The 227,787-nt window shown below is 71.8% G+C and carries 199 protein-coding genes, 3 tRNA genes, 3 pseudogenes and 1 riboswitch (2 of these 206 only partly in view); of the genes and pseudogenes, 106 read left to right on the top strand and 99 right to left on the bottom strand.

The features are described 5' to 3' along the window. The 3 genes from secA2 to ACFMQL_RS06665 all read right to left on the bottom strand — a co-directional run. A protein-coding gene (gene secA2, locus ACFMQL_RS06675) for an accessory Sec system translocase SecA2 (protein WP_378784946.1) crosses the window boundary here: on the bottom strand, nucleotides 1-1,077 show its 5' portion. The gene continues 1,125 nt to the left of window position 1, outside the view; the window shows 1,077 of its 2,202 coding nt (coding positions 1-1,077); it begins with the start codon at nucleotides 1,075-1,077; the stop codon falls past the left edge of the window. Between the two features lie 121 nt (nucleotides 1,078-1,198). After that, a complete protein-coding gene (locus ACFMQL_RS06670; RefSeq protein WP_364058629.1) occupies nucleotides 1,199-2,074 on the bottom strand; it encodes an EamA family transporter in 876 nt (291 codons plus the stop codon). 324 nt (nucleotides 2,075-2,398) lie between these two features. Further along, a complete protein-coding gene (locus ACFMQL_RS06665; RefSeq protein ID WP_364058626.1) occupies nucleotides 2,399-3,481 on the bottom strand; it encodes an acyltransferase in 1,083 nt (360 codons plus the stop codon). 246 nt (nucleotides 3,482-3,727) lie between these two features. On the opposite strand from ACFMQL_RS06665, the gene ACFMQL_RS06660 reads away from it, so the two are divergent. Continuing rightward, nucleotides 3,728-4,102 (top strand): VOC family protein, encoded by a 375-nt coding sequence (locus ACFMQL_RS06660; protein ID WP_364058623.1) that lies wholly within the window; start codon nucleotides 3,728-3,730, stop codon nucleotides 4,100-4,102. A gap of 220 nt (nucleotides 4,103-4,322) precedes the next feature. Here ACFMQL_RS06660 and ACFMQL_RS06655 read toward each other — a convergent pair whose 3' ends face one another. The 3 genes from ACFMQL_RS06655 to ACFMQL_RS06645 form a co-directional block, all read right to left on the bottom strand. Continuing rightward, nucleotides 4,323-4,814, bottom strand: coding sequence for a hypothetical protein (locus ACFMQL_RS06655; RefSeq protein ID WP_378784943.1), 492 nt, complete (start codon nucleotides 4,812-4,814; stop codon nucleotides 4,323-4,325). 114 nt (nucleotides 4,815-4,928) lie between these two features. Continuing rightward, nucleotides 4,929-5,069, bottom strand: a complete 141-nt coding sequence (locus tag ACFMQL_RS06650) for a hypothetical protein (RefSeq protein ID WP_378784942.1) — start codon at nucleotides 5,067-5,069, stop codon at nucleotides 4,929-4,931. A gap of 100 nt (nucleotides 5,070-5,169) precedes the next feature. Beyond that, the gene (locus ACFMQL_RS06645) at nucleotides 5,170-6,366 is read right to left on the bottom strand and encodes an FAD-dependent monooxygenase (protein ID WP_364058617.1); all 1,197 of its coding nucleotides are present in this window, start codon (nucleotides 6,364-6,366) and stop codon (nucleotides 5,170-5,172) included. Between the two features lie 85 nt (nucleotides 6,367-6,451). On the opposite strand from ACFMQL_RS06645, the gene ACFMQL_RS06640 reads away from it, so the two are divergent. Then, nucleotides 6,452-7,033, top strand: coding sequence for a TetR family transcriptional regulator C-terminal domain-containing protein (locus ACFMQL_RS06640; RefSeq protein ID WP_364058614.1), 582 nt, complete (start codon nucleotides 6,452-6,454; stop codon nucleotides 7,031-7,033). Between the two features lie 4 nt (nucleotides 7,034-7,037). Here the strand turns inward: ACFMQL_RS06640 and ACFMQL_RS06635 are convergent, their stop codons facing one another. Beyond that, nucleotides 7,038-7,628, bottom strand: coding sequence for a GNAT family protein (locus ACFMQL_RS06635; protein WP_364058611.1), 591 nt, complete (start codon nucleotides 7,626-7,628; stop codon nucleotides 7,038-7,040). A 107-nt stretch (nucleotides 7,629-7,735) separates the two neighbouring features. Here ACFMQL_RS06635 and ACFMQL_RS06630 point away from each other — a divergent pair, with 107 nt between their 5' ends. Genes ACFMQL_RS06630 through ACFMQL_RS06620 form a run of 3 tightly spaced genes read left to right on the top strand, consistent with a single transcriptional unit; the run spans nucleotide 7,736 to nucleotide 11,150 of the window. After that, entirely contained in the window at nucleotides 7,736-8,938 is a 1,203-nt protein-coding gene (locus tag ACFMQL_RS06630; RefSeq protein WP_364058608.1) for an acyl-CoA dehydrogenase family protein, read from the top strand. Then, nucleotides 8,935-10,098 carry an acyl-CoA dehydrogenase family protein gene (locus tag ACFMQL_RS06625; RefSeq protein ID WP_364058605.1) on the top strand — a complete coding sequence of 388 codons (1,164 nt, stop codon included), beginning with the start codon at nucleotides 8,935-8,937 and terminating at the stop codon, nucleotides 10,096-10,098. The genes ACFMQL_RS06630 and ACFMQL_RS06625 overlap by 4 nt, the downstream gene beginning before the upstream one ends. Further along, the gene (locus ACFMQL_RS06620) at nucleotides 10,095-11,150 is read left to right on the top strand and encodes an acyl-CoA dehydrogenase family protein (RefSeq protein ID WP_378784939.1); all 1,056 of its coding nucleotides are present in this window, start codon (nucleotides 10,095-10,097) and stop codon (nucleotides 11,148-11,150) included. The genes ACFMQL_RS06625 and ACFMQL_RS06620 overlap by 4 nt, the downstream gene beginning before the upstream one ends. On the opposite strand, the gene ACFMQL_RS06615 is transcribed toward ACFMQL_RS06620, so the two are convergent. Then, nucleotides 11,121-11,711, bottom strand: coding sequence for a TetR/AcrR family transcriptional regulator (locus tag ACFMQL_RS06615; protein WP_364058599.1), 591 nt, complete (start codon nucleotides 11,709-11,711; stop codon nucleotides 11,121-11,123). The two genes, ACFMQL_RS06620 and ACFMQL_RS06615, sit on opposite strands and share 30 nt — an antisense overlap. 172 nt (nucleotides 11,712-11,883) lie before the next feature. On the opposite strand from ACFMQL_RS06615, the gene ACFMQL_RS06610 reads away from it, so the two are divergent. Next, nucleotides 11,884-12,651, top strand: coding sequence for a nuclease-related domain-containing protein (locus tag ACFMQL_RS06610; protein WP_364058596.1), 768 nt, complete (start codon nucleotides 11,884-11,886; stop codon nucleotides 12,649-12,651). 9 nt (nucleotides 12,652-12,660) lie between these two features. On the opposite strand, the gene ACFMQL_RS06605 is transcribed toward ACFMQL_RS06610, so the two are convergent. Together ACFMQL_RS06605 and ACFMQL_RS06600 are read right to left on the bottom strand one after the other, a co-directional pair. Next, nucleotides 12,661-14,037 carry a VWA domain-containing protein gene (locus tag ACFMQL_RS06605; protein ID WP_364058593.1) on the bottom strand — a complete coding sequence of 459 codons (1,377 nt, stop codon included), beginning with the start codon at nucleotides 14,035-14,037 and terminating at the stop codon, nucleotides 12,661-12,663. Beyond that, on the bottom strand, nucleotides 14,030-14,869 hold the full coding sequence (locus ACFMQL_RS06600; protein ID WP_364058590.1) for a MoxR family ATPase: 840 nt from the start codon (nucleotides 14,867-14,869) through the stop codon (nucleotides 14,030-14,032). The genes ACFMQL_RS06605 and ACFMQL_RS06600 overlap by 8 nt, the downstream gene beginning before the upstream one ends. A gap of 114 nt (nucleotides 14,870-14,983) precedes the next feature. Here ACFMQL_RS06600 and ACFMQL_RS06595 point away from each other — a divergent pair. Beyond that, a tRNA-Lys gene (locus ACFMQL_RS06595) sits at nucleotides 14,984-15,057 on the top strand. A gap of 61 nt (nucleotides 15,058-15,118) precedes the next feature. On the opposite strand, the gene ACFMQL_RS06590 is transcribed toward ACFMQL_RS06595, so the two are convergent. Together ACFMQL_RS06590 and ACFMQL_RS06585 are read right to left on the bottom strand one after the other, a co-directional pair. After that, complete coding sequence (locus ACFMQL_RS06590) at nucleotides 15,119-17,488, bottom strand: right-handed parallel beta-helix repeat-containing protein (RefSeq protein WP_378784937.1); 2,370 nt, start codon at nucleotides 17,486-17,488, stop codon at nucleotides 15,119-15,121. A 286-nt stretch (nucleotides 17,489-17,774) separates the two neighbouring features. Beyond that, nucleotides 17,775-18,569: a hypothetical protein gene (locus tag ACFMQL_RS06585; protein ID WP_378784935.1), complete on the bottom strand. Its 795-nt coding sequence runs from the start codon at nucleotides 18,567-18,569 to the stop codon at nucleotides 17,775-17,777. 125 nt (nucleotides 18,570-18,694) lie between these two features. Between ACFMQL_RS06585 and ACFMQL_RS06580 the strand changes: the two genes are divergently transcribed. Continuing rightward, complete coding sequence (locus ACFMQL_RS06580; protein WP_364058582.1) at nucleotides 18,695-19,105, top strand: RidA family protein; 411 nt, start codon at nucleotides 18,695-18,697, stop codon at nucleotides 19,103-19,105. Nucleotides 19,106-19,203: 98 nt separating this feature from the next. Here the strand turns inward: ACFMQL_RS06580 and ACFMQL_RS06575 are convergent, their stop codons facing one another. Both ACFMQL_RS06575 and ACFMQL_RS06570 read right to left on the bottom strand, forming a co-directional pair. Further along, nucleotides 19,204-20,433, bottom strand: coding sequence for a sensor histidine kinase (locus tag ACFMQL_RS06575; RefSeq protein ID WP_378784933.1), 1,230 nt, complete (start codon nucleotides 20,431-20,433; stop codon nucleotides 19,204-19,206). Next, nucleotides 20,430-21,086: a response regulator transcription factor gene (locus ACFMQL_RS06570; RefSeq protein ID WP_364058576.1), complete on the bottom strand. Its 657-nt coding sequence runs from the start codon at nucleotides 21,084-21,086 to the stop codon at nucleotides 20,430-20,432. Before ACFMQL_RS06570 ends, ACFMQL_RS06575 begins: the two co-directional genes overlap by 4 nt. A gap of 176 nt (nucleotides 21,087-21,262) precedes the next feature. Here ACFMQL_RS06570 and ACFMQL_RS06565 point away from each other — a divergent pair, with 176 nt between their 5' ends. The 4 genes from ACFMQL_RS06565 to ACFMQL_RS06550 are packed head-to-tail and all read left to right on the top strand — an operon-like array spanning nucleotide 21,263 to nucleotide 24,883. After that, on the top strand, nucleotides 21,263-21,796 hold the full coding sequence (locus ACFMQL_RS06565; protein ID WP_378784931.1) for a hypothetical protein: 534 nt from the start codon (nucleotides 21,263-21,265) through the stop codon (nucleotides 21,794-21,796). After that, complete coding sequence (locus ACFMQL_RS06560; protein WP_364058570.1) at nucleotides 21,796-22,878, top strand: peptidoglycan-binding protein; 1,083 nt, start codon at nucleotides 21,796-21,798, stop codon at nucleotides 22,876-22,878. The genes ACFMQL_RS06565 and ACFMQL_RS06560 overlap by 1 nt, the downstream gene beginning before the upstream one ends. Nucleotides 22,879-22,886: 8 nt before the next feature. Next, nucleotides 22,887-23,648, top strand: coding sequence for an ABC transporter ATP-binding protein (locus ACFMQL_RS06555; RefSeq protein ID WP_378784929.1), 762 nt, complete (start codon nucleotides 22,887-22,889; stop codon nucleotides 23,646-23,648). Next, a complete protein-coding gene (locus ACFMQL_RS06550; RefSeq protein WP_364059558.1) occupies nucleotides 23,648-24,883 on the top strand; it encodes an ABC transporter permease in 1,236 nt (411 codons plus the stop codon). The genes ACFMQL_RS06555 and ACFMQL_RS06550 overlap by 1 nt, the downstream gene beginning before the upstream one ends. Before the next feature lie 54 nt (nucleotides 24,884-24,937). On the opposite strand, the gene ACFMQL_RS06545 is transcribed toward ACFMQL_RS06550, so the two are convergent. From ACFMQL_RS06545 to ACFMQL_RS06525, 5 genes are all read right to left on the bottom strand, one after another. After that, nucleotides 24,938-25,375 (bottom strand): hypothetical protein, encoded by a 438-nt coding sequence (locus ACFMQL_RS06545; protein WP_364058564.1) that lies wholly within the window; start codon nucleotides 25,373-25,375, stop codon nucleotides 24,938-24,940. 51 nt (nucleotides 25,376-25,426) lie between these two features. Further along, entirely contained in the window at nucleotides 25,427-25,939 is a 513-nt protein-coding gene (locus ACFMQL_RS06540) for a VOC family protein (protein WP_364058561.1), read from the bottom strand. Nucleotides 25,940-26,032: 93 nt separating this feature from the next. Further along, nucleotides 26,033-26,986, bottom strand: coding sequence for a rod shape-determining protein (locus ACFMQL_RS06535; protein ID WP_364058558.1), 954 nt, complete (start codon nucleotides 26,984-26,986; stop codon nucleotides 26,033-26,035). A 112-nt stretch (nucleotides 26,987-27,098) separates the two neighbouring features. Then, nucleotides 27,099-27,956 (bottom strand): ABC transporter permease, encoded by an 858-nt coding sequence (locus tag ACFMQL_RS06530; RefSeq protein ID WP_378784928.1) that lies wholly within the window; start codon nucleotides 27,954-27,956, stop codon nucleotides 27,099-27,101. Next, nucleotides 27,946-28,908 carry an ABC transporter ATP-binding protein gene (locus ACFMQL_RS06525; protein WP_364058552.1) on the bottom strand — a complete coding sequence of 321 codons (963 nt, stop codon included), beginning with the start codon at nucleotides 28,906-28,908 and terminating at the stop codon, nucleotides 27,946-27,948. The genes ACFMQL_RS06530 and ACFMQL_RS06525 overlap by 11 nt, the downstream gene beginning before the upstream one ends. Before the next feature lie 205 nt (nucleotides 28,909-29,113). On the opposite strand from ACFMQL_RS06525, the gene ACFMQL_RS06520 reads away from it, so the two are divergent. Continuing rightward, nucleotides 29,114-30,166, top strand: a complete 1,053-nt coding sequence (locus ACFMQL_RS06520) for a hypothetical protein (protein WP_364058549.1) — start codon at nucleotides 29,114-29,116, stop codon at nucleotides 30,164-30,166. Between the two features lie 10 nt (nucleotides 30,167-30,176). Here the strand turns inward: ACFMQL_RS06520 and ACFMQL_RS06515 are convergent, their stop codons facing one another. Beyond that, on the bottom strand, nucleotides 30,177-30,671 hold the full coding sequence (locus ACFMQL_RS06515; protein WP_378784926.1) for a PadR family transcriptional regulator: 495 nt from the start codon (nucleotides 30,669-30,671) through the stop codon (nucleotides 30,177-30,179). 56 nt (nucleotides 30,672-30,727) lie between these two features. On the opposite strand from ACFMQL_RS06515, the gene ACFMQL_RS06510 reads away from it, so the two are divergent. The 4 genes from ACFMQL_RS06510 (at nucleotide 30,728) to ACFMQL_RS06495 (ending at nucleotide 34,621) form a co-directional block, all read left to right on the top strand. After that, nucleotides 30,728-32,185, top strand: coding sequence for an MDR family MFS transporter (locus ACFMQL_RS06510; RefSeq protein ID WP_378784924.1), 1,458 nt, complete (start codon nucleotides 30,728-30,730; stop codon nucleotides 32,183-32,185). A 36-nt stretch (nucleotides 32,186-32,221) separates the two neighbouring features. After that, nucleotides 32,222-32,434 carry a DUF5302 domain-containing protein gene (locus ACFMQL_RS06505; RefSeq protein ID WP_364058540.1) on the top strand — a complete coding sequence of 71 codons (213 nt, stop codon included), beginning with the start codon at nucleotides 32,222-32,224 and terminating at the stop codon, nucleotides 32,432-32,434. A gap of 168 nt (nucleotides 32,435-32,602) precedes the next feature. Continuing rightward, a riboswitch (cyclic di-AMP (ydaO/yuaA leader) is annotated at nucleotides 32,603-32,744 on the top strand. 193 nt (nucleotides 32,745-32,937) lie between these two features. After that, the gene (locus ACFMQL_RS06500) at nucleotides 32,938-33,537 is read left to right on the top strand and encodes a hypothetical protein (RefSeq protein ID WP_378784923.1); all 600 of its coding nucleotides are present in this window, start codon (nucleotides 32,938-32,940) and stop codon (nucleotides 33,535-33,537) included. A 238-nt stretch (nucleotides 33,538-33,775) separates the two neighbouring features. Beyond that, complete coding sequence (locus tag ACFMQL_RS06495) at nucleotides 33,776-34,621, top strand: alpha/beta fold hydrolase (RefSeq protein ID WP_378784922.1); 846 nt, start codon at nucleotides 33,776-33,778, stop codon at nucleotides 34,619-34,621. Nucleotides 34,622-34,773: 152 nt separating this feature from the next. Here the strand turns inward: ACFMQL_RS06495 and ACFMQL_RS06490 are convergent, their stop codons facing one another. Beyond that, a complete protein-coding gene (locus ACFMQL_RS06490) occupies nucleotides 34,774-35,142 on the bottom strand; it encodes a winged helix-turn-helix transcriptional regulator (protein ID WP_378784920.1) in 369 nt (122 codons plus the stop codon). Between the two features lie 54 nt (nucleotides 35,143-35,196). Between ACFMQL_RS06490 and ACFMQL_RS06485 the strand changes: the two genes are divergently transcribed. Then, nucleotides 35,197-35,814, top strand: a complete 618-nt coding sequence (locus ACFMQL_RS06485) for an NAD(P)H-binding protein (RefSeq protein WP_364058531.1) — start codon at nucleotides 35,197-35,199, stop codon at nucleotides 35,812-35,814. A gap of 228 nt (nucleotides 35,815-36,042) precedes the next feature. Here ACFMQL_RS06485 and ACFMQL_RS06480 read toward each other — a convergent pair whose 3' ends face one another. Continuing rightward, entirely contained in the window at nucleotides 36,043-37,398 is a 1,356-nt protein-coding gene (locus ACFMQL_RS06480; protein WP_364058528.1) for a DUF4032 domain-containing protein, read from the bottom strand. A 22-nt stretch (nucleotides 37,399-37,420) separates the two neighbouring features. Between ACFMQL_RS06480 and ACFMQL_RS06475 the strand changes: the two genes are divergently transcribed. After that, nucleotides 37,421-38,989, top strand: coding sequence for a DUF885 domain-containing protein (locus tag ACFMQL_RS06475; RefSeq protein WP_378784918.1), 1,569 nt, complete (start codon nucleotides 37,421-37,423; stop codon nucleotides 38,987-38,989). 171 nt (nucleotides 38,990-39,160) lie between these two features. On the opposite strand, the gene ACFMQL_RS06470 is transcribed toward ACFMQL_RS06475, so the two are convergent. Further along, the gene (locus ACFMQL_RS06470) at nucleotides 39,161-39,793 is read right to left on the bottom strand and encodes a class II aldolase/adducin family protein (protein ID WP_378784916.1); all 633 of its coding nucleotides are present in this window, start codon (nucleotides 39,791-39,793) and stop codon (nucleotides 39,161-39,163) included. A 19-nt stretch (nucleotides 39,794-39,812) separates the two neighbouring features. Then, nucleotides 39,813-40,499, bottom strand: a complete 687-nt coding sequence (locus ACFMQL_RS06465; RefSeq protein ID WP_364058519.1) for a TetR/AcrR family transcriptional regulator — start codon at nucleotides 40,497-40,499, stop codon at nucleotides 39,813-39,815. 46 nt (nucleotides 40,500-40,545) lie between these two features. On the opposite strand from ACFMQL_RS06465, the gene ACFMQL_RS06460 reads away from it, so the two are divergent. From ACFMQL_RS06460 to ACFMQL_RS06445, 4 genes are all read left to right on the top strand, one after another. Further along, nucleotides 40,546-41,478 carry a carbohydrate kinase family protein gene (locus ACFMQL_RS06460; RefSeq protein WP_364058516.1) on the top strand — a complete coding sequence of 311 codons (933 nt, stop codon included), beginning with the start codon at nucleotides 40,546-40,548 and terminating at the stop codon, nucleotides 41,476-41,478. Between the two features lie 29 nt (nucleotides 41,479-41,507). Further along, the gene (locus ACFMQL_RS06455; RefSeq protein ID WP_378784915.1) at nucleotides 41,508-42,722 is read left to right on the top strand and encodes an aminotransferase class III-fold pyridoxal phosphate-dependent enzyme; all 1,215 of its coding nucleotides are present in this window, start codon (nucleotides 41,508-41,510) and stop codon (nucleotides 42,720-42,722) included. Nucleotides 42,723-42,772: 50 nt separating this feature from the next. Next, nucleotides 42,773-43,057, top strand: coding sequence for a 4a-hydroxytetrahydrobiopterin dehydratase (locus tag ACFMQL_RS06450; RefSeq protein WP_364058510.1), 285 nt, complete (start codon nucleotides 42,773-42,775; stop codon nucleotides 43,055-43,057). Nucleotides 43,058-43,130: 73 nt separating this feature from the next. After that, nucleotides 43,131-43,694: a hypothetical protein gene (locus tag ACFMQL_RS06445; protein WP_364058507.1), complete on the top strand. Its 564-nt coding sequence runs from the start codon at nucleotides 43,131-43,133 to the stop codon at nucleotides 43,692-43,694. Between the two features lie 165 nt (nucleotides 43,695-43,859). Here the strand turns inward: ACFMQL_RS06445 and ACFMQL_RS06440 are convergent, their stop codons facing one another. Next, nucleotides 43,860-45,203: a serine hydrolase gene (locus ACFMQL_RS06440; RefSeq protein WP_378784913.1), complete on the bottom strand. Its 1,344-nt coding sequence runs from the start codon at nucleotides 45,201-45,203 to the stop codon at nucleotides 43,860-43,862. A 164-nt stretch (nucleotides 45,204-45,367) separates the two neighbouring features. On the opposite strand from ACFMQL_RS06440, the gene ACFMQL_RS06435 reads away from it, so the two are divergent. Together ACFMQL_RS06435 and ACFMQL_RS06430 are read left to right on the top strand one after the other, a co-directional pair. Continuing rightward, nucleotides 45,368-47,119 carry a sensor histidine kinase gene (locus ACFMQL_RS06435; protein WP_364058501.1) on the top strand — a complete coding sequence of 584 codons (1,752 nt, stop codon included), beginning with the start codon at nucleotides 45,368-45,370 and terminating at the stop codon, nucleotides 47,117-47,119. After that, complete coding sequence (locus ACFMQL_RS06430) at nucleotides 47,112-47,792, top strand: response regulator transcription factor (RefSeq protein WP_364058498.1); 681 nt, start codon at nucleotides 47,112-47,114, stop codon at nucleotides 47,790-47,792. The genes ACFMQL_RS06435 and ACFMQL_RS06430 overlap by 8 nt, the downstream gene beginning before the upstream one ends. 10 nt (nucleotides 47,793-47,802) lie before the next feature. Here the strand turns inward: ACFMQL_RS06430 and ACFMQL_RS06425 are convergent, their stop codons facing one another. From ACFMQL_RS06425 to ACFMQL_RS06400, 6 genes are all read right to left on the bottom strand, one after another. Then, a complete protein-coding gene (locus tag ACFMQL_RS06425) occupies nucleotides 47,803-48,963 on the bottom strand; it encodes a DUF418 domain-containing protein (RefSeq protein ID WP_364058495.1) in 1,161 nt (386 codons plus the stop codon). A gap of 35 nt (nucleotides 48,964-48,998) precedes the next feature. Beyond that, complete coding sequence (locus ACFMQL_RS06420) at nucleotides 48,999-49,649, bottom strand: GPP34 family phosphoprotein (RefSeq protein WP_364058492.1); 651 nt, start codon at nucleotides 49,647-49,649, stop codon at nucleotides 48,999-49,001. After that, a complete protein-coding gene (locus ACFMQL_RS06415; RefSeq protein ID WP_364058489.1) occupies nucleotides 49,627-49,875 on the bottom strand; it encodes a hypothetical protein in 249 nt (82 codons plus the stop codon). Before ACFMQL_RS06415 ends, ACFMQL_RS06420 begins: the two co-directional genes overlap by 23 nt. 3 nt (nucleotides 49,876-49,878) lie before the next feature. Beyond that, nucleotides 49,879-50,829, bottom strand: a complete 951-nt coding sequence (locus ACFMQL_RS06410) for an SPFH domain-containing protein (protein ID WP_364058486.1) — start codon at nucleotides 50,827-50,829, stop codon at nucleotides 49,879-49,881. A gap of 298 nt (nucleotides 50,830-51,127) precedes the next feature. Continuing rightward, nucleotides 51,128-51,679, bottom strand: coding sequence for a hypothetical protein (locus ACFMQL_RS06405; RefSeq protein ID WP_378784911.1), 552 nt, complete (start codon nucleotides 51,677-51,679; stop codon nucleotides 51,128-51,130). 89 nt (nucleotides 51,680-51,768) lie between these two features. Further along, nucleotides 51,769-52,614, bottom strand: a complete 846-nt coding sequence (locus ACFMQL_RS06400; protein ID WP_364058481.1) for a fused MFS/spermidine synthase — start codon at nucleotides 52,612-52,614, stop codon at nucleotides 51,769-51,771. A gap of 26 nt (nucleotides 52,615-52,640) precedes the next feature. Between ACFMQL_RS06400 and ACFMQL_RS06395 the strand changes: the two genes are divergently transcribed. The 3 genes from ACFMQL_RS06395 to ACFMQL_RS06385 all read left to right on the top strand — a co-directional run bounded on the left by ACFMQL_RS06395 (nucleotide 52,641) and on the right by ACFMQL_RS06385 (nucleotide 56,270). Beyond that, nucleotides 52,641-54,173 (top strand): penicillin-binding transpeptidase domain-containing protein, encoded by a 1,533-nt coding sequence (locus ACFMQL_RS06395; RefSeq protein ID WP_378784909.1) that lies wholly within the window; start codon nucleotides 52,641-52,643, stop codon nucleotides 54,171-54,173. Nucleotides 54,174-54,284: 111 nt separating this feature from the next. Then, nucleotides 54,285-54,932, top strand: coding sequence for a hemolysin III family protein (locus ACFMQL_RS06390; protein ID WP_364058477.1), 648 nt, complete (start codon nucleotides 54,285-54,287; stop codon nucleotides 54,930-54,932). Between the two features lie 117 nt (nucleotides 54,933-55,049). Beyond that, a complete protein-coding gene (locus ACFMQL_RS06385; RefSeq protein WP_364058475.1) occupies nucleotides 55,050-56,270 on the top strand; it encodes an NAD(P)/FAD-dependent oxidoreductase in 1,221 nt (406 codons plus the stop codon). A gap of 128 nt (nucleotides 56,271-56,398) precedes the next feature. On the opposite strand, the gene lat is transcribed toward ACFMQL_RS06385, so the two are convergent. The 10 genes from lat to ACFMQL_RS06335 form a co-directional block, all read right to left on the bottom strand. Then, nucleotides 56,399-57,667: an L-lysine 6-transaminase gene (gene lat, locus ACFMQL_RS06380; protein WP_364058473.1), complete on the bottom strand. Its 1,269-nt coding sequence runs from the start codon at nucleotides 57,665-57,667 to the stop codon at nucleotides 56,399-56,401. Nucleotides 57,668-57,725: 58 nt separating this feature from the next. Beyond that, nucleotides 57,726-58,268 carry an HdeD family acid-resistance protein gene (locus ACFMQL_RS06375; protein ID WP_364058470.1) on the bottom strand — a complete coding sequence of 181 codons (543 nt, stop codon included), beginning with the start codon at nucleotides 58,266-58,268 and terminating at the stop codon, nucleotides 57,726-57,728. A 558-nt stretch (nucleotides 58,269-58,826) separates the two neighbouring features. Continuing rightward, complete coding sequence (locus ACFMQL_RS06370; protein WP_378784907.1) at nucleotides 58,827-59,021, bottom strand: LuxR C-terminal-related transcriptional regulator; 195 nt, start codon at nucleotides 59,019-59,021, stop codon at nucleotides 58,827-58,829. Between the two features lie 335 nt (nucleotides 59,022-59,356). After that, nucleotides 59,357-59,432: transfer RNA gene (locus ACFMQL_RS06365), tRNA-His, on the bottom strand. A 68-nt stretch (nucleotides 59,433-59,500) separates the two neighbouring features. After that, nucleotides 59,501-60,094, bottom strand: coding sequence for an oligoribonuclease (gene orn, locus ACFMQL_RS06360; protein ID WP_364058467.1), 594 nt, complete (start codon nucleotides 60,092-60,094; stop codon nucleotides 59,501-59,503). Nucleotides 60,095-60,163: 69 nt separating this feature from the next. Beyond that, nucleotides 60,164-61,258, bottom strand: coding sequence for a DUF2510 domain-containing protein (locus ACFMQL_RS06355; RefSeq protein ID WP_378784905.1), 1,095 nt, complete (start codon nucleotides 61,256-61,258; stop codon nucleotides 60,164-60,166). Nucleotides 61,259-61,277: 19 nt separating this feature from the next. Beyond that, entirely contained in the window at nucleotides 61,278-62,774 is a 1,497-nt protein-coding gene (locus tag ACFMQL_RS06350) for a hypothetical protein (protein ID WP_378784904.1), read from the bottom strand. A gap of 110 nt (nucleotides 62,775-62,884) precedes the next feature. Further along, nucleotides 62,885-64,534 carry a protein kinase gene (locus ACFMQL_RS06345; RefSeq protein WP_378784902.1) on the bottom strand — a complete coding sequence of 550 codons (1,650 nt, stop codon included), beginning with the start codon at nucleotides 64,532-64,534 and terminating at the stop codon, nucleotides 62,885-62,887. A 196-nt stretch (nucleotides 64,535-64,730) separates the two neighbouring features. Continuing rightward, on the bottom strand, nucleotides 64,731-67,307 hold the full coding sequence (locus ACFMQL_RS06340; protein WP_378784901.1) for a protein kinase: 2,577 nt from the start codon (nucleotides 67,305-67,307) through the stop codon (nucleotides 64,731-64,733). Between the two features lie 86 nt (nucleotides 67,308-67,393). Then, the gene (locus ACFMQL_RS06335; RefSeq protein ID WP_364058452.1) at nucleotides 67,394-68,032 is read right to left on the bottom strand and encodes a pyridoxamine 5'-phosphate oxidase family protein; all 639 of its coding nucleotides are present in this window, start codon (nucleotides 68,030-68,032) and stop codon (nucleotides 67,394-67,396) included. Between the two features lie 71 nt (nucleotides 68,033-68,103). Here ACFMQL_RS06335 and ACFMQL_RS06330 point away from each other — a divergent pair, with 71 nt between their 5' ends. Further along, nucleotides 68,104-69,501, top strand: a complete 1,398-nt coding sequence (locus ACFMQL_RS06330; RefSeq protein ID WP_378784900.1) for a PLP-dependent aminotransferase family protein — start codon at nucleotides 68,104-68,106, stop codon at nucleotides 69,499-69,501. Between the two features lie 65 nt (nucleotides 69,502-69,566). Here ACFMQL_RS06330 and ACFMQL_RS06325 read toward each other — a convergent pair whose 3' ends face one another. Both ACFMQL_RS06325 and ACFMQL_RS06320 read right to left on the bottom strand, forming a co-directional pair. After that, nucleotides 69,567-70,691: a DegT/DnrJ/EryC1/StrS family aminotransferase gene (locus ACFMQL_RS06325; protein WP_378784899.1), complete on the bottom strand. Its 1,125-nt coding sequence runs from the start codon at nucleotides 70,689-70,691 to the stop codon at nucleotides 69,567-69,569. Next, entirely contained in the window at nucleotides 70,688-71,629 is a 942-nt protein-coding gene (locus ACFMQL_RS06320) for a GNAT family N-acetyltransferase (protein WP_364058443.1), read from the bottom strand. Before ACFMQL_RS06320 ends, ACFMQL_RS06325 begins: the two co-directional genes overlap by 4 nt. A 298-nt stretch (nucleotides 71,630-71,927) precedes the next feature. On the opposite strand from ACFMQL_RS06320, the gene ACFMQL_RS06315 reads away from it, so the two are divergent. The 3 genes from ACFMQL_RS06315 (at nucleotide 71,928) to ACFMQL_RS06305 (ending at nucleotide 75,266) form a co-directional block, all read left to right on the top strand. After that, complete coding sequence (locus tag ACFMQL_RS06315) at nucleotides 71,928-72,965, top strand: phosphotransferase family protein (protein ID WP_364058440.1); 1,038 nt, start codon at nucleotides 71,928-71,930, stop codon at nucleotides 72,963-72,965. Between the two features lie 27 nt (nucleotides 72,966-72,992). Beyond that, nucleotides 72,993-73,745, top strand: a complete 753-nt coding sequence (locus ACFMQL_RS06310) for an SDR family oxidoreductase (RefSeq protein WP_364058437.1) — start codon at nucleotides 72,993-72,995, stop codon at nucleotides 73,743-73,745. Between the two features lie 132 nt (nucleotides 73,746-73,877). After that, nucleotides 73,878-75,266: a xylan 1,4-beta-xylosidase gene (locus ACFMQL_RS06305; RefSeq protein WP_364058434.1), complete on the top strand. Its 1,389-nt coding sequence runs from the start codon at nucleotides 73,878-73,880 to the stop codon at nucleotides 75,264-75,266. 4 nt (nucleotides 75,267-75,270) lie between these two features. On the opposite strand, the gene ACFMQL_RS06300 is transcribed toward ACFMQL_RS06305, so the two are convergent. From ACFMQL_RS06300 to ACFMQL_RS06240, 13 genes and pseudogenes are all read right to left on the bottom strand, one after another. Further along, nucleotides 75,271-76,422, bottom strand: coding sequence for an acyltransferase (locus ACFMQL_RS06300; protein WP_378784898.1), 1,152 nt, complete (start codon nucleotides 76,420-76,422; stop codon nucleotides 75,271-75,273). After that, nucleotides 76,415-77,311, bottom strand: coding sequence for an alpha/beta hydrolase (locus tag ACFMQL_RS06295; RefSeq protein ID WP_364058428.1), 897 nt, complete (start codon nucleotides 77,309-77,311; stop codon nucleotides 76,415-76,417). The genes ACFMQL_RS06300 and ACFMQL_RS06295 overlap by 8 nt, the downstream gene beginning before the upstream one ends. 106 nt (nucleotides 77,312-77,417) lie before the next feature. After that, entirely contained in the window at nucleotides 77,418-80,420 is a 3,003-nt protein-coding gene (locus ACFMQL_RS06290; RefSeq protein WP_378784896.1) for a hypothetical protein, read from the bottom strand. 8 nt (nucleotides 80,421-80,428) lie between these two features. After that, the gene (locus ACFMQL_RS06285) at nucleotides 80,429-81,745 is read right to left on the bottom strand and encodes a lipopolysaccharide biosynthesis protein (protein WP_378784895.1); all 1,317 of its coding nucleotides are present in this window, start codon (nucleotides 81,743-81,745) and stop codon (nucleotides 80,429-80,431) included. Then, on the bottom strand, nucleotides 81,738-82,541 hold the full coding sequence (locus tag ACFMQL_RS06280) for a polysaccharide deacetylase family protein (protein WP_364058419.1): 804 nt from the start codon (nucleotides 82,539-82,541) through the stop codon (nucleotides 81,738-81,740). The genes ACFMQL_RS06285 and ACFMQL_RS06280 overlap by 8 nt, the downstream gene beginning before the upstream one ends. Then, nucleotides 82,538-83,539: a glycosyltransferase family 2 protein gene (locus ACFMQL_RS06275; protein ID WP_364058416.1), complete on the bottom strand. Its 1,002-nt coding sequence runs from the start codon at nucleotides 83,537-83,539 to the stop codon at nucleotides 82,538-82,540. The genes ACFMQL_RS06280 and ACFMQL_RS06275 overlap by 4 nt, the downstream gene beginning before the upstream one ends. A 9-nt stretch (nucleotides 83,540-83,548) precedes the next feature. Further along, nucleotides 83,549-84,382, bottom strand: a complete 834-nt coding sequence (locus ACFMQL_RS06270) for a glycosyltransferase family 2 protein (RefSeq protein ID WP_364058413.1) — start codon at nucleotides 84,380-84,382, stop codon at nucleotides 83,549-83,551. Between the two features lie 150 nt (nucleotides 84,383-84,532). Then, entirely contained in the window at nucleotides 84,533-85,663 is a 1,131-nt protein-coding gene (locus tag ACFMQL_RS06265) for a GNAT family N-acetyltransferase (RefSeq protein ID WP_364058410.1), read from the bottom strand. Then, nucleotides 85,660-86,031, bottom strand: coding sequence for a hypothetical protein (locus tag ACFMQL_RS06260; protein ID WP_364058407.1), 372 nt, complete (start codon nucleotides 86,029-86,031; stop codon nucleotides 85,660-85,662). The genes ACFMQL_RS06265 and ACFMQL_RS06260 overlap by 4 nt, the downstream gene beginning before the upstream one ends. A gap of 265 nt (nucleotides 86,032-86,296) precedes the next feature. Further along, nucleotides 86,297-87,949, bottom strand: a complete 1,653-nt coding sequence (locus ACFMQL_RS06255) for a sigma factor-like helix-turn-helix DNA-binding protein (RefSeq protein ID WP_378784893.1) — start codon at nucleotides 87,947-87,949, stop codon at nucleotides 86,297-86,299. Between the two features lie 112 nt (nucleotides 87,950-88,061). Further along, on the bottom strand, nucleotides 88,062-89,303 hold the full coding sequence (locus tag ACFMQL_RS06250) for a substrate-binding domain-containing protein (RefSeq protein WP_378784892.1): 1,242 nt from the start codon (nucleotides 89,301-89,303) through the stop codon (nucleotides 88,062-88,064). Between the two features lie 94 nt (nucleotides 89,304-89,397). Continuing rightward, a pseudogene (locus ACFMQL_RS06245) lies at nucleotides 89,398-89,646 on the bottom strand (substrate-binding domain-containing protein); the annotation flags it as partial. Nucleotides 89,647-89,969: 323 nt separating this feature from the next. Further along, the gene (locus ACFMQL_RS06240) at nucleotides 89,970-90,608 is read right to left on the bottom strand and encodes a cation transporter (protein ID WP_364058397.1); all 639 of its coding nucleotides are present in this window, start codon (nucleotides 90,606-90,608) and stop codon (nucleotides 89,970-89,972) included. Between the two features lie 139 nt (nucleotides 90,609-90,747). Here ACFMQL_RS06240 and ACFMQL_RS06235 point away from each other — a divergent pair, with 139 nt between their 5' ends. The 3 genes from ACFMQL_RS06235 to ACFMQL_RS06225 are packed head-to-tail and all read left to right on the top strand — an operon-like array spanning nucleotide 90,748 to nucleotide 92,628. After that, nucleotides 90,748-91,521, top strand: a complete 774-nt coding sequence (locus ACFMQL_RS06235) for a DUF4184 family protein (protein WP_364058394.1) — start codon at nucleotides 90,748-90,750, stop codon at nucleotides 91,519-91,521. Further along, complete coding sequence (locus tag ACFMQL_RS06230) at nucleotides 91,514-92,335, top strand: RNA methyltransferase (RefSeq protein ID WP_364058391.1); 822 nt, start codon at nucleotides 91,514-91,516, stop codon at nucleotides 92,333-92,335. The genes ACFMQL_RS06235 and ACFMQL_RS06230 overlap by 8 nt, the downstream gene beginning before the upstream one ends. A 50-nt stretch (nucleotides 92,336-92,385) precedes the next feature. Further along, complete coding sequence (locus ACFMQL_RS06225) at nucleotides 92,386-92,628, top strand: DUF4235 domain-containing protein (RefSeq protein ID WP_364058388.1); 243 nt, start codon at nucleotides 92,386-92,388, stop codon at nucleotides 92,626-92,628. A gap of 12 nt (nucleotides 92,629-92,640) precedes the next feature. Here the strand turns inward: ACFMQL_RS06225 and ACFMQL_RS06220 are convergent, their stop codons facing one another. Further along, entirely contained in the window at nucleotides 92,641-92,934 is a 294-nt protein-coding gene (locus ACFMQL_RS06220) for a hypothetical protein (RefSeq protein ID WP_364058386.1), read from the bottom strand. 195 nt (nucleotides 92,935-93,129) lie between these two features. Between ACFMQL_RS06220 and ACFMQL_RS06215 the strand changes: the two genes are divergently transcribed. Then, nucleotides 93,130-93,720, top strand: a complete 591-nt coding sequence (locus tag ACFMQL_RS06215) for a hypothetical protein (RefSeq protein ID WP_364058383.1) — start codon at nucleotides 93,130-93,132, stop codon at nucleotides 93,718-93,720. Nucleotides 93,721-93,898: 178 nt separating this feature from the next. On the opposite strand, the gene ACFMQL_RS06210 is transcribed toward ACFMQL_RS06215, so the two are convergent. Then, nucleotides 93,899-94,798 (bottom strand): serine hydrolase, encoded by a 900-nt coding sequence (locus ACFMQL_RS06210; protein WP_364058380.1) that lies wholly within the window; start codon nucleotides 94,796-94,798, stop codon nucleotides 93,899-93,901. 111 nt (nucleotides 94,799-94,909) lie between these two features. Between ACFMQL_RS06210 and ACFMQL_RS06205 the strand changes: the two genes are divergently transcribed. Continuing rightward, nucleotides 94,910-95,134, top strand: a complete 225-nt coding sequence (locus tag ACFMQL_RS06205; protein WP_378784891.1) for a YegP family protein — start codon at nucleotides 94,910-94,912, stop codon at nucleotides 95,132-95,134. Nucleotides 95,135-95,237: 103 nt separating this feature from the next. On the opposite strand, the gene ACFMQL_RS06200 is transcribed toward ACFMQL_RS06205, so the two are convergent. The 4 genes from ACFMQL_RS06200 to ACFMQL_RS06185 all read right to left on the bottom strand — a co-directional run bounded on the left by ACFMQL_RS06200 (nucleotide 95,238) and on the right by ACFMQL_RS06185 (nucleotide 101,925). Beyond that, nucleotides 95,238-95,786, bottom strand: a complete 549-nt coding sequence (locus ACFMQL_RS06200; protein WP_364058374.1) for a VTT domain-containing protein — start codon at nucleotides 95,784-95,786, stop codon at nucleotides 95,238-95,240. 627 nt (nucleotides 95,787-96,413) lie between these two features. Then, complete coding sequence (locus ACFMQL_RS06195) at nucleotides 96,414-99,917, bottom strand: BTAD domain-containing putative transcriptional regulator (protein WP_378784890.1); 3,504 nt, start codon at nucleotides 99,915-99,917, stop codon at nucleotides 96,414-96,416. A gap of 81 nt (nucleotides 99,918-99,998) precedes the next feature. Further along, a complete protein-coding gene (locus ACFMQL_RS06190; protein ID WP_364058360.1) occupies nucleotides 99,999-101,057 on the bottom strand; it encodes a lysylphosphatidylglycerol synthase domain-containing protein in 1,059 nt (352 codons plus the stop codon). A 49-nt stretch (nucleotides 101,058-101,106) separates the two neighbouring features. Further along, on the bottom strand, nucleotides 101,107-101,925 hold the full coding sequence (locus tag ACFMQL_RS06185; RefSeq protein WP_364058357.1) for a PIG-L family deacetylase: 819 nt from the start codon (nucleotides 101,923-101,925) through the stop codon (nucleotides 101,107-101,109). Between the two features lie 38 nt (nucleotides 101,926-101,963). Here ACFMQL_RS06185 and ACFMQL_RS06180 point away from each other — a divergent pair, with 38 nt between their 5' ends. The 10 genes and pseudogenes from ACFMQL_RS06180 to ACFMQL_RS06135 all read left to right on the top strand — a co-directional run bounded on the left by ACFMQL_RS06180 (nucleotide 101,964) and on the right by ACFMQL_RS06135 (nucleotide 111,682). Continuing rightward, a complete protein-coding gene (locus ACFMQL_RS06180; RefSeq protein WP_378784887.1) occupies nucleotides 101,964-103,679 on the top strand; it encodes a glycosyltransferase in 1,716 nt (571 codons plus the stop codon). A gap of 132 nt (nucleotides 103,680-103,811) precedes the next feature. Continuing rightward, nucleotides 103,812-104,300 (top strand): annotated as a pseudogene (locus tag ACFMQL_RS06175) (FAD-dependent oxidoreductase); the annotation flags it as partial. 350 nt (nucleotides 104,301-104,650) lie between these two features. Continuing rightward, the gene (locus tag ACFMQL_RS06170) at nucleotides 104,651-104,902 is read left to right on the top strand and encodes a hypothetical protein (protein WP_378784885.1); all 252 of its coding nucleotides are present in this window, start codon (nucleotides 104,651-104,653) and stop codon (nucleotides 104,900-104,902) included. Nucleotides 104,903-104,982: 80 nt separating this feature from the next. Then, complete coding sequence (locus ACFMQL_RS06165; protein ID WP_364058345.1) at nucleotides 104,983-106,077, top strand: aromatic ring-hydroxylating dioxygenase subunit alpha; 1,095 nt, start codon at nucleotides 104,983-104,985, stop codon at nucleotides 106,075-106,077. Nucleotides 106,078-106,300: 223 nt separating this feature from the next. Further along, a complete protein-coding gene (locus ACFMQL_RS06160) occupies nucleotides 106,301-107,224 on the top strand; it encodes an anti-sigma factor RsbA family regulatory protein (protein ID WP_378790141.1) in 924 nt (307 codons plus the stop codon). A gap of 184 nt (nucleotides 107,225-107,408) precedes the next feature. Further along, nucleotides 107,409-108,035 (top strand): DUF998 domain-containing protein, encoded by a 627-nt coding sequence (locus tag ACFMQL_RS06155; protein ID WP_364058342.1) that lies wholly within the window; start codon nucleotides 107,409-107,411, stop codon nucleotides 108,033-108,035. Between the two features lie 105 nt (nucleotides 108,036-108,140). After that, the gene (locus tag ACFMQL_RS06150; protein WP_364058339.1) at nucleotides 108,141-108,599 is read left to right on the top strand and encodes a universal stress protein; all 459 of its coding nucleotides are present in this window, start codon (nucleotides 108,141-108,143) and stop codon (nucleotides 108,597-108,599) included. A 216-nt stretch (nucleotides 108,600-108,815) separates the two neighbouring features. Further along, a complete protein-coding gene (locus tag ACFMQL_RS06145; RefSeq protein ID WP_364058336.1) occupies nucleotides 108,816-110,216 on the top strand; it encodes a methionine--tRNA ligase in 1,401 nt (466 codons plus the stop codon). A gap of 60 nt (nucleotides 110,217-110,276) precedes the next feature. Continuing rightward, entirely contained in the window at nucleotides 110,277-111,254 is a 978-nt protein-coding gene (locus ACFMQL_RS06140; protein ID WP_364058333.1) for a phosphotriesterase-related protein, read from the top strand. 41 nt (nucleotides 111,255-111,295) lie between these two features. Then, nucleotides 111,296-111,682 (top strand): STAS domain-containing protein, encoded by a 387-nt coding sequence (locus tag ACFMQL_RS06135; RefSeq protein WP_364058330.1) that lies wholly within the window; start codon nucleotides 111,296-111,298, stop codon nucleotides 111,680-111,682. A 464-nt stretch (nucleotides 111,683-112,146) separates the two neighbouring features. On the opposite strand, the gene ilvD is transcribed toward ACFMQL_RS06135, so the two are convergent. Further along, a complete protein-coding gene (ilvD, locus tag ACFMQL_RS06130; RefSeq protein ID WP_364058327.1) occupies nucleotides 112,147-113,796 on the bottom strand; it encodes a dihydroxy-acid dehydratase in 1,650 nt (549 codons plus the stop codon). Between the two features lie 76 nt (nucleotides 113,797-113,872). Next, complete coding sequence (locus tag ACFMQL_RS06125; protein ID WP_364058324.1) at nucleotides 113,873-115,093, bottom strand: saccharopine dehydrogenase C-terminal domain-containing protein; 1,221 nt, start codon at nucleotides 115,091-115,093, stop codon at nucleotides 113,873-113,875. A gap of 102 nt (nucleotides 115,094-115,195) precedes the next feature. Here ACFMQL_RS06125 and ACFMQL_RS06120 point away from each other — a divergent pair, with 102 nt between their 5' ends. The 3 genes from ACFMQL_RS06120 (at nucleotide 115,196) to ACFMQL_RS06110 (ending at nucleotide 117,932) form a co-directional block, all read left to right on the top strand. After that, nucleotides 115,196-115,924 (top strand): TetR/AcrR family transcriptional regulator, encoded by a 729-nt coding sequence (locus ACFMQL_RS06120; RefSeq protein WP_378790140.1) that lies wholly within the window; start codon nucleotides 115,196-115,198, stop codon nucleotides 115,922-115,924. 9 nt (nucleotides 115,925-115,933) lie between these two features. Next, complete coding sequence (locus ACFMQL_RS06115; RefSeq protein ID WP_364058321.1) at nucleotides 115,934-116,680, top strand: DNA-formamidopyrimidine glycosylase family protein; 747 nt, start codon at nucleotides 115,934-115,936, stop codon at nucleotides 116,678-116,680. Nucleotides 116,681-116,882: 202 nt separating this feature from the next. Further along, a complete protein-coding gene (locus ACFMQL_RS06110) occupies nucleotides 116,883-117,932 on the top strand; it encodes a spore photoproduct lyase family protein (RefSeq protein WP_378784881.1) in 1,050 nt (349 codons plus the stop codon). 118 nt (nucleotides 117,933-118,050) lie between these two features. On the opposite strand, the gene ACFMQL_RS06105 is transcribed toward ACFMQL_RS06110, so the two are convergent. From ACFMQL_RS06105 to ACFMQL_RS06095, 3 genes are all read right to left on the bottom strand, one after another. Next, complete coding sequence (locus ACFMQL_RS06105; protein WP_364058315.1) at nucleotides 118,051-118,830, bottom strand: hypothetical protein; 780 nt, start codon at nucleotides 118,828-118,830, stop codon at nucleotides 118,051-118,053. Between the two features lie 1,129 nt (nucleotides 118,831-119,959). Then, on the bottom strand, nucleotides 119,960-122,356 hold the full coding sequence (locus ACFMQL_RS06100; protein ID WP_364058312.1) for a Tex family protein: 2,397 nt from the start codon (nucleotides 122,354-122,356) through the stop codon (nucleotides 119,960-119,962). A gap of 270 nt (nucleotides 122,357-122,626) precedes the next feature. Continuing rightward, on the bottom strand, nucleotides 122,627-123,061 hold the full coding sequence (locus ACFMQL_RS06095; RefSeq protein ID WP_364058306.1) for an RpiB/LacA/LacB family sugar-phosphate isomerase: 435 nt from the start codon (nucleotides 123,059-123,061) through the stop codon (nucleotides 122,627-122,629). A gap of 121 nt (nucleotides 123,062-123,182) precedes the next feature. On the opposite strand from ACFMQL_RS06095, the gene ACFMQL_RS06090 reads away from it, so the two are divergent. The 7 genes from ACFMQL_RS06090 (at nucleotide 123,183) to ACFMQL_RS06060 (ending at nucleotide 130,831) form a co-directional block, all read left to right on the top strand. Beyond that, a complete protein-coding gene (locus ACFMQL_RS06090) occupies nucleotides 123,183-124,253 on the top strand; it encodes a DUF917 domain-containing protein (protein ID WP_378784879.1) in 1,071 nt (356 codons plus the stop codon). Continuing rightward, nucleotides 124,246-125,784, top strand: coding sequence for a hydantoinase/oxoprolinase N-terminal domain-containing protein (locus ACFMQL_RS06085; RefSeq protein ID WP_378784878.1), 1,539 nt, complete (start codon nucleotides 124,246-124,248; stop codon nucleotides 125,782-125,784). Before ACFMQL_RS06090 ends, ACFMQL_RS06085 begins: the two co-directional genes overlap by 8 nt. A gap of 85 nt (nucleotides 125,785-125,869) precedes the next feature. Continuing rightward, nucleotides 125,870-127,405, top strand: coding sequence for an ABC transporter substrate-binding protein (locus ACFMQL_RS06080; protein ID WP_378784877.1), 1,536 nt, complete (start codon nucleotides 125,870-125,872; stop codon nucleotides 127,403-127,405). Between the two features lie 3 nt (nucleotides 127,406-127,408). Beyond that, nucleotides 127,409-128,425, top strand: coding sequence for an ABC transporter permease (locus ACFMQL_RS06075; protein WP_364058294.1), 1,017 nt, complete (start codon nucleotides 127,409-127,411; stop codon nucleotides 128,423-128,425). After that, entirely contained in the window at nucleotides 128,422-129,294 is an 873-nt protein-coding gene (locus ACFMQL_RS06070; RefSeq protein WP_364058291.1) for an ABC transporter permease, read from the top strand. Before ACFMQL_RS06075 ends, ACFMQL_RS06070 begins: the two co-directional genes overlap by 4 nt. Further along, complete coding sequence (locus ACFMQL_RS06065; protein WP_364058288.1) at nucleotides 129,291-130,028, top strand: ABC transporter ATP-binding protein; 738 nt, start codon at nucleotides 129,291-129,293, stop codon at nucleotides 130,026-130,028. Before ACFMQL_RS06070 ends, ACFMQL_RS06065 begins: the two co-directional genes overlap by 4 nt. Next, nucleotides 130,025-130,831: an ABC transporter ATP-binding protein gene (locus tag ACFMQL_RS06060; RefSeq protein WP_378784875.1), complete on the top strand. Its 807-nt coding sequence runs from the start codon at nucleotides 130,025-130,027 to the stop codon at nucleotides 130,829-130,831. Before ACFMQL_RS06065 ends, ACFMQL_RS06060 begins: the two co-directional genes overlap by 4 nt. Before the next feature lie 115 nt (nucleotides 130,832-130,946). Here ACFMQL_RS06060 and ACFMQL_RS06055 read toward each other — a convergent pair whose 3' ends face one another. Continuing rightward, complete coding sequence (locus tag ACFMQL_RS06055) at nucleotides 130,947-133,157, bottom strand: nitrate- and nitrite sensing domain-containing protein (protein ID WP_378784874.1); 2,211 nt, start codon at nucleotides 133,155-133,157, stop codon at nucleotides 130,947-130,949. A 198-nt stretch (nucleotides 133,158-133,355) separates the two neighbouring features. Between ACFMQL_RS06055 and ACFMQL_RS06050 the strand changes: the two genes are divergently transcribed. Then, nucleotides 133,356-134,915 carry an ABC transporter substrate-binding protein gene (locus tag ACFMQL_RS06050; RefSeq protein ID WP_378784872.1) on the top strand — a complete coding sequence of 520 codons (1,560 nt, stop codon included), beginning with the start codon at nucleotides 133,356-133,358 and terminating at the stop codon, nucleotides 134,913-134,915. On the opposite strand, the gene ACFMQL_RS06045 is transcribed toward ACFMQL_RS06050, so the two are convergent. Beyond that, entirely contained in the window at nucleotides 134,891-135,082 is a 192-nt protein-coding gene (locus tag ACFMQL_RS06045; RefSeq protein ID WP_364059596.1) for a hypothetical protein, read from the bottom strand. The genes ACFMQL_RS06050 and ACFMQL_RS06045 overlap by 25 nt on opposite strands. Nucleotides 135,083-135,103: 21 nt before the next feature. Between ACFMQL_RS06045 and ACFMQL_RS06040 the strand changes: the two genes are divergently transcribed. After that, nucleotides 135,104-135,739, top strand: coding sequence for a hypothetical protein (locus tag ACFMQL_RS06040; RefSeq protein WP_364059549.1), 636 nt, complete (start codon nucleotides 135,104-135,106; stop codon nucleotides 135,737-135,739). A 27-nt stretch (nucleotides 135,740-135,766) separates the two neighbouring features. After that, nucleotides 135,767-138,754 carry a BTAD domain-containing putative transcriptional regulator gene (locus ACFMQL_RS06035; RefSeq protein WP_378784871.1) on the top strand — a complete coding sequence of 996 codons (2,988 nt, stop codon included), beginning with the start codon at nucleotides 135,767-135,769 and terminating at the stop codon, nucleotides 138,752-138,754. A 105-nt stretch (nucleotides 138,755-138,859) separates the two neighbouring features. Here the strand turns inward: ACFMQL_RS06035 and ACFMQL_RS06030 are convergent, their stop codons facing one another. Beyond that, the gene (locus ACFMQL_RS06030; protein WP_364058270.1) at nucleotides 138,860-139,588 is read right to left on the bottom strand and encodes a BTAD domain-containing putative transcriptional regulator; all 729 of its coding nucleotides are present in this window, start codon (nucleotides 139,586-139,588) and stop codon (nucleotides 138,860-138,862) included. A gap of 189 nt (nucleotides 139,589-139,777) precedes the next feature. Here ACFMQL_RS06030 and ACFMQL_RS06025 point away from each other — a divergent pair, with 189 nt between their 5' ends. The 4 genes from ACFMQL_RS06025 to ACFMQL_RS06010 all read left to right on the top strand — a co-directional run bounded on the left by ACFMQL_RS06025 (nucleotide 139,778) and on the right by ACFMQL_RS06010 (nucleotide 142,153). After that, nucleotides 139,778-140,593 carry a hypothetical protein gene (locus tag ACFMQL_RS06025; protein ID WP_378784869.1) on the top strand — a complete coding sequence of 272 codons (816 nt, stop codon included), beginning with the start codon at nucleotides 139,778-139,780 and terminating at the stop codon, nucleotides 140,591-140,593. A 112-nt stretch (nucleotides 140,594-140,705) separates the two neighbouring features. After that, nucleotides 140,706-141,002 carry a hypothetical protein gene (locus ACFMQL_RS06020; protein ID WP_364058264.1) on the top strand — a complete coding sequence of 99 codons (297 nt, stop codon included), beginning with the start codon at nucleotides 140,706-140,708 and terminating at the stop codon, nucleotides 141,000-141,002. Between the two features lie 27 nt (nucleotides 141,003-141,029). Continuing rightward, nucleotides 141,030-141,827 (top strand): exodeoxyribonuclease III, encoded by a 798-nt coding sequence (locus tag ACFMQL_RS06015; RefSeq protein WP_378784867.1) that lies wholly within the window; start codon nucleotides 141,030-141,032, stop codon nucleotides 141,825-141,827. A 92-nt stretch (nucleotides 141,828-141,919) separates the two neighbouring features. Further along, nucleotides 141,920-142,153 (top strand): hypothetical protein, encoded by a 234-nt coding sequence (locus ACFMQL_RS06010; RefSeq protein ID WP_364058258.1) that lies wholly within the window; start codon nucleotides 141,920-141,922, stop codon nucleotides 142,151-142,153. Between the two features lie 109 nt (nucleotides 142,154-142,262). On the opposite strand, the gene ACFMQL_RS06005 is transcribed toward ACFMQL_RS06010, so the two are convergent. Together ACFMQL_RS06005 and ACFMQL_RS06000 are read right to left on the bottom strand one after the other, a co-directional pair. Continuing rightward, on the bottom strand, nucleotides 142,263-143,201 hold the full coding sequence (locus ACFMQL_RS06005; RefSeq protein WP_364058256.1) for a cobalamin biosynthesis protein: 939 nt from the start codon (nucleotides 143,199-143,201) through the stop codon (nucleotides 142,263-142,265). Continuing rightward, nucleotides 143,185-143,976, bottom strand: coding sequence for a phosphotransferase (locus ACFMQL_RS06000; RefSeq protein WP_364058253.1), 792 nt, complete (start codon nucleotides 143,974-143,976; stop codon nucleotides 143,185-143,187). Before ACFMQL_RS06000 ends, ACFMQL_RS06005 begins: the two co-directional genes overlap by 17 nt. Before the next feature lie 307 nt (nucleotides 143,977-144,283). Between ACFMQL_RS06000 and ACFMQL_RS05995 the strand changes: the two genes are divergently transcribed. The 4 genes from ACFMQL_RS05995 to ACFMQL_RS05980 all read left to right on the top strand — a co-directional run bounded on the left by ACFMQL_RS05995 (nucleotide 144,284) and on the right by ACFMQL_RS05980 (nucleotide 149,087). Continuing rightward, nucleotides 144,284-145,057 carry a ZIP family metal transporter gene (locus ACFMQL_RS05995; protein ID WP_364058250.1) on the top strand — a complete coding sequence of 258 codons (774 nt, stop codon included), beginning with the start codon at nucleotides 144,284-144,286 and terminating at the stop codon, nucleotides 145,055-145,057. Nucleotides 145,058-145,111: 54 nt separating this feature from the next. Continuing rightward, nucleotides 145,112-145,185 (top strand) — tRNA-Arg (locus ACFMQL_RS05990). A 441-nt stretch (nucleotides 145,186-145,626) separates the two neighbouring features. Continuing rightward, complete coding sequence (locus ACFMQL_RS05985) at nucleotides 145,627-145,797, top strand: hypothetical protein (RefSeq protein ID WP_378784865.1); 171 nt, start codon at nucleotides 145,627-145,629, stop codon at nucleotides 145,795-145,797. A 335-nt stretch (nucleotides 145,798-146,132) separates the two neighbouring features. After that, complete coding sequence (locus tag ACFMQL_RS05980; RefSeq protein WP_378784863.1) at nucleotides 146,133-149,087, top strand: helix-turn-helix transcriptional regulator; 2,955 nt, start codon at nucleotides 146,133-146,135, stop codon at nucleotides 149,085-149,087. Nucleotides 149,088-149,156: 69 nt separating this feature from the next. Here the strand turns inward: ACFMQL_RS05980 and ACFMQL_RS05975 are convergent, their stop codons facing one another. Further along, on the bottom strand, nucleotides 149,157-149,363 hold the full coding sequence (locus ACFMQL_RS05975) for a hypothetical protein (RefSeq protein WP_364058241.1): 207 nt from the start codon (nucleotides 149,361-149,363) through the stop codon (nucleotides 149,157-149,159). 39 nt (nucleotides 149,364-149,402) lie between these two features. On the opposite strand from ACFMQL_RS05975, the gene ACFMQL_RS05970 reads away from it, so the two are divergent. Both ACFMQL_RS05970 and ACFMQL_RS05965 read left to right on the top strand, forming a co-directional pair. After that, the gene (locus tag ACFMQL_RS05970; RefSeq protein ID WP_378784861.1) at nucleotides 149,403-153,950 is read left to right on the top strand and encodes a S8 family serine peptidase; all 4,548 of its coding nucleotides are present in this window, start codon (nucleotides 149,403-149,405) and stop codon (nucleotides 153,948-153,950) included. A gap of 2 nt (nucleotides 153,951-153,952) precedes the next feature. After that, nucleotides 153,953-155,584, top strand: a complete 1,632-nt coding sequence (locus ACFMQL_RS05965) for a malectin domain-containing carbohydrate-binding protein (RefSeq protein WP_378784859.1) — start codon at nucleotides 153,953-153,955, stop codon at nucleotides 155,582-155,584. Between the two features lie 138 nt (nucleotides 155,585-155,722). Here ACFMQL_RS05965 and ACFMQL_RS05960 read toward each other — a convergent pair whose 3' ends face one another. From ACFMQL_RS05960 to ACFMQL_RS05945, 4 genes are all read right to left on the bottom strand, one after another. Then, entirely contained in the window at nucleotides 155,723-156,040 is a 318-nt protein-coding gene (locus ACFMQL_RS05960) for a hypothetical protein (RefSeq protein WP_378784858.1), read from the bottom strand. Next, complete coding sequence (locus ACFMQL_RS05955) at nucleotides 156,037-156,348, bottom strand: DUF6891 domain-containing protein (protein ID WP_378790139.1); 312 nt, start codon at nucleotides 156,346-156,348, stop codon at nucleotides 156,037-156,039. Before ACFMQL_RS05955 ends, ACFMQL_RS05960 begins: the two co-directional genes overlap by 4 nt. Nucleotides 156,349-156,375: 27 nt before the next feature. Next, the gene (locus tag ACFMQL_RS05950) at nucleotides 156,376-157,626 is read right to left on the bottom strand and encodes a hypothetical protein (RefSeq protein ID WP_364058233.1); all 1,251 of its coding nucleotides are present in this window, start codon (nucleotides 157,624-157,626) and stop codon (nucleotides 156,376-156,378) included. Nucleotides 157,627-158,292: 666 nt separating this feature from the next. Further along, nucleotides 158,293-158,733: an MFS transporter gene (locus ACFMQL_RS05945; protein WP_378784857.1), complete on the bottom strand. Its 441-nt coding sequence runs from the start codon at nucleotides 158,731-158,733 to the stop codon at nucleotides 158,293-158,295. Nucleotides 158,734-158,888: 155 nt separating this feature from the next. Between ACFMQL_RS05945 and ACFMQL_RS05940 the strand changes: the two genes are divergently transcribed. Further along, nucleotides 158,889-159,170 carry a metal-sensitive transcriptional regulator gene (locus ACFMQL_RS05940; RefSeq protein WP_364058227.1) on the top strand — a complete coding sequence of 94 codons (282 nt, stop codon included), beginning with the start codon at nucleotides 158,889-158,891 and terminating at the stop codon, nucleotides 159,168-159,170. A 19-nt stretch (nucleotides 159,171-159,189) separates the two neighbouring features. Here the strand turns inward: ACFMQL_RS05940 and ACFMQL_RS05935 are convergent, their stop codons facing one another. Continuing rightward, complete coding sequence (locus ACFMQL_RS05935) at nucleotides 159,190-159,396, bottom strand: hypothetical protein (RefSeq protein ID WP_364058224.1); 207 nt, start codon at nucleotides 159,394-159,396, stop codon at nucleotides 159,190-159,192. A 268-nt stretch (nucleotides 159,397-159,664) separates the two neighbouring features. On the opposite strand from ACFMQL_RS05935, the gene ACFMQL_RS05930 reads away from it, so the two are divergent. From ACFMQL_RS05930 to ACFMQL_RS05920, 3 genes are all read left to right on the top strand, one after another. Beyond that, a complete protein-coding gene (locus ACFMQL_RS05930; RefSeq protein WP_364058221.1) occupies nucleotides 159,665-160,087 on the top strand; it encodes a DUF4396 domain-containing protein in 423 nt (140 codons plus the stop codon). Nucleotides 160,088-160,158: 71 nt separating this feature from the next. Beyond that, nucleotides 160,159-160,287, top strand: coding sequence for a hypothetical protein (locus ACFMQL_RS05925; protein ID WP_364058218.1), 129 nt, complete (start codon nucleotides 160,159-160,161; stop codon nucleotides 160,285-160,287). A 212-nt stretch (nucleotides 160,288-160,499) separates the two neighbouring features. Then, a complete protein-coding gene (locus ACFMQL_RS05920; RefSeq protein ID WP_364058215.1) occupies nucleotides 160,500-162,089 on the top strand; it encodes an FAD-dependent monooxygenase in 1,590 nt (529 codons plus the stop codon). Nucleotides 162,090-162,101: 12 nt separating this feature from the next. On the opposite strand, the gene ACFMQL_RS05915 is transcribed toward ACFMQL_RS05920, so the two are convergent. Continuing rightward, complete coding sequence (locus tag ACFMQL_RS05915) at nucleotides 162,102-163,313, bottom strand: SGNH/GDSL hydrolase family protein (protein ID WP_378784854.1); 1,212 nt, start codon at nucleotides 163,311-163,313, stop codon at nucleotides 162,102-162,104. Between the two features lie 350 nt (nucleotides 163,314-163,663). Between ACFMQL_RS05915 and ACFMQL_RS05910 the strand changes: the two genes are divergently transcribed. The 6 genes from ACFMQL_RS05910 (at nucleotide 163,664) to ACFMQL_RS05885 (ending at nucleotide 171,565) form a co-directional block, all read left to right on the top strand. After that, nucleotides 163,664-164,449 (top strand): GntR family transcriptional regulator, encoded by a 786-nt coding sequence (locus ACFMQL_RS05910; RefSeq protein ID WP_364058210.1) that lies wholly within the window; start codon nucleotides 163,664-163,666, stop codon nucleotides 164,447-164,449. A gap of 130 nt (nucleotides 164,450-164,579) precedes the next feature. After that, nucleotides 164,580-165,614 carry an ABC transporter substrate-binding protein gene (locus ACFMQL_RS05905; protein WP_364058207.1) on the top strand — a complete coding sequence of 345 codons (1,035 nt, stop codon included), beginning with the start codon at nucleotides 164,580-164,582 and terminating at the stop codon, nucleotides 165,612-165,614. Nucleotides 165,615-165,619: 5 nt separating this feature from the next. Continuing rightward, on the top strand, nucleotides 165,620-167,302 hold the full coding sequence (locus ACFMQL_RS05900) for an ABC transporter permease (protein WP_378784853.1): 1,683 nt from the start codon (nucleotides 165,620-165,622) through the stop codon (nucleotides 167,300-167,302). A 20-nt stretch (nucleotides 167,303-167,322) separates the two neighbouring features. Continuing rightward, on the top strand, nucleotides 167,323-168,438 hold the full coding sequence (locus ACFMQL_RS05895) for an ABC transporter ATP-binding protein (protein ID WP_378784851.1): 1,116 nt from the start codon (nucleotides 167,323-167,325) through the stop codon (nucleotides 168,436-168,438). A 4-nt stretch (nucleotides 168,439-168,442) separates the two neighbouring features. Continuing rightward, nucleotides 168,443-169,249 carry a phosphatase gene (locus ACFMQL_RS05890; RefSeq protein ID WP_364058198.1) on the top strand — a complete coding sequence of 269 codons (807 nt, stop codon included), beginning with the start codon at nucleotides 168,443-168,445 and terminating at the stop codon, nucleotides 169,247-169,249. A gap of 27 nt (nucleotides 169,250-169,276) precedes the next feature. Further along, the gene (locus ACFMQL_RS05885) at nucleotides 169,277-171,565 is read left to right on the top strand and encodes a phosphodiester glycosidase family protein (protein WP_378784849.1); all 2,289 of its coding nucleotides are present in this window, start codon (nucleotides 169,277-169,279) and stop codon (nucleotides 171,563-171,565) included. On the opposite strand, the gene ACFMQL_RS05880 is transcribed toward ACFMQL_RS05885, so the two are convergent. The 5 genes from ACFMQL_RS05880 to ACFMQL_RS05860 form a co-directional block, all read right to left on the bottom strand. Continuing rightward, the gene (locus ACFMQL_RS05880) at nucleotides 171,514-172,497 is read right to left on the bottom strand and encodes an NADP-dependent oxidoreductase (RefSeq protein WP_378784848.1); all 984 of its coding nucleotides are present in this window, start codon (nucleotides 172,495-172,497) and stop codon (nucleotides 171,514-171,516) included. The two genes, ACFMQL_RS05885 and ACFMQL_RS05880, sit on opposite strands and share 52 nt — an antisense overlap. Before the next feature lie 139 nt (nucleotides 172,498-172,636). Then, nucleotides 172,637-173,404 (bottom strand): hypothetical protein, encoded by a 768-nt coding sequence (locus ACFMQL_RS05875; protein ID WP_378784847.1) that lies wholly within the window; start codon nucleotides 173,402-173,404, stop codon nucleotides 172,637-172,639. A gap of 5 nt (nucleotides 173,405-173,409) precedes the next feature. Further along, nucleotides 173,410-175,071, bottom strand: a complete 1,662-nt coding sequence (locus ACFMQL_RS05870; protein WP_378790138.1) for a WD40 repeat domain-containing protein — start codon at nucleotides 175,069-175,071, stop codon at nucleotides 173,410-173,412. Then, entirely contained in the window at nucleotides 174,993-176,855 is a 1,863-nt protein-coding gene (locus ACFMQL_RS05865) for a serine protease (RefSeq protein WP_378784845.1), read from the bottom strand. Before ACFMQL_RS05865 ends, ACFMQL_RS05870 begins: the two co-directional genes overlap by 79 nt. Nucleotides 176,856-177,021: 166 nt before the next feature. Continuing rightward, nucleotides 177,022-177,846: a hypothetical protein gene (locus tag ACFMQL_RS05860; protein ID WP_378784843.1), complete on the bottom strand. Its 825-nt coding sequence runs from the start codon at nucleotides 177,844-177,846 to the stop codon at nucleotides 177,022-177,024. A gap of 170 nt (nucleotides 177,847-178,016) precedes the next feature. Between ACFMQL_RS05860 and ACFMQL_RS05855 the strand changes: the two genes are divergently transcribed. After that, the gene (locus ACFMQL_RS05855; RefSeq protein ID WP_378784841.1) at nucleotides 178,017-178,298 is read left to right on the top strand and encodes a hypothetical protein; all 282 of its coding nucleotides are present in this window, start codon (nucleotides 178,017-178,019) and stop codon (nucleotides 178,296-178,298) included. A gap of 142 nt (nucleotides 178,299-178,440) precedes the next feature. Here ACFMQL_RS05855 and ACFMQL_RS05850 read toward each other — a convergent pair whose 3' ends face one another. Continuing rightward, nucleotides 178,441-178,749, bottom strand: coding sequence for a hypothetical protein (locus ACFMQL_RS05850; protein ID WP_378784839.1), 309 nt, complete (start codon nucleotides 178,747-178,749; stop codon nucleotides 178,441-178,443). 413 nt (nucleotides 178,750-179,162) lie between these two features. Between ACFMQL_RS05850 and ACFMQL_RS05845 the strand changes: the two are divergent. From ACFMQL_RS05845 to ACFMQL_RS05830, 4 genes and pseudogenes are all read left to right on the top strand, one after another. Further along, nucleotides 179,163-179,426: pseudogene (locus ACFMQL_RS05845) on the top strand (Dabb family protein); the annotation flags it as partial. Between the two features lie 243 nt (nucleotides 179,427-179,669). Continuing rightward, nucleotides 179,670-180,122 (top strand): (2Fe-2S)-binding protein, encoded by a 453-nt coding sequence (locus tag ACFMQL_RS05840; protein ID WP_364059546.1) that lies wholly within the window; start codon nucleotides 179,670-179,672, stop codon nucleotides 180,120-180,122. After that, nucleotides 180,119-181,102, top strand: coding sequence for an FAD binding domain-containing protein (locus ACFMQL_RS05835; protein WP_378784837.1), 984 nt, complete (start codon nucleotides 180,119-180,121; stop codon nucleotides 181,100-181,102). Before ACFMQL_RS05840 ends, ACFMQL_RS05835 begins: the two co-directional genes overlap by 4 nt. Further along, on the top strand, nucleotides 181,099-183,276 hold the full coding sequence (locus tag ACFMQL_RS05830; RefSeq protein WP_378784835.1) for a xanthine dehydrogenase family protein molybdopterin-binding subunit: 2,178 nt from the start codon (nucleotides 181,099-181,101) through the stop codon (nucleotides 183,274-183,276). The genes ACFMQL_RS05835 and ACFMQL_RS05830 overlap by 4 nt, the downstream gene beginning before the upstream one ends. A gap of 123 nt (nucleotides 183,277-183,399) precedes the next feature. Here ACFMQL_RS05830 and ACFMQL_RS05825 read toward each other — a convergent pair whose 3' ends face one another. The 3 genes from ACFMQL_RS05825 to ACFMQL_RS05815 form a co-directional block, all read right to left on the bottom strand. Continuing rightward, nucleotides 183,400-184,092: a TetR/AcrR family transcriptional regulator gene (locus ACFMQL_RS05825; RefSeq protein ID WP_364058171.1), complete on the bottom strand. Its 693-nt coding sequence runs from the start codon at nucleotides 184,090-184,092 to the stop codon at nucleotides 183,400-183,402. Nucleotides 184,093-184,131: 39 nt separating this feature from the next. Beyond that, entirely contained in the window at nucleotides 184,132-184,962 is an 831-nt protein-coding gene (locus tag ACFMQL_RS05820; RefSeq protein ID WP_378784833.1) for an alpha/beta fold hydrolase, read from the bottom strand. A gap of 168 nt (nucleotides 184,963-185,130) precedes the next feature. Next, nucleotides 185,131-185,322, bottom strand: coding sequence for a hypothetical protein (locus tag ACFMQL_RS05815; RefSeq protein ID WP_364058165.1), 192 nt, complete (start codon nucleotides 185,320-185,322; stop codon nucleotides 185,131-185,133). Nucleotides 185,323-185,877: 555 nt separating this feature from the next. Between ACFMQL_RS05815 and ACFMQL_RS05810 the strand changes: the two genes are divergently transcribed. From ACFMQL_RS05810 to ACFMQL_RS05795, 4 genes are read left to right on the top strand one after another with little or no spacing between them, the layout of a single operon-like run. Further along, nucleotides 185,878-186,387 carry a DUF4365 domain-containing protein gene (locus ACFMQL_RS05810; protein ID WP_378784832.1) on the top strand — a complete coding sequence of 170 codons (510 nt, stop codon included), beginning with the start codon at nucleotides 185,878-185,880 and terminating at the stop codon, nucleotides 186,385-186,387. Further along, nucleotides 186,384-187,484 carry a hypothetical protein gene (locus ACFMQL_RS05805; RefSeq protein ID WP_378784831.1) on the top strand — a complete coding sequence of 367 codons (1,101 nt, stop codon included), beginning with the start codon at nucleotides 186,384-186,386 and terminating at the stop codon, nucleotides 187,482-187,484. The genes ACFMQL_RS05810 and ACFMQL_RS05805 overlap by 4 nt, the downstream gene beginning before the upstream one ends. Nucleotides 187,485-187,486: 2 nt before the next feature. Next, nucleotides 187,487-188,122, top strand: a complete 636-nt coding sequence (locus tag ACFMQL_RS05800) for a hypothetical protein (protein ID WP_364058156.1) — start codon at nucleotides 187,487-187,489, stop codon at nucleotides 188,120-188,122. After that, the gene (locus ACFMQL_RS05795) at nucleotides 188,119-191,244 is read left to right on the top strand and encodes an ATP-binding protein (protein WP_378784830.1); all 3,126 of its coding nucleotides are present in this window, start codon (nucleotides 188,119-188,121) and stop codon (nucleotides 191,242-191,244) included. Before ACFMQL_RS05800 ends, ACFMQL_RS05795 begins: the two co-directional genes overlap by 4 nt. A gap of 72 nt (nucleotides 191,245-191,316) precedes the next feature. Here ACFMQL_RS05795 and ACFMQL_RS05790 read toward each other — a convergent pair whose 3' ends face one another. Continuing rightward, nucleotides 191,317-192,300, bottom strand: coding sequence for a LacI family DNA-binding transcriptional regulator (locus ACFMQL_RS05790; RefSeq protein ID WP_378784828.1), 984 nt, complete (start codon nucleotides 192,298-192,300; stop codon nucleotides 191,317-191,319). 207 nt (nucleotides 192,301-192,507) lie between these two features. Between ACFMQL_RS05790 and ACFMQL_RS05785 the strand changes: the two genes are divergently transcribed. From ACFMQL_RS05785 to ACFMQL_RS05740, 10 genes are all read left to right on the top strand, one after another. Further along, nucleotides 192,508-193,845, top strand: coding sequence for an extracellular solute-binding protein (locus tag ACFMQL_RS05785; protein ID WP_378784827.1), 1,338 nt, complete (start codon nucleotides 192,508-192,510; stop codon nucleotides 193,843-193,845). A gap of 4 nt (nucleotides 193,846-193,849) precedes the next feature. Further along, nucleotides 193,850-194,737 (top strand): carbohydrate ABC transporter permease, encoded by an 888-nt coding sequence (locus tag ACFMQL_RS05780; RefSeq protein WP_378784825.1) that lies wholly within the window; start codon nucleotides 193,850-193,852, stop codon nucleotides 194,735-194,737. Beyond that, nucleotides 194,737-195,609, top strand: a complete 873-nt coding sequence (locus ACFMQL_RS05775; RefSeq protein WP_378784824.1) for a carbohydrate ABC transporter permease — start codon at nucleotides 194,737-194,739, stop codon at nucleotides 195,607-195,609. The genes ACFMQL_RS05780 and ACFMQL_RS05775 overlap by 1 nt, the downstream gene beginning before the upstream one ends. Before the next feature lie 29 nt (nucleotides 195,610-195,638). Next, a complete protein-coding gene (locus ACFMQL_RS05770; RefSeq protein WP_378784823.1) occupies nucleotides 195,639-197,036 on the top strand; it encodes a glycoside hydrolase family 5 protein in 1,398 nt (465 codons plus the stop codon). Then, nucleotides 197,033-198,124, top strand: a complete 1,092-nt coding sequence (locus tag ACFMQL_RS05765; RefSeq protein ID WP_364058136.1) for a mandelate racemase/muconate lactonizing enzyme family protein — start codon at nucleotides 197,033-197,035, stop codon at nucleotides 198,122-198,124. Before ACFMQL_RS05770 ends, ACFMQL_RS05765 begins: the two co-directional genes overlap by 4 nt. A 90-nt stretch (nucleotides 198,125-198,214) precedes the next feature. Beyond that, on the top strand, nucleotides 198,215-201,001 hold the full coding sequence (locus ACFMQL_RS05760; protein ID WP_378784821.1) for a BTAD domain-containing putative transcriptional regulator: 2,787 nt from the start codon (nucleotides 198,215-198,217) through the stop codon (nucleotides 200,999-201,001). Between the two features lie 33 nt (nucleotides 201,002-201,034). Then, nucleotides 201,035-201,283, top strand: a complete 249-nt coding sequence (locus tag ACFMQL_RS05755; RefSeq protein WP_364058130.1) for a hypothetical protein — start codon at nucleotides 201,035-201,037, stop codon at nucleotides 201,281-201,283. A 245-nt stretch (nucleotides 201,284-201,528) separates the two neighbouring features. Continuing rightward, nucleotides 201,529-204,552 (top strand): ABC transporter permease, encoded by a 3,024-nt coding sequence (locus ACFMQL_RS05750; RefSeq protein WP_378784819.1) that lies wholly within the window; start codon nucleotides 201,529-201,531, stop codon nucleotides 204,550-204,552. Continuing rightward, a complete protein-coding gene (locus ACFMQL_RS05745) occupies nucleotides 204,549-207,131 on the top strand; it encodes an FtsX-like permease family protein (RefSeq protein WP_364058124.1) in 2,583 nt (860 codons plus the stop codon). Before ACFMQL_RS05750 ends, ACFMQL_RS05745 begins: the two co-directional genes overlap by 4 nt. A gap of 162 nt (nucleotides 207,132-207,293) precedes the next feature. After that, nucleotides 207,294-207,701 carry a spore-associated protein A gene (locus tag ACFMQL_RS05740; protein WP_364058121.1) on the top strand — a complete coding sequence of 136 codons (408 nt, stop codon included), beginning with the start codon at nucleotides 207,294-207,296 and terminating at the stop codon, nucleotides 207,699-207,701. Between the two features lie 9 nt (nucleotides 207,702-207,710). On the opposite strand, the gene ACFMQL_RS05735 is transcribed toward ACFMQL_RS05740, so the two are convergent. The 4 genes from ACFMQL_RS05735 to ACFMQL_RS05720 form a co-directional block, all read right to left on the bottom strand. Further along, nucleotides 207,711-208,607, bottom strand: coding sequence for an ADP-ribosylglycohydrolase family protein (locus ACFMQL_RS05735; RefSeq protein ID WP_364058118.1), 897 nt, complete (start codon nucleotides 208,605-208,607; stop codon nucleotides 207,711-207,713). Nucleotides 208,608-208,731: 124 nt separating this feature from the next. After that, the gene (locus ACFMQL_RS05730; RefSeq protein ID WP_378784817.1) at nucleotides 208,732-210,492 is read right to left on the bottom strand and encodes an FtsX-like permease family protein; all 1,761 of its coding nucleotides are present in this window, start codon (nucleotides 210,490-210,492) and stop codon (nucleotides 208,732-208,734) included. Between the two features lie 131 nt (nucleotides 210,493-210,623). Next, nucleotides 210,624-211,364 (bottom strand): ABC transporter ATP-binding protein, encoded by a 741-nt coding sequence (locus ACFMQL_RS05725; RefSeq protein WP_378784815.1) that lies wholly within the window; start codon nucleotides 211,362-211,364, stop codon nucleotides 210,624-210,626. Beyond that, nucleotides 211,361-211,882: a PadR family transcriptional regulator gene (locus tag ACFMQL_RS05720; RefSeq protein ID WP_364058109.1), complete on the bottom strand. Its 522-nt coding sequence runs from the start codon at nucleotides 211,880-211,882 to the stop codon at nucleotides 211,361-211,363. Before ACFMQL_RS05720 ends, ACFMQL_RS05725 begins: the two co-directional genes overlap by 4 nt. A 263-nt stretch (nucleotides 211,883-212,145) precedes the next feature. On the opposite strand from ACFMQL_RS05720, the gene ACFMQL_RS05715 reads away from it, so the two are divergent. Together ACFMQL_RS05715 and ACFMQL_RS05710 are read left to right on the top strand one after the other, a co-directional pair. Next, nucleotides 212,146-213,183 (top strand): ArsR/SmtB family transcription factor, encoded by a 1,038-nt coding sequence (locus ACFMQL_RS05715; protein WP_378784813.1) that lies wholly within the window; start codon nucleotides 212,146-212,148, stop codon nucleotides 213,181-213,183. 152 nt (nucleotides 213,184-213,335) lie between these two features. Beyond that, nucleotides 213,336-213,905, top strand: coding sequence for a peptidase inhibitor family I36 protein (locus tag ACFMQL_RS05710; RefSeq protein WP_378784812.1), 570 nt, complete (start codon nucleotides 213,336-213,338; stop codon nucleotides 213,903-213,905). 192 nt (nucleotides 213,906-214,097) lie between these two features. Here ACFMQL_RS05710 and ACFMQL_RS05705 read toward each other — a convergent pair whose 3' ends face one another. Next, the gene (locus ACFMQL_RS05705; protein ID WP_364058100.1) at nucleotides 214,098-214,856 is read right to left on the bottom strand and encodes an SDR family oxidoreductase; all 759 of its coding nucleotides are present in this window, start codon (nucleotides 214,854-214,856) and stop codon (nucleotides 214,098-214,100) included. 65 nt (nucleotides 214,857-214,921) lie between these two features. Between ACFMQL_RS05705 and ACFMQL_RS05700 the strand changes: the two genes are divergently transcribed. Continuing rightward, nucleotides 214,922-215,383, top strand: a complete 462-nt coding sequence (locus ACFMQL_RS05700; protein WP_364058097.1) for a MarR family transcriptional regulator — start codon at nucleotides 214,922-214,924, stop codon at nucleotides 215,381-215,383. An 82-nt stretch (nucleotides 215,384-215,465) separates the two neighbouring features. Here the strand turns inward: ACFMQL_RS05700 and ACFMQL_RS05695 are convergent, their stop codons facing one another. Continuing rightward, entirely contained in the window at nucleotides 215,466-216,701 is a 1,236-nt protein-coding gene (locus ACFMQL_RS05695) for an NB-ARC domain-containing protein (protein WP_378784809.1), read from the bottom strand. 275 nt (nucleotides 216,702-216,976) lie between these two features. Here ACFMQL_RS05695 and ACFMQL_RS05690 point away from each other — a divergent pair, with 275 nt between their 5' ends. Beyond that, nucleotides 216,977-217,225, top strand: coding sequence for a hypothetical protein (locus tag ACFMQL_RS05690; RefSeq protein ID WP_364058091.1), 249 nt, complete (start codon nucleotides 216,977-216,979; stop codon nucleotides 217,223-217,225). A gap of 4 nt (nucleotides 217,226-217,229) precedes the next feature. Beyond that, the gene (yicI, locus tag ACFMQL_RS05685; protein ID WP_364058088.1) at nucleotides 217,230-219,470 is read left to right on the top strand and encodes an alpha-xylosidase; all 2,241 of its coding nucleotides are present in this window, start codon (nucleotides 217,230-217,232) and stop codon (nucleotides 219,468-219,470) included. 17 nt (nucleotides 219,471-219,487) lie between these two features. On the opposite strand, the gene ACFMQL_RS05680 is transcribed toward yicI, so the two are convergent. From ACFMQL_RS05680 to ACFMQL_RS05670, 3 genes are read right to left on the bottom strand one after another with little or no spacing between them, the layout of a single operon-like run. Beyond that, nucleotides 219,488-221,440, bottom strand: coding sequence for an alpha/beta fold hydrolase (locus tag ACFMQL_RS05680; protein WP_378784807.1), 1,953 nt, complete (start codon nucleotides 221,438-221,440; stop codon nucleotides 219,488-219,490). Next, nucleotides 221,416-223,203, bottom strand: coding sequence for an N-acetylglutaminylglutamine amidotransferase (locus ACFMQL_RS05675; protein WP_378784805.1), 1,788 nt, complete (start codon nucleotides 223,201-223,203; stop codon nucleotides 221,416-221,418). The genes ACFMQL_RS05680 and ACFMQL_RS05675 overlap by 25 nt, the downstream gene beginning before the upstream one ends. A gap of 10 nt (nucleotides 223,204-223,213) precedes the next feature. Further along, nucleotides 223,214-224,356: a glutamate--cysteine ligase gene (locus ACFMQL_RS05670; protein WP_364058078.1), complete on the bottom strand. Its 1,143-nt coding sequence runs from the start codon at nucleotides 224,354-224,356 to the stop codon at nucleotides 223,214-223,216. Between the two features lie 276 nt (nucleotides 224,357-224,632). On the opposite strand from ACFMQL_RS05670, the gene ACFMQL_RS05665 reads away from it, so the two are divergent. After that, nucleotides 224,633-225,676 (top strand): OmpA family protein, encoded by a 1,044-nt coding sequence (locus ACFMQL_RS05665; protein WP_378784803.1) that lies wholly within the window; start codon nucleotides 224,633-224,635, stop codon nucleotides 225,674-225,676. Nucleotides 225,677-225,811: 135 nt separating this feature from the next. Here the strand turns inward: ACFMQL_RS05665 and ACFMQL_RS05660 are convergent, their stop codons facing one another. Continuing rightward, complete coding sequence (locus tag ACFMQL_RS05660; protein WP_364058072.1) at nucleotides 225,812-226,273, bottom strand: MarR family transcriptional regulator; 462 nt, start codon at nucleotides 226,271-226,273, stop codon at nucleotides 225,812-225,814. Nucleotides 226,274-226,350: 77 nt separating this feature from the next. On the opposite strand from ACFMQL_RS05660, the gene ACFMQL_RS05655 reads away from it, so the two are divergent. Continuing rightward, nucleotides 226,351-227,787, top strand: partial view of an MMPL family transporter gene (locus ACFMQL_RS05655; RefSeq protein ID WP_364058069.1) — the 5' portion only. 663 nt of this gene lie beyond the right edge of the window; the window shows 1,437 of its 2,100 coding nt (coding positions 1-1,437); it begins with the start codon at nucleotides 226,351-226,353; the stop codon falls past the right edge of the window.

The following is a 227,787-nucleotide window of genomic DNA, read 5'->3' as shown; positions in this document are numbered from 1 at the left end:
GCCCGTCATGCCGCAGATCTGTGGATAGCGGCGGATCAGCCCCTGAACGGTGATCGAGTCGAGGATCTCGCCCTTCTCGCTCGGCGGCAGCGCCTCCTTTGCCTCGACCGCCGCCTGCAACCCGTCGGGCCAGCGCTGCAGCAGCGCCACCCGGCCCCGCGACGGGTTGATGAGCTGAACCTTGCCGTCGCGCACGATGTAGTCGACGTCGCGGGTCAGCAGCGCGTGGGCGTGCAGGGCGAGGTTGAGCTCGATCAGCGTGCCTGGCTCGTTCTCGTCGTAGAGGTCGACGCCCAGGATGTTCTCGACGCTGTCGGCGCCCTTCGGGGTCAGGTAGACGTTGCGCGCCTGCTCGTCGATCTCGTAGTGATAGCCGCGGACGAGCTGCCTGACCAGCGCCGCCATCTCCGGCACCGTGTTGCCGGCGTCGGCCGCCCCCGCCATCACCAGCGGCACCCTGGCCTCATCGACCAGCACCGAGTCGGCCTCGTCGATCAGCGCCACCTCGGGCTCGGGCACGATCAGCTCGCTCGCCTTCGTGCGCAGCCGGTCGCGCAGCACGTCGAAGCCGATCTCGCTGACCGGGCCGTACGTGACGTTCTTCGCGTACGCCTCGCGCCGCTCCTCGGGCGTGGAGTTCTGGTCGATCCAGCCCACGCTCACGCCCAGCGCCTCGTAGAACGGGCCCATCCACTCGGCGTCGCGCCTGGCGAGGTAGTCGTTGACGGAGATCACGTGGACGCGCTTGCCCTGCAACGCGTAACCGGCCGCCGCCATCGCACCGGAGAGCGTCTTGCCCTCGCCTGTGGCCATCTCGGCGACCTTGCCGTCGAGCAGCGCCAGCGTGCCCAGCAACTGCACGTCATAGGGCCGAAGGCCGAGCGTGCGGTCGGCGGTCTCACGGACGATCGCGCAGAACTCCGCGAGATCCCTCATATCGGGCACCGGCAGCTCGTGCATGCCGCGCAGCTCGTCTTCCCGCGCTCCGGCCGCCTTCACGATCTTCTGGTAGGGCGCGAGAGGGACGCCTCCCGGTCGGTCCAGGAGGTTCCTCAGTATTCCCTTTAGCGAGGCCACAGTTCCTCCAACGCGCGCTACGCCGACACCGTTCCCCCTGCCGCTCTGGGGGAACGGAGCGACGATTCGGCAAGCGCCGCCGTACCGGACCTTAACTCATCCGGCCGTCTGCGCCGTCACATCATGGCGCATCGGCCCGTGCGGCCAGCACGGCAACCGCCGCGAGCAGCAGCACGCAGCCCGACCATGCCAGCGGAGTGAGCCGCTCGCCGAACAGCACCACCCCCAGCAGCGCCGCGCCCACCGCCTCGCCGAGCGAGATGATCGACACGGTGGTGGCGCGCAGGGCGGTCAGCGCGCGGAAGAACAGCCCGTACGCCAGCGCCGTCGGCACCGCGCCCAGGTAGACGAGCAGCGCCGCCGACGTCCAGGTCAGCTCGGGCAGCGCGCCCTCCGCCAGCGCGAACGGCGCCAGGAACAGCGCGCCCACCACGAACCCGCCGATCGCCGCCGCCTCCGGGCCGCCGTCGTCGCGGTGACGCCGCGAGACCAGCGTCACCCCGGCGTACCCGGCGGCGGAGGCCAGCGCCAGCAGCACCCCGGCCACCGGGGACTGTCCGGTGCCCGCCGTCGCGGACTCGAACGTGAGCAGCACGAGCCCGGTCAGCGCCGCGGCCAGCGCGACCAGCGCCGTGCGTCCCAGGCGCTCGCGGAGCAGGAAGCGGCTGCCCAGGGCGGTGAAAATGGGGGTGGCGCCCATCGTCACCACGGTCGCCACCGCGACGCCGGAGTGCGCGATCGCGGCGAAGTACGCGGTCTGGTAGAGCGCCATCCCGGCCCCCACCACCACCGTCCGCCCCGTCATGTGCGGGCGGCTCGTGCCGCGGACGAGAACGAGCAGGCAGGCGGCGCCGATGATGTAGCGCCACAGTGATACGCCGACGGGACCCAGCCCGCCGGTCTGGAAGAGCAACGACCCGGCGGCGCCGCCGGTGCCCCAGGCGGTCGCGGCCACGGACGCGTAAAGGGCGCCCCGCCGGGCGGAGACATGCGTCATCGAAGAGTTCTCCGGAGGTGAAGATCGATCAAGGCCCGGTGAGCGGGCAGCGATCACCCCCGGATCGGTGACGACCCGGCGAAGGTCAGAAGACGCCGCCCGCTAGCGGGCGGGAGGCGGAGAACAGATCAGACGCCGATGCATGCCCCCTAAGATAACCGCTCCCCCAGTGGTGCCCCGTCCGCAGGGGCGCTCACGGGGGCGGGTGCTCGCGAGGCAGGGGTGCTCACGGGGTCGGGGTGCCGGCGGGACACGAGCTCAGGCGCTGGGGGTGCCGGTGGGGGCGCGGGCTCAGGCGCTGGGGGTGCCGGTGGGGGCGCGGGCTCAGGCGCTGGGGGTGCCGGCGGGGACCGCGGCGTGTGCGGGTGGCTCCTTCTTGGACAGCAGGCGCTTGAGCCGGGGTGCGAGCGGTCGTTCCACGAACCGGTGCACCGCGTACGCGGCCACCAGCATGACCACGATCATCCCGACGAGCAGCACGTACTTGTTGAACGCCCCTTCGAGCCTGGCGAACAGGATGAAGCCCACGTGCGCGTGCAGCAGGTACAGCGGGTACGTGAGCGCGCCCGCCGTCACCAGCCACGGCCTGGCCAGGGCCCGGGTGACCCCGAGCGCGATGAACGTCATGACGAGGAAGATGAGCACGACGACGGCGGTGATGACGACCGGCGAGTACGTCACGTTGTAGCGCTCGCCGACGGCCTCGGCGTACCCGATGGCCCGGTAGACGGCGTTGCCCAGGCAGATGGGCACCAGCAGCGCGATCTGCCAGTCGAGCCCGAACCGGTAGAGCAGGAACAGCGCCATCCCGGCGATGAAGTAGTGGGAGAACTCGGACTGGACGACCAGGTCGGCGACGCCCGGCAGCACGCCCAGCTCGACGAGGAACGTCAGCGCCAGCCAGCCCCACAGCCCGATCATGATGCGGCCCCGCGTGATGCCGATCATGGTGGCGATCAGCATGAGGATGTAGAACCGCATCTCGGCCCAGAGGGTCCAGTAGACGACGTCCACGTTCTCGATGTTCGGCACCGCCTGGAACATCGTCAGGTTGGCCAGCACCTGCGGCAGCGTCACCTGGAACATGCCCCATCCGAGCAGCGCGGTGACGGTCGCAGTGACGGCGATGCCCACCCAGTACGCGGGATAGAGCCGCACCACGCGCGAGACGATGAACTGCCGGGGCGTCCTGCCCCACGCGCTCATCAGCACGACGAAACCGCTGATCAAAAAGAACAGGTCGACGCCGAGGTAGCCGTATTTGGCCCAGGCGCTTTCGGTGACGAACGTCACAGTGGTCTTTCCTCCGGCCCAGCCGGAGAAGACATAGTGGTACAGCACTACGCACAGTGCCGCCAGCAGCCGGAGCCCGTCGATCTCGTAGAGCCGTTCTGGCCTGGTACGCACGGCATCTCCCTTCTGATGTGGAGAGGGTGGCGGCATCAGCTTGCGGATTGGTTAAAGGACAGCAAAGGCATTCTTACGGGTTTACAGGAGTACCGACGGGTACTTGACGCGATGTCCGACAAGACACACGTGATCGCCGTGTCTCCGGCTCGCCGTCGCCGGGCTCCCAGGCCCGACGCGCCTCACGCGCCGGCGGGTTCTCATACCTGACAGAAGATGGCAGGTACGGCTGAGACGCTTGCCGCCATGACGACGAAAGCAAGCCTCTTGGCCTTCACGATCGATTGCTCCGACCCCAAGGCGCTGGCCGGCTTCTACCACCAGGTGACCGGGATGGAGATCACCTACGCCGAGGACGAGTACGCCGCGATCGGCGACGGCACGGTCTCGATCTACTTCGGCCGCGTCCCCGACCGCAAGCCGGTCACCTGGCCGAGCCCGGACAAGCAGTTCCACTTCGACTTCCGGGTGCCGGACGTGGAGCGGGCGGTCGAGGAATACGTGGCGCTGGGCGCGACGAAGCCCGATTTCCAGCCGGGCGTCACCGAGGAGGGCACCCGCTGGGTGGTGCTCCAGGACCCGCAGGGCCACCTGTTCTGCGTGTGCCCGGAACCGGCATAGCAGGGCAAACAGGAGTCGGCGGGGGCCCAGGGGAGGCCAAGGCGAGGCTACGAGTCCGTACGCGTCGAGACCGATTTGTATGGACTTTTCCGCCTAAAGAATGATTCTGCGCCTCCTCCGGCCTCATAAGCTGGAGCAATGCTCCTGGAAGGATCCCTGCGTCTGCGCGGGCCGCGATGACCTGGGTCGGCATGCTGATCGCGCTGGCGGGGGCGCTGGGCTACGCGCTGGGCGCCGCGCTGCAGCAGTACGAGGTCGTGGCCGAGGGCGCCTCGCTCGGTCTGGTGCGCCGCCCCCGCTGGTGGGTGGGCGGCGTCATCTCCTTCACCGGCGCCTGCCTGCACGCCGTCGCGCTCAGCTTCGCGCCCCTGGTGGCCGTCCAGCCGATCAGCGTGGCCACCTTGGTGTTCGCCGTGCCGCTCGCCGCGTTCATGTACGGGCGCAAGCCGTACCGCGCGGAGATCATCGGCTCGATCGCGGTGGCCGTCGGCCTGCTCTGGCTGATGCTGCTGGTGCCCGCCCATGACGTGCCGCCCCACCTCAGCGACAAGGCCGCACTCGGCTTCATCGGCGTGATCGCCGCCGTCACGCTGCTCACCCAGCTGCTCGCCGGCCGGGTGGGCGGGGCGGCCAAGGCGCTGCTGCTGGCGGTGGGCGCGGGCGTGATGACGGCGAGCGTGTCCACGTTCGTCCGCGTGGTGGCCGGCGGCATGCAGGGCGACTGGGGCCGGTTGATCCACTGGTTCAGCCTGGCCGTGCCGGTGCTGCTGGTCTGCGCGGTGGTGCTGCTGCAACGCTCGTACGCGGTCGGCTACTTCGGCATCGCCTACGCGGGGGTCCAGGTCATCGACCCGGTCACGTCCGTGCTCGCCGGGGCGATCCTGCTCGGCGAGCCGCTGCCCACCGCCCCCGGTACGGCGGTGCCCGCCCTGCTGGCCGCCGCGCTGACCATCGGCGGCACGATCACGCTGGGCAGGCTGGCCCCCGACAAGAGCAAGCCGGCCCAGCGCCCAAACCCCTGGAGAGCCCCATGGAGAGCTCCCAGGAGAGCCCTCAGGAGAGCGCTGTCAGCGAGCAGCCTCCGCCGGTGGACGCCAGCGCAGTATCTCGTCCATCGACCGCAACATCAGATCTGGGCTGATCCGGTTCGCCGCCGTCAGCGCGGAGTCCCGCAGCCACACGGCGAGCGGGTTGCGCAGCCGGCTCATCCGGCACAGCGTCAGCGAGCGCCGTACGATCCGGGTCGTCCGCTCCTTCCTGGCCGCGGTGTAGGCGGCCAGGCTCTCACCGGGCCGCGCGGGGTCGGCCAGGTGGCCCAGCACCACCGCGTCCTCGATGGCCTGGCAGGCGCCCTGCCCGAGGTTGGGCGTCATCGCGTGGGCCGCGTCGCCGACCAGCGCCACCCTGCCCCGGTGGTAGGCGGGCAGCGGCGTGGCCTGGTAGTAGATGTCGCCGCGGATGATGCGCGCCGGGTCGGCCGCCCGCAGCAGCGCGGGGATGGGCTCGTGCCAGTCGCCGAACCTGCGCAGCAGCTCCTCGCGCTCGTCCGGGGCGGCGCCGCCGGGCGGTGCGACGTCGGTGGCGTAGATGTAGACCTGGTCGCCGGCCAGCAGGTGGACGCCCAGGACGGCGCCCCTGCCCCAGCTCTCCGACCTCGGCACGCGTGACGGGTCGCACGGGCTTCCGTCGTCAAGCCGCACGTCGCCGAGCGGGATGAGGGCCCGCCAGACCGTCACCCCCGCGTACGACGGGTCCGGGTGCCCGGGGAAGAGCGCGCGCCGGGTGAGCGACTTGATGCCGTCGGCCGCCACGACCAGGTCGGCCGCCAGGTCGCCCGCAGAAGTCCGTACGACGCCGCGCTGCGCGTCCACGCCGGTGACCGCCGTGCCCACGCGCAGGCAGTCCGGCCCGCCCGCCTCGGCGAGCCCGCCGGCCAGGATGTCGAGCAGCGCGGCCCGCAGCATCACCACCACCGAGTCGCCGTACGCGCCGTCGGCCGCCTCCTCCGTGGTGGCGGTCAGCCGCCGCCCGTCGGCCCTGCGCAGCATCAGCGGCCCCTCGGCGTGGGCGAGCGCGCGTACCCGGTCGCCGAGCCCGAGGGCGTCGAGCGCCTTGAGCGCGTTGGCGGCGATCGCCAGGCCGGAGCCCACGGGTTCGATGGCGGGCGCCCGCTCCAGCACGGTCACCTCCCATCCCTTGCGCAGCAGCGCGACACCGGCGCTCAGCCCGCCGACGCCGCCGCCGATCACCACGGCTCTGGCCATTGCGGCCTCCTTCGCTCACTACGTCTGTAGTTCGACGATACTACGTCCGTAGTGATGTCCAACTACTCCTGTAGTATCTGGTGCCGTGAAGCGCTCAGACGTCGTGGCGGACGCGGCCATCGCCCTGCTCGCCGAGCGCGGCATGCGCGGCCTGACCCACCGGGCCGTCGACGAGGCCGCGGGCCTGCCGCCGGGATCCACCTCCAACCTCGCGCGCACGCGGGCGGCGCTGCTGGAGCTGACGCTGGCCCGGCTCACCGCGCTGGAGTGGGAGGCGGTGGCGGGCGCGTACGAGGGCGCGTACGAGCGGACGCACGACCTGGCCGGGCTGTCCGCACTGCTGGCCGGAGCGCTGCACCTGCGGCTCGCCGACCGCGTCCACACCCTCGCGCGCTACGAGCTGGCGCTGGAGGCCACCAGACGGCCGGAGCTGCGCGCGATCTACGACAGGGCGGGCCGCCGCTTCCGCGACCCCGCCGTCGCGATCCTGGCCGCCCTGGGCTCGCGCGACCCGGTGCGGCACGGGCGCACGCTGGTGGCGTTCGCCGAGGGCCTGGTGTTCGACGCGGTCGTGGGCGCGGGCGCCATGCCCACGCGGGAGGAGCTGGAGCGGGCCGTCCGCGAGGTGCTCACGGGCATGCTCGGCGGGACCGCCGCCGAGACCTGATCGGCTAGGAGGCCGCCAGGCGGGCCTGGAGACGGTCGCGGTGCGGCGGCCACTCGTCGTCGAGGATGCCGAAGCAGACGGTGTCGCGCCAGGTGCCGTCCGGCCGGCGGCGGTGCCGGCGCAGCGTGCCCTCGTGCACGCCGCCGATGCGCCTGATCGCGTTCTGAGACCGTACGTTGAGCACGTCGGTCTTGAGCAGCACCCGGTTGTAGCCCAGCTCGAAGGCGTGGCCGACCATCAGCAGCTTGCACGCGGTGTTGATCGCCGTGCGCCAGGACGCGCGGCCGTACCAGGTCCAGCCGATCTCCACGCTGGCCTCGAAGCCGGGCACGTCGGCGTACGTCGTCCAGCCCACGGCCCGCCCGCTCGACCGGTCCACCACGGCGAACGGCACGTGCTTGTCGTCGTCGATCAGCATGCGCGCGACCTTGCCCAGCTCCTCCTCCGTCCGCGGGGCCGGCACCGGCATCCACCGCCAGACCTCGTCGTCGCCGCCTCCCGCGGCGAACAGGTCGGGCACGTGGTCCATGGCGAGCGGCTCAAGGCGGACGACGTCGTTCTGGAGCACGGTAGGGCCGGGCAGCTTCGCGGTCATGGCGGCCACTGTAGAAGACCAGGTGAGGGTGGGTAGATGGCCACCTGGAGGCATTTGCCGGGAACCACCTGTCGACACTCATACCGGCCGGTCGGTAGGGTCGCGTCATGGACTTCGCCTTCGACACCGTCACCGAGGACCTGCGCGAGCGATTGCTCCGCTTCATGGACGAATGCGTCTACCCCGCAGAACCGGCCTTCGAGGAACAGGCGAAAACCAGCGGCTGGAGCCCGCCGCCGCTGATCGAGGACCTGAAGGACGAGGCGAGAAAGCGCGGGCTGTGGAACCTGTTCCTGCCCGGCGAGCACGGCGCGGGGCTGACGAACCTCCAGTACGCCCCGCTGGCGGAGATCATGGGCAGGAGTCCCGCCATCGCCCCCGTCGCCACCAACTGCGCCGCCCCCGACACCGGCAACATGGAAGTCCTGGCCATGTTCGGCAGCGAGTGGCAGCGCAAGGAGTGGCTGCGGCCGCTGCTCGACGGCGAGATCCGCTCGGCCTTCGCCATGACCGAGCCCGACGTGGCCTCATCCGACGCCACCAACATCGCGACCTCGATCGTCCGCGACGGCGACGAGTACGTCATCAACGGCCGCAAGTGGTTCATCTCCGGCGCGATGAACCCCAACTGCAAGATCTTCATCGTCATGGGGCAGACGAACCCCGACGCGCCCAAGCACCGCAGGCAGAGCATGATCCTCGTGCCGCGCGACACGCCCGGGGTGCACGTCAAGCGCGGCATGCACGTCTTCGGCTACACCGACGCCGACCACGGCGGACATGCAGAGGTCGTGTTCGAGGACGTACGCGTGCCCGCGGCGAACCTCATCGGCGAGGAGGGTGGCGGCTTCGCCATCGCCCAGGCCAGGCTCGGACCCGGCCGCATCCACCACTGCATGCGCCTGATCGGCATCGCCGAGCGCGCGCTGGAGATGATGTGCCGCAGGGCGCTGTCGCGCACCACGTTCGGCAAGCCGGTCGCGCAGCAGGGCGTCGTCCAGGACTGGATCGCCGAGTCCCGCGTGAAGATCGAGCAGCTCCGCCTGCTCGTGCTCAAGACGGCCTGGCTCATGGACACGGTGGGCAACCAGGGCGCGCACACCGAGATCCAGGCCATCAAGATCTCCACCCCGATCACGGTGGAGCAGATCCTCGACAAGGCCGTCCAGGTGCACGGCGCCGGCGGCGTCTCCCAGGACTTCCCCCTGGCCGCGCTCTGGGCGCACGCGCGCACGCTGCGCCTGGCCGACGGCCCCGACGAGGTGCACAAGCGGTCCCTGGCCTATCGCGAGCTGAAGAGGTACATGTGAACGAGGCACAGATCAAGGAACGCGTGGCCGCGTTCCTCAGCGAGCACGATCCGAGCGGCGACCGCCTGGAGTTCCTGCGCGCCCGCTTCGACGCCGGGCTCGCCTGGGTGTGGTTCCCCGAAGGGCTCGGCGGGCTCGGCGCGCCGCGCGAGCTGCAGCAGGTCGTGGAGCGGGAGCTGGCCGACACCCCGCAGCTCAACAGCGGCCTGCAGGGCATCGGTCTCGGCATGGCCGCCCCGACGATCCTGGCGTTCGGCACCGAGGAGCAAAAGCGCCGTTTCCTCAAGCCGCTGTGGACCGGCGAGGAGATCTGGTGCCAGCTCTTCAGCGAGCCGGGCGCGGGCTCGGACCTGGCCACGCTGGCCACCAGGGCGGTCAGGGACGGCGACGAGTGGGTGATCGACGGGCAGAAGGTGTGGACGTCGGGCGCGCACCACGCCCGGTGGGCGATCCTCGTCGCCCGCACCGACCCCGACGTGCCCAAGCACCGCGGGCTGACGTACTTCGTGTGCGACATGCACGCCCCCGGCGTCGAGGTGCGGCCGCTGCGGCAGATCACCGGCGAGGCCGAGTTCAACGAGGTGTTCCTGACCGGCGTCCGGCTCTCCGACGACCTGCGGCTCGGCGCGGTCGGCGACGGCTGGCGGGTCGCGCAGACGACGCTGATGAACGAGCGGGTGGCCATCGGCGGCGCGCCCTCCAGGCGCGGCGGCGGCGTCATGGCGTCCGTGCTGGCCGCCTGGCGCGAGCACCCCGAGCTGCGTACCCACGACCTGCACCAGCGGCTGCTGTCGCTGTGGGTGGAGGCCGAGGTGACCCGCCTGTCGGGGGCGCGGCTGCGCGAGCAGCTCGCCGCCGGTCAGCCGGGGCCGGAAGGCTCGGGCATGAAGCTCTCGTTCGCCAAGCTCAACCAGGCGCTGACCGGCCTGGAGATGGAGTTCCGGCGCGAGCTGACCTACGACGACTGGACGTTCAGGCGCTCGGAGAACGTCGACTTCTACGGCCGCGGCCCCGGCTACCGCTACCTGCGGGCCAAGGGCAACTCGATCGAGGGCGGCACCTCCGAGATCCTGCGCAACATCATCTCCGAACGGGTGCTCGGCCTGCCGTCGGAGCCCCGTGTCGACAAGGACGTGCCGTGGAAGGACCTGCCGCGATGAGCCTGCTCTATTCCGACGTCGAAGAGGAGCTGCGCGCCGCCGTGCGCGCCCTGCTGGCCGACCGCTGCCCTCCGTCCGCGGTGCTGAGGCGCGTCGAGTCCGAGCCGTACGACCTGGATCTGTGGAAGACGCTGGCCGGCGAGATCGGCGTGGCCGGGCTGCTGGTGCCCGAGGAGCTGGGCGGCGCGGGCGCGTCGGCGAGCGAGGCGGCCGTGGTCCTGGAGGAGCTGGGGCGGGCGGTGGCGCCGGTGCCGTTCCTCACCAGCTCGGTGCTGGCCACCAGGGCGCTGCTGCCGACCCGCGACGCGCTGCTCGGCGAGCTGGCCGAGGGGCGCAAGACGGCGGCGCTGGCGGTGTCGTTCGCGGCTTCGGCGTACCGTCCTGACCGGGGCGCGTCCGTGAGCGTGGACGGCGAGGGGCGGCTGTCCGGCACTGTCACCGGCGTGGCCGGGGCCGAGGTGGCGGACGTGCTGCTGGTGCCGGTGGACGGCGACCTGTACGCGGTCGAGAGCATCGAGCCCGGGGTGGTCCGGGTGGTGCCCTCGATCGACCTGACCAGGCCGGTGGCCGAGGTGACGTTCGCGCGGACGCCCGCCCGCCGGGTCGGCGCCTGCGACCTGGCGGCGGTGCTGCGCTTCGGCGCCGGGCTGCTGGCCTCTGAGCAGCTCGGCGTGGCCGAGTGGTGCCTGGAGACGACGCTGGCCTACGTCAAGGAGCGCCACCAGTTCGCCAGGCCGATCGGCTCGTTTCAGGCGATCAAGCACCGGCTGGCCGACCTGTGGCTCGACGTGGTCAGGGCCAGGGCGGCGGCCAGGAACGCGGTCGCGGACGCCTCGTCGATCTCGGTGGCGGTGGCGCAGGCGTGGAACGCGGGCGTGGCCGTGCACGCGGCCGAGGAGGCCCTGCAGCTCCACGGCGGGATCGGGATGACGTGGGAGCACCCCGTACACCTGTATCTCAAGCGCGCCAAGGCCGCCGAGGTCGCGCTCGGCACGCCGGGCGATCACCGGGAGGCGCTGGCCTCACTCGTCGACGTGCCCGGCCCCGAGTGAGGTGAGCAGCAGGTCGGCGAAGTGCTTGCCCACCTGGGCGCCGGTCAGCGGCCCCTGCGCGTTGAACCACGTGCCCAGGTGGTGCACCGAGCCGAAGAAGTAGTCGACGACCAGCTCGGCGGGCACCCGGTCGCTGAAGACGCCCGAGCGCTGCCCCTCGGCCACGAGGTCGCGGAAGCGCTCGTGGTAGCGGCGGCGCTCGGCGCGCACGGACTTGCGCGTCTCGGGGGCGAGCAGGTGCATCGACCTGAAGAAGATCTTGGAGTCGTCGAGGTTCGCGGTCGTCGTCTCCACGACGTCGGCCGCGGCCCGGTGCAGGCGCTCCTGGACGGTGCCGGGGCCGTCGGCGATCTCGAACAGCCGATCCATCTGCATGCGCAGCACCCGCATGTAGATCTCGTGCAGCAGGTCGTCCTTGGAGTCGAAGTAGTGGTACATGGCGCCCTTGGTGACGCCCGCCGCCGCGACGATCTCCTGCACCGAGGTGCTCTCGAAGCCGCGCTCGGCGAACAGCCGGGTCGCCTCGGCCAGCAACCGCTGCCTGACCGGTTCGTCTTTCACTCGGTCCCCCTTGGTCACCGCCTTAGCATACCGACTGGTCGGTTGATTGGTCTTGCGGGTACTAATTCCCTCACCTTAGGCTCACCTTGGTCGGGGAATGGGTATCCCTTGACCGGCGAGGGATCTTCGGCGTGGCAGATCCTGCACTACGACGACTTTCGGGGAGTTTGCCGTGCCCGGTGGCTCTATCTACGTGCAGCCCAACGAGAAGTACACTGGCTCATCCCCGCAGTGGTGGTACGAGAAATTCTGGCGCGACGACGCGCCCAACCGGCTCAAGCGCAGGTACGTCAAGGCCGCTGTGGGTTTCATCATCGGTGTGGCGCTCGGTCTCAGGTTCGGGCTCACGGGGGGTTCCGCGTTCACCGGCCTGCTGGCGGCGGCGCTCGTCTTCGGCGGCGACTGGCTGTACGACATCTACAGCTTCCGCAAGACCGCCGTCTGGCGCGGAGCCAAGCGCGGCGAGGTCATCATGGGACGCCTGCTACGCCGTTCGCTGCGCCGCCACGACTACCACGTGCTCGACGGCCGGGCGATCCGCGGGCAGGCCTCCATCGACCACCTGGTGATCGGCCCCGGCGGCGTGTGGATCATCGACAACGAGTCGTGGAGCCCCGACACCGAGATCGCCTGCTACGCGGGCCGGCTGTTCTTCGGTGAGAAGTACGGAAGCAAGACCGCCAAGCCGCTGGTCGAGCAGGCGGAGAAGTTCGCCGAGCTGCTCAGCCGCGAGACCGGCATCCAGGTGAGCATCACGCCCATGCTCGCCGTCCACTGCGGTCTGCTGCCCAGGAACGGCGTGGTCTCGGCCGAGGGCCTGACGCTGGCCAAGCCGCGCACGATGGCCAAGCTCATCAAGGCCGCTGACCGCGACGTGCTCAGCCCGGCGCAGGTCGAGGTGCTCGCCCGCACCGCGGCCCGGGAGCTGCAGCGCGTCTGACCGGGCCGGTCACGCCAGGGTCTCGATGAACGCGGTGAGCTGGGCGACGTTGCGGCACTCGTACATGGGCACGACGGTGCCGTACTCGCCCGCCACCGAGTCGCCGGTGTCCCACTGCTGCCGCGGCTCCGGGTTCAGCCAGTACGCGTGCCGGCACCGCGACACCAGCGACCTGAGCACGTCGAGCGCGGGCGGCTGGTAGTTGGAGCGGGCGTCGCCCAGGATCAGCAGCGACGTCTTCGGGCCGAGCGCGTCGCCGTACCGCTCGGCGAACCGCTCCAGCGCGTTCCCGTAGTTGGTGCGGCCGAAGCGCACCATGTCGGCCTCGTTGGCGAGCCTGGTCATCGCCTCGACCACGTCGGAGCCGGGCTGGAAGAACCGGGTGATCTCATCCACGGTGTCGACGAACCCGAACGCCCGCACCTTCGTGAACTGCTCGCGCAGCGCGTACGTGAGCAGCAGCGTGAAGTGCGCGAACGACGAGACCGAGTCGCTGGTGTCGCAGAGGACCACCAGCTCGGGCTTGTGCGGCCGGGGCGGGCGGAGGTGCGTGGTGAGCGGCACGCCGCCGCTTTGCAGCGAGGCCCGCATGGTCCTGCGGAAGTCGAGCCGGCCGCGCTTGCCCTTGCGCTGCCGCATCGCAAGGCGCGCGGCCAGCCGGCGGGCCAGCGGGTGCACCTCCCTGCGCAGCTGCGCCAGGTCGGCCCTGGTGATGCGGAGGAAGTCGATCTGGTCGAGCGGAGGGCGTACGGCGGAGCGCGCGATGCGCTCGATCCCGGCGTCCTCGGCGATGCGGCGGCGCACGTCGGTGGCCACCGCCTCCTCGAAGCGCCGGATGTTCGCGGTGACGCCCTGCCGCACCGTCTTCTCCGCCAGCCCGCCGCGCTCGCGGCCCTGCAGCACCGCGCGCAGGATGCCGGCCATCAGCGTCTCGGGCGACAGGGCGCGCAGCACGCTGTAGGAGAACCAGTTCTGCCGCCCGGGAGCGGCCTCCTGCCGGCCGAACCGCTCCACCATGGCCTCGGCGAACGCGCGCATCTCCTGGTCGGTGGAGCCGGTCAGCAGGTCCGCCAGGTGCTCGCGCAGCTCCTTGACGTCGGCCGTCGCGAAGTCGATGCGCTCGCGGCCGGGGCGCCGTGCCCGCAGCCCGGTGGTGGACGCCGGGAACCACAGGTCGAACAGCACGTCGAACCCCGGCCGGTGCACGGGCCTCTTCACCAGCGTGGCGGCGTACGCCTCCCGCAGCGACTCCCGGTCGGCCAGGTCGATGACCCGCAGCGCGTTGGCCGCGTCCAGCCCTTCCGCGATCGACACCGGCAGCCCGGCCTCGCGCAGCGCGTGCACGAAGCCGATGTGCCGGTCGACCAGCGAGCCGGTCTCAGGCATCGGGCAGCCCCAGCTCCTTGATCGCCCGCGCCTGGTCGGAGGCGTGTTTGAGCACCACGCCGAGCGTGCCGGCCACGGTCGCCTCGTCCAGCTCGTCGCGGCCGAGCGCGAGCAGCGTGTTGGCCCAGTCGACGGTCTCGGCCACCGACGGCGCCTTCTTCAGCTCCAGCGAGCGCAGCGTGGCGACCGTACGCGCGAGCTGCTCGGCCAGGTCGGCGCGGAAGCCGGGCACCTGGGCCAGCACGATGTCGCGCTCGCGCTCGGGGGTCGGGTATTCGATGTGCAGGTAGAGGCAGCGCCGCTTGAGCGCCTCCGACAGCTCGCGGGTGGCGTTGGAGGTCAGCACGACGTACGGGCGGCGGGTGGCGGCGATGGTGCCCAGCTCGGGGATCGTCACCTGGAAGTCCGACAGCAGCTCCAGCAGCAGGCCCTCGACCTCGACGTCCGCCTTGTCGGTCTCGTCGATGAGCAGCACGGTCGGCTCCTGCGCCCGCACCGCCTTGAGCAGGGGGCGCTCCAGCAGGAACTCCTCGCTGAAGATGTCGTCGTCGGCGTTGGTCGCCTGGATGCGCAGGAGCTGCTTTTTGTAGTTCCACTCGTAGAGTGCTCTGGACTCGTCGAGTCCCTCGTAGCACTGCAGCCTGATGAGGTCTGCGCCGGTCGCCTGGGCGACGGCCTTGGCGAGCTGCGTCTTGCCCACTCCGGCCGGCCCTTCGACCAGCAGCGGCTTGCCCAGCGCGGCGGCCAGGAACACCGAGGTGGAGATGGCGTCGTCGGAGAGGTAGTCCACGGCGGCGAGCCGCTCCGTCACGTCGGCGGGGGAGTCGAACATCCAAGAATCCTGTCTGCCGGAGCCGGAAGTACCGAATTTTATTCTAGCGTGGCCTGTCCTCCGGATTCCGATTCGACCAGGATGGCGATCACCGGTATATTCATTCCTGCCAGCGCGCCGCTAGCTCAGTTGGTCAGAGCAGCTGACTCTTAATCAGCGGGTCCGGGGTTCGAGTCCCTGGCGGCGTACCGGATCGGGCGCTCACCTCGCGAGGTGAGCGCCCGAAGTGTTCTCACCGGCCTTGAGCCCTCATCGCGTCGCCCTGGGGCCGACGCCGTCCAGGCTGAAGGTGCGGTTCCACTCGCGCACCCACGCGGGTCCGAAGCCCTCCGTCCTGTTCAGCGGCGTGTTACGCGCGTCGAAGCGCCACGTTGCCGGGTCGAAGCCCGCCTCCTCCGGCGTGGCCGCCTTGGCGTTGAAGGAGTCGAAGCCCGGGTTGAACGTCTTCACGCTCAGCCCGCCCGCGTCGTCGGTGTAGGCGAAGTCGCCGCTACCGATGCTGACCGACCTGGTCAGCACGTTGTTCGCGGGCACGTACACCGAGTTCGGGTCGCTCCACACCTGCTCGTCGGTGCATTCGGTCTCGCCGACCGCCGTGCACGGCACGCCCTGGGCGTCGGACGGCACGTACCAGTCGCGGATGTTCGGGTACTGCCTGGCGTAGTGGCGGTACCACTTCTCCACGTTCTCCCTGGTGTTGGTGAAGCCGGTGCCGTCGCCGGCCTTCAGCATGTCGTTGAAGCGCTCGGTCACGACCTTGGCGTTGGGCACCGGCAGCCGCTTGCCGCCCTCGTGGTAGAGCTTGTCGTGGCCGATGTACGTCACGTTCACGAACACGTTGTCGCGCGCCACGTTGCTGTGCCCCGCCTGGTAGAACAGCCCGTGCTGGACGTTGTCGAAGACGTTGTGGTGCACGACCATCCCCGACATGCCGTCGTCCATGTAGACGGCCTGGTTGCCGTCCGCGCCGATGTCCTTGAACAGGTTGTACGCCACCACGTTGTTCAGATACGTGTAGTCGCGGCCCGAGTAGATCACGCCCTGGTCGGAGGCGTGCGTGACCAGCCGCTCGAACCTGTTGTGGCTGATCACCATGTCGTTGCCCATGATCTGGATCGCCATGTGCGGCGCGTCGTGCACGTGGTTGTACCGGAACGTGTTCCCGACCCCGTACATGTAGCCCGCCGGCGTGTACGTCGCGAGCTTCGAGAAGTCATAGATCTCGTTGTGCTCCACCACGTGGTCGCCGCGTTCGAGCGAGTCGCGGTCGCCGCCCGCCGTGAAGACCCCGCCGCCGCCGAGGTCGTGCAGCCGGCTGTTGATCACCCGGTTGTGGTGGCCGCCCCGGCTGGTGCGGTACTCGGCGATGGCGGTGATCGCGTCGTTGGCCTCGCCGATCTGCACCGCGTCCATGCTGACGTTGAGGATCTCGACGCCGTCGATCGTGCACGACTCGGCGTCCAGCAGGCGGATGCCGGCCCCTGTGGTGCCGTTCATGCGCAGGCCCTTGAGCGTCACGCCGGTGACGTTCTCGAGCTGGAAGAAGGGGGCGTCGAACGAGGTGAGGCTGATCTCCTTGCCCTCGACCGTGCCGCCGGGCGGGTAGTAGTAGAGCGTGTCGTGGCCCTGCCAGCGGTCGATGTAGTACTCGCCCTCGGTGTCCAGCTCGCTCAGCACGTTCTGGGCCACGAACGAGGACCACTTGTCGGTGGCGACGTACATGGTGGGGTAGTAGGTGGTGATGTCGCCGCCGCCGACGGTGTCGATGCGGATGCGGTCGTTCGCGTAGTTGTTACCGAAATATCCGGACAGCCAGCCGTCCGTCTCGACCTGCGTGCCGTCCGGGGTCTCGGCGCCCGGCGGCTTGGCCCACTTCTCATACCTGGCCGCCAGGTCCGCGTCCTCGACCGTGTAGACGGGGCCGGGGAGCTTGAGCATCTCCTCGTACGGCAGCGTCGTGCCGTCGGGCGTCTTGTCGGAGAAGTAGTCGCGGGCGCCCTTCGGGGCCACCTTGACGGTCAGGTGGTCCCTGGTGAGCTTGGCGTCCCCGTTGGGGTACTGCGCCAGCGTCTGGGCGACGTCGTCGGTGATGAGCTCGGGCGCGTACGGCTGCGGCTTCCAGTTGAAGCCGTTCTTGTTGAGCGTGCCCGTGGGGATGCCCTCCGCGCCGAGGTCGTAGACCCAGACGTTCGGGGCGGCCGATTCGGGGACGCGGGCCTTCGACGACCACTTCGCGTCGTCGGCCGGCAGGTCGCTCAGCCTGCGGAACTTCTCCGGTGCGAGCGTGGTGACGCCGGCCAGCTCGACCTGCTCGCCCGGGTAGGCGGCGTAGGTGACGTACGAGTGCTCCGGGCCGCGCACCTCGACCGTCTTCGCGGTCTGGTAGACGCCAGCGCGGATGTAGACGACGCCGGGGCGGTTGCGGCTGGTCTTGCCGGCCAGCGCGTCGCGGGCGCGTTCAATCGTGGCGAACGGGTCGTTGATGGTGCCGGTCGCGTCGTCGCTGCCGTTCTCGGCGACGTACACGATCTGCTGGGGAGGGGCGGCCTGTACGGGAAGCGCGGTCGTCGCGGCCGTCAGTAAGCCCGCGATGAGGGGGAACGTCGCTCGTCTGAGCATGGGCAGACCTCAATCGGTAAAATACTACTCACAGCAAGAAGTCCTTGAGGGTGAACGGTAGCGTCGCGCGGGCCTCAGTTCAATGGTTTGACCACAGGGCAGCGCATCGTCGGCGGCGCAACGAGACGGTCGGTGCGGGTGATGGGCCGGGCGGGGCGGGTCCAGTACGGGCCGGGCGCGGTCAGGTGCCGCGGGTCCAGTGCGGACCGGGCGCGGTCAGATATGGCGAGTTCGGCACCGGTCGGGCGCGGTCGGGTGCGGCGAGTTCGGCACGGGTCGGGCGCGGTCAGGTGCGGCGGGGTCTGCGCAGGCGCAGGCCGGTGAGTGAGGCCAGGAAGATCACCAGGCCGATCCCCATCAGTGCCCGGCCGTCCGGGCCCGCCAGGCCGCCGCCGCCCGTGTCCGCGCCGCCTGACGGCACCTCGGCAGGGGTCTCCTCGGCGTCCTCGTCGGTCCCGTCAAGGTCGCCCGTCTCGTCGGTGTCGTCGGTCTCGTCCGGGGTGGGGGTCGTGCTCTCCGTGTCGTCCGCCGTGGGGCTGGACGAGGTGGTGGGAGAGCCCTGGCCCGTGCCGACCGTGATGGTGTACTCGGTCCTGGTGGCCGTGTCGGAGGGTTCGCACTCGATCAGCGGATCCGTGTTCGTCAGGCCGAAGTTGATCGAGGCGGCGTGGACCTTTCCGGTGCCGGTGTTCCTGGGAGTCGTCTTGAGCTCGACCCTGGTGGTGGGGAGCGGGATGGCCTCGCCGGGGATGACGGTGCCGATCTCGGCGACGCCGGTGGCCGAGGTGAAGTTCGGGATGCCGCTGATGCCGGCGTAGGCGTACATCTTGATGTCGCCTTCTAACCCGGTGGCGGGGGCGATCAGCTCGGAGTCGCCCGCGTACGAGCCGGTCCAGCCGATCGTCAGCTCCTCGTTCACCTCGGCCTGCGCCGGCACGGTCAGCTCCACGTCGATGCCGACCTCCTGCGTGGTGCCGCCGATCTTGCAGCTGTACTGGATCGGGGCGGCCGCGTGGGCGGCCGGCACGGGGAGTAACGAGAAGACGGCGGCGGCGGATAAGACGGCCGGCAGGACGCGCACGACGGTTCTCCTTGCGACGGACGAGGTGCACGAGAAAGGACGAAGCTCGGGCACGCTCGGGTGACACGGTTATCCAACCGCAATTCAGATGCATCGTCATCCGGGCAACTGATAGGAAACCGGTCATGACTTCAGGTGTCCGACTCGTCCGCGACGACCGGCTGGCCAAGGTCGATTACGCGTATGCCGCCACTACCGACGCGCCGCTCCGCTCCATCTGGGTGGCCGGAGCCTGCCCGCTCGACGCCGACGGGGCCACGGTGGCCGTCGGCGACTACGCCGGGCAGACCCACCAGGTGATGCGCAACCTCATCAGCGCGCTCGAAAGCGCGGGCGCCGCGCTCACCGACGTTGTGAAGACCACCGTGTACGTCGCCTCCAGCGACCAGAAGGACCTCGTGACGGCGTGGAACGTCTACCGCGAGTACATGGGGGAGCACGAGCCCCCGAGCACGCTGCTCGGCGTCACTGTGCTGGGGTACTTCGACCAGCTCGTGGAGGTCGAGGCCGTGGCGGTGCTCCCGGACGCGAAGTGAGACGGCCTGACAAAGTGGGGCGTCGGCGTGCGGAGTGAGAGGGCCTTGCACGGCGGGGCGTCGGCACGCGGAGTGAGACGACCTTGCAGAGCGGGGCGTCAGCGCGCTCGGGGGAGTGACACGATCACGACCAGCCCGCCGCCCTCGCGGGGCCGCGCCCGTACGTCCCCGCCGTGCGCCACCGCCACAGACCGGACGATCGACAGACCGAGACCCGCGCTCGTCCCGGTCACGGCCCGCTCGTCCCCGATGCGGTGGAACGGCTTGAACAGCAGCGGCACGTCGTAGGGCGGCACGTTCGGCCCGGTGTTGGACACCTCCACCTCGACCGTCTCCTCTGACGCGGTCCTGCTCTCCACCCGCACCCAGCCGGTGCCGTCGGTCACGTTGTAGCGGACGCCGTTCTCCACCAGGTTGTGCACGAGGCGTTCGAGCAGCAGCGCGTCACCGGTGGTGGGGGCGGGGCCGGTGACCTCCTTCAGGGTGACCCCGGCGGACTCGGCGGCTCCGGCGCTCTGCTCGATCACGTGCGTGACCACGTCCGCGAGGTCCACCGGCGCCCGGTCGGCCAGCTCCTGCTCCGACCTCGCCAGCAGGAGCAGTCCGCTGATGAGGCGTTCGTGCCTGGCGTTGATCTCCAGCAGGCTCTCGCCCAGCTCCTTGACGTCGGGCGACGCCGTACGGCGGTGCATGGCCAGCTCCACCAGCGCCCTGTTGAGCGTCAGCGGCGTGCGCAGCTCATGTGAGGCGTTCGCGACGAACCTGCGCTGCCCGTCGAAGGAGCGGTCGAGCCGCTCCACCATGGTGTCGAACGTGTCCGCCAGGTCCTTGACCTCGTCGTCGGGCCCGCGCAGCGCGATGCGCTCGGACAGCCCGCGCTCGGCCATGGGGGCGGCGGCGATCCTGCGCGCGGTCTCGGTCACCAGGTTCAGCGGGGCGAGCACGCGGCCCGCGACCACCCATCCGAGCCCCACGGCGAGGCCGCCGACCAGCAGCAGCGCGAGCGCGCCCTGGACGATGAGCGAGGTGACGGCGGCGTCGTGCACGCCGGCCTGCTGCTCGCGCAGCCACTCCAGGGCCGCCTCGCCGGAGAGCGTGACGCCGTTCCTCGTGATGAAAAGCTCTTTGTGCTTGCCGGGCTCGGAGGCGTACTGGCGCTCGAAGATGGCCTTGAGCTGCTGGTCGAACAGCAGGTACGTCACCGCGAGCAGAGCCAGGCCGGCCAGCAGGAACAGCACGCTGTAGACGAGCGTGAGCCGCAGCCGCAGCGTGGGCCGCGGCCTGCGCAGCAGGCGGGCCGGGGCCGCGAGGCCGACGGGACGGCTCATGGGATGCGGTAGCCGACGCCCGGCACGGTCTCCACGACCGGCGGGTCGCCCAGCTTGCGGCGCAGCTTGAGAATGGTCAGGCGGACGGCGCCGGTGAACGGGTCGGCGTTCTCGTCCCACGCCTTCTCCAGGAGCTGCTCCGACGAGACCACGCAGCCGCCGGCGCGCATCAGCTCGGCCAGCACGGCGAACTCCTTCTTCGACAGCGGCACGAAGCGCCCGTTTCTGAAGACCTCCCTGCGCGCCGGGTCGAGCGTGATCCCGGCCCGCCGCAGCACGGGCGGCACGGCGGGCCGCGAGCGCCGCCCCAGCGCCAGCACCCGCGCCGCCAGCTCGGGGAACGCGAACGGCTTCGTCAGGTAGTCGTCGGCGCCCAGCGACAGCCCGGTCACCCGGTCGTCGAGCTGCGCGGCGGCCGTGAGCATCAGCACCCGCGCGGCGCACTCGGCGGCCACCATCTCCCTGCACACCTGGTCCCCGTGTACGCGCGGCAGATCCCGGTCCAGCACGACCACGTCGTAGTCGTTGACCGCGATGCGTTCGAGCGCGGCCTCCCCGTCGTGCGCCAGATCCACCGCATGCGTCTCCTCACGCAGCCACTCGGCGATCGCGTCGGCGAGCATCGGCTCGTCCTCAACCACCAGCACCCGCATGACGTTCCTCAGGTCCCTTCCTCTCGCTGACGAAGCTCGCGACGAAGCTCGCTGACGAAGCCGAGTGTGCTGCATGCGGCGTTCGCTCCAGGTAAGCCGCCGGTGGAAACGCGGAGGAAACACCCCGATCTGTTCCATCTCCCCTCGTACAACGTTCCTCCACGAAAGGGAGCCTGATGCGAGGACGAGAACGAGCACGCGCCGCCACCCTGCTGGCGACCGGCCTCTTGGCGGGGTTGCTGGCCGGGTGCGGCACCGGCGACGGCGGCGGGGCGGACGTGGCCTCGGTGACCGGCGCGGGCACCCAGGCCGCCGCCAGCGTGCAGCCGACCGAGGATCCGAAGGAGAAGGCGCTCAAGTTCGCCCAATGCATGCGCGAGAACGGCATCGACGTGCCGGACCCCGACTCCAGCGGCCGGTTCACGATGCGCTTCGACAAGAGCACGCCGAGAGAGAAGGTGGAGGCCGCCCAGGAGGCGTGCAAGCAGTACGCGCCGAGCGGCGACGGCAAGCGCGGCGGCGACGGCAAGACGGCCGAGCGGCTGCGCAAGCTCGCCCAGTGCATGCGTGACAACGGCGTCGAGAACTACCCCGACCCCGAGGGCGGCATGATGCGCATCACCCCGGAGGTCGGCGAGGACCCCGACTTCGAGTCGGCCAAGAAGAAGTGCCAGAAGGAGGCCGGTGAGGCCGGCCTGGGAGACCTCTGATGGGAGTCGGAACCCGCAGGCGCGGGCTGGTGGTGGCGGGGCTGCTGGCCGTGGTGGCGGTGGCGGGCGGCGGGCTGGTCGCGGCCGCCGGCGCGGGCGTGCTGGACGGCGGCGCGAGCCCGGCCGCATCGGCGAGCGCCCTGCCGCCGGCCACCGCGACGATCACCAGGCAGACGCTCCACGACACCAAGGAGGCCGACGGCGAGCTCGGCTACGGCCCGGTCACCACGGCCGTCGCCAGGCGGCCCGGCACGATCACCTGGCTGCCCGAGAGCGGCGCGACGATCACCCGCGGCAAGTCGCTCTACCGCATCGACGACCAGCCGGTCACGCTCATGTACGGCGGCACCCCCGCGTACCGGGACCTCAAGCCCGGCATGACGGGCAAGGACGTCGAGAACCTCGAACGCAACCTCAGCAAGCTCGGCTACGACGGCTTCACCGTGGACGACGAGTACACCTGGGACACCGCACAGGCCGTCATGGAGTGGCAGGACGACCGCGGCCTGCCCGAGACCGGCGTGGTGGAGCTGGGCCGGGTGGTGTTCGCACCCGGCAAGGTGCGCGTGGAGAGCCTGGAGGCCGAGGAGGGCCGTCCCGCGCAGCCCGGCCAGCAGGTGCTCGCCTACACGGGCACCTCGAAGGTGATCACCGTGGAGCTTGACGCCGAGGACCAGCGGCTGGCCAAGAAGGGCGCGAAGGTCCAGGTCACGCTGCCGGACGGCGAGAGCGTGCCGGGCAAGGTGACTGAGGTCGCCACCGTCGTCGTGCCCGCCCAGGGCCAGGGTGAGGAGCCGGAGACGCGGGTGGAGGCGCTGGTGTCGATCGGCTCGGCCAAGGCGGCGCGCGGCCTGGACAAGGCGTCGGTCGACGTCACGTTCACCGCGTCCAAGCGCGAGAACGTGCTCGCCGTGCCGGTCGCGGCGCTCGTCGCGCTGCAGGAGGGCGGATACGGCTTGGAGATCGTCGAGGGCGGCAGGTCCCGGTACGTGGCGGTCGAGACCGGTCTGTTCGCCGGGGGCAAGGTGGAGGTGTCCGGCGACGGGATCGCCGAGGGCATGACCGTGGGGATGCCGAAGTGACGTACCCGATGATCGCTCTCACGAACGTGTCCAGGACCTACCCCGGCGGGGTCGCGGCGCTGCGCTCGGTTTCGCTGCGCATCGGCCACGGCGAGCTGGTCGCGATCGTCGGCCCTTCGGGGTCGGGCAAGTCGACCATGCTCAACGTCATCGGCACCCTCGACCGGCCGACGGCGGGCAGCGTGCACATCGACGGCCACGACGTCTCCACGCTGACCGACGACCAGCTCTCCGCGCTGCGCGCCACCACGATCGGCTTCGTCTTCCAGTCCTTCCACCTGGCGCCGAAGGTCCCGGCGCTGGACAACGTGGCCGACGGCCTCGTCTACACCGGTATGAGCCGGGCCGAGCGCCGCCGCCGCGCGGCCGCGGCGCTGGAACGCGTGGGGCTCGGGCACCGCATGGAGCACGAGCCGCACGAGCTGTCCGGCGGCGAGCGGCAGCGGGTGGCGATCGCCAGGGCGGTGGCGGGCGACCCGCCGCTGCTGCTGGCCGACGAGCCCACCGGGGCGCTCGACTCGGTCTCCGGCGCGGGCGTCATGGAGCTGCTGCGCGAGCTGAACGCCTCCGGCACCACCATCGTGATCATCACCCACGACCGGGAGATCGCGGCCGGGCTGCCCCGTCAGGTGCGCATGCGCGACGGCGAGATCGTCTCCGACTCGGCGCGGGACCCGGCGGAACCGGCGCTCTCCGGCGCCTGGAAAAAGGTCACGGGGGCGGCCAGGGGAGTGGCTTCGGGAGCGGTCACAGGGGAGGGCGAGGCGTGATGGCGATCGTCGAGCGGCCGATACCGCCGCAGGCGCGGCCCCGGCCGGTCCCCGCCCGGATGCGGGCCGGCGACGTGCTGCGGGTCGGCGCGGTCGGCCTGCGCACCAGGCCGCTGCGGGCGTTCCTGTCCGCGCTCGGCATCGCCATCGGCATCGCCGCCATGGTCGGCGTGGTCGGGCTGTCGTCGTCATCGGGCGCCGAGCTGGACCGGCAGCTCTCCGCGCTGGGCACGAACCTGCTCACCGTCACCTCGGGCACGACGCTGATGGGGGAGTCGGCGCAGCTCCCGCTGGACGCCGAGGCGATGATCGAGCGCATCGGCCCCGTCCAGGCGGTCTCGTCCGTCGGGAAGGTCGCCGAGGCCAAGGTCTACCGCTCCGAGCACATCCCCGAGGCCCAGACCGGCGGCATCAGCACGTACGCGGCCAGACTCGACCTGCCCGCCACCATCGGCGCGACGCTGAGCAACGGCACCTGGCTGAACGCGGCCACCGAACGCTACCCGGCCGCCGTCGTCGGCGCGACGGCCGCCCGGCGGCTCGGCATCGGCGCGGCCGGGCCGGACACCCAGATCGTGGTGGGCGGCGTCAGGTTCGCCGTGATCGGGGTCCTTGAGCCGGTGGCGCTGGCCTCCGACCTGGACAGCGGCGTGCTCGTCGGCTGGCCGGTGGCGGAGCGGCTGCTGGGCTTCGACGGGCATCCGACCACGGTCTACACCCGGTCGGACGAGTCGCGCCTTGAGGCCGTACGCCAGGTGCTCGGCGCCACCGCCAACCCGCAGGCGCCCAACGAGGTGGACGTCTCCCGCCCGTCCGACGCGCTTGCCGCCAAGCAGGCGACCAGCCAGGCGTTCGCCGGCCTGCTGCTGGGCGTCGGCGCGGTGGCGCTGCTCGTCGGCGGGGTCGGCGTGGCCAACACGATGGTCATCTCCGTGCTGGAGCGCCGGGCCGAGATCGGGCTGCGCCGCTCGCTCGGCGCGACCAGGGGGCAGATCCGCACCCAGTTCCTCGCCGAGTCGCTGCTGCTGTCGGCGCTGGGCGGGGCCGGCGGCGTGCTGCTCGGGACGGGGGTGACGATGGCGTACGCGCTCTACAGCGGCTGGCCGCCGGTCGTGCCCGCGTGGGCGACGGCGGGCGGGCTGGCCGCGACCCTGGTCATCGGCGCCGCCGCCGGCCTCTATCCGGCGGTCCGTGCTTCCCGGCTGTCGCCGACGGAGGCGCTGGCGACGCCGTAGTGGCGCGCGTGCTCGGGGACGGCCGGTGGCGCGCGTCCGAGGCCGGCGGGTCGGTCAGTCGGTGGCGTAGCAGACGGTCTTGCCGATCACCCGGATGTCGCCGCCGTCGCGGGGGTTGAGCGTCAGCTCGAACGTCACCTGGGTGCGCGGGTTGCGGAAGACCGCGACGTCGTCGGCGTCGTCGCGCAGGTCGGTGTCGTCGGCGACGCGGTCGTAGCCCAGCGCGCCCAGCCGTTCGAGCAGCCCGTCGGAGCCGCCGGCGAGGTCGCCTTCAGCGCGTACGGAGTGTCGCACCTGGCCCGGCACGCACGTCTCGTCGTCGAGCAGGCGCACCGCCGAGCGGGTCAGGCCGGAGCCGAGCAGAGTGTCGGTGTCGTGGTCGAGCTGCCGCGCGGCCTCCTCGAAGCCGGGCAGCTCGGACGCGTGCGTGCAGGCCGTCATCGCCGCGACGCAGATGAGCACCGCGGACAGGACGTGACGGCGGGCGCGCACGCTTCGACCATATCGAGGACGCCCCCGCCGGACGAGGGGGTCTCAGCCGGTTCACGGACGCCAGCGGCGCAGGTCGGTCTCCTTCTCGTACGCCTGCGCGTCCGGGTACGTGACCAGCTCGACGGTCGCGCCCCACGGCGTGCGGCAGTAGACGAACCGGTTGTGCGGACCCGCCTCGGGGCCCGGCAACGGCACCGGCTCCGTCAGCGCGGTCCCGCCGGCCTCGGTGACCCGACGCAGCGCCTCGTCCAGGTCGTCCACGTACACCGCGACGTGCTGCCACCCCAGGTCACACGGCACCACGGGGCCGCCCTGCCGTGGCCCCTCGAACTCGAACAGCTCGATTCCCGGTCCGTTCGGCAGGCGCAGCATGCGGACCGCCACCTCGACCGTGCCCTGCGGCACGCCGAGCCGCCGCTCCATCGCCCAGCCGCCCCTTGGCCCCCGCTCGCGGGGGAGGGTGTCGTAGAGCACCTCGGCGCCGAAGGCCCGGGCGAAGAACTCGGTGGCCGCTTCGAGGTCGGGCACGGTGACCCCGATGTGGTCGATGCCGCGCACGGTCATGGGCCTGCCTCCTGTCAGACGGTGCCGGACGGGGTCGCTCATGTACGGCTTTCCGGACGGGTCGCGCGGGATCGCCGCTCTGGTACGGGCCGCTCACGTGCGGCTGCGCAGCCTCCTGATCAGGCCCAGTTCGTCCACGACGCGGCCGAGCCCGAGCGCCACGGCCTCCAGCGGGCGCTCGGCGCGGCGTACCGGCATGCACAGCGCATCGCGCAGGCAGCGGCCCAGGCCGCGCAGCAGCGCGCCGCCTCCGACCACGACCGCGCCGCGCACGCCGAGGTCGGCGGCGAGCTCGGCCGGGCAGCGCTCGACGGTCTCCACCGCCGTGCGCGCGATCGACTCGAACGGCGGCGCGATGGCCTCGGAGATCTTCTGCACGGGGAGCACCAGTTCGTGCTCGCGCCCGGTCTCCGGGTCCCTGGCCCGCACGGTGACCTCAGGATTCATGCCCGTGGAGCGGCGCTTGGCCGACTCGGCCTCCTCGTCGTCGAGCAGCAGGCCGTGCTCCCGCTCGACGAACCTGGCGATCGCCCGGTTGATCGCCAGCCCTCCGTACGGGACCGAGCCCGACGCCACCACCGACTCGCCGGACAGCACGGCGATGCGCGCGCTGTCGCGGCCGATGTCGATCACCATGTGCCCGGTGCAGTCCGACAGCTCCAGGCCCGCTCCGAGCGCCGCCGCCACCGGGTGCGGCACTAGGCGGACGATCCTCGCCTCCGCCTCGTACGCGATGTCGCGCAGCGCCGCCCGGTCGATCGGCGTGCAGTCGCCGGGCAGCGCCATGACGACGCGCGGCCGGGAGTAGGGGTGCCAGTGCACCTTGCGCAGGAAGTGCCGGATCATGCGCCTGGCCAGCTCGGTGTCCGCGGGCAGGCCGCCGCGCACCGGCCAGCATGTACGGCCGCCACCCCCGAGGGCGGCGGCTTCCGCGCCGAACCCGATGACCTTGCCGGTGCGGCCGTCGCACATCACGGCCGAGGGCTCGTCCAGCACGATGCCTCTGCGCTTGGCGTAGATGCGCGTACTGGCGGCTCCAAGGTCCATCGCCAAATCACGACCGAAGAGACTCATCGCCGGACGTATTTCCTGAGCTGCTCCAACGCAACACCAGGAACAGAACCGGGCATTTTTACCGAAACGGGGTTAGTTGCGCGTATCAGCCGTGGCGCGGCTCCCAGCGGAAGTACCTGCGGGCGATGAGCGTCCCGGCCACGATCCACGCCGCGATGAGCAGCAGGCGCGGCGCGGCCACCGCCCACGACTCGGCGAAGCCGACCGCCGGATGCGGGGCGGCCGTGGTGATGTCGAGGCCGAAGTAGCCGATGCGGATGACGTCCACGACCGGAGAGAGCGGCATGGAGGCCGCGATGCGCTGCAGGAACTCCGGCATGCCGGTCAGCGGGAAGCTCGCCTGGGAGGTGGCGGCCAGCACGAGCATCGCCGGAAGCACGGTGATCTGCGCCGACTCGCCGCTCTTGGTCACGCCGGACAGGGCCGCCGCCAGCGGGACGAACATCACCGAGCCCAGCACCACGCCAAGGAACAGCAGCGGCGGGTTGCGGGGCAGGTGCCCGCCGAGGGTGACGATGCTCAGCGTGATGAGCACCGCCGTCTGCGCGACGTAGACCAGGGTGGTGGCCAGGCCGCTGCCGGCGAAGATCGCCGCCTCCGACAGGACGCTGCCGCGCATCCGCTTGAGTACGAGCTCCTCGCGCCGGACGGTGAACACGGTCGTCAGGTGCATGAACGTGACGAAGAATCCGGCCAGGGCGAGCATCCCGGTCAGCGTGTACAGGCCGGTCGAGACGCCGGAGACGTACCCGCTGCGCAGCAGCAGCGCCACGCTGCCCAGCAGCAGCGGGAAGGCGATGGCGGTGAAGAACGCCATCCGGTTGCGAAACAGCAGCGTCAGGTCGAGCCTGGCCAGCCGCCAGGTGTGGCTGAGCAGCAGCGACGGCTGCAGGCCGCGCAGGGACGACGACAGGGACAGCGACGGGAACGTGTCAAGCGCCATGAGCCACCTCCAGGAAGACGTCCTCCAGGGAGGCGCTGCGCACCTCGAGCCGGGTCAGGACGAGATGGTGATCGCAGGCCCAGGCCAGCAGGCGGGCCAGGGCTTGCTGGGTGCCGACGGGGTCGGGGCCGAGCCGGTACTCGACCGTGCCGCCCTCCACCTGGGGCCGCACGCCGCCCAGCTCGGGCAGGTGGTGGGCGGCCACCTGGGCGGGGTGCTGGAAGCGGATGCTGTGGCCGTGGGCGGCCACCACCTCGGCGACGGTGCCCGAGAGCTCGATCCGGCCGGCGTGCATGATGGCCAGCCGGTCGGCGAGCTGCTCGGCCTCTTCCAGGTAGTGGGTGGTCAGCAGGACCGTGGTGCCGGAGCCGACCAGGTCCCGGATGACGGCCCAGGTGTTGCGGCGCGCCTCGGGGTCCATGCCGGTGGTGGGCTCGTCCAGGAACAGCACCTCGGGCCGGGCCAGCGTGGCCAGGGCCAGGTCCAGGCGGCGCTTCTGCCCGCCCGAGAGCTGCCGGACCCGCACCTCCGCCTTGTCGGCCAGCTCGACCCGTTCCATGATCTCCAGGGCCGAGTACGGCTTGCGCGGCGAGACGTCCCGCCAGAAGCGGACGGTCTCGGCCACGGTCAGGTCGCCGAAGAACCCGCCCTCCTGCAGCATCAGTCCGGTGCGGGAGCGGACCTCGGCCCGCTCGGCGTACGGGTCGTGGCCCAGCACCCTGACCGAGCCGGCGGTCGGCGGGGAGAACCCCTCCAGGACCTCGATGGTGGTGGTCTTGCCGGCACCGTTGGTGCCCAGCAGCGCGAACAGCTCTCCGGGCTGGACCTGGAAGGAGATGCCGCGTACGGCCTCGAAGTCACCGTAGCTCCGCCGCAGGCCGCTCACCTCGATGGCGGGCGCGCCCCGGACGCCGTGTGAGATCGGCGACGCTGAAACCTCGTGTGTGATCATCGGTCTCCGCCTTACCTGTGGGTGGGGGTTGCTGTCGGCCGACGGGCAGGCGATCGCACACTAGGCCGCGCACCCTCCTGCGGTGGAGGGAGAAGCTGCCGGATGGCAGCAACAGGCACCTCGATCGGCACCTGGATGTCCGTCATGGACGGTGTTACAGTGCCCGCGCTGATCACTGTCGGGCCTGGAGCTCAGCGGGGGACTCGTGACGGACGCGCCACGGACCACAGAGCACGACGACGGCGCCGCGGCCGAGATGGGGGACCTGCTCGGCGGGCTGCTCCCCGAACGGCTCGCCGCCGGCTACGCGGCCTTCCTCAGCCGGGGCGAGTGCCCGGAGGAGGAGGCGGCCGGGCGTGCCGGATCCCGCGCGGTGCTGGACGAGCTGATCGCCCGCGGCCTCGTCCACCGGGTCGTCTACGCGTCCTCGGCCGCCATCCGGCCCACCGACCCCGCCCTGGCCTTCCGCGACATCATCCACGATCTGCAGCGGCGGCTGATCGAATCGAGCGACCGCCTCGCCGCCGCCTACGGCCGGCTCAACGACGTCCAGCGGATCTTCGCCCGGCGGGCCATCGAGCAGGCCCCCGAGGAGGCCATCAGGATCGTGACCGACAAGGAGGAGATCCACTCCCTGTCGCTGTCGATCATCAACTCGGCGCAGTCCGACTTCCTCGGCCTGCACACCTGGCGCTTCGAGAGGCCGCTGCGCAAGGAGAGCTCGGCCCCGCCGCCGCGCGGCGTGATCTCCCGCGACGTCCGCTGCCGGTCGATCTACTCCACGGAGTACTTCGAGAACGAGGTCGGCCACCACGTGATCCAGAGCTCCATCGCCGAGGGCGAGGAGGTGCGGATCATCCGCAGGCTGCCGATGAAGATGAAGCTCGTCGATGAAGAGGTCGCGATGCTCCCGCTGACGCCCACGGGCGCCGACGGGATCGCCCTGGTCAAGGCCCCCGTCATCGTCAAAGCGCTGCGGCAGTACTTCGAGCTGCTGTGGGACAGGGCCACGCCCGTCGCCGCGCCAGGCGGGGCCGGGGCCGTCCCCGTGCCCTCGGCCCGCGGCGGGCCCACCGAGCTGCAGCTCCGCCTGGTCGGGATGATGGCGCTCGGGCTCAAGGACGAGTCGATCGCCAACCGCACCGGCATGAGCCTGCGCACCGTACGCCGCCACATCTCCACGATCATGGAGATGCTCTCGGCGGAGACCCGCTTCGCCGCCGGCGTCATGGCCGCCAAGCGCGGCTGGATCAAGTGAGCGGGCCGGGTCAGGTTTTCCCGAGGTCGGTGAGGGTGTCGTCGGCCCATTGGAGGCCGGCGCGGGCCAGGGCGAGGCCCAAAGCGTGGGCGTGGCGGCCGAACCGGCCGGGCCGCAGGGCCTCCAGCTTCTCCAGCTGCGCCTGGTAGCGGGCCCTGATGCGCTCGACGACGGCGATCGCCTGATCGCGCTCCATCAGGTGGAGGAGGAACGCCTGGAGCGCGATCTCGCTGCGTGCGGGCAGCACGGGGTGGTGCTCCTCCATCCACGTGCGCAGCTCGCGCTCACCTTCGGGCGTGATCGCGTAGATCTTGCGCCCTCTCGCGCCCTCCGCCTCGACGGTCACGAGCCCGTCGGCGGCCATCTTCACCAGCTCGGGATAGATCTGCGTGTGCCCCGCCTGCCAGACGTGGTTGAGCGAGCCGTCGAACGTCTTGGCCAGGCCGTAGCCGCTGGCGGGGCCGACGGTCGAGAGCAGTCCGAGCAGCGCGATCCGTAGGGACATGGCCGCCAGCATATCGAAGGCTTGACATGTAAAGACTTACATATCACTCTTCACATGTGAGCAATGACAAAAAGGGTGACGGCATCCTCCTGTTCGCCGTCCTCGGCGGCATGTTCCTGGCGATGCTGGACCAGACGATCGTGGGTACGGCGCTGCCGCGCATCGTGGCCGAGCTGGGCGGCGGCACGCTCTACACGTGGGCGGTGACCGCCTACCTGCTGACCTCCACGGTCACCGTGCCGCTGTACGGCAGGCTGTCGGACCAGCACGGCAGGAAGCCGCTGCTGCTGATCGGCATGGTGGTGTTCCTGATCGGGTCGGCGCTGTGCGGGGCCGCGCAGGACATGACGCAGCTCATCGTCTTCCGCGCGCTCCAGGGGCTCGGCGCGGGAGCGCTGATGCCGCTGTCCCTGGCGCTGGTGATGGAGATGTTCCCGCCCGCGTCCGGCGGCGCCCGCGTCCAGGGGGCCATCGGCGCCGTGATGGGGCTGACGTACCTTGCGGGGCCGTTCCTCGGCGGGATCTTCACCGACCAGGCGAGCTGGCGCTGGGCCTTCTACGTGAACGTGCCGATCGGCGTCGTGCTGGTGGCGATCATCGTGCTGCGGCTGCCGTACCGGCCGGGCACCGGCGGCGGCCGGCCCGACTACGCCGGCATCGCGGTCTTCACCCTGGCGGTCACCTCGCTGCTGCTGGGCCTGACCGAGAAGGGGCTGGACGGCCACACCTGGACCGACGCCGCCGTGGCCGGGCCGATCCTGCTGGCGCTCGCGCTGCTGGCCGTCTTCGTGGCGGTCGAGCGGCGGGCGGCGAGCCCCATCATGCCGCTGGAGCTGTTCGCCAACCGCTCGTACACGCTGGTCAACCTCACCTCGTTCGTCACGGCCTTCTCCATGTACGCGGGCGTCGTCTTCCTGCCCCGTTACTTCCAGGAGGCGCTAGGCGCCAGCGCCACCGCCTCGGGCCTGCGCATCTACCCGCTGACGCTGGGCATGGCCGCGGGCAGCGTGCTCATGGGCGCGCTGATGTCGAAGAGCGGCCGGTACAAGCCGTGGCTGCTGGTCTCGCCGTTCCTGCTGGCCGCGGGCGCGCTGCTGTGCCTCAACCTCTCCGTGGACAGCGCGGGCGTGGCGGTCGCCCTGTGGATGCTGCCTCTGGGGCTCGGCATGGGGCCGATGCTGTCCGGGCTGACGGTGGCCGCGCAGCAGTCGGTGGAGCCGCGGCACCTCGGTACCGCCTCGGCGAACCTGACCTTCTTCCGGCAGATCGGCGGCTCGGTGGCGCTGGCCATCGGCGGCACGCTGTATTCGGCGGAGTTCGCCGCGAGCGTACCCGTGGCGGGCGAGGCCGCCGCGCACGCCTCCGCCGCCGCACTGGTCGTGCCGTCACTCGGCGTGACGGGCGCGGTGATCGCACTGGTCGCGCTGGCCGCCCTGCCGGACCGGCGGCTCACCCGCCCGGGAGCGCCTGCCCGGCCGCAGGAGAGCGCGGTGGAGGCCGGTTTCGCGTCATGAACGGCACCATGCGAAGCTGTCAGTATCCCCAACACCATGGAGGTCCTCATGGCGGATACACCGGAGCCGGAAGTCAGCGAGACTCCCGAGGACGAGATGAAGCGCAAGTTCCGCGAGGCGCTCGAACGCAAGCGCAATCAGCAGGCGGGCTCAGGCGCGGGTGGCAGGGGCTTCGATCCATCGAAGATTCACGGGACGCACGGTCCGGCCGCCAGCAAGAGATCGTTCAGGCGTAAGAGCGGCGGCTGAGAAAGCGAAATCCCAAGGGGCACGGCATGCCGTGCCCCTTTCGCATTTCATTCCCGCCGAAGGTAGATCTTTTGTCCGATTCGTGGTGAAACGTTTGCGGGTGTCCGATCCCGTCGTTAGAGTGTTCGCCATTACCAGCCGGTGACCTAGTCCTTACCCAAGACGGACGACCGGCTGGCGCCGAATCCCGAACCTTTCGGGAACCGGGGAACCACCCTCCCCTTGGGGTGAATCCGGCCCCCGTGGCCGGTAGGGCAACTCCACCGCCCGAACCCGTCAGCTAACCCGGTAGGCGTGATGGAGAGGATTGCGTATCACATGTGTCACCAGCGTGTCGTACTCGCGGACCGCTTCGTGTTGACGGCCGCCTGCTGAGCGGCCCCCTTCCCCAGGCTCATCATTTGCGCCGCGCGTAGCGCGCGGGTGCTCTGCCCCGCTGCGCCCATTTCCCCCGAGAGCCCGGCGTAACTCCCCCTGTCCCCTCGTGAAGGGTTAGCTGCTTCATGTCTGCCCGTTTTGGCCTGCGTTCCCTCGCCTCGCTGACCGCCTGCTGCGCGGTCGGCATGACCATCGCCGGCACGGCGGCCCATGCCGACACCAAAGACGAAAAGATCCTGCTCAAGGGCTCGACCACGGCGTCCTACTTCTGGGACGACGGCTCCGGCCGGGCCGGTGACACGGGGCTGCCGGCCAGCGGCAAGCCCATGCAGAAGGGTCTTGCGGCCAGCCCGAGCTGGCCGCTGATGACCGAGGGATACGTGGTCTACAAGGGCAAGAAGGCGCCCTTCTTCGTCGGCGACCGTGGTCCCGGCGAGCCCTCCAATCGCGGCATCATGCTCGACCTCGACGCCAAGACGTTCGCCGAGCTGACCGGCGGCACGTTCAACCCGAACACGCTGCACGTCGACGGCATCGGCGGCCAGGGCCACATCAAGGTCGAGTACGTCATCACCAAGTGGGGCCCCGGCGTGGGCAAGAAGAACCACCCGGTGCCGTTCTCGACCGGCGCCTGGTCCAGGCGCGACAGGAACCCCGCGCCCCCGCCCGAACAGGACGAGCAGGACCAGCAGGCCGGCGGCCGCTCGGTACCCGCCGCGCGCTGACCCGGCGTCCACGCCGTCCGCTGACGCGCACGTCCCCGTCCCCGTGCGGCGTCGCGGATGTGCGCGATCGCCGCGCCGGCGTGCCTTCCCCCTCCGCGCGCCGGCGCGGCGATTCGCGGCAACGGATCTGGCGCGGGCCTGTCATGGCGGCTCGCCGGCGTGCTGCGCGCGTTTCGCGCGCTATTGGCGGACGAATGCCCGCTTTACGGACCGCAACCAGAATGACATTCTGATCGGCGTGACGACCCGTGTAGCCGCAAACGGCATTGAGATCGCCTACGACAGCTTCGGCTCACCCACAGGGCGGCCGCTCCTCCTGATCATGGGGCTCGGCGCCCAGCTCATCCAGTGGGACGAAGGGCTCTGCCGGCTCCTCGCGGAGCAGGGACACCACGTCGTACGGTTCGACAACCGCGACGTGGGCCTGTCCACGCACTTCCACGACGCGGGCGTGCCCCGGCCGGGGGAGCCCGCGCCGTACCGGCTGGAGGACATGGCCGACGACACCGCCGCGCTCATGGACGCCATCGGCTGGCCGTCCGCGCACGTCGTGGGCGCCTCGATGGGCGGCATGATCGCCCAGACGCTGGCGATCAGGCACCCCGAGCGGGTGCGGACGCTCACCTCGATCATGTCCACGCCGGGACCCGACGTCGCCCCGCCCACCCCCGAGGCGATCACGGCGCTGATCACCCCGCCGCCGAAGGACCGCGCCGGGGTGATCGACCAGTCGGTGGCGACCTGGTCGACGATCGGCTCGCCGGGCTACGAGATGGACGAAGAGGCCGTCAGGGAGCGGGCCGGGCTGGCCTACGACCGCTGCTTCGACCCCGCGGGCACGGCCCGGCAGTTCGCGGCGATCAGGGCGTCGGGCGACCGTACGGAGGCGCTGGCGAACGTCCGCGTCCCCACGCTGGTGATCCACGGCGAGGCCGACCCGCTGATCCCGGTGGCCGGCGGCCGCGCCACGGCGGAGGCGGTGCCGGGGGCGCGGCTGGTGACGTACCCGGGGATGGGGCACGACCTGCCGAAGGCCCTCTGGCCCGGCATCGTCGCCGAGATCACCAAGCTGACCTCGGCCTGACCACCGGCCGGCGGCCCGCAACCCTGCGCCCCGGGCCGCCGGCCGCTCCCCGCCTGCCCGCGCCGCCCGCCGCTCCCCGCCCGGCCGTGCCGCCGTTTCAAGCTCACCCGCGTCACTCGCCGCTCCACGCCTGCCCGCGTCGCCCTGAGGCTTCACTTGCCGGTGCTCGACGCGTACTTCTCGCGGCAGCGCATGATCTCGTTGACGTTGCGCTCCGCCCAATCCGCCACCACCGAGATCGGCCCGTGCAGCGAGCGCCCGAGGTCGGTCAGCGTGTACTCCACGCGCGGCGGCACCTCCGCGAACACCCGGCGGGTCAGCAGCCCGTCCTGCTCCATCGCACGCAACGTCTGCGTCAGCACCTTGGGCGTGACACCGCCGATCCGCTCCCTGAGCTGCGTGAACCGCATCGGCCCCGAGACGAGACAGAGCAGCACCAAGGCCGACCACTTGTCGCCGATCCGGTCGAGAACCACCCTGGTCGGGCAGTTCGGGTCGAAGACGTCGCCTTTAGTATCCACGAGGTACTTATAGCACGATGAAGTAACCAGTATCTGATGCATACTCTTGGCGGCATGAAGATCCTGGTCTTTGGCTCGACCGGCATGATCGGTCAGCGCATCGCCGCCGAGCTCCGCAACCGTGGCCACGAGGTGACCGGTGTCAGCCGCCGCGGCGGCACCGCCGAGGGTGACATCAAGGGCGACATCCACGACGCCGCGAGCCTGGCTCCCGGCCACGACGCCGTGGTCACCGCCATCGCGCCGCCGCGCGACGGCACCGAGCCCGAGGGGCCGTTCCTGGAGGCCAACAAGGCGCTCATCGAGGGCCTGCGCACCGCGGGGGTGCGCAGGCTGATCGTCGTGGGCGGCGCGGGCAGCCTCCAGGTCGCTCCGGGCCAGGACCTGGTGGACACGCCCGAGTTCCCCGAGATCTACAAGAAGGAGGCGCTGGCCGGGCGCGCCCTGCTGCGCCTCTACCGTGGGATCGACGACCTTGACTGGACGTTCGTCTCCCCGGCCGCGGAGATCGCGCCGGGGGAGCGCACCGGGGTGTTCAGGGTCGGCGGCGACACGCTGCTCAGCGACGAGCAGGGCCGCAGCTTCATCAGCGCCGAGGACTACGCGGTCGCGGTGGCCGACGAGCTGGAGAAGAACGAGAACGTGCGCAAGCGCATCGGCGTCGCCTACTGACCCCGCCCCACGCGCCCACGCCCGCGCCGCCGGCCGGACCGCCGGCGCGCCCTGCGCCCGTGCCGCCGATCGGACCGCGGCGCGCCCTGCGCCCGTGCCGCCGATCGGACCGCGGCGCGCCCTGCGCCCGTGCCGCCGGCCGGACCGCGCCGCGCCCTGCGCCCGCGCCGCCGGTCAGTGCGGACCTCGCATGCGCGCCGGTCGGCCGGTCGGCGGCGGGGCTCGTGGTTACTTGCCGGCCGATGCGTCGGGTGCTTCTGCCGTGTCGGGCGCATCGGCGGTGTGAGGCGTGTCGGCCGCGTCCGGCGCATCGGTGGCGTCGGGCGTGTCGGGCGCATCGGTGGCGTCGAGGGGGTCGAGCGCTCCGGTCGCACCGGGCGCTCCGGCGTCGTCCGGCAGCAGCGCCTGCTCGTCGGGCTTGTGCACGAGGACGTTCTCCACGTACGACTCCACCGCCTTGGCGAGCCCGACGTCGGCGCCCTCCTGCTCCGACAGGTACCACCGGTGGTCGAGGATCTCGTGGAAGATCTGCGCGGGCTCCAGCTTGCCGCGCAGCTCCACCGGGATGGCTTCGACCGTCGGCTGGAACACCTCGGCCAGCCACCGGTGCGCCACGATGGCCTCGTCCTCGTGGCGCAGCCCCTTGGCGACGCGGAAGCCGTCGAGGTCGTTGAGCAGCCGCCTGGCCTGGTTCTCCTCGACGTCGAGCCCGGTCAGCCTGAGCAGCCGCCGCTGGTGGTGTCCGGCGTCCACGACCTTGGGACGGACGATGAGCCGTCCGGTGCCGACCTTGCGCCGCACCATCATCTCGGCGACGTCGAAGCCCAGCAGGTTGAGCCGCCGGATGCGCTGCTCGACGCGGTGCCAGTCGACCTCCTCGATGATCTCGCTCTCGTTGAGCTCGTTCCAGAGGCGGTGGTAGCGGGTGACGATGTCGTCGGCGGTCTCCATGGGGTCGATCGACGGGTGCAGCAGCCCGCCGGCCTCCAGGTCGAGCATCTCGCCGAAGATGTTCGTGTGCGCGGTGTCGATGTCGCCGAGCCGCTGCCCCTCGCTGATCATCGGGTGCATCTCGCCGGTCTCGGCGTCCACCAGGTACGCCGCGAACGCGCCCGCGTCCCTCCTGAAGAGGGTGTTCGACAGCGAGCAGTCGCCCCAGTAGAAGCCGTTGAGATGCAGCCGCACCAGCAGCACGACCAGCGCGTCGAGCAGGCGGGTGAGCGTGTCGGGGCGCAGGGTGCCCGACATGACGGCGCGGTAGGGCAGCGAGAACTGCAGGTGCCGGGTGATGAGCGCGGCGTCGAGGCCGTTCTCGCGGCCGGTGACGTACGCGACGGGCTCGACGGCGGGCGCGTCCAGCCTGGCGAGGTCCCATAGGAGCTGGTATTCGCGCTTGGCGTACCGCTCGCTGATCTCCTTGATCGCGTACACCTTGCCGGAGAGCCGCGCGAAGCGGACCACGTGCCGCGAGATGCCGCGCGGCAGATCGACCAGGTGGTGCTGCGGCCAGTCCTGCAGCGGAAGTTCCCAGGGGAGGCGGATCAGGTCAGGGTCACCTAGCGCGCCAGTGATCTGGAGGGGCATTTCCTCAGGATATTGTGCGTCGGTGGACGAGTTTCTCAAGTGGTACTTTTCCGACCGTCCGGTCATCGCCGCCATGCTGGGGGCCGATGGCTACGATCACACGCTCGGCGACTTCACCGCGGAGGCCTGGCAGAACCGCGAGCGCGAGCAGGCCCGCTGGCTGGAGCGGCTGTCGAAGGCCGAAGCGCCCACGCTGGACGACGCGATCGACAGAGATCTCGTCGTATCGCAGCTAAGAGGCAACATCGCCATGGCGTCCTGGCCGGTGTGGCGCCGCGACCCGAGCGTCTACCTCGGCTCGATCTTCACGGCCATGTACAACCCCTTCCAGAACCGGCTCAAGCCCGAGCCGGAGCTGGTGAGCGCCGCGATATCCCGTCTGGCCGAGGTGCCCGGCGTGCTGGCCGCCTGCCGCGCCAACCTGGACCCGGACCTGGCCGCCCCGCTGCTGGTCAAGCGCGGGCTCGGCCAGGCGCGTACGGGACGCAACTTCCTCACCCGCACCATCCCGTCGATGGTCGAGGACCCTGAGCTGCGCGCCAAGCTGGCCGAGGCCGCCGAGCCCGCCGCGCAGGCATTCGACGACATCGTCACCTTCCTCGAGGGCTTCGAGTGCGGCGGCACCTGGCGGATGGGGGAGCGGCTCTACTCCACGCTGCTGCGCGAGCGCGAGATGCTCGGCTACGGCGCCGCCGAGCTGCACGAGAAGGGCAAGGCCGCCTGGGCCGAGCTGGACGCCCGCATGCAGGAGGTGGCGGTCAAGGTCAACGGCTCGCGTGACTGGCGGGCCGCCATGGAAGTCGTCATGGACGACCACGCGCCTACCCTCGACGACATGCGCGCCGAGTACGAGGCTGAGACGCGCCGTGCCAGGGAGTTCGTCCGCGAGCACGACCTGGTCACCTTCGCCGAGGGCGAGGAGTGCCTGGTGCTGCCGTCGGCCGAGTACAACCGCCCGGTGCTGGCCGTGGCACACTACCTGGCCCCGCCGCCGCTCAGCGCCTCCCGCCGTGGCGTCTTCTTCGTCCCCTACACCCCGGACGACTTCACCCCCGAGCAGGTACGCCAGCGCCTGCGCACCAACGCGCGGGCCCAGATGCCGTCGATCGCGGTGCACGAGGCCTACCCGGGCCACCACTGGCACCTGTCGTACATCGCGGAGAACCCGCGTACGGTCAGGAAGGTCTTCAGGACGCCGTACTTCGTCGAGGGCTGGGCGCTCTACGTCGAGAAGCTGCTGCACGAGCACGGCTACTTCGACACCCCGGCCACCGAGCTCGCGCACCTCGACTTCCGGATCTTCCGCGCCGCCCGCATCATCGTCGACACCGCGCTGCACTGTGAGGACATGTCGATCGAGGAGGCGGAGACGTTCATGTCGACCAAGGCGTCGCTGTCGCCCGGCACCGCGCAGGGCGAGGTCAACCGCTACTGCGCCTGGCCGACGCAGGCCCCCTCCTACCTGACGGGCGCCATCGAGATCGACCGCATCCGCGAGTCGTTCACCGGCGGGCTGAAGGAGTTCCACGACCGCATCGCGGGCTCCGGCGGCCTGCCGCTCGGCCTGGCCGAGAAGGTCGCGCTGGCCTAGCGACGGCGCCCGCCCGGCCTGGCCACAGGCGGTGCTCCGGCCGGGGGAGTCCTCCTGCCGGGTCGGTCTGAGGCCGCGCGGAGCCATCCGGCCGGGTCGGTCTGAGGCCGCGCGGAGCCATCCGGCCGGGTCGGTCTGACGCCGCGCGGAGTCCTCCTGCCGAGCCCGGCCTCACGCCCGGGGGAACTCCGGTGGGTTGAGCGTGCGCTCGACCACGGCGGCGAGCTGCGCGTCGGTCAGCACGGTGGGCTTGCCGATGCTGGCCGCGCGCACGTACACCTCGCACAGCCACTCCAGCACCCGGGTGGCCTCGAACGCCTCCTCCAGCGTCGCCCCGATGGTCACCCCGCCGTGGTTGGCCATCAGGGCGGCCCGCCTGCCCTCCAGAGCGGCGCGCACGTTCTCGGCCAGCTCGGGCGTGCCATACGTGGCGTAGGGCGCCACCCTGACCACTCCGCCGAGCAGCAGCGTGTTGTAGTGCACGGGCGGCAGCTCGGTCATCGTCGTGGCCACGACCGTGCCGAAGACCGAGTGCGTGTGCACCACGGCCTGCGCGTCCGTGCTCTCGTAGACGGCCAGGTGCATGGGCGTCTCGCTGGACGGCCGCAGGTCGCCTTCGACGAGCCGGCCCGCCATGTCGACGATCGGGCACATCTCGGGGGTCAGCTTGTCGAGCGCGACGCCCGAGGGGGTCACCGCGATGCGGTCGCCGTCGCGCACGCTGAGGTTGCCCGACGTGCCGATGACCAGGCCCAGCTCGACCGCGCGGCGGCCGTACTCGCACAATTGCTCGCGAAAGGTCATAAGCCGGGAATGTAGTGCATCACAGGCGCTCGACGGCGGCGAGCATGATCCGCCTGGCCCGCTCCCGGCTCAGCCGGTCCGGGTAGAGCAGCAGGTGCAGGCTCAGCCCGTCGACCAGCGCCAGCAGCTCCTCAGCGAGATCGTCGAGATCCTCAAGATCGCCGTCGCCGCGCGGCTCGCCGACCGTGCCGGGGCCCTCTCGCGTCTCGCCGGCCTCGCGGGCGTCTCCGGGCGTCTCGCCGGTCGGGCGGCCGCGCCCGCGCAGCTCGCCGGCCTCGCGGGCGCGGCCGAGCAGTTCGCGTACGGCGGCCCGCAGCTCGCCCGCCTCCGCCCGCTGCACCTCGGCCAGCCGCTCGGCGGCCAGGCTGCGGCTCCAGAAGCTGACCTCCAGGCGGGTCTCCTGGGCGCGGTCGGCGTCCAGCGGCAGGTTGTCCAGCAGCAGCTCGCGCAGCGCGGCCAGCGCCGTCGGCGCGCTCTCGACCTTGGCCGTGAGCCGGGCGCGGATCCGTTCGTGCGACTGCCGCAGCGCGGAGAGCAGGATCTCGTCCTTATCGGCGAAGTAGTGCGCGAGCACCCCGTTCGAGTAGCCCGCCTCCTTGGCGATGGCGCGGGTGGTCGCGGCGTCGATGCCGTCCCTGACGATCACCCGGCGCGCCGCCGACATGACCTCACGCCTGCGCTCGTCGTGATCGACGATCTTCGGCATCGGCCCCTCCGTTGACTTTTTATTCGGACGTCTGTCTATTTAGACTATGACCGTCGTCACAGTCGGCGTCCATATCGTCGACATTCTCGCCAGGCCCGTCGATCACATCCCCGAGGGCCAGGACACCGTGCTGGTCGACCAGATCCGCATCACCGCCGCGGGCGCGGCGGCGGGCACCGCGGTCGATCTGGTCAAGCTGGGCAACGACGTGGTCACCATGGGCGCGGTCGGCGACGACGAATTAGCCGACTTCCTGCTCATGGTGCTGGCCAAGCGCGGGGTGGACACCTCCGCCCTGGTACGCAGGGCAGGAGAGCGCACCGCGGCCTCGATCCTGCCGATCAGGCCGGACGGCGGCCGTCCCAGCTTCCACGTGCCCGGCGCCAACCTCACCGTCACCTACGCCGACCTCGACGTGGCCGTGCTGCGCCGCGCCAGGGCCGTCCACCTGGGCGGCATGGACGTCACGTTCGGGCTCGGCGACCCCGCCTTCTTCGCCCTCCTCGACGAGCTGCGCGCGGCCGGCACCATCGTCACGATGGACCTGCTGTCCGAGATGGCCGACCTGCTGAAGACGGCCAGGGCGTTCCTGCCGCATGTGGACTACGTGCTGCCCAACGAGTCGCAGGCGCTGCTCATGACCGGCGAGGCCGACGCCGCCTCCGCCGCGCGGGCGCTGCTCGCGGACGGCCCCCGCGGCGTGCTCGTCACGCAGGGGGAGGCGGGCAGTCTCGTCGTCACCGCCGACGGCGAGGAGCGAGTGCCCGCGCTCAAGACGGAGGTGGCCGACACCACCGGATGCGGTGACGCGTACTGCGCCGGGTTCCTGACCGGCCTGCTCCATGACCGCGACGTGCCGACCGCCGCCCGCTGGGGCGCCGCGGCGGCCGCCCGCGTCGCCACCGGCCTCGGCTCCGACGCCGGGCTGACCGACCTCGACTCGACACTCGCCCTGCTGCAAGACCCGGCCCGCTCATAGATCTCCCATCCCCCTCAAGGACCTCTCCCATGACCGACGCAGAGCTTCGTCAGCGCGCACTCAAGGTCGTCCCGGGCGGCATGTACGGCCACCTCAACGCGGCCCTGTTCGCACCCGGCTTCCCGCAGTTCTTCGAGCGCGGCCAGGGCTGCCGCCAGTGGGACGTGGACGGCCGCGAGTACATCGACTTCATGTGCAGCTGGGGGCCGGTCGTGCTGGGCCACCACCACCCGCGCGTCGAGGAGGCCGCCGCCCGGCAGGCCAGGCTCGGCGACTGCCTCAACGGCCCCGGCGCGATCATGGTGGAGCTGGCCGAGCTGCTGGTGGACACCGTCCCCAGCGCCGACTGGGCGATGTTCTCCAAGAACGGCACCGACGCCACCACCCAGGCCCTCATGGTCGCCAGGGCCGCGACCGGCAGGACGAAGGTGCTGATGGCGCACGGCGCGTACCACGGCGCCGACCCCTGGTGCACGCCGTCGCCCGCCGGCACCACCCCCAACGAGCGGGCCGACCTCGTCGAGTTCACCTACAACTCGCTGGAGTCGCTGGAGGCCGCGGCGGCCACCGTGGAGGGCGACGTGGCCGCGATCATCGTCACGCCGTTCAAGCACGACTCGTTCGAGGACCAGGAGCTGGTCGAGCCCGAGTTCGCGCGCGGCGCGCGGGCCCTGGCCGACCGGCTCGGCGCGGCGCTGGTGATCGACGACGTGCGCGCCGGGTTCCGCATCGACCTGCGCGGTTCGTGGGAGCCGTACGGCGTGCGTCCCGACCTGACCGCCTGGTCGAAGGCGATGGCCAACGGCTACCCGATCGCCGCCGTCACCGGCACCGACGCGCTGCGCGGCGCCGCGCAGCAGCTCTACTCGACCGGCTCGTTCTGGTTCTCGGCGGTGGCGATGGCCGCGGCCAAGGCCACGATCGAGACCCTGCGCGACACCGACGGCATCGCCGCCATGGAGCGGGCCGGCACCCAGCTCAGGGAGGGCCTGTACGCCCAGGCCAAGTCCTACGGGTTCACCATCAACCAGACCGGCCCGGTCACGATCCCGTGGCTGAGCTTCGACGGCGACGCCGACCTGTCGGTGGCCATGTACTGGACCGACGCCTGCCTGCGGCACGGCGTCTACCTCCACCCCTGGCACAACTGGTTCATGTCGGCCGCCCACACCGAGGAGGACGTGGCGAAGGCGCTCGAAGGCACCGACCAGGCGTTCGCGGAGACCAAGGCCCACTTCGGCTGAGACCGGCGGCGCTTCCCGGCCGGCCCGGCGCGTCGCCGTACGGTGGTGCCATGGACATCGACGGCAAGCTCGCCTCCGTGCCGGCCTGGCGGCGCGAGGGCGAGGTGATCAAGCGCTCTGTCACCGCGCCCGACTTCCCGGCCGCGATCCGCATCGTGGACGAGATCGCGGTCAAGGCCGAGGAGCTCGACCACCACCCCGACATCGACATCCGCTGGCGCACGCTGCACTTCGCGCTCACCACCCACTCTGCGGGCCGCCTGACCGGCAAGGACGTCACGCTCGCTGCTGTGATTGACGAGATCGTGGCAAAACATGGCGCGGTGGACCAATAACCCAGCGTGACGGGTCCGTCACTCGTTAGAGTGGGTGCCCTCTCGGAGCCCGTATGCCGGAAGGGCTCGGATCATGGGGGGTCTCATGCGCGTGCCCGCGTTCCTGCTCATCCTGGCGGCCTCGGCGACGGCCTGCGCGGGGCCGTCCGCGCCGGTCCAGAACGCCAAGACCGCGCCCGACGACACGATCAACCTGAGCGCGGCGGGCGAGTTCACCACCGACGACACCGCGGCCATCGCCTACGACCGCAAGCTCGCACCCGAGGGGGCGCAGGCCAGCGTCACCGTCGAGTCGTCCGGCGGCGAGACCCGCACCTCGCTCACGGTCGAGGGCCTGCTGCCCGACCGCGCGTACGGCGCCCACCTGCACACCAAGCCGTGCGGCACGAAGCCCGACGACTCCGGCCCGCACTACCAGCACCAGCCCGGGAAGATCGACCCGGTGAGCGAGGTCTGGCTCGACTTCACCACCGACAGCGAGGGCAAGGGCACCTCCAGCTCGCGCAACGCGTGGAACCTCGATGCCGCCAAGCTGCCCGGCTCGCTGGTCATCCACTCCAAGGCCACCGTGAAGTCGGGCCCCAAGGTCGGCACCGCCGGTGACCGCGTGGCCTGCCTCACGCTCGAACAGGACTGACGCCGCAGCAGGTGGGGCGCGCCTGCTCCGGCGCGCCCGCGTTCCCGGTCACGAGCCGTCCGCGCTCGCGGTCACGAGCCGTCCGCGTTCGCGGTCACGAGCCGTCCGCGCTCGCGGTCACGAGCCGCCCGCGCAGGTGAAGGCGGTGCGGGCCGGCGCGACCTGTCACGAGCCGTCCGCGAGGGTGAAGGCGCTGCGGGCCAGCGCGACCTGCTCCAGCGTTGCCACGTTGCCGAGCGGGGTCTTGTGGTCCACGGCCATCGCGGTCACCACGTACGTCCTGCCACCTGCCGTACGCGCGAGATAGCCCACGTCCAACAGGCCGGGCTCCGAGCCGCCCTTGAACCACACCGTCGGCCATTTCGCCCTGTCCAGCCCGATACCGCCGTCATTGATCGACAGAACCTGCCCGATGTGCCCGTCGTCCAGCTTGAGCAGTTCGGTGTAGGCGCGGCAGATGTCGCGCGGCGTGGCGAACCACTCCAGCGTGTCCAGCTCGCGGGGCTCGGTGTAGAGCTTGAAGTCCGCCGGCGTCTGCCCGGCCACCACCTTCTTCAGGTAGGCGCGCTGGGCGCGGTCGCTCAGCGAGAGGTACTTCTTCGCCAGGCGCGGATACTTCACGCCCTTGAGCACGAACAGGTCCCGCGTCGTCAGCAGCGGCACGTTGCGCTTGTCGTGCACGCCCCAGGCGCGCATCGTCCGCTCGACCGCTTCGCGGCCCGCTTTGTGGATCAGCAGGTCGGTGGCCGTGTTGTCGCTGATCGAGATCATCAGCTTGGCGGCTTCGAGCACGGTGACCTTGCTGCCGTCCGGGCGGTCGTACAGCTCGCCGCCGGGCAGGCTCTTCAGCTCGTCCTCGATCGTCAGCTCGGTGTCCCAGCCGTACGCGCCGCTCTTGATCTGCCGGTGGATCGTGCCGAGCACGTACAGCTTGATCATGGAACCGAGCGGGCGGCGCTTGCCCGCGGCGATCGCGCGCACGGGGCGGCACTCGCCTCCGGCGGTCAGCTCGGCGGCCAGGAAGCTCGTCTGCGGCGCGATCGCGCGCAGCCGTTCGTCCACCTCGCGCCAGCTCCGCGCCTCAGGCGCGCGGAACAGCAGCCCGTCGATCAAGCCGGCGCCGTCCACGGCGACGATCAGCTCGATCGGGGTACGGCCGAGCAGCACGCGGGCCACGAGCTGCCGCTCCTGGGAGACCGTCACCCGTTCGAGCGTGATGCCCTTGTACTCGGCGAAGGCCTGGTTGATGGACGCGGGCGGGAAGTCTCCGAGGAACCCGGCGGCGAAGTGCGCGCGCAGCTCCCGCTCGGGCAGCGGCGCGCGGGACACCGCCTGCAGGACCCAGCCGAGCTGCCGCCCCGCCGGCGTGTCCGGGATCTCCGGAGCGGCCACGGCGGTGACGCCGGATCGGATGGTCTCGGCGTGCACGGGCACTCCGGCCGCAACCCCGGCCGTCACCGCGATCGTCGCGGCGGCCAGGAACCGGGCGGGCTTCGATGGGGTGATCATGGTCGAGGCTCCTCACAGGATCGACTGCGTGGCCTCCAGTCGATCGCGCGCACGCTGCCTGGGGCCACCGTGTGAGCCGCCGTTCTCGCAGGTGCGGACGGCCGTACGAAATATGCGGATAACCTCATAGACGCCCGACCGCACGCTCGTCACGATGGGGGCCTATGAGTTCCAGGCCGCTGGCCGGGCCGGTGGCGTTGACCGCGGCCGCGAGCGCCACCGCGGGCGCTCTCCTGGAGAGCGGGCTGCCCGCCCCGGCGACGCAGTGGGCGTTCGTCGTGCTCTCCCTGCCCACGCCCGCGCTGGGCTGGCTGCTGACCGTACGCAGGCCCGAGCTGCGCTACGGCCCGCTGCTGCTGGCCGCCGCGCTGACGTTCGGTCTCGGCACGCTCGGCGTCGGGCTGTCCGCGCGCGGCGCCCCCGAGCCGATCGTCGTCCCGCTGTCGGTCCTCTTCGCTCCCTTCTACGGCCTGACCTGGATCTTCGTGCCGCTGCTGTTCCCCGACGGGCGGCTGCCGTCGCCCCGCTGGCGGCCGGTGGCGTGGATCGCCGCCGTCGCGCTCGCCCTGCACACCATCGGCTCCCTGCTGATGTGGGTGACCCCCTACCGGCCGTTCACCGGCCCGATGGGGGTGCGCGGGCTCATCGGCGCGCTCGCCTCGGGGATCGGGCAGCTCGTCGTGATGGTCACGGCGGTGGTCGTGTTCTGCGGGCTCGTAGTGCGCTGGCGGCGCAGCGGACGGGACGAGCGCGGCCAGTACGCGTGCATGGTCGCCGGTACCGCCGCCACCTTGACCGGCGCGGCGGTGATGACGGTGATCCTGGGCGGCTCCTACGCCGGTCGCGAGCCGGACTGGGGCATCCTCATGTTCGGGATGCTGCTGGTGCTCGGGGCGCTGCCCGCCGCGATCACCGTGGCGATCGTCCGGCACCGGCTGCTCGACGTCCGTATCGGCATCAGGGGCTCGCGCCTGCACCTCGTGTTCGACCTGCGGCCGACCGTGGACGAGGTGCTGTCCGACCTCGGCACCGCGCTCGCCGGCACCTCCGAGCCCGCCGAGCAGCTCGACCGGCTCGCCGCCGCCATCCGCGCCGGGCTCGACCTGCGCTGGGCCGCCGTCACGCTCTCCGACGGCACCCGCGTGGTCGCCGGCGACGAGGACCGACCGCCCGCGCTGGAGCTGCCCGTGCCCGGCGACCTCGGCCGCATCAGCGCCGGCCCCAGGGACGGCGGCCCGCTCACCCGCACCGACCGCCGCCTGCTCGAAGCGCTGGCCGTGCCCGCCGGCCTCGCCATCCAGAACGCCCGCCTGGTCGCCCGCCTGGTCAACGCCCAGGAGGCCGAGCGCCGCCGCATCGAGCGCAACATCCACGACGGCGTGCAGCAGCAGCTCGTCGCCCTCATCGCCGGGCTCGAACTCGCCAGGGCCACGGGCGCGGGTCCCGACATGCTGGCCCACCTGCGCGAGCAGGCCCGCCAGACCCTCGACGACCTGCGCGAGCTGGCCGCCGGCATCCACCCGTCCACGCTCAGCCAGGGCGGCCTGGTGGAGGCCGTGGAGGAGCGCTGCTCGCGTCTGCCCGTCAAGACGACGGTGAGCGCGCCCGCGCCGCTGCGCACCCGGCGCTTCGCCGACGAGATCGAGGGCGCCATGTACTTCACGGTCAGCGAGGCCGTGACGAACGCGCTCAAACACGCCGCGCCCGGCCACATCGACGTGCGGCTGTCGCAGGACGGCGGCCGTCTGCGCGCCACCGTGACCGACGACGGCACGGGCTTCGACCCGCGTACGGCGGCCCGCAGAGGGCTCGCCACGCTCGCCGACCGCCTCGGCGCGCTCGGCGGCGGCCTGACCGTGGACAGCGAACCGGGAAAGGGGACTCGGATGGACGCATGGGTGCCGGTCGATGACTGAGCATGGGCGGATCCGTACGGTGGTGGCCGACGACCACTACCTCGTACGCGAGGGCACCAGGCGGCTGCTCGAACTGTCGGGTGAGGTGAGCGTCGTCGGCGCGGTCGGCAACGCCGACGAGCTGCTCGACGCCGTACGCAGGCTCGCCCCCGACGTCGTCGTCACCGACATCAGGATGCCGGGAGGGGAGTGGCGGCAGGGCTTCGAGGGCATCGACGCCGCCCACCGCATCCGCGCCGCGCACCCCCACGTGGGCGTGGTGGTGCTGTCGCAGTTCTCGGACGCGCTGTTCGCCTTCGAGCTGTTCAAGCACGGCACCGAGGGGTACGCGTACCTGCTCAAGGATCGCGTCGGCGACCTGGACGAGCTGCTCGGCGCGATCAGGGCGGTGGCCGCCGGCGGCTCGGTCATCGACCCCAAGGTGGTGGAGGGCCTGCTGGCCAGGCGCGACGTGCGCGGCCAGCAGGAGGCGCTGACCGCGCGGGAACGCGACGTGCTGCGCGAGATGGCGCACGGCCGGACGAACGCCGCCATCGCCCGCGCCCTGCACCTGTCGATCTCGTCGGTGGAGAAGAACGTCAACTCGATCTTCACCAAGCTCGGCCTGGAGAACAGCGGCGACGTCCACAGGAGGGTGGCCGCGGTCCTGGCCTACCTCGGACCGCAGCCGTGACGGGCGCCGCTCAGCGGTAGGCCAGGCGGCGCAGCAGGTTCTCGAACGGGCCACGGTACCGGGCCCGCCGCATGAGGTCGGCGAGCACCAGCGACAGCACCCAGGTGAGCGCCGCGATCACCGTGGCGCCCGCCAGGCCGAAGTCGTCCTGCAGGCCCAGCCCGAACGGGGCGAAGATCAGGATGAACGCGACCGACTGGAAGAGGTAGAAGGTCATCGACCGCTGGCCGAGCGCCTCGACCATCGTGGTGAGCCGGCCGCGCCGCTGGGCCGCCGCCGTGGTGGCCACCAGGGCGACGATCGCCGCCATGCCGATGCCGCCGGCGTAGCCGGTGAGCGGCTGGAGCAGCACCGCGATCCACAGAACCCCCGCGGGCGCGCCGGTCCACACGCCGGCGTGCATGAGCGCGGCGGGCAGCGAGCCGACGATCGACACGATCGTGGTGAGCACGGCCACGCGCACCAGGAACGGGCGGTGCGCCTCCGGCTGGTCGAGGAAGCGGCGGCGGGCCGCCCACATGCCGAACAGCACGCCGGGGATCACGATCAGCAGCTCGACGACCAGGGCGAACGGCCAGGAGCCGGCCCGTTCGGCGAGCCCGGTCAGGTAGGAGGCGCCCTGCCCGGTGACCACGCTGCCCGCCTCGTACGTGCGCCGCCCCTGCGACATCGGCAGCCACAGGCCGATCGTGGACATCACCGTGGCGGGCACCATCGCCAGGCCCGCCGCCCACAGCACGGCCTTGTCGGAGCGGCGCAGCAAGGGGACGAAGATGAGGGCGGTCACGCCGTAACCGGCCAGGATGTCGATGGGGACGAGCAGCACCGTGTGCGCCAGCCCGAACACCACCAGCCACCAGCCGCGGCGGCGCAGCAGCTTGCGGACGCTCACCCAGTCGGAGCCCCGCGCGAGCCGCCGATCGAGGAGCTGGACCAGCGAGTAGCCGAACAGGAACGCGAACAGCGGCCTGGCGTGGTTGTTGACGAAGAGGAACAGGAAGACGTCGGTGAGCGCACCTGCCCAGGCCGGGCTCTTGGCGACGTCGGCGACGAACAGCGGCGCGTGCGCGAAGGCGATGGCCAGCAGCATCGCGCCCCTGGCCAGGTCGGGGGCCAGAGCCCGCGGGGCGGTGCCCGCAGGCGTGGCCGCTGCCTGCTGAGACGTGGTCATGGGTCCCCCTGGGTTGGTCGTCGTGTCGGTGGTCGCTAGCCCTCGCCCGACGGGCCCGATTTCTTGACCGCGTCGATGGCCTTGCGCAGGGCGGTGACGATCGGTTCGACGGGCTGCCCGAGCTGATCGAGGCGGTCGCGTGCGGCCCGATCCCTGCGACCGGCGACCGCCTTCAATCTGGCCGCCACCGCCAGCGCGGCCAGCACCCGGATGTCCGGCTCCACGCGCCCGACCGGCCGGCCGCCCTGCACGGCCCTGCCGGCCCGCTCGGCGAGCCGCCGGGAGAGATACGGCTTGCGCGGCACGATCCGCTCCACCGGGAACAGCAGCACCCGGCGCCGCTCGACGCGGATCAGGCGCTCGGCGGCCAGCTCGTCGCGGACCACCTCGACGGCCTTGGCGTGATCCTTGCGGATCCAGCGCCGCCAGGAGCGCGGCGGCGACGCCGAGATCTGTTCCCAGACGATCGCCGGCAGCGAGCCGGAGCCGGCGCCCTCGGGCGGGTGCACGGCCTTGGCCTTGCCGTCCTCGTCGGTCAGGCAGCCCTGGAGCAGCAGCTCCGCCAGCGCCGCCGCCCGCAGCAGGTGACCCAGCTCCATGCGCTGCACCAGGCGGTCCTTGCGCAGGTCGAAGGCCAGCAGGAAGGCCGAGCGGGTGAGCGGTTCACGGTGCCGCACCGTCTGCATCGGGTGGTTCCTCCTCGTCGCGGCTGTCGCCTTCCGGTGTCTTGCGCGGCCGGCCGCGCGGGCGCATCCGCCCCACCCCCTCCGGCAGGCGCCCGGCCTCGGCCAGCGCCCTGCGCAACAGGAACTCGATCTGGGAGTTCGTGCTGCGCAGCTCGTCGGCGGCCCACTTGGCGAGCGCGTCGTGCACCACCGGGTCGAGCCGGAGCAGGATCTTCTTGCGTTCCACGGGTTACTGGTAGAGCGTGCCGGTGTTGACGACGGGCTGGGTGTCGCGGTCGCCGACCAGCACCACGAGCAGGTTGCTCACCATCGCCGCCTTGCGCTCCTCGTCGAGCTCCACCACCTCGTGCTCGGCCAGCTTGGCCAGCGCCATCTCGACCATGCCGACCGCGCCGTCCACGATGCGCTGCCGGGCCGCCACGATCGCGCCCGCCTGCTGGCGGCGGAGCATCGCGCTGGCGATCTCGGGCGCGTAGGCCAGGTGGATGATGCGCGACTCGATGATCTTCACGCCGGCCGGGGCCACCCGCACCGCGATCTCCGCCGAGAGCCGCTCGTTGATCTCGTCGGCGTTGTCGCGCAGCGACAGTCGCGGCTCGCCGTGCGAGTCGTACGGGTAGGTGCTCGCGATGTGGCGCACCGCCGTCTCGGCCTGGATGGCCACGAACTCCACGAAGTCGTCCACCTCGAACACCGCCTGCGCGGTGTCCTCCACCTGCCACACCACCACGGTCGCGATCTGGATCGGGTTGCCGTCGGCGTCGTTGACCTTCGTCACGTCCGTCTCGTGGTTGCGGATCCTCGTGGACACCCGGCGGCGGGCGGTGATCGGGTTGACCCACTGGAAGCCGGGGGTGCGCAGCGTGCCGACGTACCGGCCGAGGAGCTGCACCACCCGGGCCTCGCCCGGCGCCACGGGGGTGAGCCCGAAGTACATCACGAACCCGATCAGCGCCGCCAGGCCGCCGCCGATCAGCAGCAACAGCCCGCCCTGCCCGGCCCCGGAGGCGAGCAGGCCGATCCCCACCACGAGCAGCGCCAGCCCGGCCAGGAGCAGCAGCGTCGCCACCGCCAGCATCACGAACCCGTTGGCCGCCTTGACCGGGCGCTCCTTCGTGCGCGGGGCCGGCATCTCCACGACGGTGCCCTCAAGCGCGGCCCCGCCCGACGTCTCCGCCATCCTCTCCTCCTTCCAAGTGACTTCATCTTGCTAGCAATGTGATATCACTTTTTTGGCGAACGGGAAACCCTCTGGTTCGGCAGGGAATCGCGGCGGCCGGGTGGTGAGGCCGCTCAGGGGCAGGTCGGCCAGGGGCGAAGCGGCCGGATGCGAGCCCATCCGAGGCCGGGTTGCCCAGGGTCGGGTCGGCCGGGGTCGGGTTGCCCGGCATCGGGTCGTCCGGGGCCGGGTTGCCCGGCATCGGCGGGATCGGGTTGCCCGGCATCGGGTCGGCAGAGGCCGGGGCGTCAGGGAGGGATCAGGTCGTCGAGGCGGCGGTGTCCTGGAGCCAGCCGGTCGCCGCCACCACCTCGGTGGCGACCTCGGTCACGGTGCGGCCGTCCGTCGGCACGCGCACCACCCAGTCGCCCGACTCCCGCTCAAGCACCCGGGCGCCGCGGGTGCTGCGCCGCAGCTCCTCCTCGAAACCGGAGCCGCGCTCGCGCCCCGCCAGCCGCCGCCGTACGGTGTCGTCGCCCGCCGTCAGCAGCACCCCGATGACACGCATCGGCCCGCCGCCCATCGCCCGCGTCACGAGGTCGCGCTCCAGCACGCTCACGGTGTTGGTGTACATGAGCCGCCGGTAGCCGAGCCCGCGGTAGTTGGCCCGCAGCGCGGCCAGGTTGGCCTCGGTCATCGCGGTCCCGTGCGGGTCGTCCGCGGGCATGGGATGGGCCTCGCAGAGGTTGTCGCCCTCGATGAGGCAGTGGGCCACGCCCGCCGCGCGCAGCAGCCGGGACACCTCGTAGCCGGCGGTGCTCTTGCCGGAACCGGCCCGGCCGCCGATGAGCAGCACTTCCTGAGTCGTCATGGCGGCCAGTCCGGGTCCGGCCGCCGTACGTGCGATAGCGGTTTTCCCGGGGCGGCCGGTCCAGGCCCGCCCGCGGTGCGCCGGTGGCGTCAGCCGAAGACGGCGGGCGGGGGCACCGGGGCGAGCACGGGGTCGCCGTCCTTGATGACGGCGGCGCCGGCGATGAAGTTCGTCAGCGCCTCGCCGTACACGCAGCGCGCCTGCGTCAGGCCGCCCGCCGCGCGCCGGGTGAGCAGGTCGGTCGGCAGCTCGGTACGCGAGGCGGCCACGATGAGGTTCCCGAACCGCCGCCCGCGCATCACGCCGGGCTCGGCCAGCAGCGCCACATGCGGGAACGTGCCGGACACGGTGGCGAGCAGCCGCTTGGCGAAGGCGAGCCCCTTGCCGTCGGCCATGTTGATCAGCAGCGTGCCGCCGGGCCGCATGATGCGCGCGATGTCGCCCATGTACTCCACGGTGGCCAGCTCGACGGGCATCGTCGCCCCGCTGAACGCGTCGAGCACCACCAGGTCGGCCGTGGTGTCCCACACCTTGCCCGTGCCCTCACGCCCGCCCGCCACGATCACCTTCAGCTTCGGCACGGATCGCAGGTTGAGCTGCTCGCGTACGAGGTTGACCAGCAGGCCGTCGGGCTCGATCACGATGTGGCGAGAGCCCGGCCGGGTGGCGGAGACGTAGCGGGGGATCGTGCAGGCGCCGCCGCCGACGTGGACGCAGCTCAGCGGCCCGTCCGCCAGAAGGTCGATCACATCCGCCATCAGCCGTACATACTCGAATTCGAGGAATGTCGGGTCTTGTAGATCCACATACGACTGCGGTACGCCATCCTTGGACAGCACCCAGCCGTCCTGCCGGTCCAGATCTCGGAGAAGCTCGATCTCCCCGAACGTCACCGGGTACCGGCCGGGCGTCGGTTCCCGCTGTCCACGTGCCACGTCTCATCGCCTCCTGGGAGCACCGTATGCGACGACGAAGGCTGATTGTGCTCGTTATCGCCGTTGTCGCGGTAGTTGGGGCCGGCGCCTTCGCCGTCATCGCGTCGAACCGGATCAAGGGAAGCGCTGATGAGACGGCCGCCGCGTACTTCGCGGCCTGGCGCGAAGGCGACCTCGCGGCCATGGCGCGGCTGGTCTACAAGCCTCCCGAGGACTTCGCCGTACGGCATCGGCAGCTCAGCGAGGAGTTACATGTCGAGTCGCTCCAGCTCACCCCGGGCCCGCTGCGCGGCACAGGGGAGGAGAGCGCCGAGGTGCCGTTCACGGGGGTGCGGCAGCTTGCGGAGCTGGGCGCGTGGCCGTTCGACGGGGTCTTACACCTGGCCGTACGCGACCGCGCGTGGAAGGTCTTATGGACCCCCGAGACCCTGCACCCCATGCTCAAGGACGGCGTCACGCTGGAGCTGACCGAGATCGACCCCACCCCGGCCGAGCTGGTCACCAGCGAGGGCGACAAGATCCCCGTCGACAGCTACGCCGAGGCGTACCTCGAACCGCTCAGACCCGAGTTCGAGCAGGTCAACCACGGGTGGGCGCTGGTCGCCAAGACTCCAGGACGCCCCGACGTGCGGCTGCTGACCCGCGCGCCCAAGGCCGAGGTCGAACGCACCACGCTCTCCCGTCCCGTGCAGGCGGCGGCCGCGCGGGCGCTGGACGGCGTGGACGACTCCACCATGATCGTGATCCGGCCCAGCACCGGTGAGATCCTGGCGCTGGCCGACCGGCTGGAGGACAACTACAGCGCCGTGCGCGACGTCTTCCCGCCCGGCTCGGTGTTCAAGACCATCACCGCGGCGGCCCTGCTCAAGAGCGGGCTCGACCCGGCCGCCCAGGTGCCCTGCCCCGGCACGTACCAGATCCCCTTCCACAGCTCCTTCCGCAACGACGGCGCGGTGGACCGCGGCGTCGTCACCTTCACCGACGCGTTCGCGTACTCCTGCAACACCACGTTCGTCGAGCAGACCACGACCCGGCTGAAGAGCGCCGACCTGCGCGCGACGGCCGAGGAGTGGGGCTTCGGCCGCTCCATCGCCACCGGCATCGGCGGAAGCTGCGGCGCGGTGCCCGAGACCGGCGACCTCGACATGCTGGCCGCCGACGCCATCGGCCAGGGCGAGGTCGTCACCACCCCGCTCTGCATGGCCGCGCTCGCCGCCGCCGTCGAGAGCGGCACCTGGCGCTCGCCGCGCCTGCTGTCGAAGGAGCAGGTACGCCGCATCGACGGCATCCCGCACGGCGACGTCGTGATGGACCCCCGCGTGGTGGCGGCGCTGCGCGACATGATGGCCGCCGTCGTGGACCACGGGACGGCCAGCGGCATGGGACTCCCCGCGGACGTCTCGGGCAAGACCGGCACCGCCGAGGTGCCCGACGGGCCCTCGCACGCCTGGTTCATCGGGTTCCGCGATGACCTGGCCTTCTGCGTCTTCGTACGGCACGGCGGCTCGGGCAGGAACGCCGCCGTCCCCATCGCGGCCCGCTTCTTCAAGGGCCTCTAGCGTTCGCCGGGGCAGGAGCGTTCACCGGCCCGTGGCGCGAGATCGACATCACGCCCGATTCGCCGGGTTCGGGGATGTTTCTGACCAGTAACCTACGCTACCGTAGGTTTCATGACGACCATCACCGCCAAGCCCAGGCTGCGAGGCTGGTTGCACACCGGAGCGCTGCCCGTGACGCTGGTCGCCGGGTTCGTGCTCGTGGCGCTCGGCCCGACACTCCAGGCCAGGCTGGCCTCCGCCATCTACGCGATCACCTCGGCGTTGCTGTTCGGCATCTCCGCCACCTACCACCGCGGCACGCTCGGCCCCCGCCTGGCCGAGTTCCTGCGCCGCGTGGACCACGCGAACATCTACCTGATCATCGCCGGTACCTACACCCCGTTCGCGCTGCTCGCACTCGAAGGCACGCCCCAGGTGGCCGTGCTGTCGGTGATCTGGGGCGGCGCGCTGGCCGGCGTGCTGTTCCGGATCCTGTGGATGAACGCGCCCCGCTGGCTCTACACGCTCCTCTACCTGGCGCTCGGCTGGACGGCCGTGTTCGTCATGCCCCAGCTTCTCGACGGCGCGGGCGTGGCCGCCGTCGTGCTGGTCGCCATCGGCGGCGTCTTCTACTCCGCCGGCGCCATCGTGTACGGCCTGCGCCGCCCCGACCCCTCGCCCCGCTGGTTCGGCTTCCACGAGGTCTTCCACGCGTTCACGATCGCGGCGTACCTCGTGCAGTACATCGCGGTGTCGATCGTGGTCTACTCGCACGCCTAGCCTTCCGGTTTCCCCGCCCTGATCTGTGCTTTGTCCGTCCTGCCGCGTTCGCGCGGTTTAAGAGAAGCTGGCGCGCCCATAGGCATCCATGACACTTCTCAGGGGGAAGGACCTGTCATGGGCAAGAGAGCACGGGTCGTCGTCGTGGGCGCGGGCTTCGCCGGGCTGGCCGCGACACGCGAGCTGGCCAAGAGCGGCGCGCTGGTGACGCTCGTCGACCGCAACCCGTACGCGACCTTCCAGCCGCTGCTCTACCAGGTGGCCACCGCCGGGATGAGCACGTCGGATGTGTCCTACCCGACCCGCACGTACGCCGCCCGCTGGCCGAACGTGCGGGCCAGGCGCGCCTCGCTCAGCAAGATCCTGGCCGACGAGCGGCGGGTCGAGTTCGAGGACGGCACCTCGCTCGACTACGACTTCCTGGTGCTGGCCACCGGCGTGACCACCAACTGGCTCGGCGTGCCCGGCGCCAAGGAGAACGCGCTGCCGATCTACTCGCTCGGCGACGCGGCCGTGCTGCGCCGCAGGCTCCAGCACCAGCTTGAGGACACCGCCACGGGCCGCCGCGAGAGCATGCACGTCGTGGTGGTGGGCGCGGGCGCGACCGGCGTCGAGATGGCCGGCACGCTCGCCGAGCTGCGCCGCCACACGATCCCGCTGACCCATCCCGAGGTGCGGGCCGACCAGACCAGCGTGACGCTGGTCGAGCGGTTCGAGTACGTGCTCGCGCCGTACAAGCCGCGCCTGCGCGACGCGGCGGCCGAGGCGCTGCGCAGGCGCGGCGTGCGTCTGCGGCTCGGTGCCACCGTGGCCTCCGTCGAGCCCGACGCGGTGGTGCTGGCCGACGGCACCCGCCTGCCCAGCGACGTCACCGTCTGGGCGCTCGGCGTCACCGCGCCGCCCGAGGTCGGCTCGTGGGGGCTGCCGCAGGGCAAGGGCGGGCGGGTCACGCTCACCGAGGCGCTCAACCTGCCCGACCACCCGGAGATCTTCGTGGCCGGCGACCTGGCCGCGCCGCCCGACGCGCTTCCCCAGCTCGCCCAGCCCGCCATTCAGATGGGCAAGCACGTCGGCAAGCAGATCGCGGCGGCCTGGCGGGGACGGCCCCTGCGGCCGTTCTCCTACCGCGACCCGGGCATCATGGCGACCGTCGGCAAGGCGGAGGCCGTGCTCCAGCTCACCAACGGGTTCACCATGCGCGGCCTGCCCGCCTGGCTGGTGTGGATCTTCGTGCACGTGGCGTACCTGCTGGGCGACCGCAACCGCGCCGCCGTGCTGCTCAACTTCTTCTGGCGGTACGCCGGGCCGCACCGCAGCAGGGCCAGCGTCACCCAATAGCACCAGCGTCACCCAATAGCAGCGGCCTCCGCTCGCGCTCGGGAGACGCGCGTGGAGGCCGCTCGCAGGACCTGTGGGCCCTTGGGTGCCGCTAGAGGAGTGACGAGGGCACAGGGTGTGAAGAGGGCTTACAGGGCCTCGGAGAGCGCGGCGAGACCGAAGTCCACATCGGACTCGGGGATGTTGAGCGCCGGACGCAGGCGTACGGACCTGGGCCCGCACGGCAGCACCAGCACGCCGTGCTCCTCCCTGAGCCGCGTCACCAGATCGTCGCGGGCCGCCGCGTCGGGCAGGTCGAAGGCGAGCATGAGACCGCGGCCCCGGACGTTCGAGACGGTCTCAGGGTGCTCGGCCTCCAGCTTCGTGAGGCGTTCGAGGATGGTGGCGCCCAAAGTCCCGGCGCGCTCGATCAGGTTGTCCCGCTCGATGATCTCCAGCAGGCCGCGGCTGCGCACCATGTCCACGAGCCCGCCGCCCCAGGTGGAGTTGATGCGGCCGCTCACCTGGAACACGTTGTCGGGCACCTCGTCCACCCTGCGGCCCGCCATGATGCCGCCGACCTGCACCTTCTTGGCGAAGGCCACGATGTCGGGCTCAAGGCCGAGCTGCTGGTAGGCCCACGGCGTACCGGTGGTGCCGCCGCCGGTCTGCACCTCGTCCAGGATGAACAGCGCGTCGTACTGGTGGCACAGGTCCTGCATCGCGCGCAGGAACTCCGGCCGCATGTGGTTGTCTCCGCCTTCGCCCTGAATGGGCTCGGCTATGAAACACGCGATGTCGTGGGGGTGGCGCTCGAACGCCTCCCGCGCCTGCGCCAGCGCCCGCTCCTCGGCGGCCTCGACGTCGCCGAAGTGGATGGCGGGCACGTCGATGCGCGGCCAGTCGAACGTGGGGAAGCGGTCGGTCTTGCCGGGCTCGGTGTTGGTCAGGCTCAGCGTGTAGCCGCTGCGGCCGTGGAACGCCTTGGTCAGGTGCATGACCTTGGTGCCGAGGTCGCGAGAGCGCCCTGCGGCCTCGTTGCGGCGGCTCTTCCAGTCGAAGGCCGTCTTGAGCGCGTTCTCCACGGCGAGTGCGCCGCCCTCGACGAAGAACAGGTGCGGCAGCGCGGGGTCGCCCAGCACGCGGGTGAAGGTGTCGACGAAGTCGGCCAGGTGCTCGGTGTAGATGTCGGGGTTCGCCGGCTTGTTCCGCGCGACCTGGCCGAGGAGCTGCGCGAAGTCGGGGTCGAACGGGGGGTTCACGCCCAGCGGGGCCGAGGCGAAGAACGTGTAGAAGTCCAGATATCGGCGTCCGTCGCGGGCGTCTACCAGCCAGGAACCGCGGCTGAGCTCCAGGTCGAGCACGAGACGGTAGCCGTCGACGAGCAGGTGGCGGGCAAGGCGGGTGTGTACGTCCATGGCGCCTCCACAGCGGGTCTGACATTCCTCTTGAGGAACGCCGCTACGTAAACAAAATTTACGGCACTCGGGCGCCAGAAGTGAAGTTCTTCACGCGGAATGAGAGGGCGATCATGGCGATGCCGTACAGGATGGCGAAGGCGCCGATCAGCCACGCCAGGCTCAGCAGACCCGGACCCGGGCGGGCGAGCAGCAGCACGCCGAAGATCACGGACAGGGCGCCGCCGATGATGAGCAGCCACTCGTTGTCGATCTGCTTGCGCAGGTGGATGCCGGCCACGATCTCGGAGATGCCGGACACGATCGCCCAGACGCCGATGATGAGCAGCAGGGCGAGCGAGGTGATGCCGGGCCAGACCAGCGCGATGATGCCCGCCAGGATGCTGAGGATCCCGGAGATGATCAGCCACGCCCGTGACTGCGCGCCGTGGCGGAACCCGGCGAACAGCTCGGAGATGCCGCCGACGAGGGCGTACGCGCCGAAGAAGATGACCAGGACGAGCAGCGTGAGGCCGGGCCAGGCGAGCGCCAGGATGCCGAACACGACGGCCGCGAGCCCCCGCACCAGAATCAGCCACCACGACCGCGCGATATCCACCATGCTGGTCTGCTATCCGCCATACGCCCGCAAACAGACCAGTGACCGGTCAAAACTCACTGACCCACCCAGTTCGCCCGCCGAGGGCGCCTTTCCCCGCACGCGCGGCCGTGCGCCCGTCCTCCTTCTGCGGCCCCCGATGAGCGCCCGGCGGGAGGCGCGGCACGCGGCTCGCCCCGTTCCGGCAGGGGACGGCGCGTGTCCCGGCGCCTCTGGCCGCAGGTGACCCACGCCCCGCTGCGGGAGGGGCGCGCCGCACCTGAGCGGGCGCCTGGTCGCTCACCCCGGAAACGGACGGGCGCGCCTGTGCGTTCGCCACTCCGCAAGCAGAGAGGCGCGTGTGCGCTCACCCTGGCCGGGGCGAGGTGCGTGCGCCCCTCCCACAGCGGGGCGTGGTCGTCTGTTTCGGGGCGTAGAGGGCACGGGCCGGTTCCGGGCGGTCGCATCCCGCCTGTCCCTGCTTCAGGGCGTGCGGGAGCGGCCGCCCTGGGTTCCGGGCGCGACCCCTTGGAGTCGCGCCCGCCTGCCCGGGGCAGGGCGGGGGAGGGGTGAGGTCCGGCGTTACTTCTTGCGGGACAGCCACAACCCGATGGCCGACACCCTTGAGTCGACGCCGAGTTTGGCGTAGATGCGGTTGACGTGGTTCTTGACCGTTTTCTCGCTGAGGAACAGCCTCTGGGCGATCTCCCCGTTGGACTGCCCCGTCGCGATCAGGTCCATGACCTCGGCCTCGCGTTTGCTCAGGGACGTGAACACGCTTTCAAACGCTGCGTCGTCGACTCTCATCCGGCCTCCGAGGGCGCGCGCGGACGGTAGATCGCCGATAACCCCCGTGCTCACGGCGTTGGCAGTAGACAGCGAGCATAACCCGCATTGTCACGATTTGGGGGTGTTGCCGGAAAAATTGGCCGGGCTCTTCACGTCCTGGCGCGAAGCGGCGAAGGTGAGACGCGGATCACAGCGACCGAACCGCCGGATGCGGACCTCATCGAGGGGCCGGGGAAGCCGGAAGCCTGGAAAAGAAGAAGGGCGAGGCCCGTACGCGAACCCGAGGCGCTGCCTCAGGCCGCGTGGCCGGAACCTCGCCCGCCTGGGGTGAGTGAAGGGACTTGAACCCTCGACATCCAGGACCACAACCTGGCGCTCTGCCAACTGAGCTACACCCACCACGGCCGCTCCCGGTGAAGCGGCACAGGAAAAGTGTAGCGGTGTTCGGGAGTCTTTACGCCACTCCTTTAGCCCGTGACACGCTCGGCGAGTGCTCTGGCGGTCGCCGAGTCGGGTCCCGGCTGGCCGACGAACACCGCCGCGCGGTAGTAGCGCAGCTCCCTGATGCTCTCCGTGATGTCCGCCAGAGCACGGTGTCCGCCCTGCTTTTCGGGCGCGGCGAAGTAGACCCGGGGGTACCACCGGCGCACCAGTTCCTTGATGGAGGAGACGTCCACCATCCGGTAGTGCAAATACGCATCGACCCCGGGCATGTCGCGGGCGATGAACGTACGGTCGGTGCCGATCGAGTTGCCGCACAGCGGAGCCTTCTTCGGCTCGGGCACGTGGCGGCGGATGTAGTCGAGCACCAGCGACTCCGCCTCGGACAACGTCACGCCGCCCGCCAGCTCGGGCAGCAGGCCCGAGGCCGTGTGCATCTCGCGTACGACGTCCGACATCTGCTCCAGTGACTCCGGCGGCGGCTTGATGACCACGTCGACGCCCTCGTCCAGTTGGTTCAGCTCGCTGTCGGTGATGACGCACGCCACCTCGACGAGCGCGTCGCGGCTCAGGTCGAGCCCGGTCATCTCGCAGTCGATCCAGACCAGCAAGTCACTCATTCGTTCTCCTCGCCCAGCGGCTCGGAGCAATCCGCCCGCTTGTTACAAGCACCAGCCTAGTGCCACCGGTCATGCGGGCCTGAGCGAGTCGAGAACCTCGTCGACCACGTCGGTGCCGAGATTGTCGGGGACGGAGACGTAGATGAGGGCCGGGCTCTGGCCCGTACCCCGGTCCATCAGCACGATCGCGCCGTTCTCCTTCTTCCACTTGTAGCCGTTGTCCTCGGCGACCTTCGTGAAGTCGAGCTGGAACTTCAGCACCCACGCCTGCTTGTCGCCGATCTTCATGGCCTTGTCGGAGACGACCTTGCTCTCGTGGGCGGGCGAGTAGTACTGGGTCGTGAAGTGGACGAAGACGGCCTTGGCGGTGTCGCTCATGCCGGAGACGCCGCTGTAGGGGTAGAGCTGGTTGAGCACGCCCGTGTAGACGTTGCCCACCCAGTCGGACCCGCCCTGGTAGTTCTCCTGTGAGGTCTTCTGTACCGCCGCGGAGAACTGCTGCTCCGTCGGGTTGCCGCTGTTGACGTGGTTCCACTGCGGCACCGTCCAGCCGTCGGGCACCTCGAACGAGACGCCGGCGCGCGCGTCGATGATGCGCCCGTCGGACGGCTGCGGGAACTCGGCCTGCCCTGGCGGCTCCTGCGTGGGCGGTTCCTGGGTCGGAGGCTCCTCGGTCGGCCGCGAGTCGGTCGTCGGCCTCGGTGTCGGCGCGGCGGTCTGTGTGGAGGGGTCGCGGTTGATGAGGAAGACGGCGGCGACCACGATCAGCGCGAGCACCACCACGGCGGCGAGCCCGCCGAAGATCCACGGCATCGGATTGCGCTGCTTGGGCGGCGGCCCGTAGCCGGGGCCCGGCAGCGGCGCGCCGCCCCACGGCGCGGTGCCCGGCGGCTGCTGCTGCCCCGGCGCGCCGTAGGCGGACTGCCCGTACGTGGGCTGGCCGAACCGCATCGTCGGATTGGCCGGCGTCACCGCCCACCCGGGGCCGGTCTGGGACTGTCCCTGCGTCGGAGGCTGCGCGGGCGACTGGGGGCCGGAGGGCTGCTGGGCCGGACCGGGCTCGTGGGCGTGCGTGGCGTCCGTCCATTGGGTGCCGTCCCACCAGCGAAGCTGCGGCTCTCCGTAGGGGTCCGGGTACCAGCCCGCGGGGGTCTGCGTGGTCATGGTCGTCAGATTAGTGAGATCAGCACTTGTACGTGAAGCTGGCCTTGTCGCTGCGAACCGGGCCGGGGCTGAGGATGCGCAGCGTGGCCGTGGCCTTGACGTTGCTCTTACCCTGCAGCGTCCACCGCAGCGGCAGCTCGTACGAGGTCCTGTCCGACTCGGTGCGCAGCGTGCCCGTGACGACCTCTTCGTCCAGGTTCTTGAGCCACTCGTACGTGATCTCGCCCGGCGCCCCGTTGGTGACGACCGTGCCCGTGATGAGCACGGAGCTGTCGCAGCCCTGCGTCTTCTTCGGCGCCGTCACGTCCACGGACGTGACGGCCAGGTCGGGTACGTTGCCCAGCCGGAGCCAGGCCAGCACCGCCCCCGACATGATGATCGCGAAGACCGCGCCGGCCGCCATCGTGCGCCACCGCCTGGCCCGCGCGGCCCGCCCCCGGCGCTGGGTGCGCACGGTGGACGCCTCGTCGCGGCCCGACCGCCAGATGCGCTCCACCGGCGTCTCAGGCCGCTGCGCCCGCGTGCCCACACCAGAGCCCGCACCGGAACCCGCGCCAGAGCCCGCAGCGGAACCCGTACCGGAGGCCAGGCCGGAACCCATACCGGGACCGGCGCCGGCACCGGCAGCCACAGCCTGGCCGCCGCTCCCCGGAGCCTGCGCGGCCCCGATCCCGGGGCCGAAGTGGACGGGCGGCTGCGGAGACCGTCCCGGCACGTGCAGCAGCGTGACGATGTCGCCCTCGTCACGAGGCGCCGGTACGGGCGCGCCCGCCTGCGGCGACGCCTGCGCGAACGCCGACCGCCCGCGCGCCGCCCGCGCCAGCCCGTCCCTGCTGATCCGCCCGCCGGGCAGCGTGCGCCGCTCGTTGACCAGCAGGTCCCTGGCGGGTCCGATGCCCAGTGTGGTCGCGGTGGCAGCGGCCCGTTCGAACAGCTCGGCAGGTCCCGGCGCGCCGGGACCGAGGGAGGCCGCGAGTCCGCGGGCGAGCGACGCCCACCCGGCCGCGTCCCGCTCGGGCGGGGAGATCCGGGCGCGGATCGCGTCGGACAGCCCGCGCTCCGACAACAGCGACACGCCCTCGGCGGTGATCACCACCGTGCCGGGGTGCACGGAGCCGTGCGTGACCCCGGCCGCGTGCAGCGCCTGCAGTGTCTGCGCGGTCTCGATCAGCAGGGACGCGGCCCCGTTCGGGTCGATGGGCCCGGCGGCGAGCAGGTCGGCCAGCGTGGGGCTGACCGCCTGCGCGGTGAGCAGCCACACCTGTTCGCCCGCGGCCACCACGTCGGCCACGGGGATGAGCCCGTTCACCCCGGCCATCACGAGCCGCTGGTCGGTCATGACGGCCTGCACCACGCGGTCGCGCACCCCGGGCAGGCCGATGATCTTCGGGTCGAACAGCAGCGCCCCCGCCCTGCGGCCGTCGGGTGAGATGGCGTCGATCCAGTTGCCGAGCTCGGTCACCCACGTGTGCTCGGTGAATCGGAACCCGGCGATACCGTTCCCAGGGTTGTTCATCGCCGTTCGTGCCCCCCGGTGCCGTTCCACGCATCCGTCCCGCCCTGCGGCCCTTCACCGCAAGTGTGACGGTTGACGCGCGCGCCGTCACGGGGGAAGCCCGATCTGCGTCAGCGCGGGGTGCCGCTCCTGGCCGGCGTCTCGGCGGGAGGCGGCGATTCAGGGGACGTCCCGCCGGTTGGCGGCGATTCGGGGGATGTCCCGCCGGTCGGCGGCGACTCGGGAGACGTCCCGCCGGTCGGCGTCGGCCGCTCGGTGGGCGGGTCAGGCTCGCGCGGCGGGGTGAACGTCGGCGCGGGCTGGGTCGGCCGCGTGGGCGTCGGGTCGGGCTTGTCGGCCCTGGGCGGGTCGACGTCGCCGGTGATCTCCGGATCCGGCTCCTCGTCCTGCGTGCGGGTCGCGGTGGGGCTGTGGACCGGCGTCCTGGTCCTGATCGGCCGCCGCTGCCGCGTCCTTGTCGGGGTCGCCGTCGGCGTCCTGGCCGGCCGTACGGTGGGCCGCACCGGCCGCCTCGTCACCGCCGGGGTGGGCGTCGGCGTCGGCGTCTCCGAGACCGTGGGGGACTCCTCCTCGACCGGCTCGTCCGTCTCCTCCGGCAGGTCCGTCTCCTCCGGTACGGACTCCACCGGGTCGGGCGTGCCGGGCTCCGCCGAGGTCGGCGTGACCTCGGTGGTCTGGGCCTGGAGCACGGCCTCGGGCTGGCTGCTGATCATGAACACCACGGCGCTCACCAGCACGGCCACCAGCGCGGCACCCGCGATCGCGAACTTGACGGGCAGCTTGCCGAGCAGGCGCTTCTGCGGCTTCTGCTGCTGGGGCCGCTGCTCGGGGTAGTGCGTCTGCGCGAACGAGACGGTCGACTCGACGTCCGGATCCTCCTGGGGCGCGGCGGCGTAGACCGGCGCATGGGCGTCGGCCAGCGCGGCCAGGCGGTGCCGCCCGCGCTCCTCCCAGTCGGGCCCGTACGAGACCGCCGCGATCTCCTCCAGCGCCGCGAGGTACGCCTGCGCCGACGGCGGCCGGTCGGCCGCGTGCTTGGCCAGGCCGCGCTCGACGAGGCCGCGCAGCGGCTGGGGCACCTGCTCGAGCGGCGGTGCAGTGCTCTGGTGCTGGCGGACCAGGGGGGCGATGTCCTGGGCCATGAAGGGCCGGTGCCCGGTCAGGCACTCGTAGAAGGCGACGGTCGCGGCGTACATGTCGGTCGCGGGCCCGGCCGGCGCGCCCGACCACAGCTCGGGCGCCATGTACGGCGGTGTCCCCGCGGCGTTCGCCTCCTCGCCGACCCTGACCGCGATGCCGAAGTCGACGAGCTTGCTGGTGCCGTCGCGCAGCACCATGACGTTCTCGGGCTTGAAGTCGCGGTGCACGACGCCGATCGAGTGCGCCGCCGCCAGGCCGCGCAGCGAGCTCTTGAGCACGGCCAGCGCCGCCTCGGGCCCGGTCGGGCCCTCGGCCCTGATCAGCTCGCGCAGCGAGACGCCGTCGATCAGCTCCATGACGATCGCCGCGCCCTGGCCGGTCTCGACGTAGTCGTACAGCCTGGCGTGGTACGCGCTCTGCACCGTCGCGAGCAGCCGCGCCTCATGCCGGAACCTGGCGACGAACGAGACATCCGACCTCAGCTCGTCGCTGAGGTACTTGATCGCCACGTCGACGCCGTCGTAATCGCGCCTGGCGAGGACCACCCGGCCGCCGGCGCCCGAGCCGAGCTCGCGCACCTCGGTGTATCCAGGGACCCCCCAAGGCCCATCGCCGTACATTCGCGGTCTCCTCTGGAGTCTCTGGGCCCCCACCTGCATCAACAGGTCCGTAGCTTAACCAGATGCGAGCACTGTTCCGCTACCGAAATCACGACATGTGACGAAAATTCATAGGGATTGTGCTGCGGTTATCGCCGTGCGTGCCGTCGCGCACGCAGCGGGCGACGGCGCCGCGCGCCGCCGCCCATAGGCCCGTTCACCTGGGACGAGGCGCCTCGGAAGCGGTCTGCTCCGCGGGGGTCTTCGCCACCGGAGGCGGCTCCTCGGACGGGGTCTTCACGATCGGAGGATTTTTCGCCGGCGTGCCGGGGGAGGGGGAGCCCTGAGGATCGGGCTCGTCGTCCCGCGGGCAGGCCGGGGTGGTGCCCGTACGGGTGTCGGCGCCGCCCGCCGCGGCCGGGTCGGTGAGAGCGGTGATCGACCACCTGGTGCCGCAGGGCATCCTGGCCGGGAAGCGGAAGGCCCGGCTGTAGGAGGTGCCGCCCGATAGGGTGACCGTCCGCGAGTCGCGGCTTGCCCCGGCGGCGAACCTGACCGTCAGCCGCACCGGCTGCGTGCTCGCCGTGGTCACGCGGACCTGCGCCTGCACGCCGCCGTACACGCCCGCCTCCACGATGGCGACCCGCCGCACCTGCGCGGGGCAGGGCACCGAGGCGCGTGCGGTGGCCGTCCTGCCGCCCGCGGTCACCTGCACCGACAGCGTGGAGCCGCACGGGCGCGAGCGCAGCGCGAGGGTGAAGGCCCGGCTGTAGGAGGTACGCCCGGACAACTGGGCGGTACGCGTGCCGGCCGGCTCGCCGTCCACCGCGAACCCGGCCCGCACCGGGATCGCCCCCCTGCCGCTCGCCGTGACCTTGATCCGGGCCGTGGCGGTGCGGGCGGGCGCGGCGGGCAGGCCGAGCGAGACGTTCAGCGCGGTCACCCGGGCCGGGCAGGGCGGCACGGAAACCCTGGCCGTCCTCGGGCCGCCGAAGGCGGCGGGCGAGGTGGTGACGGCCAGCGAGACGGTCGTGCCGCACGGCTGCTCGCCCATCCGCCAGGCCAGCGTGCGGGCGTAGAACCTGGCGCCGCTGAGGCGCACGCGCTCGGTCCGGCCGTCCGCGCCCGAGGCCGACCAGACGGCGGTGGCGGTGACGGGGCCCGTGCCGCTCGTCCGGAGGGTGAGCGTGCTGCGGGCCACCCCGTCGGAGCCCACCGTGATGCGGCCGAGCGTCAGGCCGAGCACGGAGGTGGCGGGCGGCGCGGGATCACCGGTGGCCGTGGGCCGGTCGGTGGGAGCGTCCGGTGTCCTGTCGCCGCCGGGTGCCGGGGTGGTGGTGCGCGGCTCGGCGGGGCGCAAGGTGGCCGGGCCTGGGCCGGTGGCGCTCTCCTCGGGGCGCGGCCGCTGCGACGGGCGCGTGCCCGGCGGGGTCTGCGGCTCGGCCTGCGGCGTGCCCTCCGGCTCCCCGCCGGACGGCTCGGGGCGTGCGGGCTCCGGCACGGCGGATACGGTGGCGGACTCGGGCACGGTGGATGGGGTGCCGGACTCGGGCACGGTGGATGGGGTGCCGGACTCGGGCACGGTGGATGGGGTGCCGGACTCGGGCTCGGGCGCGGTGGAGCGCGTGCCGGGCTCGGGCACGGTGATGTCGGAGCCGGACGGCTCGGGCTCGTCGGGCTCGGGGCTCGACGCGGCCTCAGGCGTCTCCCCGGCCCCGGAGGGTACGGCGGGCGGCGCCGCGATCTCGCTCGGCGGTGCGGCCACCGCCGCCGCCTCCTCGACCGGCGTCGGCCGGTTGATCAGCACGACCACCGCCACGGCCGCCGCGGCGGCGACCGCCCCGCCCATCGCCAGCTTGCGCGCGTTCGCCCGCATGCCGCGGAAGACGGTCCTGGCCAGCGACGTGGTCACCTCGGCGCCGGGCGTCTGCGGCTTGGGCAGCAGCAGCGCGAGCAGGGCGACGAGCGCGGCCAGCCGCCGCCTGCCGCGTTCCTCCCAGTCCTCCCCGTACGCCGCCCGCGCCGTGGCCTCGAGCTCGGCCACGAACTCCAGCGCGCTCGCCGGCCGCAGCGCCGGGTCCTTGGCCAGGCCGGCTCTGATCAGCCCGCGCACCGGCTCGGGGGCGTCCTGGACCGGCACGGGGGCGTGGAGGTGCTGGTAGCCCAGGACGACCGGCTCGGTCGAGCGGTAGGGCCGGTGCCCGGTCAGGCATTCGAAGAAGACGGCGGTGGCGGCGTACACGTCGGTGGCGGGCGAGGAGGGCCGCCCCTCCCACAGCTCCGGCGCCATGTACGGCGGCGTCCCCTCAGGACGGGAGGCGCTGCCCTGCCGGACCGCGATGCCGAAGTCGACGAGCTTGCTGAGCCCGTCGTCGCGGACGATCACGTTCTCCGGCTTGTAGTCGCGGTGCACGAGCCCCATCGCGTGCGCCCTGGCCAGCCCGAGCAGCGAGCCCTTCAGCACGACGAGCGCGGCCTCAGGCCCGGTGGTGCCGTTCTCGCGCAGCAGGGCGCGCAGGGAGACGCCGTTGACCAGCTCCATCACGATGGCGGCGCCGCGGGCGTCCTGGATGTACTCCAGCATCGTGGCGATGTGCGGGTCGCGCAGCGTGGTGAGCAGCCGCGCCTCCGACTGGAACCTGGCCAGCGCGGCCGGTTCGCGCAGCAGCTTGCCGGACAGGTATTTGATCGCGACCTCGACCCCGGTGGCGTCGTGCACCGCCAGCGCGACGCGCCCGCTCGCACCCGCCCCGAGCTGCCTGATCTCCGTGTAACCCGGAGCGCTCCACTCCATATGCCTCTCCCATCAGGAGCCGGCCCACCTGATGAGACGCGTGATCAAGGAGTCGGGTTTTCCAGGTGGTTCCGGAATTTATGGAACTACTCCCGGTGGAGGATGTGAACAGGCGTGGCGATACCTTCTGGGAGCAGCGGATCCGGCTCGGGCTCGCCCCACGACGTGACCAGCGGCAGCACCCCGGCCCAGACCGGCAGCTCGTAGTCCTCCTCCTCGTCCTTCGGCCCGCCGCTGCGCATCTTCACCGACGCCTCCTCCAGCGACAGCGCCAGCACGGCCGTGGCGGCCAGCTCCTTGCGCGAGGGGCGGCGGGCGTAGTCCCACTGGCCGGGGGCCAGCCGCTCCGACAGCACGCGCAGGCCCTCCATGCGCTCGTCGTGATCCGCCACCAGCCGCGCCCGCCCGTAGATGATCGCCGAGCGGTAGTTGACGGAGTGGTTGAAGATCGAGCGCGCCAGCACGATGCCGTCGAGGTGGGTGACGGTGACGCACACCTCGTTGCCGTCGGCCGCGCGCAGCGAGGTCGCCCCGGTGGAGCCGTGCAGGTAGAGGGTCTCACCGGCGCGCCCGTAGCCGGTGGGGATCACCATCGGATGTCCGTTCACGATCACGCCGAGATGGCAGATCATGCCGGTGTCGAGTACCTCGTACAGGTCGTTCCTGTCGGTGCTGCCGCGCTCCTTCGAGCGTCCGAGCGTGGTACGCGCTGTGGTGGAGAGCATGATTCGACCGTAACGACGAAGTGGACCTACGCTGTAGGGCCACTATCGACCCCTTCGCAGAGACCACTTTCATGCGCACGCCCGTTGACCTGCCACTCTCCCTCTCCCGCGAGTCGGCCGAGCCGCTCACCGCCCAGCTCGCCGGGCGGCTGCGCCGCGCCATGCTCGACGGCGCGCTGGCCCCGGGGGAGCGGCTGCCGTCCACCCGGGCGCTGGCCGCGCAGCTCGGGGTGAGCAGGACGGTGGTGACGGAGGCGTACCAGCAGCTCTACGCCGAAGGCTGGCTGGAGGGCAGGCACGGCTCCGGCACCTTCGTGGCCGACCTCACCCCCGGCGGCGCGAGCGCGCGGCAGGAACCGAAGCGGGAGCGCCCCCGCGCGCCCGCTCCGCCGCAGCCGCCACCCGGCGCGATCGACCTCAGGGCGGGCGAGCCCTGGGTGCGCGACTACGACCACGCGGCATGGAAGCGCGCCTGGCGCAGGGCCGCCGACCTGCCGCCCGGCGCGTCGCCGGACCCGTACGGCCTGCCGCGCCTGCGCGAGCTGCTCGCCGAGCACCTCAGGCGGGCCAGGGGCGTGGTCGCCGGTCCGGAGAACGTCCTGGTCACCAGGGGCACCGGCAACGGGCTCGACCTGGTCGCCCGCGCCCTGCTCGGCCCCGGCACGAAGGCGGGAGTCGAGGACCCCGGCTACCCGACCGCGCGGACGATCTTCGCCTCCCGGGGCGCGGCGGTGGTCCCGTGCCGGGTGGACGAGGACGGCGTGATCGTCGACGGCCTGCCCGGCGACCTGCGCCTGCTCTACACCACACCGGCGCACCAGTACCCGCTCGGCGGCCGGCTGCCGATCCCGCGCAGGGAACGGCTGCTCGCCTGGGCACGGAGCACGGGCGCGACGATCGTGGAGGACGACTACGACGCCGAGTTCCGCTACGACGTGGCCCCGCTGCCCGCGCTCTACGGCCTCGACCCGGCCCGCGTGGTGCTGCTCGGCACGCTGTCGAAGACGCTCGCGCCCGACGTCGGCGTCGGCTGGCTGGTCGGCACGCCGGAGCTGCTCGCCGAGGTCGCCGCACTGCGCGAGGCGGTGGCCGACCGCACCAGCGGCCCCGTGCAGCAGGCCGTGGCGACCCTGATCGAGCGCGGTGACCTCGACCGCCACCTGCGCAGGATGCGCCTGGAGTACGCGCGCCGCCGCGCCGCCGTGGTCGAGCTGCTCGGCCCGGTCAGCCGCCTGCGCGGCGACACGGCCGGCCTGCACGTGGTCGCCGAGCTGCCGTCCGGCCTGGTGCCCGAGGTGATCGAGCGGGCGGCGCGGCGCGGGGTGCTGCTCGACTCCACCGCCCGGCACCACCACGGCGAGCCGCGCGTGCACGGCCTGGTCATCGGGTACGGCTCGGCGTCGCTGTCCGACGTGCGGCGCGGCTGCCGCATCCTGGCCGGCCTGATCCGCGAGGGTCTCGGCGGCTGAGCGGGTCAGTCGTACGGGCCGCGCGCGGCCGGCCTGATCTGCCAGCGTCCGGGTGGCTGAGCGGGTCAGTCGTGCGGGCCGCGCGCGGGCGGCCGCAACCGGCGCAGGACGGGCAGGGAGCGGTGCGCGTACAGCGGGTCCACGGGCAGTACGTGGCGGGCCCACCAGCGCGCCGGGCCCGGGTCGGGCGAGGGATCGACGAAGCCGGGGGCGTAGTCGTCGTACGGCGGGTCGTACAGGTAGCCGGTCGGCACGCCGTGCCGCTCCAGCTCGGCGATCGCCGCGTCACGATCCTCCACCAGCAGCGGCACCCGGAACAGCGGCCTGGACAGGTCGTCGAGCACGGCGGGCGCGACCGTGGGCAGCTCGGCCAGGCGTGCGACGCCCGCCACCCGGCGCGCACGCTCACGGCGTACCTTCTCCAGCCGCCTGGCCTGGTACCAGCGCACCACGGGGCCGCGGCGCATCCGGTAGGCGTGCTGGTCGGCGCGGACCCACGGGTCGAAGGGCGGCAGCAGCGGCACCTGCTCGAGCGCCTGTTTCAGCTCGGCGGCGGCCAGCGGGATGCGGTATCCCTCGCGTGGCTCCTCCATGCCGAGGCGGCGGGCGAGCATGAGCGCGGGGCGTACGAGATCGAGCCTGAGCGCCGCCTGGCGGGCCATGGAGGTGGCCACGCTCATCAGGTCGGCGCGCAGGGAGCCGCGGGTGAGCAGCGCGTCGCGGGCGTGGGTGAGCGCCTTGAGATCGGACTCGTGCTCGACGGCCAGCACGCCGCCCGAGCCCGCGCCCGGGTGCTTCGACAGGCTGAAGACCGCGGCCTGCCCGAACGTGCCGACCGGGCGGCCCCCGACGTCGGTCTCCATGGCGTGGGCGACGTCCTCGATGAGGATCTTCCCGGCGAGGGCGGGCGCGTCGTCGGGCAGGCCGTACAGGTTGGTCGTCAGTACGGCGTCCACCGAGGCGAGGTCGGCCCGCGAGGCGTCGATGTTGCCGTCACGGGGCGACAGCGGCGCGATCACCGGGCGCAGGCCGGCCGCGAGCACGAGGAACAGGATCTCGTCCGCCGAGATGGGTGACATCAGCAGCCGCTGGCCGGGCGCGCACCAATGGCGGAGTGCGAGATAAAGCCCCAGCCGGTTGGACGGAAGCGACAGACAGTAACGGTCTGTACGCTCTGCGATGCGTTTCACCCTTGTAGGACAGTACGCAGTCTCCCGTACGTTTTCAACGCTTTGTCGGCGGTTTTGAGCAGTATCGGGTTGGCCAGCACGGTCGCCCGGGTCTTGCGCACCGGCACCCGCATCAGCCAGTGGACGCCCGCCGCCACACCGGCCTTGGCCACCCGGCCCTCGGCGACCTCCAGCTCGCCGTTCTTGAGCTTGTCCTTGTACTCCTTCTGGCCCCTGCCCATGTCGATGATCTGGATGCCGTCGGCGGCGGCCCGCTCGGCCATCGCCAGGTGGTGGATGAGGCCGGGCGAGAACTTCGCGAACGCCGGGTCGTAGGCGGGGAACCAGCCGGCCAGCGTCGTACGCGTGCGCACCCCGAAATGCCCGGCCATCGGCCGGTCGTCGACGTAGACCATGTCGAGCACCCCGGCGAAGCTCTCGGTCTGCGTGGCCAGCAGCCGCTCGACCAGCTCCACGATCCACTTGTGCGCGAACCTGTCGGTGCGCCCGGTGCGGCGGTACTGGTCGGTCTTCCAGCCGAGCAGCGTGCGCAGCGGCGCCAGGTCGGTGGTGGCGTACTCATGGCGCAGCGGCCCCACCTCGCGCTGCAGCTTGCGCGACTTGGCCAAAGTCGACTTGTACGTCTTGCCGGAGTTCTTGCGCAGCGTCTCCGTGTACGGCTCCCAGCCGTCGCGCAGATCGATGATCGGCGAGGGATGCCGCTCGGCCCGCGCGTTGACCAGCGGCTGGCTGGAGACCAGGTGGTCGAACTCGTAGACGGAAAGGCCGCACTCCCTGATCAGGCGCAGCGGGTCGATCTCGACGTCCTTGGCGTACACGAGGCCCTGGGCGTCGGTCAGGCCCGCCGCCACCGGTTTGCCGATGCCGAGCGGATGTCGTTCGAACGGGAAGAACCCCACGATCTCCTGGCCGTCGTAGATGACGGCGACACGGACCACATCCCGAAGCTCACCCACAGTGAGCGTGAATTCGGGGGAGAGGAACGGGTTGTCGAAGGCGGCGTCCGCTTCCTGCAGAGCACGCCATCGGCTCACTTCCGGCTGACCCAGTTCACGAGGCAGAGCAAGGGTGACGCGCATGGGCTCCTACTGTCGGACATGCACTCGCTATCCAGCTTGTGGCCAGGGGTGTATACCCAGAGTAAAGGATCTCGCCACCCCGACATCGCCGCAGGTCCGGAACGTTACAAGATTCCCAGCTAGCGCTCAGGACCGAATGACGTTCTAATGTGGGGTCATGACCGAATCTGGGAGCGTGCCCGGCATCGACCACCCCCGTCTGGTCGCCTGGATGGGCCGACACGTGCCCGACGCCGGTGAGCCCGGCGCCGTCTCGCTGATCTCGGGTGGGAAGTCCAACCTCACCTACCTGGTCGAGGCCGAGGGCCGCCGGCTGGTGCTGCGCAGGCCACCGCTCGGTCACGTGCTTCCGACCGCTCACGACATGCGCCGCGAGTGGCGGGTCATCTCGGCGCTCGCGCCGACGCCCGTCCCGGTGCCGGAGCCGGTCGCGTTCTGCGCCGACGAGGACGTCATCGGCGCGCCGTTCTACCTCATGGGGTACGTCGAGGGCGCCGCCGTACGCACCCGCGAGGAGCTCGGCGACCCGTCGCCCGAGCGCGCGCGGCGCCTGTCGGAGCGGCTGGCCGAGGTGCTCGCCGCCATCCACGCCGTGGACTACCGCGAGGTGGGGCTCGGCGACTTCGGCCGGCCGGAGGGCTACCTCGCCAGGCAGCTCGACCGCTGGTGCCAGCAGTGGGAGCGCTCGAAGACCGCCGACCTGCCCGACTACTACCGCCTGGTCGAGCGGCTGCGCGAACGGCTGCCCGCCGAGGCGCCCGGCACGCTCGTGCACGGCGACTACCGGCTGGACAACACCCTGCTGCGGCTCGACGACCTGCGGATCGCGGCGGTGGTCGACTGGGAGATGTCCACGCTCGGCGACCCGCTGGCCGACCTGGGGCTCACGCTGACGTACTGGTACGACAGGGACGACGAGGAGCGGGCGCGCATCCCGGTGGCCGGAGACGTGACGGCCGCGCCGGGTTTCCTGAGCGCGGCCGAGTTCGCCGCGCACTACGCCAAGGTGTCCGGACGCGAGATCTCCGACCTCGGCTTCTACGTGGCGTTCGGCAACTTCAAGCTCGCCGTGATCGTGGAGGGTATCCACGCCCGCTTCCGCCAGGGTAAGACCGTGGGTGAGGGATTCGACCGCATCGGTGCGGCCGTGCCCACGCTGATCGCCCGCGCGCACCGCATGCTCGACCAGCACTGACCGCCTCGAAGTCCGGCAAGGAGCGTCATGAGCACTGTTGCACTGATCACCGGAGCGGCGAGCGGCATCGGAGCCGCGGTCGCGCGGCGCCTGGCGTCGGGCGGCGTCCGATGCGTCCTCGTCGACGTCGACGCCCAGGGCGTGGAGCGCGTGGCCAAGGAGGTGGACGGCGCCTGGCTGGCCGCCGACGTCAGCCGGGAGGAGGCGTCGCGTGAGGCCGTCGCGCTGGCCGAGCGCCGCTTCGGCCGGCTCGACCTCGTGCACCTCAACGCCGGCATCACCGGCCGGGTGGACTTCGCGGACTTCGACGCCGCGCGCTACCGCAAGGTGGTCGGGGTCAACGTGGACGGCGTGGCGTTCGGCGTGGCGGCCAGCGTGCCGCTGCTGCGCCGCTCCGGCGGCGGCGCCATCGTGGCCACCGCGTCGCTCGCCGGGCTCGTCGGCTACTCCGCCGACCCCGTCTACACGATGACCAAGCACGCCGTGGTGGGCCTGGTGCGGGCGCTGGCCGAGCCGCTCGCGGCACAGAACATCCGCATCGCCGCCGTCTGCCCCGGCTTCACCGACACGCCGCTCGTGGCCGAGGCGCGCAAGGTGTTCGCCGACGCCGGCTTCCCGCTGCTCACCGCCGACGACGTGGCCGCCGCCGTCGAGAGCGCCTTCTACACCGACACCCCGGGCACGCTCCTCGTCGTGCAGCCGGGCCGGCAGCCCGTGCCGTACCGGTACGCGGGCGTGCCGGGCCCCGCGAGCGGCCAGCGGCCGCCGAATGTCGGGTGATGACCTGATCCGCACGGGTCGGCGCACTACTTTGAGAGGGCCGGGTATCGCTACCCGGCCCTCGTCGGTCTTCAGACCTTGTAGGTTCAGGATTCTCCCGCTTTACAACCTTGCGAGGATGAGGAGCGTTCAGTGATTCCGACCGACGGCCGGCACGCGCGCAGACGATCGCCGTGGCCGCTCGCGCTCGGGGCGGGCGTGCTCGCGGTGGTGCTGGTGGCAGGCATCATGATCTACGCCTCCATCCGCACCAAGGCCCGCGGCGAGTTCAGTGGCGGCGAGGTCGCCACCGCCATGCCCACCCAGCCGGCTCCCACGCTCGAGCCGCCGCCCGCGCTCGACAACTGGCCGCGCTGGGGCGTCACCCACACCCAGTTCAGCGCGGACAACGAGCCCGAACACGTCGCCGACCAGGCCAGGGGCATGCTCGGCCGGGTGCCGATGCTGCAGAACCAGCACATCATGGGCTGGGGCGTGGGCAACCCCGAGCCCAGCCCCGGGCAGTTCAACTTCCGCGACCTCGACCGGCGGCTGACCTTCATGGCGTCCTCGCGAGCGATCCCGGTCATCACGCTCTGCTGCGCCCCCGACTGGATGAAGGGCGGGCAGGCCGGGCGTACCGACTGGAGCAAGAACCACACGGTCGCACCCGAGAAGGAGCACTTCGACGACTTCGCCAAGCTGGCCGCGCGGGTGGCCGAGCAGTACCCGACGGTCAAGCACTACATGGTGTGGAACGAGTTCAAGGGCTTCTGGAACGCCGACACCAACCGGTGGGACGCCGAGGGCTACACCGAGATGTACAACAAGGTCTACGACGCCCTGAAGCGGGTGGATCCGGAGATCAAGGTCGGCGGCCCCTACATGTCGATCGGGACCACCGCGGCGGGCGGCGCGTCGGAGCTGAGCGGGCCCTGGGGCACCGTCGACCAGCGGGCGCTGGACGCCATCGAATACTGGATCGAGCACAAGAAGGGCGCCGACTTCATCGTGGTGGACGGCGCCACCATGACCACCGACCAGGGCAACGTGCCCGACGACTTCGGCGCGCTCGGCAAGTTCAGCGCGATCACCAACTGGCTGCGGCAGAAGAGCGGCGACATGCCCGTGTGGTGGGCCGAGTGGTACGTCGAGCCGGAGAACTCCGGCTGGAGCGAGGAGAAGCGCACGGCCGTGCAGGCGGCCGCCCTGATGGAGTTCGTCAAGAGCGGCGTCACCACCGCCCTCTACTGGAACCCGCAGCAGGACGGCGAAGGCGAGTGCCCCGGCTGTCTGTGGCGGCCCAAGGTCGGCGGCGAGATGCCGATGGCGGGGCTGCTGAGCGGCTTCACCCGATGGTTCCCCGCCGGGGTGCGCGTCGAGGAGGTCGGCAGCTCCGACCCGAGGATCAGGGCGATCGGGCAGGAGCAGCAGCTCGTCATGGTCAACACCAGCGACCAGGACGTCACGGCCACCGTGGACGGGCGGCAGGTCACGCTCCGGCCGTACGAGATCAAGTGGTCGGGACGCGGCGGCGCCTGATCCTTCAGCCCCCGGCTCTCCCGGGTCTCTTGACACCGGCGAGTGCGCAGCACGCCACCAGTGCCGCCCCGAACACCGGCAGCCAGGCCAGCCGGGCCGCCACCCACGCCGCCGAGTCAGGGGCGGTGTGCAGGCCCGGCAGGATGCCGCCGGTCAGCAGGCCGAGGGCGGTCACGGCGATCATCGCGGTCTGGTGCCAGAGGAAGATCGTGATCGCGTGGACGTTCACCACGGCCACGGCGGCCCAGGCCAGAGGGCGGCGCAGGGCCCGGCGCAAGGGGCCGGCCAGCAGCCGCGCCGCCCCGCACTGCGCCAGGCCGAAAGTGACGGCGGCCAGCGTGGGAGGGTCGAGGTTCGAGACCGCCGCGCCCGGCACGCCCACCATCGAGGCCGGGTAACCGGCCCACAGCACCAGCACGGCCGTGGCGGCGGCGCCGCCCAGCAGCAGCGCCCACCCCGTACGCCGGCTCGGCAGGCCGCCCGCCCACGAGGCTCCGAGGCAGTACGGCACCAGCCACCCCGCGATCACGTTCACCCAGCCGAGCCAGCCGGGACCGCCGAGCCAGAAGCGCACCAGATCGACCAGCGCCACCACCGCCACCGGCCACGCGGGGCCGATCCTCGCCGCCACCGGGGTCAGCGCCGTCAGCGCCCCGAACACCAGCAGGAACCACAGCGGCGACCACACCAGCGCGGCCAGCGCGAGCACGGTGTCCACCGCCACCCCGCGCGCCAGCATGGTCACCGCGATCACCGACCACACCGCGGCCACGGCCATGACCGGCGCGAACAGCCGGGCCAGCCGCCTGCGCAGCCACGCCCGGAACCCCTGCTCGGCGCGGGCCCGCCCGCGTGCCGCGACCAGCCCGCCCACCAGGAAGAACACCGCCAGCGTCTGGAACAGCCAGGACGCCGGGGTGAACGCCGGGAGCTCGCGCAACGGGCTGGCCCCGCGCAGGGTGCCGCTGTCGGCGACCAGCGCCGTCACCAGCCAGTGACCGAGCACCACGCCGGCGATGGCCAGGGCGCGCAGCCCGTCGATGGCGCGGTCACGGCCTGCGGGGGTGGCCCGCTCGACCCGTTCGAGCAGCTCGCGCAGCGCCGAAGGTCCGCCCGCCGCCGGCCTGGCCCTCGCCGTCTGAACGCGGTCACGCATCGCCGGAGACGATCCGCGCGATGGTGTGCAGCGCCGGGGCGCCGGGCCGCAGATAGTCGCTGTGGCCGCCGTCCCCGGCCGGGAAGACGCGCGCGCCCGCCTCGGGGGCGACCGGGTCCAGGCCGAGGCCCAGCGTGACGAACGGCAGGCCGAACTGGGCGTGCGGCACCAGGGAGATCCAGTCGCCCGCGGTCCTCGCCGCCCACACCCGGGCCTGGGTGCGCAGCGGGGCGGCGGTGCCGGTGCCGGGGGCGCCGAACAGGACGATGTTCGCCACCTCCGGCAGCACGGGCGCGGCCCGGCCGCAGACGACGGCGCCGTACGAGTGGCACAGCAGCGTCACCCTGGCCTGCCCCAGCTCGTCCACGAAGGCCCGCAGTGCCGGGACCGCCGCGTCGGCCCGGTCAGGGGTCAGCAGCGCGGCGTCGTACGTGGTGGGCGTCCGGTAGCCGAGCCAGGCCACCACCGCCGCCCGCTCGCCAAGTTCCGCCTGTAAGGCCAGCGCGCCGGACAGCAGCTTGTCGTAGCGTTCGAGGCTCGTGTCCGAGCCGGGCACCAGCACCGCGACCCGCTCGGCCGTGGCGAGGTCGCCGAAGACCTCCGCCGACCGGCCGCCGTCGCGGCCGTCGAAGAACAGGAAGCGGCGCGCCGGGTCCGCCATCGCCCGCAGCGCCTCGGCGCGGCGCCGGTGGCCGTGCTCGGCCGCCATCCGCTCCGCCGCCACGATGCCCTGCCGTACGGCGGCGTAGCGGGCCTCTGACAGCCCCGGAGGCGGCTTGACGGGCGCGGGGGCCGGGATCTCCGTGCCCGACAGCGGAGCCGCCACGAGAGCCGCCGTGGAGGCCGCCACGATCAGGTTCAGCAGGCTGCGAGGTAAGGGGAGACGCATGCCTGCGACGCTACGGAGCGGCCTGCGTCATCGTCGTCACGCCGGGGAGGGGATCGGCCGCGTACCCCTGAAGTACTACGCCGATCACCCTCCCCGGTGACGCGCGTCAGTTGTTCGCCGCGATGTAGATGAACCGCTCGATGATCACGCCGAACGCGATCACGAACGACGGTATCGCCAGGAAGAGCAGCCGCTTGCGGGCGCGCGGCGCCCGGTTCGGGCCGTTCAGCCGGATGATCTCGTAGCTGAACAGCGCCACCCACGTCACGGCCAGCGCGGCGATGCCCACCGGCGTCCACGGGGAGGTCGGGTCGCCCCGGCCCTCGTACGGCAGCGGTTCGGGGATCTCCGTGCCGCGCACGAACTTCTTCCAGGTGTACAGCGCCGCGTCCTCGTTGGCGAACACCCGCTTGATGTCCGGCGACTTGTCCAGCGCGGCGCGGAACCGCTCGCCCCAGTCGTCCGGGAAGCCCTCGTTGAGCTGCAGGTAGCTGACCTGGGCGCGGCTCACCATCAAGTACGAGTTGCGCGGCTGGCTCTTCAGCTTCGCGACCGCCTTGTCGATCCGCGTCGGGTCCTTGAACACCAGCGCCTGCTCGGCGAAGCTCACCCGCTCGATGTCCCGCTCACCCCACGGCATCGACGGCGTGACCTCGGGGCCCTCCTTCGGCACCAGGTAGATCACGCGGGCGCTCGGCTTGTCGTGCTCGTAGACGTAGTGCAGGGCCGCCACCTCGCCGGTGGTGACCCGTTCGAACTTCTCGTTGCCGTACCTCGCCACCAGGAACGCCATCGCGAACATCACCGCGAAGCAGGCCGCGAGCACCAGCGAGATCTTCCTGGTGAGCTGCGGGTTGAAGCGCACGTTGCGCTTGCGCAGCGGCACCGTCTCGTCGCGCACGTCGGCGCTGTCGGCCGGCAGGTTCGGGAAGAACGCGTACGCGGCCAGCAGGCACGCGCCCGGCAGCGCGAACATGTAGATGCGCAGCCCGATCTCGCCGCCGTAGCTCTGCAGCGCCAGCGCCAGCACCGGTACGCACAGCAGGATCAGCGCCGAGCGGTCGAACACCCCGCGCCGCAGCCGGCGGAACAACCCCGCCGCCGCGCAGCCCAGGATGACCGCGAGGATGCCCAGCCGGGCCTGCAGCACGATCGCGTGCGCCGGGTCCGTGCCCTCGATCCTGTCGCCGGTGTTGCTGCGCAGGTTCTGCACGATGTTGCCCAGGCCGCCGAAGATCGTGTCGATCTGGCTGGCCCAGAAGCCCACCGTCATGTAGCTGATCCAGGCCAGCACCATCAGGCCGAGGAAGAACGGCAGCGCCCACGTCAGCGTCGTCCGCTTGAACAGCAGGAACGCCGTCAGCACGCCCAGCATCATGAACGGCGTGATCTGATGCGAGGCCACCGACGCCAGGAACAGCGCGATGAGCATCAGCAGCATCAGCAGCTTGTCGGCGCGGAACGTGCCGGTGTTGGCCAGCTCGCCCGGCGTCATCGCGTCCAGCTTGCCGATCCACTTGCGCAGGCCCTTCGGCGGGATCGGCTTCGTGCGCGGCTCCACCCGGCCGAACCAGCGCAGCAGGATCGCCACGAACGCCAGATACAGCGCGAACGTGAAGCCCTGCGGCGAGAAGTAGTCCTGGCCGATCCACTGCACCAGGATGAACAGCAGCGCCGCGAACCACCGGGCCCGCGTCGTCGCCACCACCTGGCGCAGGATGAGCACGAACGGCAGCAAGTAGAGCAGGTTCGACAGCAGCGGCGTCCACTGCAGGATCGGCGTCATGTCGCTGATGCCCGCCGCCTTCGTGACGAACGCGAACAACGCGAAGAAGCCCGGCCAGCCCATGCGGGCGTCGATGTTGATCGCCGTATCGCCGGTCCTGCCGATGAACTCCACGAAACCGGCATGGATGTAAGCCGTCGGGAAGCGCGGCTGCTCCGCCACCAGCGCGCCCGCCCCGTGCAGGGCGAACGTGATCGCGGCGATCTGGAACAGCAGCAGGAACTTGCGGTCCGTGCTCTGGGAGACCGTGACGAAGAACGACACGATCATGATCAGGATGGCGATGAACGCCGTCGCCGGCAGGGCCGAGATCAGGCCGAGGCCGTCGATGTCGGCCGGGTCCACACCGCGCATCGGGCCCGGGGGGACCTTGAGCGCCAGGATGTACATGACCAGGCCCTCAAGGACCAGCACCACGGGGAGCCACTTGGGCGCACTGGCGATCAGCGCACCGATCCTGGCCTTGAGCCCGCTCGGCTTTCGCTGCCCTTGCTGTGCGGGGGCGGCCTGCTGCTGGAAGGGCCGGCCCGGCTGACCCATGGGCGGGCTCATCGGCGGACTCTGCACCGCCACCCCACCCGGCGCCTGCCCGGGAGCGGTCATCGGCTGCACGAGCTCCGCCAGACTCCGCGCCCCACCGGCTCCGGCCGCACTCCCGGGGCCACCTCCGGCTCCGGTCGGCCCGGCTTGGGCGGGGCTCGCACCACCGGCGCTGGTGGCGTGGCCCGCGCCGCCCGAGGCAGCCGGACTCGCGGCGGCTGCGTCAGGGGCGGCGGTTCCCGGAGCGGTCGTGCTCGCGGTGGCTGCGCCGGGGGCGGCGGTTCCCGGAGCGGTCGTGCTCGCGGTGGCTGCGCCGGGGGCGGCGGTTCCCGGAGCGGTCGCGCTTGCGGCGGTCCCGCCGCCGGCCGGTGCCTGGCCGGTGGGTGCCTTCTGCGTCTTGGCGTCTGCCGTCTCGGGCGCGTCGGCGATCTTCGGCGCCGCGGCGATCTTCATGGGTTGCGTGCCCGCAACCTCCTCGTCCGCGCTGGAGGCACCGGAGGCGGCGGCCTTCCCGTCCTCGGCACCTGGCTCGGCATCGGAGGTGAGGGGAATCGGCAGGCGGATGGCCGTGGTCTCTTCCGCGTCGGCCGCGCCCTCGTCGCCGCTCTTCGGGGGTTCCCCGGCCGCCTTCGAGCCCTCCTCGGCAGAAGGCTCGAACGTCAGCTTCGGGATGACCCCGGTAGCGTCCGGATCGAAGGGCACGTCCGACTCCTCCTTGTCACCACGAACGTCCGGGGAGTCGTTGGTCCCCGTGGTCTTGCCATCGCCGTCCCGTTGCCTCACGTTGACCATCATGCGGCCCCGGACGACCCCTGGGTGACAGGCGACCGACCAGTTTCGTCCACTCTGAGGATTTTGCGAAGATTTCCGAAGATCACAACTGCGACGAGCAGCTCACTGAAGAGCAGACCATACCCGACCGCATTGACCCCGAAGTACGGGAAGAGCGCCATCGTGGAGACGAGCACCAGCACGGCGAGCCCGATCTGCACGGCCGCCAGCGCCCGCGCCTTGCTCTGCGCTCGCAAAGCGCTCAAATAGACCTCGATCAGCACCCTGGGCAGCACCGCCACCGCCATCAGCCGCAGCAGCAGCGTGCCCTCCTCGGCGAACTCCGACCCGAAGATGCGCAGGATCAGCGGCGCTCCGAGCACCGCCACCGCGATGATCGGAACCACGATCATGAACGCCCGCCGCAGCGCCCGGCGGCAGTTCTCGGCCAGCGCGGCCCGGTCGAAGGAGCCCTCGACGGTCAGCGACACCGCCATGTTCATGGCCAGCAATTCGATCATGCTGGCCAGGGTGTGCGCCATCGAGAAGCGGCCGAACGTGGCCTCGCCGACCTGAGTGGCGATCACCACCGGCACCAGGTAGACGATGGCCAGGATCGACAGCGTGCCGGGGAAGTCGCCGGCCAGGAAGCGGCCGACGTCACGCAGCCTGGGCGGCTCCCGCACCGGGTCGGACTCGCGCACGTGCCGGCGTACGACGACGCCGAAGATCAGCCACTGCACCGGGATGAGCGCGAGCGCGGTCGGGATGACCCACGAGACGAAGATGCCGCCGCTGGGCAGCGCCCCGGCCAGCGCCACCAGCAGGCCCATCTTGACCAGGCCGAAGATCAGGTTGTTCAGCGGCACGAACGGCGCGCGGCGCAGCCCGGTCAGCACGACGTCCTGGAGCGTGAAGACCGCCCACACCACCACGGACGCCAGGAAGAACAGGCCGGGCCCTAACCCGGCGAGCACGGAGTACGTCTTGCCCCACAGCGGCAGCGTCAGCAGGAAGCCGAGCGCGGCCACCCCGCCGGTGGCGGCGGCCAGGCCGTACCCGCGCAGGATCAGCTCGGCGGTGCGGCGGCCGGCGATCGGCAGGAAGCGCGCGAGCGCCCCCACGAAACCCAGCGCCGTCAGCGAGGCGAACAGCCGCATCGCCGTGATGACGGCCTGCCCGCGGCCGAACTCCTCCGGCGTGTAGTAATGGGCCGCGAGCAGCCAGTAGCCCATGCCGAGCACGCCCGTGATGACCGTGTTGGCCATCAGCGCGTAGCCCTGGCGGAACAGCGGGTTGCGCAGGTCGGTGACGACTCTCGCCCAGACCCTAGACATTTCCGCGCACCCGCTGCAGCCCGTACCGCGTCCTGCGGACGACCGCGTACCCCTTGGTGAGGATGCGTTCGCGCAGGTAGATGAGAGGTACGGCGGTGCCTTCGACGGCGCGCTTGAACATGTTGATGGTCGTGTGCTTGCCGACCGTCAACCGGGGGATGGCGAGCATGTCGTGACGATCTGCGGCGATCGTGTTGCTCACGGCGCAAGCGGCGAAGTATCCGGCTTTACGCACTTCACGGCGCACGCGGGCGCTGGAGTACCCGTACGGGTAGGCCATGGTGGCGACAGGGGTGCCGATCTTCTCCTCCAGCAGGCCCTTGTTCTTGCGCAGCTCCTGACGCAGGTCCTCCATGCGGAGCTGGTCGAGCTGCGGATGGCTGTGGCTGTGACCGCCGATCTCGATGCCGGTCTGCGCGGCCTCGCGGGCCTGGCCCCAGGACAGCATCCTGTCCAGGGGCCGGCCAGCGGCGTCCTTGCCGGCGTCGGCGACCCAGCCGCTGGTCAGGAAGACCGTGGCCGGGAAGTTGTAGCGTTCGAGCAGCGGCAGCGCGTGGCTGTGGAAGTCGGCGTACCCGTCGTCGAACGTCACCACGATCGGCTTGTCGGGCAACGAGCGGCCGTTGTTCTTGTTCAGCGCGGCCACCAGGTCGCCCAGGGTGAGCGGGGTGAAGCCGCTCTCCTTCAGGTACGCCAGCTGCTCTTCCAGGTCCGACGGCCGCACCGCGTGCGGTCTGGTGTCGGCGTTGGGCGTGTCGGTGACCGAGTGGTACATCAGGATCGGTACGCGGGTCATGACCGTGCCCCCTCCTGCGCCCCCTCCTGTGCCCCCTTCTGCGTCCCTTTCTGCGCCCCCTTCTGGGCCACCTTCAACCGTACGGAGCCGACGACGTAACCCCAGGTCGTCCAGGCCAGCCCGATGACGATGGCGGCGGCCCGGCCGAGCCCGCTCAGGTCGCCCCGCAGGGCGTCACCGACCCCGCGGAGCGCGCCGAGCGGCAGGGTCTTCATGGCGTGGGCCCGCTCGCTCGACAGCCCGTCCTGGGTGCCGACCTCGCGCGTCACCAGCGCCTTGGACAGCCCTTCCGCGTAACACCTGGACCTGAAGTACGAGAACCGCTCGCGCTGCTCGGACACCTTGTGCCCGATCACCGCGCGCGGCTCGTACAGCATGATCGAGCCCGGCTTGCGCTGCGAGAGCCTGATGCAGAACTCGGTCTCCTCGCAGCCAAGCGGGCGGGACTTGCGTCCCTGCACGCTGCGGCCGATGCCGCTGTGGAAGCCGCCCACCTCGGTGACCGCGTCGCGCAGGAAGGCGGCGTTGCCGCCCATGACGTTGCGGATCGGCGCCCTGACCGTGGGCATGCCGCGGTAGGTGCAGCCGACCGTCCAGTCGAACTCGTGCGGGAACCACGAGGGCCGCCGCCCCGACGCCCACAGGGGGTCGGTGCGGCCGCCCACGCCCACGACACCAGGTTCCTGGAAGCCCTCCTCCAAAGCCTCCAGCCACCCGGGGTCGGCTACGGCGTCATCGTCGAGGAACGCGACGATCTCTCCGTTGGCCGTGGCCACTCCGGTGTTCTTGCCGCCGGACAACCCCTTCTCGTGCGTGTTCTCGACCACGATCGCCTGCGGGTACTCGCGCTTGAGCTTGAGATGCAGGTCGGGGTTGTGATCGACCACCAGGATCAGCTCGTGTGCCGGGCGCGTCTGGTTCTCGACCGACTCGACTGCCTGCCTGATGTCCTCCCACCGCTCCTCGGTGTAGACGCAGATGACAACAGACGTGTTCACAGAGATCCTTTACGCGACGCCTCGGTCGGCGGTCGGGGTGGTGGCGGGCTCGGGTCGGGGCGGAGTGGGCTGGCGGCGCCACTCCTTCAGGATGGTCTTGAGCACGCGGAAGCCGTCCCGGATGACGTGCAGGTTGCTCTCGCCGTGAATGCGGTTGCGCTCGTGGCTCGGCACCTCCTGCACCTTCAGCCCCGCCTTGGCGGCACGCACGTTCATCAGGGTCTCCACCTCGAAGCCGTCGCAGTCGAGGTCGAGCACGTCCAGATGACGCGCCCAGAACGCGTTGTAGCCATAGCAGAGGTCGGTGTACTGGGTCCGGTACATGATGTTGACGATCCCCGTGAGGATCTTGTTGCCCAGACGCCGGTTCAGCGTCAGGTCGTCGCTGCCGCCGCCGGCGGCGTAACGCGAGCCCTTGACGAAGTCGGCGCCGGTCACCAGCGCCCCCACGAAGTTGATGATCTCGCGGCCGTCGGTCGAGCCGTCGGCGTCGATCATCACGATGATGTCGCTGGTGCAGGCGGCGAAGCCGGCGGCCAGGGCGTCGCCCTTGCCCTTCCCCTTCTGCGTCACTACCTTGACGTTCGGCCGCAGCCGCTTGGCCACGGCCACCGTGTCGTCGACGGAGTTGCCGTCCACGAGCACGATCTCGTCCACCCACTGCGGGATGGTGGCGAAGACGTGGGGGAGGTTCTCCGCCTCGTTCATCGCCGGTACGACCACGCTGACGGTCGGGGAGATGGCCAGGTGGGGCGTCACCGGCGTGAAGCTGGAAGGCGGCGGCATCGACCGCAGCGGTGCGGAATGGACCTTGCCGTTGTGCTTGGTTATCTCGGGACTCATAGCGAGGGATTCCTTCCGGGACCGGCACCGCCCACCGGCTTGTGAACCGTTCCCGGGTGCTGCGGCAACGGCGAAACCGGCGGACGGTGCTTTCGACGGTCCAGTGGAGTGAGGGTGTTGGTGCTGTGCCGGGTCTTGCTCGGGAGCGGTCTAACGTGCTCCCGTTGGTTCCTGACTTACCGCATTGGGTGACTCCTGATGTTGCATCGAGGTGCGCACCCGACCGAAGCCCTTGAGCACACGGTCGGCCGCTCTATAGAGAGACGGCCGATCCATGACAATTGTTCGGGCCTTGTTGAAAGGAGTTCGGCCCATCCAGTGCACCGCCGCCGTCGCCGACGGCCGCGAGACGCGGCCCTCGGAGACATAGAGGACACCGCTCTTGAGCCAGTCCTTGTACTCCTTGCCGCCCTTGCCCATGTCCACCATGTGCAGCCCCGCCTTCGCGGCGGCCTCGGCCATCCGCATATGGTGCACCATTCCGGGCGAGTAGCGGCCGAACTCGGTGTCGTAAGCGGGGAACCACCCTACGAGCGTGGTGGCCGTACGGAGGCCGAAATGCCCGGCCACCGGCACGTCACCCGCATAGAGCATGGTCAGCACGCCCGCGAAGTCCGCTGAGTTCTCGGCATGCATCATGTCCGTCAGCTCGACGATCCACGGCTGGGCGAACCTGTCCACCCGGCCGGTCCGCCGATACTGGTCGGACTTCCACGCCAGCAGGGTGCGCAGCACCTCGGGGTCGGCCGAAGCCCACTCCAGGCGCAGCTCGCCGTGCTCCCTGCCGAGCTTGCGTTCCTTGTACCTGACGGTCTTGAGGTTCTTGGGGGAATTGGCCTTGACCTGCTCGAGCCAGGCGTCGAAGCCCGAGGTGAAGTCCATCACGGGCGCGGGCCTGACGTCCGACTCGTACGGAGCGAACGTCGGCTGGCCGGCCACGAGGTGGTCGAAGTCGTAGACGCTGAGCTTGCAGGCACGAAGCAGAGCCTTGGCGTCGAGCTTCAGCCCGGGCTCGGAGATCAGGCCGTGGCACGTGGTGAGGAAGCCGCCGAGCGGCTTGCCGATGCCGAAGCTGTGCCGCTCGTACGGGAAGAACCCGACGATGCGCCCCCCGTCGGAGATGACCGCCACCCTCACGTAGTCGCGCAAACGGTCCATCGCCACGGCGAATTCGACCGACAGGAACGGGTTGTCCAGACTCGGATCGGCCTTCTGCAGCTCGCGCCATCGCGCCCGCTCGGACTCGCCGAGTTCTCTGGGCCGGACTACCTGGATGTTCACCTTGCCCTGGCCCCCTGTTCGGTCTGCATGCGGTTCCCCCGGTACAACACCCGAAGCACGTACATGAACCCGCCGAGCACAGCGACCGTCGCGACACCGGCCCGGGGCGACCACGCGTCGAAGAGCAGCATGGCCTCGGCGAGCAACACGTTGAGCACCAGGCTCGCGGCTGCTCCCACGGAGAGTGCGGCAAGGGGGTCACGATCGCGCAACAGTCCCACCACTGCCGCCCCTGGAACGACCAGAAGGAACAAGGAGATCAGGAACGGGCGCAGGGGTGTCTCGATATCGAACAGCGCGATGACCGCCCCTGCGATGCAGGCGAGCGCGACCAGCCAGGCCAGCGCTCTGCGGTGCTGCTTGAGCATCTCCTGTCTTTCTCCTGCCTTGCTGGTGAGAACGCCGATCGATCGCAATTCATGGGATCAACCGGCGCCTCAACACGTCAATGCCGACGCTTGGCGACGCGCGCCGGTTTACTGGCAGGCGCAAGAAATTCGTGTGACCTTCAACACACGGTCAAGTGATCGCCGGCCCCGAAGCGGTCCCCAAGCACACCAGAATGCCCTATGTGACCTAGGATCTTCGAGCCAGGGTCCGATATATACCTATTTGTCGTTCGGTTTGGGCGATCTACTGTCTGTTTGCATCGCTTTTACGCAGAGCCTCCGCATCCGTCGCTTCCAGCGCGGAGCCGGACGCGTCCGCCGGCGACGTGGCCACCCCGGACGTGGGCGCCGCTGACGGCTCGTCGTCCTCCGTCGGCAGGCCGGTCGGCGGCTCCGGGATCTCCTCACCCTGCCACGACACCGTGCAGGTGGCGGTGCCCGCGTTCGAGGTGAAGGCGATCCTGCCGGTGCCCGGCTCGAACGGATCCGCGGCCGTCACCCGGACCTTCACGGTGGTGCCCGCCCTGATCGAGCCGCTCTCCGGAGACACCTCCAGGCCCTGCGAGGCGGTCGCCACCCAGGAGACCGCCGCGTTGCGTGCGCGCAGCCCGATCTCGCCCGTGCCGGCGATCGACCGCGGGCAGGTTGCGATCAGCTTGGCGGCCGGCGCGGGCCTGCGACGGGTGGCGGTCGGCCGGGCGGCGGGGCGGCTCCTGGGCCGCGCCGCGGCCGGGCGCGAGGCCGGGGGAGGGGTGGCCGAGCGCGTACGGCCGGCCGACGGGGACGGGCTCGGCTCCTCTTCCGGCTCCGTCCCCCCGGTGTCCTCGGTGTCCTCGGTGTCTTGGGTGTCCTCGGTGAACTGCGGCTCCTCGGCGGGTTCCGCGGGCGGCGGCGTCGTGGCCGGCGCCGGGCGGGAGCGGAGCGTGCCCACCTCGGCGGCGTCCGAGCCGTTGATCACCACCACCGCGCCCGTCGCGGCCAGCAGGCAGGCGCCGGCCAGCATGAGCGGACCCAGGCGGCGCGACCTGTGGCGGCGCGGGCGCTCGTCGTGCGCCACGGGGAACCCGCTGCGGTCGAAGCTGTCGCCGCGGTCGGTGATCAGCTCGCGGGTCTCGTCCAGCTCGGGGCTGACACACGTGTCGATCACCCGGCGGCGCAGCGAGATCCCCGGGTACGCCACCGGCACCATGTCGAGCAGCCGCGCCGCCGAGACCTGCCGGTGCCGCCGCTCGGTGCACACCTCGCACCCGCCGATGTGCCCCGACAGCCGCCGCCGCAGCAGCGGGGTCAGCGGCCCCTCCCACGAGTCCACCATGGCCGACAGGTCGGGGCAGTGCGCCCGTCCCGTCCTGGCCAGCACCACGGCCGCGGCCGCGATCTCCAGATGGTCGCGGGCCCGGCTCAGCCTGGTCGCCGACTGCCGGCCGGTCAGCCCGAGCACCGCGCCGACCTCCGCCGGGGTCAGGCCGTGGCGCAGCGACAGCTCCAGCACCTCGCGCTCGCCCCTGCGCAGCTCGCCCAGCGTCTCGTGGACCAGGTCGGCCAGCTCGGGATCGTCGTGCTCGGCCGGGTCGGGCAGCGGGAGCCCGGCGGGCGGGGTGCCGGGGCGGTGCGCAAGGCGGGCGCGCACCTGGAACCTGGTCAGCGCGTACAGCCAGGCCCGCAGCTTGGCCGGCTCCTTCAGGCGCTCGGCGCAGCCGTGCGCGGTCACCAGCGCGTCGTGCACCGAGTCGGCGGCCAGGTCGCGATCGCCCGACAGCGCGTAGGCGTAGTCGTGCAGCCGCTCGCCGTAGAAGTCGTAGAGCCTGGCGGGAGCCTCGGTGTCCGCGCGCCGCAGTGCCTCGATCAGTTCCTGCTCGTCGGCGCGATCGACGGTCGGCCATCCAGGCACGGACATTCCCCTCCCCGCGGGTGGACCGGGCTTCGGAGCCCCACGCGCAAGGAGGACGCGGCCTGGTTCGTACGGGTTCGCCCCCCATACCGAATGGGCATGGAGGGCGGGTTTCCCATCAGTCGTCACAATTCGGGGTGCAGAGGCGGCGTTCCATGCCCCGCAGGAAGAAGTCGCGGACCTGGAGGATGTCCTCCGCGATGTACGCCTCGCCGCCCGTCGCCTTGGCCAGCGCCTCCATCTGCCGCTTGCCCTTCTTGGCGTCGGGGCCGAAGGCGATCAGCAGGATGCTGATCGGCCGCTTCGGGTTGTAGGTCTGCTTGAGGAACCGCAGCAGCTCGGCGTTCTCGACGCCGCCGTCCGGGTCGTCGTTGCCCGCGCCGTCGGTGAGGATGAGCAGGGTGTTGACCTTGTCCTGCTTGTAGGTCTTGGTGAGCTGCGTGTAGGCCGCCTTGACGGTGTCGTTCAGCCCGGTGTCGCCCGTCTCCTTGGCCTTGAGCTGGGCGAACGTCCTGACCAGCATCTCCTTGCGCAGCGTGCCGTTGACCGACTCGGTGAGCGGGCCGAGCGGGACGACCTCCTTCCAGTCCTTGCCCTTGCCGTCCATGTGCGTGGAGAACGTCCACAGGCCCATCTCGGAGCCCGGCGGGAACAGCGCGAGACCCTCGGTGGCGATCTTGTTGATGGCCTGCATGCGGGTCATGCCGGTGCCGGGCACGGGCAGCGCCATCGTGCCGGAGACGTCGAGCAGCGTGAGCAGGCGGGTGCCGAGGTTCAGCCGGGTCCAGGTCTGCACCACGCGCGCGACGGTGGGGCCGTCCGGCGGGTCGAGCGGGGCCGGCGTGTCCTCGTCGAAGCCGTCGGCCTCGGTCAGCGCCTTGCCCGCCTTGCCGTCCACGCCGCGAAAACCCGCGTCGCGCAGCGTCTTCCCGGACGCCTCGGACGACAGTTCCTGCTTGAAGTCCGCGGCGGCCTTCAGCACCTGCGGGTCCTTGGCGAGGGTCGTCACCGGGTAGTCGAGGCTGAGCGTGCCCTCCTTTGGGTAGAGGGCGACGACCGGCGACTCGGGCTTCTTGTTGTTGTGCGCGAAGATGGCCTGCTCGGAGGTGACGCCCACGGGCACCTTGCTGCCCGGCTTGACGGTCAGGCTGGCGAGCAGCGCCGTCGAGTCGGACACGAGCTGATCCGACAGCTCCTTGAGCGCGCCCACCAGCGCCTTGTCCTGCCCGGCCTCCTTGGCCGTGCCGGCCGCGGCGAGCAGGGCCGCGAGGCCCGCGGAGTTCTTCTGCGGGTCGAGGGCGAGCACCCTGACCTTCTTGCCGGGGCCGTCCACGTTGGCCACGTTGGCCGCGGAGATCACCGAGATCCAGCTCGGCTGGAGCGCGCCGGTCAGCTTGCCAGGCCGCGGACTTGGCCGCCGCCAGCACCACGGGCGACGTCGCGATCGACCCCTCCACCTGCGGCAGCGCCTCGCCGCCCGGCGCCTGGCGCATGCTCTCCATGAGCAGGCTGGAGTCGGCCACCCACAGGTCGGCGTTGACCTTGCCGGCCGCGACCTTGTTCGCGGTCCTGGCGGAGTCCTCCTTGGCGACCGTCACCTCGACGCACTTGCCGTCGACCGTGTGCATCGCCTTGTTGTACCGGCCGGCGATCTTGTTGAGCGCGGGCTGGATGTCGGGGGCCGCGACCACGCGCAGCGGCATCCTGCCGCCGGTGCAGTCATGGTCGCGGGTGATGATGACGTACGCCGCGACACCCAGCAGGACGGCCATCGCGACGGCACCGGCCAGCGGTACGAGCACTTTGCCCCGGCTGTTCCTCGGTCGCTTGCGCGGGAGGGGTTCGCCGGCTCTGTAATCGCCGTCGAGATCGTCTGTGCGGTGTCGCCCCACGATGTCCTCTTAGGTGTTCTAGAGACCGTTCGGAGACCCTAGCGGGAGATGCTCCGCAATACTCCGGGAACGATACTCGGTGTGGTCTCTGTGGGAAAACACCACTTTTGGTGCGACGATTACGTACGGTGCGGTCAATGGCAGCAAGCGTGACCGGCCCAGGCGCGTAGCCCCTCGCGTGCGGCGACGGCCGCCAGCAGCACCGCCACGGCGGGATCCACCCACCACAGGCCCAGCGTGTTCAGGTACAGACCGGCCAGCACTCCGGCCGCCATGGCCGCGCACATGAGGTTCTGCGTGCCCTCGCCTGACGTGGCCGCCGACGCCAGCCGCCTGCCCAGCCGCCGCTTGGCCAGCCCCAGCACCGGCATGCCGGCCAGGCTGACCGCCGTCACCACGATGCCCAGCGCGCTCGGCGCGGCACGGTGCCCCGCGTCGAGGTCGTGGGCCACGTGCACGATCAGATAGGGGGCGAGCAGCCAGAAGCTCACCGCCACCGCCCGGCGGGCCGTGCTCTCCGCGTGCGGCGACAGCGTACGCGCGCCTGTGAACCGCCACACCACGATCAGGCTGGCCGCCGCCTCCACCAGGGCCGACAGCCCCCAGCCGATCAGCGCGACCGAGTGCGCGGTGAGGCCTGCGGCCAGGCCGAGCACGCTCTCCACGCCCAGCCACACCAGCGTGATCAGCGAGAGCGTACGAGCGGCGCGCGCCGCCCGCAGCCAATCGGCTGACGCGGCCGGATGCTCATGAATCCGCTGATCAGGCACCATGAACCCCCGAACTCCCGGCTGATCCGGCCGTCGACAGCGATGAGTAGCGTACCCACTACGAAGCGCGACGAAGAATGATCGCGGTAAAACCCGATCAAGCTTCGCCCGCATAATGAAACCCGATCAAGGGGAGGGTCCGGTGCCGTTCACGCCCAGCCACATCGCAGCCGTGCTGCCGCTGATCGGGCCGTCGGCCCGGATCCGCCGCGTGCTCGACCCGTGGGCGCTGGCCTTCGGCGCGATGGCGCCCGACCTGCCGCTGTTCCTGCCGTTCCTGCCCGAATACCGGGTCTGGCACTCCTGGCCGGGGATCGTCACCATCGACCCGCTCGCCGTCCTGGTCCTGCTGCCGCTCTTCCACCTCGTGCTGCGCGACCCGCTGATCGCGCTGTTGCCACCCGCGCTCGCCGGCCGGGCCGCGCTCCTCGCCCCCGAACGCCTGCGCCCGCTCCCCATGGCCGCGGGGGCCGTGTCAGGAGTCGTCACCCACGTCGTATGGGACTCCTTCACCCACTCCCGAGGCGTCATCGAGTGGGGCGCCTGGCTGTCGGTGAACGTCTTCGGGGTGATCCCCCTCTTCCGCCTCCTCCAGTACGTCTCGTCCGCCGCCGGCCTCGCCGCGGTCGTGTGGTGGGCATGGCGGGGGCTGTCCCGGATGCCGGCGGCGCCCGTACCCGAGCGGCTGCGCATGACCTCGCGCGCCCGCGCCGCCGTGCTGACCGCGGCCGGGCTCGGCGTCGTGGCCGGCGCCCTGCTCTGGCCGCTCGTCGACGAGCCCAGCCCCCGCTTCGGCATCGCGAGCCTGATCACCAAGACCGGCGTGGGCACCGTGATCGGCCTCTGCGCGGTCCTCGCATGCCATGCGCTGGTCTGGCAGGTCAGGCGGCGCATGGCAGTATCGGAAGGTGCTTGAGTACGTCACCGACATCGACGACCCCCGGCTGTCCGACTACACCCGGCTGCGCGACGTCGAGCTGCGCAAGAGCCTGGAGGCCGAGCGCGGCCTGTTCCTCGCCGAGGGGGAGAAGGTCATCAGGCGGGCCATCGGCGCCGGGTACCCCATCCGGTCGGTCCTGACCACCCGCCGCTGGCTGACCCCGCTCGAAGACGTGCTCGGCGACGCCCTCGTCTACGTCGTCAGCGACGAGATCATGTCCGGCATCGCGGGCTTCCAGGTCCACAGGGGCGCGCTCGCCTCCATGGAACGCCTGCCCCTGCCCTCCATGGACACCCTGCTCAAGGGCCCGGCCCGCCGCCTGCTCGTCCTCGAGGACCTGGTCGACCACTCCAACGTAGGCGCGATCTTCCGCTCCGCCGCCGCGCTCGGCGTGGGCGGTGTCCTGCTCTCGCCCCGCTGCGCCGACCCGCTCTACCGGCGCGCGGTCAAGGTCTCGATGGGCGCGGTCTTCTCCATCCCGTACGCCCGCATGGACGACTGGTTCGACGGCCTGGCCCGGCTCCGCGAGGCCGGCTACCGCACCCTCGCCCTGACCCCCGACCAGAGCGCCACCCCCATCGACCGCGTCCGCCTCACCGACCGCGTGGCCCTGCTGCTCGGCTCGGAGGGCGACGGCCTGTCCTCGCACTGGCTGGAGGAGGCCGACGAGGCGGTCTGCATCCCGATGAGCCCCGACGCCATGGCCGCCGGCGTCGACTCGCTCAACGTCGTGGCCGCCGCCGCCATCGCCTGCCACGGGCTCATGCGGGCTGACCAGCGGGACGTTTAAGAACCTGGCCTCGGGCACGGGCATGCACCACGTGAACGTAAGGAGCAGGAATGCAGCCCGTCGAGAAAGCCGCATCGCTGGGGGTGAGCCTGCTGAGCGGCGTGCTGGCCGCCGCGCTCTTCAGGCGGGCCTGGACGCTGGTCTCGGGCCAGGACGAGGCGCCCGACGCCGAGGACCTGGAGCGAGGGCTCGCGGAGGTGCTGGTCGCGGCCGCCGTGCAGGGGGCCGTCTTCAGCGTGGTCAGGGCCGCCGTGCAGCGGGCGGGCGCGAAGGCCGCTCAGCGGCGGCACTGAGCGGGGCCCGCATCATCGGCCGTCGCCGGTGAGCCAGTCGGGGTAGCCGTCGAAGTGGTGGGCGATCGGCACGCGGTCGATGGGCCGGTCTCCGCCGGTGCGGCGCACGTGGCGCTCGAGCGCGGGCATCTGCTGCTCGGTCGTGACGAGGGTGAGCTGCCAGGCCGTCGCGTCGGCGGCGGACGGGTGCGAGACCTCGGCGATGTCGATCGACGTGGCGAGCCCGGAGAGCAGGATGCCGTGCGCCAGCTCGGCCGCCGCCTCGTGGCCCTCGATCAGAGTGCGGACCTCGACGAATTCCGCCATCAGGATGTCCTTTGGGAGGGGTGTGGGGCTCACCCTACTCGGGAACGGACGGCGGGCCGAATCCATCGGAAAACGTACAGGTGTGTCGTGTCGGGCCGCCGGGACGCCGGACGGGGGCGGACGGCACGGACGATGCGGCACACTGTCATGGTCCGATCACCGAACGTGCGCACGCGCGCACCTGCCGGAGGGTCCATGAACGGGGCTTGGATCATCACGCTCACCGCCGCGACGGGGCTGCTGGTCCCGCCCCACCCGCTTGCCGCAGACGGTCCGCAGAGGGCCGTTCCTGAGCGGCTCGCCGCGGCGCCGAAGAGGTCGGGCAAGGATGCGCTGACCTGTGCCGTGTCCACGCCGTCCGAGCGTCCGCTGACGTTCACGCCCCGGGTCGGCCTGACGACGCGGCGCATCTCCGCGCGCGGCTACCTGGAGTTCACCGGGTGCACCTCGCCCGACCGCTCGGCCCGCTTCCTGCGGTCGGGCTGGGTGAACGTCAAAGCCACCGCCCAGGCGTCCTGCGCCACCGCCCGCCGGGTGCGCGGCACCGCGGTGATCACCTGGTTCGGCGCCACGGGACGGCCCGCGGGAACCTCGAAGCTGGGCATCAAGGCCGACCGCCTGGTGGCCAGGCACCCGGCCGACACCCTGCTCACCGGCACCGTCCGCACGGGGTGGCTGGCCGGGAAGCGGGTCAGTGGGGGCATCGCGCCGCCCACGGCCATCCTCGGCTGCGCCGCGAGCGGCCTGCACGCCTACCCCGGCCACGGCACCATCACCTTCGGCTGACCGGCTCACACGGCAGGCGGGCCTGCGCGGCCTGGCAGGCCGGCTCCGCCGGTCGGCTGAGCGCCGTCCCCGGCACGCGCGGCCGAAGGGGTGGTCGGCTGAGCGCCGTCTGCCGCACGTGCGGCCGAAGAGGTGGTCGGCTGGGCGGCGCCTGCTGCTCGCGCAGCCGGATGGGCGGTCAGCGGAGCACTGCCCGGCCGCCTGCGTAGCCGAGGGATCGGTCGTTCATGGCCGCCTGCTCGCCCGCGTAGTCGAGCAGCTTCTCCGCGGTGCTGAACCGGCGCTCGTTCTGGTCGCCGAGCAGCACGCCCACGATCTGCACGCCGTTGCGCTCACCCGCGAAGAGCAGGCAGTAGCCGGCCGCGTTCGTGAACCCGGTCTTGACGCCCAGCACGCCGTCGGCCCGCGACAGCAGCTTGTTGGTGTTGCGCCAGGTGTGCGCCTGATGCACGCGGGTCTTGGACACCTTGTGCACCTTGCTGCCGACCACCTGCGTGAAGACGCTGCTCCGCAGCGCGTACTGCGCCAGCTTGGCCTGGTCGGCGGCCGTGGAGTAGCCGCCGTTCGACGGCGTGGGCATGCCGTCGGCGTTGGTGTAGCGGGTGTTCTTGAGTCCGAGCTGGCGGGCGGTGCGGTTCATCTTGGCGACGAAGGCAGCCTTGCCGGGCCCGTAGTGGCGGGCCAGGGCGTTCGCGGCGTCGGCGCCGGAGGGCAGCAGGAGCGCGTACAGCAGGTCCCTGACCGTGAAGCGCTCGCCCTTGCGCAGGCCCGCGGTGGCGGCGCCGCCCTTGGCGGCGTACTTGACGTCGGCGGCGCTGATCGTGACCACGTCGCTGAGGTCGGCCTCGCGCAGCACCACGTACGCCGTCATGATCTTCACGAGGCTGGCGACCGGCACCCGCTTCGTCTCTCGCTTGCCGAGGTGGACCGTTCCTGCGGAGTCGACGACGTACGCCTCTTTCGCCTTGACGGCGGGAGCGTTCGCGGCCTGCGCCGGCGTGCTGAATCCGACGACCGGCGTAGCGAACCCGACAACCAGCGCGACCGCCGCAGAGCTAATCAAACCCCCAATACGCATGCCAATCATGGTGACAGGAGATCAAGGGTTCGTTTGCCTAACTGGGCCATGCGTCGCGCTCAGATGGGGGTAAATCCTTCATAGATCCGATATGGCGGGGGGCGGTTGGCCATGGCGGGAAAGTTCGTCATCAGCGGTGATGAGCAGGGCGGATACCGGTTCGCACTCGTCGCCGGCAACGGGCAGACGCTGGCGGTGGGGGAGGGTTACCCCACCAAAGTGGCATGCGTGAACGGTATCGAAACCGTGCGCAGGAACGCGCCCGGGGCGGTGATCGAGGACTGCAGCACGGCCACCCCACGGGTCATCCAGACCGAACCGGCCGGCCAGGGCTGAGCCCAGGAGGCAGGCGAATATGCGCGGGCCGGGGCTGCGGGGGTCGCCCGGGGCCGTGGAGTGGGGGCGGGCCGCGCGGCTGAGGCTGAGCGGACGGGGCCGGTTACGAGTCCTGGGGCACCAGGGGCTGGTCTGCGGCGGCGCGGCGCTTGCGGCGGCGGCGTACCGTGAACCAGGCCACCGCCGCCACGGCCAGCACGGCCGCGACGGCGGCCGTGATCGGCGAGCGCGCGGCCAGCTCCAGCCAGCCCCACACGAGCGCGGTGAGCCCGAACCACCACAGGGGCGCCCAGGTCAGGCAGCCGAGCGCGCTGGCCACGACGTACCAGGGGTAGGAGACGCGCAGCGCACCGGCCACCCAGGGCAGCGTGTGGCGCAGCATCGGCACCCAGAAGCAGCCGTAGACGGCGAGCGCGCCCCAGCGCTCGACCACGCTCTCGATCCTGGTGATGCGATCACGGCCGATCTTGACGCCGACGCGCGACTCGTACAGCCTCTCGCCGAGCTTGCGGCCGACCCAGTAGTACACCTGGAACGCGCCGAACAGGGCCACGATGAGGATGACCCCGACCAGCCAGTACGGCAGGTTGAACCAGGACGAGTCGGTGGGGGCGGGGACGGCCATCGTCGCGTGCCACATGAACGGGCCCACCACCCCTCCCAGAGCCTTAGGACAGCCTTACCTTAATTCAGGCTATCCCCCGCTGCCAGACCGGGGTGCAAGCCACCCGCAAAGGGTGCAACTCACCGACAACCGGTGCTCAAGCACCCCGTCTCACTCTAGAGGCGAGCGAGAAGGGGTGGTGACGATGCCGGTGAAAAGCGCGAACGTTCTGATCAGCGGAGCCTCGAACGCCGCGAAGCTCTTCGCGGCGGCCCTCGTCGTCACCGGCGCGTACGTCGCCTTCTCCGCCTGCGGCACCGCCGAGACCCCGTCCACCGCCAAGCCGGCCAAGACCGCGATGACCGCGACCGTGCTCCCGGCCGCGAGCACGCCCTCGGCCGCGAGCACGCTTCCCGCCGCGGACCCGGTCGCGAGCACGCTCCCCGCCGCGGACCCGGCCGTGAGCCAGGCGGGCGGGCAGCTCAACGGGCGGACCGCGGCGATCCCCGGCGTGCTCACCGTGAGCCCCGTGCGGGCCGGCGGCCCCGGCTGCGCCCGCTCGTACGTGGCCCGCACGTTCCTGGCCAACCCCGACCCCGACGGCACCGTCATCTACCGCTGGAAGCTGACCCGCTGGAGCCCGGCCACCGAAACCTGGCGCACGTACCTGTCGCACTACGACGGGTTCGCCGCCGCCGGCCGGGCCGTCGAGTGGCGCGCGGAGCTGTCCGGCAGCCCGGGGTGGTACCGGGTGGAGCTGACGGCCGAGGGCGGCGAGACCGTCAAGAGCCGCCGTTTCCGAGTGAGCTGCTGACCGCTTGCCTGGCCGCCTCGACCCAGCGCTGCACGCCGATCCGCTCGGCGACCTCCAGCGCCTTCTCGTAGTGCTGCCGGGCCGCGTCGGGCTGGCCCAGGCGGATGGCCAGGTCGCCGAGGGTCAGCGCCACCGGCCACAGCGCCACCACGCCGGTGCCGGCGCCGGCCACCCGGTCGGCGAACGGCTTGAGCTTGTCGTAGCAGTCGACCATGCGCTCGCGGTCGTCGAGCAGCATGCCGGCCAGCGCCCGCCAGGTCATGGCCAGCTCGTAGAGGAAGTCGGGCCGCACCGGCGGCCGGGTCGCGGCCACCGCCCTGGCGTCGTCGAGGTGCCCGGCGGAGGCCAGCGCCAGCGCGTACGCGTCGAGCGTCCACTTGGCGCCGCGCTGGTGCGCCTCGGCCAGCGGCGCGACCATCTCGGCCGCCCGCCCGGCGACCAGGTGCAGGCAGAACGTGGTGATCAGCGGCAGGTCCTGGCGGCCCTCCAGCATGCCAGGCCCGCGCGGTCATCCTGGCCGCCTCGCGGTAGGCGCGCTCGGCGCCCTCGTAGTCGCCGGAGATCATCAGCCGCTGCCCGGAGTACCAGACCACGACCGCGGCGGGCGCGGACAGGTCGTACTGCTTGGCGAGCTGGTCGGCCGCCGCCGCGTGCTCGTCGGCCACCGCGAACTCACCCCTGGCCGCCGCGCACTCCAGCAGCACCAGGTGGGCGAGGGCCTGCGTGGCCATCTGCCCCGAGCGCTGGGCCACTTCGAGCAGCTCGCGCCCGATGCTCTCGCGCGAGTCGACGGCGGGGATGTCGTACGACTGCCGCAGCCGCCCGCTCAGCGCCGCCGCGATCAGCGCCGGGTCGCCGCTCTGCCGGGCCAGCTCCAGCGCCTCCAGCGAGGCCTGCCTGCCCCGCTCGGGCGAGGAGGAGCCCTCCAGCTCCAGGGCCAGCGTGGTCAGCAGGCTCGCGCGCAGCCGCTGCTCGCCCTCCGGCAGCTCCATGAGCGCCTTCTCGGTGACGTCGACGATCTCCCACGCCGTACGGGTGAAGTCGCGCGCCATGCCCTTGTGCGGCACGGCCAGCGACGCCGCCACCTTCGCAGTGATCTCAAGGTCGCCGAGCGGCAGCGCGGCGTCCATGGCCTGGCGGCGCAGCAGCCGCGCGGCGTGCATGTCGCCGCAGAGCGCGAGCGCCCTGATCTGCCGCAGCATCAGCTGCAGCCGCTCCTTGGCGCGCTCGCGCGCCTGGTCCCCCTGCTCGTCGGCACGGGAACGGTCGAACGCGGCGATCGCCTGCTCCCACAGCGTGGCCGCCTCGCGGTGGGCGAAGCGCCGCTCGGCCTGCTCGGCCGCGAGGCCCGAGTAGTGGACCGCCTTGTCGGCCGCGTCGGCGAGGAAGTAGTGGTGGGCGAGCGCCGCCACGTCGGACGGCGTGTGCCGCTCGATCGCCGCCGCGACCGCCGCGTGCAGGCGGGTGCGGCGCAGCCGGGAGGCGTCGGAGTAGATCGTGTCGCGTACGAGGTCGTGGTCGAAGCGCAGCAGCCCGGGGCCGGGCTCGGTCACCAGGCCGGCCAGCAGCGCCGCCTCGACGGCCTCGATGACCGCGTCCTCGTCGCCGGCCACCGCGATGAGCACGTCGAGGTCGACGTCGCGGCCGATCACGGCGGCCTGCAGCAGGATCTGCTGCGCGCCCGCGGGCAGCCGGGAGATGCGCCGCCGCAGCACGTCGCGCACGCCGGACGGCACCTGCGAGAGCACCTCGGTGGCGCTGGCGCGGTCGGCCGCGCCCTCGGCGTCGAGCAGGCGCACGGTCTCGCGGACGAAGAACGGGTTGCCGCCGGTGCGCTCGACGATCGACTCGACGGCGTCCTCGTCGATCTCGCGTACGCAGGTGGCCTTGACCAGCTCGGCGACCGCCGCCGGGTCGAGCCCCGACAGCCCCACGCGCACCGGGCCGAGCCTGGCCAGGGCGGCGAGCACGTCGGACTGCCGGTCGTCCAGCTCGCCCTCCCTGCAGGTCACGACCAGCAGCACCCTGCTGGTGGCGAGCAGGCTGGGCAGTGCGCGCAGCAGCGCGAGCGTCTGGTCGTCGGCCCAGTGGAGGTCTTCGACGGTCAGCAGCACGGGGCCGCGCCGGGCCACGCCGGCGAGGTAGCCGCCCACCGCGCGGTGCAGCCGGAACCCGCCCGACGCCTCGTCCTCGTCGGGGTCGGGCGCGGTGTCGTCCAGCAGCGGCGCGAGGAGCTGCGCGTACTCGCCCGCGCCGAACCGCTCGATGAGCGTGCGCAGGATCTCCACCCACGCCCAGCCGGGCGGGGTGGCGCTGGAGTCGGGACAGGCGCCGGACGCGGTGGTCCAGCCGTCGGTGGCGAGCCTGCTTTCGAGCTGGCGCAGCAGCGTCGTCTTACCGGCACCGGCCACGCCGGTCACGATCGCGACCTGGAACCTGCCGGTGCGCTGGGCGGCCGTGGTGAGCCTGGACAGCTCGGCGTCGCGGCCGACGAACGGCTCGGGCTCCAGCGGCGGCGGCTCGACGTGGGCGGCGGGCCGCGGCGGCCAGGTGTCGGTGACCGGCGGTGCGGGCCTGGCGGCGCGCGCGGGCAGCGCGAGGTCCAGCTCGGGCGACTGGGCCAGGATGTCGGACTCCAGCTTGCGCAGCGCGGGGCCGGGGTCGATGCCCAGCTCGTCGGCCAGGATGTTGCGGGCGCGCCGCAGCGCGGCCAGCGCGTCGCCCTGCCGGCCGCAGCGGTAGAGACCGAGCGCCAGCAGCCGCCAGCCCTCCTCGCGCAGCGGATGCTCGGTGGTCAGCGCCTCCAGGTCTGGAACGGTCTCGGCGTGCAGGCCGAGCCGCAGCCCCGTGTCGGCGTGCCGCTCGCGCGAGACCAGGCGCAGCTCGGTCAGGCGGTTGACCTCGGCCTCGGCCCACGTCTGGTCGGCGAAGTCGGAGTAGGGGGTGCCGCGCCACATGCCGAGGGCCTTCTCCAGGCGGCTGCGCGCGGCCTGCGGGTCGCCCTCTTCGAGGTGCTCGCCCGCGGCGCGGACGAGCTGCTCGAACCTGAGCGCGTCGACCTGGTCGGGGGCGACGCGCAGGGCATAGCCGGACGCGACCGTCACCAGCAGCCGGTTGGGCCCCCCGCGGGGACGGCCCGGCTCCAGCACCCTGCGCAGGCGTGAGATGTAGACCTGCAGGCCCGACTGCGCGCCCTTGGCCGCGTCGTCGTCCCACAAGTCGTAGAGAAGGGTGTCAACGGGCACGACCTGACCGCGGGCCACGAGCAGGCGGGCCAGGACGGCCCGCTGTCGCAACCCGCCGAGGTCGAGTTCGTCGTCTTGCGCGTACGCCTCGACTGGCCCCAGAACTCGGAACGCCACCATGTCAGCCGCCACGCTATGCGGGCCTGCGAATCACGCACAAGGGCCGTGGTCGAATAGCACTCGTTGGGATGGGGATTGTCACTAGGTGGCCTTCGAGATCGCGGACGGGGGCTCTGCGTCGGCGTTCCGGCCGCCCCGCCTGCGCAGCAGTGCCCAGGCGCCGAGTGCCAGACCGCCGAACGGGATCTCGATAGTGTAAGTCCAGAAGCCGAAAAGCAGTGCGGTGGCGATGGCCGGAGTGCCCGCCACACCGAAGGCGATGAGCAGCGCGGCCACCCCGCTCTCCATGATCCCCGCGCCGCTCGGCGTGATGAGGGCGCTGGTCAGCACCCGCGACAGCGCGAAGACGGCGATCGACTCGGCGAGGCCGGGCCAGGCACCGGTGGCCGACATGCAGGCCGCCATGATGGCCCACTGGAAGCCGAGGAAGAAGATCATGCCGAGCGAGAGGCCCGGCCACCGGGTGCGTACGACGCCGGCGGTGTCGGCGCGCAGCCGGTGGAACGCCTCGGAGGCGTGCACCTTCTTCAGCCGCAGCAGCCGGGTGATGCCGTCCAGCGCCCTGCCGAGCACCTGCGCGGCGCGGTCCCAGTAGAGCGCGGCGGCCACGACGAGGCAGAGCGCGATGATGGAGATCGCGCCCGTCCAGCCCGCGTTGGCGACGGTGGGGTTGGGCGCCTTGCCCGCGGCCAGCAGCGCGATGATGCCGACGGCGGGCAGAATGAACCTGAACAACGTGTTCCAGATGCCGCTGACCAGCGTCATCACCACGAACGCGCGGCTGGTGAAGCCCCAGCCCTTGGTCATGGCGAACGACAGCGCCACGCCCACGGCCCCGCCGAACGGCAGCAGGTTGCTCACCGCGCTGCCCGCCGCGTTGAGCGTCAGGCCCTGGAGGTTGTTGAGCCCGGGCAGCGAGTTGGTCAGCACGAACGTGTAGGAGAGCAGGCTCAGCAGCCACAGCGCCGTCATCAGCGCGATCTCGCCGCCGCCGAGCGCGGCGAACTGCGCGCCGATCTCGCTCCACGAGACCGGCTTGCCGGTCAGCGTCCGCACGATCTGCGGCAGGTAGACCACGAGCAGCACGGCCAGGCCGAGCGAGAGCACGGAAAGGCTGATCTGGAGCCACTTGTTCTTCATCGGGGTCCAGTCTGCCGGTAGGCCGGGCCCCGCGCGTCCCCCATGAGTATCAGGTGGGCCACCCGTCGAAAGGATGACGCAGTCGAGTGCCGGGCGGCAGGTCGCGGCGGACGTACCACTCGGTGCCGAAGACGTAGCGGTAGAGCAGGCGGGGGACCTTGAGCATGACGGCGAGCGTGCGGTCGGTGTCGCCGCCGGTGGCCTGCGAGGCGTGCGCGGCCATGGAGGCGCGTTTCTGTTTGGCGTACCTGCGGACGTTGACCCGGTGGGTGATGACCTCGCCCGGTGAGTACGCGCTCTCGAACGTGCGTATGTCGAACTCGGGAGGGAACCGGTAGAACTTCCCCGCCAGCCGCAGCAGCCGCAGCAGCGGGTCGCGGTTGACCGTCGCCTCCAGGACGATCTTCGTGCCCGCGATCTTCGCCGCCCGCCTGCCCACCCGGTGGACCTGGACGTGGTCGGGGTGGCCGTAGCCGCCCGCCGGGTCGTAGATGGTGAGCAGGTCGGCGCGCTCCTCCTGGAGGATGGCGGCCAGCGCCTTGGCGGCCTCTTCCGTGTCGGCGTCGATGAACGCGTTGTCGGGCCGTTCGTCGGCGACGCCGCCCTGCGGGCTCAGGCCGGAGTCGCCGTAGCCGAGGCACTCGACGCGGGCGCAGCCCAGCAGCGCGGCCGACTCGTACAGCTCTCTGAGCCTGGTCTCGCCCAGCGCCTCACCCGGCTCCATGTCGGCCAGGCCGCGCTCGCCCGCGGTGGCCACCACGAGCACCACGCGGTGTCCCTCGGCCGCGAGCTTCGCCATGGTGCCCGCCGTCAGCAGGGCCTCGTCGTCAGGGTGGGCATGGAAGAACACAGCGGTACGTGGAGGCACAGGCCCAGATTAGTCTGGGAGGGGTGCGGATCTTTCACGTGAGTGACTGTTACCTGCCGCGACTCGGGGGGATCGAGGTTCAGGTCGCCGATCTCGTGCGCGTGCAGCGGGAGGCCGGGCACGAGGTGTCGGTGGCCACGGCGACCAGGGGGGAGCCGCTGCCCGGCGTCCACAGGATCGTCGCTCCCATGCCGTTCGACCTGCCCGTCCACCCGTTCGGGGTGGGTCATCTCACGCGCCGCATCACCTCGGCGCGTCCCGACGTGGTCCACGTCCACGCGGGGGCGGTCTCGCCGTTCGCGTGGATGGGCGTGCGCGCCGCGCACCGCGCCGGCGTTCCGTGCGTGGTGACCGTCCACAGCATGTGGGATCCGCTGACGCGGGCGCTCTACCGCATGCTGCGGCTGGCGTACGGGTGGCAGCGGTGGCGGCTGGTGGCCACCACCGTCAGCAACGCCGCCGCCGCCCCGATCCGCGCCGTGGCGGGGCCGCTGGTGCCGGTCCGCGTCGTCTCCAACGGCCTCGACCTGTCCGGCTGGGCGCCGCCCCCGGGGACGCCCGACCCCCGGACAGGTGTGCATCTGGTCGCGGTCGGCCGCCTGGCCCCGCGCAAGCAGCCCGTACGCCTGCTGAAACTGCTGCTGGCCGCCCGCGCGCAGGTGCCGGCCCACATCCCCATGCGGGCCACGATCGTCGGCGACGGGCCGGCCAGGAGCCAGATGGAGCGCTTCCTGGCCCGCCACGGCATGACCGGCTGGGTCTCGCTGCCGGGCCGCTACACCCGCGAGCAGATCGCCAAGGTGCTGGAGTCGGCCGACGTGTTCGTCGCGCCGGCGCCGCGCGAGTCGTTCGGCATCGCCGCGCTCGAAGCGCGCGCGGCCGGGCTCCCCGTGGTCGCGCGGGCGCAGAGCGGGGTGGCCGACTTCGTCGAGGACGGCGTCGAGGGCCTGCTCGGCCGCTCGCTCGGCGATCTGGCCAGGGCGGTCGCCCGGCTGTGCCGGGACCCCGAGCTGCGGGCCGCCATCGCCGCGCACAATCGCGCGACGCCCCTGCGGCCGGCTCGTGGGACGCCGTGCTCGACGGCTTCGACCGCGCGTACGAGCAGGCCATCGCCGCCCGCCGCGCCCGCCCCGCGTAGACCCTTCGCGATGCCGGCTCCCGGCAGGGCCGGCGTGGCGCTCGCCCCCTGCCGCGCCACACCGGCCCTCCCAGGCCGGGCCGGCCACGGCCGCCGTCTCACCCGTCCCCCACAGGTGGTCACGGCGACCGCGCGTTCCCCTTTAAGAGCAGGCAGACGTGATCTTGCTCTGGAACCCGTTCAGCTTGGTCATGAAGCCCGAGGCGGAGGTCACGTTGCCGCTCTCGAACGAGGCGAAGCCGTCGGCCAGGTCGGTCAGAGCGGCGGCGATCTCGCCGTCGTACTTGCCGGCGAGTTCCCTGGCCTTATCGGCCGCCGACTTGGAAGCGGCGGCGACCGCCTCCTGGTCCGTGGCGTTGGAGCTGATCACGTTGCTCCACTCGGTGGCGATCTGCTGGGCCTCGCTGGCCACGGCGTTGCAGTCGACGGCCTGGCCGAGGACGCCACAAGCGGTGGTCATCGCGGCAAGAGTGAGCGTCGCGGCCACAGTGGCGATGCGACGAGGGGGAGTCATGTATGTGCCTTCCGTTGGTTCAACTTACGAAAAGCACGATATGGGCGATCACTTAACTGTCACTTGCACCCCACTAACACCACGGGTATCAGGCGAGCGTAAAGGCATGGTGCCCGCCCCGTACGATCTCGTCTCGACGGGGTAGCGGCAACAACGACACAGCCCCCGAACCCCCGAGAGTGAGGTGCCGGTGTCGACCGTGAGACAGCGCCAGCGCGGCAGCGGGGGGTCGGGATGAAGGTGATCGTCATCGGGGCCGGCGTCGCCGGGCTCGCCACCGCACGCGGCCTGCTGCGCGCGGGCCACGACGTCGAGGTGTACGAGGAGTCGCCCGAGCCCCGCACGGACGGCGGGTCCGTCACCCTCTGGCCCGGCAGCACGGCCATCCTGGAGGAGCTGAAGGCCGACTGGACGGGTGTCGGCCGCCGCCTGGAGACGCTGGAGTCGTGGGCCGCCGACGGCCGGCGCCTGCTCACCCTCGACCTGACCGTGCCCGAGCGCCGCTTCGGTCACCCGGTCGTCCACGTCGCCCGCGGCGAGCTGGTGGAGCTGCTGTCCGACGGCGTGCCGGTGACGTACGGCGCGCGCGCCGAGCACGTGGTGCCCGAGCGGGCCGAGGTGCGCCTGTCGGACGGCCGGACCGTACGCGGTGACGTGCTGGTGGGCGCCGACGGCCGCCGTTCCGTGGTGCGCGCGGCGCTGTGGGGAGCCGACAGGGCCACGCTGAGCCCGTGGGTCACCTGGCAGGGGTTCACCACCGCGCCGACTCCGCTGACCGAGTCGCGCAGGGCGGTGATGATCGCCGGGCGGAACGGGCTGTGCGGACTGATCCCGGCGGGCAGGGGCCGCCTGCTGTGGTGGTTCGACGTCAGGTCGGCGCCGGGGCGGCCGTTCTGGGCCGATGACCCGGATGTGGTCGGGCGGCTGCGGGAGCGGTTCGGCGGCTGGGCCGAGCCGGTGCCGGCCGTGCTGGCGACGATCGAGGACGCCGGCTTCTTCCCGCATTACCGCCAGCCGATCCCCAGCGTGTGGGGGAGGGGCCGGCCACGCTGGCCGGCGACGCGGCCCATACCATGCCGCCCACCATGGCGCAGGGGGCCAATCAGGCGCTCGAGGACGCCTGGCTGCTCACCCGGTCGATCGGGGACCTGCGGGCGTACGAGCGGGCCAGGTCGAAGGTGGTGCGCAGGCCCGCCAGGCTGGCCGCCACCGAGGCCACCGACATGCAGCGGCCGATCGCCGGACTGCTGCCCGACGGGCTCATGACGCGCGTCTACACCGCGTTGCTGCGCCGCTACAGCAGCTACCTCTTGACAGCCCTCTGAGCCCGCCTGACTATGTCGCATATAGAGCAACTCGGTGCGTAATACGCAACAAGGGGTGCCGGTTGACCACCACGTCGAGTTTGATCCCCACGCTTCCAGGAAGCGCCTACACCGACCCCGAGGCGTTCGCCGAGGAGCAGGAGAAGATCTTCGAGAGCCTCTGGTTCTGCGCGGTCAGATCCGCCGATCTGGCCAAGCCGGGCGCGTTCAGGACCGTCCAGGTCGGCCGCGAGAGCGTCATCGTGGTACGCGGCCGCGACGACCGCCTGCGCGCCTTCCTCAACGTCTGCCGGCACCGCGGCGCGCGCTTATGCCTTGAGGACGCCGGCGAGGTCAAAAGGACGATCAGGTGCGCCTACCACGCCTGGTCCTACGACCTGGACGGCCGGCTCGCCGCCGCGCCCAACCTGGTCAAGATGCCGGACATCGACCGGGTCGCGTACGGCATGATCCCCGTCCACCTGCGCGAATGGCTCGGATACGCCTGGGTCTGCCTGGCCGCCGAGCCGCCCTCCTTCGAGGACACCGTCACCCACGCCGCCACGGAACGCCTCGGAGACCCCGCCGCCATCGAGCACTACCACGTCGAGGACCTCGCGCTCGGCCGCCGCATCGTCTACGACGTCAAGGCCAACTGGAAGCTCCTCGTCGAGAACTTCATGGAGTGCTACCACTGCGCCACCATCCACCCGGAGCTGACCGCCGTCCTCCCGGAGTTCGCCGGCGGCTACGCGGCGCAGTACTACGTCGGCCACGGCGCCGAGTTCGCCGAGCGGGTCGAGGGGTTCACCGTGGACGGCAGCCCCGGCTTCGGCAAGCTGCCCGATGTGACGCCCGAGCAGGACCGCCGCTACTACGCGATCACCGTCAAGCCGCAGGTGTTCATCAACCTGGTGCCCGACCACGTGATCCTGCACCGCATGTTCCCGCTGGCCGTGGACCGGACGGTGGTCGAGTGCGACTGGCTCTACCACCCCGAGGTGATCGAGTCCGGCGCCGACGTCTCACTGTCGGTCGAGCTGTTCCACCGGGTCAACGAGCAGGACTTCGAGGCGTGCGAGCGCACCCAGCCCGGCATGTCGTCACGGGCCTACCGCGACGGCGGGGTGCTCGTGCCGAGCGAGCACCACATCTCGCTCTTCCATCAGTGGGTGAACCGGCGCTTGCGCGGATAGCTCACGGTGAGCCCGCCGTACATGCGCGCATGCGCGAATCCGGCATGTCCCGAGCATGAATTCGCTTCAGAAGGGGAGTTTCCGGCCGGAAGGGGTGCGGAGATCGAGGGGCAAGGGACGGTTCGCCGGACGGGGGCGCTGAACGATCTGAACTCTCTTCACACCCATGAGGTACCCAACGAAGTGCGGTGATGACACCAACCTTCGGTAGCCTGATGGCTTGATGCCGGCAGACCCGTTCCACCATCCCGCACTCCTGTATCGAAGTGACCGGGAATACGCGGCTGCCACCACGGCCTTCGTGACCGAGGGCCTGGCCGCCGGCGACCCCGTCGCGGTGGCCGTGCCCGGCGCGCGTCTCGCGCTGATCCGGGACGCGCTCGGCTCCGCCGCCCGCGACGTGCTCATGCTCGACATGACCGAGGCGGGCCGCAATCCCGGCCGCATCATCCCCGCCGTGCTGCACGGCTTCGCCGACGCGCATCCCGGCCGCCACGTGCGGATCATCGGCGAGCCGGTCTGGCCGGGCCGCACGCCCGCCGAATATCCGGCCTGCGCGCAGCACGAGGCGCTGATCAACCTGGCGTTCGCGGGGCGGCCGGCGACGATCATGTGCCCGTACGACGTGGAAGCGCTCGGCGACGAGGTCATCGGCGAGGTCGCGCGCACCCACCCCGTGCTGCGCGACGCCTCCGGGGAGCGAGCCAGCGCCGGCGACGCGCCCGAGCAGGTCGTCGAGGGCCACAACCGGCCGCTCGACGAGCCCGAGAGCTGCGTCTCGCTGCGCTTCGACCGCGGCAACCTGTCCGCCGCGCGGGCCCTGGCCGCCGACGAGGCCGCGGCGCGGGGGATCGCGGGCGACCGGCTCGACGACATCCGGCTCACCGTGGCCGAGCTCGGCGCCAACAGCCTCGACCACGGCGGCGGCTCCGGGCTGCTGCGCGTCTGGCAGGCGGACGGCCGGCTGGTGTGCGAGGTCAGCGACAGCGGCCACATCACCGACCCGCTGGCGGGCCGCCGCCCGGTCGATCCGCGCCAGGCGGGCTCGCGCGGCCTGCTGATCGTCAACCTGCTGAGCGACCTCGTCCGCATCCACACCCGCCCAGGCGCCACCACCGTCCGCGCCTACTTCGACCTCACCACCTGAGCCCCCGACAGGGGTCGGGACGCCCCCGGCACCCTGAGGGGGATGACCCTACCCAGGGTCGGGAAACCGCAGGTCAGAGCCCACATCCAGAGTCGTGTCAGCCCAAGGTATTAAGGGATCCTTCAGGGCGGTTTCGGGCCCATCTCCGATGTTCGCCGAGCCCGCGTTCCGCGAGCTTGGAGGCATGAAGGGATTGCTTGTCAGCGGATTAGCGGCCATCGGCGCCGGCAGCGGCGCGATGCTCACCCTGCACGCCGGCTCGAACCTCGACCCGATGCACGCCGTGATCAGCGAGTACGTGTGGCAGTCCGCCGGCTGGCTGCTGCCCACGTCGCTGACCCTGTTCACCGTGGGCGCCCTGCTGATCGCGGAGGCGCTGCGCCGGGCGGGGGCGAACCGCTGGGTCGTCGTCCTGCTGCTGGGGTGGGCGGCGAGCATGTTCCTGGTGGGCGCGTTCCCGACCGACCGGCCCGGCGTGCCGCTGTCGCTGTCGGGCGGCATCCACCGCTACGCCGCTTTCGCCGCGTTCGTCATGATGCCGCTCGCCGGGCTGCTGCTGGCCAGGGCGAAGGTCCGCTACGCCAAGGCGCTGCGGGCGCTCAGCATGATCGCCGTGGGCGCGCTGGTCCTGGTCGTCGTCCCGTACGTGGTGCGCATGTTCGGCATCCCGCTGTCCAACGACGACATCCCCGCCGGGCTGACCCAGCGCGTCGTGGTCGTCACGGAGCTCGGGGTGCTGGCGCTGGCCGGGCTGACGATGCTCAAGCCGTCGGCCCGCCGGGTGCCGGCCCTCGCGGGGAAGCTCGCGTAGAAGGCTCTCGGGGGCGGCTCGCGTAGAAAGATCGAATCGGCAGGCGTGAACGCCGCGCTCCCGGAAAGAGGGAGGCCCTGACCTACCTCCCGAGGAGCTGACGAGATGACGATTCTGATCGCGTACGACGGGTCCGACGACGCCAAGGCCGCCATCCAGTTCACGGGGCGGATGTTCCCCGGCGAGCACGCCGTGGTGCTGACCGTGTGGGAGCGGCTGGCGATGACCTCGGCCAGGGCGTCGGCCGGTCTCATGGTGACGATCGACCAGTCGGGCGCCGAGGACGAGGCGATCGGGGAGGCGATGAGCGACCTGGCCAGGCAGGGGGCCGAGCTGGCCCGCGAGGCCGGGCTCGAGGCCACCCCCAGATGCGACGTGGACTCCGTGGCGGTCTGGTCGACCATCGTGGACGTGGCGGACGAACTGGACGCCTCCCTCATCGTGACCGGCACCAGAGGGCTGGGCGGGGTGCGCTCGCTGCTGCTCGGCAGCACGTCCGACCGGGTGCTGCACCACGCGCACCGGCCCGTGCTGGTCGTCCCGGGTCCCCGGAAAGACGCGTGAAATCGTCCCGGGTCCCCGGAAAGACGCGTGAAATCGTCCCGGGTCCCCGGAAAGACGCGTGAAAGCGGACGCGCCCATGGCGTAAGCTATCCACATGATCACGACGTGCCGCCGAATGATGGCCCCTTAGGGGGCTTCCATAGGCACGTCCACGTTGAGGCCCTGCTATCCGGGGCCTCTCGTCGTGTCCGGGGCCCCGCTTTCCGGAGGCATCCGATGTACGTCACGACCACCATCCCCTACGTCAACGCCCGCCCGCACCTCGGGCACGCGCTGGAGCTCGTCCAGGCCGACGTGCTGGCCAGGCACCACAGGCGGCGCGGCGAGCCCGTGCGGTTCCAGACCGGCACCGACGACAACTCGCTGAAGAACGTGCTGGCCGCCGAGGCGGAAGGCGTGCCGGTGCGCGAGCTGGTCGATCGCAACGCCGCCGCGTTCGAGGCGCTGCGCGGGCCGCTCGACGTGTCGTTCGACTCCTTCATCAGGACCAGCGCGCACCCCGCGCACCGCGCGGGCGTCGAGGAGATCTGGCGGGCCACCGAGCACGACCTCTACCGGCGGCACTACGAGGGGCTCTACTGCGTGGGCTGCGAGCAGTTCTACCAGGAGGGCCCCTGTCCCGACGGGCACGCAGAGCCGCTGCAGAAGGTGTCGGAACAGAACTGGTTCTTCCGGCTCTCCCGCTACCAGGACGCGCTGCTCGACCTCATCACCAGCGGCCGGCTGCGCATCGAGCCCGCAGCCCGGCGCAACGAGGTGCTCGCGTTCGTCTCGGCGGGGCTGGCCGACATCAGCGTCTCCCGCTCGGCCGCCCGCGCCCGCGGCTGGGGCATCCCCGTGCCCGGCGACCCCGGCCAGGTCATCTACGTCTGGTGGGACGCCCTCGCCAACTACGTGACGGCGCTGGACGAGCCCGGCGCGTACGAGCGGTGGTGGGTGCACGAGAAGGACAAGGTGCACATCGTGGGCAAAGGCGTGATCCGCTTCCACGCGGTCTACTGGCCGGCCATGCTGCTGTCGGCGGGGCGGCCGCTGCCCACCGCCATCTTCGTGCACGACTACATCACGGCCGGCGGCCGGAAGATCAGCAAATCGGCGGGCAACGGGGCCGATCCGGTGGCGCTGGTGGAGGCGTACGGGACCGACGCCGTGCGCTGGTGGCTGCTGCGCGAGGTGCCGCGCGTCGGCGACGCGGACTTCACCGAGGAACGGCTGCGCGCCAGAGCGGACGAGGACCTCGCCAACGGCCTCGGCAACCTGGTCAGCAGGGTCGCGACCATGGTGCACCGCTTCCTCGACGGCCACGTGCCGCCGCAGGACGAGCCGCTGGTCGAGGTCTCGGTCGACGAGGCGCTCGCCGACTTCGACTTCCGCAGGGCGGCCCTTGAGGTGTGGCGCATCGTCGAGGAGGCCAACCGGTACGTCGAGAGCGCCCGCCCCTGGGCGCAGCCGCGCGCCGCGCAGGAGGTGTCGCTGGGCCGGCTGGTCGGCGCGTGCCGGGAGCTGGCCGTGCAGCTCGAGCCGTTCCTGCCGACGGCGGCGCGGCGGGTGGCGGCGGCGGTCGGCGGCGACCGGCTGGCCAAGCCGCGCCCGCTGTTCCCGCGCCGAGGGGTTTGACGATCTTCATCGCCGGGCTTACGTTGGCGGCCGGCCGACCAACCGGTATGGAGGTGCTCCGTGCCCACCGTCGAGACGCTTCGCGGCCCCGTCGACGTCGATTCACTCGGACAGACCCTGATGCACGAGCACGTGTTCGTGCTCGCCGCAGAACACGTGGACAACTACGGCAAGGGAGCGTGGTGGGACGAGGAGGCCCGGGTGGCGGACGCGGTCGCCAAGCTGCGCGCGCTGGCGGCCAAAGGCGTGCGCACGCTCGCCGACCCGACCGTGTGGGGCCTCGGCAGGAACATCCCGCGCGTCAAGCGCGTCGCCGATCAGGTGCCGGAGCTCAACATCATCGCCGCCACGGGCCTCTACTTCTACGACGAGGTGCCGCACCAGTACGAGCACCGTGGACCCGGCCTGCTCATCGACTGCCCCGACCCCATGATCGACGACTTCGTGCGCGACCTCACCGAGGGCATCGCCGGCACCGGGGTGAAGGCGGCCTTCCTCAAGTGCGTGGTCGAGGCCAAGGGGCTCACGCCCGGCGTCGAGCGCATCTGCCGGGCCGTGGCACAGGCGCACCTGCGTACGGGGGCGCCGATCACCGTGCACACCAACGCGGGCGCCCGCAGCGGGCTGCTCGCGCTCGACCTGTTCGCCAAGGAGGGCGTGGACCTGAGCAAGGTGGTCGTCGGGCACGCCGGCGACAGCAACGACCTCGACTACCTCATGCGCCTGGCCGACACCGGCGCCACCCTCGGGATGGACCGCTTCGGCCTCGACCTGTACAACCCGACCGCGCAACGCGTGGCCACGATCGCGGCGCTCGCCGCCCGCGGCTACGCCGACCGCATGGTCCTCAGCCACGACACGGCCTGCTTCATGGACTATTTCGGCGGCTCATGGGAAGAGACCCGCGACGCGGTGGCGCCGAACTGGCGCTACGATCACATTCACGACGATGTCTTGGCCGCACTGCGGGACTCTGGTGTGACCGACGACCAGATTGAGCAGATGCTGGTGTTCAACCCGAAGCGCTACTTCTCATAGAGTGGTTGGATCGGGAGAGCGACGCGGGTAGGTGGAACTGGGTGACTTCGGAGCAGGCCTTGTCGATAAGCCTCGGACTCCAAGGACCCTGCGTCATCGCGCGGTTGACAGGGGACTTCGACTTCGGTTCTGCCGCCGAGGTCCGCGACCGCGTGACCAAGGCCCTCGATCTCACCCAGCCGCCGCTGCTCGTCATCGACATGCAGGCCGTGAGCGTCTGTGACTCCTCGGGCCTGTCGGTGCTGGTCTACCTGCACAAAGCCGTCACCGCCTCCGGCGGGCGGCTGCTGCTGTCGGGGCTCAACGGCCGGTGCAAGCACCTGTTCGCCATCACGGCGCTGGACAAGTTCTTCGACATCCGCAGCACGGCCGAGCTGGCCATCGCCGAGCTCAGCGAAGCGGCGGACTCGCCGCCGTTCACGGACTGACCCCTGCCGGGCCCTGAGGGCTCAGGCCGGGCGGCCGGTCGAGCGGTTCTGAAGGTCCCGCAGAGCGGCGTCTTCAGGTGCGCGCAGTGCGGCTTTTTCAGGTGCGCACAGTCCGGCGTTTCGAGGTTCGCGCCGAGCGGCGGGCAGGCCCAGAGTCGCATCGAGGAAGCCGCGCATCCGGGCCTGACGCCTCAGGCGTCTTTCAGGGACTCGCCCGTTTTTCAGGTGGTGACGAGGAGCGCCACGCCGATCAGCACCACGACCGGGACAAGCCACATCACGACCTCGACGGCGAATTCCTTCATCATCGAGCAGGTCTCCATTCAGGTGAGGGCACGCGAAACGTCACTGCGCAGCATAGCCGTCCCCGGCCGCTGCCCGGTCACAGGGGCGTCCGCGTGCCCCTTCGATCGAACCCTGAGCTCAGACGGTGACCGCGCCGTCGGAGGCCGGGCGGACCGAGCTCAGACGGTGACCGCGCCGTCGGAGGCCGAGTGGACCGTGGCGACGTACTTCGCGAGCACGCCGCGCTCGACCTCACGCTCGGGACGTCGCCACTCGGCGCGGCGGCGGGCCAGCTCGTCCTCGGGCACCAGCAGGTCGAGCGTGCCGGCCGCGCTGTCGATCACCACCGTGTCGCCGTCGCGCACCAGCGCGATGGGCCCGCCGTGGTACGCCTCCGGCGCCACGTGCCCGATCACCAGGCCGTGCGAGACGCCGCTGAAGCGGCCGTCGGTCACCAGCGCCACGGAGTTGCCGAGCCCCCGGCCGACCAGCGGCCCGGTGATCGACAGCATCTCGCGCATGCCCGGGCCGCCAGCCGGGCCCTCGTACCTGACCACGATGACGTCGCCAGGCACGATGCGGCCCTCCTGGATGGCGACGTAGCAGTCGTTCTCCGAGTCGAACACCTTGGCCGGGCCCTCGTGCCGGAAGTCGTCCTTGCCGCCCAGCTTGAGCACGGCCCCGTCCGGCGCGAGCGAGCCGCGCAGGATGGCCAGCGCGCCGCGCTTCTTGAACGGCTTGTCCGCGCTCGCCACCACCTGCTGGCCCGGCGTCTCCTCGGCGGATGCCGCCACCTCGGCCAGCGTGCGGCCGTCCACCAGCGTGACGTTCTCGCGCAGCAGCCCGGCCTCCAGCAGCCGGCGCACCACCAGCGACGTGCCGCCCGCCCGCCACAGGTCGAGCGCCGTGTGGTCGCCGCCGCTCGGCTTGAGCCCGGTGATGATGGGCACCTCGCGGCAGACCTCGCCGATGCGGTCGATCTCCAGCGGCAGCCCCGCCTCGCGGGCGATGGCCAGCAGGTGCAGCACCGCGTTCGTGGAGCCGCCCATGGCCGCCACCGAGACGATCGCGTTGTGCAGCGCGTCGGCGGTGAGCACCTTCGAGGGGCGGGCGTCGCGGGCCAGCGCGTCCATGGCGATCTCGCCGATCCGGCGGGCCGCCGCGTTCTTCTCCTCCGCCACCGCCGGGATGTCGCCCACCCCGAACGGCGCGAGGCCGAGGAAGTCGGCGACCGCGCCCATGGTGTTGGCGGTGTACTGGGCGGCGCAGGTGCCCGCGCCGGGGCAGGCGTGCTTGGCCAGGTCGTCGAGCTCGGACTGGTCGAGGCGGCCCACCTCGCGCTCGCCGAGCGCCTCCCACATGTCCTGGATCGTCACATCCTTGCCCCGCCAGCGGCCCGGCATCATGCTGCCGCTGTAGAGGACCACTGACGGCACGTCCAGCCGGGCCAGCGCCATGATCGCGGCCGGCACGGTCTTGTCACAGCCCACGATGGCCACCAGCGCGTCGAACTGGTGCGCCCGGCCCATCAGCTCGATCGAGTCGGCGATCACCTCGCGGCTGATCAGCGACGTGCGCATGCCGGGGGTGTGCATGGTGAGGTTGTCGGAGACGGCGATCGTGTTGAACTCCATGGGCAGCCCGCCCGCCGCCCGCACGCCCTCGGCCACGTGGGCGGCGAGGTCGCGGTGGTTCAGGTTGCAGGGCATGGTGCCGGTCCAGGTGGAGGCGATGCCGACCACAGGGCGGCGCATCTCCTCCTCCGACAGGCCCATGGCGTACAGGTGGGAGCGGGCAGGTGCGCGATCGGGGTCGTCGGCGATGCTCAAGAGGTCTTCCTCCCAGGTACGGGTCGAGGCACCTTTATGATCCAACGTCCTGTTCGGGTGCTCTCGTCCGACCCCCTCACTGCTCGCGCATGCCCCACGGTGAGCCGTACGCGACCAGCAGATCCAGGAACGGCCGCGCGTCGAACGCCTCGGGCCCCAGCACGCCCGCGCCCTTCCAGACCCGCTCGGCCAGCAGCTCCAGGGCGATCACCGGGTTGACCGCGGTCTGCCAGACGACCGCCTGCGAGCCGTACTCGCGCATCGACCACTGGTTGTCCACCACGTGGTACAGGTACACCTCGCGGGGCCGCCCGTCCTTGACGCCCTTCACCCACGTGCCCGCGCAGGTCTTGCCGTGCATGCGATCGCCCAGCTCGGCCGGGTCGGGCAGTACGGCGGCGACCACGTCGCGGGGCGACACCTCGACCGTGCCCCGGCCGGTCCGCACCGCCACCGGCTCCGTGCGGTCCACGCCGATCGCGTGCAGCGTCTTCAGCGCGCCGATGAACTCCTCGCCCAGGCCGTACTTGAACGTCACCCGCCGCGCCGGGATCCACCGCGGCACCAGCACGACCTCCTCGTGCTCGACGTTCACGCACTCCACGGGGCCGATCCCGTCGGGGAAGTCGAAGATCTCGGGCTCGCTGAACGGCTCCGTGGTGTACCAGCCGCGGTCCTTCTCGTAGATCAGCGGCGGGTTCAGGCACTCCTCGATCGTGGTCCAGATCGAGAACGAGGGCGCGAACTCGTAGCCCTCGACGGTCAGGTTGCCGCCGTCCCTGACGCCGATCTCCTCGATCTCGTCGAACAGCTCATCGGCCGCGTAACGAGCGAACACGTCGGCGAGGCCGGGCTCCACCCCCATGCCCACCAGCGCCAGCCTGCCGCGCTCGGCCCACTCCGCCGCCCTGGCGAACTGCTCGTCGCCCAGCTTGACGCCCACCTCCTCGTACGGGCGCTCCGGGTGCGGCTTGGACATCGACATGGCCATGTCGAGGTAATCGGCACCGGCGGCGAGCGCGGCGTCGAACAGGGGCAGCACGTAACGCGGGTCGGTGGCGTTGAGCAGCACGTCGCAGCGGTGCTCGGTGAGCAGCGCGGTGACGGCGCGGGTGTCGGCGGCGTCCACCCTGACCGGGGTGAACCTCCCGGCGCGGTCGCCGAGCGCGGCGACGGCGGCCTTGGCGCGGGGGAGGTCGTAGTCGGCGACCACCATGTGGTCGAAGAACGGGCGGCGGGCGGCGATCCGGGTGATGGCGGTGCCCACACCGCCGGCGCCCACGAGAAGGATACGCATGGCGATAAGTCCCCTTTTAGCAGTGTTTTAGGGGTTGTGTCGCTATCCAATGTCCGTACGCTGGACAACGTCAATGGCGTTGGCATAAGGAGCGTGACCGCGATGGCCAAGCGGGTGGTGTCCGAGAGCGCGCGACGACGGCGGCGTCCCACCAAGCAGGGGCAGGTGCTCACGCACGGGCTCATCGTCGAGACCGCGCTGCGCATGCTGCGCGAGCACGGCGCCGCCGGGCTCACCGCGCGCCGCCTCGGGCTGGCGCTCGGCGCTGACGCGAGCACCATCTACCGGTACTTCCGTGGCATGGACGACCTGGTGCTCGCCATCGCCGACGAGCTGTTCGGGCACGCCATGAGCGGCTTTGCGCCCACCGGCGACTGGCGGGCCGACCTGCGCGAGCTGGGCCTGCGCATCCACCACTCGTACCTGGCGCACCCTCAGGCGGCGCTGCTGACCGCGAGCCGGGTGACCGGGCGGCCCAACGAGGTGGCGGGTGACGAGATGATCCTCGGGATCCTGCGGAACGGGGGCTTTCCGGATGAGGACGCTGTCCGGATTTATCACGCCTTCATCGACCAGAGCCTGGCGTTCTCCATCCTCGACGCCGCCACCCTCGCCCTGCCTCCTGCCGCCCGCGAGGCCGACGAGGAGGTCTGGCGGGAGACGTACGCGCGGCTGCCCGCCGAGACCCACCCCCACATCGCCGCCACCGCGCCGCTGCTGGTGGCGAGGATGAACGACAGCGCGTACCCGACGGCACTCGACATGCTGCTGTCGAGCGCCGAGGCCCAACTCGCGCGCCTGTGGGGCGCGGCGGGGCCGGCATCGGGGTAGAGGCCTTGCATGCCGGAAGGACATCTGATCCACCGCCACGCGCGGGAGCAGCACGCCGACCTGGGCGGGCGTGTCCTGCGCGCGGCCGGGCCGCAGGGGCGCTTCGACGCCAGGCCGTACGACGGTCGCGCGCTGCGCTCGGTCGAGGCGCTGGGCAAGCACCTGCTCTACCACTTCGACGACGCGCCCGCCGTCCACGTGCACCTCGGCATGCGCGGCATCTTCCTGCGCTACGCCGACCCCGCCACCCCGCCCAAGGCGGGCACCCGGCTGCGGCTGGCCACGGACGACGTCGCGTACGACCTCATCGCTCCCTCCCTGTGCGAGCAGCTCGACCCGGACGGCGTGGACGCGCTGCGCGCCTCGCTCGGCCCCGACCCGCTGCGCGACGACGCCTCGCCGGAGGAGGCGGTGCGGCGGCTGACCGGGTTCCGCGGGCCGGTGGGGGCGGCCGTGCTCGACCAGAAGGTGTGGGCGGGCGTCGGCAACGCCTGGCGGGCCGAGCTGCTGTTCCTCATCGGCCTGCATCCGGGCGCCCGCGACGTGGACGCCGCCACGGCCGGGCGGCTGTGGGAGGCGGCGCGGTCGTACATGGTGCTGGGGCGCGATGCGGGGCAGGTGGTGAGCGATCCCGACGCGCCCGACGAGCGCTGGGTCTACAAGCGCGAGCACTGCCGCCGCTGCGGCACCTCCGTGGCGACCTGCCAGATCGCCTCCAGAACCGCGTACGTCTGCCCCGCCGACCAGCCCGCCTAGCACCGCGACCGCCCGCCGCGCCTTGTCGGCCGCGACCGCCCGCCGTGCCTTGTCGGCCGCGACCGCCCGCCGCGCCCGTGTGGCCGCCGCCCGCTCTCACATCCCTGCCGTGACCTGGCAGAACACCTGAGAGCCACGTGCCCGTCCATCGGGGACCGGCCGGTAGCCTGGACGTGATATGGCAATCACGATCAGTAACTCTTTGCTGGATATCCGGCGCATTTACCTCGAACCGGCCGCAGCCGAGCTACCGCGCGGGCAGGAGATCCTCGCCCGCTTCCCCGGAGCCGAACTGATCGAGGTCGAAAGCCATCACCGCATCCCCGAGCTGTACGGCGACGAGACCAACGTCAGCCGCTGGGTCCGCATCAAGACCGAGTCGCTCGTGCTCGGCATCAAGAAATCGCTCACCGCCCGGCCCAACGGCCGCTCGTCCGACTTCATCGCGCCGTCCACCGCCAACGGCTGCGCGATGGCCTGCGCCTACTGCTACGTGCCGCGCCGCAAGGGCTACAGCAACCCCATCACCGTCTTCGCCAACATCGACAAGATCCTCGGCTACCTCGAACGCCACGCCGGGCGGCAGGGCGTCAAACCCGAGCCCGACCAGGTCGATCCGCGCGACTGGGTCTACGACATCGGCGAGAACTCCGACTGCTCGGTCGACGCCACGATCTCCGAGAACGTACGCGACCTGGTGGATCTGTTCGGCCGCCTCCCCAACGCCAAGGCCAGCTTCGCCACCAAGTACGTCAACCGCGACCTGCTCGATTGGGACCCGCGCGGCGGTACCAGGATCCGCTTCAGCCTCATGCCGATGGCCGACTCCAAGCTGCTCGACATCCGCACCTCGCCGGTCGCCGCCAGAATGGAGGCCATCAACGACTTCGTGGCCGCCGGTTACGAGGTGCACGTCAACTTCAGCCCCGTCGTCGTACGCGACGGATGGCTCGACGACTGGGCCGAACTGCTCGCCCAGCTCGACGACGCCCTCAGCCCCGAGGCCCGCGCGCAGCTCGCCGCCGAGGTGATCTTCCTGACCCACAACGACCGGCTGCACGAGGTCAACCTCGGCTGGCACCCCAAGGCGGAAGAGGTGCTGTGGCGGCCGGAGCTGCAGCAGGCCAAGCGGTCGCAGACCGGCGGCTGGAACGTCCGCTACCGCACCGGCCACAAGGGCCGCTACGTCGCCGCACTCACCGACCTCATCGGCACCCGCCTGCCGTACTGCCGCATCCGCTACGCCTTCTAGGACCGCCTCGCTCACCCGCCGTACGGCGGACAGACCGCTTGAACGGCACCGACGAAGCGGATGGCGCGGCCCGGATGAACAGCCCGAAGTGGCGGATCCGGGAGCGGTGGGTGGCCGATCAGCGGTCCTTGGCGGCCATCGACAGGCGCTTGTTGAGCGAGGCCAGCGAGTCGTCCGCCATAAGGCCGGGCAGGCGCGGCGCATCGCGGTCGATCTGCCGCAACACGTCAGGATGGCCGCCCTGACGCATCGTCCAGGCCCGCACCACCTCGGGCATCGCCTCGATCGCCGCCTCCGACAGGATGGCCTCCCGTGGCAGCCACTGCGTCAGGAACTGCGACACCCGCGCCGGGCTCCACCACAGCGTCCGCTCGCCCACGAACTCCATCAGCACGTCGAACGCCTCGCGCACCCCAGGCCCCGACACGTCCAGCCCCTCAAGCCGAGCCTCAGCGGATGGCTCCTGTTGCGAGCCCGCCGGACCGGTGTCGTGAGAGGTCCGGGCCAGTACGGTACGAGCCCGGGTGATCGCGAACGGCCGAACCCCCGGCAAGGTGTCGGCGACCCGAGCCCCCATAACGCGGTCGGTCAGCTCGAACGCGTCAAGGACACGCTTCGCCACGCTCTCGGGAGGCGTCGGCCGCAGATCCAGCTCGTCGAGGAACTTCGCCTCCTCCACCAGCGCGTCCACCGCCAGGCCGCCGCTCGGCTGGTCGATGCCGACGACGAGGATGTGCGGCTCCTTGCCGTTCTCGTACCGGAACGACAGCACCGCCAGGACCTGCTCGCCGTAGGGGTCGGCCTTGCCGTACCAGCCGCCGTCGCAGCGTACCCGCCCCATCCGCCGCACCCACCCGGCCAGGCTGTCCAGCACGCCGTCCCCGGCTGCTGCGTACACGCTCCCCGCAGCCCGGGCGCCCTCGGCTCCTCCGTCCGCCTCCGCCGGCCGCTCGTCCGCACTCCCCGGCGTAGCCTCGTCGTGCCCGCCGCCTGCCGCGCCCGTGCCCTCGGCCGTCTCACCCGGAGCGGCCGGACCTTCGGTTGCGCCTTCGGAAGGGGGCGAGTCCCCGGATGCGCCGCCTGACAGGGACGCGGCTCCGCCCTCGTCACCGACGACCGAGCCAGGAGCGGAATGCTCACCCGGACCAGAGGCGGAATCTGCACCCGGGGCAAGGGCGGAATCTTCACCCGGCGCAGGGGCGGGTGTCTCACCGGCGGCAGGGGCGGGTGTTTCACCGGGGGCAGGGAGGGGTGTCTCACCGGGGGCAGGGGCGGGCGTCACACCGGGCGCAGTAGCGGGGCGGTTGACCGCGGCGAGGGCGGCCAAAGCGAGCCGGGCCTCCATCCCGCCGTCCTCAGTGGCCCGCCGCAGGAACTCCTCCACCTGGCCCGAGCCCTCGAGCTCGGCCGTGAGCCTGGCCGCCCAGAGCTCGGTCCGCAGCGGTGAACGCCACCTGAGCAGGTCGCGAGCCTGGGTGATCGCCGTGTCGAACGCAGAGGTGCTCACCCTTGCACCGTATCGCCCCAGCCCCGGCCCCCTGCCCCACCGGCTCCTGGACGTGAGGGACGGTGCCGGAGCCTCGCACGGCTCTGCCGGGCCGCAGTGTCATGTGGGGGCAAGGCCAATCCCGCGTCAGCGGCACCGGGGAGGGGGAGGAGCCTTCAAGGCCATCGGCTCTTCGCAGGCGTGGGCCGTGCTGGTTCCCCGGCCAGGTGGTGGTGTGGGTCGGTGGTGGAGGTCCCGTGTCGGCGCGGCCCTCGGCTGGTGCGGTTTTTCGTGGGGTTGGTGGTGTGTGGTTTCGGGCTGGTGGTGGTGTGGGTCGGTGGTGGAGGTCCCGTGTCGGCGCGGCCCTCGGCTGGTGCGGTTTTTCGTGGGGTTGGTGGTGTGTGGTTTCGGGCTGGTGGTGGTGTGGGTCGGTGGTGGAGGTCCCGTGTCGGCGCGGCCCTCGGCTGGTGCGGTTTTTGCGTGGGGTTGGTCGTGTGCGGTTCCGGCCCGTCGGGGGCGGGCCGGAACCGGGGACCGGTTTTCAGCGGAGGTCGCCGCCGAGGCCGGCCTTTCTGAGGGCCTCGGCCATGGCGCCCGTCGGGGCGGGGCGGTCCTGGCGGCGGCCTCCGCCGCGGCCACCCTCGCGGCCGCGCTGGCCGCCTCCGCCGCGCCCGTCTCGGCCGCCGTCACCACGGCCGCCGCGCCCGCCATCCCGGGCCCCGTCACGGCCTCCGTCGGCGCGGCCCGCCCCACGGCCCGCGCCGCGGCGGGAGCCCTCGGCGCCCTGCTCCGTCGTGATGTCGTCGTCCAGGCGCAGCGTCAGCGAGATCCGCTTGCGCGGGATGTCGACGCCGAGGACCTTGACGCGGACGATGTCGCCGGGCTTGACCACGTCACGCGGGTCGGAGACGAACGTGCGCGACATGGCCGACACGTGGACGAGGCCGTCCTGGTGGACGCCGATGTCGACGAACGCCCCGAACGCCGCCACGTTGGTGACCACGCCCTCCAAGATCATGCCGGGCGACAGGTCGGACAGCTTTTCGACGCCCTCCTTGAAGGTGGCGGTCTTGAACGCGGGCCGCGGGTCACGGCCGGGCTTTTCCAGCTCGCGCAGGATGTCGGTGACGGTCGGCAGGCCGAAGGTGTCGTCGGTGAAGTCGCGCGGGTCGAGGGAGCGCAGCACCGCCGTGTTGCCGATCAAGGACTTCAGGTCGGTCTTGGCGGTGGTCAGGATGCGGCGCACGACCGGGTAGGACTCGGGGTGCACGGCGGAGACGTCGAGCGGGTCGTCGCCGCCCCTGATGCGCAGGAAGCCCGCGCACTGCTCGAACGCCTTGGGGCCCAGCCTGGGCACGTTTTTGAGCGCGGCGCGCGTGCGGAACGGGCCGTTGGCGTCGCGGTGGCGGACGATGCTCTCGGCCAGCGTGGCGCCGATGCCGGACACGCGGGTGAGCAGCGGGGCCGAGGCGGTGTTGACGTCGACGCCGACCGCGTTGACGCAGTCTTCGACGACGGCGTCGAGCGTGCGCGACAGCTTGGACTCGGCGAGGTCGTGCTGGTATTGGCCGACGCCGATGGACTTGGGGTCGATCTTGACCAGCTCGGCCAGCGGGTCCTGCAGCCGCCGGGCGATGGAGACGGCGCCGCGCAGCGACACGTCGAGGTCGGGCAGCTCCTGCGAGGCGTAGGGGGAGGCGGAGTAGACGGACGCCCCGGCCTCGGAGACGACGACCTTGGTGAGCGACGGCATGTGCTTGACCAGCTCGCCGGCGAGCTTGTCGGTCTCGCGGGAGGCGGTGCCGTTGCCGATGGCGATCAGCTCGACCTTGTGGCGCTGGGCCAGCGCGCCGAGCACGGCGAGCGACTCGTCCCACTGCCGCTTGGGCTCGTGGGGGTAGATGGTGGCGGTGTCGACGACCTTGCCGGTGCCGTCGACGACGGCGACCTTGACGCCTGTGCGCAGACCCGGGTCGAGGCCCATGGTCGGCCGCGCGCCCGCCGGTGCGGCGAGCAGCAGGTCGCGCAGGTTGGCGGCGAAGACCCGCACCGCCTCGTCCTCCGCCGCCTGCCACAGCCGCATGCGCAGGTCGATGCCGAGGTGGACGAGGATGCGGGTGCGCCAGGCCCAGCGCACGGTCTCATTCAGCCACTTGTCGGCCGGCCTGCCCTGGTCGGAGATGCCGAACCGGGCGGCGATGCGCATCTCGTAGTCGGGGCTGTCGTCGGGCTCGAGCGTGACGGAGAGGATCTCCTCCTTCTCGCCCCTGAACAGGGCGAGGATGCGGTGGGAGGGCAGCTTGGTGAACGGCTCGCCGAAGTCGAAATAGTCGGCGAACTTGGCCCCCGCCTCCTCCTTGCCCTCGCGCACCTTCGACACCAGCCGGCCGCGCTGCCAGAGCTGCTCGCGCAGGCCGCCGATGAGGTCGGCGTCTTCGGCGAAGCGCTCGATGAGGATGGCCCGCGCGCCTTCGAGTGCCGCCGAGGCGTCGGCGACGCCCTCGGTGACGAAACTCTCGGCGGTGGCGACCGGGTCGAGCGTGGGGTCGGCGAGCAGTTGGTCGGCCAGCGGCTCCAGGCCCAGCTCGCGGGCGATCTGCGCCTTGGTGCGCCGCTTGGGCTTGTAGGGCAGGTAGATGTCCTCGAGCCTGGCCTTGGTCTCCGCGGCCATGATCTGGGCGCGCAGCTCGTCGTCGAGCTTGCCCTGGGACTCGATGGACTCCAGGATCGCCGTCCTGCGTTCCTCCAGCTCCCGCAGGTAGCGCAGCCGCTCTTCCAGCGTGCGCAGCTGAGCGTCGTCGAGAGCGCCGGTGGCCTCTTTGCGGTATCGCGCGATGAACGGCACGGTCGCACCGCCGTCGAGCAACTCGACGGCCGCCTGCACCTGGCCTTCGCGCACGCCGAGCTCGGCGGCGATCCGCTGGTGAATAGAGAGCACTTGCCTGCCTTTCGATGGTCCCGCCGGTCAATTGTGCAGGACGACGCCGTCCTTCATGACCAGAGTGCGCGCAGGGTGAACGACGACCGCCTCCGCCGCGCCGCCGCACGGCACCACGACCAGGCCGGCCTTCTCCGGTGGTCGTCCGGCGGGGGTGCCGGGGGAGCCCGCCGCGGTGCAGGACGAGGGTCATGCCCAGCACCCTAAAGGCCGGGACCGACGATTTCCCGGCGTCCGCCGGGGTCGCGAGGTCCGGTGCTCAGCGGCGGGTCAGATCTCGTTCACGTGGTCGATGTTGGCGCGGTCGGCCGGGTCGTCGCTCGGCCGCCCCTCGAACCAGGCGTCCAGGATCTCGTCCAGCACCACCTCCGAGGTCAGCCGCAGGCTCAGCGCGAGCACGTTGGCGTCGTTCCACTTGCGCGCCCCGTCGGCGGTGTACGCGTCCACGCACAGCGCGGCGCGCACCCCGGGCACCTTGTTGGCCGCGATCGACGCGCCCGTGCCCGTCCAGCAGCACACCACGCCCTGCTCGGCGCGGCCCTCCGCGACGTCGCGGGCGGTCAGCTCGCAGGCCCACGCCCAGTCGTCGCGCTCGCCGTCGTTGAGCGCCCCGTGGGTGACGACGTCGTGCCCGCGCTTGCGCAGCTCCGTCACGACCCGTTCGGCCACGCCGTCCTTGCTGTCGGCGGCCACCGATATCCGCATGCGACCTCCTCTCCTCGCCTCCCACACTTACCAACGGAAACGGTCCCGAGTGAACGTTTTCACCCGCGCGAAACGCGCTGGACTGGCGAAATATGCGCCCATGTGGTTGGTTGAGTCGCCAATGAGGATTGATGCGAATGACATCCAGGCGCTCGCCCGTGGCTGTGCCGTGCTCGGCACCGGCGGCGGGGGAGACGTCCGTACGGGATCGCTGGCGGCGGTGAGGGCCATCCGCGAGTACGGGCCGGTCCCGCTGGTGAAACTGGGCGACCTGCCCGACGACGCCCTCGTGGTGCCGCTGTCCGGCATCGGCGCCCCGACCGTGAGCCACGAGATGATCCACGGCGAGGACGAGCCGAAGCGCATCGCCGAGGAGGTGGAGCGGATCTTCGGCCGCCCGCCGAGCGCGATCATGTCGTCGGAGATCGGCGGCGCGAACGGCGTCGCGCCGGTCGCCTGGGCCGCGCAGCTCGGCGTGCCGCTGCTCGACGCCGACGGCATGGGACGGGCCTTCCCCGAGGTCCAGATGGTCTCGATGTACGTGGCCGGGCTTCCCGCCGATCTGGTGATCATGTCGGACGTCGCGGGCAACGTCGTCACCATCCGCCCGCTCGACGGCCTGTGGTCGGAGCGCATCGCGCGCGCCGTCTGCGTGGCCGTGGGCTCGCACGCGCTGATGGCCGACTACGTGCTGACCGCCGCCACGGCCAGGGGCGCGGTCATCGAGGGCTCGGTGACCAGGGCCTTGGAGGTCGGCAGGGCCACGCAGGGCGCCGCCGACCCGCTGGAGGCGCTGCGCGAGAGCCTGGGCGCGGTCCGGCTGATCACCGGCAAGCTGACCGACGTGGAGCGGCGCACGACGGGCGGGTTCGTACGCGGCACCGCCACGATCGAGGGCACCGGCGACGACCGCGGCCGCCGCCTGAGCGTGGAGCTGCAGAACGAGAACCTGGTCGCGATCGAGGAGGGCCGGGTGCGCGCCATGGTGCCTGACCTCATCACGGTCGTGGACACCGAGACGGCCGCCGCGATCCAGACCGAGGCCCTCAGGTACGGCCAGCGCGTGACCGTGCTCGCCTGGCCCTGCGATCCCCTCTGGCGTACGGGCAAGGGCCTGGAGACGGCGGGACCGCGCGCCTTCGGATACGACCTGGACTACGTCCCCGTGGAGGAGCTGATGGCGCGTGGCTGACCTGCGCATCGGGATCGACGTCGGCGGCACCAACACCGACGCCGTGGTGCTTGACGCGGGCGGCCGGGTGATCGCCAAGGCCAAGCGGCCGACCACGCCGGAGGTGACCGGCGGCCTGCGCGCCGCGCTGGACGCCGTGCTCGCCCAGGTCGAGGACCGTTCCCAGGTGACCCGCGTCATGCTGGGCACCACGCACGCCACGAACGCGATCCTGGAGCGGCGCGGGCTCGGCAGGGTCGCGGTGCTGCGGCTGGGCGCGCCGGCCACCACGGCGGTGCCGCCGCTGTCCGACTGGCCGGACGACCTGCGCACAACCGTCTCGGCCGGCGAGGCGATCGTGCCCGGCGGCCATTACGTGGACGGCCGCGAGATCGGCCCACTCGACCTGGACGCGGTGCGCCGCTTCCTGGACGGTGCGGAGGCCGACGCCGTGGCGGTCACCGGCGTCTTCAGCCCCGCCGACGACGGGCACGAGCGGCGGGTGGCGGAGCTGGTCGCCGCCGAGTACGGCCTGCCGGTGTCGGTCAGCCACGAGATCGGCTCGCTCGGCCTGCTCGAACGCGAGAACGCGACCGTGCTGAACGCCGCGCTGTACGGCGTCGCCGCCCACGTCACCGACGCCCTGACCACGGCTCTCGCCGAGCGCGGGCTGAGCGCACGGCCCTACCTGGCGCAGAACGACGGCACGCTGATGACCCTGGAGCACGCCGCCCGCCTGCCGGTCTCCACGATCGGCTCGGGCCCGGCGAACTCGCTGCGCGGTGCGGCGTACCTGTCGGGGGTGCAGGACGCGATCGTGGTGGACGTCGGCGGCACCTCGACCGACCTGGGCGTGCTGGCCGGCGGGTTCCCGAGGGAGTCGGCGGCGGCCACGGAGATCGGCGGCGTGCTCACCAACTTCCGCATGCCGGACATCCTGGCCATCGCGCTCGGCGGCGGCACCGTGGTGCGCCCCGGCGGCGTCGGCCCCGGCTCGGTCGGCTACCGGATCGCCACGGAGGCGCTGGTGTTCGGCGGGACGACCGCGACGATGACGGACGCCGCCGTCGCGGCCGGCCGGGTGCCTCCAGGCGGCGAGGACTGGCCGCAGCGCCTGCCAAGCGCTCACGAGAGCACGATGCTCCGCGACGCGGTCACGAGAGCGGACGAGATGGTCGCCGACGCCGTGGACAGGATGACGCTCGGCCGTACCGACCGCCCCCTGGTCGCGGTGGGCGGCGGGGCGTTCCTGCTGCCTCAGGAGGTTCCCGGGGCGAGCCGGGTGATCAGGCCCGAGCACGCCGAGGTGGCCAACGCGGTGGGGGCGGCCATCGCGCTCGCGAGCGGCAGAGTCGATACGATCTTGCCTGCGGGAGAAAGCCGGGCACAGGCCATCGAAAGCGCTAAAGAGGAAGCGCAGGCGCGGGCCGTGGCGGCAGGGGCCGACCCCTCCACGGTGGAGATCGTGGACCTCCTGGAGGTGCCGCTGAGCTATCTCTCCGAGCCCGCCGTGCGGGTGCACGTCAAAGCAGCCGGACCCCTCGCCCGGTGACATAGCGAAAGGATCCCCCCATGCGCTGGCACAAGCGACTGTTCGTCGCCGGGGTGGCCGGTGTCCTGGCTCTGACCGCGTCGGCGTGCGCGGGCGGCCAGGTGCGCGGCGCCGGCGGCACGCCCCAGCCCCGCGCGAGCACCGGCGCCCGGCCGGCGGGCAGGTCAACGACAGCACGTTCGTCTACGCCCCCAACCACGACGTGGTCACCGACTGGGACCCGGCGACCTCGTACTCCAACGAGATCATCGCGCTGTCCAACATCTACGAGGGCCTGACCAGGTACGACTCGAAGACCAAGCAGGCAAGGCCGCTGCTCGCCACCTCATGGGAGTCGTCGGACGGCGGCAAGAAGTGGACGTTCACGCTGCGGCAGGGCGTCAAGTTCCACTCGGGCGCCACGATGGACTCCGAGGCCGTCAAGAAGGCCGTCCAGCGCAACATCGACAAAAAGGGCGGCGCGGCCTACATCTGGGACCCGGTCAAGAAGATCGAGACGCCCGACCCGAACACCGTCGAGTTCACCCTCAAGTACCCCGCCCCGCTCGACCTCGTCGCCGCCTCCGGCTACGCCGCCTGGATCTACGACGTGGACGCGGTGGACACCGACGGCAAGAAGACCGCCGGCACCGGCCCGTACACGGTCGACTCCTGGCAGAAGGGCAAGGAGAACGAGCTCACGCTCAAGGCGTTCGAGGACTACTGGGGCGGCTGGAAGCCCGAGCAGTACAAGAAGGTGACCTTCCGCGTCACGCCCGAGGTCACCACCGCCTGGCAGCTGCTGCAGCGCGGCGAGGTGAACTTCGTCGACCGGCTCAACCCGCAGCTGTTCGACCAGGCGCGCGAGACGCGGGGCGTGCAGGTGTCGGAGGCCCAGTCGTTCCAGAACCTGCTGGTGCTGTTCAACACCGCGGAGGGCCCGCTGAAGGACGTCAGGATCCGCCAGGCGCTGCAGCTCGCCATCGACTACGACGGCCTCGTGGCGGCGCTGGAGGGCTCCGGGCACCGGGCGAGCGGCCTGGTGCCGCCCGGCCTGCTCGGCCACGCCGAGAACATGCAGCCCAAGCAGGACCTCGCCAAGGCGCAGCAGCTGCTGACGGAGGCCGGGTACGGCCCCGACAACCCCGAGCTCAAGCTCACCCTGACCTACGGCATCGGCGACGACGACCAGAAGCTGCTGGTCACGCTGCTCAGCTCGGCGCTGAAGAACCTCAACGTGACGCTCCAGGCCAAGCCCATGAACTGGAGCGCGCAGTGGGACCTCGGCAAGAAGCGCGGCCAGGACATCTTCGTCATGTACTGGTATCCGGACTATCCGGACGCCTACTCGTGGTTCCTCAACGTGTTCAGGAGCAACGACAAGCCGCAGTTCAACCTGTCGTACCTGAAGAACGACGAGATCGACGGGCTCATCGACAAGCTGCCCGAGCTGACCGCCACCGACAAGTCGGCCGCCATGGACACCTACGAGGAGCTGCAGCGGAGGATCATCCAGGAGGAGGCGGCGGTGGCCGTGCCGTACGTGCAGACGTACCAGCGGGCGCTCACCTCCGACGTGCAGGGATACGTCGACAATCCCGCCTATCCGAACGTGGTCTTCTTCTACGACCTCAAGCGCTAGGCCATGCTCCGCTACCTGACCCGCCGGCTCGGCCAGGCACTCCTGGTCGTGGCCGGCGTGGTCGTGCTCACGTTCGCCGTGATGCGGATGGTGCCCGGCGATCCCGCGGTCGCGTTCGCCGGGCCGAAGGCGACGCCCGAGCAGCTCGCGGAGGCCCGTGAGCGGTTCGGGCTCGACGACCCGCTGCCGGTGCAGCTGCTGAACTACGCGCGTGACCTGCTGAGCGGCGACTGGGGGACCAGCCTGCGCACCAGGCAGCCGGTGCTCGACGACCTCTATCTCGCCTTCCCCGCCTCGCTTGAGCTGGTGGGCGCGGCGCTGCTGCTGGCCGTCGCGGCCGGCATCCCGCTCGGCGTGCTCGCCGCCCGCTACAAGCGCAAGCCGCCGGACGTCGGGGTACGCCTGGGCAGCATGCTGGCGGTCTCCGTCCCGGTCTTCTGGCTGGCGCTGGCCCTGCAGACGGTCTTCGGCAGCCACCTCGGCTGGTTCCCCGTCGCCGGCGAGTACGACACCTCGCTCGACACCACGAGCCCGCTCACGCTCTGGACGAACATCACGGCCGTGGACGCCCTCATCACCGGCAACTGGCCGATGCTCACCAGCACGCTCCATCACCTCGTGCTGCCCGCGCTGGTCGTGGCCGCCTACCCGGCGGGCGTCATCGCCCAGATGACCAGGGCCGCGCTCATCGAGGAGTCGGGGCAGGACCACGCCAGGCTGGAGCGGGCGCTCGGGTTCGGCGAGACGTCCATACTGACCAAGTTCGCCCTGCGGCCGGCGCTCAACCCGGTGCTGTCGCTGATCGCGCTCGTCTTCGCGTACGCGATCGTCAACGGCTTCCTCGTCGAGGCCGTCTTCAACTGGCCGGGTCTGGGCCGCTACGCCGCCGAGTCGATCAGGTCGCTGGACACCCCGGCCATCGCGGGCGTCACCCTCCTCGTCGCCCTGGTCTACGTCCTGGCCAACCTGGTCGTGGACATCCTGCAGGGCTTCGTCGACCCCAGAACGAGGACCCGATGAGCACCACGGAACCGGAGCGCGTCCAGGACACGCAGCCGCTGCGTCGCACGCTGCCGCGCATCCCCGACCGCTTCGCCGCGTTCGGCGCCGTGCTCATCGTGCTCATCGTGCTGGCCGCGGTGCTCGCGCCGTGGCTGGCGCCGTACCCGGTGGACGAGACGCGCCCGACGGAGAGCCTGCTCGAGCCGAGCGCCGCGCACTGGTTCGGCACCGACCAGGTCGGCCGCGACGTGCTCACCAGGATCCTGTACGGCGGCCGCACCTCGCTGTTCATCGCCGTGGCGGTGCTGGCCGTCTCGGCGGCGGTCGGCGTCACGCTCGGCGTGGTCGCCGGCTACGCGGGCGGCTGGATCAGGGACGTGATCATGCGGATCACGGACGTGTTCCTCGCCTTTCCCGCGCTGCTGCTCTCGCTCGCGCTGGCGGTGGTGCTCCAGCCCAGCGTGAACACCGTCATCCTGGCCATCGCGGCGACCTGGTGGCCGTGGTACACGCGCCTGTCGGCGTCCGTGGCCGCGTCGATCGCGACCAGGCCGTACGTGGACGCCGCCCGCTGCCTCGGCGTGCCCGCCCCGCTGATCGTGCTGCGCCACGTGCTGCCCAACTCGCTCACCCCGGTCCTGGTGCAGATCTCGCTGGACGCGGGCGGGGTGATCCTGACCTCGGCGGCGCTGTCGTACCTGGGGCTCGGCGCGCAGGAGCCGACCGCGGAGTGGGGACTGATGGTGCAGCAGGGCCAGGCGCTGTTCACCACCGACTGGTGGGTCGTCACCTTCCCCGGCCTGGCCATCCTGGTGACGGCGTTCGCGTTCAACGTGCTGGGCGAGGGGCTGCGCAACGCGCTCGACCCGCGGAGGGCGGTCAGGTGATCGAGGTACGCGACCTGCGGGTGAGCTACGGCGGGCGGCCGGTGGCCGCGGTGCCCGAGCTGGACGTCGCCGCCGGCGAGTGCGTGGCGATCGTGGGGGAGAGCGGGTCGGGCAAGACCACGACGCTGCTCACGCTGCTCGGCCTCACCGAGCACGCCGAGGTCTCGGGCACGGTCAGAGTGTGCGGCGTGGACGTCCTGACGGCATCTCCGCGCGAGCTGCGCGCACTGCGGGGCGCCAGGGCGGCCCTGGTCATGCAGTCGCCCCAGGCCGCGCTCAGCCCCGCCACCAGGCTCGGCACGCTGATGCGCCGCGCGCTGCGGCTGCACGGCCGCGACGACTCCGAGCAGGCCATGGCGCGGGCCGTCGAGGAGGTGCTGCTCGACCCCGCGATCCTGCGCCGCTACCCGCACGAGGTCTCCGGCGGCCAGGCGCAGCGCTTCGCCATCGCGCTGGCCATCGCCCTGGGGGCCGAGGTGATCCTGGCCGACGAGCCGACCAGCGCGCTCGACGTGACCGTGCAGGCCGAGGTGGTCGGCGTGCTGCGGCGGCTGCGCGAGGAGCGCGACCTCGCGCTGCTGCTGGTCTCCCACGACCTCGCGCTGGTCTCGACGATCGCCGACCGGGTGCTCGTCATGAAGGACGGCGCGGTGGTCGAGTCGGGGCCGGCCGCCCGGGTGCTGGCCGAGCCGTCCCATGCCTACACCCGCGAGCTGCTGGAGGCCCTCCCATGACAGGCGCTGCCGTGACAGGACCCGTGCTCAGAGCGGAGCGGGTGACGCTCGGGTACGCCCGCCGCCCGGTCGTCCACGACGTCAGCCTGGAGATCACCGAGGGCGGCGTGGGGCTGATCGGGGAGAGCGGGTCGGGCAAGACGACGCTGGCGCGCGCGTTCCTCGGCCTCCTCACCCCAATGTCCGGAAATATCTGGTACGGCGACCAAACGCTGAAAAAAGTGGACATGCGGACGTTCCGGAAGGACGTCCAGCCGGTCTTCCAGGCCGAGGCGCTCGACCCCCGCATGCGCATCGGCCGCTCGATCGCCGAAGCGCTCCCGCGCGCCGAGCGCCACCGCGTACCCGAGCTGCTCGAACAGGTCGGCCTCGCCCCCGAGCTGGCCGGCCGCCGCCCGCACCAGCTCTCCGGCGGCCAGCGCCAGCGCGTGGTGATCGCCCGCGCCCTGGCCGTCGGCCCCCGCCTGCTCATCCTCGACGAGCCCACCAGCGCGCTCGACGTCACCGTCCAGGCCAAGGTCCTCGACCTGCTGGCGTCCCTGGACACCGAGCGCCTGCTCATCACCCACAACCTGGCCGTGGTCGAGCGGCTCTGCAAGACCTCGCACGTGCTCTTCGCGGGCCGCGTGGTCGAATCGGGGCCCACCGCGGAGCTGCTGGCGAGCCCGGCACACCCGTACACCAGGGCGCTGCGCGACGCGGTGCCGAAGCTGGGGGAGAGCCCCCGCAGGCGAGGGGGCGTACGGAGGCGGTGCCGGCGGCGACGGGCTGCCCGTTCAGGCTGCGCTGCCCGATGGCGGTGAAGGAGTGCGAGCGGGCGCCCGAGCTGAGGGATCTGGGAGGCCGCCAGGTGGCCTGTCACCGGGCCGAGGACGTCCTGGCCGCCTGAAAAGCCCGGATAGGGGGTTCAGGCGGCCGTCACAGCGCTTTCAGGCCGCTGATCACCTCGAGCAGGACCTTGGCGTCCGGCGCGGGAGGCGGCAGCTCGACCTGCACGAGCTTCTGGGCGTGCAGGTCGCCGACGAGCACCCGGACGACGCCGATCGGCAGATTCAGCTCTGCGGCGACGTCGACGAGCCGGGTGGGGGTCGTGCACTTCTGCAGAATGATCAGATGTTCGGGGTCGAGGCCGCGCGGCGGCGTCAGGCCGCCGGCGGTGATGATGATGCCCATGAGGTCGATCGCCTCGCTCGCGGGCACCGTCCGGCCCCTGGTCAGGAGGTAGGCGGGGACGATCGGTCCCGCTTCCTCGTCCAGCCAGCGCTCTTCAGTCACTTCGCACCACCCGCATCGGGCGGGCCTGCTCTGCTCGGGAGCCTCGGCCTCTGGTTCGGCCACGTGCTCTTCCGGGATCAACACGATCGCGGTGGTCCCTCCATATGGTGAACCGCGCAACGTCACGCGGATGTCATGCCTGGCGGCCAGGCGGGAGACGACGAAGAGGCCGAGCCGGTCGCTGTCGGCCAGGTCGAACTCCGGTGGGCTGGCCAGCCGCTCGTTGTACTCGGCCAGCTCCTCTGGCTCCATCCCGAGCCCGCGGTCCTCCACCTCGAAGGCGAAGCCCCTGGCCGTCGCCTCGCCGCGCACCACGACCGAGGTGTGCGCGGGGGAGTAGACGGTGGCGTTCTCGATCAGTTCGGCGATGAGATGGATCATGTCCCCGACGACCGGCCCGGCCAGCCGGTGGCCGGACATCGGCTCGATGACCACGCGCTGGTAGTCCTCCACCTCGGCCGCCGCGCCGCGCGCCACGTCCAGCAGCGGCACGGGACGGCTCCAGCCGCGGCCCGGCGTGGCGCCCGACAGGATGATCAGGCCCTCGGCGTGCCGCCGCATGCGGGTGGTCAGGTGGTCCAGCTTGAACAGGTCGTCGAGCTGATCGGGGTCGGTGGCGCGGTGCTGCATGTCCGCGAGCTGGATGCGCTGGCGGTGCAGCAGCGTCTGGCTGCGCCGCGCGAGGTTGCGGAAGACGTGGCCGACGCCCTCGCTGAGCTGCGCCTGCCCGACCGCGGCCTCGACCGCTGTCTGCTGCACGGTGGAGAACGCCTGCCCCACGTCGTCGATCTCGACCGTGGTGCTGGCCACCGACAGCTCCGGCATCTCGACCTTCTCGCCCCTGCGCAGCTTCTCCACCACGTGCGGCAGCCGCTCCTGGGCCACCTCGAGCGCGGCCAGGCGCAGCGCGGCGAGCTCCCTCGACAGCCGGTTGCCCATCCGCAGCGAGAACACGATCGACACGATCACCAGCACCAGCGCGGTGCCCGCCAGCGCGAGCGCCCGCCACAGCACCTGGTCCGCGATGGGGTCGGCGCGCTTGTTGAGCGTCGTGCTGGCCCGCATCTGCGCCTCGTGGAACGCCCTGGCCAGCACCTCCGTGGTGCCGAGCCAGTTCCGCGCGGTGCCGCCCGCGATGATCTGGTCCTCCATCATCCGCATCCGCTGGTAGGCGGGCGAGGTGATGAGGGCGACCTGCGGGTCGCGCAGCTCCGGATCCAGCTCACCCAGGCTCTGGTCGAGCAGGAAACGCCGGTTGCCGGCGATCTGCGTGAACAGCCGCCGCTCGGCCGGCTCGACCGTGCCGAGCCCGATGGCCTGCTCCCTGGTCAGCAGCTCCTTGGCGTAGCCCATGTCGATGAGCACGCGCGACTGCTCGTAGATCGGGATGTCGTCGATCAGCGCGACCCGCCGGTGCAGACCGAACAGGGTGTCGATCATCGCGTTGTACGACTCCACGGTGTGCAGACGGTCGGACAGACCCGTGTCGATCTCTCCCCGGATCGCGTCGAGCCTGTCGATAGCCGTGTTCACCGCGTCCACCTGTCTGCGGATCTCTTCCGATCTGTCCTTGGAGTTGCTGGAGAGCTGCTTGAACGACTCCCGGGCGGCGTCCGTACGCGTCCGCTGCGTGGCCAGGGTGGTCTTGGTCGCGGCGTTCTTCAGGAGCTGGGCCGAGACGAGACGTTCACGCTGAATCTCGTTGATCAGTTTGTACGCGGGAAGGCGCAGGTTCGTCCAGACTGTCTTGTACTGACGCAGCTCCAAGCTCTCGGTAGCGGTGACGGCGGTGATGACCCCCCACAACACCACCATGGACGCCAGCGGCACCAACAGGAGGCCGATGATCTTCATGCGGATCGTTCGGCTACGACCCATCGCACCTCACTCCGGTCGGTCCCTTGCTGGCAACCCCGGACGGGACAAGCCCCGAGGATAGCAATACGATCACCGGAATGCCCAATTTTTCGGCACTTTCGGACACCGTGGCGCCTTCCAGGTTGATCTTGGAGTAGGTTCCTACGGTACGCCAGGCCACCAGAGGGAGATGCGTTGCGCCGTCGACTCGCAGCGGCCGTCGCACTGATGATGCTCGCGGCGTGTTCGCCGCCTCCTGAGCCGCAGCGGGCCCCATCGGGGGAGTCCCCGTTCGTCTATGTCAAGAACACCGACATCGTCACCGAGTGGGACCCGAGCCGCTCCTACAGCAACGAGATCATCGCCTTCCAGAACGTCTACGAGACGCTGACCTACTGGAACCCCGTCACCAAGAAGTCAGCGCCCCGCCTGGCGACCTCGTGGCGCTCGTCGGCCGACGGCCGCACCTGGACGTTCCAGCTGCGCTCCGGCGTCACCTTCCACACCGGCAGGACCATGGACGCCCAGGCGGTCAAGGCGTCGATCGAGCGCACGATGAAGGCCAGGACCGGCGCGAGCTACATCTGGGACGCCGTCTCCTCCATCCGGGTCGACGGGCCGCTCACCGTCACGTTCGCGCTGAAATATCCGGTGCCGCTCGACCTGGTCGCCTCCGCCGGCTACGCCGCCTACATCTACGACACCAAGGCGGCCCCCGACCTGACCAGGTGGTTCCAGCAGGGCAGGGACGCCGGGTCGGGGCCGTACACGGTCAGCCGGTGGAACAAGGGCAAGGAGGACGAGCTCACGCTCACCGCCTACGACGGCTACTGGGGCGGGTGGGAGCGGCCCCACTACAACACGATCAAGTTCCGCGTCGTGCCCGATCCCGAGCGGGCGTACCGGATGCTGCAGCGCGGCGAGGCGAGCTTCGTCGACCGGCTCGACTCCGAGCTGTTCCAGCGGGCTCAGGCCGCGCCCGGCCTGCGCACCTCCGACCGGCCCTCGTTCACCACGGCGCTCATGCTGTTCAACACCGCCCAGGGGCCGCTGAAGGACATCAGGGTGCGCAAGGCCGTGCAGAAGGCCGTCCCCTACCAGGGCCTGATCAAGGCCCTCGGCACCTCGGTCGCGCCGGCCAGCGGCGTCGTCCCTGAAGGGCTGCTCGGCCACGTGCCGAACCGGACGCCGAAGCAGGACCTGAAGACCGCCACCCGGCTGCTGCAGCAGGCCGGCGACGGTCCCGGCGGGCGGCCGCTGCGGCTGACGATGACCTACGCCGAGGGCGAGGCCGACTGGCAGGTGCTGGTCACGCGGCTGCGCAGGGCGCTGGCCCCGCTCAACATCACCCTCCGGGCGCGCAGCCTGCACTGGAACGCGCAGTGGGAGCTGGGCAAAAAACGCGGGCAGGACATCTTCGTCATGTACTGGTGGCCCGACTACGCCGACGGTTACTCCTACTTCGGGCAGGTCTTCCACAGCGCCGACCCGCCCGTGTTCAACCTGTCGTACCTCAACGACCAGCAGCTCGACGCGATGCTCGACACCGTGCCCGAGCTGACCGTGACCGACCGGCTCGCGGCGCAGCGCGTCTACGAGCGCGCCACGAACAGGGTGATCGAGCAACGGGCCGCCGCCGCCGTGCCGTGGGTGGTCAAGTCGCGCCGCGCCCTCGTCGGCGGCGTGCAGGGATACGACGAGAACCCCGCCTACCCCGACGTGGTCTTCGTCTACGACCTCAAGCCGTCGGCCTGAGCCTCCTGTGCCTCCTGCGTCTGGGCCTGCTCCACGCGTTCGCGCAGCCGCGCCCTGATCTCCTCCGGCGTGTACGCGCGGCGCCGCCGCTCGGCCCGCGCGATCACCGCCCCGGTGGCCGCGACCCCCATGATTCCGGCCAGACCCAGCCACTTCCACCAGCGCATGGTGCCTAGGCTAGCCGTGTGCTGACACTCGACGAGGCCGTCGGCGTGACGCGGACCGGCGACCTGTGGGTCTTCCGCGGGCGTTCCGTCCCCGACCGCGCCATCCAGACCGTGACCAACAGCCCGGTCAACCACGTGGGCATGGCCATCGTCATCGACGACCTGCCGCCCATGATGTGGCACGCCGAGCTGGGCAAATCGCTGCTCGACCTGTGGTCGGGCAGCCACCACCGCGGGGTGCAGCTGCACGACCTGCGCGACGCGGTCACCGTCTGGGCCGACCGCTACGGCCAGCGCGTCTGGCTGCGCCAGCTCGACCCCGAGGCCACCCCCGAGATGGAGGACGCCGCCCTGCGCACGGTCGCCAGGCTCGACGGCACCCCGTTCCCCTCCACCGCCAGGCTGGCCGCCCGCTGGGCCAGGGGCCGTCTGCCCGGCCGCGCCTGGCGCCGCCGCCGGCAGCAGGCCCTGGAGAGCGCCTACTGCGCCGAGGTGGTGGCCGTCACCTACGAGGAGATGGGGCTGCTGCCCGCCGGGCGGCGGCCCAACTGGTACGACCCCGGCAAGTTCTGGAGCGGCGACGACCTGGAGCTGTTGCTGGGCCGCCGGCTGGGCAACGAGATCACCGTGGGGGTCGAGCGCACGCGTCAGCGATGATTCGGCCGGCCGTTATGCTCGGTCGGGATGGACATCCGCGTGCTCGGCCCCGTGGAGGTGCGCGACGGCGGGGCTCCGGTGCCGGTCGAGGGGGCGCAGCAGCAGTGCGTGCTCGGCGTGCTGGCGGCGCGGCACGGCTCGCACGTGCCGGTCGGCCTGCTCATCGAGGCGCTGTGGGAGGGCGAGCCGCCCAAGACCGCGAAGACCATCGTCCAGCTCAAGGTGTCGCGGCTGCGCAAGGCGCTGGGCGACCGCATCATCACCACCAACGCCGGCTACGCGCTGGTCGCCCGCGATGACGAGGTCGACCTCGCCCGCTTCCGCAGGCTGGCCGCGCAGGGCCGCGCGGCGGGCCGGCCCGACCTCGCCGTCGCCGCCTGGGAGCGGGCGCTCAAGCTGTGGCGCGGCCGGCCGCTGCAGGGCGTCGGCACCGACTGGGTCGAGCAGCGCGTGCGCGCGCCGCTCGTACGCGAGCGCTGGGACCTCGTCGAAGAGCACGCCGCCGCGCTGATCGAGCTGGGCCGCCACCGCGAGGTGCCCGCCCTGCTGCAGGAGCTGCGCGACGAGGAGCCGCTGCGGGAGACGCCGCACGCGCTGGCCATGACCGCGCTCTGGCACGACGGCAGGCCCGCCGAGGCGCTTGAGCTGTTCCACGAGGTGCAGCGGCTGCTGGCGGGCGAGCTCGGCGTCGATCCGGGACCCCGGCTGCGCGACCTGTATCAGCGCATCGTCGAGGGCCACCGTCCCGTCGTGCCGCGCCAGCTCCCGCGCGACGTGGCCGGGTTCGTCGGCAGGCGCAAGGAGGCCGAGCGGCTGCGCGGGCTGCTGCGCGACGGCCGGGTCGCGGTGGTGACCGGTGCGGCGGGCGTCGGCAAGTCGGCGCTCGCCGTGCACGTCGGGCACCAGGTCGCCCCCGACTACCCCGACGGCCAGCTGCACGTGGACCTCGGCGGCCACGGCAGAGGCGAGCCGCTGCCGCCCGAGCGGGTGCTGCCACGCCTGCTCGGCGCGCTCGGCGTGCCCGCGCCCACCGGCGCGGCCGACCAGCTCGGCCTCTACCGCTCCACGCTCGCCACCCGCCGCGTGCTGCTCCTGCTCGACAACGCCGCCGACGCCGAGCAGGTACGCCCCCTGCTGCCCGGCGGCTCGTCCTGCGGCGTCATCGTCACCAGCCGTGACGCGCTGCGCGGCCTCGCCCTGCAGGGCGCCCAGAGCGTACGGCTCGGCACCTTCAGCCCGGAGGAGTCCCGCGACCTGCTCGCCGACCTCGTGGGCTCCGGCCCGATCGCCGCCGACCCCGAGGCCGCCGCCGAGCTGGCCGACCTGTGCGGCCACCTGCCACTCGCCCTGGCCATCGCCGGGGCCAACCTGCTCGGCAGGGCCGGGCTGCGCTCCTACATCGAGGAGCTGCACGCCGACCGCCTGAACACCCTCGCCGTCGAAGGCGACCCGCAGGCCACGGTCGCCGCCGCGTTCGCCGGCTCGTACGCGGCGCTGCCGCCCGACGCCCAGGTGCTGTTCCGGCGCTTCGGGCTGGTACCAGGCTGCGACTTCACCGCGCGCTCGGCCGCCGCGCTCGCCGGCACCGACCCGGCCACCGCCACCCGGCTGCTCGCCGGGCTCGCCTCCGCCCACCTCGTCGAGGAGCACGCGCCCGGCCGCTACCGGCTGCATGACCTCGTCGCGCTCTACGCCCGCGAGCACTGCGCCGACGGCGCCGACGACCCCGCGGGGCTGCACGCGTACTACCTGCACACCGCACGCGCCGCCGCGCGCCTGGTCGCGCCCACGATGGAGCTGTTCCCGCTGGCCGCGGACGACCCGCCGCCGTGCGCCGCCGCAGAGGAGTTCGGCGGCGTCGCCGCCGCCCGCGCCTGGTTCCTGGCCGAGCAGGACAACCTGCTCGCGGTGATCGAGCAGGCGCGCGGGCGCACGCTGTGGCGGCTGGTCGAGGTCCTGCGCGCCTTCATGTACGGTGGCCACCCCACCGGCGTGATCATCAAGCTGGCCGCCCGCGCCCTGGCCGCCGCCGGGCGCGCGGGCGACGTCGCCGGACGGGCCGGCATGCACCACACCCTGGCCAACGCCCACTACCTGCAGAACGAGCCCCGCCAGGCCGTGCACCACTACGAGGCGGCCGCCCGCCTTTACGACGAGGCCGGCTGGCAGACCGGCAGGCTCGCGGCGCTGACCAACATCGTCGCCGCCAGCGCCAGGCTCGGCGACCTGCACACCAGCATGGAGGCCCACGAGCGCGTCATCCGGCTGTGGGAGCGCCTTGAGCCGTCGCTGAAGCTCGCCGCCACGCTGGAGAACTACGCGATCAAGCTGCTGTGGGCCGGCCGGCCGCGCGAGGCGCTGGAACGCCAGCTCCGCTCGATCGCGCTGCGCCGGTCGCTGGAGGAGCCGCCCGGCTGGGAGGCGCGGGCGTACTCCGTGCTCGGCGACGTCCACCTCGCGCTGGGCGACCTCGACGCCGCCGTGCGCTTCTTCGAGCAGGCCCTGGAGCACGCCCCCGGCGCGCAGGTCTCCGGCACGCTGGCCAGCGCCGCCATGGCGCACCACCTCAAGGGAGACGCCGCGCGCGCCGCCGGACTCGCCCGCCGGGCCGTGACCGCCGCCCGCGAGCGCGGCCTGAACGGCGAGCTGGCCGAGGCCCGCGCCACGCTCGCCCGCGTGGACCGCACGCTCGGCCTGGACGAGCGCGTCGCGCTGCTCACCGAGGTACTGGCCGAATACCGCGAGCGCACCCACCCCTACCTGGAGACCCGCTCCCGCCTGTGGCTGGCCGAGGTGCTGCTCGAAGGCGGGCGGGCGGAGCAGGCCGCCGGGCACGCCCGCGAGGCACTCGACGCGGCCGTCCGGCACGGGATGCGGCGGCTCGAAGGCCAGGCGCTGACCGCGCTGGCGCGGGCCTGCCCCGAGCGGATCGGCGACGCGCGCAGGGCCGTGGAGCTGCATCGCGCGTACGGGCACCGGCTCGACGAGAGCGCCGCGTCCGACGTGCTCGGGTGACCGTGCGGCTGCGGCGCTCAAGGCTGCTTCAGGGGCCGGCGCTGCTCAGGGCTGCTTCAGGGGGCGGCGCTGCTCAGAGCCGCGGGCTGAGGAGGGCGGTGCTGCTCAGGGCTGCGGGCTGAGGAGGGCGGCGAACGTGTCGCGCAGCTCTGGGCCCGGGTCCACGCCCAGCTCGTCGGCCAGCGAGCGGCGGGTGCGGTCGTACAGCTCCAGCGCCTCGGCCTGCCGTCCCACCCGGGAGAACGCCGTCATCAGCAGCGACACCAGCCGCTCCCGGTGCGGCTCCGCGGCCACGACAGCGCGCAGCGGGGCGATCGCCCGTTCCGGACGGCCCAGCCGCAGCAGCCGACGGGCCAGCTCCTCGACGGCGGCGAGCCGCGCCTCCTCCAGCTCGATCGCCGCCAGCTCCAGCGCCTGACCGCCCCCTGGCCCGCCGAACGCCGGGCCCCGCCACAGCCCGAGCGCCTCCTCCAGCAGCTCGGCCCCTTCGACGTCGTCGGCCCCCTGCGCGGCGGCGATCAGGCCGCGGAAGCGCAGCGCGTCCACCTCGTCAGGGTCGGCCAGCAGCACGTAGCCGGACGGCGTGGTCTCCACCCGCGCGCCGAAGAGCGCGCGGCGCAGCCGATAGACGTGTCCCTGCACGGTGACCCGCGCACTGGCCGGGGGAGCGCCCTCCCACACGGCGTCGATCAGCCGCTCCACCGGCACCGGACGATTGAGGTCCAGCAGCAGCGCGGCCAGGACGAAACGACGCTTACGCGGCCCGAGATCCAGGCGGCGTCCCCCGACACCTGCGTCAATGGACCCGAGCAGGCGAAACTCCATGCGATCCATCCAGGACAGCATGCGGCATGCCGCTAAAACCCGGCTAAACGCCGCTCAGGCGGGGTTCGTACCGGATCGCGCAACCGCGCTCACCTGGGCGGACGGCGCGCACCAACGGAACGCCAACGCCTTGTGTCAGCTTCTTGGCTTCACCTTTCCGTCTGAAAGCTTCTCCGTCCGAAGAGGAAGAGAGGAACGTTGATCACCAAGAAGGCCGCGATGGCCGCCATGGCGGGCGCCCTGCTCGCGGCGCCGGTCGCCGTCACCGTCATGGCGCAGCCGGGCGCCGCCGCCACCAACGCCGCCACCAACGCCGCCACCAACGCCGCCACCAACGCCGCCACCGTTCAGGCCGCCGCCAAGGACCGGCTGCTGCCCGGCCAGTGGCTGCTGCCCGGCCAGTCGCTGACCTCCGGCCGGTTCAGGCTCGTCCAGCAGGTGCAGGGCAACCTCGTGTTCTACGAGGGCACCAAGGCGCTGTGGACCTCGCCCACCTCGGGCAACCCCGGCGCCCGCACCACCATGCAGAAGGAGGGCAACCTCGTCATCTACGGGGCCGGCAACAAGCCGCTGTGGTCCACGCCGACCGCCGGCAACCCCGGCGCGTACCTGCTGCTGCCCAAGGAGAGCGGCAACCTTGTGATCTACTCCAAGGACAACAAGCCGCTGTGGTCGTCGAAGGCGTACATCGGCAAGCTGCCCTCCGGGCACGTGCTGCGCCCCGGCGAGACCGTCCAGTCCTCCAACGGCCGCTACAAGCTCATCCAGCAGGACGAGGGCAACGCCGTGCTGTACGACGGGCAGCGCCCGCTGTTCACCACGCCCACGGCCGGGCACCCGGGCGCGCGCTCGATCATGCAGCGCGAGGGCAACTGGGTCGTCGTCGACAAGAACGACAAGGCGCTGTGGACCACCAAGACTGCCGGCAACCCCGGCGCGTGGCTCGCGGTGTCCAACGACGGGCGGATCATCATCTACTCCAAGGACAACAAGCCCCTCTGGACCAGCCGCTGATCGCGTCCGCGTGACGACGCCGGGCGGTACGCGCCGCCGCCCGGCTCTTCCGGATCGGTCCTCGCCGCGAGATGCTTCTGCAGCGAAGATCACGATTCTCTCTGGGTGCCGGATGACCGATCCGATCAAGCGCGTGCCGTTCGACGTGGAGAGCTACCAGCGACGCTCCCGTACAGGGCCGTGCTTCATCTGCGGGATCGTGAGCCGCGATCCCAGCCAGCCGGAGGAGATCATCTACGAGGACGACGAGCACATCGCGTTCCTCGCCCGCTTCGCCGCCCTGCCGCCCGGCGTGCCGTACGAGCGGCAGCAGTACCACGCGCTCATGGCGGAGAACGGCGTCGTCGAGCACACCCCCGAAGAGGCCGCGGCCCTCGCCGCGAAGATCCGCAAGGCGCTCCCGTCCTGAGGCCGCATCGCGTGGCAGGCTGGGAGAATGCGCCTGGCTACCTGGAACGTGAACTCGGTCAAGGCACGGCTGCCCCGCCTGCTCGACTGGCTGGCCGCCGTCGAGCCCGACGTCGTCTGCCTCCAGGAGACCAAGTGCCCGGCCGAGGCGTTCCCCGCGGCGGAGGTGGGCGCGCTCGGCTACGCCGCCGCCGCGCACGGCGACGGCCGCTGGAACGGCGTCGCCGTGCTGTCCAGGATCGGCCTGGACGACGTGACGCCGAGCTTCCCCGGCGAGCCGGGCTTCGCCGAGTCCGAGGGGGTCGGCGCCGCCCGCCCCGAGGCCCGCGCGATCGGCGCCACCTGTAGCGGGCTGCGGGTCTGGTCCCTGTACGCGCCCAACGGCCGCGCCGTCGACTCGCCGCACTACGCGTACAAGCTGGCCTGGTTCGCCGCGCTCGGGGACGCGCTCGCCGCCGAGCTGCCCGCCGGGCCGCTGGTCGCCTGCGGCGACTACAACGTCGCACCGACCGACGCCGACGTCTGGGACCCCGCCCTGTTCGTGGGCTCGACCCACGTGACGCCACCGGAGCGCCAGGCCCTGGCCGAGCTGCGGGAGCTGGGGCTGCACGACGTGGTGCCGACGCCGATGAAGGGGCCGCACCCGTACACGTACTGGGACTACCGGGCCGGGATGTTCCACCAGAACAAGGGCATGCGGATCGACCTCGTCTACGCCAGCGCCGACGTGGCGGGGCGGGTGCGGTCGGCGTACGTGGATCGGGAGGCGCGCAAAGGGAAAGGGCCGTCCGATCACGCGCCTATCGTGGTGGATTTGGAGGATTAATCACGGTCGCGAAATGAGGCCGGGCGAGTAGTCTTTGCGTTCACACGTCTCGGGGGACACAAGAGTTTCTTTGAACCACAGGGGGTAAGCCCGTGGAACCTCAAGACGGCCGGATCATCCTGTTCATCCTCGTCGCCATCGCCCTGTTCAGCCTCGGGCGCCGTTTTCAGACGATGCTCATGTCGCGGCAGGCGTTGAAGCAGACCACCAAGCAGCTCACGGCCAGGAAAGCCGTCGCGCAGAACGCGACGAAGTCGATGATCGGCGTGACGCTTCTCGTCGTCTTCGTGATCTGGCTGGTCGTCAACCTCAACCGCACGATGTGACGGCTCAGAGCCGGGTGAGGCGGCGGATCGCCCGGGCCGCTCGGGGTCGGTGAGGCGGCGGACCGTCCAGGCCGCTCGGGGTCGTGAGGCGGTGGATCGCCCGGGCCGCTCAGGGCCGGGCGAGGCGGCGCAACGCCCAGGCCGTGACCACGGCCGCCCCCGCGGCGGCCAGGCCCACCGCGCGGGTGAGCTTGACGGCCCGCCGGATGTCCGCGACCCGCGGCTTCGGCCCGTCGCCCATCGTCGGCCGCTCCTCGGTCCTGCCCTCGTAGACGTTCGTGCCGCCCAGCGTGACCCCCAGCCCGCCGGCGAACGCGGCCTCGCAGCGGCCCGCGTTCGGGCTCGGGTGGCGGTGGCCGTCCCGGCTCAGCATCGCCCGCGCGCCGCCGGGGTCGGGCGCGGTCAGCACGGTGAGCACACCGGTGAGCCGCGCCGGCACGAAGTTGGCCAGGTCGTCGAGCCGGGCCGCCGCCCAGCCGAACCGCTCGTACCGGGGTGAACGATGCCCGATCATGGCGTCCAGCGTGTTGATCGCCCGGTACGCCAGCAGCCCCGGCACCCCCGCGACCGCGCCCCAGAACAGCGGCGCCACGACGGCGTCGGAGGTGTTCTCGGCCAGCGACTCCACCGTGGCCCGCGCCAGCTCGTCGGCCTCCAGATGCCGTGGGTCGCGCCCGCACAGGTGCGGAAGGCGGGCGCGGGCGCCTTCGAGGTCGCCGCTCTCCAGCGCGTCGGCCATGTACTCGCCCTCCCTGGCGAGCGTGGTGCCGCCGAGCACCGCCCAGGTGGCCAGTGCGGTCAATCCCGTACGTACGGCGCGATGCGGTGCGATCCGTACGGCCAGCACACCGAGCGCCGCCGCCCCGCCGACGCACGCCGCGACGTGGACGGCCCCGCGCGCCCGGTCGTCGGCGTACAGCACGCCCTCCAACCGCCCGGCGGCCCGCCCGAACGCGGCGACGGGATGTGCGGGGCTTTGCGGATCGGCCAGCAGCCGGTCGAGAGCCACGCCGAGGGCGAGGCCGAGAGGATCACACCAAACGCGCATGAAGTTCATCTTCGTGCACATCCAGCCATGCCGTGGCACGCCGGATGCGCTCGCCCGCGCCGCTCGCCCACATCTTCGCCCAGTTGCCGCCGGCGGCGGCGCGGGTGCGCATCACGGTGTACGAGCGGTGGAAACGCAGCCTGGCCAGCTCCAGCAGCCGCCGCCGGTCGCGGGGCCGCAGGCCGTACGCGTCGCAGAACAGCCTGAGCCTGGCACCGACGTCGACGGCGCGCAGCAGCGGCGCGCGGTCCACCGGGTCGGCGATGGGTGCCCAGTGGCGCAGGGTGGTGACGATGTCGAAAAGGCGGGTGGTGGGGCGGGCGAGGTCGAAGTCGATGAGGGCGTAGGGGGTGGAGGGGTCGTCCTGGTGGAAAATGACGTTTTCTGGCGTCAAATCGCAGTGGCCGATGATTTCTGGGGCTTTGTCGTCATTCGAGCCCCCTTCCCAGCCGTCCATCGTGAGCGGGAAACCGGCGGTCGCATCATGAAACCGCCGCAGCAACCTCGCGAGCCCGGCCAGCGCCTCATCGCTCGCGCTCTCCACCCGCAGCCCGGTCCTGCCCGGGAGAAAGGTGAGGATCTCGCGCCCGAACCTGTCGAACCCCAGCACCCTCGGAGCCCCGTCGAACCCGGCCGCCTCAAGGTGTCTGAGCAGGGCGTGCACGGCGGGCGTCGACGTACCGGCCGGTCTGCGTACGGTGTCTCCGACGCGCACCACCCCGTCTGTCACGTCCCCGCCCTGCAGGGGAATCTCGTGCAGGAGCGTCGCGACCATGCCACGACAGCTTAGACCCGGACCGAGGCCACCCGCCCGGACTTTTCCCAACCCCGCCGCCATGCCTGGGCCGTCTCGTGCGCGCGTACGGTGAGGCCCGGTCCGGCCGTGGTGCGGCTCGTTCCCCGGCGTGCGGTGAGGTCCGGTCCGGCCGTGGTGCGGCTCGTTCCCCGGCGTGCGGTGAGGTCCGGTCCGGCCGTGGTGCGGCTCGTTCCCCGGCGTGCGGTGAGGCCCGGTTCGTCCCACGCTCGCCCGTAACATGCCGAACCAGGCCTCACCCGCCCCCGGCCCGTTACCCTGCGTCCTCATGCCCATCCTCCTGTCGCTGGCGGCCGTCGTCATGACGCTGCTGGGCGGGATCGTCGCTCACCAGGTCGGCAGGCAACGCCACCTCGTACTCGGATTCGCCGCCGGCGTCATGCTCGGCGTGGTGGCCTTCGACCTGCTCCCCGAGGCGCTCTCACTGGACGCGTACGACGTGCACGGGGTGCCCGTGCCGATGCTCGCCCTGGCGCTCGCGTTCCTCGCCATCCACGTCGTCGAGCGGTCGGTCGGCATGCACGCCACCCACGAGTCCGACTACGCCACCCACCACCACGCCCACGCCCCGCCCGTGCCGCACAACGCCGGGACCCGCTCCCGCCCCGGCGTCGGGCTCACCGCGGGCGCCACCCTCGTCGTCCACAGCCTCCTGGACGGGGCCGCCATCGGCGCCGCGTACCAGACCGACGCCTCCTTGGCGGTGGCGGTGGCGATAGGCGTCATCGCTCACGACTTCACGGACGGGTTCAACACGTACACGATCACGTCCCTGTACGGGAACTCCCGCCGCCGCGCCCTCACCCTCCTCGGCCTCGACGCCCTCGCCCCCGTCGTCGGCGCCGCCCTCACCATCCTCCTCGCCATCCCCGACGGCATCCTCGGCGCCTACCTCGGCCTTTTCGCCGGTTTCCTCCTCTATCTCGCCACCTCCGATATCCTCCCAGAGGCCCACACGCCCCGCCGCGCCACCGGCTGGACGCTCACGGCCACCGTGCTCGGGACGCTGTTCATGTGGGGTGTGATCGGCCTGACAGACTGACACGAGGAAAACGTGTGCGTGACATGTCGCCGGATCATGCACAATAAGGCGGGAGCGCCCTTAGCTCAGCTGGATAGAGCACCGGACTTCTAATCCGACGGTCGCAGGTTCGAATCCTGCAGGGCGCGCTTTGACCAGGTTCCGACCTGCGGTTTTGCGGATTCGGACGCGTTGTAGAAGTTTCGCTCAGTGATGCCGGCGTCCTGATCGCCGGTGCGCCGGCCCGGTGGGAGCACCAGCAAGACCGTCTGGCGGCGGACCTTGGCCGCCTTCCTCCACTCGGAGCGCCTGCAGGAAGTCATCCCGGTGCGAGGTGTTGACCGCACCTGCTGATCGTCTCAGAACCTAGGCGGCTCAACGCGAACTCAACAAGGGCTCAACACCGGGCGGCCTACGTTCTCCTCATCCGCAAGCGGACAAAGGAGGAGGGGATATGAACATCACCGCCAAGCTCGGCACCGCCCTCGTCGCTGGTGCGATCGGTCTGGGGGGCCTGACCGCCGCGCCCGCGCAGGCCACCACGGCCCAGGCCTGCCAGCTGCGTCAGCGTCACGCACTGGACGACCAAGATGACCCACAAGGTGCAAGTCCTCAACAACTGCAGTTACTCCGTCACCTACCAGGTCAAGCGGCGCGGGCCGGACTCCGACTGCCTGACCCTGGCCCCGTACCAGCACCGCATCTCGTGGTGGCAGCGCTGGGGCCGCCAGTACCAGGGCATCCGCTGGTGGTGCGCCTGACGCTGACGGGAAGGGGCGCCTGCGATCCGGCGCCCCCGACGGCTACAAGGACGTCAGGGCGGGCGTGGCGCAGGGATGGCGTGAGCCCGGCTGGAGGCGAATCCGTCCGGCACAAGAGCGCGATCGGTCGTCCTCCACCCGCCCGCCCCACGCACTGGGCGCGAGGAGACCTGGCAATGTCCCGATCGCCGGATCGACGGGGCGTCACGAGCCCCGCGCATGACCGGACCGGGCCGCTGCTCCGACCGGGAGAGCGGGAGTACCCGCAGCTCACGATGTGAAACGCGGGCAGGTGAGAAGTTGCGCGCGAACGTCGAAAAGCGAGAACATCTCGCATGCTCGACCCCTTGCCCGAGGACGATGGGACTTCACCGACGGTCTCTGCGCCGCAGTTCGTAGGTCGTGATCGGGAGTTGGCGGCGCTACGCGTCGCCTTGGCCCGGCCACCGGCGATCGTGCTGGTCGAGGGTGAGGCGGGGATCGGGAAGAGCCGGCTGCTGCGCGAGTGGCTGGCCGCACCGGACGAGCGCACCGCCTTGGTCTCGGTGTGCCCGCCGCTTCGCGAGTCGCTGACGTTGGGGCCGATCGTCGACGCGTTCCGTGGGATCGACCGTCCGGTGTCGCGATTGCGGCTCACCGAGCTCGCGGGTGCGTTACGGCCCCTGTTCCCTGAATGGTCCTCGGACCTGCCGCCCGCATTGCCGCCTTTGAACGATGCGAAGGCGGCACGGCATCGCCTGTTCCGCGCCCTGGACGAGCTGCTGCGGGCTGCGCATGTCGACGTTCTCGTGGTCGAGGACGCTCACTGGGCCGACGAGGTGACCTTGGAGTTCCTGCTGTTCGTCGCCTCTCGGCAGCAATCGGACGGGCCGAGCCTCGTGATCTCCTATCGGCCGGAGGAGGTGGACGCGGGATCGCTGTTGCTGCGGCTGACGTCCCGGCTTCCTGCCGGCGTGACCCAGCTGAGGATCGCCCTGGCGCCGCTGCCACCCGGCGACACGGCGGCGCTGGTGTCCTCGATGCTGGACGGCAACCCGATCTCGCAGGAGTTCACGACGTTCATGCATGAGCGGACCGGCGGGATTCCGCTGATGCTGGAGGAGTCGGTCCGCCTCATGTGCGACCGCGCCGACCTCGTCTTCCGCGACGGACAGTGGGTCCGGCTGAAGCTGCGCAAGCTCCAGGTGCCGCCGACGGTGCGCGACTCCACCCGGGAGCGGGTGGGCCGTCTGTCGCCGGCGGCGCAGCAGGTGCTGCGAGCCGCGGCCACGCTGGCCGAGCGGTCATCGGTGGCCACGATCGCGATGACCGCCGGTCTGTCACCGGCCGCGTGCCGAGGTGCCCTCGCGGAGGCGGCCGAGGTCGGCGTCCTGGACGGAGACGACCACGGCCAGTGGCGATTCCGGCACGCGCTGGCCGCCATGGCCGTCTACGAAGCGATCCCGCTGATCGACCGCAGGCACTTCCACCTGCGGGCCGGCCGGGCCTTGGAGGGCGTCCATCCGCTGCCTGTCGCACGCCTTGCCCACCACTTCCGCGAGGCGGGCGAGACGCGCTCCTGGGCGCGGTACGCCGAGCAGGGTGCCGAGCTGGCCATGGCCTCGGGTGACCACACCAAGGCGGTCGACCTGCTGGTCGATCTGCTGTCGTGGTCCGAGCTGCCACCGGCGGATCGGGCACGGGTCGCGCGCATCGCCGGAGTGGCCGCACTGGGCCGTCGCGAACCGGTGGACGAGGTCTACCACCGCGTGATCCGTACGTTGCGCTCGGTGCTGGAGACGCCCGGTCTCTCCGCCCGCCAGCAGGCCGAGATCCGTAACCCCCTGGGCCGCCTCCTGATCATCGGGGGCGAGGCGCAGGCCGCGCTCAGCGAGCTCGAGCAGGCGGTGACCAACCTCGACCATGACCCGGTCGAGGCGGCACGGGCGATGACGTATCTGGGCTGGGCTTATGCGGGACCGTGGCCGGCGTCGACCCACCGGCGCTGGCTGGATCGCGCCGCCGAGCTGGCCGCCGACGTCGACTCTCCCGCGGAGCGGCTGAACCTGGCCGGCAACCGAGCCGCCGCGCTGCTCATGCTCGGCGAGGAGGAGGCCTGGGATGTCGTCGCCGGCCTGCCCGTCGACGGCGCGACCTCGGCGGAGCGTCTCGACGTGGCCCGCATCCACACCAACGTCGGCACCGGCGCGCTGATCTGGGGCCGGTACGCCGACGCGGAGAGACACCTCGCCGTGGCCATGCGCCTCGCCGAGGCCGAGCAAGCGTCCCGGCTGCAGAACAACGTCCGGCTCGAACAGGCCAACCTGGCGTGGTTCACCGGCCGGTGGGAGGGCCTGGCGGAGGAGAGCGCGGCGCTGGCCGACGCCGACCGGGACCGGCCGGCGCTCTACCTCGGCAGCATCCGCCTCGCGGCCCGGCTGGCCGCCGCGGAGGGACGGCGGCGCGCCGCGGTGGAGCAGTTCCGGCTGGTCCTTGAGGAGTCCGCCCGTCTCGGCGCGGCCGACGACACGATGGAGGCCGCCGCCGCGCTGGCCAGGCTGTGGCTGACGGACGGAAACAGCGGCCGGGCGCTGCAGATCACGAACGAGCCGATGGACACGGTCCGGAGAAAGGGCATCTGGATCTGGGCGACGGACCTCGTCCCCGCCCGGATCGAGGCGCACCTGGCCGCGGGCGACCTGCGGGCCGCGACACGCCTGGCCGACCAGTTCGCCAGAGGACTGCGGGGCCGTACGGCGCCCGCGCCGCGCGCCGCCCTCGCCGTGTGCCGTGCGCTGCTGGCCGCCGCGGACGGAGACCACGCCCGCGCGGCGAGGGCGTACGACCGGGCGGCGCGCGCCTGGGACGCGTTGCCGCGCCCCTACGACGCCATGCTCGCCCGCGAGCGTCAAGCCGAGGCGCTCATCGCGCAAGGCCGGATCGAGCAGGGCCGGGAGCTGCTGGCCGCACAGTACGAGCAACTGTTCAGGCTCGGAGCCCGCGGCGATGCGGACCGGGTCGCACAGCGGCTTCGCGAACACGGCGCCGAGGTTCCGCGATTGTGGCGCGGCGGCCGGCGGGGATACGGCGACCGGCTCTCACCTCGTGAGCTCGACGTGGTCCGCCTGGTCGTCGCCGGCAAGACGAACCGGGAGATCAGCCGGATCCTGACCAAGTCACCGGCCACGGTGGATCAGCAGTTGCGTGCGGCGATGCGCAAGCTGAAGGTGAACTCCCGAACCGCGCTCGCCGTTAAGGCCGTAGAGTCCGGAGTGTTCGCAGAAGAGGATTCCTCCGGCGATTCGTCATGAAAAATAACGTATCCGCCGTATAGCGAAGGTCGCTGGCCCGCCCGAGCATGGCTCCCATGATCCATGGCCCTAGGGCAGCGCATGCCTGAGCGACCCACCGCGCGTGACGACTCCCTCATCGAGCGTCAGCGACCGCTGGAGCCGTCGCCCGGAGATGCCGGTGCCCCTGACACCGCTGACACCTTCGACACCCCTCACGCCCTCGACGCCCCGGACAGCCGGGACGACGCCCCGGACAGCCGGGATGACGGCGATGACGGCGATGACGAGAGCCACGACCCCTACCAACCCCTGTAGGCCGGAGGACCCCCGCACGTGAGACTGAAAGCCCTCGTCGCTCCGCTGACCTTAGCGGTCGGCCTGAGCATGATTTCGCCACCACCGGCGTCGGCCGCCGAGCCGGATCCCGGTGCACCCGCCGCCAAGATCGCGTCGGACCTGCAAGGCCGGTTCCGCACGGAGCCGGTCTCCGACTTCTGGATCACGTTCGACACCAATGCCGACCTCGAGCCGGCGAAGAAGATCACCGATTGGACCGCTCGCGGTCAGTTCGTCTACGACGCACTGAAGGCCGCGGCCAAGGCCTCCGTGGAGTCCGTCTCCGCCGAACTCGACGCGGCGGGCGTGAAGTACACCTCCTACCCGCTCGTCAACGCCGTGCTCGTCAAGGGCGGCACACAGGAGCTCGCGCTCGACGTCGCCTCGGTCAGGCAGGTCGCCGAGATCCATGCGGCGCCACAGGTCGCGCTGATCGATCCCGTGGACAAGAAGGCGCCGGACGACCAGGCCCCCCGCCCCAAGGCCACCGCCGAGGACGGCACCGTCACGTGGGGTCTGGACGCCATTCGCGCCCCCAAGGCCTGGGAGATGGGGGCCACCGGTGCCGGCATCACCGTGGCCAACATCGACTCGGGCGTGCAATTCGACCACCCCGCCCTGATGCGGCAATACCGCGGCACGAAGCCCGACGGCACCGTCGACCACAACTACAACTGGATGGCCACCCGGGATACGTGCACCGGAGCGCCGTGCGACGACAACGGACACGGCACGCACACTATGGGCACCATGGTCGGCGACGACGGCACCAACCACATCGGCGTCGCACCGGACGCGCAGTGGATCGCGACGAACGGCTGCTGCGAAGAGACCGGCGCCGAGTCGTTGCTCGAGTCCGGCTGGTGGTTGCTCGCCCCGACCGACGTCAACGGGAACAACCCCGACCCGTCCAAGCGCCCCCACGTCATCAACAACTCGTGGGGCCAAAGGCTCGAGCACGACTTCGAGGACTTCTTCCAGGCCATCGACGAGGCCTGGAGCGCCGCGGGCATTTTCAGCGTCTGGTCGGCGGGCAACTCCTCGCCGGCCGCGGCATGCGACACCATCTCCACGCCCGCCGCCGCCAAGAGCGCCTACTCGGTCGGCGCTTACGCGTCGGACGGCACGCTCGCGGCGTTCTCCCGCAAGGGCGAGGGTGTGGACGGCCAGTTCAAGCCCGAGATCTCCGCTCCGGGCGTCGACGTCACGTCGTCCTACCCGAACAACGGTTACGCCGCGCTGTCCGGCACCTCGATGGCGGCTCCCCACGTCGCCGGCGCCGTCGCCGCCCTGTGGAGCTATGACCCGACCCTCATCGGGCAGGTCGAGGAGACCCGCCGCCTGCTGGCCGAGTCGGCCGTCGACGTCGACGACACCGAGTGCGGCGGCACCGCCGAGTTCAACAACAAGTACGGCGAAGGCCGGCTCGACCTCGTCCGCCTGCTCGAGCTCGCACCCCGGCAGGGCGGCACCCTCACCGGTGTCGTCACCGCCGACGGCAAGGCGGTCTCCGGCGTCGAGGTGACGATCAGCGGCCCGTTCAGCCGGTCCGTCGGGACCGACAAGGACGGCCGGTTCACGGTGAGCCTCCCGGTCGGCGACTACCAGCTCAGCACCAGGATCTTCGGGTACCTGACCGCGACCGCGAGCGCCTCGATCACCCTCGGCCAGGAGACCTCGGTCGAGATCGCCCTCACCGCCGCCGCGCGCCACGACATCACCGGCAAGGTCGTCGACGACAAGAAGCAGCCCGCCCCGAACGCCGAAGTCTCCGTCAAGGACACGCCGCTGGAGGCCGTGCGTACGGACGCCAACGGTGCGTTCACGATCGCCGGTGTGCCGGAGGGTCAGTACGCGCTCGCCGTCACGCCCAACGCCTGCTTCTCGCCGACGTCCGTCCCGTTGACCGTCGGCCCCGAGAACAATTCGCTGGAGATCCCGGTCGGGCTCGTCGTCGACGAGGGCGGCTACAGCTGCTCCGTCTCCGAAGGTGAGTACCTGCGCGGCACCGACAAGGTCACGTTCAGCAGCGGCGTGTGGGCGACGGTGGACCTGCCGTTCCCGATCGCGCTCTACAACGGCAGCCACGACACCATCTCGATCGGCCTGCGCGGTGTGATCTCCCCGACCACCACCACCGGACCCGGCAGCGGCGGCGCGGGCGTCTTCCCGTTCTGGATCCAGACCCCCGTCGAGTTCGCCTCCGACGGAGGAGTCTTCACGGCGGCCACCAAGGTCGACGGCGAGGACGCGTTCGTCATCGAGTACCGCAACGCCAAGATCTGGGCCTACCCGTTCCGGTCCGAGTACACCGAGCCGGTCAACTTCTCGGCCACGCTCACCCGCTCGGGCAAGGTGATCTTCGGGTACGGCGACGGCATCGGCACCGACGACCCGGTGACCGGCGGCGCCAAGGCCACCACCGGCATCCAGGGCTGGGCCGGCGTGGACGGCATCCGGTTCTCCGAGAACGTCCCGGTGCTCCGCGACGGAATGATCATCACCTTCGACCTGCCTGACTGGGGCTACGTCGACGCGACCGTCGTCGACAAGAACGACGGGCTGCCGGTGTCCGGGGCGAAGATCTCGATCACCGACAAGAACGGCCTCGTCGAGAGCGTCACGACCGACGGGACCGGCATCGTCCGCCGCCAGCTCCCGCTCGGCTCCTACACGATGACCGTCGAGGCGCCGAACTACGTGACGGGGTCGTACGACTTCACCCTCGACAAGCTCTACGCGAGGGCGACGATCGACACGCGCCTCAGCACCGGCGCCGCGAACCTGAAGGTGAGCGGTCTCGACGTCGTGATGGGAACCGGCCAGAACGGTGTGGGCACGCTGACGCTGACCAACACCGGCTCGGCCCCGCTCACGTACACGCTGGGCGAGGCCGCGCGCCACCCCGAGCTGGACGCCGACGGCGCCACCACGCGCACCGGGAAGGGCGCGGACAGCAAGATCGACCTCGCCGCGTGGAAGTCCGGCGCGAAGGGCATGAAGCCGTCGAGCATCGACGGCAAGAGCGAGACGTCGAGCACCGCGGAGGCGAAGGCGGCCAAGAAGGTCGGCAAGACCTCCGGCGGCGACGTCATCACCCGCATCCAGCTCCCAGGCAAGATCGAGGAGAAGGAGCCCTCCGGCATCGGGTACGACGGCGACGTCTGGGTCCACGACTACGACGCGCGGACCAACACCGCCTACACGGTGACCGGCAAGCCGACCGGCAAGGTCTTCGACGCCAAGTGGAACCCCGACTACCGGGCGTTCGACATGGCGCTCGACACCAAGACCGGCGACATGTGCCAGATCGAGGACAGCCCGGCCAGCTTCATCCACTGCTTCGACCGGCAGACGGGGAAGGAGACCAGCCAGATCAAGGGTGACTGGTCCACCATCCAGCTCACCGGGCTCGCCTACAACCCCGCCGAGGACGTGTTCTACGTCGGCGGCCGGGCGAACGGCCTGATCGGCACCGTCGCCGGGACGTCGCACGAGAACGCGGGTGAGCTGCTGTCCTTCTGCGCCCCGCCGCTGCGCGAGGTGATGGGCCTGGCCTACAACCAGGCGTCGAACACCATCTGGTACACCGACCGCACCACGGACAGGCCCACCCGCCTGCTACAGGTCCGCCCCGACGACTGCTCGCTCGTCAACGCGTGGTGGTTCCCCGGCCAGAAGGCCGGCCAGGGCGGCGGCCTCGAGACCGACGCGACCGGTGCGCTGTGGGCGGCCGACCAGCTCGCCGACGAGATCCTGCTGATCGACGTCGAGGACGACCTGATCACCGACCTGCCGTGGCTGTCGCTCTCCTCGGCCGGCGGCACCCTCGCCCCGGGCGAGACGGTGGAGGTCAAGGTCTCGATCTCCTCGAAGGACGCCGACCCGGGCACGCTCGGCGCGAACATCATCGTGCGCTCCGACGCGGGACGGCAGTCCAAGACCTACGTCCCGGTGACGCTCACGACCACGAAGTACCAGGTCGGCGTCAACGCCGGCGGCCCCTCGTTCACCGACGCCTCCGGCTTCACCTGGTCCGCCGACCAGGAGGCCCGCGGCAAGAAGTGGGGCTACACCGGGAAGGGCAAGACGATCACCACGCGGGTCCCGATCGCGGGCACCGAGGACGACGCCCTGTTCCAGTCCCAGCGCACCACGCAGGGCACGGGCCTGATCTACACGTTCCCCGACGCACCGAAGGGCACCTACGCCGTCGACCTCGGGTTCGCCGAGATCGAGAAGGTGAAGCCGGGCAAGCGGGTGTTCGACGTCCTCATCGGCGGCAAGCTGACGCGGTACGCCTACGACCCCGTCAAGGGCGTCGGCCCGGACGCCGCCGACTGGCACACCGCCGTGGTGGAGCACGACGGCGGACCGCTCACCGTGGAGCTGCGGGGCAGCAAGGGCCTGCGGGCCCCGAGCATCGCGGCGCTCCGCGTGACGCTCGATCCGCGCGGAGACAAGGAGGAGGAGCCGCAGCCGCAGCCCGAGGAGCCGGATCCGGGCCCCGTGCCCGTGTCCCCGCCGGCCGCTCGTACTCGGTGAAGGTGACCGAAGGGCTCTACCGCCAGGGCGCGCGGGACGCCGGGTGGCACGGCGACGACATGTGCGGCGTGCTGTGGTTCGACTCCAGCTTCCTGTTCCCGTTCTACGACACGGCCTGGGACGGCGTGTGCGTGAATTCGAACGGCGCGCTGGTCTTCGACCGGGCCAGCTCCCTGTGGAACAACACGGAGCTGCCGACGCGGTACGCCTACGACGGGATCTTCCCGTTCTGGGATGACCTGGTGATCGACGACGAGGCGGGCATCTACTTCGGCATGACCGAGGTGGACGGCCTGGCCGCCGAGGTCATCGAGTGGCGCAACGTCACCTTCGGCGACGACAGGACGGCCCGGGTGAGCTTCTCGGTCACCCTGATCGCGGACGGCCGCATCCAGATCGGGTACGGCCCCGGCGTCGGCGGCGAGAACCCGCTCACCCGCGGGTCGTCGGCGACGGTCGGCGTGGAGAGCCTGACGCGCAACCCCGCTCACCAGTACTCCTTCAACGAGCCCAAGCTGACGGCCGGTCTGGGCTTGGAGTACACGCTCCCGGCCGCGGGCACGATCGAGGGCACGGTCACCGACGCGAACGACGGCAAGCCGGTCGCGGGCGCGATCGTCACGCTCACCGGGCCGAGCGGCGAGCGGGTCATCACCGCCGACGCGAAGGGCCGGTGGAAGGCCCAGGCGCTGGTCGGTGAGAACACCGTGCAGATCTGGGCGCCGAACTACGTCACGGCGAGCCGCACCGTGACCATCGCGAACAAGGATCAGGCCGAGGTGTTCGATGCGGCGCTGACCACGGGCGTCGCGAGCGTCAAGACGGGCGAGCTCGACTGGCTCCTCGGCCCGGACCAGAAGGCCACCGCCGACGTGACCGTGACCAACACCGGCTCCGCCCCGCTCGAGGTGCGGATCAGCGAGCAGAAGCGCACGGACGACGGCGGGCACGAGGCCGCCGACCTTCCGTGGCTGACCCTCTCGGGCGCGGCCGCGTCCGGCACGGTCACGCTCGCGGCCGGCGAGTCCACCACGGTCACGGCGACGGTCGACAACGCCGCCGTCGAGCCCGGCGTGCTCGCCGGGGACCTGCTCGTGGCGTCGAACGCCGCCAAGGGCGAAGCCCAGTTCAAGCCGGTCCGCCTGGCGACCTCTGCCTACTGGCAGGGCGTCGACGCGGGCGGGTCAGGGTACGTCGGTGCCGACGGCTTCGTCTGGTCGCCCGACCAGGAACTCGGCTCGCGGTCGTGGGGCCACGCCGGCGGCAAGGCACGCGCCACCAAGGCCGCCATCGGCGGCACGGAGGACGACGACCTGTTCCGCACCCAGCGGACCGGCAAGACGTTCTCCTACGTGTTCAAGAACGCGCCCGCCGGAAAGTACCGGATCGGCCTCGACTTCGCGGAGATCGAGAAGGTCAAGGCGGGCCAGCGTGCCTTCGATGTCCTGGTCGACGGCGAACCCGTGCTCCACGACCACGACGTGCAGGCGAAGGTGGGCGCGCTGACCGCGGACGCCAACACGGTCACCGTCGAGCACGACGGCGGCGATCTGAAGATCGAGTTCACCCGCGAGAACGGCGAGCGCGACCCGATCATCAACGCCCTGAGGGTTCAGGAGGACCCACGCCTCTGAGATAGCCCGACGGCGGCGGTCAGAGCCTCCCCGGAGCGGATCGCCGGGGAGGCTCCGACCACGCCCACCGGCTCTGCGGCCTTCGACCTCGCTCGCCGCGCAGGACAGCTACCGCCTGTCCTGCGCGGCCGTTCGTTTTCAGCCGTCCCAGGGGTGGGTTTCCAGGTTGCCCAGCCGGTCGACGGCTCCGCGGTCTTCGCGGGCCAGGATCGTCACCATGTCGTCCGCCTCGTCCGGGGTGACGTGGCGGCCGTGGGAATGGCGGGCCTTCTCATCAGGGGTTTCCAGCCAGAGCCTGCGGCCGTTCTCCCACCGCATCTGGACGACGCCGCCCGAACGTCCGATGAAGACGGCGAAGTTGCCCGCCCTGGGCGTGAGGTCGAGCAGGAGGCTTCTGGCCTGCGGCAGCGATACCGGTACCGGATCGTCCTCGTGGCGGCGGATCGTCTCGGTCACCTCTTCGCCGATGCCGCCTGGTCGGCGGTGACGGCGGCGTCGTTGAACACCCCGTAGGCCAGGCTGAGGCGGCCGCCGTCCACGGCGTCCCGCATGTCCTGCCGGTGGCAGAAGACGTAGCCGCGATACGCGTGCCGCTCGTCCTCCGGCACTTCACCGCCTAGCTCCGCGATTGCGCAGCTCTGGCAGCAGGTGAAGTCGGTCCTGGCGACGATGCCGTCGAAGTCGTCCGCACCCAGCGCGAGGAGAAGCCGTACGAGTTCTCGCGCATCCGACTTTGCGTCTCGTCGAACATGCTCCCGTAGTATGCCGTTCCACCGCGTTGCGGAAGGCGCTCAGCTCAGGGCGGCGATGGCGGCGCGGCTCCAGAAGCCGCCGTCGGCCGACAGCGTGCCGGCCGCCCACGTCATGCCCGTACGAGCCGTCCCCGCGACCTTGAAGAACTGCGACCTCTTCAGCCCCGGAACCTTCGGCAGGCTTGGCAGCTTGACCGGGGACGCGCCAGGGGAGGCGAGCCGCCAGCTCTCGCGCAGGCGCGGGCTGCCGCTCACGACGAGAGCGCTGCCGGACGGGCCCGCGGCCAGGAGAGGGCAGCAGTAGTCGCGATCGCCGGAGGCGTCCTGCCGGGTCCAGCTCCGGCCGTCCCAGTGCAGCAGGATCGGCGGTGGATCGGCCGGTTCGTTCTCCACCTCGCCGTGGTTGAACGTGTGCGTGCCGCTCGCCCACACGTCGTCACGCCCCAGGACGAGCACGCTTTCCAGCGACGCGGTGCCCTCGGGCGGCTTGGGCGACGGGAACGCGTACGTCGGGGTGCGCACCAGCCGCCAGGAGCCGCCGTCCCAGCGCATGGCCGCGGGCTGGGCCTCCTCGGTCGCGGTGACGCCCTCCCCAGAGGTGCGGAAGCCGACGGCCCACAGCCCGGTGGCGCGCGAGCCGTCCAGGGCCGTGGCGTTCGCGGGCAAGGGCACCTTCGTCCATGAACGCCCGTCCCAGCGCAACGCCTCCTGCTCGCCGGGTCCGAGGACGGCCCAGGCGTCGGCGGGGCCGAGCACCTTGAAGGCGGCGACACCTGGGGATTCGATACGCCCAGGAATCTGATGCCATGCCGAGCCGTCCCAGCGGACCGCCATCAGCGCCCGATGGTGCTTTTCGCCGGGCACCACCTCGGGGAGCAGCAGCCAGACGTCGTCCGGGCCGGACGCGGCGATCCACACCTCCCCGGCGGACGGGACGACGGGCGGGCCCGGCGGCGGCTCGGCCTCGCGCCAGGCGGTGCCGTCGTGGCGGAGGAGCAGCAGCCGGCCGTCCACGGCCCCCGCCGCCCACGCCTCCTGCGGCCCGGCGGTGGTGATGCCGGTGATGCGGGATCCGGGGCGCTCGCTGATGTAGGCGTACCGCCAGCCGTCGGGGGCGGCGGCCGGGGTGACGACAGGGCCCGGCGTCGGCGACCGCCTTTGTCTGGTTGTGCTGGTCGCGGTCTCGGCCGCTGACGCATTGGTGGCCGAGGGGTCGCCCGTCTGCTGTCCCGCCGCGCATCCCGCCACCAGCAGGACCGACGCCATCAGCGCCGACGCTCCGATCCTCACGCCGTACACGCTACTGATCCGGGCGCCCGGGGGAGACGGAAAGAGAGCGGAACAACGCGTGTGCGTTCCCGAGTGCGAATGGCCGGTGAATTCACGGACTTCGGGTGTGGCCGGCGAGCCAGACGCCGGTGATGACGCCGACGACGCGCACCGGCCAGGAACGGCTCACCAGGGAGCCCGCCACGATCCAGACACCGGCGAGGACGTGGCCGCCGAGCCGAACGGCCCAGGCCGTGTTACCACCGCGGCCTCCGGTGTCTCCGAGGCGGAACTGAGCGTCCTCGTCTGTCTGTACGAGTCCGGCGGAAGCGCACGGCAGAACGCCCTCGCAGCAGCTCTCGGCTCGGCCCGGACGGCGCCAAGACGCTCAACGCCCTCGTGGATCGCCTGCTGTCCGGTGAAGGGGGTGGCTGAGGCCGGGCGCGTGCCGTGTCCCGGTTGTTTTGAGCGGAGTCGCGAGGAGGGCCGCTCGGCGATGGCGCCGTTCAGACGCCGTCCGCGTCCGGCGAGTTCTCGAAGCATCGCGCGGGTGGGGCATCGGGGCCGAATGGCGTGGACGCGCCCTGGCCCGCCTGTGGTTCGGGGGCCAGGGGCAGCGTCAGGTACGGGAGGCCGTGACTTCCTCGGTGGGTGCGGTGGTACGGGTCCGCAGCGTGGTGGCGGCGGTCAGGGCGCCCACGAGGGCGATGGCGGCGGCTCCGGCGAAGGCGGCCGAGAACCCGTCGGTGAGTGCGGGCTCAGCAAGGTGAGCGCGGACGGCGCGATCAGCGCGGCCCCCACGCCCTGCACGGCGCGGCCGGTCAGCTCGACCCACACCTCGGGTGCGATCCCGGCCAGGAGCGAGCCCGCGAGCAGAGCGATCCAGCCGGTGGTGAAGAGCCTGCGGGCGCCGAACAGGTCCGACAGGCGGCCGCCCAGCAGCAGGAGGCCGCCGAACGCGACGACGTACGCGTTGAAGACCCAGGACAGGTCTTCCTGCGAGAAGCCGAGGTCCTGCTGGATGCGGGGCAGGGCGACGCCGATGATCGACGTATCCATGATCACGATGAACTGGGCGGTGGCGATCAGGGCGAGTGCGGCCCAGCGCCGGGGTGATGGTGCGGACATGAGAACTCTCTGGTCAGGAAGCGAAATACCCTTAGGGGGTATGTGTGATGGCTAAATACATACCACCCGGGGGTATCTGTCAAGTCCGCGGCTCCGGCTGAAATACGGTAGGGGGGTATGGTGTTGTCGTGAGCGGCTGACTAGGAGGGGTGAGCATGCCCGGATACACCGGTACGAAGCAGGACTACGCGATGCGCCTGCGCCGCATCGAAGGGCAGGTCCGCGGTTTGCAACGCATGGTCGAAGACGACAAGTACTGCATCGACATCCTGACGCAGGTGTCGGCGGCGACCAGCGCGTTGAAGTCGTTCTCCCTGGCGCTGCTCGAAGAGCACCTCGCTCACTGCGTCGCCGAGGCCACGCAGAAAGGCGGTCCCGAGGCGGACGCCAAGGTCAAGGAGGCGTCCGACGCCATCGCCCGGCTCGTTCGCTCCTGATCCGTGAACGCCGTGGTGGCTAAAGCGCCAGGAGGGCGTGGCAGTGGTGGGCCAGGCGCGCGGTCAGGCCCGGTGCCGCCGCCAGTGCGGCGGGGCCCGCGAGCAGCGCCGTGACCGCCACGAGCCCCTTGCCCGTCGCCAGGCCGACCAGCGCGGCCGCGGTGTGGGGGTGGCGGCGGGCCGCCGTGTCGTCGGCCGGCAGCTCGACCAGGCGCGCGATCTCCACAAGTCCTCGGCCGGCTCTGATGTGAGCGCCGCCCTGCCCGGCCCACCGGTGCGGCCACTATACCCACAGGGGGTATAGTGGCCGCCGGCTGCCCGGGTTCGTTCGTCTCTGTTGCGGTAGAAGGGACGTGTCGGAAATGACGCATCACGATGGGCATGAGATGCACGAGCACGGCTCTCACACGTCCGCTACGGACCCGCAGAGTAGTCACGGACGGCATCAGCCCGAGGGACACGGTCACCACGGGCCGACGAAGGCGACGTGGGGAGTGGCCGCTTCGGCGACCTTGCACTGTCTCACGGGTTGTGCGATCGGCGAGGTGCTCGGCATGGTCATCGCCACCGCCCTGGGCTGGCACAACCTGCCCAGCATCCTGCTGGCCGTCGTGCTGGCGTTCATCTTCGGGTACGCGCTCACGCTGCGCGGCCTGTTCCGTGCCGGCGTGACGTGGCGCAAGGCGCTGCGCCTGGCCCTGGCCGCCGACACCCTGTCGATCCTCGTCATGGAGATCGTCGACAACGGCGTCATGCTGGTCATACCCGGCGCGATGGACGCGACCCTGGCCTCGGGGCTGTTCTGGGGCGCGCTGGTGGTCTCGCTGCTGATCGCCTTCCTCGTCACCACGCCGATCAACAAGTGGATCATCGGACGGGGCAGGGGGCACGCGGTGATCCACGCCTACCACCACTGACGGCGCGATCGACGCGCGACACGCTCGCCGCGGTCGAGGACGCCCGCCTGCCCGAGGTGGCCCGGCAGTGGATGGAGCGGGATCCGACCGGCCTCGGCGATCTCGACGACGCGATCCACATGCTCGGTGAGTTCGTCGCGCTGGCCCGCCGGGCCAAGGAGAGCGATGAGCTGCTCTACTGCTGGAGCATCGCCGGCTGATCCCGCGCCCGTCAGGGGCCTCGCGCACGAACCTCGGCACGCTCACCCCCATGGTGGGCCACTCGTCCCCGGGCCGCCGGGTGCGCGATGGCCGAACCCGTCGTGCCTGTTCACACGCTCGATGGTGCACCGTCGAATTGACGAGTGGGCATGTGCCCACTAAGAATGGGCGAGCGGTCACAAGGGTCGTCCCGAGGAAGGAGTGCGTATCCATGGAGACTCCGGACGTGACGGACGTCCTCATCGTCGGCGCGGGGCCGGTGGGCCTGACCCTGGCGTGCGACCTCGCCCGGCGCGGCGTCGCCGTGCGGATCATCGATCGTGTCACCACGCACCCCGTGGGGACGCGGGCCCGTGGCGTCCGCGCCCGCACGCAGGAGGTGTTCGAGGACCTGGGGGTGCTGGGCCGCCTGGTGGAACGCGCCGAGCCGGCTCTTCCCACGCGCTTCTACGACGCGCAGGGCCAGGTGGTGCGCGAGGCGGTGATGTACGACGCGCCGCCCCTGCCCGGCGCGCCCTACCCGGGCAGCCTCATGGTGGGACAGCAGTTCACCGAGGAGGCCCTGCGCGAGCGGCTGGCCTCGCTCGGCGTCCGGGTGGAGCTCGGGTGCGAGCTTGTCGACCTCACCCAGGACGGCGACCAGGTCACGGCATGCCTCAGAGTGGACGGCCGGCACCGCGACGTCCGGGCGCGTTACCTCGTCGGATGCGACGGCGGCGGCAGCACCGTGCGCAAGCGGGCCGGGATCGCTTTCCTCGGCGAAACGTGGGAGCAGCAGCGCATGCTGTACGGCAACCTCAGCGTGGACGGGCTGGACGCCTCGGCCGCGCACATGTGGGCCACCGGTCCTGGCGCGATGGTGACGCTGGCCCCCATGCCGAAGAGCGGCACCTGGTTCTTCACCGCGCCGCTGCCCCAGGGGGCGGAGCAGGAGCCGTCCTCGATCTCGGTCGAGACCTTCGCCGAGATCTTCCGGCAGCGGGTCGGGCTGCCCGGGGTGCGCTTCCGCGATCCGGTCTACCTGTCGGTGTACCGGGTCAACATCCGCATGGTGGACCGGTACCGCAACGGCCGCGTCCTCCTGGCCGGGGACGCCGCGCACGTGCACGCCCCGGCCGGCGGCCAGGGCATGAACACGGGCGTCCAGGACGCCTACAACCTCGGCTGGAAGCTCGCGTACGTCCTGCGCGGAGCCCCCGAGGCGCTGCTCGACACCTACGAGGAGGAGCGCCTGCCGGTCGCCCGGCACGTGCTGGCCTCGACCACCGCGCGGGGGAGGTACTGGACCGGCTCCGACTCGGCGCGCGTGTCGGAGCGCATCGTCGGCGCGTTTCAGGGCAAGGACCCGTTCGCCGACGTCAGCCAGCTCGGCATCACCTACCGGGGCGGCAGCCTGGCCCGCGACCTGGACGAGGCGCTCGGCATCCGCGCGGGCGACCGCGCCCCGGACGCCCGCTGCACCGCCCCGGCGAGCGGGGCGCAGGTGCGGCTGTTCGACCTGTTCCGCGGCCCGCACTTCACGCTGCTCGTCTTCGGAAGCGGGCCCGCGCCTCGGGCGGGCGAGGACGTGCACGTCCACCGCATCGTCAAGCCGGGGCTTGCGTACGAGGGCGGCGAGAGCGTGCTCATCGACGCGGAGGGGGATGCGCACGCTCTCTACGGGGTGGACGGCGACGGCCTTGTGCTGGTCCGCCCTGACGGGTACGTCGCACTCACGGGAGCCCGCTGGGACGACGACACCGTGTCCGGCTACCTCGAACACGCCCTCGGCGGCCGGGCGTACGAGCGGCTGCCGTTCTGACGGAGGGCGGGGTCAGTGGTGGCGGCGGGCGAGGATGGGGTGGAGGACCCTCTCGTACGCGTTCGCGTACGTCATCATCCCCAGGTCGCTCGGATGCGACCCATCGACCAGCTCCTCCGCCTCCGGCAGTTCGTCGGCCGACAAGTACGACAGGCCCGTCACACCGGCGTCGCGCAGGTTCCGGTACGCGGCCTGGAGGGCGGCGGCGTTCTGGGCGTTGCGGTCGCGACGGAACTTGACGAACCGCCCGTCGCCGTAGCGGCGGTCCTCGACGAGGACGATGGGGGTGTCCGGGCGGGCCTCGCGCAGGATGCGCACGAAGGGTTCGGCGCGTTCGGAGATCTGCTGCGGGTTCATGTTGGGAGAGCTGTCGACGACGTACACCGACGCCTCGATCTCGGTGAGCAGCTCGGCGATCTCCGGCTCCATGCGGGCGTTGCCGGAGAAGCCGAGGTTGATGGCGGGGATGTCGAAGCGGCGGCCCAGGAGCGCGGTGATGGACATGCCGGGGCGGGAGGCGACGCCGCCCTGCATGATCGAGCTGCCGTAGAAGACGGCGGGCGGGTCGGTACGCGGGGCGACGCCGACGAACTTCGAGCCGGCCTCGACGCCGATCTGGAGGGTCTGCGGGGCGTTGTACAGCGGGAGGTAGGCGGTGTAGAGGCGCTCGCCGGGATCGACCGCGAGGCCCATCTGCTCGTCGACGTCCTGACCCGCCGGGTGCGTGTTGGCCAGCCAGGCGTCGTAGCCGTCCTCGGCGCGCGCGTACAGATCGACGCCGCTGTGGCCGATGGCGGGCATGTGGTACATCGCGGTAGTGGCCGAGATGAGCCGGTAGCGGGCGCGGAAGGTGGTGGAGTCGGACACGAAGCGGGTCAGGATCCCGGCGGAGGTACGGCTGCGCGCCCACACCTCGGGGGTCACGACGCCTTCCGCCTTGGCCGGCAGCCGGTCGAAGTACGCCTTGGTGTCGGACCAGCCCTTGCCTTCGACGCCCCAATGGGACACGTCGTACCAGGCGATGTCGCCTTCGACGGAGACGGGTTGCACCTCGACGAACCCTTCGGGCCAGGCTGGGCGGCGGCGCGGCCTGTTGTGTGCGGCTTCCGCGGGGGCCGCTTCCGCGTGGGCGGGAGCGGATAACAGGCCGGACGTGGCGAGTGCGGCTCCGCCCGCGCCCGCAAGCCCGAACAGGTGGCGGCGATTGACCATGGGGTTTCCCACTGCTGCTCCCTTGTCGATCGGAGTGTCTCAGGGCTCAGGCTTGACGGGAAGGGCGCGGTCCCAAGGCAGGGTGGTCATGCGTCGGCCCTGATGCGACGATGATCGGACCCGGCCTGACGGTCGCGGCCCGTCGGAGGGACGGAGGAGCGGCGGGGCGACGGCGCTCCGCCATTGGTTCACCTGGAGGGTCAGGATTCTTCGGTGACTGTAAGAGTTGGTATACAAGTCGTCAATACCAATTCGTGGCCGGGGCGTAAACTGCAGGAGAACGGTCGGGGTCGCCGGCGACGGGCCTGAGGGGCCGGTGAGACCGTCTGGAGGGGGCCGGTGAAAGGGCTGGAGGGGTGGACGTGAGCGACGCGGACGCTCGGCGCGGGCGCAAGCACAACATGGTCCGTGAGCGGATCATGAGCCTGCTCGAAGACCTCAACGTGGGCGATCCGATCCCTCCCGAGCGGGTGCTCGAAGAGGACTGCGGGGTCTCCAGGCTCACGGTGCGCCGCGCCGTCGACGACCTGGTCAGGGACGGCCATCTCATCCGCAGGCAGGGCAGCGGCACCTACGTCGCGCGGCCCACGATCACCCAGTCGCCCACGGCCTCGTCGTTCTCCATGGGCCTGCGCCGGCGCGGCATCACGCCCTCGACGCGCGTCCTCGGCGTGGAGCGGTCCGACGCGGGCGTCCGCCTGAGCTGGCGGCTGCAGATCGCGCCGTCCGACGCGATCGTGACGATCAAGCGGCTGCGGCTGGCCGACGGCGACCCGATCGCGCTCGCCACCACCACGCTGCCGGACGCCCTGGTGCCCGACCTGCCCGCCCAGGAGCTGGAGGAGAAGTCCCTCTACCGGCTGCTCGCCGACAAGTACGGGCTCAAGGTGGCATCGGGCACCCAGAACATCGAGCCGACGGTGCTCAGCCCCGAGGAGTCCGAGGTGCTCGAAGCACCGCCGTATTCGCCCGCGTTCCTGTTCAGGACCGTGACCCGCACGTCGGACGGCGTTCCCATCGAGTTCACCAGGACGTTGTTCAGAGGCGACCGCTACATGATCACATCGGAGCTGGACCTGACGGCGAACCCGGAGGAGGATCTCGGCCACCCCCGCGGGGTGACGCAGGCGGCGACGTCCTTGGGATGACGACTTGCCGACTGCCGGAGGACAATTGGTGTACAAGAGGTATTGACATCACCCATATTGGATAACACCATTTCGTGCATCGTGACCTTGCGCCCCCGCTGGGGGCGCCTCGATCCGAAGGCGGTCACTCATGCGCACGACCCTGTTACGCGTCGCCGCGGGCGCGCTCTCCCTAGCACTTCTCATGGCCGGGTCGGCGGCCTGCGGATCCGGCGGCGACGACGCCGCGTCCGCGTCCGGCGGCTCGGTGACGTGGTACACGCCGATGCCCGAGGAACCCGCTCGGCGGCTCGCCGAGGCGTACGAGGCCGAATCAGGGGTCGAGGTCAAGGTGCTGCGGCAGAGCGCCGGCGAGCTCCTGGCGCGGCTGAAGGCCGAGGCGGGCCGCCCGCAGGCCGACGTGATCGGCCTGGCCAGCGGGGACGCGGGCCCGCTCGCCAAGGAGAAGCTGATCCGCTCCTACAAGCCCGGCGCCGAGGGCATCGACAAGCGGTTCATCGACCCCGAGGGCTACTGGCACGCCAACGAGCTGATCCTCATGACCGTCGGCGTCAACGCCGACCGGTGGAAGGAGGAGACCGGCGGCGCCCCGCTGCCCAAGACGTGGGACGAGCTGCTGCGCCCCGACCTGAAGGGCCAGCTCGTCATGCCGAACCCGACGCTGTCCGGCACCGGCTACACGTTCGTGGCCACGCAGTTCTTCCGCACCGGCGACGACGCGGCGGCCTGGAAGTTCCTCGACGAGTTCCACAAGCTGGTCGGCCAGTACACCGACAGCGGGGGAGCGCCGTCCCAGCTCGTCGCCACCGGCGAGTACGCGGCCGGCGTGTCCTTCGCCCACGACCTGCTCAACGTGCGCGGCGCGGGCTTCCCCATCGAGGTCGTCTACCCCAAACCCACCGGCGTCGTCATCTCCGGCAACGCGCTCGTCCAGGGCTCGCCGAACCCCCAGGGCGGCGAGAAGTTCGTCCAGTGGCTGCAGGGCAAGAAGGCGTCGCAGATGATCGTCGATCTGGTCCACTCCTATCCCGTACGCGGCGACGTCAAGCTCCCCGAGGGCGCGCAGAGCCTGGCCGAGCTCGACCTCGTGGACTACGACCCGGTGCGCGCCGGTGAGATGCGCGATGCGGTGTCGAAGGAGTTCGCCAAGCGGTACGGGGTCTGACGGCCGTGTCTTCGACGACCCTCACGAGCGATCCGCGCCCAGGGCGGGCGGCCCGGCCGGACTGGCAGGCGCGCAGCCGCAGGCGCCGGCTGGCCGACCGGGTCACGGTCGGCACGCTCGCGCTCTACGTCGGCGGTCTGCTCGTCCTCCTCGTCCTGGTGCCGACGGTGGCCATGCTGTTCGAGCCCGGCGGTGAGGCGTGGAGCAGGCTCGCCGAGCCGCGCGTCGCGGAGGCGGCCGAGAACACCGTCGTCATCGGCGTGGCCTCGACGCTGAGCGCCACCGTGGTCGGCTTCCTGTTCGCCTACGCGCTCAGCCGCCCCGACATCAGGGGCCGGGGCGTGCTGCGCGTGATGGCGCTGCTGCCGCTCATCTCGCCGCCGTTCGTCGTCGGCCTCGCGGTGCTGCTGCTGTTCGGGCGGCGGGGCCTGATCACGCACGAGCTGCTGGGGCTGGACGTCAGCCTCCTGGGGCTCGGCGGCCTCTGGCTCGTCCAGACGCTCGCCTTCTTCCCCATGGCCACGCTGACGCTGCTGCCGACGCTGAAGAACATCGGCTCCACCCTGGAGTGGGCGAGCAGGGACCTCGGCTGGACGTGGTTTCAGACCTTCCGCAGGGTCACGCTGCCCCTCGCCTTCCCCACGATCCTGAACGCGCTGCTGCTCGTCTGCATGTTCGTCATCACCGACTTCGGCAACCCCGTCCTCATCGGCGCCGGGTACCAGGTGCTGTCGGTCGAGGCGTACGTGCAGGCCGTGGGCAGGCAGGACTTCGGGATGGCGGCGGTGCTGTGCGTGCTGCTGTTCGTACCGACGCTGGTGCTCTTCCTCATCCAGCGGCGGGTCCTGGCGCGCCGCTCCGCGGTGACCGTCTCGGGCAAGACCGGCAGCCTGCCGCCCGCGCCGCTGCCCACGGCGGTGCGGCGGGCCCTGGTCGCCGTGCTCGGCCTGGTGAGCTTCCTGATGATCCTCATCTACGGCAGCATCCTGTCCGGCTCGTTCACCCGGGCGTGGGGCGCGAACTGGAGCCTGACGCTGGACCACTGGCAGACGGCGCTGCTGCGCGGTGACGACATCCGCAACTCCGCGCTGTTCTCCGCCACGGCGGCGATCATCACCACGATCAGCACGCTGGTCGCCGCGTACGTCGTGCACCGCACGAAGGTGTTCGGCCGCGGCGTGATGGACGGGCTCGCGGTGCTGCCGTCGGCGATCCCCGGGACGATGATCGGCATCTCGTGGCTGCTCACGTTCAACGAGCCGCCGCTGGCGCTGACCGGCACCGCGCTGATCCTGGTGCTGGTCATGGTGGTACGGGCCATCCCGGTCGGCTACCGGACCGCGGTGACCACGATCAACCAGATCAGCCCGTCGATCGACGAGGCCGCGACCGACCTCGGCGCCTCGCGCGCCCGGGTCATCGTCCAGATCATGTTCCCCCTGCTGGGCGGCGCGTTCACCACGTCGCTCGTGTTCGGGTTCCTGCACGCGATCAACACGCTGAGCGCCGTGATCTTCCTGACGTCGCCGGGGATCGGCCTGGGCGCGCCCACCATCGTCAACCTCGCCGAGTTCGGCCAGTGGGGCGCCGCGACCGGCGTCGCGGCCGGGCTGATGGTGGTCAGCTTCGCCGGGCTCGCCGTCGCGAAGCTCGCCCTCGGCTCCCGCCTGCGGCTCTACGACCTGTGACCCCTGCTGAGGGAGATTTCATGATCGAATTGAAGTCGTTGTGCAAGTCGTTCGACGGGGTGCCGGCCGTCCGTGACCTCGACCTCGTCGTCGGCCGCGGCGAGTTCCTCTGCCTCCTCGGCTCCAGCGGATGCGGCAAGAGCACCACGTTGCGGATGATCGCCGGGTTCATCCGGCCCGACAGCGGGAGCGTGCTCATCGACGGCGTGGACGTCTCCGGCTTCGGCCCCGACGCCCGGCCGACGTCCATGGTGTTCCAGGACTACGCGATCTTCCCGCACCTGACGGTGGCGGAGAACATCGAGTTCGGGCTGAAGGCGCAGAAGCTCGGCAGGGAGGAGCGGGCCCGGCGTACGGAGGAGGCGCTGGACATGGTGGGGCTCGCCGGACTGGGCGGACGGCGGCCGAACGAGCTGTCCGGCGGGCAGCAGCAGCGCGTGGCCGTCGCCAGGTCGCTGGCCATCCGCCCGTCGGTGCTGCTCATGGACGAGCCGCTGTCGAACCTCGACGCCAAGACCCGCATCCAGCTGCGTACGCAGCTGCGCGAGATCCAGCGCGGCACCGGGACGACGATCGTCTACGTCACCCACGACCAGGAGGAGGCGCTGGCGCTCGGCGACCGGATCGCGGTCATGCGGGACGGCTCGCTGGAACAGCTCGGCAGCGGCCACGAGATCTACCTGACCCCGGCCAACGGCTACGTCGCCGACTTCGTCGGCATGACGAACTGGCTGGCGGGTGAGGTCGCCGGCACCTCGCCCGGCTCGTGGGACGTCGAGATCGCCGGGGCCGTGCTCCCGGTGACGCCCGCGGGCGCATCCGCGTCCGTCCCGCGCGGCGCGCCCGTCGATGTGTCGGTACGCCCCGAGGACGTGACGCTCGCCGGCGACGGGGACGGCTCCGCCCCCGCGCTGCGCGGCGTGGTCCGCGACGTGCAGTTCCTCGGCCCGGTCGTGCGCACCTACGTGGACGTCGGCGGCTCGATCGTGATCGTGCACTCGGCCCAGAGCGGCCGGTCCCCGGGAGAGGCCGTACGGCTGGTGGTCGGCAGGGCGCGGGCGTTCCCCAGGGCCGAGGGCGCCTGGCGGCCACCGTCGGCCAGGGCCGAGAGCGCCGTCGCGGTCGCGGCGGGCTGACGGCATGCGCACCCACCACCACGAGGCCGTGCTGCGCGAGCTGCTCGTCGAGCGGAGCCTGTCCGGCGGCATCAGGACCCTGCGCAGGCAGTCGCTGGCGTACGCGCGCAAGATGCTCGCCGGCGACCCGGATAACACCTTCGGGCTGCCGGACTGGCGGACCGCGACGCTGGAGGAGGTCGTCGCCGCCGTCGAGGACGGCATCGGCGACCGCATCACCGACGGCGACCCCGAGGAGGGCTACATCGCGCCGGAGCACACGCTGGCCGGCATCCTGGCCCACGCCGACGCGCTCGCCCCCTTCCTGCGCGAGGGCGGCGGCACGGTGCTGCTGGCGACCGGGCACCCGACCGGGCTGCTCGACCACTACGCCGAGCTGGCGCGCGCCCTGCGCAACACCGGCAACCGGGTCGTCCGCGTCCTGGACGACCACCGTCTCGACATCTCCGTCGGCGAGTACTCCGCCGGCCGTACGGGGATCCGCTTCTTCGGCGGAGTCGCATGCGCCTTCCACGACGAGGCCATCATGCACACCCACCGCCCCGACTACATGGACGCCATGCTCGCCGCGGCGGCCGGCGACGGCGTCCTGATCGATCTCGTCATCGCCGACCACGGCATGGCGGGCGCGGCGATCGCCGCCGGCCTGCCCACGCTCTCGATCGCCGACGCCAACGACATCGCCCTGTTCCTCGCGCGGTCCCGGGGACGGCACGAGGCCGTACTGCCCATCGAGGACAACTTCACGCCCGCCGAGTTCGCCCCGGTGACCGAGTTCATGCTCCGGCGGGCGGCCGGCATCGCCGTCTGAGAAGAATCGCTGTCTAAGGAGATGAGAATGTCTCGTCCCGGTTCGATGCGATGGAAAGTCCCCTCCGCCCTGTTATCGGCGGCTCTGGCCCTCACCCTCACAGGACCGGTCCCCGCGTGGGCCGAGCCGCCCGCCGTCACGGCTGCTGCCGACGCCGCGCAGCTCGCCGGTCGCACCGAGACGTACCGCGAGACCCGGCCCGTCGCACCCGGCGTCGAGCTGAGCACGGTCGAGCTGTACGGCCCCGACGCCGCCGACGGCCAGGAGGGCTGGCTGCAGACGTACCAGCTGTCGGTCGATCTCACCTCAGGCGTGCGGATCGACCGCATCTTCCCCGGCAAGGTCGCGCAGCGGCGCCCGCTGACCGAGATGGCCAAGGAGGCCGGCGCGGTCGCCGCCGTGAACGCCGACTACTTCGACATCAACGGCTCCGGCGCACCATGGGGCGTGGCCGTCCAGGACGGCGAGGTGCTGCAGTCGCCGCTGCCCAACAGTAAGGCGACGCAGACGAAGAAGACCGCGGTGATGTTCTCCGAGGACCAGCTCGGCGCCATCGGCGAGATCGTCTTCGAGGGCACGGTCAACCTGCCGGGAGGCAAGACCGTACCGCTGAACGCGCTGAACAAGGCGGAGCTGCTGAAGGACCAGGTCGGCATGTTCACCCCGGTCTGGGGCACCTACTGCCGCTGCCGCCCGGTGAGCAACGTCAGCCAGACCATCGAGGTGGTGGTGCGCGACGGCGTCGTGACCGAGAAGGTCACCGTCCCCCGCGAGGGCGCGATCCCCGAGGGCACGTTCGTGCTGGTGGGCAGGGAGGCCGGGGCGACCGCGCTGTCCTCGCTGCGGGTCGGCGACCCGGTCTCCGTCGACTACCGGGTACGCGCCCCCGGCGACATGAAGGTCAGGGCGGCCATGAGCGGCCGCCAGCTCCTCGTCGAGAACGGTCAGCCGCTCCAGCTCTCGGCCGAGAACAACACCCCCGAGCCGCGCACCGCCGTCGGCTTCAACGCCGACGGCACCAAGATGTGGGTGGTCGCGGTGGACGGCCGCCAGCCCGAGTACTCCCGCGGCATCGGACTGAACGAGCTGGCGCAGATGATGGTCGATCTGGGCGCGCACACCGCGCTGAACCTGGACGGCGGAGGCTCGACGACGTTCGTCGCCCGCGAGCCGGGCGAGCAGGACGCCGAGCTGGTCAACCGGCCGTCCGACGCGGCGGGCGTCCGGCCGGTGCCCACCGGCCTCGGCATCTTCTACCCCGGCGGCAGCGGCAGGGTCACCGGCTTCCGGGTGAGCACGGAGACCGAGCGCAAGCGGTTCCCCGGCCCTGACGCGGGCGCGTCGTGGCGTACCGAGCGGGTCTTTCCCGGGCTGACCCGCAGGCTGAAGGCGGACGCGTACGACGAGACGTACGGTCCCGCCGTGATGCCCCGCAAGGCCGGGCCGCTGTGGGAGGTCGCGGACGGGCAGATCGGCCGGGTGGACGACGAGGGCGTGTTCCGCGCGGTCGCCCCGGGCCGTACGACCGTCACCGCCAGGCTGGGCGACGCCACCGGGAACATCGAGATGACCGTGCTGGGCGAGCTGGCCCGCCTGGAGACCGGACCGCGCAGGCTCAACCTCCCGCAGAAGGGCGCGAAGGGGACGTTCGACGTCAACGGCGTGGACGCCGCCGGATACGCCGCCCCCATCGACCCCGCCGACGTCACCCTCTCCTACGACACCAGCGCCCTGACCGTCACCCCGGACGCGACCGGCTCGTTCACCGTCACCGCCCGCGCGAGCTCGGGCGAGCACGTCGTCACGATGACCGCAGGCGGCGTGCGGACCGCCCTGGTCGTCGGCATCGGGACGGCGCAGGAGGTCGTGGACTCCTTCGACGACACCTCCAACTGGCGGGTGTGGACCATGCGCGCCACCGGCACCGTCTCCTCCACCCCGAGCGGGCGCGCCGCCAACGGCCTGCGGCTGGACTACGACTTCACGCAGAGCACCGAGACGCGCGGCATCGGCATCTGGCCGATCGTCAACCGCTTCCCGGTGGCGGGCAAGCCGACGGCGTTCAAGCTCTGGGTGAAGTCGGAAGGCTACAACCAGCGGACGCGCCTGGAGGTCTTCGACAAGAACGGCATCCTGCACACGATCGAGCCCGCGTTCATCACCGAGCCGGGCTGGCAGCAGATCACGTACAAGGTGCCGTCCGGCATCGCCTACCCGATCACCCTGCGCCGTGTCTACTTCAACGAGATCAGGCCGCACATGCGCTACACCGGCACCCTGATCCTGGACGAGCTGACCGCCGTGGTCGCCAACTGACCCGGTCGCGGCCGCTCACGGGCGCACGCTGATGATGGTCTTCCCCCTGACCCGCTCGGCCGGGTCGAGGGCGGAGGGGCGTCGTCCAGCGTCGCGACGGTCCCGATGAGCGGCCGCAGCCGCCCGTCCCGCACCCGCTGGGCGATCCCGCCGAGCCGGACGGGGTCGGGCACGACGACGAAGTCGATCGCCAGGCCGCCGGAGGGTCGCACCTCTGGCGGCCCCGTGACGGACACCAGCGTTCCTCCTGGCCTGACCAGGGCCGCGGAGCGCCGCTGGATCTCCCTGCCGATCACGTCCAGCACCAGATCCACCTGGCCGACGTCCTCCAGGGCGTCGTTGCCGAGGTCAACGAACTCCCGCGCGCCGAAGCCGAGCACCGCCTGCCGGTCGGCGGCGCGCCCGGTGCCGATGACGTACGCGCCGGCCTCGCCGGCGAGCTGGGCCGCCATGGAGCCGACACCGCCGGCCGCGCCGTGGACGAGCACGCTCTGCCCCGCCTGGAGGCGGCCGTGGTCGAACAGCGCCTGCCAGGCGGTCAGGCCCGAGACGGGCAGGCTCGCGCCCACCGTGAAGTCGATGTCGCCCGGCAGCGGGGCGAGATCGCGCGCCTCGACGGCCACGTACTCGGCGAGGGTGCCGTCGCGGTACCAGTCGGTGATGCCGAACACCCGCTGCCCCACCGACAGTCCCGTCGTGCCGTAGCCGAGCGCGCCGATCACGCCGGCCACCTCGTGGCCGGGGATCGCCGGCGTACGGTCGCGGCCGAGGCGATCGGCCCACGTCGACGGCCACTCCAGCTCCGTGGGAGTGAAGCCTGAGGCGTGCACCTCCACCAGCACGTCGCCGATGGCAGGCTCGGGCCGCGGCCGCTCCGCCAGGGTCATCCCGGCCCTTCCCGCGGCCTCGTCGGTCACCACGATCGCCTTCATCAGGCCACCTCCCCGTTCCCTCGTGGGGCCTCTACCCAGGCGCGCAGCGTGGTGACCCGGGGGCGGCGCGTCAGGCCGGGCCGCGGCTCGCGGATCGGCGAGCCGCTCTCCACGGCCTCGGCTGGCCGTATGCGGTGGCTCAGGGGGAGGCGCACGGGGCGGTGTCGGTGCCCGGCGGGAGCTGGGCCCGCTCCGCCGCGGTGAACGAGCGCCCGCCCAGAACGGCGCACACGTGCGCGGCCCAGTCGTCCGGCGCGCTGGACAGGATGGACGCCTCATTGGCGTTGTAGAGCAGCTTCCTGCCCCTGTCGAACAGGGTGAGGGTCCCTTCCGCGTCGCCGATCTTGGCGATGGAGAACGCGGGATTGTAGCGCAGCTCCGGGTTCGCCTTGCGGAGCTGGAGCAGGTCGAAGATGTAGCCCTGGGACGGGCCCTCGGGCCGCGTCGCCGTCGGCTGTCCCGACACCGGCAGCGACCAGGCCGTGAAGTGCTCGCCGGCGGTGCCAGAGTAGGTGATGAGGCGGGCCAGATCGGGGCTCGCCGCGACGGTGCCGAACGCGCCGTCGCCGGGGAGGAGATGGCTCCTGGTGGCACGGCCGAGCGTGAGGTCCCAGTGCTCGACCTCTCTCGTCTCCCGTTCGATGACCAGGGCGGCGGTGCCCTCGGTGTTCGGCAGCACGACCAGCGCCTGGTCCGCGTCCCACGTCGCGCCGGTGGGAATGCGCTCGCTCAGGTCCACTCCGGCGAACGCCTGCCGCAGCGGCCCGGTGTCCCAGACGGTGAGCATGCCCCCGGCGAAGACGACCAGACGGCCGTTCGCGGCCGCGTGCAGGCTGAGCGGTGCCGGATCGGCCGAGCCGGCGGGCAGGCGCGCAGAGCCGATCGTGCGCAGGTCGGGCACCGACATCAGCGTCAGGTCGGGGAGCCGGCCCTGATCACCGCGATCTCCTGACGCCCGGTCAGCGCGACCACCCGCGTTTCCACTCCGGGGTCCGAGCCGCTGTCCGGGGCCGCGAGCCGCTCGCTCACCAGCAGCTTCGACGCGGCGTCCCACACGCGCAGGCGGCCGTCGCCGTCGTAGGTGACGACGTGGCGGCCGTCATCGGTGACCGTGGTCTGGCGCACCGCGTACGGGTCGGTGCCGAGCGTGCGGGCGGCGGGATACCTGACCAGGCCGGGCCCGCCGACCGCCCAGATGCTCCAGCGGCCGTCGCGGCCGGTGACCACGTACGAGGGGGTGTACGTGGCGGGCGCGCCGATGATCCGCCCGGCCCGCAGGTCGATGACGACGTCCTCCACGCACAGCAGCCTGCCGCCGTGGCTCAGCGTGCCCGGCCTGCCGACGTTGCCCTCGCAGCCGCGGATCGTGAGGGGGAAGTCCGCGATCTTCGCGCCGGTGGTCAGGTCGTGGCTGCGCACCCGTACGCCGTCGCGGGTGCGGACGCAGCCGGCCACGGTCCTGCCGTCGTGGGCGAAGACGGCCGCCGTGCGCACCGTCCTGGCCGGGCGTGACCGTCCCGGCTCGAACACCAGCAGCCTGCCGTCGCCCAGGGAGGCCGACAGCCGCCCGTCGTCGGCGATCTGGAGCGTCTGCGCCTCGCCGGGCAGCGAGACGCCGCGCGCCCGGCGCCGTTCCAGGTCCCAGACCCGCACCGTACGCGAGCCCGCCACCCGGACGGCGAGATACCGGCCCGCAGGGTCGAGGGCGAGCAGCGCCTTCCCCTTGGGGATCTCCAGCGTGCCGAGCAGCTCGCGATCGCGGGGTCGCCGCAGCTCGACGACCCCCTCTTCGGTGGCGACGGCCAGCACGCGGCCGTCGGCGGAGAGCGCCGTTCCCGCCAGCGGCGACGACAGCGTTATCCGTTCCGGCAGCGCCGAGCCGCCGTCCGGCTGCCAGATCGCGACCCCGTGGCTCTCCTCCTGGACGACCACGCCGCCGTCCTCGGCGGCGAGGATGCGGTCCGAGGTGACGCCGGAACCGGCCAGCAGCCGTTCCGCGGCGGCGAAGTCGCTGTAGCGGTCGAACAGCACCCGCTGCGCCTTCTGCACGCCGGGGTCGGTGCGGTAGGCGGCCACCGCCTGCAGGGCCGCCAGGTCGGGGTTCGCCTGACCCTTCTCCGCACGGTCGGCCAGGGTCTGCGCTGCCGCGGCCCGCAGCCGCTCCTGCCCCTCCTGCTCCTTGTTCCGGTTCTGGATGAAGAGGAACACGGCGACGAAGACGAGGGCCACGCCCGCGGCCACCGCGACCTGCCACGTGCGCCGGGCCCGAGCCGCCCCGCGGGCGCTCGCCTCGATGAAGGCGCGCTCGTCCTTCAGCAGATCGTCAGGACGTTCCCGCAGCCATTCCCGTGCGGTTTCCAGGTCGGTGCCGCCCAGCAGCCGGGCGGGCTCGCGCTCGGCCGACCAGCGTTCCGCGGCCCGCCGCAGCTCGTAATGCCAGATACGGAACTCGCAGTCCTCCTCCACCCACTCCTTCAGCCGCCCCCAGCGGGTGATCAGCGACTCGTGGGCCAGCCGCAGCGTCCGCACGCCCTGCCGGTCCTCCGCGGCGACCAGCAGCCGGGTGGTCGCCAGCTCCTGGCCGAGCCGCCACTGCTCATCGCCGAGCGCGTCCTGCGGCAGCTCGGCGCAGGACGGGAGGTGGTCGGGGCCTGCCGGACCAGCCGCAGCAGCAAGGAGCGCGCGTGGGGGTGATCGGCGGGGGAGAGCTGCTCGTTCCAGACCTGCTCGGCGTAGGCGGCCAGAGCTCCCGTCGCGCCGCCGATCTCCTGGTACGCGTCGTGCCCCAGCACGCCGCCGCTCTGCCGTTCCCACAGCAAGGTCAGGGCGAACTCCACCAGCGGGAGCTGCCCCGGTTCGTCGCCCGCGTCGTCGAGGATGCGATCGACCAGGCCAGGCTCGAACGCCACCCCGCGCTCACGCGCCGGACCCTCGACCGCCTCCCGCAGCTGATCGCGGTCGAGCGGCGTGACCATGTAGGACGCGTCCCGCCGGAGCTGGGCGGTTTCGAGCTGGGCGAGCACGTCGTGGGAGTAGTCGATCCGCACCGTCAGCACCGTGTGCACGCCCGCCGATGGCGTCCGCAGCAGGGGCAGCAACGCGGACACGAACGCGTCGGAGTCGCCGGCCGCGGTGTAGATCTCCTCGAACTGGTCGATGACCAGCACGACCTCGTCCATGCCGCTGCGGGCCCGCACCCGCTGGACGACCTCGACGATCCCGCCGCCGGTCAGCGCCTGGGCCAGATTCGGCAGCTCGGCCATGCGGGCGGCCTCGCTCTGGTCGGGTTCGAGCGCCGGGAGCAGGGCGGCGGCCAGCGCGTAGACCGGTGTACGCCCATGCGAAGGCCGTACGGTGACCACGCACGCCCTCTCCCGGAGCCTGGGCACCAGCCCGGCCATGACCAGCGAGGACTTGCCGCTGCCTGAAGAGCCGTACACGACCGTGACGCCCGGCCGCGAGGTCCGCTCCAGCAGGTCCGCGACCTCCTGACGGCGGCCGAAGAAGACCTCGGCGTCGCTCTCCCTGAACGCCTCCAGCCCTCGGTACGGCGCGGGGGCCGCCGCCTGGGCCGCAAGGTCGCGCAGCAACACGTCGGCGGGGATCACGTACGGGGCGCCTGAGCCGTCGGTGGTCAGGATGCCGATGAGCGCGTTCAGCTCCTCGTCCCATACGACGGCCCCGCTGAAGCCGGGCGTCAACTCGCGCGCCTTATCATCAACCTGGATCCAGCCGTCACCGCGCCGGCCGCGCAGCTCTCCTGGCGCCCATTTCCCGCCGCCGTGCGCGCCGGGGAAGCCCAGCACCCGGATGGAGTGGCCCCAGTGGTCGTCCGCGATGACCGGCCTGGCCGGCTGCGCGCCCTTTGGAGGCGGCTCGGCCAGCCGCAGCACCGCGACGCCGGCCTCTCCGTCCCACGCCGCCACCTCCGCCGTGATCGGCTCGTGCGCCCGGCCGAGCAGCGGGAAGTCCACTTGGACGGGCTCGTCCGGCCTTTCGCCGTCCTCCAGCCCCAGAGCCGCGCTGACGACGCGCGTGCAGGTCACCACGTCCCGCTCGCCCATTAGGCAGCCGCCACCACCGGACACTCCCATCGGGCCCCGGACGCGAGCGGCGGAAAGTCCCAGACGCACGCCTCGCCCGGTCCTCGGCGACCCGGCCGCTTCTGGGGTGGGCGGCGGCTCGGCGGCGGGCGGGGACGGTGCGGCGACCTCCCGAGACGGGGCCGACGGCGGCCGGCGAGCATAGTAGATGGCCATGATCCCGGTCCACATCCCTGCGCCGCCGAAGAGCATGCCGAGCGGGCTGGACTTCTTGTCCACGACCTCAAGGATCGGGTCGGGCAAGGGCAATGCCATGTACACAGCCCCGCTCAAAGTCAGCGCCGCGGCTGATCCGATCAGGAAGATCCACGCGACCCGCTCAATCCACGAGCGCCGGCGTGCACGGCGTCGTTCCAGGGAAGTGGGCACAATTCCAGAGTGCCTCTCAGAAGATCTTCCGCGCCGGAAGATGGCGATCCTGTTATCCGGCCGCCACGGCCGGGACCGGCTGCGGCGCCTGGGCAGCAGCGGCACGGGAGCGCTCCGCGCGGGGGAGCAGCACGGCCGTGGCCAGGATGACGCCGGCGGTGATCCACCAGGCGGTGGCCAGGCCCAGGTGCGTCGCCACCCAGCCGAGCCCGGCCGCCGCCACCGCGCCTCCGGCCTGCAGGAGCAGCGAGTCGACCGACAGCAGCGTGGTGCGCTCGGCCGATGAGGCTCGCTGGTGCAGCATCTCGCCGCGGAGCAGCTCGCTGACGCCGCAGCCGACGTACAGGGTGACGTAACCGAGACCGGCGAGCACGATCGCGAAGGCGCCGCCGAGCGAGGTGGAGGCGGCGAGGACCGCGAGCGACAGCGCGGTCAGGCAGGTGCCGGTGATCGCACCCCGGCGCGAGCCGCGCGCCAGCCGGGCGGTGAGCGGGGCGAGTGCGCTGCCGAGCGCGCTGCCCGCGTACCCGATAGCGCCGACGGCGGCGTAGACCATGCCCGCGCTCTCCGGCTGCCCGGTGAGCTCCTGCAGCCGTCCGGGCGTGAAGATCTCGATGGCGTTGAGCACGACGCCCACGCCGGCCGCGACGAGCAGCAGCCTGGTGACGGCGCGTTCGCGCAGCCCGCTGCGCAGACCGGCGGTGATGGCGACCGGCACGCCGCGCAGCACGTTCCCGAACGAGGCGGCGCGCTCGCGCGGCGGCTCGGGCAGGGCCGCGAGCGTGACGGGGAGCTGCACGGCGGCGGCGGTGGCGGCCAGCAGCATGGGCACCGACAGCGGCACGAGCGGCCCCAGCGACCAGGACGCGGGCAGCACCAGCGGGACGATGCCGCCGACCAGCGTGCCCCCCGCACAGCGCTATGGAGCCCATCGACGCGCCCCTGGCCAGGCCCGGCTTGAGGTCCGCGCCGGGGCCGTCGGCGGCGTGCATGGTGTCGACGTACCAGGCTTGGGCGGGACCGCTGGCCAGCGCCCGGGAGACCGCCTTGAGCACGAACGCGACGGCGAACAGCCCGAAGCCGGTCGCCAGGCCCATCAGCACCAGACCGGCCAGGGAGAACAGCGCGGAGGCCGCGATCGTCGCGCGGCGGCCGATGACGTCGGCGAGCCCGCCGGTGGGCAGCTCCAGGGCGACGACCGCGATGGAGTGGATCGCCATGACGAGTCCGACGGTGGCGACGTCCATGCCGCGCTGGAGCATCAGCAGGACCATGGGCGCTCCCATCAGCCCGGCGGGCAGCCAGGCGAGGAAGCTGACGAGCGCGTAACGACGGGCGGCGGTGCGAGCGGTGAGTGGCACCTTGGCGGCTGTCATGATGCCACCGTAAAACCGCAAAGCCTTTTTTGCAAAGGCTTTTTTGCGATCTTGGGACGGAAGGCGTCGCTCCGGGGAGCAGAGCGGGTCGGGGGCTATGCGGACAGCAGGACGGTGGTGAGCGCGGGCAGCTGGTCCCACCAGCGGTCGTAGCGGCGACACGGGTGCGGCTCGCGTTCGGCCAGCCACGCCACCAGGGCCTTCGCCTCGGCGGCGAGCCCGTCCCACGCCTCGTCCGGCGGCGGATGGAACGGCGCCGCCTCGTCCGGGCGCGGCGCTCCCCGCAGGTCCCACAGCATCTTGCCGCCCGGCCCCGCCACCTGCTCGACCTCGCCGTCCATGGCACGCAGCGCGCCCTTGACCCGGGCCTGCTGGACGAGCGCGAACCGCGCGATGTCCGCCACCGAGGCCGGTCCGAACGGGTGTCGGCGCGCAGGCCGGCCGAGACGATGGCCACGGCCTGCCCGGCCGCGATGATCTCGAACTTCTCCTCGGGGGGGCCTCGACGAGCGGGCCGTCCGGCGCGGACGCACCACGATCCGCTTCCGCTGGGGCTCGCCGACGGCGGCCACGCTCGCGGCGGGCAGCGTGCGGTACTTCCGCGACGGCCGGCGGCGCTTCCACGCCCTCCGCATCCCGCACGAGGGCCGCTTCGAGCTCCAGATCATCCTCGCCTGACGCGGGCCGGCGCCCCACCCGGGTATCGCTGCTAACGTGCTGCCGTTAGCGGCGCTTGACGTAATCAGTGATAACAAAATACTGTTGTCGATGCTTGCATTGATCCGCGCGCGCTCGGCCCGTACGGAGAAGGAGCATCATGATCTTTCACGGCAGCAGATTCACCTTCCGCGAGGGCGTGCCGCCGGACCAGCGGGAGGAGGCGCTCCGGGCCCTGCGCGAGCAGGGGCGGACCGTCCCGCAGGTGACCGCCTTCGTGGTCGGCCGCGACGTCGGCGGCGAGTACGAGTGGAGCGCGGTCTTCGCCGTCGAGGACCTCGACTCCTACCGTGCGTTCCTGACCCACCCGGCCGTCGGGTGCGCCGAGCGGGTCCTGAGGCCGCTGCTCGGCGCGTCCACCTCGTTCGACCTCACCGACGACGACGGCCCCGAGGCGGGCGCGGAGGTCGCCGAGCTGCGCCGGCGGCTGCTCGGCACGCCCGATGACTACGAGCGCGACGTGCCCACGCACACCCGCCGTACGGTGCTCAAGGCCGTCGCGGTGGGCGCGGCCGTGGCGGGAACGGGCCTGCCCGCGCCCGCCGCCGCGGCGTCCACCGCCGAGCAGGCGTACGCCGTCGCGCCCGGGGCGTCGGTCGAGGTCTCGCTGACCGTCAACGGGCGGCCGCGCAAGGTCGTGCTGGAGCCGAGGGTGACGCTGCTGGACGCGCTGCGCGAACGCCTCGGCCTGACCGGCACCAAGAAGGGCTGCGACCGGGGCGAGTGCGGGGCCTGCACGGTGCTGGTGGACGGCGAGCGGGTCAAGTCGTGCCTGACGCTGGCGGTGATGCGGCAGGGCGCCGAGATCACCACGATCGAAGGGCTGGCGCGCGGCGACCGGCTGCACCCGGTGCAGCAGGCGTTCATCAGGAACGACGCCTTCCAGTGCGGCGCGTGCACGCCCGGCCAGATCATGTCCGCCGTCGCCTGCATCAACGAGGGGCATACGGGGTTTCAGGCGGAGATCCGCGAGTGGATGAGCGGCAACCTGTGCCGGTGCGCGGCGTACCAGAACATCGTCGCCGCCGTCGCGGACGCCGCGAAGGAGGTGCGGCGATGAGGGCCTTCGGATACACGGTCGCCCGTAACCCGGCGGAAGCGGTACGCGCGGCGGCGAGCACCCCGAACGCGACGTTCGTGGCGGGCGGCACGGACCTGCTCAACCTCATGCGCGACGGCGCGGAGGCGCACGACCACCTCATCGACGTCAACCGGCTCGGCCTCGACGCGATCACCCTCGGCTCCGGCGCGCTGCGCATCGGCGGCGCGGCCAGGATGCGGCAGGTCGCCGAGCACCAGGCCGTGCGGCGCGAGTTCCCGCTGCTGTCGGAGGCGCTGCTCGCCTCGGCGTCCCCGCAGGTGCGCAACATGGCCTCGATCGGCGGCAACCTGCTGCAGCGCACCCGCTGCGGCTACTTCCGCGACGCGGCGTCGCCCTGCAACAAGCGGGTACGCGGCAGCGGCTGCCCGGCGATCGCCGGGCACAACCGGGGACACGCGATCCTGGGCGGCAGCGAGCACTGCATCGCCACCCATCCCTCCGACCTGGCGGTGGCGCTGACCGCGCTGGAGGCGACCGTACGCCTGCTCGGCCCCGGCGGCGAGCGCTCCGTTCCCATCGCCGACTTCTACCTGTCGCCCGGCTCCACCCCCGACAGGGAGACGGTCATGCGGCAGGACGAGCTGATCACCGGGGTGGACGTGCCGCGCACCGCCCTGGCCGGGCGGTCGCGCTACCTGAAGCTGCGCGACCGGGCCACGTTCGAGTTCGCGGTGGTGTCGGTGGCGGCCGCCCTGCGGACGACAGGCGGCCGTGTGCAGGACGTACGGCTGGCGTTCGGCGGCGTCGGCACCCGCCCGTGGCGGGACACCCGGGTCGAGGCCGCGCTGCGCGGACGGCCGCTCACCGTCCAGGCGATCGAAGCGGCGGGCCGGCTCCTGGTCAGGGACGCCAGGCCGTACGAGGCGAACGGGTTCAAGGCCGAGCTCGTCCAGCGCGGGCTGGTGAGCATCCTGAGCGAGCTGGGAGGGCTGCGATGAGCGGGCTCGTAGGGCAGGACGTCGCACGGGTCGACGGCCGGGCGAAGGTCACCGGTGCCGCCCGCTACGCGGCGGACCAGCAGGTGCCCAGCGTGCTGCACGGCGCGCTGGTCATGAGCACGATCGCCAGGGGCGAGGTGCTGGAGATCGACAGCCGGGCGGCGCTCGCGCACCCCGGCGTGGTCGCGGTCTACACGCACGCCGACATGCGGAAGCTGAACGTGCCGAACTTCCCGTACAACCGGCGCTTCATCCCCATGCAGGACGCGCGGGTGCACCACCAGGGGCAGCCCGTCGCGTACGTGGTGGCCGAGACCCTGGAGCAGGCGCAGGAGGCCGCCGCCCTGGTGAGGGTGCGCTACCGCGCCGAGGAGCCGGTCGTGCGGCTGGCGGACGTGCTCGACGAGGCGTTCCTGCCGCAGAACTTCCGCGACCGGCCCAACGAGATCAAGCGCGGCGACGCCGCGGCGGCCTGCGAGCGGGCCGAGGTACGCGTCGAGCGGACGTACAGCAGCCCGATGCAGCACCACAACCCGATCGAGCCGCACACCACCACCGCCGTCTGGGAGGACGGCGTGCTGACCCTGTACGAGAGCACCCAGGGCGTGATGTTCGTCCGCGACATCGTGGCGGCCGCGTTCGGCTTCGACAAGCCCGCGGAACGCGTCAGGGTCATCTCGCCCTACCTGGGCGGCGGCTTCGGCGCGAAGGCCCCCGTCTACCCGCACACGCTGCTCACCGCGGCGGTGGCGGAGCTCTGTGGCCGGCCGGTGAAGCTGGTGCTGACCCGCGCGCAGATGTTCACCTCCAACGGCCACCGCGCCGAATACCGCCACCACCTGCGGCTGGGCGCCGACAGACAGGGCGAGCTGACCGCCATCGTCAGCACCTCGACCGCGCAGGTGACCCGACTCGACGAGAACATCTACAACGGCAGCGACTCCGCGGTGCGCCTGTACGCCTGCCCCAACGTCCATGTGCGGCAGCTCGGCGTACGGCTCGACCTGCCGACGTCGAGTTACATGCGCTCGCCCGAGACGACCGCCCACTTCGGGCTGGAGACCGCCATGGACGAGCTGAGCTACGAGCTCGGCATCGACCCGGTGGAGCTCAGAATCCGCAATCACGCCGACGCGGACCAGCAGGCCGACCCGCCTGTCCCTTATGCCGACAAGCGGCTGCTCGACTGCTACCGGATGGCGGCCGAGGCGTTCGGCTGGGAGCGGCGCGATCCCAGGCCCGGCGCCACCAAGGACGGCGACGAGTACGTCGGCTGGGGCATGGCCACCGAGGTTCACACCCACAACGTCATCCCGGCCCAGACCCGCCTCGTCATCGGCACCGACGGGCGCGCCACGCTGCGGGTCGCCTCACAGGAGATCGGCACCGGCACCTACACCGTGCTCAGCCAGATCGTCGCCGACGGGCTCGGCGTGCCGCTCGGCCACGTCACGACGCTGCTCGGCGACACCGCCTATCCGTCGGCAGGGGTGTCGGCGGGCTCGTCCACGATGCCCAGCGTGGCCGGTCCCGCGGACCAGGCGGCGAGGCAGGCGCGGAAGGCCGTGATCGAGCTGGCCGTCGCCGACCCGCGCTCGCCCTTGCACGGCGTGCCCGCCGCCGAGGTCGAGGTACGGGAGGGCCGCCTCTTCTCCAGGGGTGACGGCGACCGCAGGGACACCTACCGCGACGTCATGAACCGTCACGGCCGCGCCATCGAGGTGGCGGGAACCGGGCAGAACACCCCCGGGCACTCGTTCGGCGCGGTGTTCCTGGAGGTGCGCATCCACCCGAGGCTGGGCAGGCTGCGCGTGACCCGGGTGGTGACCGCGCACGACCTCGGCCGGGTGCTCAACCGCCGCACCGCGCGCGGGCAGGTCATCGGCGGTGTGACGTGGGGGATGGGCTTCGCGCTGATGGAGCACACGATGGTGGACCCGAACACCGCGCGCGTCGTCAACCCGAACCTGTCCACGTACCTGGTGCCGGTCTGCGCGGACGTGCCCTCGGTGGAGACGCTGTTCGCAGACCGGAAGGACGGCGGCATGACCGGGATCCGCGGCTTCGGCGAGACGCCCGGGACCGGCGTGCCCGCGGCCATCGGCAACGCCATCTACCACGCCATCGGCCGGCGGCTCAGGGACGTCCCGTTCACCCAGGACAAACTGCTCTGACCTGCTTTTTCGCCCGCGGCGACGGGTGTGTGGACCCCTCTGCGCACCCGTCGCCGCGGCATGCGGGGACCCCGTGGCGCACCCGTGGCACGGGGTCTCCCGCGGCGCACGCGCCCGGGACCTTCAGCGGTCAGGCGCGTGGTTCGCGGCCCGGTCGAGGAGCTCCTCCAGCAGGGCGCGCTCGCCCGGCGTGTACAGCTCCTTCGCGTCACCGAGCACGGCCTTGAAGCCCACGGCCCGCTGAGCGACGTCCGGCGGGCCCGCGGGCGCGTCCGTGGTGACCGCCGCGAGCAGGGCGTCGCGCAGGCGGCCGGACAGGGACAGATCGCGCTCCTCCGGAGGGGTGCGGATGAGGTTGAGCGTCAGGCCCACGCAGGCCGCGTGGACCATGCCCATGGCCGTCTCGGCGCCGACCGCGAGCCGGCCCGCGACGGCGACCCGTTCGACGATCATGCGCAGCCGCGACAGCGCCTGCTCCCTGCCGATGTTGGACCCTGTTTGCCCGAACATGAGCAGGTACTGCTCAGGGTTCTCCAAGCCGAACTCGACATGGGTGTCCCAGCCGCGCCGCCAGTCGGCCACCGGGTCATCGGAGAACGGCCGGCTGTCCTTGCGGGCGAGGTAGCGCTCGAACCCGTCGGCCGCCACCGCTTCCAGCAGCCCGTTCATGTCGGTGAACAGGCGGTAGATCGTGGGCGCCTGCACGCCGGCCGCCGCGCTGACCGTGCGCGTCGTCACTCCCGCGCGGCCCTTGTCGCGCAGCAGCTCGGTCGTGGCGTCGATGATGCGCTGGCGAACCTCTTCCCGATCAGCCATGTAGCAACGATAACAGAAAAGCGATATCACCCATTTGGGTTACCGGCCGAGGGGGAGGAGCAGGGCCGCCAGCTCACCCGGCACGGACAGGAACGGCGAGTGCGAGGCGGCCAGCGACACGACGGAGGTCGGATTGCCGGGGAACGCCGCATCGGCCTCGGCGATGAACTTCCGCTGCACAGCCGGCTGGATGGCCATGTCCCGGGTGCAGACGACGTACGTACGCGGCACCGAACCCCAGCCCGCAGGCGTCAGCTCCGTCGTCCCCGTCATGATCCCGAACGGGCTGTCGGGCGTCAGCAGCGCGGTGGCGGCCTCGGCGACGGCCGGGTCCACGTCGCCGTAGAACGCCTCACGCAGCCCCTGCCGGTAGGCGGGGTCGTCCGTGGCGAAGTCGAGCCGCAGCGCGCCCAGCCTGGTCGGATCGCCCTGCACCAGCGGCGCCACCCGGTCGCCCGCGGCCTCGGGGATCCGCGTGTACGCCGCCGCCGGCACGCCCAACGCCGGCATGTACGCGGTGACGTAGACCGCGTGCGCCACCAGGTCGGGGCTCTGCTCGGCGACCCGCGTCAGCACAGGCCCCGCCGCGCTGTGGGCGACCACCGTGACCGGCTCGCCGCCGCCGATCAGCTTGACCTGCGACAGCAGCAGCTCGGCCGCGTCGTCGAGCGTCACATCCGCCACCGGCGAGACCTCGGTGGCGACCGCCTCGGGATCGTACGGCTGCCGGGTGAACCACCGCGGATGGCGCGCGTACAGCCCGTGCCCCGCCATGTCCACCGCGACGGCCCGCCGCCCGCCGGCCACCAGATGGGGGACGACCTCGCTCCAGCACCACGAACCGTGCCAGAAACCATGGACTAACACCATCGTTGACATGAGTGCTCCCTGGACGATGCCCGTGCGTCAGGCTTAAGGGAATGGAACGGCGTGGAAAGCCGCGACGGCGACGGCGACCTCGGCGCCACCCCGCGGAACGGCCGCGACCTATCCTCTACGCCCCGCGCTCACATCGCGAAAAGCCGATCGGTGAGCCGTTCAGTCGCCCGCGCGCAGGAGCATCGCCTCGATCTCCGCGCCCGCGTCCGCCGTGCACACGTACGTGGGCTTCCCCGTCGGCGGCTCGACGAAGTACAAGGTGGCACGCTTGCCGCACTTGGCGCACCGGGCGTCGGGCCCGCCGCCGAGCTCGGCCAGGCCGACCTTGAGCTCTGGGATCACAAAAGCCATGCGGGAAGCGTAGGTCGGGATGATCGGCGCTTCCGTGGTGACAGCGTGTCTTGCGGAATCCATGCTCGCAGATGGTGCGGGCACGGAGATGACGGGTCTTGTTCGGCCCCCTGCGAGACAACGACCCGCGAACAGCGGGCGGGACGGTCACCGCCCAGCTTCCGCTCGCGGACGGTGTTCGACATGTCGACGGCGAAGTCGGCTCGCATGGCGTTCGTGCTGAGGTGATCCTTCACTCGCATGCCACGAAATCATCAGGCGCGATTACCGGTCAAAGCAGGATCAGCAGGACGCGGAATTCGTGTCGTCGAGGCCGCCGGCGGGGCTTGCCGATGGGATCGCCGCCGCGGGAAGCGAGACCGGCCTTCTCGCCGGCGCGCAGGCCGAGCGGCCGTTCGGCTGGGCGCACTATTTCGTATATTCGGGGTGACCGTAAAAGAAATCGGGGGAAAAGTGGCTCCGATACGTCGCCAGAGCGAAATCTCTCTTCCTCTTGGCCGCGAGATGGATACTCTCTAGCCTGCGGATCGGGCGGTCGGCGGTGAGGGAGATCGCGTGCTGGACCAGCGGAACCATCAAGGCAAGTTCGCCGAGGACTACGTGAGGGTGCTCGCCTCCGCGGCGGGCCTGCTCGTGTATCAGGACGATCTCGACTACGACGGCATCGACCTGGGCTTTCGCTATCCGGGAAGGGCCGGATACATCTCGTCGCCCGCCATCGAGGTGCAGGTCAAGTCGTGGTCGACGCCGCTGTTCAAGGGCCCGCATCTGCAGTATCGCGGGCTGAACGAGGTGCAGTACAACAAGCTCGTCGAAGGCCCGTTTCTCGTTCCGCGTTACCTGTTTCTCGTCGTCGTCCCGCCGGAGGCCGAGCGTTACGCGCGCGTGGAGACCGAAGGGCTGACGCTGCGCCGGCTCTGCTATTACCGCGGATTCGAGGGCGAGCAGCCCATCGCCGCGCCCAGTACTAAGCGAATTGTGCCGATTCAGGTGCCTTTGGGGAACGTTTTAACAGTTCGTGCGTTACGTGAGCTCGTCGGGGCGCCCACGGGGTCACTCGCGTGATCGAGGGCCTGTCGGTCTCCGACATCAGCAGTTATCTGGCCGCGACCGGCTGGGTACGCCAGCCGGAGGGCTGGCGAGGCGCGGCCGTCTGGGTCCATGACGGCGATCACGAGGTCCTGGTGCCCGGGGCGGACGGCCTCGCCGACGGGCCACGGCGGCTGCGGGAGATCGTGGCCCTGCTGGCCAAGGTGGAAGGCCGCGCCGCCGAGGACATCGCCTCCGACATCGGTTCGCCCATGGTCGACGTCCAGTGGTACCGCACCCCCATCATCCCCGCTGACGGGCAGTTCGGGCTGGTCGAGGCGGTCACGGCGCTCAACAGCGCCCAGACCGCCCTGAGCGCGGCGGCGCGTGCTGCCTTGACCGGCCCCAGGCCGGTGTTCGACGGCGCTGCCCCCAAACCCGTGCGTGACCTGCTCGCCCGCGTCCGGGTCGGTCCGATCGTGCCGGCCGCCGACCTCCTCACCGTCCGCGTCCCGTTACAGGAGGAGGGCGACGGCGAGCCGCCGCTGGCGCGCCGTACCCTGACCCTGCTCCAGCGTGCCGCGCTGCTCATGCGGGAGGCCGGCGCCGAGGTCCGCAGGACCGGTGACATCAGCGTCTTCGACGGCATTGTGCGCGACGGCGTGTCGGCCGACCTGTGCGCGGCGCTGGCCCGGTTCGCGGGTCCCGATCCCGGAGCCGGTTTCGAGGTCGGTTTCCGCTGGGCCCGCGCGCTGCCCTCGGCGGTACCCGCGCGGACGGTGGTCTTCGACGCCGGAAGCGGGCCCCTGCTGCGCCGCGTCGCCCACCGGCTGCGGCGCCTCCACCGCGAGGGCGCTTCCGTCACGGGTCTCATCGGCGCCCTCTTCGACAACGGGGGCGAGGACAGGTTCCGCGTCCACGTACGCGGCCGGGTGACGACCGGGGACGGCGGGCCACGCGGCTCGATCTGGGTGCGCCTGCCGGACGAGGCCGCCTACGACGTGGCCGTCGACGCCCATAGGAACCGGACCCCCGTGCGTGCCGCCGGAACCCTGATGGACGTCAACGGCCGCCGCGAACTCATAGCGACCAGCTTCGGCAAGGTCGTGGACGATCGATTCGAGGAGAGCTGACCATGGAGAACACCGCCTTCGCAGCCCGGGAGCGGGCCTTGCTTCTGGGGCTGATGACGCTCGGCGGGGCGGCGTCGAACCCGGAGCTTCGCGCTCATATCGGTGACGCCCTCGACGGGAAGCCGCGGCTGCGGATGAACGAGTGCGGCCTCGTCACGAGCGAGAAGCTGGGCAGGTCCTACCACCACACGCTCACCGACGACGGCTGGGCGTGGTGCGTGACGGAGCTGGAGGGCTCGGCTCCCGAGCGCGGCGGATCGCTCGGCCGCACCCTGTACGGGGTGCTCCGCGTGATCAAGGGCTATCTCGACGCGACCGACCTGAGCCTGGCCGAGTTCGTCGTCAAGGCCCGCGAGGAAGGGCCCGCGCCCTCGTCCGATCTCACCGAGGCGATCCGCGACGCCTACTGGAACCTGGCCCGCGAACCGCAGGACTGGGTGCTCCTGACCCACGTCCGGGCCCGGCTGAAGGACGTTCCCCGTGAGGAGGTCGACGACGCGCTCCGGCGGCTGGAGCAGTCCCCGGGCGTCCACCTGGCCCCGGAGGCGGATCAGAAGACCCTGACCGACGAGGACAGGCGGGCCGCCGTCCTCATAGGCGGTGTGGACAAGCACCTCCTGGCGATCGAGGCCCGATGAACGAGAACGAGGAACGCGCGCTCCACGCCATCTCCCGGGTGCTCAACTGGGCGACGACCGCGGAACACGCATGGAACCCGCCTCCCTTCCACGTCGACGGCATGCATCCGCGGGCGGAACAACTGGTCCTCGACGGCATCGACGAGGCGTCCGCCGCCACCCGTACCAGCCCGCTCGGCGTCGTGATCCAGGGCGAGGGCGGAGCCGGCAAGACTCACTTCCTCGGCTGGGTCAGAGGCAAGATCGCGCAGGCGGGCGGCTACTTCTTCCTGGTGGACTTCAGCGCGGGCGACGACTTCTGGCACCGCACCACGAGCGCGATGGTCGAGGACCTCGGACGCTCGGCCGCGGGCCCGGACGCTCCGAGCCAGGCGATGACGGCCCTGCGCGCCCTGGCCGCGCTCGCCGGCGTCGGCGACCGGATCGAGGCGGCGATCGAGCAAGAGTCCGGGCTCGGCCGCGCCGACCTCGACGCCCTGGTGAACGGCCTGGTGGCCAGGAACCGGCAGTTGCTGCGCTGCCGCGACACCATCCGGGCGCTCGCCCTGTACGCCGCCGCGTCCGGCCCGGCACTCGAGGTCGCCCACGACCACCTGACGTCCACCGAGGAGACCGAGGAAGGCGATCGCAAGGCGTGGGGCATGAGCCCCGTCGTCAAGAAGCCGCACGACATCGCGGTCGAGCTGTCGATGATCCTCGCGCTGACCGGTCCCAGCGTCATCGCGGTGGACCAGATCGACGCGCTTTTGGAGCACTCCCGTACGGATGCCGCCGAGCCGCCGGCCGACGCCGAACCGCGTAAGGACGTGATCGACGAGATCGCGAGCGGCCTCATGGCCCTGGTGCACGCCACGCAGCGAACGCTCTGCCTGGTGGCATGCCTGCCCTCGTCGTGGAACCTGATCAGGAAACGGGCCATCGGCACGGCACAGGACCGGTTCCGTCCCTCGCTGATCCTCACCACGATCACCAGCCCGGACATCGCGCGGGTCCTGGTCGAGCGGAGGTTCGCGGTGGCCTTCGCGCAGGCGGGCGTCACGCCGCCCGCACCGACGTGGCCCATCGCCCCCGAGGCGTTCGCGACGGCCCCCGGTCACACGCCGAGGACGCTCCTCCGCCTCATCAGCACGCACATCGCGGCCTGCCGGGCCGATGGCCAGGTGCGCCCGCTGGAACGTTTCGACCGGGAAGAACCGGCCCCCGCGACGGTGACCGTCGCCGAGACCGCTCCCGCCGTGCCGGAGACGAACCTGGCCCGGCTCGACACACGCTTCGCCGACCTGCGCGAACGGGCCGACGGGGAGAGCCCGTTCGACGCGGACAAGGAAGACGAACTCGCGCCGCCCCTGCTGGCCGCCGCTCTCGACGCCTGGATCAAGGAGCAGGGCGAGGCGGGCGAGGCCTTCTCCGTCGATCCGCTGCCGGGCCGCCGCCCCAGCCTGCACGCGAGGTTGCGGCAGGCGCTGGACCCGGAGTCGGAGGAACAGCGGCACTGGACGTTCCGGATGATCGGGGCGCCGCATCACATCGCCGCACTCAAACGGCTGAACGACGGCATCGCCGCCTCCGGCCTCGGCCCGGACACGCCCGACCGCTGCTTCGTCGTGCTCCGCAACCTCGCCTGGTCGGACGGCCCGGCCACGCAGGCCCGCCTGGCGCAGCTCAAGGAGTGGGGCGGGCGCTCGGTCACGGTGCGGGGCGACGATCTGCGTGTCTTCGAGGCCCTGCGGCAGATGGCCGCCGACGGGGACCCGGAGTTCGAAAGCTGGCTGCGCGCCCGCCGCCCGGCCGGCCGCACCGAGCTGTTCACCAGCCTGTTCGGGCCGCCGGCGGCGCAGCCTGCGACCGCGGAACCCGGTCAACCGGCAGGCGAGGCGCGGGAGACGGCGGGCGGCCGCGCCGCGGCCATCACGGTGGGCAGGCGCCTGGACAGCGGCGCGGACCTGGAGATCAAGCTGAGCACGCTCACCCGTCACACGGCCGTGTTCGCCGGGTCGGGCTCCGGCAAGACCGTGTTCCTGCGGCGGCTCATCGAGGAGTGCGCGCTGTTCGGGGTGTCGTCGATCGTGCTCGACTCCAACAACGACCTGGCCAGGCTGGGTGACCCGTGGCCCAGCCCGCCTCCCGGCTGGGGCGATGAGGACGCCGGCAAGGCGGCGCGCTATTTCGCCGGCACCGAGGTGGTGATCTGGACCCCCGGACGCTCGCGCGGGCGCCCGCTGGCCTTCCAGCCGCTCCCCGACTTCACGCCGGTGCTGGACGACCGCGACGAGCTGGACTCCGCCCTCGGCCTCGCCGTCGAGGCGCTCGCGCCCAGGGCGAACGTGGACGGGGCGAGCGCCAAGGCGCGCAAGGGGAAGGCGATCCTCCGCCAGGCGCTGGACCACTTCGCCCGCTCGGGCGGCGGCGACTTCGCCGCGTTCCTCAGGCTCCTCGCCGCCCTGCCGCTGGAGGTCAGCCAGATCGACCGCGCCGATCAGATCGCCGCCGAGCTGGGGCAGCTCCTCACCGCCGCGACGATCAACGATCCGCTCTTCGCGGGCCGGGGCGAGCCGGTGGACCCGGAGCAGTTGCTGACCCCCTCGGAGGGCAAGCGGGCCCGCGTCTCCGTCATCAGCCTCGCCGGTCTCAGCGACGAGGCGAGGCCGGGCTTCGTCAGCCGGCTCCAGATGGCGCTGTTCTCCTGGATCAAACGCGATCCCGCCCGGGACACCCCGCTCAAGGCGCTGTACGTCATGGACGAGGCGCAGACGTTCGTACCGGCGGTGCCGAAGACCGAGGCGCTGGCCAGCACGCTCACCCTGGCCTCGCAGGCGCGCAAGTACGGCCTGGGCCTCGTCTTCGCCACCCAGACGCCGCGCGGCCTGCACAACCACATCGCCGGCAACGCCACGACGCAGTTCATCGGCCGCATCAACAGCCCCACGCAGATCGAGGTGGTCAAAGGGCTGGCCAGAGCCCGGGGCGGCCGCGCGGACCGCGTCGGGCGGCTGGAGACGGGGCAGTTCTACGCCGCGAGCGAGGGCGTCCCCGAGGTCCTCATCCGGGCGCGGCAGTGCCTGAGCCACCATCCCGCCGACCCTCTCACCGAACAGGAGATCATCGAGCGGGCGTCCCGCTGACGGGGCGGGGCCGTCCGGCTGAGCGGTCGCCAGGACGTCCGGCGGGGCCTGCGGGCGGCGCTTCGCCGGCGTTCAGCGGCCAGGCGGCGGGGCGCTGGAGGCGCGGGGGATGAGGCGGGTGGGGAGGCGGACGTGGCGCTGCGCGGGCTCGCGTCCGGCCAGCATCTCCAGCAGGATCTCGACGGCCAGCCGCCCCATCATCTGGATCGGCTGCTCGACGGTGGTGAGCGCGGGCTCGCTCATCACGCTCTCGGGGACGTTGTCGAAGCCGACCACCGAGAGGTCTTCGGGCACCCGCAGGCCCATGGACGCGGCGACCTCCATGGTGGCGATGGCCGACATGTCGTTGGCCGCGAAGACGGCGGTCGGCCGGTCGGGCAGGCTGAGCAGCTCGCGGACGGTGTTGCGGGCGTCGTTCTCGTCGTAGTCGGCGACGCGCACCAGCGCCGGGTCGGCCGGGATGCCGGCGTCGGCGAGCGCCGAGCGGTAGCCCTCCTCGCGCAGCGGGCCGGACTCGAGGTCGCGCGGCGGCCTGCCGAGGAAGCCGATGCGGCGGTGGCCGAGGCCGATGAGGTGTTCGGTGGCGAGCCTGCCGCCCTGGAGGTTGTCGGCGTCGACGGTCGGGACGGTCTCGCGCCCGCTGTGCGGATCGACCGCCACGACGGGGGCGCCGCCGTCGACGTCGAGCACCGTGGGCGTGACCAGCACCGCGCCGTCGATGAGGGTGCCGGACAGCCGTGACAGATAGCGCCGCTCCCAGCCGACCCGGCCCGAGCCCTTGCCGCCGCCCGCGTAGACGACGAGCTCGTAGGCGGTGCCCCTGATCGCGCGGGCGGCGCCCTTGAGCAGCTCGGCGCTGAACGGCTCGATGTCCCAGACCAGGATGCCGATCACGTTGGTCCGCTGGTTGCGCAGGCTGCGGGCCACGAGGCTGGACTCGTAGCCCAGCTCGGCGATGACCGCGCGCACGCGATCGACGGTGGCCGCCGATACGCCGTGCCGGTCGTTGAGCACTTTCGACACCGTCGCGACCGACACACCGGCATGCTCTGCCACGTCGCGGATCGTTACCCGGCCATTGTTCACGCCGCCGATCCTAGCGCATGTAAAACGTTATCGATAACGATTGACATCGGTCTGAGCAGGGCTGCACGATGTCGGACTAAGCCGGACTAACCGCAGCAAGACCGGCGCTGTGCGGTGTCGCGCCAGGGAGCCGCGTCTCCGTGTGGTGCGCAGGAAGGTGCCAGGAAGGTGAAGGACATGAAGACAGCGGTCGGTTCCCCCAGGCCACTGCTCGCGATGGCGCTCGCCGTGCTGATGACCGGCGTCGCCGCGTGCGGGACATCCGGTCCACGGCAGGCCGGCACCGCCTCGGCGGCGGGCGGCGACGCGGGAGGCCCTTCCGCGTGGATCATCAGCGGCGTCACCGCCAAGGCGTTCCAGAACTCGTTCGGCTCATGGAACGCCGCACACCCCGGGCAGAAGTTCGCCATCCAGGAGTTCGCGAACGACCCGTACAAGCAGAAGATCAGGACGGCCGTCGGCGCGAAGCAGGCGCCCACGCTGATCTACGGCTGGGGCGGCGGCGTGCTCACGTCGTACGTGGCCGCCGGCGCGGTCGAGGACATCAGCGACCTCGCCGAGGACCCCGCGGTCAAGGAGCGCTTCCTGCCCTCGATCGCCGCGGTCGGCAAGGTGGACGGCAAGACGTACGCGCTGCCGAACAACGGCGTCAAGCCCGTGGTGATCTACTACAACAAGGACCTGTTCGCCAAGATCGGCGCGCAGCCCCCGAAGACGTGGAACGAGCTGATGGCTCTGGTGCCGAAGTTCAACGCGGCGGGCATCGCGCCGTTCACCGTCAGCGGCCAGGCCAAGTGGCCGCTGCTGCCGTGGCTCGCGTACCTGATCGACCGCATCGGCGGCCCCCGCGTCATGAACGACATCACGGCGGGCAAGCCGAACGCCTGGTCCGACCCGGCGGTGACCGAGGCCACCACGAAGATCCAGGAGCTGGTCAAGGCGGGCGGCTTCGTCAAGGGCTTCTCCTCGATCTCCACCGACAGCGGCGCCGACGTGGCCCTGCTCTACACCGGCAAGGCCGCCATGACGCTCGGCCTGCCCGCGACGTACCAGACGATCAAGACCGCGAACCCGAAGTTCATCAGCGACGGCAAGCTCGGCTACGTCCCCTTCCCGGCCGTGGAAGGCGGCAAGGGCGACCCGGCGAACGTGGTGGGCAACCCGAGCAACTTCTGGTCGATCTCGTCGGCGGCGACCCCCGAGCAGAAGCAGGCGGCCCGCGAGTACATCAAGAACGACCTGCTGAACGACAAGTACGCCGCCGACCTGCTGGCGGTCGGCAACGTCCCGCCGGTGGAGGGCGCAGAGGACGCCATCGCGAAGTCGGACGACCCGGCGTACTACTCGATGATCTACGAGGTGGCGAAGAAGGCGCCGAACTTCCAGCTCAGCCTGGACCAGGCGCTCGCGCCCGAGGCCGGCGACAAGCTGCTCACCACGCTGCAGCAGGTCTTCCTCGAGGAGATCACGCCCGAGCAGTTCGCCACCACCATGAACGCCACGATCAGCGGCTGAGGCGATGCACGTGTCCGCTACCCGTGCCCGCACCCGCAGCGGGCTGCTGACCCTGCCGGCGCTGGCGATGTTCGTGGTGTTCGCGGTGGTCCCGCTGGGCGGCGCGGTGATCCTCAGCCTGACGCGCTGGGACGGCCTCGGCGAGATCTCGTGGGAGGGGTTCGGCAACTGGACCGAGGTGCTCGGCGACCCCGTGACCGGCAACGCGCTCGTCCTCACCGTGAAGATCATGGTGTTCTCGTGGGTGGTGCAGACGCCGATCAGCCTGCTGCTCGGCGTCTTCACCGCCGGGACGCAGCGCTACCGCGCCGTGCTCGCCGTGCTGTACTTCCTCCCGCTGCTGCTCTCGTCGGCGGCGGTGGCCATCGCGTTCAAGGCCGTGCTCGACCCGAACTTCGGGCTGGGCGGCGTGCCGGGGCTCGGCTTCCTGAGCCTGGACTGGCTGGGTGACCCCGACCTCGTGCTGTACGTGGTGATCTTCGTGATCGCCTGGCAGTTCGTGCCCTTCCACACCCTGCTCTACCAGGCGGCCGTCCGGCAGATCCCGGCCTCGCTGTACGAGGCCGCCGACATCGACGGGGCCGGGCGGGTCAAGCAGTTCCGCTACATCACGCTGCCGCAGCTCCGCAACACGATCATCACGTCGTCCACCCTCATGGTCACCGGCTCGCTGACCTACTTCGACGTGGTGTTCGTCCTCACCGGCGGCGGTCCCGGCAACGCCACGCGGCTGCTCCCGCTCGACATGTACCTCACCGGCTTCTCCGCCAACGACATGGGCAAGGCCAGCGTGCTCGCGGTGATCCTGGTCGTGACCGGGCTCGCGCTGGCCTTCTCGCTGACCAAGTACACCGGCTTCGTCCGCATGCGCAGCCAGCAGGAAGGGCTCTGATGGCCGTCACCACCACGACGATCGCCCGCCGCCGCCCGCGAACCCGGGTCAAGGTGCGGCGGCTGCCCAACATCGGCGCCGGCATCGGCGGCCTCGTCTGGCTGGCCGTGATCATCGTCCCCATCTACTACGTGGTGATCTCCAGCCTGCGCAGCCAGACCGGCTTCTTCGACGGCAACCCGCTCGCCCCGCCCGACGAGATCACGTTCGGCAACTACGCGCTGGTGCTGCAGAGCGGCTTCGGGCGGTACTTCCTCAACAGCGTCGTCATCACGGTCGCCTCGGTCGTGGTGACGGTCGGGCTGTCGCTGATGGCCGCGTACGGGGTGGTGCGCGGCGAGGGCCGTCTCGCCCGCATGAGCTTCTCGGTCTTCCTGCTGGGCCTGGCGATCCCCGTGCACGCCACGATCATCCCGCTCTACTACATGATCACCCGGCTGCATCTGTACGACAGCCTGCTCGCGCTGATCCTGCCGTCCATCGGCTTCGCGATCCCGATCACGGTGCTGATCCTGGCGAACTTCATCCGCGACATCCCCAGAGGGTTGTTCGAGTCGATGCGGATGGACGGGGCCACCGACTGGGGCATGCTGTGGCGGCTGGTGCTGCCGCTCGCCCGCCCTGCCCTGGTCACGGTCGGCATCTACGACGCCCTGCACGTCTGGAACGGCTTCCTGTTCCCCCTCATCCTCACCCAGAGCCCCGACCTGCGCGTCCTGCCGATGGCGCTGTGGGCGTTCCAGGGCGAGTTCACCGTGGACGTCCCCGCGGTGCTGGCCGCGGTGGTGCTGTCCACGCTTCCCATGCTCGTCGCGTACGTGCTGGGACGCCGCCACCTGGTGCGCGGCCTCACGGCCGGTTTCGGCAAATGACCCATCTTCCAAGGAGAGATCGCTTCACCATGCACGACGAGTCCGTAAGGCTGCACATCGACGGCGACCGATTGGCGACCGCGACCGGAGAGACGGTCCGCCTGCGCGGCGTCGGGCTCGGCGGCTGGATGAACATGGAGAACTTCATCACCGGCTACCCCTCGACGGAGGAGCTGCAGCGGGCCGCGCTGCGCCGGGTGCTCGGGCAGGAGGTGTACGACGCCTTCTTCGAGCGCTTCCTGGAGGTGTTCTTCACCGACGACGACGCGCGCTTCCTGGCCGAGCTCGGCATGAACAGCGTCCGGGTGCCGTTCAACTACCGGCACTTCGAGGACGACGACCGGCCGATGCGGCTCAAGGAGGAGGGCTTCCTGCTGCTCGACCGGGTGATCGAGACGTGCGCCCGCCACGGCCTGTACACCGTGCTCGACCTGCACGCCGCGCCCGGCTACCACAACCAGCGCTGGCACAGCGACAACCCCACCCACCGGTCGCTGTTCTGGACGCACCGGCACTTCCAGGACCGGGTCGTGCACCTGTGGGAGGCGCTGGCCGACCGCTACCGCGACAACCCGTGGGTCGCCGGGTACAACCCGCTCAACGAGCCCGCCGACCCGTCCGGCGAGCGGATCGGCCCGTTCTACGAGCGGCTGCACGCCGCGATCCGCGCCGTCGATCCCGCTCACGTCCTCTTCCTGGACGGCGACCGGCACGCCACCGACTTCGAGCAGTTCGCCGACCCGCTGCCCGGCACCGTCTACACCGTGCACGACTACGCGCTGGCCGGCTTCGCCGACAGCGGCGACTACCCGGGCATCTCGCGCGGCCGGTACGTCGACCGCGACTACCTGGAGGCGCGATTCCTGGAACGTGCCGCGTACATGCGGCGCACCGGCACCCCGATCTGGGTGGGGGAGTTCGGCCCCGTCTACAGCACGCGGTACGGCGGCGACCCGGCGCTGGACGCCGCGCGCTACCGCGTCCTGGCCGACCAGCTCGACATCTACGACGCCCACGGCGCGGGCTGGAGCCTGTGGACGTACAAGGACATCGGGCTGCAGGGCGTGGTGCACGCCGCCGCCGACTCCCCGTACGTGCGCACGATCGACCCGATCCTGGAGAAGAAGGCCCGCCTGGGCGTGGACGTGTGGGGCGGCGTGGACACCGGCGTCCGCCACCTCCTGGAGCCGATCGAGAAGACCGTGGCCGAGGAGTTCCCGCATTTCGACCCTCCGCCGTTCGGTCAGCGGCAGTGGATCCACGTGCTGGTGCGGCACATCCTGCTGGCCGAGCCGATGGTGGACGAGTTCGCCGCGCTCTTCGCCGGCATCGACGCCGGCCGGGCGCGTGAGCTGGCCGACTCGTTCAGGTTCGACCGGTGCGCGGTACGCACTCCGCTCGTCGAGACGCTGAGGAAGCACCTGTGAAGATCACCGAGATCGAGACCCTCACCCGGGGGCCGCTCGCCGTCGTCCGGGTCCGCACCGACGACGGCCTTGAGGGCATCGGGCAGACCGCGCCGTACGAGGCGGGCACCACGGTCTGCGTGCTGCACCGCATGGTGGCGCCGATGTTCCTGGGCCGCGACCCGTGGGACGCCGAGGCGCTGGTGGACGCGTGCCTGCGCCGCCACTACAAGTTCCCGAGCAGCTTCCTGCACCGCGCCGTCGCCGGGGTGGAGACGGCGCTGTGGGACATCATGGGCAAGGCGGCCGGCCGTCCGGTGGCGCAGCTGCTCGGCGGGCACGCCAGGACGTCCGTCCCCATGTACGCCTCCAGCATGTCCCGCGAGATCACCCCCGAGGACGAGGCGGAGCGGCTCGGCGAGCTCATCGCCGAGCAGGGCTTCCGCGCGGTCAAGATCCGGGTGGGGGAGGCGATGGGCCGCGACGTGGACGCCGCGCCCGGGCGTACCGAGCGCATCATCGGTCATCTGCGCGACGCGCTCGGCCCCGACGTGGACCTGTCGGCCGACGCCAACGGCGGGTTCTCCGTGCCCAGGGCGATCAGGGTCGGGCGGATGCTGGAGGAGCACGGCTACTTCCACTTCGAAGAGCCCTGCCCGTTCCCCGACCTCGAAGCGACCGCGCAGGTCGCCGCGGCCCTGGACATCGCGGTCTCCGGCGGCGAGCAGGACTTCTCGCTGCCGCAGTTCAACCGCATGATCGCCATGCGCTCCGTGGACATCGTGCAGCCCGACATCGGCTACATCGGCGGCGTCTCGCGGGCCCGCAAGGTCGCCGTGCTCGCCGAGGCGGCCGGGATCCCGTGCACCCCGCACTGCGCGAACGACTCGCTGCTGCGCGTCTTCACCCTGCACCTCGCCGCGGCGATGCCGGCCTGCGTGCATCCGCAGGAGTGGAGCATCGAGACCACCCCGTGGACTCAGGGCGTCTACGGGCCGATGCCACAGGTGAGCGGCGGCGTCGTACCGGCTCCGACCGCGCCGGGCTGGGGCGTCGAGCTGCTGCCGTCCTTCGTCCGCGACGCCGACAAGGCCGTGTCACGGGAGTGACGGCGGGGCGGCGGCTCCCGCCGGCTCCCGCCGGGGGACGGGTCCTCCGGTCGTAGAATGCCGGGTCTCGGCTGGCGACGGGAGCGTTCGTTGGGGCTGGAGATCAAACTACTCGGGCCGCTGGTGGTCGAGGCCGGCGGCACGGCGGTCGCGATCACCGGGCGGCGGCGGGTCGGTGTGCTGGTACGCCTCGCGCTCGACGCGGGGCGGGCCGTGGCCGCCGAGTCGCTGCTCACCGACGTGTGGGCGAGCAGTTCCGCCGCCACCGCGGGCAAGCAGCTGCACATCGTGGTCTCGAAGCTGCGTGAGACCCTGGCCGCCCACGGCGCGGCGGAGGCCATCGAGACCGTCCCCGGCGGCTACCGGCTCGCGGTCGAGCGCGATCGCGTGGACGTCCACGCCTTCGCGCACCTGGCGGAACAGGCCCGCGCCGCCTGGGCGGACGGCGCGGCGGCGACCGCGGACGTGCTGTTCCGCCGCGCGCTGGAGCTGTGGCGCGGGCCGGCGCTGCCGGAGCTGGACGCGCACTGGGCGGTGATCGAGGCCGAACGGCTGGAGACCGAGCGGCTCGGCGTGCTGGAGGACCACGCCGAGCTGCGCCTGGCCACCGGCGACCACCGGGCGCTGGCCGTGGATCTCATCGCGCACGTCAGGGAGCATCCGCTGCGCGAGCGCCTGGCCGGCCGGCTCATGCTCGCCCTCTATCGCGACGGGCGGGCACCCGAGGCGCTCGACGTCTACCGGCGCCTGCGCCAGGCCATGGTCGAGGAGCTGGGGCTGGAGCCCGGCGAGGACATACGCCGGCTGCACCAGGCCGTGCTCGCCGGCGATCCCGAGCTGGACCTGCCCGGTGAGCGGCGGGCCTGGCACGTCAGGCCGGCCGAGCTGCCCGCCGACGTCCAGGCGTTCACGGCGCGGGCCGCCGAGGTGGCGCGGCTGCGCGCCGACCTGCTGAGCGACAGCCCGGTGACGGTGATCGACGGGCCGGGCGGCATCGGCAAGTCGGCGCTCGCCGTCCACGTCGCCCATCTCGTCGCCGACCGGTTCACCGACGGCGTCATCTACGTCGACCTGCACGGCTCCACCGACAGGCTCGCCCCGCTCGACCCGGCGCAGGCGCTTCGCCGCCTGCTGCGCTCCCTGGGCCTGGACGGCGCCGCCATCCCCTCCGACGCCGAGGAGGCGGCGGCCCGCTACCGCTCGCTCACCGCCGCGAGCAACCTGCTGGTCATCCTCGACAACGCCCGCCACGTACGCCAGATCCGCCCGCTCATCCCCGCGGGGCCGCGCTGCCGCGTCCTGATCACCAGCCGGCATCCGCTCGCCACCCTGGACGGCGCCCGGCACCTGCACCTCGGCGGGCTCGGCGACGCCGACGCGGCCGCCCTGCTCGCCAGGATCGTCGGCGTGGACCGCGTGGAGGCCGAGCCCGAGGCGGCGCGGGAGATCGTCCGGCTCTGCGGCGGATTCCCGCTCGCGCTGCGCATCGTGGCCGCCCGGCTGGCCGCCCGCCCCGACCGCCCGCTCTCCCATCTCGCGGTCCGGCTCGCCGACGCCGCCCGGCGGCTCGACCTGCTGGAGTACGCCGACCTCGCGGTGCGTGCCAGCCTCGCGGTCAGCCACCAGCAGCTGCACGAGGAGCCCGCGGGCCGGGACGCTGCTCACCTGCTCTGCCTGCTCGGGCACGCGGACCTGCCGGCGTGCACGCCGCCCGCCACGGCCGCGCTGGCCGGCTGGCCGGAGCACCGCGCGGAGGACGCGCTGGAACATCTGGTGGACGCCCGCCTGCTCGAACGCGCCGGACCCGACCGCTACCGCCTGCACGACCTGGTCGGCCTGTACGCGCGCGAGCAGGACATCCCCGGCGAGGAGCGGAAGAGCGCGGCCGGCCGCATGCTGCAGCACTACCTGGCCACCGCGCAGCGGGCCAACGACCTGATGAACGACCACTCGACCACCGTCCTGTTCGCCCCGGAGCAGGCGGGCGAGGAGCTGCCCACGCTGCAGGACGCCAACGCCTGGCTGGACAGGGAACGCGACAATCTCCTGGCCGCGGTGCGCCAGGCGACGCGGCTTGCCGACCGCTCGGCGGCCGGGCTCGGCTATCACCTGCTGTGGCTGTTCGACCGCAGGGGATGGTTCGCCGAGGCCCTGGAGGTGGGGGAGGAGGTGCTGCGGCAGGCTCGTCAGGAGGGGGACTGGAAGGTGCAGAGCAACCTGCTGCAGGAGCTCGCCGCCATCCACCAGCAGCTCGGGCATCTCCAGGAGGCGGTCCGCTGCCTGGAGGAGGCGCTGGACTGCTGCGACCGGGCGGGGCTGCCCGACACGACGGCGGGCATCTTCAACGATCTCGGCATCACCTACACACAGATGGGGCGCTACGACGCCGCGCTCGCCGCGCTGGGGAGCGCCATCGAGGTCACCCGGCGCACGGGGCGCACCCTGCACGAGGCGTACGTCCGCAACAACCGGGCGCAGGTCTACTACCGGCAGGGCAGGACCGCGGAGGCCGTGGACGAGGCGCGGCGCGGTCTGGCGACGCTCAAGGAGGAGAGCGGCGCCGGCGGTCTCGGCATCGGCCACGACGCCCTCGCCGACTGCCTGCGGGCGCACGGGCTGCTGGAGGAGGCGGCCGAGGAGTACCGGGAGGGGATCAGGCTGCAGCGCGAGGCGGGCTACGCCATGGGGCTCGCCGTGTCCCACTGGTGGTACGGCCACACCCTGCACGACCTCGGCCGTCTTGAGGAGGCGAGGGAGTCCTGGCGGGAGTCGCTGAAGATCCTGCGCGAGGCCCGGCTGCTCACCCCCTCCGAGGAGGCCCGCTACCTCGCGAAGCCGGTGCCGGACACACCCGAGGTGATCAAAAACCAGCTCTGAGGTGGATGGCGGGCTCCGCCGTCCGGTGCGACCGTGGTGCGAGGCGACCACAGGAGGAGCCCGCTGGAGGAGAACGTGGGAAACCCCGAGCTGACCACCAAGACGGTTCTCGCCGCCATCCGCGACCACGGAGACGCGGCCTACGACTTCCTCGTCGACGACTACCCGCCCGACCAGGTGATCGCCGAGTTCACGAAGGCGGCGAGGTCGGGCTTCACCACGTTCGGCCTGGCGGTGCACATGGCGACGCTCACGGAGAAAGGGCGCAAGGAGCTCGGCTGACCGGCGAGCGCAACGCCTGAGCCCGGCAGGCCCGCGGCCCGTCCGCGCCGTCCGTGCGTACGGGCCGCTTGCCGCGCGTGCGGCACCCTGACGTTTCCGCATTCCGGCGGTCGATGACGGCTACCCGGCCGCTTCCGCCGCGAGACGGCCCGGGTCACCTTCCCGTATCAGCTGGTCGATCACTCTTGCCGCGGTTCCCCGCCCCGTCCGAAGGTCTATGAGGAACGGGGAAGGAGAGGCCGAACATGCGGGCGCCGCTGGTCGTGAAGCGGGCCCTGGACGAGCCGCTGCTCCTGCTCGGCGCGTTCGGGGCGATCCTCCTGGCGACGACCATGCTGGTGGCGATGATCATGTACGCCGCCGCCATCGCCGGGCCGGGCGTGCGCCGCGCCGTACAGGACGCCTCCTACCGCCAGACGAGCGTCACCGTCACCGCCCAGGTCGACGCCACCACATTCTCCCGGTACGACCGGCTCGTCCGCGACGAGCTGGCCGCCGCCTTCGGCGCACCCCCGGCCGTCACCACCAGCCTGCGCTCCGACTCGTACGTCATGCCCGGCCAGGAGGACGCGGACCTGCCGGGGCTGCTGCGCTTCGGCAGCCACGACGGGCTCGACAGGCACGCCCGGCTGGTCACCGGCAGGTGGCCGCGAACCGGCGGGGAGAGCGTGGAGGCGGTCATCTCGGAGCCGGCCGCCACCGCGACCGGGTTCGCAAGCGGCGCGGAGTTCGTCACGCAGGCCAGGAGCGACGGCAAGCCGGTCAAGGTCCGCGTCGTCGGCGTCTTCCGGCTCGACGACCCGGTGAGCGAGCGGTGGGCGGGCGAGGAGCTGCTGAGCCGGGGCGTGGAGCGCGGCGAGTACACCACGTACGGGCCGTTGATGGTGACGCGGGAGACGTTCGTCGCGGGCTTCGCCACCAGCGTCAGGGCGGTGTGGGCGGCCGAGCCGGACTTCGGCGCGCTCACCTCCGAGCGGCTGCGCCCCCTGGCGGCGGCCGCCGAGGGGATCGGCGCCAGGCTCATGGCGGGCGGCTGCGTGAGCTGCCTGGCCGCCACGGAGCTGCCCGCGCTGCTCACCCAGCTCGACAGCGCGTCCCTGGTGACCCGCTCCGTCCTGCTGATCTCCATGCTGCAACTGCTGCTGCTCGCCGGGTACGCGCTGGTGCTCACCGCGCGGCTGCTGGCCGACCACCGCCGCATGGAGACGGCGCTGCTGCGCTCGCGCGGCGCGGGCACGGGCAGGCTCGTGGCGCTGGCGGGCGGCGAGGCCCTGCTGATCGCGCTCCCGTGCGCGGTGGTGGCGCCGCTGCTCGGGCCGCCGCTGATCGCGCTGATCGGGCTGCTGCCCGGGATGGCGTCCCCGCCGGTGGCGCCGGACGCGGGCGCGTACCTCGTCTCGTCCGGGGCGGCGCTGGCCGCTGCCGTGCTGCTCGCGCTGCCGTCGGTGGCCGGTGGGCGGCGCACGTACGTGCAGGAGCAGTCGGCGCGCGGGCGCGGCCTGCGGCGCGCGCTGATCCACGGCGCGGGCGGCGACATCGCGCTGCTCGCGGCGGCCGCGCTGGCGATCTGGCAGCTCCAGCGCTACGGCGGGCCGGTCACCGCGACGGCGGCGGGCGGGCTCGGCATCGACCCGCTGATCATCTCCGGCCCCGCGCTCGCCCTGCTCGCGGGCGGCCTGCTGGGGCTGCGGCTGGTGCCGCGCGTGTCGCGGCTGGCCGAGCGGATCACCGCGCGCCGCGCCACCCTCCCCGCCGCGCTCGGCTCCTGGCAGGTCAGCAGGCGTCCGCTCAGGTACGCGGGCCCGGCGCTGCTGCTGACGCTGGCCATCGCGGTCGGCGTCGTCTCCATGGCCACCACCGCCACCTGGCGGGACTCGCACCGTGACCAGGCCGATCACCGGGCGGGTGCCGACCTGCGCCTGCCGGGCCCGTACGAGGCGCCCGAGCTGGGCGTGCTCGGCCGGGGCACGGCGTTCGCGGGGCTGCCCGGCATCACCGCCGCCTCGCCGGCCTTCCGCGCGCAGACCGACGTGGGCGGTGAGAGCGCGCTGCTGCTCGCCCTGGACGCCGACCGGCTGCCCCAGGTGTTCCACCTGCGTCCCGACCTGTCGTCGCGTACGGTCCCGCAGCTCGTCGCCGCGATCAAGGGCGAGCGGGCCGGCCGCCTGGAGCTGCCCGGCAGGCCGCGCGCCCTCACCGTGCGGGTGGAGTCTCCGGCCGCCGCGACCGGCAGGCTCGTGCTGTCGGACGCGCTCGGCACCTGGCACGACCTGCCGCTCGGCGAGCTGCGGGAAGGCGTCAACACGGTGCGGCTCGATCTGGCGGCGCTGGCGGGCCGCTCCGGCGAGATCACCTATCCGCTGTCCGTACGCGGCCTGGCCGGCGACGAGCAGGCGGGCCTGCGGCTGGCCGGGCTGAGCGCGGACGGCACGGACGTCCCCGTCACCTCGGCCGCGACGAACCCGCAGGGCGTGACCGCCTTCGGAGCCGACCGCTTCGCGCCGGGCCCGCTGCCCGTGGTACTCACGCCCGGCCTCGCCGCCACGCTCAAGCTGCGCGAAGGGCAGGACGGTTCCGTGCGCTTGGCCGGGAACGTCATGCGGATCAAGGTGGCGGGCATCGTGGCGAGCATGCCCACCGGCGAACCCGGGCAGCAGGCGGTGCTCGCCGACTGGGAGTCGCTGCACGCGTACGAGCTGGCCGCGGCGCTGCCGTCCCGCCCCGCCACCGAATGGTGGCTCGCCACCCCCGACTCCGCGCCCGCCGAAGAGGTGCTCCGCCGCAACCCCCAATGGGACGCCGGCGCCGTCGACCGGCACGAACTGGCCGCGCGGCTGCGCGGCGATCCGCTGGTCGGGGCGCTGCACGGCGGTCTGACGCTGGGGTTCGCCGCGGCGCTCGGCTTCGCGGTGCTCGGCTTCCTGGTGAACGCCGTGGTAGCCGCGCGCGAACGCCGGGCCGAGTTCGCCGTGCTGCGGGCGCTCGGCACCGGGCCCGGTCAGATGCTCGGCATGCTCGCCACCGAGCAGGCGTTCGTCGTCGGGCTGTCGCTCGTGTCCGGCACCGCGCTCGCCGTGGCCGTCGGGAACCTGGTCGTCCCGCGGATCGTCCTGTCCGGGCAGGCGGCGGCGGTCGAGCCCGCCGTGCTGTTCCGGCTCCCGTGGCCGTCCGTGGCCGTGATGCTCGCCCTGGTGACGGCGGCGCTTGCGGTGATCGTCGCCGGGCTGGCCCGGCGCATGTGGCGAGGGCAGAGCTTGGAGGAGCGGTGAGTATCCCCCTGGGCGTACGCGCGCACGCGGGCACCGTGGCGCTGCTCGCCGTGCTGGCGGCGGTCGCCTGCCTGCTCGTGTCCGGCCTGCCGAGGACCATGCAGGCGTCGTACGACGAGGCGCTGCGCCGGTCGCTGGCCACGGCCGGAGTGGCGCGTACCGACCTGGTCGTCACCGGCGCTCCCGCGCTGCCCGCCGGGGAGATGCACTCGCGCGCCGAGTTCGAGGCCGCCGGACGGCGCTGGCGCGGGCTCATACCGGCCGCGCTGCGCCCGCTTGTCGCGCCCGGCGGCCATATCAGCGCCAAGACCTTCCGCACGCCCGCCGACGGCACCGGCGATATTCGCGAGTTCGTCAACCTCGGCTGGCTGTCCGACGCCGACCGGCGCGTGACGTGGGTGCGGGGCCGCGCGCCCGGCGCGCCCTCGTCCATGCGGTACATGGGCTCGGCGATCCCCGTCATCGAGGTGGGCATCGCCGAGGAGGCCGAGGCCAGGATGGGGCTGCGCGTCGGGCAGATGCGGCTGCTCGGCGCGAGCGTCTCCACGGCCGTGCGCATCGTCGGCGTCTACCGGGCCGCGAACCCGGCCGACCCCGCCTGGGGCCACGACGCGGACATGCTCCACGTCACCAGGGTCGTCCCCATGGACGGGCCGGAGGAGCTGCACACCACCACGCTGATGTCGGACGCCGGGCTGGCCGCGCTGAGCGACAGGACCCGCACGCTCACCTACCGCTGGATCCTGCCGCTCGACCCATGGGGCGCGAACGCCCTCGATGCGCCCGGCATCCCGCCCGCGGTCGCCGACTTCCACCGGCAGGTGGACGTCCAGGGCGACGGCACCATCAGCTACCGCCTCGTCAGCGGGCTGCCGCAGCTCATCGACGCCTTCATGACCGCGCTGTCGGCCGCGCAGACCGTCCTGTACCTGGTGCTCGGCGGGCTGTTCGCGGTCGCGCTCGGCGTGATCGCGCTGGCCGTCCGGCTGCTGACCGACCGCCTGGAGCGCACGCTCGCCCTGGCCAGGGCACGCGGGGCCGCGCTGTGGCAGGTGGTGGCCGCGGGGGCCGGGCTGACCGCGCTCACCGTGGTCCCCGCCGCCCTCGCCGGGTACGGCCTGTCGTTCCTGCCGGCGGGACCCGCGCTGCCGATCGTGCACATCGGCCCGGCGGTCGTGGTCGTCGCCGCGGTGGCCTTCGCCGGGACCCGCGTGGCGCTGGCCCACCGCGCCCCGCTGCGGGAGCGCCGCGCCGACCTCGCCGCCGTCCGGCCGTCGGCGCGGCGCGTCACGGTGGAGGCGCTGGTCGTCGTGCTCGCGCTGGCGGGCGCGTACGCGCTGCGCGCACGCGGGCCGTCCGGCACCGCGCAGCAGGACCCGTACCTGCTGCTGATCCCGGTCGCGCTGACGCTCGCCGCCGCGCTGATCACGTTGCGGTGCCACCCTTATCCGCTGCGGCTCGTCGTCCGGCTGGCCGCCAAAGGGCGCTCGGCCGTGCCGTTCCTGGGGCTGGCCAGGGCGGCGCGGCAGCGGTTCACCGGCGCGCTGCCGGTGCTGATCCTGCTGCCCGCGCTGAGCCTGTCGGTGTTCGCCGCCGTGATCCACGAGGGGATCACCACCACGCAGCTTCTGGCGTCCTGGCAGAAGGTGGGCGCGCCGATCAAGGTGACGTCGATCGAGGACATCCCGGCCGACGTGATCGAGCGGGTACGCCGGGCGCCCGGCGTCGACGAGGTGGCCCTCGCGCTCACCGGCCGCGCCCAGATCCCGGACACCGGCGAGCAGCCGTACACCGTCGCCGTGCAACTCGACGCCTGGCGCAGGGTCACCGAAGGCGCGCCCATCACCCCGCCCGCGCTGTCCGGCGCCACGTCCGCGCTGCTCTCGCCCGCGCTGGGACAGCGCGGCGCCTTCGACCTCACGTGGCTGTCGGAGGCGCCGGTGAACGGCCGGGGCGTGATCGACTCCGTGCCCGGGTTCTACTCCAGCGGGCAGTTCATCCTCCTGCCGTGGGAGGTGCTGCCCTGGCCCGCCGCCAACACGCTGCTGATCAAGGGCGACATCGCGCCCGCCGAGCTGGCCCGGCTCGTCCCATCGGCCACCGTGGAGACACAGGCGGCGGCGCTGCGCGACATCCAGGCCGACCCGCTCACCGCGACCGTCCGCACGACGATGGTGGTGGTGACGGTGGCGCTGGGGGCGTACGCGCTGGTCGCCATCGTCATGTCGCTCGTCGCCGGCGCCGAGGGGCGGACGCGGACGATCTCGCTGCTGCGCACGCTCGGGCTGTCCGACCGGCAGGCCCGGTGGCTGGTCCTGCTGGAGCTGCTGCCCGTCGTCCTCATCACCGCGCCCGTCGGCGTGGCGCTGGGCATGATCCTGCCGGCCGCGCTGGGGCCAGGAGTGGACGTGTCCGTCTTCGCCGGCGGCCTGCCCGTCACCGGCCACGCGCCCGGGCTGCTCACGCCGTTGGCGCTGGCGGCCGGGCTGGCGCTGTGCGCGCTGGCCGGGTCGTACGCGCACGCCACCCTGACCCGCCGCCGCAACCTCGACGCCGCGCTGCGCGTGGGCGGCGAGTGACTGCCGGGGATCGAGGGATGCGTTTTACTCAGGTTGACATAGGTAGCAAAGGTGCATAAGTTGCCGCACACGTGTGTGAACGATCATCATGATCGCGCGCCTCGCCGCGCAGCACGGCGGGAGGCCACCACTCACCGACGTCCATCGTTAGGAACGGCTTTTATGCGCATCTTCACCAGGGCAGGCGTGCTCGCGCTCACCAGCGCGGCGGCCCTCGCCGGATCCCTCCTCACGAGCGCCCCGGCGCAGGCCGCCTCGTCGCCCATCGCCGCCTGCGGCGGCGGCAAGTACCACGTGATCGACCGCCAGCCCCTGGGCGGCGCCACCGTCTACCTGCTCTACAACGGCACGACCAACTGTGTGGTGACCTGGCGCAACAAGCCCAGCAAGAAGAAGGTCTTCCTCAAGGCGATCATCCGCCGTGAGCGCCAGAATTACGTGGTGGACTCCGGCTACTTCACCACCTACGCCGGGCCGGTCAAGCTCAAGGCCAAGGGCTACTGCGTCCAGTGGGGCGGCGACTACGGCAAGAAGAAGTACACCTCGAAGCTCGAGCACTGCGGGAAGTGACCCGGTCGCCTAGAAGGTGAGCGGCGGGGCGGCGGCCCAGCCGGGCAGCGGCTCGCAGCGCACCCGCCACTGCCGTGGCAGGTGCGCCTGCGGGCCGGCGGCTACGATGCCGCCGACGATGGCGCACGTGGTGTCGACGTCGCCGCCCGCCACCGCCGTGGTCCACATGGCCGTCTCGAAGTCGTCGCGGTGCCGGGCGGCCACCCACAGCGTGAACGGCACCGTGTCGTGCGCCGCCACCTGCCGCCCGTTGCCGAGCGCACCGGCGGCCAGTGCGGGGTCGCCGATCGTGAGCAGCCGCCTGGCCTCGGTGATGCCGTCACGGACCATGCCGGGCGGCACGTGCTCGGCGACCCGGTCGAGGAACGGCCCCGCGGGCAGGCCGGGATCCGCGGCGGTCACCGCCGCCGCCACCGCGACGGCCACGGCGCCCGCCACCGCCTCGGGATGGGTGTGGGTGACCCGCGCCGACAGCTCGGCCTGCCGGGCGGCCTCCGCCGCGTCACCAGCGAACCACGCGCCGAGCGGCGCCACCCGCATCGCGGCGCCGTTGCCCCACGAGCCCTTCCCGTCGAACAGCCCCGCCGACAGTTCACGCCAGTCGCCGCCCTCGCGTACCAGCCGGAGCATCCGGTTCGTGGACGGGCCGTAGCCTCGATCGAAGTCGTGGCGGGCGGCGAAGCTCGCCGCCAGCTCGTCCTGGTCGATGCCGCCGTGATCGGCGAGCACCCGGTAGATCGAGCAGGCCATCTCGGTGTCGTCCGTCCACTGCCACGGAGCGGGCGGCAGCGAACGCGCGGACAGATGATCGCGGTTGGCGGGGACGAAGAACTGCGAGCCGAAGGCGTCGCCGAGCGCCAGGCCGTGGAGCGAGGCGGCGGCCCGCGCGAGGAGCTGATCTGACATCGCCCCCATTCTGGTGCACGCGGCTCCGATCGCACCGCCCCCGGCGCTGAGGGCCGCGCCGCTGATCTCGCTGCGCCGCTGGTCGCGTCGCCTGCCGGTCCCGCCGCTTACTCCACCCCGCCGCTTAGGCCGCTTCGGCGGTGAGCGTCGGGGCCACGGGGCGGCGGGCCGCCAGCCGCGCGGGCAGGGCGACGAGCGCCGCCGTCACCAGGACGGTCGCCACCGCCACCCCGAGCAGCCCCGGCATGGGCGGCGCCGCGGCGTTGCGCGCGGCGAGCAGCGACAGCAGCACAGCGCCCAGCGGAACACCCGCGAGCGCGCCGGACAGCGCCGGCAGGAGCTGGGCGACGGACAGCCCGGCGGCGACCTGCCCGGGGGTGGCGCCGACGGCCTGGGCGATGGCCAGGTTCAGCCGGGCGTCCATGGCGGTGGTCCAGGTGAGGATCAGCGTGTTCACCACGGCCAGGGCCACGATCAGCACGGTGACGGCGAGCAGCAGCGCGCGGTCGTGCTCGCCGCGCAGGTTCGGCAGGGCCTGCGAGCCGCCCAGGCCGTAGCCGCGGTCGTGCTGGGCGTGCAGGGCCAGCAGGGCGACCAGCGTGATCACGGTGACGGCGGTGGCGCACCCCTGCAGCACGGCGCGGCCCGGTCTGCGGGCGGTCAGCCGCAGTCCGAGGAGCAGCGGCGTGGGCAGCAGCGCGGACAGCCTGGTCAGCCAGGGCCGGTGCGCCGGCCTGCGGACGCCGGCGCTCAGTGCCGTGACCGTCGCCGTACGCATGGCGTGCAACGTGGGACGCAGCGTGGACAGCACCGCCACCGCGACGGCCAGCAGCGTCGCCGCGACCACGGCGGTGCCGGTCAGTGAGACGTCGCCGATACGGCTGGCGGTGGGGCTGGCGATGGCGGGCATGGCCAGCCGGGCGGTCACCAGTCCGAGTGCGTTCCCGGCCAGCGCCGGCACCAGGTATTCGGCGAGCAGGACGATCGCGATCAGGCCGGGCGTGGCGCCGACGGCCTTGAGCAGACCTGCCCTGCGGGTCTGCTCGGCGGCCCGCCCGGCGGCCAGCGCGGCCACGCCGGTGACGGCCAGCAGGTCGAGCAGCCAGCCGCCGAGCACCAGGATCGGCTGGGCGTTCCTGAGGATGGTCTTGTCGTGCCGGGCCTTGAACTGCCAGGAGTGGAAGTTCACCCTGATCCCGTCGAGCTCGTGGTGGGCGTCGCGGAAGGTGTCGGCGGTGGCGGGATCGCGCAGCTTGAGGTCCACGGCGGTGGTCACCGGCAGGTCGCCGGACCGAGCGAGGGTGCGCGCGTCGGACGTGGTCAGCCAGGCCAGGCCGCTGTAGTCGCTGGGACCTCCGCCTGGGCCGATCTGCGCCGCCCACGGGTAGATCGAGGTGGCCGCCGTGACGGCGATCCCCACGACGGGGTACGTCCGGCCGGCGATCGTGACCTCGTCGCCGGGGCCGACGCCGAGCGCGGTGGCGAAGCCGCGTTCGAGCACCACGCCGCCCGGGCTTACCCACCGGCCCGAGGTCACCATCGGCCGCTCGACCGGTGCGGGCCGCTCGCCGATGGCGTGCACCACGACCGGGGACGCGATCCCGTCGCGCGCGATGAGATCGGCGTAGACGACGCGGTACGGGCCCCGATGGGCGACGACACGCGGATCCTCCGTCAGGGAGGCCAGCGCCGAGGACACGCCGGGGCCCGTGTCGCCGGACAGCACCACCACGTCGGGGCCTGCGGTGGCGGCGCGCGTCTGCGCGTACAGCGAGTCGCTGACGTCGGGCAGGGACACCCCCACGGCCAGCGTCGCCGCGGCCACGGCCACCGCGATCAGCAGCAGCACGCCCTGAACGCGATGCCGGCGCAGATCGGCACGCACCAGCCGCACGAGAAGGGCGAGAAATCCGGCTGCGCTCAGTCCCCCGGTGCGATCGGAGCCCACGGCGCTCGGCTCTCCAGCCCGATGAGCCCGCCGGGCCTGCCTGGAGGCGTCAAGGGAGCCCACGGTGCTCAGCCCTCCAGCCCGATGTGGCCGCCCAGCCCGGACAACCATCCGCCGCCGCCCGTGCCCGCCATGACCGTGTCGCCGACGAACATGCCGTCGCGCATCATGATCAGCCGGTCGGCGGTGGCCGCCACCCGTTCGTCGTGGGTGACGATCACAAGGGTCTGACCGGAGCGCCGCAGGTCCTCGAAGACGCGCAGGATGTCGTTGGTCGCCGCGCTGTCGAGATTCCCCGTCGGCTCGTCGGCGAGGACGACCCGAGGCTCGTTGACCAGCGCGCGGGCGATGGCGACCCGCTGGCGCTGCCCGCCCGACAGCTCCGACGGCAGATGCCTGGCACGCTCGGCGAGCCCCACCCGCTCCAGCAGCTCGGACGCCCGCCGCCTGGCCTGCCGGGGCGAACGCCCGGCCAGCAGCGCGGGCAGCTCCACGTTCTCCGCCGCCGACAGCTCCTCCACCAGGTGGAACGCCTGGAAGACGAAGCCGACGGAGCGCCGCCGCAGGCGGGCCAGGGCCCGCTCGCTCAGCGTGTCGATGCGCTGCCCCGCCACCCACACCTCGCCGCCGCTCGGCCGTTCGAGGCCGCCGAGCAAGTGCAGCAGGGTGGACTTCCCGCAGCCGCTCGGCCCCATGACGGCCAGCGTCTGCCCCTCGGGCACCTCCAGATCGACCTCGTCCACCGCGCGGACCCGGCTCCGCCCCTGGCCGTGCGTCTTCACCAGGCCACGGGCCTGCACCGCGATCATGCGTCCTCCGTACGGGTCCAGGCTCGTTCGCAGGCGTCGAGCCAGCGCAGGTCCGCCTGCAACCGCAGCACGACCCCCTCCAGCAGCAGGGCGGCGCCCGACTCCGGCGGCTCGGCGAGCGCCGCCTGCTGCGTCTCGCGCAGGCGGCGCAGCAGCTCGCGGCGCTGCGCCGCGATCAGCTCCACCGGGTCGGCCAGCCGGGCCGCCGCGGCGGCGGCCAGCTTGAGATGGAACTCGGCGAGGTCCGGCTTCGGCCAGCCCACCTCGGCCAGCCAGGCGGCCACCCGCTGCTGCCCGGCGGGCGTGAGCGCGTAGACCTTGCGCTCGGGCCGGTCGGGCAGGCCGTCGGCGCGCTCGCAGACGACGAGCCCTGCCTTCTCCAGCCGGGCCAGCGTCACGTAGATCTGGCCCCGGTTCATCGCCTCGCCGAGCGGGCCCAGGCTGCGGCGCAGCCGGGCGTGCAACTCGTAGCCGTGCGACGGCTCCTTGGCGAGCAGCGCCAGCACCGCGTCCTGCATGCCACCCCCTAACGGTTAGCCAAATAGATAGCGGTTACCTATGAAGGTGTCAAAGCGTCCCGTACGGTGATCGGCGCTGCCCGTCGTCGGCCCTCCGCCTGAAGCGGCCGGTCCGCATTGTGGCCGCCTGATGCCCTACTTGTAGGGGATCGAAGATTCCCCGGCCCTCGTGATCGAGTGATACTCCGATCGTCAGACGCGCGCCCGTGGCCGGCCCACGCATCCAGGGGGAGCACGAGGGCCACGGCGGACAAGGGGGATTGATGGTCGGCCATGCCAAGAACGTGCTGCGCATCGTGTTCACCGCGGACGATCTCGCGCTCACCCGCATCGCGACCCGTACCGACCTGTTATGGGAGATGGTGGGCAGCCTGCACCGCCTGCAGGCCCGCGACGGCGACCAGACGCTCGCGTCGTGGCGCCGTCAGGCGCGGGTCCGGCTCAAGCAGTACGGCCTGCTGCCGTCGGTGCGCCACCTGCTGCTTCCGCTCGTGCCACGGGGCCCGTACTTTCCCGACTTCCTCACTCCGATCCAGGCGCAGGCGGGCGACGACCTGGCCATCGAGGCGTTGCTGGACACCCCGACAAGGCGCGTGCGGCACGACATGGAGCTGCTGCGCCGCAGCGCCGGCGTGGCCTCGGCCGATCTCGAGGAGCTGGCACGCGGCGATCAGCGGGCGTTGCAGCGGCTCGGGCGGGTCGTGACGGCGTACTGCCGGGCCGTGCTCGCTCCGCATTGGGCGGCGGCCGACCGGGCGCTGGCGGCGGAACGCGCCATCATGCACCGTCACCTGGTCTCCGGCGGCGCGGAACAGCTGCTCGCCGGGCTCGCGCCGGCGATGCGCTGGCGCCCTCCCGTGCTGGAAGTCGACTACCCGGCGGGGGCGGGCAGGGAGGTGCACCTGCGCGGGCGCGGCCTGACGCTGATCCCCACCTATTTCGGCCGGGCGAACCCGGTCACGCTGGTGGACCCGGCGCTGCCGCCCGTGCTGGTCTTCCCGATCCCCCGCAGGGCCATGCCGGACGACGTCGCGAGCCGGGACCTGGTGGCGCTCCTGGGCAGGACGCGGGCGGAGATCCTCAGCCGGATCGCGCACGCCCCGGGCTGCACCACCAGCGAGCTGGCCCGCGACGTCGGCGTCTCCGTCAGCACGGCGAGCGAGCACGCCCACGTGCTGCGCAGGGCCGGGCTCATCGCCAGCGTCCGCCAGGCCAACCTGATGCTCCACCACGCGACCGGGCTCGGCACGGCGCTCACCGGGCCGCCGCACGCCGAAGCGGCCGCCCGCACTTCGTACTGAGAAATCCGCGGAAAAGACGGCACGCCCCGCGCGATAAAGGCACCGCACTTTCGGCGGCGGCCGAAAGAGATCGACGCCGGTCGCGCGCGGATCACACACTTCTCACGAGGCCCGGGAAATGCACGGGCGCACGCGGAAGAAAGGGTTTTACAGTGATTCGCTGGGGACGCGTCATCGCCACGATGGGAACGGCCGTCATGCTCGCCGCCACCATGCTCGCCGGCAGCGCCGCCGCGCAGCCGCGGGCCGCCGCCCCGCCGGAGATCCAGCTCACCGAGTCGCAGAAGAAGGAGCTACAGGCCGAGGTGGACAAGCACCTCAAGGACTACGGCGGCGGCAAGCAGATCGGCATCAACGAGATCGCGTACGAGGACGGCGCGATGATCCTCACCCTGCCGCTGCCGGGCGAGGCGAAGGCCCGCTCGGTCAACGAGCCCGTCACTCCGCTGGGCACCGCGAACTGCTCGTACGAATACGCCTGCCTCTGGTCGGACACCAATTTCAACGGCAGCCGGTTATCGCGGTGGGCGTGCGGGACGGTCACTTTGGGCTCGCCGTTCAACTCCACCGTCGGATCCATTCACAACAACCAGACGACCGGCACGCAAACGGTTCTGCTCAATTCCGCGCGGCAGGTTTTGAACGCGAGCATGGCGCCGAGCAGGATCAGCGACACCGGCGTCGGCAGCCGCTGGAGCGCCCGCTACTGGGTGGTCTGCTGACGGCCTGAACGGGCCAGGCGGGCGGATGCGGGGTTCCCGTGTCCGCCCGCCGCCGTTTCACGCTGGGCTTCGGGTGCGGCGGGAGGCGTCCTGGCTGGGGGCCGTACGGGATGTCCGTCCGCGAGGCGCTGCGCCGCCGCACGCTCCTGCGGGCCTGGCGCGGTGCCGGTGGACGGCGTTCGCCTGTCGCCGTCAGCGGGTGAGGTGGCGGCCGCCGGCGACGGAGATGACCTCGCCGTTGACGTGGCCGTTCGCGGCCGAGCCGAGGTAGGCGACCGTGCTCGCGACGTCCTGCGGGGTGCAGATGCGGCGGGTGGGCGTCTTCGCCGCCTCGGCGTCCACCACCTCCTGGCCGAAGCCCGGCGTGGTCAGTGCCCGGTCGGTCAGCGTGAAGCCCGGCCTGACCACGTTGGTGAGCACGCCGTACGGGGCCTCCCGCGCCGCCAGCACCTCGGCAGCGGTCTCCAGCGCGGCCTTGGCGGCGGGGTAGGCCACGCCGGCCGGCAGCGGCTGGGCGACGACGTCCGACGAGATCACCACGATCCGCCCCCATCCGGCCGCCCGCATGCCGGGCAGCGCGGCCTCGATGACCGACAGCGTCCCCGTCACGTTGGCGGTGAAGTCGCCGGTCAGGCTCTCCCACGTCTCGGGTCCCCTCGTCGGCCAGGACACCGCGTTGGCGACGAGTACCGCGATCTCGCCGAGGTCGCGCCGCACCTGCTCGACGGCCGCCCGGATCGACCCCTCGTCGCGCTGGTCGAGGCGGACCGCCGTGGCCTTGCCTCCCTCGCGGGCGATCGAGTCCACCAGCTCGCGGGCCCGCTGCTCGTTCCGGTGCCAGGTCGCGGCGACCAGGGCGCCCTCCTGCGCCAGTAACGCGGCGATCGCGCGGCCGATGTCGCCCGACGCGCCCGTGACCAGCGCCACCCGTCCTGCCAGTCCGAGGTCCATTGCGATCTCTCATTTCCATAGTCGGCTATCTGGTAGCCGACTATATACCAGTAGGGTGAGGTCCTGTGGAAGCACGTGAGGTGATGCGCGTCAACCGGGCGCTGAACAAGATGAGCCAGCTCTACCGCGCGTCCAAGGCGCGCAAGCTCGCCGCGCTCGGCCTGCATCCCGGCCAGGACGTGCTGCTCTGGGTGCTGGCGCAGGAGCCCGACGGCATGACGGTCTCCCAGCTCGCCGCCCGGCTCGGCGTCGAGCAGCCCACCGCCACCCGCAGCCTCGCCCGCCTGGAGACCGGCGGCTGGTTCCGCCGCGAACCCGTCCCCACCGACCGCCGCCAGGTCCGCATCGTCGTCACCGAGGCAGGACACCGGCTGCTGCCCGCCATCGAAGGCGTCTGGACCGAGCTGGCCGAGGAGACGCTGGGCGAGGTGGACGAGGAGCGGCGGGCGATCGTGCTGGACGCGCTCGAACAGGCCAACGACCGGCTCCGCGCGAAGGTCGGCGAAGAGGCCCTCGCCGAGAGCTGACCGCCTCCTGCCCTGGGCCCTTTCCCGGTCTCGCCTCCTGTCCGGTCCTCCTTTCGGCATCTCGCCTTCTGACCGGTGCCGCTCAGCGCCCGAGGGGCGGGCCGGCCCTCACCGCCGGACCGGGGTCAAGGGAGGGCGGCGAGTTCGGCGCGTACCGCGTCCGCGTGCCGCCCTGCCCGATGGCAGGCGTGGCCGATGCCGTACGGGCGTCGGCCGCCGGGTCGCCCGCGTCGAGGGTGTCCAGCCGCCTGCCCCGGCCGGCGAGCCGGGCGGCGACCGCGGCCAGGGTGGTCGCGTGCGCGGCGGCGTGCGCGGCCGCGATGCCCAGCGCGAGCGGCAGCCCGGCGCAGCGCGCGACGATGGCGTCGGCCGCCTCGCGCTCGGCGGCGACGCGGGCCGCGCCGAGCCGGGCCGCCAGCAGCTCTCTTGCCTGGCCGGGACGCAGCAGGCCGAGGGGCAGCGCGGCGGCCGCCTCCGTCGCGATGAGGCCGGTCAGCGCGTTCCTGCTGGTCACCAGCACCGCGCAGGACGGTGCGGCGGGCAGCAGCGGCGTGACCTGATCGGCCTGCCCGGCGTTGTCCAGCACGATCAGGACCCGCTTGTCCGCCAGGATCGTCCGGTACAGCGCGGCGCGGGCGGGCAGGTCTTCGGGGATCCGGCGCGGCGGCACGCCCAGCGCCTCCAGGAACGTGGCCAGGGCGTCCCGGGGGTCCACCGCGTCGCCCGCCGGGCCGAAGCCCTTGAGGTTCACGTACAGCTGGCCGTCGGGGAACCACGCGCGTGCCCGGTGTCCCCAGTGCAGGGCCAGGCACGTCTTGCCGATGCCCGCCATGCCGGAGACGACGCAGATCCGCGTGCCCGCCTCGTCCGCTCGCGGGCCCAGCAGCGCGTCCAGCTCCGCCAGCTCCCCGGCCCTGGCCACGAACCGCAGCACACCCCTGGGGAGCTGGCGGGGGGCACGCCACCCGGCGGTGGCCTTAGCCTGGCGGCCGTCGCCCGTCTCGGCGTCGTCTCCCGCGTCCTTCGCGTGGGCGGCCTTGTCCGCGCTGCCCGCGGACGTCGCGGCGGCGGCCAGCAGCGCCTGCTCGTACGGGTCGAGCTGGAGCGCCTCCGCGAGCAGCCTGAGCGACCTGCTGCGGGGACGGTGGACGGCGTCGTTCTCCAGGCGGCGGATCGTCCGCACGTTGACGCCGCTCTTGGTGGCGAGCTCCTCCTGGGTCAGCAGCGCCCGGCCGCGCCAGGCCCGGATGAGCGCGCCCGAGCTCCGGCTCTGCGGCGCGGAGAAATCGCCCGCGCCGTCACGCATGTCAGCAGGCATGGCGACCCCTCGATCGAACGCCCTCGGCGCATCGCCCGCGTTCCAGTGACGCCGACGGGGTGGAGTCTACGTAGGCCCCGCGCTCCGCAAGAGCGTCGTGTCCGTTTGCGCCCGCTGCCTGTCCGGAATGACCCGTTCGGCATCCTCCTGTGCCGGGTCTTCGCGGTGGCCGCGGTGCCGGACAGCACGCTGGAGGCGGCCCGCCTGGACGGCGCGGGCGAGCTGCGGATCTTCGTCACGATCGTGCTGCCGATGATGACCAGGGCCTGGTCACGGTGTTCCTGCTGCAGTTCGTCGGCATCTGGAACAACTGCCTGCTGCCCTTCATCATGCTCTCCGACCAGGACAAGTATCCGATCACGCTGGGCCTGTACACGTTCCTCGGCAAGGGCGCGGGCGGCGGCGACCTGTACTCGCTGGTCATCACCGGCTCGGCCGTCGCCGTGATCCCGCTGATCGTGCTGCTGCTGGTGCTGCAGCGCTTCTGGCGGGCGGACCTGCTCGCGGGCGGGCTGAAAGGCTAGAACCATGAAGTTCACCGACGGGCTCTGGCAGCTCCGCCCCGGCGTCACCGCGCTGTACGCGGCCGAGGCCTACGACATCCACACAGAAGACGACGCGATCACCGTGACCGCGCCCACCACCGTCATCACCCGCCGCGGCGACACGCTCAACCGCCCGGTGCTGACCCTGCGGCTGTCGTCACCGCTGGAGAACGTGATCCGCGTCCGCATCGACCACCACATCGGCGGCGGCGAGCAGCGCGGCTTCGACCTGCCGGGCGACGGCGACGGCCCGGCCAAGACCGACGGCACGACGCTCACCAGCGGAGCGCTCAGCGCCACCGTGACGCCCGGCGCCCCCTGGAACCTGGCCTTCCACGCGGGCGAGCGGCGGCTCACCGAGAGCGGCCACAAGTCGATCGGCTACTTCCGGCTCGACGCCGACGCCCAGACCGACCCCGGGCCGGTCGGCAAGCGCAGGACCGGGCCGTCGGCCCACCTCGCCCAGCAGCTCTCGCTCGGCGTCGGCGAGGTGGTCTACGGGCTCGGCGAGCGCTTCGGCCCGCTGGTCAAGAACGGCCAGACGGTCGACATCTGGAACGCCGACGGCGGCACCTCGTCGGAGCAGGCGTACAAGAACGTGCCGTTCTACCTCACCAACCGGGGCTACGGCGTGTTCGTCAACCATCCGGGGCACGTCTCGTACGAGGTGGGCTCGGAGGTGGTGCAGCGCGTGCAGTTCTCCGTCGAGGGGGAGAGCCTTGAGTACTTCGTCATCTACGGGCCCACGCCCAAGGAGATCCTCGAACGCTACACCGCGCTGACCGGCCGTCCCGCCCGGCTGCCCGCCTGGTCGTACGGGCTGTGGCTGTCCACCTCGTTCACCACCGACTACGACGAGCAGACCGTCACCTCGTTCATCGGCGGCATGGCCGAGCGCGACCTGCCGCTGTCGGTGTTCCACTTCGACTGCTTCTGGATGCGCGAGTTCAACTGGTGCGACTTCACCTGGGACCCGCGCGTCTTCCCCGACCCCGAAGGCATGCTGGCCCGGCTGCACGACAAGGGCCTGCGCGTATGCGTGTGGATCAACCCGTACATCGGGCAGCGCTCGCCGCTGTTCGCCGAGGCGGCCGAGCGCGGCTATCTGCTGCGGCGGCCCGACGGCGGCGTCTGGCAGTGGGACATGTGGCAGGCCGGCATGGGCCTGGTGGACTTCACCAACCCGGGCGCGACGCGCTGGTTCCAGTCGAAGCTGCGCGGCCTGCTCGACCAGGGTGTGGACGCGTTCAAGACCGACTTCGGCGAGCGCATCCCGCTCGACGTCGTCTACCACGACGGCTCCTCGCCCGAGCGCATGCACAACCTGTACGCCCAGCTCTACAACCAGGCCGTCTTCGAGGTGCTGGAGGAGCGGCGCGGGCGCGGCGAGGCGGTGCTGTTCGCCCGTTCGGCGACCGCGGGCGGTCAGCGGCTGCCCGTCCACTGGGGCGGCGACTCGGGCTCGTCGTACGAGTCCATGGCCGAGAGCCTGCGCGGCGGCCTGTCGCTGGCGTTCTCCGGTTTCGCGTTCTGGAGCCACGACATCGGGGGTTTCGAGGGCACCCCCGATCCCGGCGTGTTCAAGCGGTGGGTGGCCTTCGGGCTGATGTCCTCGCACTCGCGGCTGCACGGCTCGTCGTCGTACCGGGTGCCGTGGGCGTTCGACGAGGAGGCGGTCGAGGTCACCCGGGTGTTCACCAAGCTCAAGCTGCGGCTGATGCCGTACCTGTATCAGGCGGGCATCGAGGCGCACGAGCGGGGCACGCCCGTCATGCGGCCGATGGCGATGGAGTTCCCCGGCGATCGCAACGTCGCCCACCTCGACACCCAGTACATGCTCGGCCCCGACCTGCTCATCGCCCCCGTCTTCAGCGCCGACGGCACCGTGGAGCTCTACCTGCCCGAGGGCACGTGGACGAACTACCTGACGGGCGAGCGCGTCGAGGGCGGGCGCTGGCGCACCGAGCGGCACGGCTTCACGTCGATGCCGATCTACGTGCGCGAAGGCGCCGTCCTGCCCGTCGGGGCCCGCGACGACCGGCCTGACTACGACTACCTCGACGGCCTGACGCTGCGCGTCTACCCCGGACCCGACGGCGAGACCACGCTCACCGTCACCGACCCGGCGACGGGCACGCCGGCCAGGTTCACGGTCGTACGCGCGGGCGGCGAGGTCACGGTCACCTCCACGCTCGGCTCCGGCTGGCGGCACGAGCCCGCCTGAGCGGGGGCGGCCGGGGGTCACCTGGGGTTCACGTGGGCCGACAGGAACGCCACGACCCTGGTGACGAAGGCCGCCCTGTTGGCCATCCGCCGGATCTCGTGACCTTCGTCGTCGAAGATCAGGTGCTCGCAGGGCAGGCCGAGCGCGGCGGTCGCGGCGATCACCTGCTCGGCCTCGTACAGCGGCACGTTGGTGTCCTGCGCCCCGTGCACCACCAGCAGGGGAGCGGCCAGCCTGTCGAGCGAGCGCAGCGGCGACAGCGCGCGCAGCAGCCGCCGGTCCGCCTCAGGGTGGCCGTACTCGGGGACGGCCGCGGCGGCGATCCACGGCTCGGTGCGGGCGTAGAAGGTCTCGAAGTCGGCGATGCCGCTCACGGTCACGCCCGCCCGGAACAGGCCGGGGTGGGCGACGAGCGCGGCGAGGGTCAGGTAGCCACCGTACGACCAGCCCATGCAGGCGAGCCTGGACGGGTCGCCCGCGCCGATGCGGGCCAGCTCGGCCGCGCAGTCGGCGACGTCGTCGATCGCGTGGAAGCGCAGCTCGCGGTCGTCGGCCTCGCGGAAGGCCCGCCCGTACCCGCCGGAGCCGCGCACGTTCGGGGCGAGCACCCCGATCCCGGCGGCCAGCAGCCCCTGGTAGAGCGGGTTGAACGCGGGCCGCTCCTGGTCCTCCGGCCCGCCGTGCAGGAAGATCGCGAACGGCGCGGGGCCCTGCGTGTGCGGCGGCCGGTAGAGCCAGGCGGCGAGCTCCAGCCCGTCGCGGGCGGGAAAGCGCACCAGCTCGGCCCCGGCCGCCGTGGGCAGCCGGCCCGCGCCCGCCGCGTGCAGGTAGCCGCCGTGGTCGAGGTCGCAGAGCAGCACGTGGGACGGCTCCTGCGGGCTCTCGGCGGCGAGCGCGGCCAGGTCGCCATCCCAGCCGATCCTGGCCGAGGTGACGACGTCGGCGGGCGGCGGCGGCAGGTGTTCGAGCCGGCCGCGCTCCAGGTCCATGACGTCCAGCTCGGAGCGGCCGTGCCGGTTCCACACGAGCAGCGCGCGGCGGCCGTCCGGGCTGAGCGCGAACCTGTCCAGCTCGGCGTCCTGCCGCTCGGCCAGCACCACGGCCTCGGCCCCCTGGTGGACGGCGAGCAGCGCGGCGCGGTCGCGTCCCGCGTCCGACACCAGGTAGGCGGTCCTGCCGTCGGGGGAGAGCGCACCGTCGTCGGTGGTGCCCGGCAGGCCGGGCAGCAAGGGGTGCTCGTCGCTCGGCTCGTGCGCGCCGAGCGCCTCCGACACCAGATCGACCACGTACATGCGGCGGTGGCCGCGCGGCCCGCGCCGCAGCAGCATCCTGGCGTGGTCGCGGCTGACGGCGACGGGCCGCAGCAGCGGCCCCGCGGCGATGACCTGGCGCGCGCCGGTGACGGCGTCCACGAGCACGGCCCTGGACACGCCGTCGGCCGACGTCTCAGTGACGAGCAGCGTCTCGCCCCGCCCGGTCCAGCGCACCGGCACGGCCGAGCCGCCGGAGGGCGCGGCGAGCACCCGCAGGTCGCCGCCGTGCGGCTGGACGGCCCACACCTGGGTGTGCTCGCCGCCGCCCGGCGCGACCTGCACGGCGAGGTGCGTCCCCGCCGGTGACCAGCGCACGTCCACCACCGGCTGCGGCCCGGTGCCGACCGTCCACGGCTCGCCGCCGCCGCGCAGCGGCCGGATCCACACGCGGGGCGCGCCGTCCTGGTCGCTGACGTACGCCACCGCGCCGTCGCCGGGGGCGAGCGCGGGCGCGTGGCAGGTCCACGCGGTCAGCCCGGCCGCCGCCGGCAGATGCGACAGCCCGCCCAGCAGGTTCCCGTCGGGGTGCGGGCGCGCCAGGTCGTCGAGGCGCGGCACCTCGAACGGGTACACCGGCCCCGCCCGGCTCACGGCGACGGGCGGGCGGGGCGCGTCGTCACCCGGCCGCGCCATCACAACCCGTGGGTCTGCAGCCACAGCTCCAGCAGGCCGAGCTGCCACAACGTGTTCACACCCGTCGGCGTCCTGTCCCGCTCGGGGTCGGCGAGCAGCCGGTCCACCAGGTCGCGGCGGAACAGGCCGCGCTCGCGGGCGGCCCTGCCGGTCAGCGCGTCACGGAGCAGATCGAGCACGGCGCCCCGCACGTGCCGGATCGCGGGCACGGGGAAGTACCCCTTCGGCCGGTCGATGACCGCTGCGGGCAGCAGCCGCCGCGCGGCGTCCTTGAGCACGCCCTTGCCGCTGTGCGCCAGCTTCAGCTCGGCGGGGCAGGCCGCGGCCAGCTCGACCAGCTCGTGATCGAGGAACGGGGTGCGCGCCTCAAGCCCGTGCGCCATCGTCATGTTGTCCACCCGCTTGACCGGGTCGTCCACCAGCATGGCGGTGATCTCCAGGCGGAGCACGGCGTCGAGCGCGGTGTCCGCGCCCGGCCTGGCCAGGTGGTCGCGGACGAAGTCGCCGCTCGCATCATGGTCGAGCAGGCGGTCCGGCTCCAGCAGCGCGGCCAGCTCCTCGTGCGAACGGTCGAAGAACGCGCGCTCGTACACGGCGGCCGCCTCGGCGCGTGGCACGCCGGCCAGCGGCGGGAACCAGCGGTAACCGGCGAACACCTCGTCCGCCCCCTGACCCGACTGCACCACTTTGACGTGCTCGGCGACCTCCTGCGCAAGCAGGTAGAACGCCACGCAGTCGTGGCTGACCATCGGCTCGCTCATCGCGCGCACCGCGCCCTCGAGCCCGTCCAGCAGGCGCGTGTCCGGGATGCGGATGCGGTGATGATCGGTACGGAAGCGGCCGGCGATCATGTCGGAGTAGGCGAACTCGTCGCCCTGCTCGCCGCCCGCCGGCTCGAACCCGATGCTGAACGTGACCGGCGGCTCCCGCCCCTCCTCGGCCAGCAGCGCCACGATGAGGCTGGAGTCCAGGCCGCCCGACAGCAGCACGCCCACCGGCACGTCCGCGACCATCCTCCTGCGTACGGCTTCGCGCAGCGCGCCCAGGACCGCCTCCCGCCACTCGGCCGCGGTCAGCCCGGCCGCCTCGGGGAGCGCGGCGCGGGTGTGAAGCGGGTCCCAGTAGCGGTGGCCGGTGCTCGCGCCGTCCGGCTCGATCACCCGTACGGTGGCCGCCGGCAGCTTGCGCACGCCCGCCAGGATCGTGCGCTCGCCGGGCACCAGCGAGTGGAACGTCATGTAGTGGTGCAGCGCCACCGGGTCGATGCCGGTGTCCACGCCCCCGGCGGCCAGCAGGGCGGGCAGCGACGAGGCGAAGCGCAGCCGGGTGCCGTCCTCGGCGACGTACAGCGGCTTGATGCCGAGCCGGTCGCGGCCCAGCACGAGACGGCCGGTGGCGCGTTCGTACACGGCGAAGGCGAACATGCCCTTGAAGTGCTCCACGCAGCGCGGACCCCACCGGTGGAACGCCTTCATCAGCACCTCGGTGTCGGAGGTGGAGGTGAACCGGCAGCCCGCGCCGCGCAGCTCCCGCCGCAGCTCGGCGTAGTTGTACAGGCAGCCGTTGAACACCACCGCAAGGCCCAGCTCGGCGTCCACCATCGGCTGCGCCGCCTTGTCCGACAGGTCGATGATCTTCAGCCGGCGATGGCCGAGCGCGACCGGGCCGCGCGACCACAGGCCGGAGCCGTCGGGGCCGCGCGCGTGCATCGCCTCCGCCATCCGCCCGACGGTCCCGATGTCGGCCTGCCCGCCGTCGAAGCGGATCTCTCCGCTCAGCCCGCACATGGGACGCCGTTCACGACGCCGACCGGTACGCGGGCGGATCGCCCTGCCGGTCCCACCCGCACGCCCGGGTCTCCGCCAGCAGCAGGTCCACCACGTCGGCGAGCCGCCCCCGCCGGGCGAACGCGCGGCGCTGCCGTTCCGCCGAACTTCCCCTGGCCAGCGCCCTCTCGACCAGGGTGGACACGAGGCCGGCGTCGCCCGCCCGTTCGAGCTGCGGCCGCAGGCCCTCCACCAGCCGCCTGATCACCACCGGCGCGGGGCGCGGCACGCCGTTCACCGGGTCGATCAGCTCGCCCTCCAGGCCCGAGCGCGCCGCCTGCCAGGAGGCCGCGCGCACCGCCGCGAGCTGCACCGTCCGCTCCACGCCCTGCCGGATCTCCTCAAGCTCCCTCGCCACCATCGCGCGGAACAGCCCGGCGATCAGCACGATGTCCTCAACCCGCGGGCAGGAGTCGCAGATGCGCAGCTCGACCGTGGGCACGTGCTGCGACGGCCGGATGTCGGAGTAGATCATCCCCGAGTCGGTGATCACGCCGGTCCTGATCAGCTCGTTGACCATGTCGTCGTACTCGGCGGCCGAGTCGTACTTGTCGATCGGGCCCGCCGTGGGCCAGCGCTGCCAGATCAGGCTGCGGTAGCTCGCGTACCCGGTGTCCTCGCCGTCCCAATAGGGCGAGCTGGCCGACAGCGCGAGCAGCGGCGGCACCCACGGCGTCAGCCGGTGCGCCACCGCGACCGCCAGATCGGGATCGCGCACCTGGGCGTGCACGTGCGTGCCGCAAATGAGCTGGTCGCGGGTGAGCTGCTGGTAGTCGCTCAGCATCTGCTCGTAACGCGGCTCCTGCGACACCTTCTGCTCGCGCCGTTCGACCAGCGGTGCGCTGCCCGCCGCGACGATGCCCAGCTCCACCGCGTCCGCCTCCTCGACCAGCCGCCTGCGCAGCCCGCCCAGATCGCGCGCCAGGTCGTCGAGCCTCATGAACGGCGCGCTGTTGGACTCCACCGTCGAACGCTGCAACTCCTGGGTGAAGCTCTCCGGCGGCAGCGCCTGGAGCAACAGGTCGGCCCGCGCGGCCAGGCGGCGGGTGGAGAGATCCACGACGTGGAACTCCTCCTCCACTCCCACCCGGATCGCGCCCTCGTCACTCTCCACGACCATCACCCCTTGCTCGAAAACCTGCGGACCTCTCCACTCCCCGCAGATCGGGCAAATGCACCTAAAAGTCGGGAGGTGAGGCGATAATGCGCAGTCGGGTGGTGGATCTCCCACCCGCTGTCATCGAACACCTGTTTTCATGGGGGAGGATTCTGCGTGGCGAAAGCTGTGCTCGTGGTGTCACTTCTCGCGATGGTGCTGGCGGGGTGTGGCGCGCCTGCGAACGGGGGAGGCGGCGAGGAAGGGCGGACACCGGCGAGTACCGGGTCACCCGTGGCGGGCGCCGCCACACCGCGCGCCCCGCGGCAGCCCGGCACGCCCACCCCGGAGCCGACGAGCTGCCCTCATGGGGAGCTGATCCCCGCCGTCGAGATCCCGGCCGTGCACAGTGACCCGGTGGTCATCCCTGAGGCCGTGATCGGCGGCGTCAAGGTGCCCTCCGTGACCATCCCCGGCGTGGACATCCCCGCACAGCGCGTCCCCGCCCAGTGCACCGAGATCGCGCCCGCTCCCGGCGGGTGCCTCGGGAAGGCGTCGATCCCGCCGGTGGAGATCCCGGCCGTGGAGATCCCGCCGGTGGAGATCCCCGGCGTCAACGTGGGCGGCATCAAGCTCGACCCGGTACGCGTGGAGGGCGATCGGGAGGAGGCCAGGCGCCAGGAAGGGCGGTCCGAGCCGGAGGAATGCCAGGTCGTGCCCAAGGACGGCGGCTACGTGCCGAGCGTCTACCGGTCTTCCGTCTACCGGCCCTCCCTCTACCGGCCGTCCCTCTACCGGAGCTCCGCCTACCGGCCGAGTGCCTGCAACGAGCAGAACGAGTGCATTCCGGAGGTCAACGTGCCCGCCGTCGAGGTGCCCGCGGTCGACGTGCCGGCCGTGGAGATCCCCTCGGCGGAGCTCAAGGCGTACGAGGCGGGCGAGAGCGATGCGCTCGAAGGGGAGGACTCGATCGCGTTCAGCATCGAGGCGGACGTGCTGTTCGACTTCGACAGCGCGACGATCAAGCCCGCCGCGAAGGCCGAGCTCAAGCGCGTGGCCCGCGAGATCGCGAAGAAGGCGGCCGAGGACGCCGTGATCAACGTGGACGGCCACACCGACGCCAAGGGTTCGGACGACCACAACCAGGCGCTGTCGGAGCGAAGGGCGCAGGCGGTCGTGGACTGGCTGGCCACCGAGGGCGGCCTGGACAGGTCGCGGCTGAAGGCGCGGGGCTACGGCGAGAGCAAGCCGGTCGCGCCGAACACCAAGCCCGACGGCTCCGACGATCCCGACGGCCGCGCGAAGAACCGCCGCGTCGTGGTCTCGACCGCGACCTGAACCTGAGCCCCCGGGGGCTCGCCTGACGGAGGCGGGCGGGCAGGGTGGGCAGCGCGTGACGGCGGTAGAAGGCCGGGGGGTGGCGCGTGGTGGACGGGCGGGGTGGGGTTCGCCTGGCGGCGGCGGGCGGGCGCGTCAGCGCGGGGCCGAGCGGAGGGCGCCCAGTTCCTCGTTCATCGTGTCGAGGAAGGCGGCGACCGTGCGCAGCTCGGCGGGGCTGAAGCGGCTCAGCGCACGCTCGGTGCCATCCGCCAGGGGACGGAAGAACGCGGCGGCCAGCTCCTGGGCCGCCTCGCGGTAGTGGAGGTGGACGACGCGCCGATCGTGCGCGTCGCGGACCCGGCGGATGTGGCCGGCCCGCTCCAGCCGGTCGAGGCAGGCGGTGACCGCGCCCGATGTGAGGTTGAGCTCCTCGCGCAGCTTGCCCGGCGTGATGGGGGACGGCGCGTCGAAGATCATGATGAGCGCCTGCACGTCGGTCGTGTGCAGGCCCTGTGCCTGCGCGAACTCGTGGGCGATGCGGTTGAACTCGGCGGTCATCCGGCGTAGCCGGGTCGCGAAGGAGTGCAGATCGATGTCCCCCTCGCCGCCGTTCATGGCGTCCATGCTACATTAGCTCAATCATTGAGAATCTCATTGGTTGAGCTACGAAGCATGACGAAAGGGTGACCGCCATGGCGCGGCGATCGATCCGCTGGCTCGTCCCGGCGCTTCTGGTGCTGGCCTGGCTGGCCGTGGGAGGCGGGCTCGGACCGTTCGCCGGCAAGCTCACCGAGGTCGCCACGAACGACCAGGCCGCCTTCCTGCCCCAGAGCGCCGAATCCACACGCGTTCTGGACGTCCAGGAGAAGTTCCGGCAGGGAGCCGCGCAACCGGTCATTGTCATCTGGACCTCAGGCGGCTCCGGCATCACCCCCGAGCAGACGGCGGCGGCCACCCGCGCGCTCGCCGGGCTGAGCGGCGCTTCCGGCGTCGTCGGCACCCCCACCCCCGCCTTCCCCTCCGATGACGAGCGGGCGCTGCGCGGCATCGTGCAGCTCAGCCCCGACATCGGCAGCGGCGAGCTCGGCGACGTGCTGGAGCGCATCCGCAAGGCCGTCCCCGTCGAGGGCCTGACCACGCACCTCGGCGGGCCCGCCGCCACCAGGGCCGACCTCGGCGACGCCTTCGCCGGCATCGACGGCCTGCTGCTCGCGGTCGCGCTGGTCACCGTCCTGGTGATCCTGCTGGCCGTCTACCGCAGCGTGCTGCTGCCGCTGGTGATCATCACCGGCGCGGTCTTCGCGCTCGGGCTGGCCTGCGCCGTGGTCTACTTCCTCGCCGACCGCGACATCGTCCGCGTGGACGGCCAGGTGCAGGGCATCCTGTCCATCCTCGTCATCGGCGCGGCCACCGACTACGCGCTGCTGCTCACCGCCCGCTTCCGCGAGGAGCTGGCCGCCGGACGCGACCGGTACGCCGCCGGCCGCATCGCGCTGCGCCGTTCGATCGAGCCCATCCTGGCCAGCGCCGCCACCGTGGCGCTCGGGCTGCTCGCCCTCCTGCTCAGCAACCTGACCAACAACCGCGCGCTCGGCCCCGTGGGCGCGATCGGCATCGCCTGCGCCGCGCTCAGCGCGCTCACGTTCCTGCCCGCGACCCTGGTGCTGCTGGGCCGCGCCGCCCTGTGGCCGGCCAAGCCGCGCCAGGGCGAGGCCGGCGCGCGCGGCATCTGGGACCGCGTGGCCGGGCTCATCGACCGCCGGCCCCGCCTCGTCTGGGTCGCGTCCGTGCTGCCGCTCGCCGCGCTCGCGCTCTTCGCGCCCCAGCTCAACGCCAGGGGCGTGCCGCTTGCTGAGACGTTCGTCAACGACGCGCCTTCCGTGGCCGCGCAGGCGGCGCTGAGCGAGCACTTCCCCGGCGGCTCAGGACAGCCCGCCGTCATCGTCGCGCCCGCCGGGCGCGCCGCCGCCGTGACGGACAAGGCCAAATCCGTCGAGGGCGTCTTCGACGCCGCGCCGGTCAGCGCCACCGGCCGGCCGGGCGGCGAGGCCAAGGTCGTGGACGGTAAGGTGCTCATCGAGGCCACGCTGCGCGACGAGCCCGACAGCGAACCGGCCAAGGAGACCGTC

Source organism: Nonomuraea fastidiosa (assembly GCF_042751225.1).
In the GTDB taxonomy this organism is placed as follows: domain Bacteria; phylum Actinomycetota; class Actinomycetes; order Streptosporangiales; family Streptosporangiaceae; genus Nonomuraea; species Nonomuraea fastidiosa.
This window is presented reverse-complemented; position numbering and strand designations above follow the sequence as displayed.

Coding starts and splice junctions, on each gene's coding strand:
- ACFMQL_RS06460 (WP_364058516.1), top strand. CDS start 40,546: ATGACCGTCGTCACAGTCGGCGTCCATATCGTCGACATTCTCGCCAGG.
- ACFMQL_RS05750 (WP_378784819.1), top strand. CDS start 201,529: ATGCGGGCGCCGCTGGTCGTGAAGCGGGCCCTGGACGAGCCGCTGCTC.
- ACFMQL_RS06270 (WP_364058413.1), bottom strand. CDS start 84,382: ATGAGTCCCGAGATAACCAAGCACAACGGCAAGGTCCATTCCGCACCG.
- ACFMQL_RS06405 (WP_378784911.1), bottom strand. CDS start 51,679: ATGACGACTCAGGAAGTGCTGCTCATCGGCGGCCGGGCCGGTTCCGGC.
- ACFMQL_RS05995 (WP_364058250.1), top strand. CDS start 144,284: ATGCCCATCCTCCTGTCGCTGGCGGCCGTCGTCATGACGCTGCTGGGC.
- ACFMQL_RS06000 (WP_364058253.1), bottom strand. CDS start 143,976: ATGGTCGCGACGCTCCTGCACGAGATTCCCCTGCAGGGCGGGGACGTG.
- ACFMQL_RS06015 (WP_378784867.1), top strand. CDS start 141,030: ATGCGCCTGGCTACCTGGAACGTGAACTCGGTCAAGGCACGGCTGCCC.
- ACFMQL_RS06645 (WP_364058617.1), bottom strand. CDS start 6,366: ATGGCCAGAGCCGTGGTGATCGGCGGCGGCGTCGGCGGGCTGAGCGCC.
- ACFMQL_RS05890 (WP_364058198.1), top strand. CDS start 168,443: ATGCGCACCCACCACCACGAGGCCGTGCTGCGCGAGCTGCTCGTCGAG.
- ACFMQL_RS06630 (WP_364058608.1), top strand. CDS start 7,736: ATGGACTTCGCCTTCGACACCGTCACCGAGGACCTGCGCGAGCGATTG.
- ACFMQL_RS06160 (WP_378790141.1), top strand. CDS start 106,301: ATGCCGGCAGACCCGTTCCACCATCCCGCACTCCTGTATCGAAGTGAC.
- ACFMQL_RS06355 (WP_378784905.1), bottom strand. CDS start 61,258: ATGACCACGCAGACCCCCGCGGGCTGGTACCCGGACCCCTACGGAGAG.
- ACFMQL_RS06660 (WP_364058623.1), top strand. CDS start 3,728: ATGACGACGAAAGCAAGCCTCTTGGCCTTCACGATCGATTGCTCCGAC.
- ACFMQL_RS06420 (WP_364058492.1), bottom strand. CDS start 49,649: ATGCAGACGGTGCGGCACCGTGAACCGCTCACCCGCTCGGCCTTCCTG.
- ACFMQL_RS06505 (WP_364058540.1), top strand. CDS start 32,222: ATGGAGGTCCTCATGGCGGATACACCGGAGCCGGAAGTCAGCGAGACT.
- ACFMQL_RS06210 (WP_364058380.1), bottom strand. CDS start 94,798: ATGCGTATTGGGGGTTTGATTAGCTCTGCGGCGGTCGCGCTGGTTGTC.
- ACFMQL_RS06430 (WP_364058498.1), top strand. CDS start 47,112: ATGACTGAGCATGGGCGGATCCGTACGGTGGTGGCCGACGACCACTAC.
- ACFMQL_RS06485 (WP_364058531.1), top strand. CDS start 35,197: ATGAAGATCCTGGTCTTTGGCTCGACCGGCATGATCGGTCAGCGCATC.
- ACFMQL_RS06070 (WP_364058291.1), top strand. CDS start 128,422: ATGAGCACCACGGAACCGGAGCGCGTCCAGGACACGCAGCCGCTGCGT.
- ACFMQL_RS05985 (WP_378784865.1), top strand. CDS start 145,627: ATGACCCACAAGGTGCAAGTCCTCAACAACTGCAGTTACTCCGTCACC.
- ACFMQL_RS06240 (WP_364058397.1), bottom strand. CDS start 90,608: ATGGTGCCTGATCAGCGGATTCATGAGCATCCGGCCGCGTCAGCCGAT.
- ACFMQL_RS05770 (WP_378784823.1), top strand. CDS start 195,639: ATGCACGACGAGTCCGTAAGGCTGCACATCGACGGCGACCGATTGGCG.
- ACFMQL_RS05695 (WP_378784809.1), bottom strand. CDS start 216,701: ATGCCTGCTGACATGCGTGACGGCGCGGGCGATTTCTCCGCGCCGCAG.
- ACFMQL_RS05775 (WP_378784824.1), top strand. CDS start 194,737: ATGGCCGTCACCACCACGACGATCGCCCGCCGCCGCCCGCGAACCCGG.
- ACFMQL_RS06115 (WP_364058321.1), top strand. CDS start 115,934: ATGCCGGAAGGACATCTGATCCACCGCCACGCGCGGGAGCAGCACGCC.
- lat (WP_364058473.1), bottom strand. CDS start 57,667: ATGGACGTACACACCCGCCTTGCCCGCCACCTGCTCGTCGACGGCTAC.
- ACFMQL_RS06575 (WP_378784933.1), bottom strand. CDS start 20,433: ATGAGCCGTCCCGTCGGCCTCGCGGCCCCGGCCCGCCTGCTGCGCAGG.
- ACFMQL_RS06435 (WP_364058501.1), top strand. CDS start 45,368: ATGAGTTCCAGGCCGCTGGCCGGGCCGGTGGCGTTGACCGCGGCCGCG.
- ACFMQL_RS06670 (WP_364058629.1), bottom strand. CDS start 2,074: ATGACGCATGTCTCCGCCCGGCGGGGCGCCCTTTACGCGTCCGTGGCC.
- ACFMQL_RS06480 (WP_364058528.1), bottom strand. CDS start 37,398: ATGCCCCTCCAGATCACTGGCGCGCTAGGTGACCCTGACCTGATCCGC.
- ACFMQL_RS06060 (WP_378784875.1), top strand. CDS start 130,025: ATGACAGGCGCTGCCGTGACAGGACCCGTGCTCAGAGCGGAGCGGGTG.
- ACFMQL_RS05785 (WP_378784827.1), top strand. CDS start 192,508: ATGAAGACAGCGGTCGGTTCCCCCAGGCCACTGCTCGCGATGGCGCTC.
- ACFMQL_RS06260 (WP_364058407.1), bottom strand. CDS start 86,031: ATGCTCAAGCAGCACCGCAGAGCGCTGGCCTGGCTGGTCGCGCTCGCC.
- ACFMQL_RS05905 (WP_364058207.1), top strand. CDS start 164,580: ATGCGCACGACCCTGTTACGCGTCGCCGCGGGCGCGCTCTCCCTAGCA.
- ACFMQL_RS06030 (WP_364058270.1), bottom strand. CDS start 139,588: ATGGATCGCATGGAGTTTCGCCTGCTCGGGTCCATTGACGCAGGTGTC.
- ACFMQL_RS06445 (WP_364058507.1), top strand. CDS start 43,131: ATGGGGGGTCTCATGCGCGTGCCCGCGTTCCTGCTCATCCTGGCGGCC.
- ACFMQL_RS06295 (WP_364058428.1), bottom strand. CDS start 77,311: ATGCGTCTCCCCTTACCTCGCAGCCTGCTGAACCTGATCGTGGCGGCC.
- ACFMQL_RS06120 (WP_378790140.1), top strand. CDS start 115,196: ATGGCCAAGCGGGTGGTGTCCGAGAGCGCGCGACGACGGCGGCGTCCC.
- ACFMQL_RS06285 (WP_378784895.1), bottom strand. CDS start 81,745: ATGTCTAGGGTCTGGGCGAGAGTCGTCACCGACCTGCGCAACCCGCTG.
- ACFMQL_RS06655 (WP_378784943.1), bottom strand. CDS start 4,814: ATGCCGCCGGCCACCACGCGGACGAACGTGGACACGCTCGCCGTCATC.
- ACFMQL_RS06225 (WP_364058388.1), top strand. CDS start 92,386: ATGCAGCCCGTCGAGAAAGCCGCATCGCTGGGGGTGAGCCTGCTGAGC.
- ACFMQL_RS06580 (WP_364058582.1), top strand. CDS start 18,695: ATGACTTCAGGTGTCCGACTCGTCCGCGACGACCGGCTGGCCAAGGTC.
- ACFMQL_RS06565 (WP_378784931.1), top strand. CDS start 21,263: ATGCGAGGACGAGAACGAGCACGCGCCGCCACCCTGCTGGCGACCGGC.
- ACFMQL_RS06555 (WP_378784929.1), top strand. CDS start 22,887: ATGATCGCTCTCACGAACGTGTCCAGGACCTACCCCGGCGGGGTCGCG.
- ACFMQL_RS06150 (WP_364058339.1), top strand. CDS start 108,141: ATGACGATTCTGATCGCGTACGACGGGTCCGACGACGCCAAGGCCGCC.
- ACFMQL_RS06425 (WP_364058495.1), bottom strand. CDS start 48,963: ATGACCACGTCTCAGCAGGCAGCGGCCACGCCTGCGGGCACCGCCCCG.
- ACFMQL_RS06090 (WP_378784879.1), top strand. CDS start 123,183: ATGAGGATTGATGCGAATGACATCCAGGCGCTCGCCCGTGGCTGTGCC.
- ACFMQL_RS06350 (WP_378784904.1), bottom strand. CDS start 62,774: ATGAACAACCCTGGGAACGGTATCGCCGGGTTCCGATTCACCGAGCAC.
- ACFMQL_RS06125 (WP_364058324.1), bottom strand. CDS start 115,093: ATGCGTATCCTTCTCGTGGGCGCCGGCGGTGTGGGCACCGCCATCACC.
- ACFMQL_RS06045 (WP_364059596.1), bottom strand. CDS start 135,082: ATGCGCTGGTGGAAGTGGCTGGGTCTGGCCGGAATCATGGGGGTCGCG.
- ACFMQL_RS05735 (WP_364058118.1), bottom strand. CDS start 208,607: ATGTCAGATCAGCTCCTCGCGCGGGCCGCCGCCTCGCTCCACGGCCTG.
- ACFMQL_RS06095 (WP_364058306.1), bottom strand. CDS start 123,061: ATGCGGATATCGGTGGCCGCCGACAGCAAGGACGGCGTGGCCGAACGG.
- ACFMQL_RS06255 (WP_378784893.1), bottom strand. CDS start 87,949: ATGTCCGTGCCTGGATGGCCGACCGTCGATCGCGCCGACGAGCAGGAA.
- ACFMQL_RS05835 (WP_378784837.1), top strand. CDS start 180,119: ATGAGGGCCTTCGGATACACGGTCGCCCGTAACCCGGCGGAAGCGGTA.
- ACFMQL_RS06570 (WP_364058576.1), bottom strand. CDS start 21,086: ATGCGGGTGCTGGTGGTTGAGGACGAGCCGATGCTCGCCGACGCGATC.
- ACFMQL_RS06190 (WP_364058360.1), bottom strand. CDS start 101,057: ATGAAGAACAAGTGGCTCCAGATCAGCCTTTCCGTGCTCTCGCTCGGC.
- ACFMQL_RS05660 (WP_364058072.1), bottom strand. CDS start 226,273: ATGAACGGCGGCGAGGGGGACATCGATCTGCACTCCTTCGCGACCCGG.
- ACFMQL_RS06280 (WP_364058419.1), bottom strand. CDS start 82,541: ATGACCCGCGTACCGATCCTGATGTACCACTCGGTCACCGACACGCCC.
- ACFMQL_RS06340 (WP_378784901.1), bottom strand. CDS start 67,307: ATGGAGTGGAGCGCTCCGGGTTACACGGAGATCAGGCAGCTCGGGGCG.
- ACFMQL_RS05725 (WP_378784815.1), bottom strand. CDS start 211,364: ATGATCGCGGTGCAGGCCCGTGGCCTGGTGAAGACGCACGGCCAGGGG.
- ACFMQL_RS05720 (WP_364058109.1), bottom strand. CDS start 211,882: ATGCAGGACGCGGTGCTGGCGCTGCTCGCCAAGGAGCCGTCGCACGGC.
- ACFMQL_RS06035 (WP_378784871.1), top strand. CDS start 135,767: ATGGACATCCGCGTGCTCGGCCCCGTGGAGGTGCGCGACGGCGGGGCT.
- ACFMQL_RS06300 (WP_378784898.1), bottom strand. CDS start 76,422: ATGCGTGACCGCGTTCAGACGGCGAGGGCCAGGCCGGCGGCGGGCGGA.
- ACFMQL_RS05940 (WP_364058227.1), top strand. CDS start 158,889: ATGCCCGGATACACCGGTACGAAGCAGGACTACGCGATGCGCCTGCGC.
- ACFMQL_RS06055 (WP_378784874.1), bottom strand. CDS start 133,157: ATGAAGATCATCGGCCTCCTGTTGGTGCCGCTGGCGTCCATGGTGGTG.
- ACFMQL_RS05825 (WP_364058171.1), bottom strand. CDS start 184,092: ATGGCTGATCGGGAAGAGGTTCGCCAGCGCATCATCGACGCCACGACC.
- ACFMQL_RS06455 (WP_378784915.1), top strand. CDS start 41,508: ATGACCGACGCAGAGCTTCGTCAGCGCGCACTCAAGGTCGTCCCGGGC.
- ACFMQL_RS05795 (WP_378784830.1), top strand. CDS start 188,119: ATGAACGAGAACGAGGAACGCGCGCTCCACGCCATCTCCCGGGTGCTC.
- ACFMQL_RS05880 (WP_378784848.1), bottom strand. CDS start 172,497: ATGAAGGCGATCGTGGTGACCGACGAGGCCGCGGGAAGGGCCGGGATG.
- ACFMQL_RS05925 (WP_364058218.1), top strand. CDS start 160,159: ATGGAGCGGGATCCGACCGGCCTCGGCGATCTCGACGACGCGATCCAC.
- ACFMQL_RS06390 (WP_364058477.1), top strand. CDS start 54,285: ATGACGACCATCACCGCCAAGCCCAGGCTGCGAGGCTGGTTGCACACC.
- ACFMQL_RS05895 (WP_378784851.1), top strand. CDS start 167,323: ATGATCGAATTGAAGTCGTTGTGCAAGTCGTTCGACGGGGTGCCGGCC.
- ACFMQL_RS06195 (WP_378784890.1), bottom strand. CDS start 99,917: ATGGTGGCGTTCCGAGTTCTGGGGCCAGTCGAGGCGTACGCGCAAGAC.
- ACFMQL_RS05820 (WP_378784833.1), bottom strand. CDS start 184,962: ATGGTGTTAGTCCATGGTTTCTGGCACGGTTCGTGGTGCTGGAGCGAG.
- ACFMQL_RS06450 (WP_364058510.1), top strand. CDS start 42,773: ATGGACATCGACGGCAAGCTCGCCTCCGTGCCGGCCTGGCGGCGCGAG.
- ACFMQL_RS05875 (WP_378784847.1), bottom strand. CDS start 173,404: ATGTCGGTGCCCGACCTGCGCACGATCGGCTCTGCGCGCCTGCCCGCC.
- ACFMQL_RS06375 (WP_364058470.1), bottom strand. CDS start 58,268: ATGGTGGATATCGCGCGGTCGTGGTGGCTGATTCTGGTGCGGGGGCTC.
- ACFMQL_RS06395 (WP_378784909.1), top strand. CDS start 52,641: ATGCGACGACGAAGGCTGATTGTGCTCGTTATCGCCGTTGTCGCGGTA.
- ACFMQL_RS06215 (WP_364058383.1), top strand. CDS start 93,130: ATGAACGGGGCTTGGATCATCACGCTCACCGCCGCGACGGGGCTGCTG.
- ACFMQL_RS06155 (WP_364058342.1), top strand. CDS start 107,409: ATGAAGGGATTGCTTGTCAGCGGATTAGCGGCCATCGGCGCCGGCAGC.
- ACFMQL_RS05980 (WP_378784863.1), top strand. CDS start 146,133: ATGCTCGACCCCTTGCCCGAGGACGATGGGACTTCACCGACGGTCTCT.
- ACFMQL_RS06620 (WP_378784939.1), top strand. CDS start 10,095: ATGAGCCTGCTCTATTCCGACGTCGAAGAGGAGCTGCGCGCCGCCGTG.
- ACFMQL_RS06335 (WP_364058452.1), bottom strand. CDS start 68,032: ATGCTCTCCACCACAGCGCGTACCACGCTCGGACGCTCGAAGGAGCGC.
- ACFMQL_RS06470 (WP_378784916.1), bottom strand. CDS start 39,793: ATGACCTTTCGCGAGCAATTGTGCGAGTACGGCCGCCGCGCGGTCGAG.
- ACFMQL_RS06315 (WP_364058440.1), top strand. CDS start 71,928: ATGACCGAATCTGGGAGCGTGCCCGGCATCGACCACCCCCGTCTGGTC.
- ACFMQL_RS06075 (WP_364058294.1), top strand. CDS start 127,409: ATGCTCCGCTACCTGACCCGCCGGCTCGGCCAGGCACTCCTGGTCGTG.
- ACFMQL_RS06005 (WP_364058256.1), bottom strand. CDS start 143,201: ATGCGCGTTTGGTGTGATCCTCTCGGCCTCGCCCTCGGCGTGGCTCTC.
- ACFMQL_RS05815 (WP_364058165.1), bottom strand. CDS start 185,322: ATGGCTTTTGTGATCCCAGAGCTCAAGGTCGGCCTGGCCGAGCTCGGC.
- ACFMQL_RS06535 (WP_364058558.1), bottom strand. CDS start 26,986: ATGGACCTTGGAGCCGCCAGTACGCGCATCTACGCCAAGCGCAGAGGC.
- ACFMQL_RS06220 (WP_364058386.1), bottom strand. CDS start 92,934: ATGGCGGAATTCGTCGAGGTCCGCACTCTGATCGAGGGCCACGAGGCG.
- ACFMQL_RS05800 (WP_364058156.1), top strand. CDS start 187,487: ATGGAGAACACCGCCTTCGCAGCCCGGGAGCGGGCCTTGCTTCTGGGG.
- ACFMQL_RS06145 (WP_364058336.1), top strand. CDS start 108,816: ATGTACGTCACGACCACCATCCCCTACGTCAACGCCCGCCCGCACCTC.
- ACFMQL_RS06600 (WP_364058590.1), bottom strand. CDS start 14,869: ATGTTCGACTCCCCCGCCGACGTGACGGAGCGGCTCGCCGCCGTGGAC.
- ACFMQL_RS06170 (WP_378784885.1), top strand. CDS start 104,651: ATGCCGCCCACCATGGCGCAGGGGGCCAATCAGGCGCTCGAGGACGCC.
- orn (WP_364058467.1), bottom strand. CDS start 60,094: ATGAGTGACTTGCTGGTCTGGATCGACTGCGAGATGACCGGGCTCGAC.
- ACFMQL_RS06515 (WP_378784926.1), bottom strand. CDS start 30,671: ATGTCCCTACGGATCGCGCTGCTCGGACTGCTCTCGACCGTCGGCCCC.
- ACFMQL_RS06465 (WP_364058519.1), bottom strand. CDS start 40,499: ATGCCGAAGATCGTCGATCACGACGAGCGCAGGCGTGAGGTCATGTCG.
- ACFMQL_RS05780 (WP_378784825.1), top strand. CDS start 193,850: ATGCACGTGTCCGCTACCCGTGCCCGCACCCGCAGCGGGCTGCTGACC.
- ACFMQL_RS06560 (WP_364058570.1), top strand. CDS start 21,796: ATGGGAGTCGGAACCCGCAGGCGCGGGCTGGTGGTGGCGGGGCTGCTG.
- ACFMQL_RS05885 (WP_378784849.1), top strand. CDS start 169,277: ATGTCTCGTCCCGGTTCGATGCGATGGAAAGTCCCCTCCGCCCTGTTA.
- ACFMQL_RS06020 (WP_364058264.1), top strand. CDS start 140,706: ATGACCGATCCGATCAAGCGCGTGCCGTTCGACGTGGAGAGCTACCAG.
- ACFMQL_RS06385 (WP_364058475.1), top strand. CDS start 55,050: ATGGGCAAGAGAGCACGGGTCGTCGTCGTGGGCGCGGGCTTCGCCGGG.
- ACFMQL_RS06530 (WP_378784928.1), bottom strand. CDS start 27,956: ATGGCGCTTGACACGTTCCCGTCGCTGTCCCTGTCGTCGTCCCTGCGC.
- ACFMQL_RS05830 (WP_378784835.1), top strand. CDS start 181,099: ATGAGCGGGCTCGTAGGGCAGGACGTCGCACGGGTCGACGGCCGGGCG.
- ACFMQL_RS06500 (WP_378784923.1), top strand. CDS start 32,938: ATGTCTGCCCGTTTTGGCCTGCGTTCCCTCGCCTCGCTGACCGCCTGC.
- yicI (WP_364058088.1), top strand. CDS start 217,230: ATGAAGTTCACCGACGGGCTCTGGCAGCTCCGCCCCGGCGTCACCGCG.
- ACFMQL_RS05865 (WP_378784845.1), bottom strand. CDS start 176,855: ATGGCATTGCCCTTGCCCGACCCGATCCTTGAGGTCGTGGACAAGAAG.
- ACFMQL_RS06205 (WP_378784891.1), top strand. CDS start 94,910: ATGGCGGGAAAGTTCGTCATCAGCGGTGATGAGCAGGGCGGATACCGG.
- ACFMQL_RS05675 (WP_378784805.1), bottom strand. CDS start 223,203: ATGTGCGGGCTGAGCGGAGAGATCCGCTTCGACGGCGGGCAGGCCGAC.
- ACFMQL_RS06605 (WP_364058593.1), bottom strand. CDS start 14,037: ATGCCTGAGACCGGCTCGCTGGTCGACCGGCACATCGGCTTCGTGCAC.
- ACFMQL_RS06410 (WP_364058486.1), bottom strand. CDS start 50,829: ATGGCGGAGACGTCGGGCGGGGCCGCGCTTGAGGGCACCGTCGTGGAG.
- ACFMQL_RS06310 (WP_364058437.1), top strand. CDS start 72,993: ATGAGCACTGTTGCACTGATCACCGGAGCGGCGAGCGGCATCGGAGCC.
- ACFMQL_RS06440 (WP_378784913.1), bottom strand. CDS start 45,203: ATGATCACCCCATCGAAGCCCGCCCGGTTCCTGGCCGCCGCGACGATC.
- ACFMQL_RS06635 (WP_364058611.1), bottom strand. CDS start 7,628: ATGACCGCGAAGCTGCCCGGCCCTACCGTGCTCCAGAACGACGTCGTC.
- ACFMQL_RS06540 (WP_364058561.1), bottom strand. CDS start 25,939: ATGACCGTGCGCGGCATCGACCACATCGGGGTCACCGTGCCCGACCTC.
- ACFMQL_RS06550 (WP_364059558.1), top strand. CDS start 23,648: ATGGCGATCGTCGAGCGGCCGATACCGCCGCAGGCGCGGCCCCGGCCG.
- ACFMQL_RS06525 (WP_364058552.1), bottom strand. CDS start 28,908: ATGATCACACACGAGGTTTCAGCGTCGCCGATCTCACACGGCGTCCGG.
- ACFMQL_RS05740 (WP_364058121.1), top strand. CDS start 207,294: ATGCGCATCTTCACCAGGGCAGGCGTGCTCGCGCTCACCAGCGCGGCG.
- ACFMQL_RS05705 (WP_364058100.1), bottom strand. CDS start 214,856: ATGGACCTCGGACTGGCAGGACGGGTGGCGCTGGTCACGGGCGCGTCG.
- ACFMQL_RS05715 (WP_378784813.1), top strand. CDS start 212,146: ATGGTCGGCCATGCCAAGAACGTGCTGCGCATCGTGTTCACCGCGGAC.
- ACFMQL_RS05945 (WP_378784857.1), bottom strand. CDS start 158,733: ATGTCCGCACCATCACCCCGGCGCTGGGCCGCACTCGCCCTGATCGCC.
- ACFMQL_RS06590 (WP_378784937.1), bottom strand. CDS start 17,488: ATGCTCAGACGAGCGACGTTCCCCCTCATCGCGGGCTTACTGACGGCC.
- ACFMQL_RS06330 (WP_378784900.1), top strand. CDS start 68,104: ATGCGCACGCCCGTTGACCTGCCACTCTCCCTCTCCCGCGAGTCGGCC.
- ACFMQL_RS05920 (WP_364058215.1), top strand. CDS start 160,500: ATGGAGACTCCGGACGTGACGGACGTCCTCATCGTCGGCGCGGGGCCG.
- ACFMQL_RS06345 (WP_378784902.1), bottom strand. CDS start 64,534: ATGTACGGCGATGGGCCTTGGGGGGTCCCTGGATACACCGAGGTGCGC.